The following is a 230,686-nucleotide window of genomic DNA, read 5'->3' as shown; positions in this document are numbered from 1 at the left end:
AAGCTGAAGCGCGTATGTTAATGTTAGCTGCGCAAAACATCTTGAACCCTAAAGATGGTAAACCAGTTGTTACGCCATCACAAGATATGGTATTAGGTAACTATTACCTAACTCTTGAACGTAAAGAAGCTGTTAATACTGGTACGATTTACAATGATACAAATGAAGTACTAAAAGCTTATGCAAATGGTTATGTTCACTTGCATACACGTATTGGTGTACACGCATCATCATTCAACAACCCAACGTTTACTGAAGAGCAAAACAAAAAAATCTTGCTAACTTCTGTTGGTAAAGTAATATTCAATGAAATCATTCCAGATTCATTTGCATATATTAATGAACCAACACAAACGAACTTAGAAAATAAAACACCGGAAAGATACTTCGTTGCACCAACTGAAATTGGTGAAGGTGGATTAAAAGCTTACTTTGATGAGCAAGAATTAATCAAACCGTTCAATAAGAATTTCTTAGGAAATGTTATTGCGGAAGTATTTAACCGTTTCAGTATCACTGATACGTCAATGATGTTAGATAGAATGAAAGACTTAGGATTCAAGTTCTCATCTAAAGCAGGTATTACTGTTGGTGTATCTGATATCGTGGTATTACCTGATAAACAAGATATTCTTGATGAACATGAAAAATTAGTTGAAAAAGTAACAAAACAATTCAATCGTGGTTTAATCACTGATTTTGAACGTTACAATGCTGTAATTGAAATTTGGACTGACGCAAAAGACCAAATTCAAAATGAACTAATGGGATCACTTGAAGAAACGAACCCAATTTTCATGATGAGTGACTCTGGTGCCCGTGGTAACGCATCTAACTTTACACAGTTGGCTGGTATGCGTGGACTTATGGCTGCGCCATCTGGTGAGATTATTGAATTACCAATCACTTCATCATTCCGTGAAGGTTTAACGGTATTAGAATACTTCATCTCTACTCACGGTGCTCGTAAAGGTCTTGCCGATACAGCGCTTAAGACTGCCGATTCAGGGTACCTTACTCGTCGTCTTGTTGACGTGGCTCAAGATGTTATCGTCCGTGAAGAAGATTGTGGTACTGACCGTGGCTTACTTGTTTCTGATATCAAAGAAGGTACAGAAATGATTGAACCATTCATCGAACGTATTGAAGGTCGTTATTCTAAAGAAACAATCCGTCATCCAGAAACAGATGAGGTCATTGTTAACCCAGATCAATTAGTTACACCAGACATCGCTAAGAAAATCACAGATGCAGGTATAGAGGAAATGTATATCCGTTCAGCATTTACATGTAATACACGTCATGGTGTATGTGAAAAATGTTACGGTAAAAACCTTGCGACTGGTGAAAAAGTTGAAGTTGGTGAAGCAGTTGGTACAATTGCTGCCCAATCAATTGGTGAACCAGGTACACAGCTTACAATGCGTACATTCCATACAGGTGGTGTAGCAGGTAGCGATATCACACAAGGTCTTCCTCGTATTCAAGAGATCTTCGAAGCACGTAATCCTAAAGGTCAAGCTGTGATTACTGAAATCGAAGGTGTTGTTGATGACATTAAACTTGCTAAAGATCGTCAACAAGAAATCGTAATTAAAGGTGCTAACGAAACGAAATCTTATCTAGCTTCTGGTACTTCAAGATTGAAAGTAGAAGTTGGACAAGGTGTTGAACGTGGAGAAGTACTTACTGAAGGTTCAATCGAACCTAAGAACTATTTATCTGTTTCAGGTTTAAATGCAACAGAAAGCTATCTATTAAAAGAAGTTCAAAAAGTTTACCGTATGCAAGGTGTTGAAATCGACGATAAACACGTTGAAGTTATGGTAAGACAAATGTTACGTAAAGTACGTATCATTGAAGCAGGAGATACTAAGTTATTACCTGGTTCATTAGTAGATATTCATAGCTTTACTGATGCTAACCGTGAAGCGTTCAAAGAACGTAAACGTCCTGCAACAGCTAAACCAGTATTACTAGGTATCACGAAAGCTTCTCTTGAAACTGAAAGCTTCTTATCAGCAGCTTCATTCCAAGAAACAACTCGTGTACTTACAGATGCAGCAATCAAAGGTAAACGTGATAACTTACTTGGACTTAAAGAGAACGTTATTATCGGTAAATTGATTCCAGCTGGTACGGGTATGAGACGTTATAGAGACGTTGAATACAACAAAGCAACACCAGATACTGAAATTATTGAAGAAGTTCAAACTACTGAAATATAATATTTATTACTCAATAAACAGAGAGTCCGTGATGTTAATAGATATCTCGGGCTCTCTAATGTTATTGATTATAGAAGGAGTGGAACAAGGAAATCATATTTAAAATTGTGGTTTCTATCCGACTTCTGATGTTTTTAAAATTTTTATTGAAAAGTACGAATAAAAGTTGACTCAGCAGTACTGAAAGTGTTACTATTATTAAGGTTGATGCAAGCAGAACTTTGGAGGATATTTGATGTCTAATGAAAAAGTTGCACGCTTTAACAAACAACATCATGTCATTGGTCTTAAACAAACGCTCAAAGCTTTGAATAGAGATCAAGTTACATCATTGATTATCGCTGAAGACGTGGAGATTCATCTTATGACTCGCGTGTTAAGCCAAATCAATCACAAACACATGCCTGTTTCATTTTTCAAAAGCAAAAAGGCTTTAGGAGAATATGTAGGTATAAACGTTAGTGCAACAATTGTTGCATTATTAAAATGAGATTAGTAAGAATCATTCTTACTAAATTTTATTTGCCCTTAAAATGAACCACCTGGATGTGTGGGATTATAAATGAAGAGAGGAGGAACATTCAATGCCAACTATTAACCAATTGGTACGTAAACCTAGACAAAGTAAATCTAAAAAATCTGATTCACCAGCATTAAATAGAAACTTTAACAGTAAAAAGAAAAAATTTACTGACTTAAATTCTCCACAAAAACGTGGTGTTTGTACTCGTGTAGGAACAATGACACCTAAAAAACCTAACTCCGCGTTACGTAAATATGCTCGTGTTCGTTTGTCTAACAATATTGAAATCAATGCGTACATTCCTGGTATCGGACATAACTTACAAGAACACAGTGTTGTACTTGTACGTGGTGGACGTGTGAAAGACTTACCTGGTGTGCGTTACCATATTGTACGTGGTGCACTTGATACTTCAGGTGTTGATGGACGTAGACAAGGACGTTCATTATACGGAACTAAAAAACCTAAAAAATAAGTTTAAGATTGCGTAAATTTTCGCTATAAACTAAAGAATTATATTATAATCGGAAGGGAGGATTTATATTATGCCTCGTAAAGGATCAGTACCAAAAAGAGACGTATTACCAGATCCAATTCACAACTCTAAATTAGTTACAAAATTGATCAACAAAATTATGTTAGACGGTAAACGTGGAACAGCACAAAGAATTCTTTATTCTGCATTCGACTTAGTTAAAGAACGTAGTGGTCGTGAAGCAGTTGAAGTATTTGAAGAAGCTATCGATAACATTATGCCAGTATTAGAGGTTAAAGCTCGCCGTGTTGGTGGCTCTAACTATCAAGTACCAGTAGAAGTTCGTCCAGAACGTCGTACTACATTAGGTCTTCGTTGGTTAGTTAACTATTCACGTCTTCGTGGTGAAAAAACTATGGAAGAACGTTTAGCTAACGAAATCTTAGATGCTGCTAACAACACTGGTGGCGCAGTTAAGAAACGTGAAGACACACACAAAATGGCTGAAGCTAACAAAGCATTCGCTCACTATCGCTGGTAGGATAGTAGCTGTTTCCCTGAACATGTTCCATATTGGTAGATTACTATCACAGGTTCGTGTTTAGGGCATCGCCATATTTATAGTATTTATTCGCAGTTATACTGGAAGGAGAAAAATACATGGCTAGAGATTTTAGTTTAGATAGAACACGTAATATCGGTATCATGGCTCACATCGATGCTGGTAAAACAACTACGACTGAACGTATTCTTTACTATACTGGACGTATCCATAAAATTGGTGAAACACACGAAGGTGCTTCACAAATGGACTGGATGGAACAGGAGCAAGATCGTGGTATCACTATCACATCTGCCGCAACAACAGCACAGTGGGATGACCACCGTGTAAACATCATCGATACACCTGGACACGTAGACTTCACTGTAGAAGTTGAACGTTCATTACGTGTACTTGATGGTGCAGTAACAGTACTAGACGCTCAATCAGGAGTTGAACCTCAAACTGAAACAGTTTGGCGCCAGGCAACAACTTACAGCGTACCTCGTATTGTTTTCGTAAACAAAATGGACAAATTAGGAGCTAACTTCGAATACGCAGTAAGCACTATCCATGACCGTTTACAAGCAAACGCACAACCAATCCAATTACCAATTGGTGCGGAAGACGAATTTGAAGCAATCATCGACTTAGTTGAAATGAAATGTTTCAAATACAACAATGACTTAGGAACTGAAATTGAAGAAATCGAAATTCCTGAAGATCATAAAGAAAGAGCTGAAGAAGCTCGTTCAACATTAATTGAAGCAGTAGCTGAAACTAATGATGAATTAATGGAAAAATATCTTGCTGATGAAGAGATTTCTATCTCTGAATTAAAAGGTGCTATCCGTGAAGCTACAAACAACATTGAATTCTATCCAGTTCTTGTTGGTACAGCTTTCAAAAACAAAGGTGTTCAATTAATGCTTAACGCAGTAATTGATTACTTACCATCACCGTTAGACGTAAAACCAATCGTTGGTCACCGTGCTGACAACCCTGAAGAAGAAGTTATCGCAAAAGCTGATGACAATGCTGAGTTCGCTGCTTTAGCGTTCAAAGTAATGACTGACCCTTATGTTGGTAAATTAACATTCTTCCGTGTTTACTCTGGTACTTTAACATCAGGTTCATACGTTAAAAACTCTACGAAGAACAAACGTGAACGTGTAGGTCGTTTACTACAAATGCACGCTAACTCTCGTCAAGAGTTAAACACAGTATATTCAGGAGATATTGCAGCTGCGGTAGGTCTTAAAGATACTGGTACTGGTGATACTCTATGTGGTGAGAAGAATGACATCATCTTGGAATCTATGGATTTCCCAGAACCTGTTATTCACTTATCAGTTGAACCTAAATCTAAAGCAGACCAAGACAAAATGACTACAGCTTTAGTTAAGTTACAAGAAGAAGATCCAACATTCCATGCACACACAGACGATGAGACTGGACAAGTTATTATCGGTGGTATGGGTGAACTTCACTTAGATATCTTAGTAGACCGTATGAAGAAAGAATTTAACGTTGAATGTAACGTTGGTGCACCAATGGTTTCATACCGTGAAACATTTAAAGCATCAGCTGAAGTTCAAGGTAAATTCGCTCGTCAATCAGGTGGTCGTGGTCAATATGGTGACGTTAAAATTGAATTCTCACCTAATGAAACAGGTGGCGGTTTCGAATTCGAAAACGCTATCGTTGGTGGTGTAGTTCCTCGTGAATACATTCCATCAGTTGAAGCTGGTCTTAAAGATTCAATGGAAAACGGTGTATTAGCTGGTTATCCTTTAATTGATGTTAAAGCTAAATTATTTGATGGTTCATACCATGATGTCGATTCATCTGAAATGGCCTTCAAAATTGCTGCATCTTTAGCGCTTAAAGAAGCTGCTAAAAAATGTGATCCAGTTATCTTAGAACCAATGATGAAAGTTACAATTGAAATGCCTGAAGAGTACATGGGTGACATCATGGGTGACGTAACATCTCGTCGTGGACGTGTTGATGGTATGGAACCTCGTGGTAATGCACAAGTTGTAAATGCTTTTGTACCACTTTCAGAAATGTTCGGTTATGCAACTTCATTACGTTCTAACACTCAAGGTCGTGGTACTTATACAATGTACTTTGATCACTATGCTGAAGTTCCAAAATCAATTTCTGAAGAAATTGTTAAGAAAAACAGTGGCAATAAAGCCGAATAATTAAACTTGTTTTGTTCGACAACTGTCTGTACAATACACATAAAGCTTAATTATGTAGCTTATTGTTTTATCAATTGATTTTTTGGGAAAAATGCATTATAAAGGTACTGTATGGTCCTTTATTTCCAAATTATAATCCATCTTCTCATGATGGTGAGAAACTGTCATGAGAGATAAATTAAAAATAATTTTCTAACGAATAGGAGAGATTTTATAATGGCTAAAGAAAAATTTGACCGCTCAAAAGAACATGCCAATATTGGTACTATTGGTCACGTTGACCATGGTAAAACTACTTTAACAGCTGCTATCGCAACTGTATTAGCAAAAAATGGTGACTCTGTAGCACAATCATATGACATGATTGACAATGCTCCAGAAGAAAAAGAACGTGGTATTACTATTAATACTTCTCACATTGAGTACACTACTGAAAAACGTCACTATGCGCACGTTGACTGCCCAGGTCACGCTGACTATGTTAAAAACATGATCACTGGTGCTGCACAAATGGACGGAGCTATCTTAGTAGTATCTGCTGCTGATGGTCCAATGCCACAAACTCGTGAGCACATTCTTTTATCACGTAACGTTGGTGTTCCAGCATTAGTTGTATTCTTAAACAAAGTTGACATGGTTGACGATGAAGAATTATTAGAATTAGTAGAAATGGAAGTTCGTGACTTATTAAGCGAATATGACTTCCCAGGTGACGATGTACCTGTAATCTCTGGTTCAGCATTAAAAGCTCTTGAAGGCGACGCTGACTATGAGCAAAAAATCTTAGACTTAATGCAAGCAGTTGATGATTTCATCCCAACTCCAGAACGTGATTCTGACAAACCATTCATGATGCCAGTAGAGGACGTATTCTCAATCACTGGTCGTGGTACTGTTGCTACAGGCCGTGTTGAACGTGGTCAAATCAAAGTCGGTGAAGAAATCGAAATCATTGGTATGCAAGAAGAGTCAAGCAAAACAACAGTTACTGGTGTAGAAATGTTCCGTAAATTATTAGACTACGCTGAAGCTGGTGACAACATTGGTGCATTATTACGTGGTGTTTCACGTGATGACATCCAACGTGGTCAAGTTTTAGCTGCTCCTGGTACTATTACACCACATACTAAATTTAAAGCGGACGTTTACGTTTTATCAAAAGATGAAGGTGGTCGTCATACACCATTCTTCACTAACTACCGCCCACAATTCTATTTCCGTACTACTGACGTAACAGGTGTTGTTACTTTACCAGAAGGTACTGAAATGGTTATGCCTGGTGATAACGTTGAAATGGACGTTGAATTAATTTCTCCAATCGCTATTGAAGACGGTACTCGTTTCTCTATCCGTGAAGGTGGACGTACTGTTGGATCAGGCGTTGTTACAGTAATCAACGAATAATATAGATTTCTATCTTTGATAGAATTTTTAAAGCCTCCTTCGGGAGGCTTTTTTTGTATGGAAAAGTACAAGGCGGCTATTTGGCCTTTGTGCTTCTTTATATAAAGGTATACATTTGCCTATGCAAATGCATAAGACTTACTAATCCAGTTTTACTGAATAAGTAAGTCTTTAAAATCATTTTATGACTAAGGTAATAATAGAAGGTTCGCCTGAGCAAAAGCTCATGCATAAAAGCACCTAAGTCATTTTATGACTAAGGTAATAATAGAAGGTTCGCCTGAGCAAAAGCTCATGCATAAAAGCACCTAAGTCATTTTATGACTAAGGTGCTTTAATAATTACTTTTTCGAGTTCTAATATTTTCAAGAATTCACTTGTTGCATATTTCATTGCTTTTTCATCAATGTTAAAACTTGGGCTATGATGTGGATGTATAGTATCAATTTCAGGATTACCACACCCAGTTAAAAAGAATGCACCAGGACGTACTTTTAAATAGTGTGAGAAGTCTTCACCAATCATCATTAAATCTGATTCATTGAATCTTAAGTTCATATCATTAGCGGCCTGTTTCACTACTTCATAGTTATCTTGATGGTTGTGTACAGGTAAATAACCTTTAATGTAGTCAAAGTTGTACGTTATGTCATTAGCCACGGCTAAACCTTTAAGTAATTTTTCCATTTTAGTCATAACATGGGTTTGAATTTCTGTATCAAATGTACGTACAGTCCCTTTGCAAAATGCAGAATCCGGAATAATATTATCCGCAGAACCTGCTTGGACCATGCCAAAACTAATTACAGCTTGCTTTACAGGATCAATAGTACGGGATACAATTTTTTGTGTACTCATAATGAATTCTGCCATAATCACAACAGGATCTATCGTTTCTTGTGGCTTAGCGCCATGTCCACCTTTACCTTGGATTGTAATGCTAAACTCATCAGGGGAAGCCATTAATGCACCAGGACGTGAATAAATTGTGCCTGTAGGGTATCCAGACCATAAATGATTACCATATATTTTATCAACGTCTTGTAGACAGCCATCATCAATCATCTCTTGGGACCCACCGGGCATAATTTCTTCGCCATATTGAAAGATTAATATTACATCGCCATTTAAAGAAGATAAGTGACTTTCAATAATCTCTGCAACACCTAATAAAATTGCCGTATGACCATCATGACCACATGCATGCATGACGCCAGGATTTTTAGATTTATAGTCTACTTCTGTTAATTCATCTATAGGTAGTGCATCAAAATCTGCACGAAGTGCAACGGTTGGTCCATCACCATGACCTTTAAATGTAGCTACGATACCATTACGTCCTACAGGTGTACGAATTTCACATGATAATTGACTTAATTGATTAAGTATAAAGTCACGTGTGTGATATTCCTCAAATGATAATTCGGGATATTGGTGGAGGTAACGTCGAACTTGTACCATTCTACTTTCTTTTTGTTGTGCTAGTTGAAACCAATCAAACAACTTCAGCCCTTCTTCCTTAAACATTTTTCACTATTATACCACTTAATAATGCACAACTGTAGGTGCAATTGATAGTAGACAAATTATGTTGTGAAAAATGCATTGTGACGTGTGCTTATAATACTTTCCACTTTTATTAAAATAGGTTATGATTAATTTGAAGACTAAGATAATTCAAAGGGGGACTTGCAGTGGTTCAGTCACTACATGGCTTTTTAGATGAAAATATTCAATATTTAAAAGATAACGGATTATATAATGAAATAGATACAATTGAAGGTGCAAATGGCCCTGAAATTTCTATTAACGGGAAAAATTATGTAAACTTATCTTCCAATAACTATTTAGGACTAGCAACAGACGAAGACTTAAAGCAAGCAGCAAAAGATGCGATCGATACACATGGCGTTGGCGCTGGTGCGGTACGTTCAATCAATGGTACCTTAGATGTTCATGATGAATTAGAACAAACACTTGCAGAGTTCAAAGGAACTGAAGCAGCTATTGCATATCAATCAGGATTCAATTGTAATATGGCAGCTATTTCAGCAGTTATGAATAAAAATGATGCTATTCTGTCAGATGAATTAAACCATGCTTCTATCATTGATGGTTGTCGTTTATCTAAAGCGAAGATTATTCGTGTAAACCATTCAGATATGGAAGATTTACGTGCTAAAGCAAAAGAGGCTGTAGAATCTGGCCAATATAATAAAGTAATGTATATCACTGATGGTGTATTCAGTATGGATGGTGACGTAGCTAAGTTACCAGAAATCGTTGAAATTGCAGAAGAGTTTGGCTTAATTACTTATGTCGATGATGCACATGGCTCAGGTGTAATGGGTAAAGGTGCGGGAACAGTTAAGCATTTCGGATTACAAGATAAGATTGATTTCCAAATTGGTACATTATCAAAAGCAATAGGTGTTGTTGGTGGATACGTAGCAGGTACTCAATCACTAATTGATTGGTTAAAAGCACAATCTAGACCATTTTTATTCTCAACATCATTAGCTCCTGGGGATACAAAAGCAATTACAGAAGCTGTGAAGAAATTAATGGCATCTACAGAATTGCATGATAAACTTTGGGAAAATGGCAATTACTTAAAAGAAGGATTGCAAAAATTAGGCTTCGATATCGGTAACTCAGAATCACCAATCACACCTGTAATTATCGGAGATGAAAAGGAAACACAAGCCTTTAGTAGTCGCTTGAAAGATGAAGGTGTCTACGTGAAATCAATCGTCTTCCCAACGGTTCCTAAAGGTACTGGACGTGTACGTAATATGCCTACAGCAGCTCACACAAAAGAAATGTTAGATAAAGCTTTAGTTGCTTTTGAAAAAGTTGGTAAAGAACTAGGCACAATTAAATAATAATCATTCAAGCCACGTATTGAAAGTGTGCTTGAGTGTATTAATGAGAACGGGCAGTATTCTAGTTACAGAACTAAGAATGCTGTCTCGTTTTATTTTAATATATAATAACCAAATAAATGTACGATATGAGTTTAAGTGGAACACTTGAGCAAAACTCATGTGTAAGAATCATTAACTAACAAAAGTGGAACACCTGAGCACAAGCTCATGAGTAAGAACCACTAACTAAATAAATTTAGAAGTGATTTTTTATAAAAGTAATTCTTTAGAGAGGTGAAAATAAAAGTGCACCTTATTATTATTAGAGGGAATTCTGGTAGTGGCAAATCAACAATTGCCAAACGTATACAACAGCATTTAGGAGAAGGTGTGATGATAATAGGTCAAGATGAAGTACGCAGACAGATGCTTAACGTTCGTGATCGACCTGGTAATTTAGCAATTAACTTAATAGAAGAAATCATAAATTATGGTATTAATCATTGTAACTATGTCATACTAGAAGGTATTTTAAATAAATATAAGTATGGGACGATGCTTAATAGATTTTTTGAAAAATCTAACATCAATGTCTAAGTGGTTTGTCCCGGAAGATACGTTGAACATACAAGGAGAAACATATATTACCGAATCAATGACTGAAGATTATATAATAAAAATGATACTGAAAGATATAGACGTGTTATAAGTCAATTTATTGTGACAACTGCATCTACTAAAAAGGAACAAGGATAGAAATTTATTTACGTTAAAATCATTTCTTTTTATTAATTAGTTATGGAGATGATGACTAATCTTGAAAATAATATAGGCATGAACTGTTCAATTCATGCCTAAAAGTAGTTAATTTGGTCAACGGATTACAAGAGCAAAAACTCATGTGTAAGGACCACTAACTAACGAACTAGAACACTTGAGCAAAAGCTCATGTGTAAGAATCACTAACTAAATAAATTTAGAAGTGATTCTTTATAGAAGTGGTTCTATAGAGATTATTGTTATTTAAATGGATTTGTTTTTGTTTTATTTTTAGTATTCTCTCGGTTTTCTTTATTTTGCATAAAAGGGATTGCAAACCATAAAATATGGAGCATACTTGCTAAGATTACAAGTATAATTGGAATGAATATTTCAACGATACTAATATTAATAACAAAGGATGCTAAGATAAATGCTGTTATTGATGGTACAGCACAGACAATAACAACTGTTAATAAAACAAATTGAACTACTTGTGTAGCAATGGGACTATAAATATCCAGAATTAAAATGGCAATGTAAAATAGTGTGATAAACACAAGCAACAAAATAATCCATCCTGTTGCCATACCACCTTGAGTTTTAATGTAATCTTGGTAAGGTGGAAGTGTAGGTAAAATAAATAAAATCATCGCTGACAACCATGACAAAATACCGAAAAACATAAAGAAAATTTTTGAAGTGTCTGTTTTATTCATAATAACAACCTCCTAAGATATCAAATCTCTATTGGCTTATATTAAGTAAATATATGGAATACCATATTTAATGGTGATTGCGCTTTCATTAATTTACATACCCTTTAAAGAAAGTTTTAACGCACAATAAAAAGGTAATATATTAATAATACTGTGTTAGATTCAATTTTTGATTATAAAGAAATAACTATAATTTCACCTGTTTAAATGGTGTGTTTATGTTAAAGAAACGTGTTATAAGGGGCTAGTTAATGGATAAAAATTTATGGTTGCATTTCACAACACAACGTCTTATCATTAGACCGTTGGAAGAAAATGATTATGAATCATGGTTACGAGGTTTTGTAAATAGAAAACCATCTCAATATAAACATGACAAGGGTCAACTAGATATGTCAGATGCAACCGAGCCTTGGTTTGCAGCTTTGGTCACCAGACATCAAGAGGCAATTAAATCGGATGATTTATATATCTTTGGAATCTTTGATAAGGCACATAATCATTTAGGTATGCTTAATATTAAAAACTTAAGTCGTGATAATTTTCAGTGGGCAGAGATTGGCTATTTTATTCATAACCAACATTGGCATCAAGGATATGCTTATGAAGCATTAACAGAATTAATTAAACAAACCCGCGATACACTGAATTTTCATAGAATTGAGGCTCATATCAATATCGATAACCCAAGGTCTGTTAATTTAATTGAAAAAGTAGGATTCCAATATGAATGTGTCCGTAAGGGGTTTATATTTGAAAATGGTCAATGGACAGACCACTACGTTTATTATTTAAATACACATGATGAAATATTAAAAACATAAATCAAGAAAGGAAGGAGTGTCAACATGGAGTTTAGAGAGTTAACAATGGGAGACGAAATGATGTATTGTGATTATATGAGAGAGTGGATTGATCACGATGAGAAAGTTGTACCTGAAATCACTAACATTACAAAGTATAATAACTTTGAAGATTTAGTACATGAATTAGCTGATAATAAATCACATGATGCATCGGTAGATAATACGACGCTATTTTTAATCGATGATGATGAGATTATTGGTGCTGCAAATATTCGTCATAATTTAAATGAGCAACTTAAAACAGTTGGTGGCCATGTTGGCTACGGCATCCGAAAGAAACACCGTGGCAAAGGTTTTGGTAATAAATTATTGAAAAAATCTTTAGATTATTTATCAAGAATTGGTGTACAAGAAGCATTGATAACATGCGATAAGGAAAACAAAGCTTCAGCGGCAGTCATTCAACACAATGGTGGAGAAGAAATTGAAGCTTCAACATTAGATGATGGAACAGTAGTACGTCGTTTCCAAATTGAAATCGCCTAATTATTACAAAATATAAAGCATGACTTAAATTATGTATTTTTAAAAACACCGGCAAGAGTCTTATGACTTTTGTCGGTGTTTTTGTCGTTTTAATTGTTGCATGGTATGGAGTATTACTGCAATTTATGTAAAAATACAAAATTACTAATGAACTAGGTCATTTAAATTTTTTAAGAAAAAATAGATATTAATTAGAATCTAATAAATAAAAATTCTTGTTTTCAGTAGAATTTTAATCTTAAAGTGAATCTATATTTATTGTAAAAAATATAGATTTTAATAAAATAATACAGTATAATATAACCTAAATGACTTTTTCGGTATTTTTTTTATTATAAGAGTGAAATGTTCATAAGGGCGAAATAATAAATGAATGGAGGATGCGTTTATGAATATCAATATTTTGGGATTTAATATTTTTGCTAAAGGCGGAACTTCAAGAAGTAATATTAATTTGATTAAATCCTTTTTAAAGCAAGGATATACAGTTAATTACTTTAATAATTTAGACTTTGATCAAGATGCTATTACACGTTTGCTTATTCATGAAAACATTGATAATGAAAATCTAAATATCTATAAATTTAGAGATATAAAATTATTATCTAAATGCGATGTATTAATTATAACAAGAGAAGATTTATTCCATTACGCCAAAGACGTCAAAGCTATCAATAAATCAACTAAGGTCATTGGAGAAATACATGGCCCAATGGAATATATAGATGATTCAATAGACCTTTGCTTAGAAGCTATAGATGGTGTAAGAGTTAGTACAGAAGGCATTAAACAGAGGTTTATTTGTAAATATAACTATAAATCAGTATTTAACAAATACGTTAATGCAGAACATATTAAAATTAATAAAGAACCAATAAATACGAAAAGAAACCTTTTAATAAAAGCACGCTTTGAAGACGGCATCAAAGATATTTCATATGTAATCAAATTGGTGAATTATATTATTAAAAACACTGAAAGAGACGATATTCAACTTTATATTGTTGGTTATGGTCCGTCAGAAGCATTATATAAGAATCTCGTAAATTATTATAACTTACAAGACAATATACATATAAATGAGAAAGAACCGTTAAATTATATTTATATTTCCTCATCACCTTATGAAACGTTAGGATATTCAATTTTAGAAACACTAGCTAGAGGAAATAGAGCACTTATTTACCCAGGTAATGATGATGTACTTAAAGAAGTTTACGACAAATACTATGGTATTCAATTTTTAGAAAAAAACCTTTCTAGGGACAGTAAACTATTACTTTCAATGTTAAATAATAAATATTCAAAAGAAAATAGACTAACAGATGTTGAAGTTTTAAATACAGAATTTCTTGATAGTGAATACAGTAACCAATATTTAAAGCAATTTAAAAAAGCGTCTCAAAACAAACGTCCTCTTGTACCGACAAAATATAAAAAAAGAGTACGTCTTCAACCTAAAAATAAAATTGAAAAATTAGATAGTGGTAGAGTTTTATATAAAGATTTAAAAGAAAAACCTTTTTTAAGTAAGGTGTTAAAAAATAATATTTTCTTCGAAGGGTTAAAAAAATATTATAATAATCGTAAAGAAAGACTTAGTAAGAAAATATTAGATGATATAGAACCAAAAGAGAGTAATGTATTTATTGAATCGTTCCATGGTAATAATTTTAGTGGAGACCCTAAATATATCGCACTTAGTATTCAAAAAAACTACCCACAAAAAAATATTTTTGTTAGTTCAGCTAATTCTTTAGTAGACATTGAAATTAGAAATTACGGTTTTAAACCTATACGCTTTGGAACTGAGGAATACAAAACTAAATTTAGGCAATGTAAGTATATCTTTATGAATAGTAATTCATGGGATAAAGTATATAAACATCCGGATCAAGTGTTTGTACAAACTTGGCATGGCTTCCCGTTGAAAAAAATGGTGAATGATTTAGGAGACGAAAAAGAACGAAAAAATCAATTAAAACAATTCAGACCACGTATGAAAAAATGGGACTATTTATTAACATCTTCAAAAATGAATACGATGTTACTTGAATCGGCATTTAATTTAAAAGAAAATAAAAATCTGCAAATCCTAGACTACGGTGCTCCTAGAAATGAATATTTACTTAATCAATTAACTAACGAAGAACGTAAAAAATTACAAAGAAAATATTTATTTACGACGAATGAAGATAAGAAATATATTTTGTTCTGTCCAACATGGAGAAAAAAAGAAAGAGAAAATTTAACAAGTATTGATTTAGTGAAATTATTAGAATATCTTCCTAAGGAATATGAAATCATTGTTAAATTACATCCAAACGAAGGCATGCTTAGAAGTAAATATAATAGTTTAGATGCTAGAATACATTGTTTTTATAATGAATTTGTAGATATTCAAGAATTATATATTCTTTGTGAAACGATGATTACTGATTATTCATCAACTATCTTTGATTTTGCACATTTAAATAAGCCTATTCTGTTAATACAAGAAGATGTAGAAATGTATCAGAAAGATATTGGCTTTTACTTTAATATTTTTGAATTAGGACACTTCCCAATCGTTTCTTTAGATGAAGAAAAACTCGCGCTGCAACTCAAAGGCATGAATTATATGGATTATTCAAAAATAGTGAACAGACTGATTTCAAAAGATAGTAAAGAAAGTTCGCAACAAATATTAAAGACTGTTTTTGAAGAAACTAATAGTAATGGGATGGATAAATAACATGAATACAGAAATGATTTATAAGATCAATGAGCCAATTGACTTTAATAGTGACAAAAGAATATTGATAGATACTGAAAGTAACTTAAATTATTTAGAAATGGTAAGAAAAACTCCTGAGCTTCATGAACAATATAAGACATTATTAAAAAATGATTATATACTTTATTTTCATCAAGGAACTATTTCTAAATTCTATAAAAGAAAACATGTCAAAGAGCTATTTCAAAGAAAAGATTTGAAACAATTTCGTGATATCTTCTATACTTTGGATGAACCAGAAGGCAGAAAGGTAAATGAAAATGTCCCTAAAAAATTGTTAGTTATTTTCACTTGTATGCCTAATTTACAAGAGTATGATAGTGCATTAATGCCTAAGCGTATGTTTCCTAAATTCTTTGATGGTATTGAAAGAAGTTTAGTGAAAAATGTTTATACGATGCGTATTATGGACTTGAATGTATCTCATGGATCTCACTATATTAGTACGATAAATTATCCAGAATACGAAGAAGATATTCAAGATGCGATTAGATATGCAGCGAGCAATCTAGGTGTTGAAGATGAAAATGTGGTATTATATGGTGGATCAAAAGGTGGGACGGGTGCGTTATATCACGGTGCAGCATTAGACTTTAAGACAGTAGCGGTAGACCCGATCGTCAATATAGGTGGTAATTTAGCTCAAAATGATAGACGCTTTATGAAAGGATTAAGAAAGGAAGACTTAGTTCCTTCAATTGAACAACATTTGAAGCAATCAAACGATGCAAAAAAATATGTGATTTGTTGCGATAATGTTAAATATTATTTTGATGAAACAAACCGTATTGATAATCAGTTAATTAATAAAATTAACTTAGATGACGATATGGTTGTGAATCACCCAGACGTTTCACGGAACAGTGTACCAGAACAACTTATGCTGTTAAATGGCCTATTATTAGGTAAATAAAAATTAATAAATTATATGAGAAATTGTAGAATTATTGCAGTTTCTCTTTTTTTATTAGCGTAATAATCACCACTTAAATGTAAGCGCAAACATAAATAAAAGACTTCACAAGTATTTTCACGTATAATTGTTTTAGTACTAGGTGTTAAAAGTAAACTTAGAAATGAGGTTAATATATGTCGAAAGTAATTAAAGAAATACATAAAGCTTTTGAACGTTTAGAGGATGGTATGACTGTACTAGCAGGAGGATTCGGGTTGTGTGGTATTCCAGAACATAGTATTGAAGCAATTCGTGACAAAGGTACGAAAGGGTTAACGGTAGTTAGTAATAATTGTGGCGTCGATGATTTTGGTCTAGGTCGTTTACTAGAGCATAAACAGATTGATAAAATGATTAGCTCTTATGTTGGGGAAAATAAAATTTTTGAACAGCAACTGATTAGTGGAGAATTAGATGTTGAATTAACCCCTCAAGGTACACTAGCAGAAAAATTACGTGCTGGTGGGGCAGGAATTCCTGCATTTTATACTAAGACTGGTGTTGGTACACGTATTGCTGAAGGTAAAGAAACACGCGATTTTGATGGTGAAACGTATTTAATGGAACGTGCAATTAAAGGTGATTTTGGTATTGTGAAAGCACAAAAAGCAGATACTTTTGGAAATCTCGTCTTTGAAAAGACAGCTCGAAATTTTAACCCTCTATGTGCTATGGCAGCCGCAACAACTGTAGTTGAGGTCGAAGAATTAGTTGAAGTAGGTGAAATTGACCCAGATGAGGTACACATGTCTGGAGTGTATGTTGATTACATTTATTTAGGGTCTCATTTTGAAAAAAGGATTGAGAAACGTACGTTTAAGGAGGCTAACCATGGATAAGCAATTACAACGACAAAAAATTATTCAACGTGCAGCACAAGAAATTAAAAGTGATATGGTCATTAACTTAGGTATTGGGATGCCTACCTTAGTAGCAAATGAAATTAATGATCACGTAAAGAATGTTTATTTTCAATCAGAAAATGGATTGCTCGGTATTGGTCCGTATCCTACAGAATCAGAAATTGATCCGGATTTAATTAACGCAGGGAAAGAAACAGTAACTGCTGCAAAAGGTGCATCTTATTTTGATAATGCAGAATCGTTTGCTATGATTCGCGGGGGTCATATTGACTTAGCTATTCTCGGCGGTATGGAAGTTTCAGAATCAGGAGACCTAGCGAATTATATGATTCCTGGAAAGCTAGTAAAAGGAATGGGTGGCGCAATGGATTTAGTCGTTGGTGCACAAAAGGTCGTCGTCATTATGGATCATATGAATAAACATGGAGAATCTAAGATTAAATCTCAATGTGAACTACCACTGACGGGCGCTGGTGTGGTGAATACATTAATTACTGATTTAGCTGTATTTAAATTTGAGAATGGTATTATGAAACTTGTTGAATTACAACCTGATACAACGTTGGAGCAAGTAGAAGCTAGTACAGAGGCCCATTTTGAAAATGAAGTAAAGTAGGTGGCACAAATGGTAAAAGATAAAGTGACGATTATTACAGGTGCAGCTAGTGGTATAGGATTAGGTATTGCCAAAGTATTTTTGGAAAATGGAGCAAAAGCAGTATTAGCTGATTTAAATCAAGAGAAGCTCATTGAAGAAACAGACAAATTGAAAGCACAAGGCTATGACTGCATAGCTATACAAGTGGACGTTACAGACGAAATGGCTATGAAATCAATGATTGAGCAAACTGTCTCTTATTATGGACGATTAGATATCTTGTTCAATAATGCTGGTTTGCAACATGTTGAAAGTATTGAATCATTTCCTACAGAAAAATTTAGACAGATGATAGATATCATGTTAACAGGGAGTTTTATCGGAACTAAATATGCGTTGCCTATTATGAAACAACAAAAATTTGGTCGTATTTTAAATATGGCTTCTATTAATGGTGTGATAGGTTTTGCAGGGAAAGCGGCGTATAATAGTGCGAAACATGGTATTATCGGTTTAACAAAAGTATCGGCATTAGAAACAGCAACAGCAGGTATAACAGTCAATGCAATTTGTCCCGGCTATATCGACACACCCTTAGTACGTAATCAAATGGCAGATTTAGCAAAAGACAGAGGCGTAGAAGTAGAGCAAGTGTTAGAAGAGGTATTGTATCCATTAATCCCACAAAAACGTTTGTTAGATATTAAAGATATTGCAGATTATGCTTTATTCTTATGTAGTGATAGTGGTAAAAGTATAACAGGACAAGCGATCCTTATAGATGGAGGCTATACAGTACAATAATTTAACGTTAGAGCAATTTATTTTTAAATCAATGATAATTTCCAATTAAAATATGTTACGTTAAAGTTAACAGCGTAAAGTTTAATTGGAGGTAAGCGTTCGATGAAAAATTCAGAGACAAACGGTACAAGTTGGTTTACGATTGTTTTTCCTACGGCTTGCGCTATTATGTCTGATTACATGGATAACCGTTTGTATAGAAATATAATCATTGCATTACTAATTTTAGCGTTTATTTATTCAACTATTAAAAGTTTGAAAATTACATTGTATGGTATAAAAACACAAGATAAAAATGTTCGTACTTGGATTGGCATAAGAACAGATTATTGGATTATTTTTGTTAAAAATATGATTGCATTTTCTCTTATGCTTGGATTAGGCATTAGTTTTTTACTTATAGAAGGAATGATATTATTGATTGCGATACTTACCATTTCAACTACTTACACACTATTATTATTTTTCGAACATTTCATTGAATCTAAAACTGACATATTTGAAGAAAATTATACAGAGTAGAGGTGGCTTATGCTTTATATAGATGCACAGGAACAAGCAAAATTGTTAGATATGAAAGAGATTATTGATGCAGTGGCTGAATCACTAAAAGCATATTCTGAAGGTAAGACAAATACCCCACTGCGTTATTCATTACCTTTTAACGAAGATAATCGCTATCTCGTTATGCCAGCACTTTCAGATGAGTTAAAGATTGTAGGCCTTAAGACTGTGACAGTAGCTCCTAATAATACAAAAATTGGTAAAAATACCATAGTCGGCTCTGTGATTCTATCTGATTATGAAACAGGTGAGACGTTAGCTGTTTTAGAAGGTTCGTATTTAACTAAGATTAGGACAGGTGCCATTTCTGGTGTGGCTACGCAGTATCTTGCGCGAGAAAATGCAAAAACACTTTGTGTAATCGGTACAGGTGACCAAGCACAAGGGCTTATTGAAGCGGTGTTAGCCGTTAGAGATATTGAGCGCATACAATTTTATAATCGCACTTATGATAAAGCAGTTAACTTTTCTAAAAGGGTACAACAAGACCATGAACATTTAAAGCTAGTTGTTTGTGATGATGTTGAAACAGCTATAGCAGGTTCAGATATTATCGTAACAGCGACTAATGCAAAAACACCTGTGTTCAAACAACGCTTAGCACATGGGGTGCACGTAAATGCGGTTGGCTCATTTAAATCAGACATGCAAGAATTGCCATCTGAAGCGGTTGGAGATGCAGACAAAGTCGTTGTTGAAGCGGTAGAAGCAGCAATGGAAGAAACGGGAGACTTAATCAACCCAGTATCAGAAGGTATGTTTGCTCAAGATGATTTATACGGTGAACTTGGACATATCGTTGCTTCTAAGTTAGCTGGGCGCGTGTCTGAAGATGAAATTACGATATTTAAATCTGTAGGTGTTGCTATTGTAGATATTGTGGTAGCAAATTACTTTTATCAAAAAGCCATAAAATCATAATTAAAGTTTAAGAAAAGAGCTAAGACACATTGTTGTCTTAGCTCTTTTTAATATATTTAATAGTTTACTGAATTTCAAGATATCATAAGATCGCCTTTTAATAAAAATTACTCTTATCTAACTAGAACATATAAAGAATTCAAAAATGAGTGGTAAAGTGTAAAAAAACAACACCTTAAGCTTTAAAGAAACATAGTATATTATAGTTAATATGTTATATCTATGAAGGAGGTTAAAGTGAAACGCATATTATTTGTATTATTTCTTTTGATTTTAGTGACATCGCAACCTAGTTATGTATTTGCAGAGTCGTCTATTGATGTAACAAGAGCACATGGTAATAACATAAGTGATTTTTATCAACCTAAAGGTAGTATTATAGCAGACAGTCATACAGGTAGAATATTATGGGAAGAGGATATTGATAAACAGTGGCGGCCTGCAAGCATGTCGAAATTAATGACCTTATCAATTGTATTAGAAAGAATTCAAGATGGTTCTCTCTCCATGGATAAAGCGGTAACTGTAACTGCCGATGATGAACGTTTTAGTCATCACCCATTACTAAGCAATAATATCATGCGTGAGGGAACGCAATATACTATAAGAGAACTTATTAATTTACTGATTGTACCTAGTTCTAATGTTGCAACACGTATGCTCATGCAACAGGTAGAACCTGATACAGGTAAATTTGTAACAATGATGAATCAAAAAGCTAAAAAGCTCAAGATGGCACACACACATTTTACCAATCCATTTGGTGCTGAAAATCGTAGTATCGGAAATGAATATTTACCACCAGGTAGTAACTTAGATGAAGATAATTCATCGACACCGCGAGATTTTGCCAAATTGGCTTTTTATTTAAAAAATACATATCCATATTTAACGTCTTTTACAAAACATATTACATACACTAGTAAACCCAATACTCCATATGAAGAACATTTTCATACGTATCATCATTCATTGGAAGGCGATGTTCATGAATATAAAGGAACAAATGGATTAAAGACTGGATCTAGTGATAAAGCAGCATATAACTATACTGCTACAATAGATAGAGGAAACTTTGGACTCGTACAAGTTGTTATGGGAGTAGGGCATTGGGACGTTGATGATTCAGAGTACAAACGACACGTTATCGGCAATGCGCTATTGGATAAGGTATATAATCAATATGAATATAAAGAAGTTATGCCCAAAGGTAAGCAATATATAAATGGTAAATGGTATAACGTAGCAACACCTTTATGTGACGTAGTTGAAAAAGGACAACAAATTAAGTTTGAAGTTAAAAATAATCAATTATTAGTTGCGGATACTAAGCGACAATATCTTACAAGTGATATGAAACAGCCAAGCGTTATAGTGACACCGCTTAAGCAGAATTATACCTATATGGTAAGTAGATATGGGTGGTATTTATTAATTGCGCTGTGTTTAATTATTATTTTATATATACTTTCTAGAAATAGAAAAACACATATAAAATGAAATAGAGTACTTAAGTAATAAACTGCTCTGTTAAAATGGGAGTGGAAAAGAAATCTAATTTTTTAAAATTGATTTCGTCGTCCTTTCCCGGCCAGGATGACTAGGATTGAAAGAGATAAAGGGTTTATTTGAGCTAAAACTCATACTTAAATATCATTAACTCAACTCATGAGAAGGAGTGTTGTAATTTTCAATCCAGTCAGCTACTGCCATTTTAACAATTACGATTTGAATCAGGAACATTTTGATTATTTAATTGGATCCATACCTTGCTTCCACGAAGGATAAATTAGTTTCCCACCTTGATTGTGGAATTTAGCATTATTAGCACCACGTTCATGTGATTCTGAAGGTTGGATGTTGATTTCTGGCTGAACATTTAATAAGTCTGCATACCATTGTGCCCATACATTGCCTTTGACTGGTTCATCATCCGCAATATTATAAATACCGGATTCAAAGTTTAATGCTTGAATTGCTACTTCTACCGCGTCATCAATATGAATAAATGATTGTATGCCATCAGTCATTGTGACAGCTCCTTCGATAAACGAATTATATATCAGGCCATTTTTACCGTACCATGTACCTGGACCATATAGTAAGCCGTAGCGAAGTACAACATAATTTTCAATACGTGCAGTTTCGCTTTCTAAACCTTCAACACCAGCAACTGTAGTTTTACGATCTCCTATTGCATTATAATCAAGGGGTGTGTCTTCTGTTGCTAACGTATTACCACCTTCATAAGTAAAAGCAATACTTTGAGATTGCATATGTTTCACACCATTTTTTAAAGCGGCCTCGACAAGATGTTTAGTTCCTTCAATTCTAACTCTTGTATTGGCTGACATATCTATATTTTTTAAATCTGTAATCTCATTCATAATAATATCAGGCTGATAATCAGCTATTGCAGCTTCAACTGTATCATATTTTAAAATGTCTCCAATATATGCCTTAACGCCATTATCCACCAGCTTTGCCTTTCCTTGTTGTGATGTCGTGAATCCAGCGACTTGATAGCCTTCTTCTAATAATCTTTGTGTTAATTTAGTACCTATCAATCCTGTAGCTCCAGTAACAAATATTCTTGTCATAGTTACATCCTCCGATATGTTCATATTAATAATTAAATTCACTTTTTTATCGATACGTAAACACTTTTAGGTGAAAATGTATTATTCTTAGTGAGGATTTATAGCTTTATAACAGTGCGAATTTTTAAAGCAATTCATTTTCTTAACTACGTGAATATAGTATGATGCTTATAACAAATACGTAATTAAGTTAGGAAGTTTTAATATGAAATCAATATTGCTAATAGGGCAGTCAAATATGGCAGGGCGAGGTTACTTGGAAGATGTTTCGCCTATTTTAGATGAGCGTATTATGGTTCTTAAAAATGGTAGGTGGCAAATGATGGACGAGCCGATTCATAGTGATCGTTCTGTAGCTGGTGTTGGACCAGCTGCCTCATTTGCTAAGTTGTGGTTAGATGACCATCCTAATGAAACGATAGGCTTGATACCTTGTGCAGATGGTGGGGCCTCTATAGATGATTGGGATTCAGAAAGTGTACTTGCTAGGCATGCTATTGTTGAAGCGCAATTTGCACAAGAAACGAGTGAAATTATAGGCATATTATGGCATCAAGGTGAGAGTGATAGTTTAAATCAACAATATCAAACATATGCTTCAAAATTAAATGAACTTATTGATCATTTTAGAACAACGTTAAATGTGCCTGAAGTACCGTTTGTGGTAGGTTTACTTCCAGATTTCTTAGGGAAGTCAGCATTTGGTCAAAGTGCCATAGAATATAAAGAAATTAATAAGGTTTTACAGCAAACGGCTGAAGAAAAAGACAATTGCTATTATGTTACGGCAGAAGGATTAACTTCTAATTCAGACGCTATTCATATCAATGCAGTTTCCCAACGGCTATTTGGTATGCGTTACTATCAAGCATTTTCAAAATGTGAACACGTTATTAATCCATTACCAGCAGAAACACAAGCTGACACACTATTATATAAACAAGTACATACAAAAAATGAGCAAATGTATATGCTTGTTGCTCAGTTCTCCGAAAATGAAATTACTTATGAAAAGTTTATAGAAGGTATGAAAGAGTTACAATAAATTAAAATTTCCTGGGAAATAAACTTGCTCCAATTCCCTTGTCCTGCCTTGTTTAAATAATTCACTACATTTAGGGTAATTGTAATATTATAAGATATTTGAAGAGGTGAGGATATGGTTAGATTTTCAATTAAACGTGTTGTACTTACAGGGGCCATCGGCGGGTTCTTAGGAGGCGCTGTAAAAATAGGATGGGAAGGTCTTTTACCACCACGAACGCCTAAACGTGATGAAGAACCACCACCTGTTAAGATGATGGAAATATTTAACGTGCCTGATAAAATACGTAACGCATCTTATGTATATAATGGCAATGAAGTGTCGTTTTCAGTCATGGGTATTCACTATGTTTTTTCTATAGTCAATGCTACATTGTACGCACTGTTAAGTGAAAAATACAACTCAATTTCAAGTTGGAAAGGTGGAATGTTTGGTATAGGTCTCCATGTGTTATTTCATGAGATTATTTTACCCATACTAAAACTTACGCCTAAAGTTGATGAAATACCACCAGAAGAACATTTTTCAGAATTGATTGGTCATATCATATGGATGAATACGATAGATTTTGTGAGAAATTCAGTGAAATAATTATACGTAGTATAAATTAACGCCCTCAACATATACATCTGATAGTATGTGTTGAGGGCGTTTTTGATTGTAATAGCTTAATTTATACTACCTTTATTAATTTTTGTGAGACTTTCATTAACATCGAATATTTTAGCATTTACAAAAGGTACACCCATAGATTTGATACGTTGGCTATGCATCTCTAAATACTGCTTTGCATGAGTTTTATTATCAAATGCGTAAATACCTCCGGCTTCTTGTTCTGACTCATTCTCAGTCCAAATCTTCCATAAAAATCCTGGTTCCTGATTGATAGATGTTGCTAAATCTTCAAATTGTTGAGCCATCTCATTACCAAATGGTCCCTCTAAAGGAAAATCTACTTGTAAAATTGTTACCATTAAAAACATCCTTTCGAAATTAAGTTAACTATAAGTTCATTATAACTAGAATTAGTAATGATGTGTACCAACAAAAGTTTGAGTTTGACGTATATTTCATTAAAAATATAAATGTTAAATAGCTATGATGATATGATTTATATATTTTTATAAAAGTCATTTTGATTTAAATTTACTTTTAAAGGGAAAATGGTTAAAACTATATTAATAAGGAGGATAACTATGGATTATAAATTGTTAGGTAATTCAGGCTTATCGGTATCGAAATATGCTCTTGGTAGTATTCCGTTCGCAGGTACAAATGGTTTTGAAAATGCAGGTGGTATGTCTCAAGAGTTGACTGACTATGTGATAGATTATGCATTAAATCAAGGTATCAACCAATTCGATACTGCTAATTTATACGCTAAAGGTGATGCGGAAATTGCGTTAGGTAAAGCGATTAGAGATAAACGTGAACAGATGGTTATCAGCAGTAAGACAGGATTTCAATTAACAGATAATACAAATGATGGTGGAGCAGGGAGAGTGAACATAGAGCGCTCAATTGATGCTTCTTTAAAACGTTTGAACACAGATTATATTGACTTATATTATACACATTTATGGGATGGCCAAACGCCTGTAGAAGAGACGATACAAGTGATGAATGATTTGATTAGAAAAGGTAAGATACGTTACTGGGGCGTGTCTAATTATAGTGGTTGGGCATTAGCTAAGACACATACTTTAGCAGTAGAAAATAATATGGCACCTCCAATCGCACAACAGATTTATTATACGCCTGAATCAAGAGAAGCAGAATATGAGTTATTACCTGCTGCCAAAGAATTAGGTATAGGTAATAGCATTTGGTCCCCTTTAGGAGAAGGATTACTAACAGGTAAGATTAATAGACAACAGTCTGGTGAGTCCGGCACAAGACAAGGTGATGGTTGGGCAGAACCGTATATCAAAGATAAAACGTTATTTTATAACCTCATAGATACCTTGCAAGAAATTGCTGTGCAACATCGTGTTTCAGTAGCTCAAGTTACACTTGCGTGGCTTAGAGAGCGTCCCAATGTCGATTCTCTTGTTTTAGCTGCTAGAACGAAAGAACAACTACAAGATAATATTGCCTCATATAATTTAAAATTAACTAATCAAGAAACAGCCGCAATTACTGATTTAACTAACCCAGAGCCTATATATCCACTGTGGCATCGTGCTATGAACTCTTATGATAAAGCATCAGAATCAGAAAAAGTTTATTTGGATGGTTACAATCAATTAATGTCTAATAAAGGTACGCTATTGTAAGTATAGTGTTGTCAAAAATGAGCAAAGACAAAAAAGGAGTTATTCCAAGTTTGAGGAATAGCTCCTTTTTTGTCTTAAAAAATACCTATAATTGCATTTAATAGCAATACCATGATTAAACCACAAATACCGACAATCGACTGTACGATAGTAATAGTTTTAAATGTTTCACCCATGGACATACCAAAAGATTCTTTGACTAACCAGAATCCACCATGGTTCACATAATTGAAGAATAATGAACCTGATCCAATTGAAATAGTTAATAATTCTTTGTTTATACTAGGGTCTGCTTGAACAAGTGGAAAGATTAAGTTAGTTGCACCAACAATACCAACTGTTGCAGAACCTGTTGAAATGGATAATAGTGCAGCAACCACCCAACCCATGAGTAATGGAGATAACGAAAAGCTGTGTGCTAGGTGAACAATAGCAGTACCTACCCCTGAATCTTCGAGGACTTGACCAAATGCGCCACCACCAGCAATGATGAGTATGATTCCTGCAATAGGTTTTAAGCTACTACCTAAAGCATCACGGATTTTTTGTGTATCTTGTTTATTAAAATAACCAAGTACGGTTATGGCATAGAGCACACCAATAAACATTGCAATGACCGGACTTCCTAAAAATTCAAAAATTTTATATTGTATTGTTTTTTCTCCAAAGAAAACACCTGCAATTGCATGTAATAACATCATGATGACAGGTACTAAAATGGTTGAAAAAGCTAAAATGGTTGGTACGGACTCTGATTGTTCATCTTTATTATCATCTTCTGAAGTATATTGGTTTAACAAATCTTGATTTGGCTTTACAGATAATCTAGGTGTAATAAATTTTCCGTATAAAGGACCGGCGATGATAATAGTTGGAATGGCACAGATAATACCAAAAATCATCGTTACACCTATGTTAGCGTTAAATTGGTTTACAGAAATAAGAGGACCTGGATGTGGTGGTACCATACCATGCATAGTTGCTAATGCTGCAATAACAGGTACGCCAATTGCAACATACGCAGACCCTTTAATTTTATTTTCGTCTTCTAACTTTTTAGCAATTGTAAAAATTAGTGGCAAAAGCATTATTAATCCGACTTCGAAAAACATTGGAATACCAATGATAAACGCAGCCAATGCCATCATCCAAGGTAATTTTTTATAAGATGCATTGTGGAGTATAGATGAAGCAATTTTATCACTTGCACCAGAGTCAGATAGTATCTTGCCGAGCATTGCTCCTAGAGCAATAGTTACTCCAGTTTCTCCAAGTGTAGAACCGGCACCTGCTTCTATCGATTCGACAATTTTATCGATACCTAACCCCGAGGTGAATCCAACAAATATGGCTGTAAGCAACAGCGCTAGTAGTGGATGGAATTTTAATTTAGAAGTGATTAAAAAAATCAGTAACACAATACTGATTACAGTTATAATCAATAGTTGATAATCTTGAGTTGTCAATGGATGTTTCCCCCTTTGAATATGACAAAATTAATTAATATCTCTGTTATATACATCGGACATTAAATGTTTTGAAAGAAAATTAATTTTAGCCATGAGAAACATTTTAAAACAAATTAAAAATAATTACAATAAACCGTTTTCATTATACTGGTAAAACTAGAAAATTAATTTATTAAATGTTTAATATTATCTTGCAATTAAAAATATTAGGTGTATGATGAAAGTGAATAATTACACTTTTGCAGATAGGTGCTACAAAATGAAGGAGTGATTATATTCGTTATTTAGTCAGGTTATGTACAATAGTAGGCTTAACGATGGTACTGTTTCTAGGGCAATCTCTTGCGTATTTAACGAGTAGCAATCAAGAAGTAAAAGCAGAAACAAAAGCAAGTCAAACATGGGGACATGGTGAGGGTGGTGTTGATCTGAAATCTGAAACCCCATGGTACAATTATGATGGATACACAACTCATGATGCATCATTTCCAGTAGATGACGACTTTGTACAGGCGCTAAAATACGATAATGTCACAATTAATGGATATAAAGTGGACCCAGATGCTTATAAAGAATTTGATCATTCAAAAATGTTATATGATACAATGATTAACTTTAATGAACAAGATGAAGTTGTGTTATTAAGATTTGATACAAAGCCTGATACAATTTCTAAAACTGAATTCAAAAATGCGCATCAAAGTAATGACATTTTAGCAGAAGGAGAAACACCAGGTGATGTAGGTAGTTTTGTTAGATATGAAACAAATGAAAGTTATTATAATGTGTACTTTGATAAACAAGGTTATCTATATCAAATAGAAATTCATTAATTACGAAAATTTGTTGTTTGGCAAAAAAGGACATAAATTTAAAGGAGTGATTTATTATGCGTAAAATAGGGAAGATACTTTCAGCAACTGTCGTTGTTTCAACACTTGTGCTAGGTTCTTCAGCAGCATATATTACGACAAATAGTCCAAGTGCACAAGCAGCTGAGCAAGAGCAAAAATGGGGACATGGTGAAGGTGGTGCGAGTGGTGCAAATGCTGAAAGTAATGCAGAACTAAAAGCTGAAACACCATGGTATAACTATGAGGGCTATACAACATATGACCCATCATTCACTCAAGATTATAACTTTGTACGTGCTTTAAAATATGACAATGTTTCAATTAACGGTTATAAAGTAGATACTGATGCTAAGAAAGAGTTTGACCACGTTAAAAAAATCTATGATACTTCTGTATCCTTTAATAGCGATAATGAAGTAGTTCAAATAACATTCTTCACAAAGCCGGACTCAGTTTCTAAAGAAACTTTCAAAGATGCACACAATTCTAATGAAATTATTGAGGAAGGGAAATTAGGTAATAAAGATGGTACGTTTGTAAAATATGAAACAAATGATGGCTTCTATACAGCTTTCTTTGACCAAAACGACAATTTAATGGAAATGACAATTGGTCAATAGAATAATCTAATAGCAAGAATAATTTAAAATAGTGAATAGAGAGGCTGAGGCAAACTTAATTGTCTCAGCCTTAATTATTATAAAGTCCCACTTCTCTAAAGAACTACTCTTAATTTATTAAGTTAGTAGTTCTTATGCAAGGGCGAAAGCGCTTGTAATCAATTTATTGAGTTAGTGGGACTTATGCATGAATTTTAACGCAGATTAAGCTTTTACACCTTTCAACTCTAATCAATTTGACAGTGTGTGACGACGAAGATTTTTAAATTAAATTAGATTTCTGTCTCATTTCTTTATTGTGTTGATTTTAATTAGTTAACTTTACAGTTATAATTATAAAAAAGTTTAATAAAAACATTTTAAACGATTAGGAGGATGATGGTTCTTATGAAAAAAATATTTCTAGCTACTTTGGTGAGTATGTTTATATTGATATTAGCACATTTAACGTATTATAATAGCGCATCTGCGAGTGAGCTTAAACATATCGAACAAGAGAATGATGTCACTATAGGTGTTTACGGTATGAATACTGATAATGGTAAAGTATACAAACATAACCCAGATGAAAGATTTGCATTTGCCTCTACCTATAAAGCCATTGCGAGCGGGATTTTACTTAATAATGTGCCTAACGATAAGCTTAATAAAAAGATAAAAATTAATGAACAAGATATTGTTGCGTATTCTCCAGTTACCGAAAAATACATAGGTAAAACAATATCATTGAAAAGTTTAGTGCAGGCATCTATGCTCCAAAGTGATAACACTGCAAATAATAAGATTATACAAGAAATTGGTGACATTGAAGGGTTTAACAATGAACTTAAAGGTCTAGGAGATTATATTTCAAAACCGCAAAGGTTAGAACCAGATTTAAATGATTACGATCCAACTAAAATTGCTGATACTACGACTCCAAGAGCAGCAGCAACAACCTTGCATAAATTGTTAGTTAGCAACCAAATGGATAAAGACAATCAAGCGTTATTAAAACAAGTTATGATTGAAAATGAAACTGGTGATAGTTTGATTAAAGCTGGTGTGTCTAAACAGTATATTGTTGGAGATAAGAGTGGCCAAGGTTTAACTTATGGAACACGCAATGATTTAGCATTCATATATACTGACAAACATAGAAAGCCAATTATTTTAGCAGTTTATACGAAACAAGATCAAAAAAACGCGAAACCTGATGACAAAATCATCGCAGCAGCAGCGGAAGAAGCAATTAAAAAATTGAATTGATAAATTTGTCCCATCGAAGAATCGAATCAATTACTGATAATAATTAAACAGAGGGGCATAGAGGAGTTTGAAATGGAAATTAAGCAAATGAAGTATTTTGTGGAAGTTGTGAAAAATGGTGGTATGACACAGGCATCGGAACATCTTTATATCGCGCAGTCTACAATTAGTAAGAATATCAAAAGTATTGAAGATGAATTTAGTATTACTTTGTTCGATAGACGAAAAAAGCACATTATACTGACAGATATTGGTCAAATATTTTATGATAAGTGCGTTGAAGCTTTGGCTGTACTGGATGATTTGTCGCTAGAAATGGGGGACGTCACAAACTTAGAACGAGGACATATTCGTGTTGGTATTTCTGCTATTATGAATGTTCGTTTATTTACAGAAAGTTTAAATGAATTTCATAATAAATATCCAAATGTAACGTATGAAGTGATAGAAGGTGGTGGAAAAGCTGTTGAATCTTATTTGAATAGCGACGAAATTGACGTCGGTATTACTACGTTGCCTGTAGATGATGACATTTACCATGGAGTACCTTTATATAACGAAAAGTTATTACTAGTGGTCGATAAAAATGCTGAGTTAGCGAAATACTCATCTGTGTATCTAGGGGATTTGAAGAGTGAAAAATTTATCATGTTTCATGATGATTATTATTTAAAAGACCAAATTATCGAAAGTTGTAGGAAAGTTGGCTTTCATCCGAAAACAGTAGCGAAAATGTCACAAATTACTTTTATTGAAAATATGATTCGAGATGGAATTGGTGTGAGTATTTTGCCTGAGAGTATTGTACGCATTTTAAATGATGGCGTTGTTGGCATTGAAATTACGGGGGCTGATGCTGCATGGAATTTAGGATTGGTTTGGAAAAAAGATAGCTATATGAACTATGTCACACATGAATGGATTCAATTTTTAACAGAGTACAAATGAATGTTGATTTGTAATGGCTAATTATTGCATTTAGCTAACACTAAGTATTCCAACAGGGAATGTTAAATATTCCAACTATGTATTTTAATCATATTAATTACCATACTATAATAGAGTGGTAGAGGGTTATGAGTACTCGCAAATAAATCATTCATAATGATTTATAGATAAGTATTTCATAATGTATTTATTTTATCGTACACCTAAGATACAACAGCAGTTTAATAGAAAGCGTTTTATTAACTGGGGTTCATAACTTATTAATCAAATTAAAAGCGTCTGAAATTATGTATTGCCTGGGTAATACGTTATTGCTGCACAGAGTCGTTGTGGCATAACCTAATATGGTTGTTATTTGTAAGCCTTAAACAGATGAATGATGTATTACTTGTAAGAATGTAGACATAATAATCAAAATGATAAATAAAACCAATGTTAAATTAACTTCTCCCAGTCATGAACGTTAAAAACACCCCATCCAACGCCATTGGTAAAGCATCATTTCGACACAGGATGCCACACCGTAGACGAAAGAATGAACCTAACTATACGTTATATTAACTGTATTTAACAAAACATATTGTTATACTGGCTGTTGTAAATCGATAAGATGACATACGTATTTATGAAGTCACTTATTAGATTTTAAAAACAATTACCAGACGAAACTATAATACATTGAACGAAATGGATATTTCGTTTGAAGTCATAAAAATGCATTAACCCTCTAGATAAATATCTCTCAAACAATTTCGCCCAAGTCTACACTGTCCATGTAGTCTTGGGCGCTTTGTTTATAGTATATATCAATATATTAATTAGTCTTCATTGCTTGTAGAAGGATGTAGGTGATACGTAGATTCTGTAGGTTCACCCTTGATGACTTGATCTAAAGTTGTGACAATTTGCTGTGCAATTTCAGCAGTCGGTACACCTATAGCTTGAACTGGATAATCCAATTTTTTTATTTGTGGAATATTGTCATAAGAATAAATTATAGGTTGTTGACGTGAATCCATAGCATTAATTGTACCTACAGTAATATCATAACTTCCGCAAATAACACCCGGTGAGAGGGTGTTGTTATTTAAAAATTGTTTGACCGCAGCTTCAGCATCCATTGCATTCAACCCGTTAGAATCGATAATTCGGTAGGTAACATTGTTGGTTTTACAGTAATTTATGATGGCTTCTTTTTTAGCAATTTGACGAGCATCTGTTGTATTAATGTCGCCAATATAGTCTATTGTATTAATGCCTTTAGCGAGCAATCCTTTTATTGCTATGACCATTGCTTCAGCATGATTTACGTTAATGATTGGATAAGGAATTGTACGGTCTACACCATAAGCTACCACAGGCACATTGTTATATATTTCTGGAGGTAGGTTAGAGTCGTCGCCTTCATCGAAAATAACAATACCGTCACAGCCAAATTCAACAAATTTTTTTGAAGCAGCAGCGACATCATCGATTGATACAAACATGACATAACCTAATGATTTAATAGCTAAATTAATTTCAGTAATGAGATGTGTTACAGCAACTCGATCTACAGATGGCCAGATTAATCCAATTGTGCCACTTTTTTTAGAAACAAGAGCTCTTGCGGAATGATTTGGGATATAATTCATCTCAACGGCCTTTTGTTGAATCATTTGTTTTGTTTTTGGTTTAACTAATTGGGAATTTTTTAATGCTTTACTGACTGTGGAATAGCTGACACCACAGGCTTCGGCAACATCTTTTAAAGTCACAGCCATAAAACTTCTCCTTGAAATAGATTGATTTAAGATAGAATTAATTATACCATAGAGACAAGCATTACAATATTTTTTTGGATATTAATAACAACGTTGTTATTTTTCGATCAAACTATTTTTAAAAAGGGGATGACAAGATGAATTCCGTAGAAACAATGAAAGCAATTCAACAGGAACAACATATTGCGGTGATGCGTACTGATGATGCTGAATCATTTTTAGATATTGCGCATACAATCATAGATAAGGGTCTTAATGTTATTGAAGTAACATTAACAACTCCGAATGCCATCGATATTATTGGTGAGTTATCAAAGAGAGAAGATGCGCTTATTGGTGCTGGCACAGTATTAGATAGCGTCTCTGCACGTAATGCCATTTTAAATGGTGCCAAATTTATAGTAAGTCCATCTTTTGATAAAGAGACGGCGAAAATGGCTAATCTATATGATGTACCTTATATTCCTGGATGTATGACTGTTAAAGAAATGGTCGAATCTTTACGATACGGTTGCAAAGTATTGAAACTATTTCCTGCGACACAGTTTTCTCCAAAATCTATAAAAGATTTTAAAGGACCTCTACCTCAAATTGAAATTGTTCCTACAGGAGGTATTAGTAAAGATAATCATCAAGAATGGTTAGACGCAGGAAGCTTTGCGGTCGGTATCGGAAGTGAAATAACAAAAATTTATCAACAACAAGGTAAAGTAGGTTTAATGGATTATGTAGATGAATTAAAAAGCGAGGGTAATTTATGACGGTATTTGGATTTGGTGAAGTGTTACTACGCTATACTCCGCCTAATTATGAACAGCTTAAAGATACACAGACATTTGACGTAAATGTCGGCGGCGCAGAATTGAATGCGCTCATCACATTAGCAGGATTTGGTCATAAAACAGAGATGTTAACGGTGTTACCACAACATGCACTGAGTCACATAGCATTACAAAAAATGTATCAAACACGTGTAGGCACTGAATTCGTGAAACAACAGCAAGGTAGAATAGGGACTTATTACATGGAAGAAAGTTTTGGTTATAGAAGCGGTAAAGTTATATATGATCGTGAGTATTCTACATTTGCGCAACATGGAAACACAGTTGTCGACGGCTTAGCTACACAAAGTGGCGATTTCTTCATCTTCACAGGTATTACATTAGCTGTTAATAAGGCTATTCGTGAGCAAATTGTATCAGTACTTACAGAATTAAAAGCACAAGGTACTAAAATTGTGTTTGATATTAATTTCCGTAGCAATTTATGGACAAAAGCAGAAGCATTACCGGTAATTCAATCTGTATTACCACTTGTAGATGTATTGTTCTTTGGTAAGAAAGACGCTACTCACTTGTTAGAAACGAACGACGAATATGATGATATTGAAACTTGTGCTAAGACAATACAAAAGCGATTTGATATAGATTTAATGGCTTCCAGTAATCGAGATATTGAACAAAGTACATTGCAAGGAATTGCATTAGCTGGCGAAAAATTCATAAGTGGTAAAGCATATTCATATACCGTACTTAACCGTATTGGAGCTGGTGATGCGTTTATGGCTGGATTTTTACATGGTCTAGCAAAGGGATGGCAATTAGATGCTATAACTGATTTTGCTACAAAATGCTCAGTGATACAACATACGACAAATAAAGATGCATTAAATATAGAAGAAAGTGCAGTTCATAATCTGTCGTCGCACTTTGGTGAACTGAAACGTTAAGGTCTAAATTAAAAGGAGCGAAAAACATGAAAAAATTTTTAGCTCTGTTTGTAAGCGTATTCTTTTTAGCTGGCATGTTAGTTATTGTGTTATCAGATTCTAAAGTTAGCGCAGAAAGTAAGAAAAAAGAAATTATGTTAGCGCATAATCAGCCAACCGAACATCCAGTACACAAATCACTTGAGATCTTTAAAGATAGATTAGAAAAAGAATCCCATGGACAGATAAAAGTTAATATATATCCAAATGGACAATTAGGTAGTGAACGTGAAGCTATAGAAATGACACAAACAAACGCAATACAGATGACTAAGGTTTCAGCAGGGGCATTAGAAAGTTTTTCTCCAACGTACTCCTTGTTTAATATGCCTTATTTATTTGAGTCGCAAGATAGTTATCGACATGTGATGCAAAAACAATCTGTACAAGATGCCTTTTTTAAATCAACTGCGGATAAAGGATTTTTAGGTATTACTTATTACGATGCAGGCATGCGTAATCTCTATACAAAAGATAAAAAAATTGAAACAAGTAAGGATTTAAAAGGGCTAAAAACTCGTGTGCAGCCTAGTAAAACAAGCGTCGATTTAATTAAATCACTTGGCGGTACGCCTACACCTATGGATTTTGGAGAGGTGTACACTGCAATGCAATCAGGTGTTATTGATGCTGGGGAGAATAACGAAACAGCATTAACAAGTAATAATCATGGTGAGGTGGCTAAAAATTATTACTATACGGAGCATGCCATAGTTCCAGACATATTAATAATGAATAAAGAAACCTACGACAGTTTTTCTAAAGAACAACAACAGTGGCTGAAAGATGCAGCGGCTTATTCAACTGACAAGCATGAAACGATTTGGGATAACGCGGTTGAGGATAGTAAGAAAACAGCTAAAGAAAAAATGGGTGTGAAATTCCATGACGTAGATAAATCATCATTCAAAGCGTCTTCAAAACCTTTACAAGATGAATTTAAAAAGAATCCAGACACTAAAGCGGATTATAAATTAATCGAAAAGGAGGAACAACGCTATGAAGAAAGCAAAGACAATCATTGATAAATTGTTGCTAACTTTAGCTGGTATTGCCCTTTTCGTAATGGTTATCCTGTCGATTTACCAAGTGTTGACACGTTTTATCTTTAATAGTCCAAGTACGGTAAGTGAAGAAATAGTAAGATTTTTACTAATTTGGTTTGGATTACTAAGTGCAAGTTATGTGTTCGGTATCAAACAGCATATAGCTATATTATTTATCCGTGAAAAATTACCACAGAAAATACAATTAATAATGGAAAAAATTTCGGATATTATTTTAATTATTGTAGCACTGGTTCTTATGATTTGGGGCGGTTATGAGGTAGTTAAATTGACATGGTTACAAATAGCACCTTCAACTGGTTTATCAATGGCTGTGATGTATAGCGCACTTCCTGTTTCTGGTTTGTTTATTATTTTTTATGCTATATATAACCTGTTAGATAAACAAGAATTAGCGACAGTCCAAGAAGCTAATAAGGAAGATGGAGGTGAGCATATATGACAATCATGGCAGGTTTAGTATTGTTTATAACTTTTTTCTTCTTCCTATTATTCGGTTTGCCTATTGCACTAGCGATTATTTTGAGTTCGCTCATCACGTTGTTAATAATTTTACCATTTGACGTGACCATAGTGACGGCAGCGCAACGTATGATTACAGGTATTGACGATTTTACGATGCTCGCCATACCACTATTCGTTTTGGCAGGTATCATAATGAACAATGGCGGCATTGCATTTAGGTTAGTTAACTTTGCAAAAGTGCTCGTAGGTCGTTTGCCTGGGTCATTAGCACATACCAATATTGTTGGGAACATGTTGTTTGGTTCAATCTCGGGATCAAGTGTAGCTGCCGCAGCAGCAATGGGGCGCATAATGGAACCTATGGAAGAAAAACAAGGTTATAAAAAAGAATACTCGGCAGCTGCTAATATTGCTTCGGCACCATCAGGTTTATTGATTCCACCGAGTTCATTACTCATTGTTTACTCGCTAGTGAGTGGCGGTACATCGATTGCTGCATTATTTATAGCTGGTTATATACCAGGAATATTGTGGGGCATTGCATGTATGATAGTAGCTTTTATTATGGCAAAAAAACAAGGATATAAAGTGTCCGAAAGTATTGGTTGGAGAGATAAATTATTTTTAACATTAGATGCTTTGCCAAGTTTGTTATTAATTGTCGTTGTTATTGGCGGTATCGTTTCAGGTGTATTTACTGCGACTGAGGGCGCAGCTGTAGCCGTACTTTATTCGACTATATTATCGCTTATTTATAAAAGTTTATCATTGAAACAAATTCCTAATGTGATAAAAGAGACTGCAGAGATAAGTGGGATGATATTGTTCTTAATCACTGCTTCTGCATTGTTCTCGCTTGTTATGAGTTATACGGGGTTACCTGAAGCAATTTCAAATGGCATTATTTCTATGACTGATAATCCAATCATTTTATTACTATTAATAAATGTCATTTTACTGGTGATCGGTACGTTTATGGATATCACGCCAGCTGTATTAATATTTACGCCGATATTTTTACCAATTTCAGAAGTTTTAGGCTTAGACCCAATTCATTTTGGGATTATTATCGCTTTTAACTTATGCATTGGTAACATCACACCACCAGTAGGTAGTGCATTATTTGTAGGTGCAAGTGTTGGCGGCGTACGTGTAGAAGCAGTATTTAAATATTTAGTACCATATTTCATCGCATTAATTATCTTGATGCTATTTATTACATTTATCCCAGAACTTTCATTATTCCTTCCTAAATTATTAGGATTATAGAAAAGGAGAAAAATATTATGTCATTAATTACTGATGATTTTTTACTAAACAATAAAACAGCAGTGAAGTTATATGAAAAGGCGAAAGATTTACCTATTTATGATTTCCATTGTCATTTAGACCCTAAAGAAATTTATGAAAATAAAAATTATGAGAATATTACGCAGCTTTGGTTAGGGGGAGACCATTATAAATGGCGGTTAATGAGGGCTTACGGTATTGAAGAAGCATATATCACTGGTAATGCAGATGACTTTGATAAGTTCCAAGCATTTATGCATATGTTGCCGTATTCAATCGTTAATCCGATGTACCATTGGTGTGCACTTGAATTAAAACGTTATTTTAATGAGGATACTGATTTAGATAAAGTAAATATAAAAAAACTTTATAAATCATTAAACCGTAAATTAGCTAAGACGTCACACACACCACAGAATTTAATAAAGCAAAGTAATGTGAAAGTTGTATGTACGACAGATGACCCATGTGACGATTTGAAATATCATCGATTGTTAAATGAAGATAAAAAAGTAACATTCAAGGTATGTCCTACATTTAGACCGGATAGCTATGTATTTTTAAGTAGTGCAACAGTGCAAGAAAAAATAACTAAATTAGATGAAGCGACTGATTGTGACATTAATAACTTAAATAATTATATCGAAGCATTGAAAGCACGTGTGCATTACTTTGATAGACAAGGAGCTAGAAGTTCGGATCAAAGTTTTGAAAAAACACCATTAATGACTGCTTCGTCTGAAGAAGCTAATGCGATATTTGAAACATTAGTAAGTGGTCAAAGTGTTTCAGAAACTGAACAATATGAATTAGCAGGCTATATTTTAACAGAAATTAGTAAAGTCTATCACGAATTGAATTGGGTAGTTCAATTCCACTTAGGTCCTACAAGAAATAATAATACAAATATGTATGACAAAGTAGGCCCAGACAGTGGTTTCGATAGTGTTGGAGAACAACTCAGCGCAAAGAGGTTAAATGCTATGCTAGACCATCTTGAGCAACATCAGGCACTTTCAGACACTATTATATACCCTAATAATGGAAATGATCATTTAATGGTTCAAGCGACTGCAGGTAACTTTTCAAATAGTGAACACAAAGTACAGTTAGGTGCGGCATGGTGGTTTAATGATACTAAAGAAGGCATGGAACGTCACCTAGTAGATTATGCCAACGTTGGTTTATTGTCTAAATTTGTCGGCATGTTAACAGACTCTCGTAGCATGATTTCTTATACACGCCACGAGTATTTTAGAAGAATATTATGTAATTTCTTGGGAGAAAAGATTGAAAAAGGAGAAATTGCATTATCACCATCGACAATTGATCAAATGGTGAAAGATATTTGCTATAACAATGCAGTTAATTTATTCAAAATTGAAGGAGTTAAGGAGGAATAATTATGGAATTATCATTTCGTTGGTACGGGGAAGATGACCCCGTAACTTTAAAAAACATTAAACAAATTCCAGATATGAAGCAAATTGTTACGGCGATTTACGATATACCAGTTGGTGAGGTTTGGACTTCCGAACGAATTTCTCAGTTAAAACAATCTATTGAAGCGGAAGGCTTAAAATTTGAAGTGGTAGAAAGTCTTCCAGTTAGTGAAAAAATTAAAATGGGGACGACAGAACGTGACGCTTTAATTGAAAATTATAAAATATCATTGGAAAATTTAGCGGCTAATGGCATTAAAACAGTCACATATAATTTTATGCCTGTATTTGATTGGACTCGTTCACAGCTAGATTACGAACTTGATGATGGATCTAATACATTGATTTATAAACACGATCAGTTGAAAGATATCGATCCTTTAACAACAGATTTGAATTTACCAGGATGGGACGAAAGTTATTCGAGAGCAGAGATGAATCAACTCATTACAACATATCGTGAAATGTCAGATGAACAATTGTGGGCAAACTTAAAATATTTCTTAGACGCAGTGTTACCTACTGCAATTGAGCACGATATTGATTTAGCGATTCATCCGGACGATCCACCATGGTCAATTTTTGGTATTCCTCGTATTATCAAGAATAATGACAGTTACAGACAATTACTAGCAATAAATGATAGTAAACATAACGGTATCTGTTTCTGTACTGGGTCTCTAGGATCCTTAGCTGAGAATGATTTGCCAACTATGATTCGAGAATTTGGTGAGCATATTCATTTTGTCCATATGCGTAATGTAAAACGCTTAGATGAATTTTCATTCGTTGAAACAGGCCACTTATCTAAAAATGGATCTGTAGATATGAAAGCAGTTGTAGAAGCATTAAGAGATATAGAATATAAAGGTACAATTAGACCAGACCATGGACGTATGATCTGGGGAGAAACAGGGAAAGCAGGCTATGGATTGTTCGATAGAGCATTAGGGGCAACATATATTAATGGTTTAATTGAAGGAGTGAGTAAATAATGACTGCACAATTTAAAGACATTAATGTCGTTATTACAGGAGCAACAGGAGTAATAGGTTCAACATTTGTGAAATCACTTGTAGAAAAAGGTGCGAATGTGGGGATTCTAGGACGTTCCGAAGAGAAAATTGTGGATTTACAAAATGAAATTGATAAAGAAAGAACACAAACCGTTGCACTGGTAGCTAACGTATTAGATAAATCGTCGTTACAACAAGCCAAACAAACGTTTAACGATAAATTTGGAAAAATTTCAGTACTTATTAATGGCGCAGGTGGTAATAATCCAAATGCTACAACGAATGATGAAATGTATGATGAAGACGGTGATAAAACCTTCTTCGATTTAACAGAAGAAGGTGTAGATAAAGTGTTTAAGTTAAACTACACAGGTACATTCTTACCATCACAAGTATTTGGTGAAGATGTTGTAGAAGTTGAAACAGGAACGATTATTAACATATCATCTATGAATGCTTTTACACCATTAACGAAGATTCCAGCATATAGTGGTGCTAAAGCATCAGTGAGTAACTTTACACAGTGGTTAAGCACTTACTTTGCAGGGCGAATTCGTGTTAACGCAATTGCACCAGGTTTCTTTGAAACAAACCAAAATAGAGCATTGCTGCGTAATGAAGATGGCTCATATTCCGAACGTGCTTCGAAAATTTTATCCCAAACACCAATGAATCGTTTTGGCGAACCTGAAGAAATTTTAGGTACACTTTATTGGTTAATGGATAACGATATGAGTGGATTTGTTACTGGTATAGTCGTACCAGTCGATGGTGGATTCTCATCATATTCTGGAGTTTAGAAAAGATTGATAACTGGCCGAAGTGTCAGTTAGTCGACAGGTCGAAGGAGAAAATAGCCAAATGACTGCATAGCTGAAGTCGGTTTCAGTTAAGAAACGGAGTCGTTATGTTGTAAAGGTTTATATACTTAACCACATATTACTATCATTGTAAAAAATGACAAAGTAAATATTATAATAAATATATGAATGGTTAATTATTGTTGAGGGAGTGTGATACGAAATCGATGTAATCAAAATTGGTTTCTGATCCACTCTTATTTTTATTGTAAAAGTATGTAGCTCAATTATGAAAAAGCATTGATAATAATTATCACTTAATCCATAATGAAAGACATATGCACATTTATAAATTATAGATTAGGTGGGATGTTGTGAAATCATTTTTGAAATATTATAAGCCATACAAAGGATTATTTTTTATAGATTTTGGTTCTGCCATAGTTGTCGGTTTATTAGAGTTAATATTTCCACTCATAACGAGTATTTACATAGATCGTCTGTTACCAACGAATAATTGGAATCTTATTGTGATTTTTGGATTAGTATTACTAGGCATTTTTGCTATTGAATCAGTGCTTAAATTTGTTGTCACGTACTGGGGGCATAAGTTAGGCACAAATATAGAGCGAGATATGCGTAATGATTTATATAGTCATATTCAAAAATTAAACTTTAAGTATTTTGATAATCAAAAGTCTGGGAAATTAATAGGACGACTAACCAATGATTTAATGGATATTGGTGAAGCAGCGCATCATGGCCCAGAAGATATATTTCTATCTATTATGACTTTAATCGGTGCGTTTGTAATTATGTTAACGATTGATGTGAAATTAGCGCTTATTACATTCTGTGTTGTGCCGATTGTTTTTATATTAGCTATATATTTCAGTCAAAAAATGTCTCGAGCATTTAAAGGGCTATTCGCGAATGTGTCTCGTTTTAATGAATTGATAGCAGATAATGTTGGTGGTATTAGATTAGTTCAAGCATTTACTAATGAACGTCATGAACAACAGAAATTCAATAGTATAAATGACAATTTTAGAGCTACCAAATTAAAGGCATATAATTACATGTCTTGGAATATTACAATTAGTCATATCGCCCAAAAATTAACACTGGTTATTGTGTTAATCGTAGGTAGTTATTTCGTATTACATGGAGATTTAAGTTACGGCGGTATCGTAGCATTTATTATGATTACGAATGTATTATTTAAACCTTTAGAACAAATTAACATGATTATCGAATTATTTCCAAAAGCTATTGCAGGATTTAATAATTTTAGAGAAATCTTAGCATTAGATCCTGAAATACAAGATAATCCACATGCTACTAAGATGCCGACAAAGCCTAAGACTATTGAATATAAAGATGTGTCGTTTGGCTATGGGGAGACACCCATTTTAAATCATATGAATTTAACAATTCATCAAGGTGAGAAGATCGCATTAGTTGGTCCAAGCGGTAGTGGCAAGACTACAATTAGTTCGTTATTACCACGCTTTTATGAAGTAGATGAAGGTGATATTTTAATAGATGGGCAAAGTATTCGTTCTATCCAATTAGCTTCATTACGTTCAGAAATTGGAGTTGTTCAGCAAGATGTTTTCTTGTTCTCTGGCACATTAAGGGATAATATTGTCTATGGACATTTAGATGCCGATGAAACACAGATATGGAATGCCATCCGTAACGCTCAACTAGAAACATTTATAAATGAGTTGCCATTCGGACTTGATACACTCGTAGGAGAAAGAGGTACAAAATTATCTGGTGGACAAAAACAACGTATATCGATTGCGAGAATGTTTTTGAAAGACCCATCTATTATTATTTTAGATGAAGCAACAAGTGCACTAGATATTGAAACAGAAAATAAAATTCAAAAAGCGTTTAAGAAACTTTCGGAAGATCGAACATCTTTAATTATTGCGCATAGGTTATCAACGATTAAAGATGTAGATCGTATAATATTTATAAAAGACGGACAAATATTGGAAGAGGGAAGTCATGAAACCCTTATGCAGCAAGAAGGTCCATATAAACAACTTTACACATCACAATTTGCGGAAGTTGAGACTTTTTAATTTTAAAGTAGATAAATAAAAAGCGTGCATCAATAGGCTCAGTACCTAATGGTGCACGCTTTTTTGTTCACACAAATAGTAAATAGTGTTTGTATATTGGGACTGTTTTTTAAAAGGGTTCAGATTGTGTGTTTACATTTACCGTAATGATTTTATTAAAGTGATTGTGATAACTTTGCCAATCAATTTTTGAGTTAGTTTGGTCCGTTACCAATACATCGATTGCGTCATTAGGACAAACGTGATAAAGAGACACTTTGTCAAATTTAGAACTGTCAGTAAGCACATAAATTTCTTTGGCTTGTTTAACCATTTGTATTTTTGTAGAAGCTAGTGTGTCATTAAAGTGTGTAACGCCTTTTTCTAAATCAATAGCAGGTGTTGCGAGAAATAATTTAGAAGGGTTAAATCGTTTAAGTGCTTCGTTTGTCATCATACCATTCAACAAGTAATTATCTTTATATAAGGTACCACCAGTAACGATGACTTGGTTAGATGTTGATTTTAAAATAGAAGCAATATGAATATCATTAGTAATAATTGTTAAATTGCTTTTTTGTGCAAGTGCACGCGCAAAATGTAATGTCGTCGATCCAGAATCAATGAACAAAGTGTCGTTCGCCTCAATAAATTCAGCAGCTTTTTGACCTATAGCTACTTTCTCATAATAATAACTTGTTTCACGGTCATCAAAGTTTAATTCATCCCAAACCTCCGTGTCATTTAATACGACACCACCATGCGTCCGCTTGATGTGGTTGTACTGTTCTAATTTATTTAAGTCACGACGAATCGTTGCTTCATGTACATTGAATTCATTAGCTAACGTGTGTATCGTGGCTTTCTTATTAGCTTTCAAAAATGTAATAATATGTTGTTCTCTTTCTGCTGGTAACACCGACGACCACCTCCTAAAATTATTGTTTGGCTATTACTAATTATGTGGGATATTCACCATTTTGCATATGTTTTGGCATTTTAATAAAATAAGTCAGGAATGTACTGATAAAGTATAAAATGGCAAGGACCCAAATCACGCCGATTGCGTCTATACTACCGATGAATAGATAAACAATCATTGGACCGACAAATACAGGTAAGCCAGCACCTAAGTTAAGCACGGATAAAGCTGCGCCCTTATCTTTTTTAACAAGGGAAGGTACTAATGCAGATAGTGGTACATATGCTGCAATAAACGCACCCCAACAGAAACCAACAATTGTTAATAAAGCTAAATTGCCATCTGTCCAAATAGGGACATAACCCATCAATAGTACCGAAATACCGCTTCCAATGCCACCGAAATACATTACAGTATTACGCCAACCAATCTTGTCCCCAACAACACCGAAGATAAGGTTAAACAAGATATTACCAACAAAAATGGTGGACCATACCGCTAGCCATTTAGAGGTCGGGATACCAAAAGATGATAAATAAATAGGTAAGAAAACTGGAAACGCGAATTGTGCCGTCGTATTAATGACACGAACAATACCACCCAATAACACTTTTGGTTCTTCGGCAACAATAGTTACCCCTTTAAATACTTCTTTAAGTTTTTCTAAAGCACTACCTTGGCTTGAAGGTAGTGTGTCTTTATTTAATATTATAGTAAAGAAACCACCTAGAACAACCCATATTAATGAGCTCCATAATGTATTTATATGCCCTAAATATTCGATTGCCCAAATAGAATAGAGGGCGCCAAGAACGTTTAAGCCACCTGTGAAGACAAACCAAAACCATCCAACAGCTGCGCCGAGTGTCTTTTGTTCTGAACGATACGATATCCATACTAAGAATGAATAAGCAAATAAGGGATAACCCAAACCTCTTAATGCATATGCTGGTAACATTAGTGATAAGTTTTGAGACGGAATTGCAAAGCCAACAAAGAAAATAGTACCGATAATATAGAAGAATAAGCCTAATAACATGGTACGTTTACCCCCAAGTGCTTCCGCAAATACACCACTGAGCCAACTTGCTATAGCAACTGTTACACCATATGCAGAGAAGAGTAAACTTGTTTCTTGAACAGAGAAACCATGTCCATGTAGCCAAGGGCTTAGCCAACCAATCTCTAAGCCGTCACCCATCATAAAGACGATGATACCAATATAGCCCCAAATAATTTGTCGAGGCATACCTAGAATAGAACTTGAATTATTCATTTATAAACCACCTTTTTAGTCATTTTTCCAATGATATTGTAAATAAGTTTTCTTCCATCCTTTGTTTGCTGTTGTATCATCTAACGCTACTTTTAAATCATTTGTGTTATAAATATGATAGTAAGTGTCAGGAATTAACTGTCTTAACGCTTTCTGATATTGTTTGTTGCTGAAAGCATTGATAAGCTGTTCGAATTCGCGTTTTGTACTACGAGAGCTCCCTGAAAATGTTAGGCCTTTTTCAAGTACATCACGCGTATTGATACCGACCCGCTCCTCAGTGACACCCATTAATACAATATGACCTTGTCTATCAATTAAGTCGATGGCTTGGTTAATAGCAGATTCAGAGAATTTGCCGCCAGCACATTCAAACACAGTATGTACGCCACGATGTTGTTTGAAATCATAGTCAAAGACTAAATGAGTCGTTGCAAAACTTTCGAAAGCAGCTAACTTTTCTTCGATGGCTCCAAACACTAACAATTGTTCTTGTTTTATACCGTGAATATAATGTAATGCTGTAGCTGCTAAGTAACCAACGGGGCCATCACCGAATATGGCAACTTGAGGAGAGTTATCTGTAGTGATATGTTCAAGTTGATTGATAGGGAATAACGAAACAGAACATAATTCTGCTAACAAAGCAACGTCTTCATCTAAAGTATCAGGTACTTTAACTACATTATCGCCAGGTACCACCAGTTGATCTTGGCATATACCATCAAAGCCGCTTCCCATAAATAAAGCATGTTCATCATAATTATCTTGATAAGGAGAAGATGCAAAAGTTTGTTTACGTAGGTAAGAAGGAATATTTGGAACAATGACAACCTTGTCACCTTGGATGAAATCTGGATGCTTGGAATCTTCAACGATACCAATTCCTTCATGAAACAATGCCATAGGTAATTTTTTTGCGAGTGCTTCAGGACGACGATTACCTGTGTAATAGCGTAAATCTGCATGACAGACACTTGCTTTAGTTGGTCTAATAATAATATCTCTATCATCGTAGTCATGAATAAGTGTAGCTTGTTCGAATTGACCAGGTTCAGTTAATCGGAAAGCATTCGATTGAATCTTCATATTTGCACATCTCCTTGATATTATTTGTTCATATATGTTTATATCGACAATAGTAAACGCTTACAAGTAAATTTGTCAAACTTATTTTGTTCTGTTTTGCAGTTATTTGTTTTTTTATGATTTTTTATGTTGATTTTTAGTTTGAATTTAATTATGATTTAAGAAAGCGTTTTCTTAAAGAGAGGTAAATGGGGGGCTTATACAATGACATACAGCATAGGCATTGATTTTGGTACTGGTTCAGGTAGAGTATTTTTGATTAATACCGAAAATGGGAAAATTGAAGAACAATATATAAAAAACTATACACATGGCACAATAGAAGGTGAGTTGGGTGGAGAGAAACTACCCCAAAGTTTTGCGCTCCAAAATGCCAATGATTATATGGAAATCATTGAGACAGGTATTCCTGCCATTATAGAAAGAACCAATATTTCAGTGTCTGAAATCGTAGGCATAGGCATTGATTTTACATCTTCAACAGTTATATTTGTAGATGAACAAATGGAACCCATACACAATAGAGCAGGTTTTCAAGATAATCCACATGCTTATGTAAAGCTGTGGAAACACCATGGCGCACAAGATGAAGCAGATTTATTATTTAAGACGGCATTAGAAGCTAAAAATAGATGGTTAGGGTACTATGGATTTAACGTTAGTAGTGAATGGATGATTCCTAAAATCATGGAAGTTAACAATAAAGCACCTGAAGTTATGGACGTTACAGCAAATATTATGGAAGCGGGCGACTGGATTGTAAATCGTCTGACTGGTCAGAATGTAAGGTCTAATTGTGGCTTGGGCTTCAAATCATTTTGGGAAGCAGAGACAGGTTTTCATTATGATTTATTTGATAAAGTAGACTCAAATTTATCAAATATTGTACGTACAAAAGTTGATGCACCAGTAGTCAGTATAGGGGATAGTGTAGGTACTTTATGCAAAGAGATGGCAGAAAAACTAGGTTTGTCACCAGAGACACATGTCAGTCCGTTTATCATTGATGCACACGCAAGTTTATTAGGTATTGGTTCAGAGAAAGATAAAGAAATGACAATGGTTATGGGGACCAGCACATGTCATTTAATGCTTAATAAAGAACAACATAAAGTTCCCGGGATTTCTGGATCAGTTAAAGGAGCCATCATTCCGGATTTATATGCTTATGAAGCGGGGCAAACGGCAGTAGGTGATTTGTTTGAATATGTCGCGAAGCAAGCCCCTTATGATTATGTTAAAACAGCAGAATCACGTGGAATTTCTATATTTGATTTACTTAATGAAAAAGCTGCTCAACTTTATCCAGGTGAAAGTGGTCTTATTGCTTTAGATTGGCATAACGGTAATCGTAGTGTATTAAGTGATAGTAATTTAAAAGGTAGTCTCTTTGGAATGAGTTTACAGACAAGACATGAGGAAATCTATCGTGCATATTTGGAGGCAACTGCATTTGGTGCAAAAATGATTATGCAACAATATCAAGGATGGCAAATGGAAGTTGATCATGTATTTGCTTGTGGAGGTATTCCTAAAAAGAATGGTTTATTGATGGAAATCTATGCCAATATATTAAATAAGAAGATTACTGTAATTGATAGTGAATATGCACCAGCTATTGGTGCAGCAATATTAGGTTCTATTTGTGGAGGCGCCCATCCTGATTTCAATTCAGCTATAAAGGCGATGAAAGAACCGGTACTTTATCAAGTAGAACCAGATGCTCAACAAGTACGTATTTATAAAAAATTATTCAGCGCTTACAAAGAATTGCATGATTTACATGGTTACAAAAAAGCACGTATTATGCGTAATGTTAGTGCATTAATGTAACTTTACAGTTATAATACAATTTGAAATAGTTAATGCTACAATTGGGAACACTAGGTATTTGTGGTTTATAGGTGTAAAAAGAGGAAATGATATAGTAATTAATATTACTAAGGGGATGACTGTTGTGGAGTGGGAAATCGTAAATTTAAATATAGAATTTAAAGTGAACGCTTCGGTTGAAAAAGTGTTTGAGGCATGGACAGAACCAAAGATTTTCAAGAAATGGTTGTATACCTCTAAAGAAACAAATAAAGTCGCACAGAACCAGTTTGAAATTAATGGTGAGTGGGAGATAGTTGATGAAAGAGAAGGTAAAACATATAAAGCGACAGGTACATATATGGATATTGTAAAACCATATAAATTGATGTACTCATTTAAAATGCCCCAATTTAGTGATTTAGAAGATATCATAACCGTTGAGTTTATAGATTTAGAAAATGAAACACAAGTTAAATTTAATCAAGGTTTAAAAGTACCTTTAAACGACACAATTAACAAGCAATCATACGAACAATCAAAGGAAGATACTAAAAAGCAAACAGAAGAAGGATATAATGAAATGTTTGAGCAACTAAAGCAAATACTTGCTTAATAACAGACGTGAAATCATTATATAGTATTATCATATGAATATAAGTCCCTTATTACATAATGAAGGTAATGAGGGGCTTGGTATGTATTTTAGTTAGTTATGTTATGTAATACGAGTTACTTTTTCATCGTGTTCCTAATAAGGTTAAAGAGTAATTCTCAGCGATAGAGAAACAACATTGTTTATATTAATAAAGGTTATACATATAGGTTGATTAGAAGTTGAAGCGATATTTTACTATATTATTTATGCACGTTGGAAAATAGAGAAGTTATAATTTACTCTATAAAAACAAAAAACTACTAATCTCCCGTGAATACAGTTGATTAGTAGTTTGAAAAGTTATATTTAAAAGTTGTACAGAGACTGTAAGACTATGATACTTGATTATAAAAGATTAGGACATAAAGGTACTAATAGCATCTATTAAACTATAAATACCTAAAAAGCTTACGACTAAAACCACTATTCCCCCGATAATATTAAGCCAAAGCGTATTAGTAAAGTGACCCATTAAGTTCTTCTTATTAATAATAATAAAAATTAAAATGGCCACAATAGGTAAAATGATACCATTTAAGGCTTGGGCAATGAGTAATACTTGAAGCGGTTCAAAGCCTAAGGCCGAAGTGATAATACCTATAATTATGATAATAGTAAATACTGTCTTATACTTTTTACTTTTCATACCGCCTTGCCATCCGAGTAGGCTGCTAATAGTAGCGGCAGCACCTGTGGGTGAAGCAATAGCTGATGATAGACCTGCAGCAAACAAACCAACACTGATTGCGATTGGAGCCGCATCACCTAACACGGGTTCCAGTGGGCCTGCAAGTTGTATCACACTTGTGACCTCTTTACCTTGGATTAAAGTGGCTGCAGAGATTAATATCGCTGCGGATATAATACCGCCAACTGAGATGGAGATGACTGTATCCCAACGTGCAAATTTTAATTCTTTTATATGACCAAACCGTTCATGGACTGCAGTAGAATGGATGAAGAAATTGTAGGGCACAACTGTTGTACCAATAAGTGCAATGACCGTGAGGATTGAACCATTTGGTATTGTAGGTACAAAGACACCTTTTAAGATACTTATAACATCTGGTTTAATAACAATCATAGTAGTAATAAATATAATACCCATGATAACCATGAGTAGGATCATTATTTTTTCTAAAAAACGATAATTACCAAATAAGCCGATGAGTAATATAATGACACCAATTACGGGTGCTACCCAATGTTCAGGCAAATTTAGTAAATAGGAAGCACCAAGTGAGGTGCCAATCAAGTCACCACTTATATATGCTGCACAACCAATAGTTACAGCAATTAAAGTGAACCAAACTATAATCAGCTTGCCAAGTTTATTTTTAAATAAGTCTTGGATGGCCTCGCCCAAGCCCTCACGGGTGACAAGTGATAACCGAATAATCATCTCTTGCAGTACAATTGTAGCGATGATGGAAAATGCTACCGCCCAAAGTAAACTATAGCCAAATCCTGCGCCACCTTGAGTCATGGTCGTCACAGTGCCTGGACCAATGAAAGAGGCTGTAATAATCATTCCTGGACCAAGTGAACGTAAAACTTTCTTAGCACTTTTTAGCAATTAAACCACTCCTCAAATTATTTTGATTGATTTAAATAAGCGACGTGGCCAGCAAGTACATATAGTACTGCTGTAGAGACAAAGTGAGCTGAGTTTTGGTTGGCATCCATCATTGGATATACTTCTACATAATCCATACCACAAAGACCTAATTTACCAAATTCATGAATCATTGTTAATAATTCATAAGAGGTGATGCCGTTACCATCTACCGGTCCTCCTGGATTAAATGCAAAGTCCAATACATCACTGCAAATTGTTAAATACACAACATCAACATATTGACTTGCTTGTTCATAAATGTCGTGTGCATACTTTTTTAAATCCTGAGCTTCACGAATATCATTTATTGTTAAAGTAACAGCCCCTGCTTGTTGAGCATAACGACCTGTAGCAGGTTGGTTTCGAGGACCGTGAATACCTGTGTGAATAATACTTTCATTTCGTATGCCATCGGTATTATAAAGATGCATGAAAGGCGTATTACGTGCATAAGATTCACCCTCATAGTCCGGCATATTATCATAGTGGGCGTCTAAATGTATGATGCCAACTTTTTTACCAGTTTCTGTTAAAGATTTAAGGATAGGATATGTAACACCGTGTTCACCGCCAAAGCCTACTAAGAACTTTCCACTTTCCCAAAGTGGTTTAGTGAAATTAGCAATATTATCATAGCTTTGTTTATTGTCGTGTGCTACAAATGGAACATCGCCCACATCTCCAATAGTTAAGTGTTCGCTGATATCAATATGATTTAACTCGGGTAAATATTGACTGTAACGCGCGGAACAAACGCGTATTTGTTTTGGGCCTAATTCAACCCCAGTATAATTTCCCCAAGTACTTTCACCTTCAAATGGTGCGCCATAAACGATGACATCTGTTTCTAAAGTATTTGTTTGAGTTAGGTTCTTACTATTTAAAAAACATGGAACATTACCGTAAATATTATTTTTCATAATGTATATCCTCCCCTTTATTGTAAATAAGTATATAGATTATTATTTTGTATTTCAAATAAATTTGAAAATTCGAATTTCAATAAGAGGGAAATATTAACTAAATAATTTATGTTGTTATTAAATTAATATTAAAAGGAAAAGTTACTATGCAGGGGGAGTGAGTAGTTCTTATTTATTAGTAGGCTAGTGATAAAGAAACAAAACATCCACTAGCGTCATTTAACGCCAGTGGATATTATAAACAAGTTCTATATATTTTTTTATGAATTCGCATGATACATATTAAGCATTAAGCCCAACCGCGGAAACGTGATGCTTCAGCAGTACGTTTGATTCCTAATACATAAGCGGCTAAACGCATATCCATTTTTCTATCTTCTGCTAAGTCATATATTGTATTAAAAGCTTCAACCATTTTTTCACGTAGCTTCGTATTAACTTCAGCTTCTGGCCAATAGTAACCTTGATTATTTTGTACCCATTCAAAGTAAGAGACGGTTACGCCACCAGCACTAGCTAAGACATCAGGAATAATTAAGACGTCACGATCAGTTAAAATACGTGTCGCTTCTGGGGTAGTCGGTCCATTAGCTGCTTCAGCGATAATTTTTGCTTTAATTTGATGCGCATTATTCTCAGTGATTTGATTAGATAGTGCAGCAGGTACTAAGATATCACAATCAACCTCAAATAATTGTTCTTTAGGTATATTCTCATCAAATAGGTGTGTGACTCTGCCATGTTGCTCTTTGAGTTCAACTAGATGATCAACATCTAAACCATTCGGGTCATGTAACGCTCTGAAACTTTCAGATATAGCTACAATTTTGGCACCCATATCATGTAAGATCTTTGCGATAAAGCTTCCAGCATTACCAAAGCCTTGAATCGCAACACGAGATCCTTTAATATCAATATTTCTCCGCTTTGTTGCTTCTTCAATTGTGATGACTGCACCTAACGCAGTGGCACGGTTACGGCCTTGTGAACCGCCTAAAGAAAGGGGTTTACCCGTAATAAATGCAAAGGCATTGGAACGGTTAATCTTACTATATTCATCCATCATCCAAGACATAATTTGTGGATTTGTATAAACATCTGGTGCTGGGATATCACTCTCAGGACCAACAAATTGTGAAATTGCTTTAACATAACCACGAGATAAACGTTCTAATTCTTGGTTGCTCATTTGTCTAGGATCACAGATAATGCCACCTTTACCGCCACCAAATGGTAGGTTGGTGATGCCACATTTCATCGTCATCCACATGGATAACGCTTTAACTTCTTCTTTATTTACATCTGGATGGAAACGTATACCACCTTTAGTAGGACCAACGGCATGATTATGTTGTGCACGATAACCGGTAAATGTTTTAACAGTACCGTCATCCATACGGACTGGGATACGTACTTCTAAAAATCTTAAAGGTTCTTTGATGAGTTCATACATGCCGTCATCAAAACCTAATTTATGTAAAGCTTCTTTCGTAATTTCCTGGGTTGAAGTTACTAAATCATTATATTCTGTCATTACATAGCTCCTTTATCTGTTACTTATATTTCATGGTAAGGCCGTGAAGAATGAAAAGCAATACTAAAAACTGAATTTTTATAAAAGTTTGAAAATTCAGTTAAAAAGATAGCGCTTACTTATTTAAATAATTTACTGATGTGTATACAACTGTGTTTGAATTTTGAGTAGTATATTTTGTAACTTTATATTGACTAAATTTTCAGAAATCAATAGAATGATTAATAATATAAAAAATTATATATTTAGTACTTAAAGATAAGGAGCACATAAAATGGAACAAACGACATTCAAACGTGCTATGAAACAACGTCATCTTATGTTATTGAGTTTTGGCGGTGTCATTGGTACAGGTTTATTTTTAAGTTCTGGATATACATTACAGCAAGCAGGTCCACTAGGTACTGTATTGTCTTATTTAGTAGGTTCAATCCTCGTATACTTAGTTATACTTTGTTTGGGACAATTAGCCATTAAACATCCAGTAACAGGAGGATTTCATACATATGCTAGCAAATATATTCATCCTTCTGTGGGGTACATTGTTGCATGGTTTTATTGGTTAACGTGGACGGTAGCATTAGGATCTGAATTTACTGCAGTAGGTATTTTGATGCAAAAATGGTTCCCTGAAATACCCGAATACATATTTGCTGCCAGTGCGATTATATTGGTATTGATTTTTAATATCATATCGACAAGGTTCTATGCAGAAGTTGAATTTTATTTTTCGATGGTAAAAGTGGTCACGATTATTGTATTTATTATTTTAGGTATTTGCGTCATCTTAGGTATAATCCATTACAATGGATATGATGGAATAAACACAATTACACAGAGATACACTAATCCTACTTTTCCTAATGGTATAGGAGCAGTATTTTTAACAATGTTGGCTGTGAATTATGCTTTTAGTGGAACGGAGTTAATAGGAATTGCGGCTGGTGAAACTGAAAACCCTAAGCAAGTTATTCCTAAGGCGATACGCGCCACTTTATGGAGACTAGTTATCTTCTTTATAGGAACGATGGTTATTATCTCGATATTAATTCCTAGTTATCAAGGCAAATCTCTAGAAAGTCCTTTCGTGGTGATTTTTCAAAAAATGGGGATTCCATATGCTGGGGACATTATGAATTTAGTGATTATTACTGCGTTATTATCTGCTGCTAATTCAGGGTTATATGCTGCAAGCAGAATGATATGGAGTTTATCAAATGAAGGTGTGTTTCCTAGATGGTTTGGACGTTTAAATAAATATCGAATGCCTGTAAATGCAACGTTATTTAGTATGATAGGTGGTTTGTTAGCTTTATTATCAAGTATTTATGCAGCGGATTCACTATATGTAGTACTTGTATCTATTGCTGGTTTAGCCGTAGTAATTGTTTGGATGAGTATATGTGTTTCTTACTTTAATGCCAAAAGAGTTGATCATAGTTTGAAAATACATCAATCAGTACCTATTATTGGATTTATTTTGTGTTTAGTATCGTGTGTTGGTATGGTTTTTGACTCTAATCAAGCACCAGCGCTTTATTTCGGTGTGCCTTTTGCAGCAATCGCATTATTATACTATTTTATTAAGTACCACAAGAAATGAGGCAAATAAATGAGGTTATTAGAAAAGTTAGAAGTTCAATCACCACTAGTGTTAGATGGTGGATTAGCAACAACATTGGAACAAGCAGGTTGTAATTTAAATTCATCATTATGGTCGAGTAAAGTATTAAAAAATAATCCTGTGAAAATTAAAGAAGCACACCAATCATTTACAGATGCAGGGGCAGATATATTACTTACGAGTACATATCAAGCAAGTTATCAAACATTTTCAGATATTGGACTAAAAGATGCTGAAATAGAACAACTATTTACTACAGCGGTTGATCAAATCATGGATTCGAGTACATTTAAGCAAGTAATCGTTGGTAGTTTAGGACCTTATGGCGCATATTTAAGTGATGGTTCTGAGTACACAGGTGATTATGAATTAAGCAGCGAGGATTATTTTAAATTTCATCGTTCACGTATAGATGCATTAATTACAAGAGGGGTTCATGACTTTGTTTTTGAAACGGTGCCTAACTTTGAAGAGATTAAAGCTATTGTTGAGTATATTGTTCCACACTATACGGACCAAACATTTTGGTTATCTGTAACGGTAAATGATTTAGGAGATTTATCTGATGGTACAAAATTTGAAGACTTATGTGAGTTTATCCAAAAATATAAAAAAGAAATTCCAGTTTTTGGTATTAATTGTTCTTCTGTAGCAGGGGTTAATCAAGCTATGGATAAGGGGCTTACTGTTTTACCACAGACAATTGCGCTCTATCCTAATGGTGGCGCAAAATATAATGCGGAAACAAAACAATGGGAGAGTAAAAGTGATAGCCATTTGATTATTGAACAAATCCCAGATTGGTTAAGGCATGATGTTAAAATAATTGGTGGTTGTTGCCAAACGACACCAGAAGATATTGAAAGAATTCACGATAAAATAAATTTATCGGTTTAATTATAATATGTATGAATATATCAACCGAAGTTTTGTTTTAGGTTATGAAAAATACGCTTCAAGAAAATAACTTTTTAGGTTATTTCTTGAAGCGTATTTTAATAAGAAGTAGTAAGTAAGGTACTAACAAAACGTTTTAAATTGATTCGATTATTAGGTTTCACTATTTCTCATGAAAAATTGTGAATATCAATCAATATATCTATGTTTTAAAGCGCAACTAATTACAGTGAATAAGCCGTTTTATATTTTGTTTACGAGAAGTTTTACTTTTCTTCTTGCCTCTTTTTTCTAAAGAAGAGTAGTGTAGAACCTAATAATAGTAATAAACTACCCCAAATAGTTGTATTGGCTTCTTTTTCACCAGTATTAGGTAATTGTTTCTTTTCAGTTGTCGGCTGTGAAGTTTTTGTTTTTGGCATATAATTTTCTGCTTTTGTATCTGTAACGTTTTGGCTAGATTTTACCACTGTACCAGTATTGATAGTTTGTATATTTAACTTTGTATCTTTTTGTGATTCTAGTTTAACCACATTATTGTGATTATTAGGTAAAACTTTAATTTCATTATCTTTAGTTGCTGGCTCAGGGTTAGGTGTCGGCTCAGGCTCAGGTGTTGGTTCAGGGTCTGGCGTTGGTTCAGGATCCGGCGTTGGCTCAGGCTCAGGTGTCGGTTCAGGCTCCGGAGTTGGCTCAGGCTCAGGTGTTGGCTCAGGATCAGGTGTCGGTTCAGGATCCGGAGTTGGCTCAGGCTCAGGTGTCGGTTCAGGATCAGGTGTTGGTTCAGGGTCTGGCGTTGGTTCAGGATCCGGCGTTGGTTCAGGGTCCGGCGTTGGTTCAGGCTCAGGTGTCGGTTCAGGATCCGGAGTTGGTTCAGGATCTGGAGTTGGCTCAGGCTCAGGTGTCGGCTCAGGATCCGGAGTTGGTTCAGGCTCAGGCGTTGGTTCAGGGTCCGGAGTTGGCTCAGGCTCAGGTGTCGGTTCAGGCTCAGGTGTCGGTTCAGGCTCAGGTGTTGGTTCAGGGTCTGGAGTTGGCTCAGGCTCAGGTGTCGGTTCAGGGTCTGGAGTTGGCTCAGGCTCAGGTGTCGGTTCAGGGTCTGGCGTTGGTTCAGGCTCAGGTGTCGGTTCAGGCTCAGGTGTTGGTTCAGGGTCTGGCGTTGGCTCAGGCTCAGGTGTCGGTTCAGGGTCTGGCGTTGGCTCAGGCTCAGGTGTCGGTTCAGGGTCTGGCGTTGGTTCAGGGTCTGGCGTTGGCTCAGGCTCAGGTGTCGGTTCAGGGTCTGGCGTTGGTTCAGGTTTAGGTTTCGGGTCAGACCCTTCTCCATCAGCATTGTTTTGATAGAATAATACGCCATTATTCCAACTTGCTTGTGTGTAATAATCCTCATGATATGGCGAGAATCCTGAAAGTGTTGTTCTAAAAGTTAATGATTGTGCATCACCATCATAAGTGCTATCAAATTTGACTACATAGACACTATCTAAATTGTCAAAGTCTATTTGATAATTACCATTAGTAACATTTAAATTAATGTCGTTAGTAACATCTTGAAACATTGAAGTATCTGACGTGTCAGCATATACACTTTGATTTAATTCATTAGGTTTCATTACTTTAAAGACTTTTACAGATGGCAGGTTGCCGTCTTGTTTATTTCCGTTGATGATTTGACCATAGACAGTAGCGGCAGGAATTTTAAAATTATTTGGATTAATGTAAGCAAGATGTGTAAAAGTATTATTTTGTTTATTTAATGAAACAATACTACCATTAACACTTAAACCAACATTATTTATGCCATTTAGATATTTTATATATACATCTTTTTGAGTTTTTTGCCCATTTACTGTCGCGATAATTGATTGATTACTATCATGAGGAACAGTTTTAGGATCAATAAATAAATTTAAAGACAGGTTTGTTTTTATGTTCTCTCTATTATTTACGTAATCTGTGAATCTATATCTAATTTTTCCGTCTTCTAAAATACTTCCATTTGCAATAACTGTTTCTCCATTTTTGATTTCTGGAACTTTACTTATCGCAGATACGCCACGAGTATTTACATTATTAGAAAGTGAAATATCAAAATAATCACCTTCTTTAACACCTTCCCCAAATGTTAATTCGTATTTTAAAGTTGATCTTTCACCATTATGTGGTCTGATTGTATCATTCGATTCAATATTGCTATTAACCACAGTAATTTTATCACTTACATCTTTACCAACTACATTTTCATTACTAGTTACTTCAGGGTTTGGATTCGTTGCACTATATGTAGAGATTGTGCGTTTTGGTGAAGTAATGTTTTCAATTGATGATATTTGTGCTTCATCTTTATTAGGTTCACTTACTTTATTTTTCTGTGGTGTGTTTTGTTCGGATGTAGTGGCAGATTGCGTAGTTTCATTTTGCGAATGGGCTTCGCTAGAAGTTGGTACAGAGTTAGATGGTGTTTGTTCACCAGAATTAGCGTCTTTATTGTCGCTAGCTGTATCTAATTTAGCATTTTCGCTTTTATTGTTCATATCTTCTTGAAATGATGCTTCAAGTTTGCTGTTCTCTTCAATTTTTAAAGTTTTATCTGCTTCTATTTTTTTAGTGGTGTTAACGGATTCCGTTTTTTCAACATCATTTTTATTTAACGCTGTATCATTAGGCGCAGTTATTTCATTGTTAACAGGAACCTCATTTGATGTATTGTTTTCACTTTGTGCTGTACTATTTTGATTATTTGAATTTATATGTTTTGAATCGATTTTTGTTTCTTCATTCGTAGTCTCTGATGCTTTTGCCTCCCCAGAAGCACTTAAACCAATGGCTAGACAAGTACCTAAAAGTACTGATGCAGCCCCAAATTTATATTTGCGAATACCAAACTTTTCATTTTTCTTTATAAACATAATGTTCTCCTCTTTTTAAAATTCTTATTATATTGTGATATAGATAAGTATTATAATTTATTTCGTATGTTTACGCAATGTAATAATTAATTATTTTGAAATATTTATTAAATAATAAAAATATGATTAGCTTTGCTAAGCGTTTAAAAGTTGGTCATTTTATGAATTATGAGAAAATAATGTGCAAAATGTTTTGGGCATAAAAAAACTACTTAACCCTCATGAAATTTGAGAATTAAGTAGTGTGTTAAAGTATTTATATTTACTTCGGTATAAGTAATATTGTATTTAGGAAGGCTGTTTTTGTCTTAATGCAAATTCTTTAAATGTGATAAAACGTTTATGACTTTCATCATATAATTTGAATTTTAACGAAGCGAAACTTTCTCTAATCGTAATTGAGGTTGCATGATGTAATGGTGTGACATTGTCATGCGTAGCTTCTAAAGCATAATTTGGAATTCTAGGATTTAAATGATGGACATGATGATATCCAATATTACCAGTTATCCATTGAATAAATTTTGGTAATTTATAGTATGAACTGCCATCAATAGCTGCTTTAACATAATCCCATTCGGACGATTCTTCAAAATAGGAATCTTCAAAGGTATGTTGAATATAAAAAAGCCAAATACCTATCATTCCAGAAATAAAGACCATAGGCGCGAAAATAGCAAAAAATTGACTAACCCCTAATAGATAAATAAGGGCGCCGTAAATGATTAATAATAAAATATTATTGAGCCATGTGTTCGTGCGTTCTTTTGTTTTAGCACCTTTTGCGTTAAAGCGATTAGATACAAATACTAAGAAAAACGGTCCTAAAACAAACATTACAAATGGATTGCGATAACATCTATAAGTTAAACGTTTAAAACGAGATGAAATTTGATATTCTTCAACTGTCATGACCCAAATATCTCCAATGCCACGCTTCTCCAAATTCCCACTACCTGCATGGTGCATTAAATGTTCTCTACGCCATTTTCTATAGGGAAAGAAGGTTAAAAAACCTGTCACATTACCTAATAAATCATTATGCTTCTGCTTTTTTAGATATGAACCATGACATGCGTCATGAAAAATAATGAACGTTCTAATTAAAAATATTGAAGCAAAAATACTACTAATAATTGCTAATGACCAATGTACTTGATATAAAAACCCGCTTGCTACTAACAGCGCAAGGAGGGGGATTATTGTATTGATTATTTGGATTGTACTCTTTGTATAGCTCGTTTTCTCAAACGGTTTGACCATCTTACGTAACAATTTCTTTTTATCTTTTTCCATTTACACCAAACTTTCTATCCACTCAGAAATCAATTTTTACTGAAGTGTTTAATTCAGTGTATAGAAGTAGTACACCTATTACAAACATTTATTTGAATTATTTGAATGCTTTTTAATAAAAAGTGAAATAATGGCTATTAAAAAGCTTTGTCTAAAAATAAAATTTAATTCTCAGTCAATTTAAACGTTTAAATTTTAATCAATTAATGTGTTGAAAAATAAAAAATTGTAAAAACTCAATGATATTTAAATAATTTTATACCAATAGTTGTAATTTTCAGAAAAAAAGAATATTATACAACCAAGCATTATGAGATATATGCATGTAATATTTAAGTTAGTTTATTTATAGTAACACAAAGGGGAAATAAACTGAGCATATATTAAGTGTGCTTAAAAACAACTGAGGTGGGGCTAGTTTTATGACGAATACTTTAAACAGAGAGTTAAGCAATAGACATATTCAACTTATTGCGATTGGTGGAGCAATTGGAACAGGGTTATTCTTAGGGGCAGGACAATCCATAAGTTTAACGGGGCCATCCATTTTACTCACATATATTATTGTAGGTTTCGTATTATTTATGTTTATGCGTGCAATGGGAGAAATGTTATTACATAACACAGAGTACAAAACATTTGCAGACATCGCACATGATCAAATAGGTCCGTTTGCGGGGTTTGTAACTGGTTGGACATATTGGTTAACTTGGATTACATCTGGTATGGCTGAAATTACAGCAGTTGCAAAATATGTAGAATTTTGGATACCAGATTTACCTAACTGGATTACGTCTTTATCATGTATTTTGATATTAATGGCGTTTAATTTAACAAGTACAAAAATGTTTGGTGAATTAGAATTTTGGTTCGCAATTATAAAAGTAGTTACAATAATCGCTTTGATTGTTGTAGGTATTGTAATGATAGTATTTGCGATACATACGCCTTTTGGACAAACGAGTGTAGCTAATGTTTTTAACAATGGTTCATTCTTTCCACATGGGGCATCAGGCTTTTTCATGTCTTTCCAAATGGTAGTGTTTTCATTTACTGGTATTGAAATTTTAGGTATTACAGCAGGAGAAACTAAAAATCCAGAAAGAACTATACCGAAAGCAATTAATAGTGTACCCATAAGAATTTTATTATTTTATGTAGGAGCATTAGCGGTAATGATGTCTATTATTCCGTGGCAAGATATTGATCCAAATAACAGTCCTTTTGTTAGCTTGTTTGCATTAATTGGTGTGCCATTTGCGGCAGGACTTATCAATTTTGTAGTATTAACAGCTGCATCTTCTGCGTGTAATAGTGGTATCTTTGCCAACAGCAGAATACTATTTGGCTTATCAGAGAAAAAGCAAACACATCATTTACTGATGAAAACGAATAAAAGAGGCGTACCGTATATCGCAATTTTAGTGACTTGTGCATTATTATCTATAACAGTATTGCTTAATTACATAATACCTAATGCAACTCAAGTATTCTTCTATGTAACAGCAATATCAACTATACTGTTAGTTATTGTGTGGATGTTTATCATGCATTCTTATGCTAAATATGTTAAATCACATCCAGAAAATCATAAAAGAAGTGCATTTAAATTACCTGGCGGCGTAAATATGGCAAGAATGGTGCAATTATTCTTTGTTTTTGTATTAATCATTTTATTCCTTGTTCCTGATACGAGGATGGGTATCGTATTATCACCAATATGGTTTATCCTGCTTGCATTAATTTATTTGAGATATACAAGAAAAGCGCGTAAATTGGAAGTGAAGAGTCAGGGGTATAAGTAGGTTATTAGGTTATGTAGTCATTTAAATAGTGGATGGCTAGAGTGAAACAATCCTGGTTCTTATGAGCCATTTATCAATAATCTTATGCTAAATCATCACTTCTAGGACTGAAGTTAGTACAAAGATACTATTTTAATAAAAATTATTTTTGTTCTATGCTAGATTTAAGGAAATTATTGTATGCATTGTGACAATATTTAATAATACATTTAAATTTTGATTTGTGAGAGGAGGTTACATTGAAATGGAAGCTGTATATGCAAAGGATGACCAAGGTGCTTATCAAACATTGAAAATAACTATTGAGAAAGATAGTGCAACTGTTTTTAATTTATTAAGTACGACTGAGGGTGTTCAGAAATGGTTTCCTCAATTATCATTTAAAGAACGCAAAGTTGGTGGCAAGATGACATTTTATATGGATGAACAAGACGATATGGAAATGGAAATTACTGCTTTCGAAGAGAATGTAGCGATTGGTTATACATGGGATACCGGTGCAGTAAGATTTGATCTGTATGATAGTGGACATGAAACAGTACTTATATTAGATGAGTTTTTACCGTTTGATTTTTCGCATATCATTTTAGACTTTTCGGGTTGGCAGTTCCAAATGCAAAATATAAAAAGTGTGGCAGAAACAGGTAAAACATTAGACCAAAGTGAATGTGATTTTGATAATGTAAAAGATGAAGTAGAAACAAAACTTGATTTAGGCTAATTTTTTTAATTTAATAAAATTTAAAAAATAGAGACTAAACAGTTGTATATGTGTAACTAATTTAATAAAGTGAGGAATGATTTTTAGTAGATTAGTTTTTATTGTGGTAATAGTTGGTTAATACCAAAATGAGCTGGGACATAACAGTTAATGTCCCAGCTCATTTTTTAGTTTATAAAATTAAAATTTATCTTTTAAGTCTTTTGCTTTATCTGAAGCTTGATCTTTCACTTCTTTTTGCTTATCTTTATCATTTTTTACTTCGTCAACCTTATCTTTTGCTTTGTCTTTAAATTCGTCAAATTTACTCATTATAAAAACCTCCTTTAAGATTTGTGACACAAGTATTTTTCCACTTATCAATGCAAATAAACATTTTTATTTAAATTAATTGAAAAAGATAAGAAGATAATAGTGTTATTTTTATTAGAAAACTATAGTATATCGACTTTTTGGTAATTTAGTTAGTTAAGAAAAATAAATGACGATTTTAATAAAAAAGTAGAGAAAATAGAACATATATTTTATAATATGATAGATTAAAAGCAAGTTAATAATTTAATGGAGGTCTAAGCATGGAATATACTTTACCTAATTGTCCAGAATGTGATTCAAGTTATACATACGAAGATGGAAATTTATTTGTTTGCCCTATGTGTGGTCACGAATGGTCTGAAGCTGAAAATAATGAGAATAAAGAAGCTCAAATTACAAGAGATGTGAATGGGCAGGAACTAGTTGACGGGGATGCTGTTACAGTTATTAAAGATTTAAAAGTAAAAGGCACATCATTTGTAATCAAACAAGGTACAAAAGTAAAAAGTATAAAAATAGTTGAGCCTGACGATGGTCATGACATCGACGCGAAAGTTGATAAAATCGGACTAGTGGGATTAAAATCTTCACTTGTAAAGAAATTAAAAGGCTAGAGCAAAATTAAGTATAAAGTAAAAACCCGTATGAGTTACAATTAGGTAACTCATACGGGTTTTTATAGGTTATACACTCATTATTAAATCATTAAAAGTAAGTGGATAAAAGCGACTGTTTTTATATACTATGTGTAATTAAAAAATTGTGGGAATTTTTGTAATGGCTTAATTTGTTAGTTTATAGTGATGGAAATTTCATAGAGAAGTGAGAAAGGATGTTAATGCAGAATATAATAGCAAAACGAGCTATAAAATTTTATGAAAACAAATAAACGTCAAATTCTATTGAGATATACAAATTGACGTTTATTTTTAATCAGAGATAGTTATGTCTCTAGTTTTATTATTATAACGTAGTTTCATAATTACTTTTTAAAATAATGTTATTGAATATTACACCAAATTTTTAATTCTAAAAACAAAAAATAATAAATTAATTTATGGTTTTAGTAACTAGTTTATGCATGTTATATAGTGGTAAGTATAAATATAATGACTATATAAAGAGGGTGCCTTTTATGAAAGTAATCATTTTAAATACTACATTAAAAAATGGAACTGAATTATCGCATACTGAAGCTTTGTCCAGTGAGGCAGCAAGTATTTTTGAATCAGAAGGCGTAGACGTAGAGATGCTTAGAGTAAATGACTATAGTATATCTTATGGTATAGATGATGATATGGGGGGAGATGATGAATGGCCCCAAATATTAGAAAAAGTAATAGACGCTGATATTGTAATTATTGGTACTCCTTTGTGGCTTGGCGAAAAAAGTAGTGTAGCAACTTTAGTTATAGAAAGACTTTATGGTTCTAGTAAATTAGAGAATAATAAAGGACAATCTATTTTTTATAATAAAGTGGGGGGCGTTATTGTAACTGGCAATGAGGATGGTGCCAAACATGCTTCTGCTTCTATTATTTATGGTTTATCACATATCGGTTTTACGATTCCTCCAAACGTCGATGCGTATTGGGTAGGAGAAGCTGGTCCCGGTCCTTCTTATATGGATATAAATCATGAAAATGAATTCACTAAAAGACATATCAAATGGCTTGCCTATAATACAATGCACATGGCTACAATGTTGAAAAAAACGCCATTACCAAATAAAGGTAATAAATTAAATGAATAAAATAAAATGAAATATTTTAATGGACTCCTTTTTAAAGTAAAAACTTTAAAAAGGAGTCCATTATTTCTTCATAGAAAAACTTAGTCTATTTGTATTTTTTATTATAAATCATAAAAAGCTGTAAAATTTTGATCTAAGTCGATTTCAGCATTTTTTAAAACAGTCGATTCAGGTAATATTGCTGTTCCTTGAGCGCGAGCAATATAAAAATCATCAAATGCCATAATATCTGTAAACATGGCTTGTAGATATTGATAAGAAAATTCTAAAGGTTTATAGCGATCATCGTTTGTATAAATTGAGCCACTAGCTTGTAAATATAGAGCTTTATAGTTATCAGTCATCAAGCCGACTGAACCATCAGAAGTATATTTAAATGTTTGGCGTGCAGTCATAATGTTGTCTATATAATCTTTCAAACGAGACGTTATATTAAAATTGTGAAGCGGCGAAATAATCACTATTCTATGATGTGACTTAAATTGTGAAAGTAAAGATGATGTCATATCAGATGTTTGTTGTTCTTCTATTGTCAGTGATTCATTTTCACGTTGCTTGTTCCAAATATTTAACAACTGTGTTGATTCTATACGAGGTAAATTAATTTCGTATAGATTTAATATTTCTGGTATTTCATTTGGAAAAGTCTCTTTATATTTTGTTGAAAACATATTTTGTAGTTTGTAAGAAAAATTATCTTTATTTTCGAAATTAGGATGAGCGTTAATTATTAAAGTTTTCATAGTACATACTCCTTAGTTATTTGATAAGATAAGTATAAAGTTTAAAGGTGTCTAAATACGGCACCATTGAAGGAGGTATTATGAAAAAATCTGAAAGACTTAATCAAGAACTCATTTTCTTAAGTAATAAATCTACTTTTCATTTAAAAGATATTATGCAGGCTTTTAATATTTCTAAAAGAACTGCACTTAGAGATATTCAAGAACTTGAAACAATGGGTTTGGCACTTTATGTAGAAAATGGCCGATATGGCGGTTATAAATTAATTTCTCAAAATTTATTAACACCTATTTATTTTAATAATAATGAAATTTTGGCGATATTTTTTGCGCTTAAAGCTTTAGATATATTATCTACGACACCCTTTGAAAAATCTTATAAGCAAATAAAAGAAAAATTATTTGCTAGTCTACCTGATCAAAAGCAAAATGATATTGCCAAAGTATTAAAATATATTCATTATTACAATGTAGCACCAATTAATAACTCAGTTTATTTAGATCAAATATTAACATCGATTATGAATGAGAATAGTGTCTATATTACTTATACGCAATACAAATACGAAGAAACAGAACTTCAAATTTATGATTTGTTTTATAGAAATGGGATATGGTTCTGTAGTGCTTATGACCTAAATAAACATGTTTGGGGTACATATCGTTGTGATTATATCGTGTATTTAGAGACTAATGAAGATGGAGACACGTTTTCTAGACAAAAATTAGAGGAGATTAAGCAACATCACGAAGAAACATTTAATGACATACCGTTCAAATGCAAATTAACGACTTTTGGAGTAGAATTATTTTTGAAGAAAAACTACCCGAATATGAAATTGGAATATATTAAAAACACCCCTTACATTGTAGGTGGATACAATAATGAAGAATTGGGTTATATGACTGACTATTTAATTTCACTAGGGGAACATGTGGAGATTGTTTATCCGGAGCAACTCAAACGAAATTATATAACGAAGTTAAATAATATTTTAAAGAAATATGAATAATCAAATGTGTATGTTATTAAGATAGCTTGTATAAGCAATAGAATAAAAAGTGATTATAACATGCCGTTATGTATGAAGAGAGTGAGGTGATGAAATTATTACCTCACTGCCTAACTGTCGACAAATTCTCCAACTTTGTTAGCTGTTTTTTGTGCATGCTTTCCGCGGTCACTGACTCAGCCTGTAGTTTTCTGCTAGTGCTCTTCCCGTAGGACTCGGCCCAAATCACTGCTAATATTACACTGAAAAGACCATAATATATAAATTAAACGGTAGCGGCGTTTATTATGTTAAATAAATCAATTGATAAAAGAACTAACTTTGGTCTGAAAGAACACTGCTATTTAAAAAAATAACTATACAAATATTAAATAGACAAACCTTAGGGGAGCTATCACCTAAAGTTTGTCTATCTTCTGGAAGGGAGGTAATGAAATTATTACTTCCTTTTTTTATATAATTTAGAACATATTAATACGGCTGACGAGCACGTTGTTTACCATGCATAAAGTAATAAAGTACTATCGAAACAATTACTAAAATTGACATAGTTAAGTATAGATTTCGATATCCCATCAATGGAATGACAACTCCTAGCACAAATGGCCCAATGCCTGCGCCGAAATCTGCAAACATATAAAACGTAGATGTAGCTAAGCCGATTTTATCTGTAGGTGATTGTTGAATAGCAATGGCTTGGGCAGTAGGTATTATCGTACCATAGCCGATTCCAATAAACACTGCAGCAATGAGTAATGAAATACTTGTGTGGGTTAAACTTAATAATATTAGACCGATGATAAAGCTGATTAACACAGGGTACATGACCTTATTTTCACCATAGTTATCGTAAATCTTACCTGTAAATGGCCGAGTTACAAAGGTACTCACTGCATAAACAATAAAAAAGAAACTTGATGCTGTAGCAAGATTGATTTGTTCTGTGTAAACTGTTAAGAATGATAATACACTTGAATAAGCAATACCTACGAAAATAATAACAAATGAAATTGGTAGGGCTTCTTTTTGAATATATGCAGCTACGCCTGTGATTTTCTCAGTATTAGATGTTTGTACAGATACTTTTGGTAATCCTTTGATCAATAATGCCATAATTAAAGCGGCAATAATAACGATAAGACTAACTATAAAGATAGATTGGAAACCAAATTGTTGATTTAATATTATGCCGCAAAATGGTCCAATCGCGGATGCAGTTGTTACACTAAGTGCATAATAACCAATGCCTTCACCTTTGCGCTTTTCTGGAATAATTCTTGATGAAATCGTACCGGTTGCAGTTGAAGATAGCCCAAAGGCAATTCCATGTAATAGTCGTACAACCATTAAAATTAACAAGCTATGAATTGCGAAATACAAGCCAACAGTTATGATAGAAAAGATAATACCAAAGAGCAGAACTTTTTTGGGTTGCAAATTGTCAATCACACGTCCAGAAGCCAAACGTCCGAATAGCATGCCGATAATAAATATGCCTGCCGCTAATCCTCCCATACTTTCTGAAGCGTGATATTTATCAATAGTAAATATAGTGACTGTAACGATTAATGTATAATGAATCAAATACATTAAAAAATTTACAATTGTAACGGAGATAAAATCTTTTGACCAGAGTTTATCATACATACGAAGACCGTCCTTTAATTAATTTTTCATGCACTATATATTATAATGATTAACATACGCTAATGTAAAATTAGAATTTATGATATTTATATAAGTGTTGCTTATGTAAAAGGGGGTGAGATAATGAACTTTGAACAATTAACTTATATTCAAAAAATATATGAAACGGAATCAATCGTTAAAGCAGCAGATATTATGCATATCAGTCAATCTGCGATGAGTCAGTCAATCGCAAATCTAGAATCAGAAGTAGGATATAAAATATTTAATCGATCACGTAAAGGGACTTTGCCAACTGAAGTTGGGAAGAAACTGATTCCGTTAATGATTAATATTATTGAAGCGCGTAGTGAATTATTATCTGAGGTAGACGCGTTGCATTCTAATATCGAGGGTTCATTAAAAATTGCAACGATTCCTACACTATTCAATAAAATTATTCCTAAAGCATTATCTGCGTTTAAGAGAGATTATCCACATATTGAAGTGGAAGTAATCGAAAGTGATAGAGATGAAATTTTAAAAATGGTTGAAGCTCAGGTAGTTGATATAGGATTGATTGGTAAAGCTGAAAATGAACAGTTTGGGCAGCACATTGTAACGCATTCATTGAATATTGCTACAGATTTTAGGTTGATTGTGCCTAAAAAATCAAAATTATCATTGCAGAAGACGGTAGATATGAAGGCGATTAGTGAATATCCTTTTGTTTTGTACGATCGCAATTTCTACCATCACAATTTCAAACAATTTGAAGATGACAATGGTCCATTGAAAATTGTGTTCCGTACCAATAATCCAAGTGTGTTAATTAAAACTGTGTCAGAGGGTTTAGGAATAAGTATTGTATCAAGTTTGATGTTGGAAGATGATCCGTTTATATTGAATGGTTTGATAGAAATGTTACCTATTGGGGCGCCGTTCGATTATTATATTTATTTTACGGCACTTACACAATCAGATAGAACTAATGAACAAACAATAAAGACGTTTATAGAATATTTAAGAAAATGAATAATCGCAAAAATAAAGCAGAACCTATAAGGTGACATTGAAGTCCTTATAGGTTCTGCTTTTTAATTATTGTATTTTACTGAGAAAATGATAAAAGTAGTATAAATCAGAGATTTGTTGATTACAAACCGTACTATCGAAGCAGATATAATCACCTTTTTTAGTGTATTGTCCATCACTAGTGGTGCGTGTTTTCCTCATGAATAAGGTGACACGAGACTCCTTATTACAAATTGAACAAAAGCCTTTAACTGTTTGGTTTGAAATATCCCCATAAAAACCATCTAATTTTCCAAAATCATTATAATAGATTATATATTTTCTATTGGAAGCAACATCGTTCCAACCAATAAATGTACTTTCTAATAGCACTTCATTACTGATAAGTGGTGTTTTCAATTTCTTTACTTTTCTAAAAACTTTATCTACTTGTTTTTTAGAAGGATGCTCGAAAGGCAACACATAACCTTGAAGTGTACTTAATATTTTTTCAGCTTGCATTTTTGATAATTGGTAATTCATCAACTTTTCAATTTCTAATTGAATAGAAGAATCTACTCTTTGAAACGTATTGAGAATTTGTTCACGTGTAGTCTCTTGGATGGAAGCGATAGTATTAAGGTCATTAACTGAATTATACACATTGATTAAATGTGCGATACGTTCTTTTATATAATTAAATTGATAAGGGTATAGTTGTTTTTCCATAATTTGATATTCCTCTCACATTTTAATAACTGCATGCATAATATAGATGCCCTGTGAAAAGAAAAAATTCTACAAAGCATCGACTATTTTAATCGAGAACTTTGTATTAACAATGTAGCATTTGTATGCAACATATTACCATCTCCATAAATACTTAATAAATAACTTATACCAACATATGACATGTGTGTCAAATGTTGGAAATTCTCATCATTTACTAGACGAATTTTATATTAAATAGAGATATAACAACTAGAAATAGTGAAGAATGTAATGGCTGAATAGTAGACATTAGCGATTTACACTGCTAAAATTCAAAGCAAATGTTCACTCAAAGTATACAAAAAAGCGTTTTTATAGTATAATATTGTTGAAAATACGGGTATTGTACACTGGGAAAATACATTACAATTTCTGTAATATACAAGGGAGATATAAATATGAAAAAAATTATTATTACTGGTGCATTAGGACAAATAGGAACTGAGTTAGTAGTAAAGTGTAGAACTTTATATGGCAATGATAATGTTTTAGCTACTGATATTAAAGAGCCAGAAGCTGATTCTGCAATTGCAAATGGTCCATTTGCAATATTGGATGTGACTGATAAAGCACGTATGAATGAACTTGTTGAATCATTTAAGCCAGACACGATTATGCATATGGCTGCTTTATTATCAGCTACTGCTGAAAAAAATCCTTTGTTTGCATGGGATTTAAATATGGGCGGATTAATGAATGCTTTAGAGGTTGCACGTGAACATGATTTATTATTCTTCACACCAAGTTCTATTGGTGCGTTCGGTCCATCAACACCTAAAGTTAATACACCACAAGTAACGATTCAGCGTCCAACTTCAATGTATGGCGTGAATAAAGTTGCAGGTGAATTGTTATGTCAGTATTACTTTGAAAAGTTTGGTGTTGATACACGTAGTGTAAGATTCCCAGGTTTAATTTCACATATTAAAGAGCCTGGTGGCGGTACAACTGACTATGCAGTCGATATTTATTTTAAAGCTGTAAGAGAAGGACATTATTCAAGCTTTATTGAAAAAGGCACATTTATGGATATGATGTATATGGAAGACGCGATCGACGCTATTATCCAACTTATGGAAGCAGACGGAGTTAAATTAATAAACCGTAATGCTTATAATTTAAGTGCGATGAGTATTGAACCAGAAATGGTTAAAGCAGCAATTCAAGAATATTATCCAGACTTTAAATTAGACTATGATGTAGACCCAGTGAGACAATCAATTGCTAATAGTTGGCCAGATAGTATTGATGTAAGTTGTGCAAGAGCAGAATGGGGCTTTGATCCACAATACGATTTAAACAAAATGACTAAAGTGATGTTAGATGCTATCGAAGGTAAAGAAACAGCTGAAGTAAGATAAAACAAGATCAGCTATTATTCAATAGGATTTAAAAATTCAAACAGCAGTGATGATGATTAAAAATGGAGCATTTGCTGTTATAAATTAAAACTAAATACTATGTATTTTCGTCAGTTAAGTGTATAGAAAGTCTAATGTGGCGTGGATATGTTGTCAAAATTTTGAATTTGATAACATGTTTACGCTATTTTTATTAATAAATATATTAAGATAAGAGGAAATGAATCCATTCTAAAACACCATTTTTTAAAGTACTATTATCAATGATGAAAATTAATGCTAATTATCCATAAACTTTAATTCATGTATATTTATTATTTGAATTTTTTAATTTTCCGTTGCTATAACTAGAGGTTAAATACAACGGAAACAGCGTATGAAAATTGATTTCTGTTTCTCTCCCTTATTATTTCTTTATTTTAAATTTTTTGAAAATTATTGAACAGCACTCGTTGGATTGATATAATTTAATGTAATACTCACAGAAATACCATTAGGAGGAAAAATCATGTCAGAAAAAATTGAATTTGTACAACGAGAAACACTTAAAGAAAAACCGGATCCAAGCGATTTAGGTTTTGGGAAATATTTCACAGATTATATGTTAAGTTTCGACTACGATATTGATCAAGGATGGCATGATTTAAAGATTGTGCCTTATGGACCAATTGAACTCTCTCCGGCAGCACAAGCCTTACATTACGGTCAAGCAGTATTTGAAGGTTTGAAAGCTTACAAGCATGACGGTGAGGTAGATTTATTCCGTCCCTCTGAGAACTTTAAACGTATTAATAATTCATTGGCGCGATTAGATATGCCGAAAGTTGATGAAGAGGCAGTGTTAGAAGGGTTAAAGCAATTAGTAGATATAGAACGTGATTGGGTACCAGAAGGTGAAGGTCAATCGTTATACATACGTCCATATGTTTTCGCCACAGAGGGTATTTTAGGCGTACGCCCTTCTTATTCATATAAATTATTAATTATTTTGTCACCATCAGGTTCATATTATGGTGGGGAGTCGTTAAGTCCAACAAAAATTTATGTAGAAGATGAATACGTGCGTGCTGTTCGTGGTGGTGTAGGTCATGCAAAAGTTGCAGGTAACTATGCTGCTAGCCTATTAGCACAAACGAATGCATCAGCACAAGGTTATGATCAAGTATTGTGGTTAGATGGTGTTGAACAAAAATATGTAGAAGAAGTTGGTAGTATGAATATCTTCTTCGTAGAAAATGGTAAACTTGTAACGCCAGAACTAAATGGTAGTATTTTACCAGGTATTACACGTAAAACTGTGATTGAATTAGCGCAAAATTTAGGCTACGAAGTGGAAGAACGTCGAGTATCTATCGACGAACTTATTGAAGCACACAATAAAGGTGAATTAACAGAAGTATTTGGTACAGGGACAGCAGCAGTTATCTCTCCGGTAGGTCAGTTGAAATATGGTGAAACTGAGATCGTTATTAATAATAATGAAACTGGGGAAGTTACTCAAAACTTATACGATAATTATACTGGCATCCAAAGTGGTAAACTTGAAGATCCACAAGGCTGGAGAGTCGTTGTACCAAGATATTAAAACACACAATAATATAATGATTATTGAACAGTAATCTAAATTATGTGAGTAAATTTTAATAACTAATATAATATTTGAGGCTGAGACATATCAATGTATGTCTCAGCCTCACTTTATGTATGATTTGATAAAATATATTCCAATATAATTATTATTTTGAAGATGACTGGGATTGATTTTCCTCTTTCATACCATCTTTAGCACCTTTTTGTATATCATCGATGTGATAAAATCCACTAACGACAATCATAGAAATTATAATGACGCCAACGCCTTTAAACCAACTAGATGGAGACATTTGTTTTTCTCTTTTAGCAAAATATAACCCGATTAATCCTGCAACAACAATAAAAGTAATTGCGTAACCCATAAAACAAAACTAATTTTTAAAAGAAAATACATTCATATTTAAATACTAACACAACTTTTTATAACTTTAAATATTTGAAAAAATAGTATTTAACACAATTATTAGTGAAGTATAAGTTGTTTTTTGAAAGGATCATAGACGTGAATAAAATATTGAACATTGCCAGTGTTATTATGATTATTTTGTTAATGCTATATACGTGGATAAATTATAATACTTTGCCTAAAACGGTACCAATTCACTATGACTTATATAATCATCCAGACGGATGGGGGGATAAACATTCATTGTTTTTGATACCATTTATAGGTTTAATGATATGGGTTTTAATATATTCACTATATAAATATTATCCGAAATTAGTAAATATAGATATTAAATTAACAGGAAAACAACCGACAAAAAAAGGCGATTAAAACGCATATAACTTTTGTTGCTATTTTGAACTTTGAAATTATTTTATTTATTTCTTTAAAGGGAGTAATGGATATCTATAATATCAAAGGTGAATCGATACATTTAGTCATCTTTCAGTTTGTGACTTTTGCTATAGTTATTGGAGTAACCTTAATATGGTTGGTAGTGAACGACTATAAGAACAAACGAAAATGATATAACGAATGCAGTTTCATTATTTGTATACAGAGTTAGTTTTATATTAAAATAAAATAGGTTTTAAAAACAAAGATAGTGTGAAACTATAGGAGCTGTTCTAGCGATGAAATGGATTTTATTTGATAAAGATGGCACAATCATATATTTCGACCGTAGTTGGATGAAGATTGGTTTACAACTTGTAGATGATTTTATGGAAGTTTACCAAGATGAAATTGGTGATAGAGAGGCAGCGTATGCACATTTAGGTGTAGTAGATGAAGAAATTCAACCAGGTACGATTATGGCTTCAGGTGCCTTAGATGAAATGGTTCAAGCATTCTGTGATATTGCAGGTCAAGATGTTACTGAATGGGCACAAAGTAGAAGCCAAACACTTGTAGATAATCGTGTTCCAGAAAATGTCTTAGTAGAAGGTATTGAGGATACACTCGAAACATTGAAACGCCAAGGTTATAAGATGGGAATTGTAACAAGTGATTCTAAAAAAGGTGTGGAGCAGTTTCTAGAAATTACGAAATTCGATCATTTCTTTGATGTGGTTATTTCAACAGAAGCAAACGCAGTTGAAAAACCAAATCCAGAAGTACTTAATCCGTTATTTGATCATTATGATGTAGCGCCTAAAGATGTAGCTATTGTAGGTGATACTGCAAATGATATGCAAACAGGTGTTAATGCGAAATTAGGCTTGAAAATCGCAGTGTTAACAGGCGTCGGTTTAGAACAAGAATTTACAAATGCAGATTACATAGTAGAAACTGCAAATGATGTTGTGAAAATAATAAATCAATAGGCTTAACCACTAAATTATGTCATAATATACGTAACGTATATTATGATTTTTTTTATTTAATATAAGTGTCGAGGTGATTAGATGATTGATGGTAAATACGCCGATTATCAAGGTGAAACTTATAAAGTAGTGGAAATTATTAGTAATGAAGTTGTATTGGTCACTGAAGACGAGCGAGCTTTAGCGCATGGTTTTGAAGCAAATACAACAAATTATACGGCACACACGTTGTATTTTAAACATGTTGCGCGCGATGATATAGATGAACTGTATGCACTGTACCAAGAAGCGAGGTACGGTGGTGCTGTGTTTGACCTCTATCAAGATACTGAAGGACAATTATATATTGGTACCGAAGACCAAGATAAGGCTAGCACCTTTGGTTTAGTACAAACAGATGAATATTACTATAGTAAATATGTGACAGAAGATGAAATTGAAAAAATCATTTATCGACGTCATATTGAATAAATTATGATACCCGAATAAAAAAGTCACTCCGACTAAAAAGTTTAGTGGGAGTGACTTTTTATGCAAAGTTAGAGTCTAGCGTTGATCAACTTTACGGTATGTGTCAATGACATGGCGTATTTTATCGATAACTGGGTTTAATGATTCGGGATCTTCGTGTAAGTCATATTCATTAATGTTTACACGAACCACAGGGCACGCGTTAAATTCGGAAATCCAATCTTCATAGCGTTGGAATAACTTTTGCCAATATGCTACATCTGTCTCAATTTCCATTTGACGACCACGTTGTTTAATTCGTTGAATCACATCTTCATAGTCACATTCTAAATAAATTAAGACGTCTGGTTTAGGGAAGTAAGGTGTCATTACCATAGCGTTGAACAGCTCAGAATAAGTTTGGAAGTCTTCAGGACTCATTGTTCCTTGTTCTTCATGCATTTTGGCAAAAATATCAACATCTTCATAAATAGAACGATCTTGAATAAAACCGCCTCCGTATTCAAACATACGTTTTTGTTCTTTAAAGCGTTCTGCTAAGAAATAAATTTGTAAATGGAAACTCCAACGTTCAAAGTCATTATAAAATTTATCGAGGTATGGATTATTATCGACGTTTTCAAATGAAGTTTTAAAGTTAAAGCGTTCTGCTAAAGCCTTTGTTAAGGTTGATTTACCAACGCCTACTGTACCAGCGATAGTAATTACAGCATCTTGTGGAATACCATATTTATTCATGCTCATGTCCTCCAATAAGTGGTTTCACTAATTCTAAAATATAATTATAATCTTTATCATACTTAACAAAGTCAAGTTGAGTAGTATCGATTCGTATAACACGTGCGCCCTCTGATTTAAGAGATTCATAATATGCATTATAGTCACGCTTTAGATTTAATAAATAATCATCTGCAATTTGATGTTCGAAGCTACGATTACGATGTGCAATACGTGTTTTTAGCATTGCTAAATCAGCATCTAAGAAGATGATAATATTTGGCATTTCTAAATCTTCGGTTAAAATATCGTAGATTCTTGAGAATTTATTATATTCTGATGTGGTTAAGGTATTATTTGCAAATATCTTATTTTTATATATGTGATAATCACTAACAATTCCATTATCAATTAAAGCAAGATCTTGAAATTGCTTATACCGATTACATAAGAAGAACATTTCTGTTTGGAAACTCCATTTTGAAATGTCATCATAGAAATCTGATAAAAAAGGATTTTCTGTAATAATTTCTTTTTCTTCGTAATATTTATAAGTTTGACTGAGTTTATGTGCTAAAGAAGACTTTCCGACTCCAATCGGGCCTTCAATTGCGATAAAATGTTTTTTCATATTTTCCGCTCCAATGTTAAAATAGACATTAAATATTGTACCATATGTGAGGTGTGTGAGACACATGACAAATCACCAATTTTATATGAAAATGGCGATTGAAGAAGCTAAAAAAGCTGGCGATATAGGTGAAGTACCTATTGGCGCTGTGATTGTTAAGAATGATGAAATTATTGCAAGAGCACACAATTTAAGAGAATCAAAAAAAGATCCAACCGCACATGCAGAATATCTTGCTATTCAAAAAGCATCGAAGCTCTTAAAAAGTTGGCGATTGGAAGAGTGCCAACTTTATGTGACTTTAGAACCTTGTGTTATGTGTGCTGGTGCAATTGTGATGAGCCGTATTCCACATGTGATATATGGTGCAAAAGATCCCAAAGGGGGATGTGCGGGTAGTCTGATGGACCTCTTACAAGAACCTAGATTTAATCACCGTGCACAAGTAGAAATAGGTGTAATGGAAGAAGCATGTAGTCAATTATTGACTGAATTTTTTAGGAATATTAGAAAGAAGAAAAAAATCATACAAACAGCCGATAATACAAATAACTAAACTTTTGGTAGAATAAGAATATGTTACAAAATTATGGCAAATGAGAATGAGATGTAATTAAATTTGTGTAATCGATCTAAGAAGGGAACGAGGTAAACGAATGATAAACTTAATTGCTACTGACATGGATGGTACGTTACTTAATGCCGCACATGAAATATCCGAGGAAAATATTAAAGCCATTAAATATGCGCAGTCACAAGGTATTACTGTTGTTATAGCAACAGGCCGTGCTTTTTATGAGGCGAACGCACCCGTGAATCAAACAGATTTAAAAATGCCCTATATTTGTTTGAATGGTGCAGAAGTGAGAGATGAATCATTTAATATCATGAGCACTTCTAATTTGAACCGCGAATTAATCAATAGAATTACGCATGAACTCAAGAATGAAGATATCTATTACCAAGTGTATACAAACTTAGGTATCTATACAGAAAATCCGCAACGTGACTTAGAAATTTATATAGATATTGCTGAACGAGCAGGACAACATGCAGATGTAGAAAAGATTAAAGCTGGTATTCAAAAGCGTATTGATAACGGCACTTTAAAAGTGGTAGATAATTATGACAAAATTGAAGATACGCCAGGTGAAATTGTAATGAAAATTTTAGCGTTTGATAGTGATTTATCAAAAATTGACCGCGTCAGTGAAAAGTTAGCTCAATCAGAAAGTCTTGCAATATCATCATCATCTAGGGGTAATATTGAAATTACTCATTCAGATGCACAAAAAGGTATAGCTTTAGAAACAATTGCTGAACGACTAAATATTGACATGAAAAATGTTATGGCAATCGGTGATAACATGAATGACATTTCAATGCTTGAACGTGTAGGTTATTCTGTAGCCATGGATAATGCTGCGCCAGAAGTAAAAGTAGTAGCAACATACGCAACAGACTCTAATGAAGAAAGTGGCGTTGGTAAGGCGATTATGAAACTACTTAAGGAAAATAACGAAAAATAGTATGAGGTGAAGTAATAAATGAAAGGTTTAATTATAGTAGGTAGCGCGAAATTTGGTTCGCATACTACTGCATTATCAAAATATTTAAAAGGTCATTTTGAAGAGCATGACTTTGAAGTTGATATCTTCGATTTGGCAGAGCACCCAATCCATCAACTTGATGTATCTGGCGCTTCACAACCAAGTGAAGATTATAAAAACAATTTAAACATATTAAAGGAAAAAGCGAGAGCAGCAGACTTCTTTGTGTTAGGCAGTCCGAATTACCATGGTTCATATTCTGGTATTTTAAAAAATGCATTAGATCATTTAACAATGGATGATTTTAAAATGAAACCAGTTGGCTTGATTGGTAATAGTGGTGGTATTGTAAGTTCTGAACCATTATCACATTTACGACTGATTGTTAGAACGTTATTAGGTATTGCCGTGCCAACGCAAATCGCTACGCATGATACAGATTATAAAAAACTTGAAGATGGTACATTATACTTAGATAATGAAGAGTTCCAATTACGTGCGCGTTTATTTGTAGATCAAATAATCTCATTCGTTAAAAATAGCCCTTACGAACATTTAAAATAAGTTTAGAATGTCATTTCATTTATGAACGAAAACGGTGGTATTAATTAGCGTAAAATAGTTATAAAAGGGCGCAAAGACCGATATAATACATTACATCACAATAATGGGCTGGAACATTTATACGTTCCAGCCCATTAGTTATATAATAAACTTGGTTGATTAGCCTTTTCTATTTAATATCGTATCGACGATTAAATGATATTGCTTAATAATAGATTCTATTTTCGGAAAATCTATATCATGTAAGAAGATGCGTCTTTCATCATAAATGTCTCTTGATTTTTTAAACAATCCTAAGTTACTTAAATGATTAATTTGCACCGAAATAGGTGTGTTTTCAATATTTAAATGCTTTTTAAGTTCTACAGCATCTATTTTTTCTTTGTTGAGATAATTCAGTTTTTCTAGAATGACAATTTCTAAAAATGACATGTCTAAATTTTTCTTTAGGGCTCGTTTAATTGTATTTCTATTTTCTTCATAATAAATTGTATTCATAATTTCCCTCTCAATTCTTTTTAAACTTTGTATAAAGATTTGTCTTATTGGTTCACTTTATAGTGCACATCCAGATTGACTATGCCTTTAATAAGTTTTATTTATTTCAAGATTGATAGGGAGCATAGCCTTTAACCTTTTCAAACTGTTGTAAATAATTTTGAAACGTACGGAATTTATATATTTTCCATACGTTATCTAATGTATCTCCATTCAGTAATGAACAATTTGAAAAATGAATTTTTGCAGCAACAATGTATTGTGATAACGTACTACCCACAATCATTGTAAAAGTTCGAGATAAAAAACTAGAATTCACAAAAAATACTTCGGCAATTTGCTGACAATTTAACTTATCTTCTATATGGTTGTGGATGTAAATTGTTACATTTTTAATTAGCGCATATTTATAATTATTTGATTCATAGCCAAGTTGATTGTTACATACGCTTAATGTATGTATCGTTGTTAAAAGTGATAAGAACGTCTCCACAGGCACATGGCATTCTTCCTCTAAAGCTACAAAAATATTTGTAAATTGTGATTTTAATATATGATGCTCTCTATCTTCAAGATGTGTATCTATTCCTTTAGATATCGTTTGTTCAGTATCATTTATGTAATGATAGTTGTTTATTGACAAACAAAGTAAGTCAGCATCGATAGATATAAGCTCGATATATTCATAGTCATGGATGTAAAAAATATCACCAGAAATATATTGTTCAAATATGTCATTTTTTAATAATGTGACATTGCCTTTGGAGACCCAATAAATATTTAAAAAGTGCGGTGTACTTAGATTATAATCTGTGTTTTTTATAAGTTTATGAAGTTTAATTCTATAGTCCATCTTTAACATTACCCCACACTTATCGAATAAAAATTGATTTAAAGTTACTAGCATAATCATTTTAATATGGAAATCATATATAGAACATTAGTTAAAATTAAATGTTAATATTTATTTTTTTAAAATAGAGAAGTTGATTCTAAGTGAATGTTAAAATTTTAATCTAACATACTAAAATTTAATAAATCACAGCTTACAATACAGGTACATAAAATTTAAGTTATATATGCAAATAAAAAAGTGTACAAAATGTCGATGCTAATCAGACATTTTGTACACTTTTTAAAATTGCTATATTTTATTTTCTATATTTTAATTTTGCAAAGGCGTCATGTTGATGTATGGACTCTTCATTACGACATTCTATGTCGAATCCATCAAGCCATTCAAAACCGACTAAGTCTGCAGCGATTAAACGAATTAAATCTTCTACAAATCTTGGGTTTTCATAAGCGCGTTCTGTAACGCTTTTTTCATCTGGACGTTTAAGGATAGGGTATAATATAGAGCTTGCGTTCGCTTCCATGGCATCAAGAATTTTCCCTTTGTAATCGTCTACTAGCTCAACATCTTTGTTGATGTATGCTTTGACAGTTACAATACCACGTTGGTTATGGGCAGAGTATTCACTGATTTCTTTAGAACAAGGGCAGAGTGTCGTTACTGCAGCTTGAATAGTGATTTCCTTGCGCGTTACTTCTTTTTTATCTATTGCTAGACCATAAGTAACATCTGCATGACCCACAGCTTTAATTTGAGTTACTGGGCTGTGTCGATCAAAAAACCACTTTGCTGATACATCTAGGCCAGCAGCATTCTGGTTCATGCTTTCTTGTAAACTACGTAGCAGTTGATAAAGAGAGTCAAAGTCTAATTCGATACCATTATGATAGTGTTTTTCAACACTTTCTAAAATACGGCTCATATTGATACCTTTTTCATCTTGATTAAGGCTTGTTGAGAAACTAAAATTTCCAGCAGTTTGGAAACGATCAACAAGTACAGGGTATACAAGATTTTTAATGCCGACTTCTTCTATTTCAAATAAGAAGTCTTTATGCGTGCTTTGCAAGTCTTTCATGTTTTCTTTTACAGTTGGTTTAGTGCCTTCAATAGGGTCGACGGAACCGAAATGTTTCCAACGACCTTCTCGAGTAGATAAGTCAAATTCTGTCATGCTATTGCCTCCACTTAAGATTCAAAGTTATAAGTCCAATAAGGTTCTACTTCTAAGAAACTGTGCACTTCTCCAGGGACATCAGGTGTTGCTAATTGTTCTAAAAATGGTCCTGTTTGTGATGCATGTGCTTCAAATGCGCGAAGTTTTACCTCTTTATAATCACTGATCTCATTTAGAATGTCGGGTTCACCTAATTTTTCAGGTGCGTCATTACTAAATGCTACAAGTTGTAAACGTGGTCTTTCAGATGCTACCATACGACCAACAGTTCTTACGACTGCTTCAGCAGTAGCTTCATGGTCTGGGTGTACAGCGAACTGAGGATAGAAAGAAATAATCACAGATGGTTGTAATTCATCAATTAAAGATTTAACCATAGCATCCATTTCATCATGGGGTTCAAATTCAACCGTTTTATCTCTTAATCTCATTTTACGTAAATCAGTTATGCCTATTGCTTCCATAGCATTTTCTAATTCTTTTTCTCTAATGTCCGGTAATGTTTCACGTGTTGCAAAAGGTGGGTTACCTAAATTACGACCCATTTGCCCAAGTGTTAAACATGCATAAGTGACCGGAACGCCATTGTCGATATAACGTGCGAGTGTGCCTGCAGATGAGAATGATTCATCATCTGGGTGTGGAAAAATTACTAATACTTGGCTTTCCTCTGACATAATACGCCTCCTTAAGCTTTAAATGGTTGAGTACTTATTTCTAACGCAGCAGCTAATTGACCTTCATAGTTAAATCCTGCTAATAGAAACTCGCCATTTTCATTTACTTCGTAATGTGTTAACCCTTGAACATAAACCCAGCCGTTATCTTTTAATTTGAGTCCAACACGGAAAGGGTCTTTGTTGCCGCCTTTAAGTTGCGCATGTTCATAAGTAACTTGAATATTTCTTAAAAAGGTTCCTGCATTAAATACACGTTGGTCAAAGTGTGCAGCGTAAGCACCATTTGTTGTTTCGACATGTAGGTATACAGGTTTATGCTCATATGAAGAAAGTAAAGATTGTACTTTTTCATGATTGATTTCTTCCAAAATTTTGCCTCCTTGCTTTCAAAACCCAACATTACAAAATTCATTTGATTTAAATTTAGTACAAATAATGTACTCTAAAATATATCTACAGTCTAGTTTAAACCGACTTTTGTACATTTGCTACCTGAAAAGTAAATTTTATATACCAGAATTGTACTGTAATTTTGATTATCTATCCATTTTACTAAAAACAGCAATAGAAATGTATAACTCTGCTCATTTTATTGTAAATAATTTATATTCTATAAAATGATGTGAGTTATAAAATTCAAATTCTTTTAAAAGCATCAGAAAAACGTATAATATATGTTGTAATCATATGTAGTATAAAGTAGTTTGATCATCTTAATAGGAGGACATTTGTTTATGAAAATAACAAATCTTGGAACGAGAAGTTATGCTTCTTTTTATGTAGCTTGTGAATTATACAAGCAGATGAGTCAACAATGTCATAGTAAATTAGGGTTAGCTACAGGCGGTACCATGGTCGAAGTCTATAAATTTTTAGTCGAGCTATTAAATAAAAACAAGTTAGACGTATCTCAAATAGAAACGTTTAATTTAGACGAATATGTTGGTATTGATGCTACACACGTACAAAGTTATCACACATATATGAACGAAGTATTATTCAAACGTTATCCCCACTTTAATCCGTCATTAGTTCATATTCCAAATGGAATTGCGGAGAATTTAGATGAAGAAACAAAACGTTATGAATATTTGATAAATCAACAAGGCCCAGTAGACATTCAAATATTAGGCATCGGCGAAAATGGGCACATTGGTTTTAACGAGCCTGGTACAGATGTGAATAGCGCAACACATGTTGTAAATTTAACAGAAAGCACGATTAATGCGAATAGTCGCTATTTTGAAAATGAAGATGAAGTACCAAATCAGGCTATTTCTATGGGACTTTCTACAATTTTAAAAGCGCAGAGAATCATTTTACTCGCATTTGGAGAGAAGAAAAGAGCGGCTATTGAGAAATTAGCTGAAAATGAAGTGAATAGTGATGTGCCAGCTACAATATTACATGCACATCCTAATGTAGAAATTTATGTTGATGATGATGCAGCACCTAGGATATAGTGACTGAGTTTTAATCATACAGAAAAGGGTAAACATTTTAAGCGTAAGATTTTAAAACGTAAGCTTAGTCCAATAGGGCTTTGATAATCTAATTCAAGAAGGGATGATCATTTTGGAATTACAACTAGCAATTGATTTATTAAACAAAGAGGAAGCGGCAGAGCTTGCAAATAAAGTTAAAGACTATGTAGATATTGTAGAAATTGGTACACCGATTGTGATAAATGAAGGGTTACCAGCAGTACAACATTTAAATGATAATATTGAAGGCGTTAAAGTTTTAGCTGACCTTAAAATTATGGACGCAGCAGACTATGAAGTAAGCCAAGCAGTGAAGTTTGGGGCAGATGTTGTAACTATTTTAGGTGTTGCTGAAGATGCTTCTATCAAGGCTGCAGTAGAAGAAGCACATAAACATGGTAAAGAATTATTAGTCGATATGATAGCAGTACAAGATTTACAAAAACGTGCAAAAGAATTAGATGAATTAGGTGCGGACTATATTGCAGTTCACACTGGTTATGATTTACAGGCTGAGGGCGAATCACCATTAGAAAGTTTACGCCAGGTGAAATCAGTAATTAAAAGTTCTAAAGTTGCGGTAATCGGTGGTATTAAACCGGATACGATTAAAGAAGTGGTAGCAGAAGACCCAGATTTAGTTGTAGTTGGTGGCGGTATTGCTAATGCAGATGATCCGGTAGAAGCTGCAAAACAATGTAAAGATGCGATTGAAGGCAGATAATATGACTGAAATTACAAACTATCGTCTAATCTTAGATGAACTAGACCATACCCTTTCGCATGTGAAAGATAATGAAGCTGAAGTTTTTTTAGCACAGGTCGTTAAAGCGAAACAAGTTTTTGTTGCTGGAAAGGGTCGCTCTGGCTTTGTAGCAAATAGTTTTGCCATGCGTTTAAATCAACTAGGCAAATATGCATATGTTGTTGGAGAGTCCACGACACCTTCCATCACTTCAGAAGATTTATTTGTAATTATTTCTGGATCAGGAAAAACTGAACACTTGAAACTTTTAGCTGATAAAGCTAAAAGTGTGGGCGCTGAAGTTGTTTTATTGACGACAAGTCCAAATTCACCAATTGGTCAATTGACTAATGCAATTATTGAGTTGCCAGCGGGTACTAAATACGATGCAGAAGGCTCGGCTCAACCACTAGGCAGTTTATTCGAACAAGCATCACAAATATTCTTAGACAGCATCGTTTTAGATTTAATGTCAGAACTGAATATTGATGAAGAAACCATGCAACAAAACCATGCAAATTTAGAATAATAAAGATGTTCAAGAGGTTAGCATATAAATCGCTAACGTCTTTTAACTGTCAACAAGTCTTCGACTTTGTTGGCAGTTTTTTTGTGCGTAATTTTTGTGAATAAATAAGACTTTAAATTGTACACTATAGTTAATAATATTACTACTAACATTACTATCTTATTTATATGTAGAGATAAGATATAATTAAAATAGTGGTTGTTTATATTTATTATGTCGTTGGAATTTATATTATAAATATATAACGTATTTATAATTGTTTTGTGATTTGTTAAAAGTAAAGGCTTTCAAAAAAAGTATATATATTTTAATATTGATTAAATAGATAAAAATAAATAAATTTGGTTAACAAAAAAATTCTAACCAATTAGGCATGGTTAATAATATAAAGCTAGGATATATTGATGTTTTAGCATCTAATGAGATGAAGGTGAGATGTTTGAAGAAACGACAATGGAAATTAAGTACAATAATTATTATTTTTGTGTGTATTGTTGTGCTAATTTCTTTAGTTATTACTAGTATTTTGATAGGTAATACAGTTAAAAACTCTATTCATAAAACTGCTGAAGAGAAGGCCGAAGCTGTGTCTAGAACAACGGCGCAATCGAATATTGTCAAAAGAGGTTTGAAAGATAAAAGTAAGGAGCAACAAATACAGCGTTATGCTTCAGAAATTAAATCAGCTACAGATGTCAGTTTTATTGTTGTTATGGATATGAATAGTATAAGAAAATCGCATCCCAATTCTGATTTAATAGGTAAAAAGTTTCAAGGAGGAGATGAATCCCCAGCCTTAAAAGGTAAAGAAATCATAACTGAATCTAAAGGAACTTTAGGCAAATCGTTAAGATCGTTTACCCCAATTTATGACAATGGTGAACAGATTGGTTTAGTCGCAGTTGGCATTCCAATTGAAACTGTAAATGAAGCATTTGCATCGGGAATGAAAGATATTTGTATTGGTCTGATTATAGGTTTGTTTTTCGGTATTGTAGGTGCATATTTATTAGCAAGATATATTAAAAAGATACTACATGGTTTAGAACCTGCAATTATTGCAAAACGATTAGAAGAAAGAAATACGATGTTGCAATCTGTACATGAAGGTATCGTTGCAGTAGATAGAGAAGGTAAAATTAATTTGGTAAATAAATCAGCTATACAAATATTTAAAAGAGCGGGGTTAGCTGCATATCCAATTGGCATGAAAATAAATGAATATTTGGATTCAACGCAATTAGATAAAGTGGTAGAGATTGGACAACCTCAAGTTGATGATGAACAAAATATTAACGGCGTGAAAATATTGGTTAACAGAGTACCATTATATGTTAATAACCAAATCGTTGGCGCAATTTCAACTTTTAGAGATAAGACAGAGATGAATAGATTATCTGAACAGCTAGTTGGGGTGAAAACTTATGCGGAAACATTAAGAGCACAATCTCATGAATTTAGTAATAGGTTACATGTTATTATGGGCATGTTACAAATGGAAAATTATGAGGAAGTAAAACAATATATTCGAGAAATTGTGAGTTATAGTGCTCAAGAAAATGTTAATATTGCTACACAAATTAAAGATGCAGCATTGGCAGGGTTTCTAATTGGTAAATTGAGTTTGACTAGAGAGAAAAATATAGAATTAACGATTCATATAAATGAAGTGGTTCCCGAACCTCGTGATAGTCGATTAACACATGAAATTATTACCGTAATTGGTAATTTAATTGATAATAGTATAGATGCTTTAGAGCATCAGAATGACAAAATAATTAAAGTTAATTTAAACTATACACAACAAAAGTTAAAATTTGATATAACGGATTCTGGGGAAGGTCTAACACCACATATGCAACATAAAATCTTCGAAAAAGGTTACTCTACAAAAGGTAATAATAGGGGATATGGTCTATATTTAATAAAAGAAAGTGTTAAGAAGCTCAATGGCTCGATTAAAGTCGATAAAGATTTGGATGGACGCACTAAATTTATAGTTGAAATCCCATATGATTGAAAGAAGGGGTAAAGATGATTGATGTATTAATTGTTGAAGATGATCCGATGGTCGCTCAATTAAACAAGCAATTTTTAGAAAAAATAGAAGGATTTAATATAAACGATATCGTACATAACATTAAAGATGGCACAGCAATACTTCAATGTAAGAAGGTTGATTTGGTGTTATTAGATGTCTATTTACCAGATGAAAGTGGATTAACATTGCTAAATTATATACGTCAGCATCAGTTGAAAACAGACGCGATCCTAATTACTGCAGCTTCAGACATAGAAAAAGTTCAAACTGCACTACACTATGGAGTGGTTGATTACTTAATTAAACCATTTGAATTTGAAAGATTTGAACAAGCATTAGTTAAATATAAGAATAAATTTCAAATATTTAACCAACGTGAAGTAGTAGATCAAACCGCGTTAGATGAGGCTCTACTTAATAAGCGCAATACCATTCATGAAACTAAAGCGACACTCCCTAAAGGTTTAACGAAGAGTACATTGCAAGCGATTGTTAATAATGTAAATCAATCAGAAAAAAGTGAGTTTTCTACGGCAGAAATTGCAGAAGCGGCCCATATATCTAGAGTTTCTGTACGTAAATATTTAAAGTTTTTAGTAGAAATAGATATTCTTGAAGAGTCGCTCACTTATGGCATTGGTAGACCAGTTTATTTATATAAGTTCAAAAAGAAAAATATCGATTTTCTACAAAGATATATATCAATTACCTAGAAAGTATTTAATAGTGCCTCAAGTAAATCTTTGTAGTGTTCATAACTGCAGATTTAATATCTACTGCTCAACTTGCATTATGATTGAAGTCTAAAGTTCAAAAAGGTATCTAATTAGTTTATAATTAGAATTAATTAACTTTAGGAGTGTTTTTTTGAAATACTTTTTAATTACTATGGGTGTATTATTTACAATTATTGGTTTTGTAGGAGCTGTATTACCGCTATTACCTACGACTCCATTTTTGTTAGTTGCTGTTATTTGTTTTTCCAAGAGCTCGGAGAGATTTGAAAACTGGTTAGTAAATACTAAAGTTTATATAACTTATGTAGAAAGTTTTAAAAACAACAAAGGCTATACTTTGAAAAATAAATTCAAGTTATTGATTAGTGTTTATATTGTTGTTGGATTTTCGATTTTTATGATAGATCATTCATTAATAAGACTAGGTTTGGTAATAATGCTGATCATCCAAACAATTGTACTATTTACAGTTGTTAAAACATTACCTAAGCATTTTTAAGCCTGAAAATTAGAAATAAGCAATAATAAGATGGCGATGGCGATTAAACTATATTCAACTTTTGTTTTGACTATTTGTATTTATAAAAGATAGAAATGGACAAATGATCATATGTAATCTCACAAACTCAATAAGCAGATTACAAGTGATGGTTTAAAAATAATGGTATATGGTCGATGTGCATAAAAACTAGTTTTTTAAGCATTATCCTTTATAAATGGAGGATTGAAAATGAAATTTATCAGTATTATTTTGGGTATTTTAGTGATACTTTCTTGGTTGTTTGTGCTTAAAGCGTACAAACAAGGAAATGAGAAAACAGAAAAAGGTAAGACAGTCATCCTAATTGCTTGTGCTTTGACTTTTGTAATGACATTAATGAATTTCTTTGACTAGTTAGAAACTTGAACATAATGCTAATTGGTTTTAAAAGTTATAGATTTAAATTTTATAAATTCTAGTAATTATATTACATAATATGAATAGAAAAGCTCCCCGAAATCTATATAGTCGATTTCGGGGAGCTTTTTAACAAGAAAATTATTTTATTCTTTTAAATATAGTTGAAACAATAGCACATAAAATTGTAATACAAAGTAATACACATAAAAGGATAAAGCTACTGCCAGCGACATTAAATCCCATTTCAAAAGTAGTATTACGCTTATGCATATAGAAATTTATAATTATAGTCATTACCACGCCAATAAAGGAAAGTATGCCTATAATATCAATCATTAATTTAGCGTAAGGGTACTTGATATTTTTTATAACCTGGGTAATAAATGATTATTAAAATAACTCTACTTGTAATAATCTTTAAACCAAAATATTATTCTGTTTACCCGTTATTATTCAATAATGTTACATATTTTTGATTTTTTTAATTACAAAAAGATTTAAAAATTTACATAATCTATCATTCCTCCTCGTTTAGCAATATTATGAAAATATTCATTATTTAAGGGGGATGTCAATGATATCTAAAAGTGAAATGAAAGCGCTTACTATAGATGGGGTAGAAAAAGATGACCGAATATGGTCGAAATTAACGCATATGAAGGTAGGGGTTATACCTTTACCTCTCTATATAACATTAGCAGTAATCATATTTATTGCCTCTGTTTACAATGCGTTACCGGCTGATATGATCGGTGGTTTTGCAATCATTATGATTTTAGGGGTATTGTTTGGTGATTTAGGAATGAAAATTCCAATTTTAAAAGATATAGGTGGTCCTGCAATTTTAGCTTTATTAATACCATCTACTTTAGTCTTTTTAGGTGTGTTTAATACAGCTTCGATGAACGCCGTTACAACGTTAATGAAAACATCAAACTTCTTATATTTTTATATTTCATGTCTCGTTGTCGGTAGTATTTTAGGAATGAAGAGTAAAGTTTTAATACAGGGGTTTACCCGTATGTTTATTCCGTTAATTGTAGGTACTTTAACAGCGGTTATTGTTGGATTACTTGTAGGTATGTTATTTGGTTATGAAATTAAGCATACATTATTTTATATTATTGTACCTATTATTGGTGGAGGAATTGGAGAAGGCATTTTACCTTTATCAATAGCATATTCATCAATTTTAGGAGAGTCTGCCGAATCCTTTGTTGCACAAATGATACCAGCAGCTGTTATTGGTAATATTATTGCAGTAGTGACAGCTGGATTAATGATGAGACTAGGTGAAAAGAAAAAATCATTATCTGGTAATGGGACATTGGTAAAAGCATCTGATGATAAAGAGATGGCAGCTGATACAAACGATGATAATAAGAAAGTAGATTTTTCACTTATGGGAGCAGGATTATTAATAGCCTGTACATTCTTTGTTTTTGGTGATCTTGCACACAAGTTTATTGGCATCCCAGGACCAGTTATTATGATTTTATTGGCTACATTGATTAAATGTTTACAATTAATGCCTAATAAAATGGAACAAGGTGCACACCAGCTATACAAATTTATATCGACAAGTTTGACTTGGCCACTTATGGTTGGTCTAGGTATGTTGTATATACCATTAGAGGAAGTTGTTAAGATTGTTTCACCTGCATATATTGTGATTTGCGCTTCAGTGGTTATAACGATGATTGGCTCAGGATTTTTTGTCGGCAAATTGATGAAAATGTATCCAGTTGATGCTGCGATTGTTACAGGGTGTCATAGTGGCTTAGGTGGCACAGGTGATGTTGCAATTTTATCAGCATCAAAACGCATGTCATTAATGCCATTTGCGCAAGTAGCAACAAGATTAGGTGGCGTATCAACAGTAATAGCTGCAACATTCTTAATGAAATTATTAAGCTAGTAAGAATGCATTCACAACTATTTATAAATAAAAGACGAAATAACAATTAATTAAGGGAGTAGAAATACATGACTATAAAAAACTATAAAACTGAATCTATAGAGCTTCATAAAAAACATGCAGGGAAATTGGAAATTAATAGTAAAGTAGATGTGAATACGCAAGAAGATTTAAGTACAGTATACACACCCGGGGTTTCAGAAGTGTGTAATGTAATTGCTGAAGATGAAGAAAAGGTAAATACATTGACGTCTAGAGGTAATATGATTGGTATTGTTTCAGACGGGACAGCGGTTTTGGGGTTAGGTGATATTGGGCCTAAAGCTGCGATACCAGTCATGGAAGGAAAGAGTATATTATTCAAAAAGTTTGCGGACTTAGATGCATTTCCTATTTGTTTGGATACTAAAGATACTGAAGAAATTATTAATATTATAAAAGCACTTCAACCTAATTTTGCAGGAATAAATTTAGAAGATATTGCAGCACCTCGTTGTTTTGAAATTGAAAAAAGATTAAAAGAAGCATTAGATATTCCTGTATTTCATGACGATCAACATGGAACGGCTATTGTTGTGCTTGCTGCATTAATTAATGCATTAAAAGTAGTAGAGAAAGAAGATTACGAAGTACAAATAGTAATTAATGGAGCAGGGTCAGCAGGTATTGCAATTGCGCAAATATTATTAAGTGCTGGATATAAAGATATCGTATTATTAAGTATTGAAGGCGTAGTTTGTCAAGGCGAGACATGGATGAATGATGCACAAAAAGCAATTGCTGAAGTGACTAATTTAACGCAAAAACGCGGTGGTTTAGATGATGTAATTCAAGAGGCAGATGTATTCATAGGCGTTTCAGCACCTAATGTTTTAAATGAAAGTCACGTTAAAGCGATGAGCGATCAGCCAATTATCTTTGCATTAGCCAATCCAATACCTGAAATATTTCCAGAGGAAGCAATTGCTGCGGGAGCTGCTGTTGTAGGAACTGGACGTTCTGATTATCCAAATCAAATTAATAATTTACTAGCGTTCCCAGGTATCTTTAGAGGCATTTTAAATGCGCGTAAGCAGAATATTACGAACGAAATGAAAGTAGCTGCTGCACAGGGTATTGCAAATGTTATTTCTGAAAATGAATTAAGTAAAGACTATGTAATTCCACATGCATTAAATTCAGAAGTGGTAACAACGGTAGCCAATGCAGTTGAGAAATCAGCTTTGGAAACAGTCCATAAATAAATTGATTTAAATGAAGTGGATGATTGATATAGTCAATAATTGTAACTGATTTTTAAACTTACTCAAAGTTACCAATATTAAAAATTCTATTTCTTATAAATGTTGTTGAGAGTATTCTAAATCGTATAATAAATGAGGTCGATATGAGTCGAGGATGATGTTTCTGTTCTGAAATCATGTCGACTTTTTTATTTAAAATGGAATTATTGTATAGAAATCGTAATAATATAATATAAAAGCATTTGCAAAAGAAACAGTATATAGCTACACCGAACAATATGAAATCTATATAATAAATGTTAACATTAATATTATTATAGTTAACAATAAGGTGATGAAAATGCAATTATTAAAAAATATTGAAAGGTACGCGCAATATCAAGCGTACGATTGTGCGCTTCAATTTGATGAAGAACTTATAAGTTATAAAGCGTTGCAAGAACGCATAGTAGCGATTGTAGAACAATTACATGATATTCCTGAAAATCAATGTGTTGCACTTACGATAAACAATCCGATGTCTACAGTATTGTATTATTTAGCTTTAATCAAAAAAGGGTGCATACCTTGTGTTATGGATTTTCGATGGACTCATGAGCAAGTAAATAAGCTCATAGAAAAATACGATATTGCATATCTTATAAATAATGATTTAAAAGTCATATTATTTGAACAAGTAGAACAAAATACTACAGAGATAGAAAATATATTACATATTGGTTTTACTTCTGGAACGACAGGACTGCCTAAAGCGTATTATAGAAATGAGTTGTCATGGCTATATTCATATGAAGAAACTGAAAAATTAATGGCAGATGAAATAGATAGTATGATTGCACCAGGGCCACTATCACACTCTTTATCTTTATTTGTGTGCATCTTTGCTTTGTATAGTGGTCGGAAATTTATTGGGCAGCAACAATTTAATGCAAAAGTATTAATGAATAGAATGAAAACAGAAAAAACAATAAAGCATTGCGCTTTATTTGTAGTTCCTACAATGTTAGATACTTGTGTTGCCTGGAACAGTTCTGTGAAACAAATTAGATATATATTTACGACCGGAGATAAATTGCAACATCGTTTAAGAGATAGTGTAGCAATATATTTTCCTAACGCTACATTAATAGAGTTCTTTGGAACGTCGGAGGCAAGTTTTATTAGTTATAACTATAATAATGATGCACCTAGCCATTCTGTAGGCAAACTGTTTCCTAATGTTACAATCAATCTCGATCAAGTTGATGAACGTGGTATTGGTAAATTAAAAGTTAAGAGTAACATGGTCTTTAGTGGATATATTGGGGATCCACTTCCCAATGATTACTGGATAGAAATTGGTGATTTTGCATCATTAAATTCAGAAGGTTACTTATATTTACATGGACGCCAACATGATCGAATGATTATTGGAGGTCGAAATGTTTACCCAAGTGAAATAGAACTTTTCGCTCAAAATTTTAAAGAATTCAATGAAGTATTAGTCATTAGTGAGCCTCATTCAAAATTTGGTGAAATCGCTGTATTGCTTTATACGGGTAATCATCAAGTGAAGTATCGTGAGTTAAAATATTTTTTAACTCAATATTTGGCTCGTTATCAGGTGCCATCAAAGTTAGTGAAAGTAAGTGAAATGCATTATACACAAAGTAGTAAAATTGCACGTAAATATATGAGAAGTCTTTATTTAAAGGGTGAGTTAAAATAATGAATGAAGCGGTTATAGTCGCAGCCAAACGAACTCCATTTGGTAAATATGGTGGGAAATTAAAGCATTTAGAACCAGAAGTATTATTAAAACCATTATTTGAGCATTTTAATGCACAATATGCAGATATAATGACAGAAATTGATGATGTTATTTTGGGTAATGTGGTCGGAAATGGTGGCAATATTGCTAGAAAAGCTTTGCTGGAAGCTGGATTGAATCAAAATATTCCTGGTCTTACATTAGATAGGCAATGTGGTTCTGGATTAGAAGCAGTGATACATGCATGTCGAATGGTTCAAGTAGGTGCGGGATCCATATATATTGCTGGTGGTGTAGAAAGTACAAGTAGAGCACCTTGGAAGATTAAAAGGCCGCATTCCGTATATGACACACAGTTGCCTGAATTTTTTGAACGTGCTTCTTTTGCACCAGATAGCCAAGATCCATCGATGATACAAGCTGCAGAAAATGTAGCGCAAAGATATAATATATCAAGAAATGATCAGGATGCGTTTGCATTTGAAAGTCATAGAAAGACGATTATGGCTTATAAACAAAAGCAACTTAATCAGGAAATTGTTTCGTTAGAAGTGAAAGGTGAAATTTTTAACAGAGACGAAAGTATTAAAGAAAGAATGAATGAACGCACTTTAAATCGTTTGAAACCATTGTTAACTGAAGGAACAGTCACTGCAGGAAATTGTTGTATGAAGAACGATGGCGCAGTATTATTATTAGTTATGAATAAAGCAATGGCTGAAGCTTATGGTATACAAGAGGGTTTAACTTTTAAAGATGGTATTACAGTGGGAGTTGATCCTACTTTACTTGGAATTGGACCAGTACCTGCAGTAAACACACTACTTAAGAGAAATAAACAAACGATAGATGAATTAGACGCTATAGAATTAAACGAAGCATTTGCATCTCAAGTATTAGCAAGTCAAAGAGAGTTAGGTATATCACTAAATAAGTTGAATATATATGGTGGGGCAATTGCTTCAGGGCATCCATATGGTGCAAGTGGTGCGGCATTGGTTACACGCTTGTTTTATATGAAGGATTACTATAGAACTATTGCAACTATGGGGATTGGAGGTGGCATGGGAAATGGAGCGATATTTGAACGATGGTCATGAAGTTAGAGAAGTTATATTCAATGATAAGGAAGTGAATATTTACAACCAACTATTTGGTGATGAGTTAACTAACACAGTCCCGCCACTTTTGTGCGCAAAGCTATGGCCAGAGTTCACTTTGTTTCAAAAATTTACAGAAAATGAAATTTTACTTAAAGAAACCGAAGTTACTCAAATACAACCTATAAGTGTAAATGAATATTATTTAGCACATATGTATATTGTTGGATGTAAGAAAGTACGTCAATATATGAAGTATATAGTCAAATTAGAAATTAATAAAAATAAATATAAATGTATATCTATTACGCAAACTTTTTTGGAGTGTATTTAAAATGTTCGAGCTAAATATAGAACAAGTAAGAAAATATTTAACATTAATTAATGATCACAATCCAGTACATGAGCAAATTGTTCCCGGTCAAATGGTAGTTCAAATAGCGCTTACAAAAGCAAAAGTGAATTGGTCATCTTACAAAGTGAAATATGTTGAATCGATTGAAATATCAGAAGTTATTAAAGTTAAATTTGAAAAACCTAATAAATTAATTATTTTAAATGAAAATAACAAAATAAAAATACGCATAACTAAAAAATGAGTTTCCATATTTACTTAACGGAACTCATTTTTTTATTTTGTTATAAGTTTTATATGTGCAAAAAATAAAAAGAGTAATATGCATTTTTTGCATAAAAATAAAGAAAAAAGTGATTAAAAGGTTGAGGACAGTTTGACAATATTCATTAACTACGTATAATTGTATAACATGTTAAAGGGAGTGGACATATTCATGGATTATGAAAAGGATTTTGATAAAAGTAGTATAAATAAGGTTGATCCCAAAACTGCTAAAAAAACTGTGTTTGCTACAGGTATCGGAAACGCAATGGAATGGTTTGACTTTGGTTTGTATTCTTATTTAGCAGTGATACTCGGGCAAAACTTCTTCAGTTCGGTAGAAAATGATCAACTCAAAACAATATTTACGTTTGCAACATTTGCAATCGCGTTCTTACTTAGACCAGTCGGTGGTATTATCTTCGGTATGATTGGAGATAAATACGGTAGGAAAGTAGTATTAACAACAACCATCATTATGATGGCATTCTCTACATTACTCATTGGTATTTTACCTACATATGACCAAATTGGTGTTTGGGCCCCGATACTGCTCTTATTAGGTAGAGTGTTACAAGGGTTTTCAACAGGTGGAGAATATGCAGGTGCAATGGTATATATAGCAGAATCTTCGCCAGATAGAAAACGAAATACACTTGGTTCTGGCCTGGAAATTGGTACATTATCAGGTTATATTGCTGCCTCAGTATTAAGTGGATTATTATTCTTCTTCTTAAGTGATGATCAAATGGCTTCGTGGGGTTGGAGAATTCCATTTATCTTAGGCTTATTCTTAGGTATCTTTGGTTTTTATTTAAGAAGAAAACTAGAAGAATCTCCAGTATACGAAAATGAACTTGCAGATAAACCGAAAAGAGATAATATTGGTTTCTTAACTATTATTAGATATTATTATAAAGATATTATTGTATGTTTTGTTGCAGTTGCGTTCTTTAACTGTACAAATTATATGGTAACTTCATATATGCCATCATATTTACAACAAATTATTAAATTAGATAGTACAACAGTATCTATCTTAATTACAGTTGTTATGGCAGTAATGATTCCATTAGCATTAATGTTTGGTCGACTTGCTGATAGAATTGGTGAGAAAAATGTATTTTTAATTGGATTGGTTGGTACTGCAGTATTAAGCATTGCTGCTTTTTCACTTTTCCAAACAACGTCAATCATTTTCATTATCGTTGGTATCTTTATCTTAGGTTTCTTCTTATCAACATATGAAGGAACTATGCCAGGTTCATTACCAACTATGTTCTATACACATATTAGGTACAGAACTTTAGCTGTAACGTTTAATGTATCAGTATCTTTATTTGGTGGTACGACACCATTAATTGCTTCTTCACTTGTAGCGAAAACAGGTGACCCGTTATCTCCGGCTTATTATTTAACAGCCGTGAGTATTGCAGGTATTATCATTATTTCGTTATTACATGTAAGTACAGCAGGCAAATCACTTAAAGGTTCGTATCCTAATGTCGAAAGTGACGAAGAATATGAGTACTATAAAGATAATCCTGATAAAGCATTATGGTGGACGAAAGATAAGCGCGTGTAATTAAAAATTTCAAATATAGTTAAAAGAGGGACAAAAATCAATTTTTTATATAAAATGATTTTTGTCCCTTTCTATTAACTATGATGAGGAATGAAATAGTTTTTGATGAAAGAAACAATCGAGTTAATATTCATGTGCGAGCATCACTAATTCAGTAAACGGATTGCAAGGACTAAAAATACTTATGTTCATTTCAGTCATTTACTGTCTATATGATTAAACAGTTCCAGACATGCAATGTCCAGGACTGTTTTTTTATGTTATCTTAAGGTTAATTGAGAAAACTTAGGAGGATGAATATGGCTGTTACAGTAGAACAGTATTGGAGAAAATTTATTGAAGTATTCCCAGAATATAAAGGTATGAAATTTGAAGCATGGTCTTTTGGTGTTGATGAAGATGAATTAGCTAAATTAGTAAAACAAGGTGAAAAAACTGCAACGACAAGTGGTTATGAATCTTATAAAGTTGAAGAGGAACCACTCCCTCAAATAGGAGAGGTTAGTGTCATCTTAAATGAAAAAGGTCATCCCCAATGTGTAATTCAAACAACACGAGTTTATCAAACTCCTTTTAATGAAGTAACTGAACATCATGCCTACTTAGAAGGCGAAGGTGACAAGTCGTTAGCATATTGGCGTAAAGCACATATAGATTTCTTTAAGCCGTATTATGAGTCTTTAGGATTGGAATTTAATGAATCAATTGTCGTAGTATGTGAAGAATTTAAATTGCTATATGTATAAAAATAGTGGTACATAAGTTAGAACTGCTTCGAGGTTGCTCTCCAAGCAAACAAAGGGGACAATCTTTGCCTAACTATGTACCACTTAGGGTGAGTGTTTATAGGGTTGTGTGTGTTCAAAGCGTGTATAAGGGGACAACTTATACATGCTTTGCTTTTTTAACTTCATATTTCTTAAAGGGGAGTTAATTGTATATCTTAAATTGTGAATTCTTCATATTGCATTTTCTGCAAAGTCTTCGATGTATAGAAAATGTGCTTAATAACTTAACTTCATGTTATCAACATCATTTTCAAGTAGAGAGAGTAACTTATATAATTCATTCATGTTGAAATTTTCATCGAATTTAACAGAAATTGTTTTGAAAGTCTTGGTGATAATTTCATATATTGGGTTACCATTTTCAAAAGCTTGTTTGTAGATAATCATGTTGTGATTCCCTCCTTTATCTCTCTACACTTAATATATTAATAGAAAAACAAAGTAAATACATGAGTCTACAGTATCAACTTTTTATCAGACTAATGTCGTATATTATTTGAACATTTATATAATAGCGCATGTTTGGTGTATTTTTATAGGTTGTTTGAAGTTTGTATTATATAATTGTTCATAACCCATTTTTCAAAACTTTCCATAGTATATAAAGAAAACACACCTCATTGAAAGCATGCTTTCAATGAGGTGTGTTTCTGTCTCTTGTTTATTTAAACTTCTGTAACTTCTACATCAATATGTTCAACGCGGTTAAATGCACCGTGATCAACTGGACCAACGAAGTCATTCATTTTCCAACCATTTTTAATTGCTGAAGCTACAAATGCTTTTGCAGCGATAACAGCATCTTTAGGTGATTGGCCATTTGCTAAGTATGCAGTAGTAGCTGCTGCGAATGTACAACCAGCACCGTGGTTATAACTTTGTTGGAACATATCTGTTGTTAATTGATAGAACTGTTTGCCATCAAAGTAAAGGTCATATGATTTATCTTGGTCTAATGCTTTACCACCTTTAATAATAACGTGTGCTGCACCTTGTTGATGAATAATTTCGGCGGCTTTTTTCATATCATCTATTGATTTTAAAGTACCTAAATTGGCAAGCTGACCAGCTTCAAATAAGTTTGGTGTTACAACAGTAGCTTTTGGTAATAAATATTCTACCATTGCATCTGTGTTACCTGGATTCAGTACTTCGTTTTCTCCTTTACATACCATTACTGGATCTACAACAAAATAGTCTGCGCCAGACTCAACAAATGCTTCGCCGGCACGTTTGATAATTTCTTGTGTACCTAGCATACCTGTTTTCACTGCATCTGGACCAATTGAAATTGCTGTTTCTAATTGTTTTTCAAATATATCAAATGGAATTGGTGTTACATCATGTGACCATGTTTTTTCATCCATTGTTACGATTGAAGTTAGGGCTACAATGCCATATGTGTTTAATTCCTGGAAGGTTTTTAAATCAGCTTGCATGCCTGCTCCAGCACTAGTATCTGAACCGGCAATCGTTAATGTTTTTTTCAATGCCATTAAATTTCACTCCTAAATATCTTTTGCACTTATCATACCATGTTTAACATGTATTCTAAATAATGAGGTGTTGATAAAGGAGGCTTTGAGAAGGTTGCAAGGTTTTAAAAGGATTTACGTAAGTGAGGGTCATTAAATTAATAAACCAAGCGAACACCTGAGCATAAGCTCAAGTGTAAGAACCACTAATTTTGCTAAAGCAAAAAAGTGGTTCTTTATGTTACTATATGAATGAGGTGAGACGATATGGAATGGTCGGATATTTTTCATGATATAACTACACGACATGACTTTACTGCCATGCATGATTTTTTAGAAAAAGAATATACTACTGAAGTGGTGTATCCAGATAGAGAAAATATTTATCAAGCATTTGATTTAACGCCTTTTGAACACGTGAAAGTGCTCATATTAGGCCAAGATCCTTATCATGGACCGAATCAAGCACATGGATTAGCTTTTTCAGTGCAGCCAGATGCCAAGTTTCCACCTTCTTTACGAAATATGTATAAAGAACTTGAAGATGATATTGGTTGTATAAGAAAATCTCCACATTTACAGGATTGGGCACGTGAGGGTGTCTTATTATTAAATACTGTTTTGACGGTTCGCCATGGGGAAGCGCATTCCCATAAAAATATTGGCTGGGAAGTCTTTACCGATGAAGTGATAAAAGCGGTATCTGAACAATTGAAAAATGTCGTGTTTATTTTATGGGGGAAACCCGCGCAACAGAAAATTAAGCTAATAGACACTACAAAACACCATATTATTCAGTCTCCACATCCGAGTCCGTTGTCAGCATATCGTGGTTTCTTTGGATCAAAACCGTATTCTCTGACAAATAAATATTTACAAACAAATGGCATTCAACCAGTGAATTGGTGTGAGAGTGAGGATTAATATATGGAAAAAGAAAAGATTATTCAATTGATTGAACAGGAGTTAGTCCAAGCAGACGAAGCTCAAAGTAATGCTGATTTTGAGAAGCATATATATGCGATTCATACATTAACATCATTAGTTACTGAGACTCGTTCTAATAAACAACGTTATACTGACAATAGTTTTAATGTATCATCTTCTTTTAAATCATCAACAGTACAACAAGGAAATACTAAATCGCATATTTCTGAAAATGAAATCCGAGCGATGGGTGGAAAAGTTCCAAATAGTTCCAGTCAGAATGTGACAACCGACACTGGATTAAATTCTAATAAATTGCTTACAGATGATGAAATAGGTAATGGTGACTCAATTTTTGATTTTTAAATGATGAAAGGATGGAAATTAACATGATGAAAGTGTTTATTATTTTAGGTGCTCTTAATGCGATGATGGCAGTGGGTACAGGTGCTTTTGGTGCACATGGATTAGAAAATAAACTATCGGAAAAATACTTATCAATTTGGGAAAAGGCAACAACTTATCAGATGTATCATGGTCTAGGATTATTAGCGATAGGTATCATTAGTGGTACTACATCGATTAATGTCAATTGGGCAGGTTGGTTACTATTCTTTGGTATTATATTTTTCAGTGGTTCATTGTATATTTTAGCTTTAACTCAAATTCGTATATTAGGCGCGGTTACGCCAATTGGCGGCGTACTATTTATTGTTGGCTGGCTAATGTTAGTTATAGCAACGATTAAATTATAAATTTATAATTGTTATAGAATTCAACTTATGGGTATAATACACTTCATGAGGTGAATTTTATTTATGAGTCAAAATGAAAAACAGATAGATAGAGGAGATTTAAAACAGAATTTATCTGAGAAATTTGTATGGGCAATCGCCTATGGATCGTGTATAGGTTGGGGTGCTTTTATATTACCTGGTGACTGGATAGGTCAATCAGGCCCAGTTTCTGCAGCGATAGGTATCGTAATCGGTGCATTATTAATGATACTTATAGCAGTAAGTTATGGTGCATTAGTAGAACGTTTTCCTGTTTCAGGCGGAGCCTTTGCATTTAGTTTTTTAGGGTTTGGGAGGTACGTAAGTTTCTTCTCATCCTGGTTCTTAACATTTGGATATATTTGTGTGGTCGCATTAAACGCCACAGCATTTAGTTTATTAATTAAATTTTTATTACCTGATGTTTTAGAAACTGGTAAATTATATACGATAGCAGGATGGGATGTGTATATCACTGAAATCCTCATTGCTTCATTATTATTAATTGTTTTTATGTTTGTAGCAATTAAAGGTGCAAGTGTTTCAGGGTCTCTGCAATACTATTTCTGTGTAGCAATGGTTATTACAATATTATTATTATTTTTCGGTTCTTTCTTTGGTAATAACTTTTCTTTTGAAAATTTACAACCATTAACCAATGAAAGTAAGGGATGGTTTACTTCAATCATAATGATTGTGGCAATTGCGCCATGGGCATATGTTGGATTTGATAATATACCACAGACAGCTGAAGAATTTGATTTTTCGCCTAATAAAACATTCAAACTTATTGTATATAGTTTGTTAGCTGCAGCATTTACCTATGTATTGATGATATTATACACTAGTTGGTTAAGTACTTCGTCGACCAGTTTAAATGGAAACTTATGGTTAACAGGTGCTGTAACACGAGAAGCCTTTGGTTATATTGGTTTAGCAGTGTTAGCAATTGCAATTATCATGGGGATTTTCACTGGATTAAATGGCTTCTTAATGAGCTCTAGTCGTTTGCTATTCTCTATGGGCCGTTCAGGTATTATGCCATCAGTATTTAGTAAATTGCATAATAGATACAAAACACCATATATTGCAATTATCTTCTTAGTTGCTATTACGTTAATTGCACCGTGGTTAGGACGTACTGCATTGACTTGGATTGTCGATATGTCGTCAACAGGAGTATCTATTGCATACTTTATTACTTGTCTGTCAGCAGCTAGGTTATTTAGCTTTAATAAATCTAGCAATACCTATAGCCCTGTTTATAAAATATTTGCAATCTTAGGTTCAATCGTATCATTTATTTTCTTATTGTTATTATTAGTACCTGGTTCACCAGCGTCACTATCTGTACCTTCATATATTGCATTAGGTAGTTGGTTAGTGATTGGTTTAATCTTCTTTGTAGTGCGCTATCCAAAACTGAAGCGTATGGACAACGATAAATTAAGCAGATTGATTTTAAATCGTTCAGAAGATGACGTCGTAGATCTAATAAATGAACATAAGTCAGAGAAAGCAAATCAATAGTTATTATTTCTCGTAAAAATATGTATTTAACATGGGATAGTAAAAATTTAATTATTTAAAAAAGAAGGACAGCAATCTATGATGAGCTGTCCTTCTTTTTTGTGTTTATTGCAGTAAATATAATGATCATACGCGTTTTTTACGTATTTTTGTTCCGGAAACAATGAGTTTGGCTATTTGGTCAGCGAAGAGCAATCCTAAGGCTATTGCACCAGCTATAAGTGTGACTTCTAACATTGTATTTATAGCTTTACTAAACTCTAACAGTACTAGATTCTTAGTTGCATCAAAGGCTAGTCCGCCAGGAACTAATGGAATTATTCCTGGAATCATAAAGATGATAACAGGTTCTTTTTTAACACGAGCCATAATATGACTTAAACAACCTAAAGCTAGACTTCCAAAGAAACTAGAATAGATCGTGTGCGTAGAAAATCCATCATAAAATAAAATATAAACCATCCAACCACAAGCTCCAACAAGTCCGACAATGTTATATAGACGTTTAGGAACATCAAATATTACACCGAAAAAGAGGGAAGCAGTATAGCTAAATATAAAATTTAATATCCAAAACATAGACATAACTCCTAAAAAATAATTAGTATTGTGCTAACGCCAGCCCCGATACCAAAAGCAGTGACGAGCGCTTCTAATGATTTAGTGGTAAACATCAACATATGTCCACCGAACAAATCTTGAATGGCATTTGTGATTAACACACCTGGTACGATCGGCATGACTGCAGCAATTATAATAGTGGCGACTGAACCACCTGGAATGAGGTGATGTCCTATAATTGTTGTTAAGCCAATTACTAACGCTCCCATAAATTCAGGAATAAATTGAGCATGTAATTTTTGATGCAATAATTCTACTACGATATAGCCTAAAGCCCCAGCTACTAATGCGGTAAAAACATCTATTAAATAACCACCTTGTAAGTATAAAAAGCTAACTGAAATGATTGCGGCAGCTATAAATTTGTAAAAAAGATAATGGTTTTGGATGCTTTGTTCATTGTATATTTTTTGTAATTCTTGAAATGCGTCTTCTAAAGAAATATCACCCAGTGACAGTCTTCTAGAAACGCCATTTGTTCGTGAAATGCGAAGTAGGTTCGTGTCTCGTGTTTTAATCCGGAAAATCCTTGGATAAGATTCATTATGTAGCATAAAATTGATGACAGTATTTGTAACAAAACTATTGCTCTCTTTATAGCCTAAAGTAAAAGCCATCCTTGTCATCGTATCTTCTACGCGTGAACCTTCTGCACCTGATTCTAATAGAATTCTTCCAGCAAGCATAATAACATCTTTTGCCATTTTTTCATCATAACTCTCGATTGCTTGATTATAAATTGTCATTTAATCACCAAATAAAAATGTATTTAACCAACACTATTGAATCATTCTCATAGAGTGGGAATAAGTTATTGAATTAATATTTTTTATTGTAACACTTTATTATTACATTTTGTTATAAGAATCGCTTTGCACTTATTATATAAGGGAATTAATGTATTTCGTACAATTGTTCTGATACATTTATGTTTCAAATATTTCAAATAGGTTAAAATAGTATTAGTTAACTGTTACAGACATATATTGAGTAGCGACAATATAAACAGTTAATATTTAAATTAAGTAGTGGCTAAAGTTCTCCCAAACACACTACAATAAAATGAGTATAAGGGTGTGACCCTTGTCTCAAAATTAAAAGACCTCGTCATTAGTTAATCTAGTGACGAGATCTTTTTTAATCATAATGTGAAATTTTTTAATGAGTTAGTAGCACTAATGTAAACTACTTCTCATTCTGTTTTTCTTTCTTCATATATTTATAATGAAAAAAGATCTTGTAAATTTTCTTTATTAACAATGTGGCCTACATAGAAACTACCGAAGTCACCATAGCGTGCTGTTGTTTCATCAAATCTCATCTCAGAGACGATTTTTTTGAATTGTAATGGATCATCTGCAAATAATGTTACTCCCCATTCAAAGTCATCGAATCCCATTGAGCCTGTAATAAATTGTTTGATTTTTCCAGCGTATTGACGACCGATTTTGCCGTGTGCATACATAAGTTTTTGACGTTCTTCAAGTGGGAGCATGTACCAGTTATAAGTTTCATTACGACGTTTATCCATTGGATAGAAACAGATATATTCAGAATGTGGTAATTCAGGGAATAATCTTGGTTTAATATGAGGGTTTTCATAAGGATCTTCATCAGATTTTCCAGCAAGATAATTTCCTAATTCTATGATTGAAACATATGAATATGTTGGGATTAAGAAATCAGTGATTCTTAATTTATTGAATTCATTTTCAAAGGCGTTTAAGTCTTTCATTTCTGGTCGTAATGCCCATAAAAGAATATCTGCTTTTTGACCTGTTATATTGTAAAATGCATGGTCACCAGTATTGTTTATGCGTGCTGATTCATGTTTATTTAAAAATGATTGTAACTCTTCTACGAGATTTTGACGTTCTTCATTCGGCACTAAACGTAGGCTTGACCAATCAATCGCATATAATAAATGTAAACTGTACCATCCATCTAGTGTTTCTGGTGCTTGTGGCATTTAAATCTCTCCTTTTATGAAAATTTTTATGTCTTCACTACAAAATTTTACCATAAAGGGAGTATTAAAACATAAGTAAATGATTACAAATTGGTGACATGGAATTCTAAGAAAAAATAACGTATAATGGTATTCGTAAAATAAAAAGAATTGAAATTTTGAGGAGGCCCTTATGTCTTTATTAGATGTATTACAAGAAAAACTTTCAGGAAAAAACGTGAAAATAGTCTTACCTGAAGGGGAAGACGAACGAGTACTAACAGCGGCAACACAATTACAAGGGACAGACTATGTGACACCTGTAGTATTAGGTAACGAAGCAAATATTAAAGCCTTAGCTAATGACAAAGGCTTAGATATTAAGAATTTAGAAATTATTGATCCAGAAACAAGTGAATTAAAACAAGAATTAGTAACTGCTTTTGTTGAACGTCGTAAAGGTAAAGCAACAGAAGAACAAGCACAAGAAATGTTGAAAAATGTTAACTACTTCGGCACAATGCTTGTTTATACTGGTAAAGCAGAAGGTCTTGTTAGTGGTGCGGCTCATTCTACTGGAGATACTGTGCGTCCAGCGTTACAAATTATCAAAACAAAGCCTGGTGTCTCTAAAACTTCAGGTATCTTCTTTATGATTAAAGACGATCAGCAATACATTTTTGGCGATTGTGCAATTAACCCTACACTTGAAGCACAAGATTTAGCTGAAATTGCAGTTGAAAGTGCTAAGTCTGCTAAAAGTTTCGGTATGTCACCACGCGTGGCAATGTTAAGTTTCTCAACAAAAGGATCTGCTAAATCAGATGATGTTGAAAAAGTCTCAAACGCTGTAGACATAGCTCAAGAGAAAATTAAAGCTGATAATATTGAAGACGTCGTTGTAGATGGTGAATTCCAATTTGACGCAGCAATTGTACCAGAAGTTGCGAAGAAAAAAGCGCCAGACGCTAAAATTCAAGGCGATGCAAATGTATTCGTATTTCCAAGTTTAGAAGCTGGAAATATCGGTTATAAAATTGCTCAACGTCTTGGTGGCTTTGATGCGGTTGGTCCAGTATTACAAGGTCTTAACTCACCAGTAAATGATTTATCACGTGGCTGTTCTATAGAAGACGTATATAATCTATCAATCATTACTGCTGCACAATCATTACAATAATGGATTTAGCAAGTAAATATTTTAATACCGCAGATTGGCGTTATATAGATCATTCTTCGGGTTTAGCGCCTATGCAGTCATTTGCATTTGATGATACTTTTTCTGAAAGTGTGGGGAAAGATTTATCATGTAGTGTTGTTCGCACATGGGTACATCAACATACTGTAATATTAGGTATTCATGATTCAAGGTTACCTTATTTGCAAGATGGTATACGTTATCTTACTGAAGAGCGTGGTTATAATGCTATTGTTAGAAACTCGGGCGGACTAGGTGTGGTCTTAGATCAAGGCGTGCTGAACATATCATTGATTTTTAAAGGGAAACATGACATAACGATTGATGAAGCTTTTTCAGTAATGTATTTATTAATTGCTAAAATGTTTGAAGATGAAGATGTTGAAATAGCGACACATGAAATCGAAAGGTCATACTGTCCAGGTAAATTTGACTTGAGCATTAATGGTAAAAAGTTTGCTGGTATTTCGCAAAGACGCGTTCGTGGTGGTATTGCAGTTCAAGTTTACCTTTGTGTAGAAGGTGATGGCAGTGAAAGAGCTGAGATGATGCAATCCTTTTATGAACGTGCGTTAAAAAGTGACGAAACCAAATTCACTTATCCAAATATTGAACCATCTTGTATGGCGTCTTTAGAAACGCTATTAAATAAGAAGATAACAGTCCAAGATGTGATGTTCCAATTGTTGTATGCAATCAAAGATTTAGGTGGACGCTTGAACATGGAGCCAATAACTGATGAGGAATGGCAATTATATGAAGGTTATTTTGAAAAAATGATAGAGCGTAACGCTAAAATCAATCAAACAATGAATTAGATTAGAGTAAGGCTAGTATGGGTACTTGAAGATTAAGTATACATACTAGTCTTTTTTTATTTTGTTAAATTAAATAAGATTTATAGCAATAGGTTTTTAAATCTGTTGAATTATAGAAATGAAATAAGTAATATAGTGAAAGTATGGTTTAAAAACTAATAATTAATAAATTTGGGCATTTTCAATGTAAGTTTTTGAATATATGGCCTAGGCGTTTTATAATGAGTAAGTATGAACATGAATTAGCATCTGGTATTAATTTTTGTAATGATTGTTTATAGGTCTCTATCATAATGTAAGAAGGTGTAGTTTATAGAATTTGATAAACTATGACCAGAGTCGTATGGCATTATATAGAATTTGTGAGATAATATAAAATGATGTTTGCAAAAATAATGAAAATGTTTAATGCTAATGAAATTTTAGCTAAATTTAAAAATTGCATACTTAAATACGCCTTCTTTTTCATAGAATGAAAACGGAAGATTTCCTTGGAAATATGATTTAAATGATGAATGCATTTTTATGGGTAAATGAATAGAAGCCTGAACTGTACAAATAAGTACATATAAATACAATTTAAAGAAAATACTAAAGGTGATTGAAAATATGGCACAACAAGGATACGGGGAAGCGAATGGTAAGGTAATATTAATTGGTGAACATGCTGTAACATTTGGTGAACCAGCAATTGCAATTCCATTCACGACTGGTAAAGTAAAAGCAACAATTGAATCTTTGAAGGAAACAAGTGTTTCTTTTATCAAAAGTGAAGTATTTGAAGGTGAATTAAGCAAGGCACCTGAACATTTAAAAGCAGTAATTACAAGATTTATTGAAAAATATAGAATTAAAACGCCTATAAAAGTATCGATTGATACCAACTTACCACCTTCTAGAGGATTAGGTTCTAGTGCTGCTATGGCAGTGGCTTTTGTGCGTGCAAGTTTTGATTATCTTAAAAAACCGTTATCTGATGCACTGTTAATTGAGGAAGCGAATTGGGCTGAGCGCATTGCACACGGTAAACCAAGCGGTATTGATACACAAACTATTGTTTCCAATAAGCCTGTGTGGTTTCAACAAGGACAAGTACAAAACTTAAAGCCATTAGATTTAAATGGCTATATGATTGTTATCGATACAGGTGTTCGTGGTTCTACGAAACAAGCAGTAGAAGATGTGCATAATTTATGTAAGGAAGATCGTAAATATCTGCAAAATGTAAAGCATATTGGTAAACTTGTACATGATGCAAGTGAATCAATTGAACACCATGATTTCGAACAATTAGCCTCTGTATTTAATTTATGCCAAGAGAATTTGAGAACATTAACTGTAAGTCATGAGAAGATTGAAGAAATATTACAAGTAAGTAAGCAACAAGGTGCTATTGCCGGTAAGTTAACTGGTGGTGGTAGAGGTGGTAGTATGATTGTACTAGCTACTGATTTAGAAATAGCAGAGAACATCGTTAAATGTGCAACAGATTTAGGTGCACATCATACATGGATTGAATACTTAGGAGGGTAATGAGGTTGGTCAATAGTGGTAAAGCACGTGCGCATACAAACATTGCACTGATTAAATATTGGGGGAAGGCTGACGAAACTTATATCATTCCAATGAATAATAGTCTTTCTGTAACATTAGACCGTTTTTATACTGAAACAAAAGTTACTTTTGATGAGAGTTATGCCAAAGATACGCTTATTTTAAATGGTGGAGTGGTTGAAGAAAATGAGGCCGTTAAGATAAGTAAATTTATGGATATCGTCAGAGAATTAGGTGGAACATCTGCGCATGCGTATATTGAAAGTGAGAATTATGTACCAACTGCAGCAGGGCTTGCTTCTTCAGCAAGTGCGTATGCCGCATTAGCAGCTGCGTGTGACAAGGCTTTAAATCTTGGATTAACGGGTAAAGCCTTATCTAGGTTAGCTCGTAGAGGTTCTGGATCAGCATCAAGAAGTATCTACGGTGGCTTTGTAGAATGGGAAAAAGGTCATGATGATGAAACATCATACAGTTTTCCTGTTGAAGCAGACAATTGGGAAAATGACTTAGCAATGATATTCGTAGTAATCAATAATAAATCTAAAAAAGTATCTAGCCGTGCTGGTATGTCACTAACACGTGATACATCTCGATTTTATCAATATTGGTTGGATCATGTAGATGAAGATATAACAGCAGTTAAGCATGCGATAAACCAAAAAGACTTTAAGCAATTAGGTGAAGTTATAGAGGCAAATGGTTTACGTATGCATGCAACGAACTTAGGAGCACAACCACCATTTACGTATATGGTAGATGATAGTTATCTTGTAATGGATATTGTACATCAATGTCGAGAAGCGGGTTATCCGTGCTACTTTACAATGGATGCTGGACCGAATGTGAAAATTTTAGTTGAAAAGAAAAATCAACAAGCAGTGATGGATGCCTTATATAAATCATTTGACGAAACACAAATCATTGCGAGTGATATTATAAGCACAGGCGTTGAAATTATTGAGTAAGGAAGAGATAAAATGATTCAAGTCAAAGCACCAGGTAAGCTATATATTGCAGGTGAATATGCTGTTACTGAACCTGGATATAAATCTGTATTAATTGCAGTAGATCGATTTGTAACAGCTACTATTGAAGATTCTAGTGTTTCTCAAGGCACAATACATTCAAAAACATTACACCATGAACCTGTGACTTTCCAAAGACGTGAAGATAGAATTGCTGTTTCAGATGTACATGCTGCTAAACAATTAAAGTATGTCATTACTGCGATTGAAGTGTTTGAGCAGTATGTTCGTAGTAACAATATCAGTTTGAAACATTTTAATTTAACGATAGATAGTAATCTAGACGATGCGAATGGTCATAAGTATGGGTTAGGGTCTAGTGCAGCTGTGCTCGTTTCAGTAGTAAAAGTATTAAATGAATTTTATGAGACACATTTATCCAACCTATATATATATAAATTAGCCGTGATTGCTAATATGAAGTTACAAAGTTTAAGTTCATGTGGAGATATTGCTGTAAGTATTTATACAGGGTGGCTAGCGTATAGTACATTTGACCATGAGTGGGTTTCACAACAAATAGAGGATACTTCTGTCAACGAAGTACTAAATAAAAACTGGCCTGGCCTACATATTGAACCATTACAGCCTCCTGAAAACATGGAGGTGCTAATTGGTTGGACAGGGTCTCCCGCGTCATCACATCATCTTGTTAGTGAAGTTAAACGCTTAAAATCAGATCCCACATTTTATGGTAAATTCTTAGAACGCTCACATTTATGTGTAGAAAAACTGATTCACGCCTTCAAAACAAACCACATTAAAGGCGTACAGCAAATGATTCGTACAAACCGTGAGATCATTCAATCGATGGATAAAGAGGCAACGATTGATATTGAGACAGCGCACTTGAAAGTTTTATGCTCTGTAGCCGAAAAATACGGCGGTGCAGCTAAAACATCAGGCGCAGGCGGCGGTGATTGTGGTATTACAATTATCGATAATAAAGTGAAGAAAAAATTAATTTATCAAGAATGGTTAGACAATGAAGTGAAACCACTTGAATTTAATATTTATCATGGTCAATAAATAATGAATACTAAGGTGAATGCAGTATTTTAATCCGAATACGAGGATTAAAGTGCTGTTTTTTTATAAATAGAATCAAGAATTTGTAATTTAGGAGATATATTTATAATTGCTGCTTTATTAAAAGATTGGAAAATTTACCTTTTGATGGAAATAAAATCATTCAAGGGTACATTATGTCAGAATCACGTTATTATATTGAACTTATAAATATTTAAGCATATCATCATTTTAAGAAAGCGCTTCCAAGTTGTGTAAAAAGGATGATGATTATGAATATTGGACGAAACATTGGCAATGCAATACGTAGGTTCGGTGGAGCGATGATAGTACCTGTGTTATTGTTCCCATTTTTCGGTATTATTATTGGAATTGCGACACTTTTCAAAAATGAAGCTATTATGGGAGGGCTTGCCAATCCTGATGGTTTATGGTTTCAAATATGGTCATTAATTGAAAACGGAGGATGGACTGTATTTGAAAATATAGAACTCATTTTTGTAATTGGATTACCTATTTCATTAGCGAAAAAATCAGCAGGACATGCAGTGATGTCTTCTGTAGTTACTTATATGATGTTTAATTATTTTATTAATGGCATATTAACGACGTGGGGACCTGCTTTTGGCGTTAACTTTAAAGAGAATGTTGACGATGCGACAGGACTGACAGAATTAGTAGGTATTAAAACCTTAGATACTAATATTATTGGTGCTTTAATTATCTCGGGTATCGCAATATGGTTACATAACCGTTATTATGATAAGAAATTGCCTGAATCATTAGGTATATTCCAGGGGTCACCCTTTGTAGTTATGCTTGCATTCTTTTGTATGATTCCAATTGCATTTTTAACAAGTTGGGGTTGGCCGATTGTTCAAGGTTGGATAGCATCGTTACAAGTCTTTCTTGCTTCATCTAGTTATGTTGGCGTGTGGTTATTTCACTTCTTAGAAAGGATATTGATACCAACAGGTTTACACCATTTTATCTATACACCATTTGAGTATGGTCCAGCTGTTGTAGATGGTGGTATTAAATCATATTGGATATCACATCTTACTGAATATTCTGAGACAACTAAATCATTGAAAGATATATTCCCTGGTGGTGGATTCTTATTACAAGGTAACACGAAAATATTTGGTTCGATTGGCATAGCGCTGGCGATATATTCCACAGCTAAACCTCATAAAAAGAAAGAGGTAGGTGCACTATTATTGGCAGCCACATTGACTGCTGTTTTTGCAGGAATTACCGAGCCATTAGAATTTACATTCATATTTATTGCACCTTTCTTATTCTTGATACATGCTATTTTAGGTGCAACAATGGTTACAATTATGCATGCATTTGGTTTAGTTGGAAATTTAGGTGGCGGTTTTATTGAAATAGCAGCAACTAATTGGATTCCTTTATTTGGAACACATTGGGGAACCTATTTAGCTCAATTTGTAATAGGTATTATTTTTATCTTTATTTATTATTACTTGTTTAGGTTTATAATTTTGAAGTTTGATATTCCAATGCCTGGTAGAGAAAAAGATGATAATAAAGATACTAAACTATATACAAAAAAAGACTACCGTGAAAATAAAAAACAAGATTCGCTTTCTGATAGTTATAGTGAATATCAAATGAAAGCAAATGTATATATAGAAGGATTAGGTGGCGCAGATAATATAGTTGACGTTACTAATTGTGCCACAAGACTACGAGTGACTGTAAATAATCCTGAAAAGGTAGCAGCAGATAATTATTTTAAAGCAGAAGGCGGGGCCCATGGTCTTGTTAAAAGTGGTAAAAATGTTCAAGTTATTGTTGGACTTTCGGTCTCACAAGTAAGAGAAGAAGTGGAACAAATTTTAAACAAATCAAGTTAGCCTTGTTAATATTTTAAATTAGTGGGGCAGTGTAGAAAGTAAAACATGGGATGGTTTTCAAACAACGCCCCACTTTTTATCGATACAGCGTATATAATGACTTATTTGAAATTTTGTAGTAATAAAAACAGTCGTGGATGTACATGAAAACTAACTATTAATTTTATAATTATGATAAGTTCTTGCTATAAAATCAAATACCACATAATAAGGTGTGAAACTGTAGTATTCCGTATTATTAAAAAATTGAATAGGTGGACTATTAACGTAAATATTAAATGCAGCATGTTTAGCAATATAGTTATCGTGCAAAGTCGTAATTGATACGTAAAGTAGTTCGCGGGCCTTGATGAGTTGAATAGGCTCTATTAAATTTTTAGTTTCTCCTGATAATGATATAACAAAAAGTAAATCATCATAGGACATTTGGTTTATAGCTAAACGTAATTCCGTTTCATCGTTAATAACAATAGCTCTTTTAGAAATAGATAGCATATGTCTTTGAGCTTCACGAGCTACGTTTTGTTGCGCCATACCTGTGCCAAAGATATAGATGAATGGAGCAGCTTCAATTAATTCATTAAGTGGTTGATAGTCAAACATTTCAAGATGTTCAACAGTCCTTTGAACATCTTCAACAATTGTATCTGCATTCGTGAATTGCGTAGGTGATGTATTTGTATCCATTTTCAAGTAAAACTTGAAATTACTATAACCTTCAAACCCCATTTTTTTTACTAACCTATGAATCGTAGAGATAGATGTGTGTGTAAGTTTACTTAAATCATGGATTTTCATGTTCGAAATTTGATCAATGTTTTGTCTGATAATATTGATAATATGTAAATCATTTTCTGTTAGTTGTTCAAAATGTTTATTAATAAGATGATCTAGTACCATATAAAAAGATTCCACCTATCCATTGGAAAAATTTCCGAATTTTGAAAATATATTCTAATGTTAATATATAATTTCTAAATACGTCAAACTTATTGGTGTTTTTATTTTTTTATTCTACTATAATTTTAAAGGAGTTAAAGTAAGAAAGAAGAATTAAATATTTTTTGCATTTTATTGTAAGCGTTTTCTTTTAAAAGTTCAAAAATTAAGGAGATGAGATGATGACAGTTAAAGTTGGTGTTATTGGTTGTGGAGGTATAGCAAATGGTAAACATTTACCAAGTTTAGCAAAAATTTCTGAGGTATCAATGATTGCCTTTTGTGATATAGATAAAACAAAAGCTGAATCAGCGGCAAAGCGTTATGGTGATAAAAATGCAACAGTGTATGAAGATTACATTGAATTATTAAAAGATAATTCTATTGAAGTTATTCATGTTTGTACACCGAATAATACGCATCAAGAGATTACTGTAGCAGCATTAAATGCAAACAAGCATGTGATGTGTGAAAAACCTATGGCTAAAACTTCTGAAGAAGCACAATTAATGATTGATGCTGCAGTGCACAACAATAAAAAGTTAACTATTGGTTATCAAAATAGATTTCGTTCTGATAGTCAATATTTACGAAAAGTAACGCAACGTGGGGATCTAGGAGATATATATTTTAGTAAGGCTCATGCTATTCGAAGACGTGCAGTACCAACATGGGGTGTTTTTCTAGATGAAGAGAAACAGGGAGGTGGCCCGTTAATTGATATAGGAACACATGCATTAGATCTCACATTATGGATGATGGATAATTATGAACCTGAATCCGTGATGGGTTCTACATTTCATAAATTAGGGAAACAAGCGAATGCAGCTAATGCTTGGGGTTCTTGGGATCCAAATAAATTCACGGTAGAAGACTCTGCATTTGGATTTATCAAGATGAAGAACGGGGCCACAATTATATTAGAATCAAGTTGGGCGCTTAATTCTTTAGACGTTGATGAAGCTAAATGTTCATTGTCAGGTACTGATGGTGGCGCTGACATGAAAAATGGCTTACGTATACACGGTGAAGACTTAAAAACACTGTATACTTCTGAAATTGAATTAGAAAATGCTGGTGTTGATTTTTATGAAGGTGAAAAGATAGATGAAGCAGAAGAAGAAGCGAGAGCTTGGATAAATAGTATTACTCACAATTTAGAACCCGTGGTTAAACCCAAAGAAGCATTTGTTGTAACTCAGATATTAGAAGCTATATACGAATCAGCTAAAACAGGACAAGCTGTTTATTTAAATGATAAATAAAGCTTATGGAGGTATTTTATGAATATTACAATATGGAATGAATTTAGACATGAACAAGAAAATGAAGATGTACAGGCTGTTTATCCAAACGGTATACATCATGTAATAGCATCATTTTTAACAGATGATCATATTGTGACTACAGCAACATTAGATGAACCTCAACACGGTTTAACAGATGATGTGTTAGCACAAACAGATGTACTTATTTGGTGGGGACATAAAGCACATGAAGAAGTTGATGAAGAAGTGGTAGAAAAAGTGAAACAAAAAGTATTAGAAGGTATGGGGTTAGTAGTATTACATTCAGGACATTTTTCAAAAATTTTCAAGAGTTTAATGGGCACATCATGTGACCTTAAATGGCGAGAAGCAGATGAAAAAGAACGTCTTTGGGTTGTTGATCCCACCCATCCTATCGCTGAAGGAATTGATTCATATTTTGAACTTGAAAAAGAAGAAATGTACGGAGAACATTTCGATATACCGTCACCAGACGAAACAGTTTTCATCAGTTGGTTTGAAGGTGGAGAAGTCTTTAGAAGTGGAGCGACTTTTAAAAGAGGTAACGGGAAAATATTTTATTTTAGACCGGGCCATGAAAGCTATCCTACCTATTACAATGTAAATGTGCAAAAGGTTATTAAGAATGCTGTGAAGTGGGCATTTAACAATAATACGCCAAGACATCAATATGGAAACGCACAACCATTAGAAGAAATATCAAAAAAATAATGTTGGGAGTTGTCTGTTTATGGATAAATTAAAAGTGGGTATTATTGGATGCGGTGGTATTGCATGTAACAGACACATTCCAGCTTTTCAAAATTTAAATCATCTAGTGGATGTTGTGGCAGTTCAAGATGTTGATATAGCGTTGGCAAAAAATGTTGCAAATGATTTCCACATTGCCAATATCCATGAATCATATCATACGATGTTTGAACAAGTTGATGCAGTAGCTATTTGTACACCAAATAAATTTCATGCGGAAATAAGTATTGCTGCTCTAGAAGCAGGAGTTAATGTATTTTGTGAAAAACCAATGGCCATGAATTTAACTGAATGTGAAGCTATGGTGGATGCCGCAAAACAAGCTGATAAATTGTTGGCAATAGGATATCATTACCGCTTCACAGATGCAGCGATTACGGCAAAAAAAGCTATTGATAATGGTGTAGTAGGTGATCCTCTAGTTACCCGCGTACAAGCATTACGTAGACGTAAAGTCCCTGGATGGGGTGTATTTACAAATAAAACGTTGCAGGGCGGAGGTAGTCTAATAGATTATGGCTGTCATATGCTCGATTTGTCACTTTGGTTACTAAATGATATTGAACCAAATGAGGTGTTAGGTAAAACTTATAATCGTCTTAGCAAATTACCAAATCAATTGAATGATTGGGGACCATTTGATCATGAAAAGTTTGATGTAGATGATCACGTGACAAGCTATATATCTTTTAATGATAATTCAACGCTTCAATTTGAGTGTTCATGGTCAGCGAATATAAAAGAAGACACAAAACATTTAAGTATCTCTGGAGTGGATGGAGGTCTAAATTTATATCCATTTGAAATATATCGACCGAAATTAGGGACTTATTTTACTGAACAAGCATATGCAGAACATGATGAAGATATAGCGGCACAACGACAAGCTCAGAACTTTGTAAATAGTTGTCTTGGTAATGAAACACTTATCATACAACCAGAACAAGCATTAAAAATAAATAAAATCATAGATGCAATTTATCGAAGTAGTGAAACTGGTCAAAGTATTAAATTGAACTAGTTATAATGTTAAAGGAGGATTATTTATGAAAATTGGTGTGTTTTCTGTATTGTTCCAAGATAAACAATTTGAAGAAATGTTAGATTATGTAGCAAATGCTGGAGTCAAAATGGTGGAAATAGGAACAGGAGGTAACCCTGGGAATCAATTCTGTCCAATGGATAACTTATTAGATGATGAACTTCAACGTAATGCTTTTATTGAAAGTATCCACCAACGTGGATTGGAAATTAGTGCTTTTAGTTGCCATAACAACCCAATTTCTCCTAATGAAAAAGAAGCCCAGCAAGCACATGATACTTTGTTTAAAACAATTAAATTAGCCTCACTTTTAAATGTACCCGTAGTTAACACTTTTTCTGGTGTTGCAGGATCAGATGAAACAGCTAAGTATCCGAATTGGCCAGTGACGCCATGGCCAACAGCCTATACTAAAATTTTAGAGTGGCAATGGGAAGAAAAGCTTATACCTTATTGGCGAAAAGTTGCAGAATATGCTAAAGAAAATGATGTGAAAATCGGTATAGAATTACATGCTGGTTTTTTAGTACATACACCTTATACCATGTTGAAATTAAGAGCAGCAACCAATGAATATATTGGCGCTAATTTAGACCCTAGTCATTTGTGGTGGCAAGGTATTGAGCCAATTGCAGCGATTAAAATATTAGGGAAAGCAAATGCTATTCACCATTTTCATGCAAAAGATACATACATTGATCAAGAAAATGTAAATATGTATGGTCTGACAGATATGCAACCTTATGGCAATGTGCAGACTCGGGCTTGGACATTTAGGACAGTAGGATACGGTCACAATACTCAAGTGTGGGGAGATATGATTAGTGCACTAAGGATAAATGGTTACGATTATGTTGTAAGTATAGAGCATGAAGACCCTATCATGTCTATTGAAGAAGGATTTAGTAAGGCAGTGAATAATTTGAAGTCAATTAATATTGAGAATCCTGCACCAGATTTATGGTGGACATAAAGATAAACATTTAATATTAAAATGAGCAGACCATCGTCGAAATTCCATATTATAGACCTACCACATTACAATGATTTTAGTTATAAGGCAATTAAGTAAATATTAATAATATATCTGTTAAAATACTGCCAAATAACGAAGTGAATTTAAATTTTGACTTCTTGTTTGGCTTCTATTCCATTATGTCACTTAAATAAAACTTAAAAATTGCTAAATTAAGAACTTGAAATTTTTATTAAAAAGGGTAAAATAATTAGAGTTGTAGATAGAAAGAGACATGAAATAGAAATGTCGCATGAAATATATGTAATATTAAATAAGATGAAATTATTGCTATTATAAATTGTTTGGATATGTGGAAGTCAATGATAAGGAAGGTGAGGGTATAGTTGCAAAATAAATTTTTGATTTGTGATGATTGCCAAGCTGTAAATTGCAAAACTTTAGAAAAAAAGTTGACTAAATTAGATCCTGACGCTGAAATTGAAATCGGCTGTCAGTCATATTGTGGCCCAGGCCGTCGTAAAACGTTTGCTTTTGTTAATAATCGTCCGTTAGCGGCACTTTCAGAAGATGAGCTCATGGAAAAAGTGGTAAAACAATTACAAAAACCAAGAGATCCTGAAGAAGAAGAACGTTTGAGAAAACGAAATGAAGAACGTAAACGTCGTAAAGAAGAGCAAGATAGAAAACTTAAAGAAAAATTAGCAAAACGTAAAAGTATGCAATAAGTTACATGAGTTTATAAAGTAATTACACAAAACGGATTTAACATATTTGAAAATAATGGAGAAAAAGGATTACCTTAAAAGTTAGAATTAAACTTCTGGCTTTTAGGGTGTTTTTTTATAGATAGTTCTAAAAACAGTTAGAATATCATCATTATTTGAGACGTTTAATTATTAATTACATATCAAATTAAGTTGTTTGATAAGCAAATTTATTTAGTTTTACAACCAAATCGTGCTAAATTTAGAATAGATTAAATCATCATATTTCTCATTATTAAAATTGTTGAAAATGGGTAAAGAAGAATGTGAACCATAATACTCAGTAATTAAAAAGGTAACTGATTATAAATGATAAATCTAAGTATTAAATATAATGATAAAATGAATTTTAAATTTCTGTGAAGGAGTTGGATAATATTGACTAAAAAAGTACAAATTGGGAAATCAGATGTTAAAGTAAATCCAATAGCTTTTGGAGCAAATGCTGTTGGCGGACATAATTTATATAACGACTTGGATGAAGAACGAGGTATGGAAACAGTACGCACTGCAATTAGAAATGGCATAACGTTAATTGACACAGCATTTATCTATGGTCCAAAGCGTTCTGAAGAATTAATAGGAGAAACTATAAAAGAATTCACACGCCAAGAGTATGCTATTGCTACAAAAGGTGCGCATTATTTTGATGATGATGGCAATGTGAAAATGTCAAATGACCCTGCGTTTTTAAAGGATCAAGTTGAACAAAGTTTAAAACGACTGCAATTAGACTATATAGATGTTTACTATATACATTTTCCAGATGATAGCACACCGAAGAATGAAGCGGTTGCCGCTTTAAAAAAACTTAAAGATGAAGGTAAAATTAAAGCGATTGGTGTGTCTAATTTTAATCTAGACCAACTAAAAGAAGCTAATAAAGATGGCTACGTAGATGTTGTACAAATGGAATATAATTTATTAAACCGAGAAAATGAACATATTTTTAATTACACAAGTGAAAATAATATTACCTTTATTCCATATTTCCCACTAGTTTCTGGTTTATTAGCTGGAAAATATAATGAAAATACAACGTTTGATGATCTTCGTGCAAAAAATCCTGAATTTCAAGGTGAAAGATATAAAGAGAATTTAGCTAAAGTTGATCAATTACGTGGTATTGCTGATAATCATAGAGTTGATGTAGCTCATATTGTATTGGCATTCTATTTAACTAGACCTTCTTTAGATATTGTTATACCTGGCGCAAAACGACCAAACCAAGTAGTTGATAATTTAACGACATTAGATGTGAAATTGACGGAAGACGAAATTAATAAAATAGAAGAATTATTTCCTGTAAAATAATAAATAAAATAAGACAAGCTAGAATTTAGTTTGTCTTATTTTTATATTTATAACTTTATTTCTAAAAATATGCATTTATAATATAGATAAAAGTTCTGATTTTGAGCAAATAATTTAATTTTTTAATCTATTTTCATTAAACTGTTTATAAACTAGACTTTTTAGTGTAGGATTATTAATTAAGTTTAGAACATTTGTGGAATTGTATATTTATAACTTTTCATGTGATGTATTTTTAAATTAGTAGTAGAAGGAGATTATTATGATTACAGTGTTATTCGGGGGCAGTCGACCAGATGGAAATACTGCGCATTTAACTAAGATGGCTATAGCTGGGTATGACTACGAATGGATAGACTTAACAGAATATCAATTAAATCCTGTGAGAGACGTAAGACACGATAATACCACTATAGAATCATACGAAGATGATTACAAAACAATTATAGATAAAGTGTTAGCAAGTGATACCGTGATTATTGCTTCACCAATATATTGGTATAGCTTATCAGCATCAATGAAATCGTTCATTGATCATTGGTCTGAAACGTTGATGGATCCAAGATATAAAGACTTTAAAGAAAAAATGTCAGAAAAAGATTTTAGATTGATTATTGTGGGCGGCGATTGCCCTAAAGTCAAAGCTAAACCTTGTATCACACAAGTCAAATATAGTTTGGAATTTTTAGGCGCGAGCTTATCGGGCTATATTATAGGCACGGCAGAAAGACCTGGAGACATAGAAAAAGATGTATACGCATTAACACGTGCCCAAGAGTGGCAACAAACATTACAACATAAGTAAATATATAACAAATATTTTAAGCCCGGGACATAATTACGTGTCTCGGACTTTTTAATCACATAAGCAACAGATAACTGAAATGAAAATGCGCTTATAACAAACTATTTGTATCAAGCGAGATAAAGTATTTTGAATACAAATATTATGTTATAATGTAGCTATTATTACCTATCTAAATAGGGGGAGAGCGACATGCAAGAAATAAGAAGAGCAACACCCAAAGATGTTGTGGGTATCAGAGATGTAGCAACGAAAGCTTGGTATAACACTTATTTGAATATTTACGCAGCTAAAACAGTCAATGAGCTATTGGCCGCTTCATATAATGGTCAACACTTACTTAAACGATTAGAAGATCAATTATTCTTAGTCGTAGAAGAAGGTAATGAGATTATTGGTTTTGCAACGTTCATATATGGCACAGAATTATTTTTATCTGCACATTATGTGAGGCCATCATGGCAACACCATGGATATGGTTCAAAATTGTTAACTGAAGGATTGAATTATTTTGAGGATAAATATGACGAAGTCTTTTTAGAAGTCGATAATAAAAACGATGAAGCAGTGTCATTTTATGAGCAAAAAGGCTTCGAAAAACTCCGTTCTTACACACATGTAATGTATGGAGAAGCAATGGATTTGGCATTAATGCGTAAAACATTAAAATAAGCTACGCAGTATAGATATGGATAGGAGAATGACATTGACTTTTACAACATATGCTACACAAAAATTACCAGAAGAAAAAGTGTTTAAAGACCCCATTCATAGGTACATTCATGTCAGAGATCAAGTAGTTTGGGATTTAATTAAAACAAAAGAGTTCCAACGTTTGAGAAGAATCAAGCAATTAGGTACACTATATCTCTCATTCCATACAGCTGAACATAGTAGATTTGGGCATTCACTTGGTGTATATGAAATAGTGCGTAGAATAATCGATGATTCATTTGATGGACGAGAAGCGTGGGATAACAATGATAGACCATTAGCCTTATGTGCAGCCTTACTACACGATTTAGGGCATGGGCCTTTTTCACATAGTTTTGAAAAAATATTTAATACAGATCATGAAGCTTTTACACAAGCGATAATCACTGGGCCAACTGAAGTTAACGAAGTTTTAAAACGTGTGTCAGAGGATTTTCCCCAACAAGTAGCTGATGTAATTAATAAAACACATAAAAATAAATTAGTAATCTCAATGATATCTTCTCAAATTGACGCAGATAGAATGGATTATTTACAACGAGATGCTTATTTTACAGGTGTATCTTATGGACAGTTTGACATGGAACGTATATTAAGACTGATGAGACCTTCTAAAGATGAGGTCCTCATTAAAGAGAGTGGCATGCACGCCGTTGAGAACTTTATCATGAGCCGCTATCAAATGTATTGGCAAATATACTTTCATCCGGTAAGTAGAGGTGGCGAGGTTTTATTAAACAACTGTTTAAAACGCGCGAAACAATTGTATAACGAAGGTTACACATTTAAAATGTATCCGACTGACTTCATACCTTTCTTTGAAGAGTCTATGACAATTGAGCAATACGTTGATTTAGATGAAGCTGTTGTATTATATTACTTAAAAGCTTGGGTTAAAGAAGATGACCCTATACTGAGTGACTTATCTCGTCGTTTCATTAATCGCGACTTATTTAAATACATGCCATTTGATGGATCTATTATAACGATTACAGAATTAACGGATTTATTTATTCAAGCAGGGATTGATCCAAATTATTATTTCGTAAGCGAGTCTTTTTCAGATTTACCATATGATTACGACAGACCAGGATCTGATAGAAAACCTATCCACCTGCTAAAAAGAAATGGTAAGACTCGGGAAATAAGTAGTCAATCGTTGGTTATCCATAGTATTACAGGTATTAATAGAGAGGATTATAAATTATATTATCCTAAAGAATTAATTTCTCAAATAGAGGATGACCAAATAAAGAATGCTATTAATAGCATTTTAGATGAATTAAATTAGTTTTAAGTGGAATTGTAGCATGTAATTAACATGTAGATTAAGTAAGTATAGAGTTAAGTAGTAACAACACAGTAATTTTGTAGACATTGAAATTTATAAGAGATTTCAGACATACAACTAGATTACATATGATTTACGTTTATACTTAACACAACAAAACATCACTGTTAAACTCAATATTTAATAGACAATAATTGATTAAACGCAAAAACTATTATAAATTAAATGAAAATGTGGGAGGTGTGCGATAATGGCTGAAAATAAAGGGTTTAAATTCAATATTATCAAAAATGATCCACTAGACGGACATAAGGGTACAAATATAGGTTCAATTAGTTTAGACAACGTAGCGCCTGTCTTTATAGATATTCAAAATAAAGAAGCTTTTATTGATATAGGTGCTATGCACGCACGTTCGAGCGTTGAAAAAGGTGTTAAATGGATTAAAGAAAAAGAAGTAGTAGAAGGTGACGAAGCGAAACCATATTGGCTATGTTGGGTTACAACTGAAAGAGGAGAAAATGGTCCTTACTATGCCGGTGTTACAGCTTGTTACTTATTGGTGAACAAAAGTATACGTAGAGGGTATAAGAGTATGCCTGAACATGTTAATATGATGGATAAATCAATGAAACATCAAATTGAAATTGACCATATTGGTGAAGAAAATAAAGCTGTGTTAAGAGAATTCCTTGAATCACATGATGCGGAGATGTGGCGTAATTCTGCAGCTATATTACATGAAACTTTAGAAAGTAAATAATTAATGTTATTGGGAGATGGCTAAGCCTTAAACTAAGGTATTGTTGTCTCCCTTTCTCTATATAAGTTAAGTGAAGGCTTCGCTTGAAATTGTTACCCTGATGATTTCTAGTTTAGTAACTTTAATCATACTTAGAAAAAGATGATTTATTTCATCTGTGTTTAATGACAGGAGTTTGTTTATATAATTTCTTTATTTTGTATGGATATACATTACAGTTGATAAAATCATTTTATCAACTGTAATGCGTATATTAAGTATGCTATAATGGTGTGTATTATTTTAAAAGATTAGGGTGAAACGTACATTGGAAAACAATGTTAATATCCAAACTAAACAAGTTGTTAAACAATTTGACAATAAAGAGAAATTTAATGTGAATACACGAGGCACTTGGCAAAAACGAAACGCTGAATTTATACGTTATCAAGAAGAAGTTAATGAAATGACTGTAAATGTGACAGTTAAAATTGAAGAAACTGGTGTAAAAATTATTCGTAAAGGTGATATCAACATGAATCTTCATTTTGTTGAAGGTGAAGATACAATTACTTTATACGAAATTAGTGGTGGTCGGATTCCGTTGACTGTACGTACACACTCTATTTTACATTTTGTATTAGATGATGGCGGTAAGTTAAAAGTGCATTATGATTTAATTCAAGATGAAGAAAAAATGGGTTCTTACCAATATGAAATTATTTATAAGGAGACGCCGTAAATGAATATAATTGATCAAGTGAAACAAACATTGATTGAGGAAATCAATCATAGCATACAGCAAGCACAACTCGCAGACGCAAGTGAAATTCCAGAAATTAAAGTTGAAATCCCTAAAGATACTTCAAATGGTGATTATTCAACGAACATTGCAATGGTTTTAACAAAGATTGCGAAACGTAATCCACGTGAAATTGCCCAAGCAATTGTAGACAACTTAGATACAACTGCAGCTAATGTTGAAAAAGTACAAATTGCTGGACCTGGTTTTATTAATTTCTATTTAGATAATGCTTATCTAACAGCTATCATTTCAGAAGCTATAGATAAAGGCTCTGAATTTGGAAGCACAGAAGAAAAAAATGGTAAAAGCATATTACTAGAATATGTGTCAGCAAATCCAACTGGAGATTTACACATCGGTCATGCGCGTAATGCCGCTGTTGGTGATACATTAGCTAATATTTTAACTGCAGCGGGTTATAATGTAACTAGAGAATATTACATTAACGATGCGGGTAATCAAATTACAAATTTAGCACTTTCTATTGAAGCACGCTATTTTGAAGCGCTTGGTGATTACTCATTTGAAATGCCAGAGGGCGGATACCATGGAAAAGATATTATTAATATTGGTAAAGATTTAGCTGAAAAACAACCAGAATTAAAAGACCTAGATGAAGAAGCTCGTATTAAAACATTTAGAAAATTAGGCGTAGATTATGAAATGGAAAAATTAAGAACAGATTTAGCTGATTTTAATACTCATTTTGATAGTTGGTTCAGTGAAACGACTTTATATGAAAAAGGCGAAATCACAGAAGTACTTAATAAGATGACTGAACTTGGTTATACTTACGAAAAAGATGGTGCTACATGGTTACGTACTACAGATTTTAAAGATGATAAGGACAGAGTATTAATCAAAAATGATGGTAATTACACTTATTTCTTACCAGATATTGCATATCACTTTGATAAAATTGAGCGTGGTAATGATACTTTAATCAATTTATTTGGCGCTGACCATCATGGTTATATCAATCGTTTAAAAGCTTCACTTGAAACATTTGGTGTGGATAGTGAACGTCTTGAGATACAAATTATGCAAATGGTGCGTTTAATGCAAGATGGACAAGAAGTTAAAATGAGTAAACGGACAGGTAATGCCATCACGTTACGTGAAATTATGGACGAAGTAGGCGTAGACGCTGCACGTTATTTCTTAACAATGCGTAGTCCTGATACACACTTTGATTTTGATATGGAACTTGCTAAACAAGAATCACAAGACAATCCAGTATATTATGCGCAATACGCACATGCACGTATTTGTTCAATATTGAAACAAGCGGCTGAAAGAGGTATTACACCTTCTAAAGACGCAGATTATTCACTTATTACAAATGATAAAGCAATTGATTTGTTGAAAAAAATTGCTGAATTTGAGACGACGATACAAAGTGCTGCTATAAATAGAGCACCACATAGAATTACAAACTATATTCAAGATTTGGCTTCACATTTTCATAAGTTTTATAATGCTGAAAAAGTGTTGACAGATGACGAAGATAAGACAAAAGCCCTTATTGCGTTAGTAGATGCAGTGAGAATTACATTGCACAATGCACTTGATTTAGTTGGTGTGACTGCACCAGAATCAATGTAGTGAGTAAATAAAAGAGAGCTAGTATGAAATTTGTTGTTTTTGAGTAGACTGATGTTACCTTACTTAAAAAATAATAAATCGTGCTAGCTCTCTTTATTGTGTTAAAACTTCAAGAAAGTCAAAAATAATTAGGGGAATGTTCAAGTGAATTTAGACACCAAAACGTTATATCATGAATTATATAATCACATGGGTCCACAAGGCTGGTGGCCTGCTGATACAAAGGTTGAAATAATGTTAGGAGCAATTTTAGTTCAAAATACGAATTGGAGAAACGCTGCTTATGCCATTGAATCTCTTAAACTTAATACTTCATTAGAACCACAACAAATACTAAATTTAGAAATTGATGTTCTACAAAAGGTTATAAAATCTAGTGGATTTTACAAGAGTAAAGCACAAACGATTCATGCTTTATTGAGCTGGTTAGAGCAATTTGATTTTGATTATGAAGCCATTAACAAATGTTTTCAAGAAAATCTTCGTAAAGAATTGCTAAGTATAAAAGGTGTTGGTAGTGAGACTGCAGATGTTTTACTTGTCTATATATTTGGTGGTGTTGAATTTATACCGGACAGTTATACGCGAAGAATATATTATAAATTGGGTTATGATCATACTGCGAGTTACGAAAAGCTTAAAAAACATGTCATACTACCAGATAACTTTACGACCCAAGATGCAAATGAATTTCATGCATTATTAGATAATTTTGGTAAAGCATACTTTAACGGTGGCGGAACAAACAAAGTTGATTTTTTAGAAAAACATTTCGTACGATGACTTTAATTTGATTTGAAAAAATTTGTATATGAAAATTATAATTTGCTCAAGTTATGTCAATTACGTTGACATAACGTCATAAACTTTATTAGAAGCACTGGGAAAACTGTTCACTACCTTCATGGAATTATGTCAATATCTGTCTGAATTTGCAACGAAATACTTTAAAAAATAATTAAAAATGTATTGGAATTTGGTATGATAAAAGAAAAATGATAATAGGAGTTAAAGAAATGAAAAAGCAATTTAAAATAGTATGTCTTTTTATTGTTATGTCTATGCTTTTAGTAGCATGTAGTACAAATTCTAATCAATCAGAAAAAAATGAGCAGTCAGAAAATCATAATTATAAACGAATTGTATCGTTGATACCAAGTAACACTGAAATTTTATATGAATTAGGTTTAGGCGACAGTGTGGTTGGTGTTTCAACTGTAGATGATTATCCGAAAGAAGTAAAAGATAAAAAACAATTTGATGCGATGAAGTTAAATAAAGAAGCATTGTTGAAGGCTAAACCTGATTTGATTTTAGCGCATGAATCTCAAAAGTCTACGAGTGGTAAAGTACTTAATTCACTAAAGGAAAATGGCGTGAAAGTTGTATATGTCAAAGATGCTCAATCCATTGATGAAATGTATAAAACATTTCATCAAATAGGGGAAGTAACAGGTAAGAATAAAGAAGCTAAGGCACTTATAAAAGAAACAAAAGCAAATATTAAAGAAGTTAAAGACTCTATTCCTGAAAATGCTAAAACCCAAAAAGTATTTATGGAGGTATCATCTGAGCCAGAAATATATACTGCAGGTAAAGAAACTTTTTTTGATGATATGCTAAATAAATTAAACGTAGATAACAGTTTTTCTAACTTAACAGGATGGCAAAAAGTTAGTAAAGAAGATATCATTAAGAAGAATCCTGATATTTTGATATCAACGATGGGTATTTCAAAATCGGAATATGAGAAAGTTATTAACCAACGTGGTGGTTTTAATGAAATTAATGCGGTAAAAAACAATAATATTAAAGCTATAAATGGAGATCAAATTTCACGTCCAGGACCTAGAATTGATGACGGATTAAAAGCGTTGAGAGATGCTATTTATAAACAATAAAATACGAGGAATTCATAATAGGATGTAATTATCATAGGGAGTATTAAGTATAACTCCTAGTGAGTATTACATATTTCCTTGTTGAAATGTAAAACATTTGAGTTAGTCATAAGTTGTGAGAGACGGAACATAAATCTAAGCAAAAGTTTAGATTTATGTTTCGCTCTCTTTTTATAATTTAAAGAAATTCATATGATTAAATATAGTGTTAATGGGCTACAGGTGGTATTGTAATAGTTGAAATATGTAAGTGAAAGCGTGGCTTAGAAATAAATGAGATATTATAAAGCAATCATCATATGGTTAATACTTCTTATAACAAGCATTTTATTTAGTTTGATGTGGGGAATTGGACATGTGAATGATGAATTATCCCAAACAATTTTATATCAAGTGAGAATGCCGAGAATGTTGCAAGCATTATTAGCAGGAGTAGGCTTAACATTAGCAGGACATATGTTTCAAACGTTACTAAATAACCCGTTAGCAGATAGTTTTACTTTAGGTCTCGCAAGTGGTGCAACGTTTGGCTCAGGTTTAGCTGTTGTCATAGGTGTTTCATTTATATGGTTGCCAATGTTTTCAGTAGTGTTTAGTATAATTACACTAATCTTAGTTATTACTTTAACTACAGCCATGTCAAAAGGCTATCCAATTAGAACATTAATATTAGCTGGAATTATGATAGGCGCACTATTTAATGCATTTTTATATGTTTTAGTTATATTTAATCAAAGTAAAATGAAGAATATAGTAAATTATATGTTTGGTGGGTTTTCATCTGCAGAGTACAATGAAGTCATTTATATGGGTGTTGTAACCCTCATAAGTGTGATAATACTATTTGGTATGATTTCTAAAATAAAGTTATTACAACTTGGAGATTTACGTGCGCAATCATTAGGACTAAATGTGAAAAGAGTGACATATATTATATTGTTAATTGCTTCAATTATGACTGCAGTGGTTGTGGCATATGTGGGAGTTATTGGATTTATTGGAATGGTTATTCCTCAACTTGTAAGAAGAAATAGGGTACATTATAATTTAGGTCAACAAATGGTACTGAACATGCTTATAGGTGGTACAATTATGATACTCTCAGATTGGTTGGGGAGCACGTTGCTAGATCCTTTCCAAATACCAGCTAGTATTATTTTAGCTTTACTTGGTATTCCAGTATTATTTTATATTATGATAACACAATCGCGTGTTCATAGTTAGATAGTGCTATTTAAAAATTATAAAGCAAAATTTGCTTGTTTGAAAAAATGTTTATAAAGAGGTTATGATGATGGACTTAACACAAGTTAAAGCGGTCGTATTTGACTTAGAAGGTACACTTTTAGACAGAAAAAAATCACGTGAAAAATTTATTGAAGAGCAATATGAACGATTCCATGATTATTTGGTGCGCATTCAACTTGAAGATTTTAAAAGAAAATTTATTGAACTAGATGATGATGAAGATCATGATAAACCAGAACTGTATAAAGCAATTATTAAAGATTTTCACGTTGATCGGTTAACTTGGAAAGATTTATTTCATGACTTTGAAATGCATTTTTACCGTTACGTCTTTCCATATTACGATACATTATATACTTTAGAAAAATTGACAAACAGTGGTTATTTAACAGGCGTCATAGCCAATGGTAAATCTAAAATTAAGCAATATCGAATGCATGCATTAGGTGTAGAAGATGCTATTAACTATTTATCCACTTCAGAAACTGTTGGATATCGCAAACCACATCCAAGGATTTTTGAAGATATGTTAAACCAATTAGGCACAAAACCAGAAGAGACAATGTATGTGGGCGATGACCCTCTAAATGATGTAGCGCCAGCAAGAGCGATGGGCATGATTAGTGTCTGGTTTAAAGAAGGGGAAACAGTCGATGTAGAGCCTTTACCGGAAGAAGTAGACTTTACAATCAATACAACTGAAGAACTGCTTTCTATATTACCTATTGCAAAGAAAGGGAGATAATTATGAATCTATTTACAACTAGAGATGGTGTAGCCTTAAATTATAGAACAAGTGGAGAAGGCAATGTGATAGTGATGATACACACTGCTTTAGACAATTTAACTGTTTTTAATGATATTGAAGAAAAATTTAATAAGAATAATCAAGTTATATTAGTGGATTTACGTGGTCATGGTTATTCAGATAAACCAAATGAAATTAATTTTGAAACATATGCAGAGGATATTAAAGCGTTATTAGATCAATTATATGTAACTCAGTGCGCATTTATCGGTCATGAATTAGGTGCTTCTGTTGCAGTATCATTTGCATCATTATATCCAGATATGACAAGTTCATTAACATTAATTAATCCCACATTATTAAGTGATATGTCACCAGAGGAACGCTTGTATCGTAAGCACGCTGACCTAATTAGAAATTGGGATAAAGAAACACAACAAAAATTCCTAGATAAGCATTTATATTATTCTAAACGCAAAGCTAAAAAATTCTTAAAACAAGTAGATGATACAAATAGCATTGCAACAAAAGCAGAATTAAATGCTGTAAAAGCCTCATTTAATGATAACGATATTATGCGTTATTTAAGTGAAGTTAATTCACCAACTTTAATTGTTGCAGGGCAACATGGTGCGAGAACAACCGTTGTTGAAGCAAAAGAAGTAGGTGACTATATAGGAAAAGTGGAATTTGAAGTTTTTACAGCATCAGGGTTATATCCATTTGTAGAAGAAAAAGAAAAATTTGTAGATGTTGTAACTGAATTTATTAAAGAAAATGAACCAGCAACGTTGTATTAAAATACAGTATTGTAAGTAAACCAAAAGCTAATTATAGCATTTGGTTTGTTTTTTGTTTGCAGCTAAAAATGGAAGAGTGATTAGATAGGATGCTATTACTGTGTGAGTAACAGATGTTATTAGATAAAAATATGAAAGGCTTGAGTGGTAATTGTAAAAATGAGATGATTTCATCTATCTAACGATTAATAACACAATCTAGGTCGTTAGAATATAATTGTTACTTTGATTACAGGATGAAGGATTTTTGTAATATTTTTGTAACACCACTGTTATTTTAGTAATATTTATAGTACAATATAGATAAGCACAAGATAACTTATATATACAGAAGGAGAGAGTGCTTATGAAAAAAGTATTTGCAGCAGTCCTAGTTTCAGGTTTAGCGATCTCTGGATTTAGTACAGGTAGTGTTGAGGCAGCATCAGGTAACTCTATCCAAAGTGTTAAATCACTTCAACAAGGAGATACAACGCTAGAAGGTGCTAAAATAGGTGCGTCTATACAAAGCGTATTGAGTGAGAATAACGCACCAATTTATTCATATAGTCCTGATGGTAATGAACATTATTATGAATTTAAAAAAGATAACGGTGTGCTTGTTGTGACGGCAGACGGTAAGAAAAACAAAGGTAAAATTACCCGTGTTTCTATGAGTTACAATGATACAAATGGCCCAACATATAAAGATGTTAAGTCACAGGTAAGTAAAAATGCTGTTACACGTGAACATTATAATAATGTCACTGGTAACTTTGGCTATGTACAAGATGATGAATTATCTTATCAATTTAGTTCAGCATCACCAAGTGATAAAGATATCAAACTATATCGTATAGATATGGGGAAATAACATTTACTTTGTAACATTTTAACGAATTGTGTGGTAGCGAATTATAATTTTAATGGTTGAATAGTGTGACTTTAAAAAAGTGGTTCTTTAAAGTGATACTTGAAATGCCAATATTAATTGAGAGGCTAAGACATTTATTAATGTCTTAGCCTTAATTTATTGTTAAAATAGGGAGTAATGTGAGACTATTAACTGAATTAAAGATTAAACTATTTTAATGACTTTAAAATAATGGGGCGTTACATAAATAAAAAATGATTCAAAGGAGCCAATCATGAGAGTTAATGACAAAGTTTTAGTAGAAAATATAAATGACTATTTTACTCATAAAGGGCTTTCTCCCAATTTAATAGATGATATTAAAGAGAAACTAAAAAAAGATTTGAAAAAATCTGAAGCAAAAGATGAAGATTATATAGAATATAGACGTAAATCACCAGCGGAAATTATATTAACTATACAACGTAATTTATTCACTTTACAATTGAATCCTATCATATTTTTTATCGTGAATTTTATTTTGTTATCTTACTTATATGATAAACAATATGTGCCATTCCAAGCAGCAACAGGCACCTCTATTTTTTATTGTCTAGTGATTTTACCCATTTCAATTTTTATATATTTAAGGATTGATTGGAAGAATTATCTATATAGTAATAAATTTGAAATGGTTATAGGGTTAGGAGTCGCTGTCGTATCGATGGTACTTGTTGTCTTACAAGGCTTTAATATCAATTTAGGCATTGTTGCTGTTACAATTTATGCACATCAAGCTGTATTTTTTATCGGAATTTTATTTAGTATATCAGGTTTGTATTTTAGAAGATTAGAATTTACAGGTATTGGTTTACTTTTATGTCAAAAGACTATTGATGCCATGATAAGCAACTCAAGTATTACACAAATTGCCTCTATAGTTATATGGATTTTACTACTTATTGTGATTATTTATTACACTATTCGAATTTCTTCACGAAACTAATATCAATTTTTGGATTAATTAAAAAGTGAACTGAAACACGTGCCGTTTATTCAAAGTCTTATGACTACAAAATGGTACGTGTTTTTATTGTACCTAAAGTGTTTATAAAACATATCAGATTATAAAATAATTAAAAATAAAAAATATAGCATACGCACTTTCGAAATGGGGTATATTACTTTTGTAAGGGGAGGTGACCCATAATGAAAAAATTAGTAACAAACTGTAACAACGAGATTGCTTACATCCGAGAGGGTCAAGGTTTTCCTATTATATTAATCCATGGACTAGATGGTAATATGGCTTCGTTATTTAGTTTGAAAGAGGGCTTAAAGCAACATTACGAAGTTATTGTTTACGATGTTAGAGGCCACGGTAAATCATCTAAACCCAATTCATTTAATTTAGAAGATCACGTAGAAGATTTAAAGGGATTGATGACAAAGTTAGATATTTCAACGGCGCATATTATTGGGCATGATATGGGCGGTTTGATTGCAAAACATTTTAGTGATAGATATAACTCGATGGTAAAGACGCTAACATTGATAGCTTGTAACTTAATTGATAGCGTACATGGATTAAATAAATTGATGATTGAACATCAAGATGAAATTGAAGGTTTCGATAAATCAGAATCACTCATTTTATTGTTACCATATATGTATCAAGCAGAGGATAAAGCAAAAAGATGGTTCCAAAACCAATTAATTTATAGTAGACAATCGGCTGAAGATAGTGCAGTAGCCACGAGAGCGTTAATGGAATTTCCAGTATTTAATAAAGATGTCGTTATTAAAAATACGGATACACCTACATTAATTATTAATGGGAAGTATGATCCATTAGTTCCTATTGAAGTAATAGAAAAGTATCATTATGCATTTACTTCATTACAAATGATAGAATTTGAACATTCTGGTCATGCACCTCATATAGAAGAGCCAAAGCATTTTTTAGATGTTTATAGCGATTTTATAAATGCTACAGAATATCAAAAATATTAAAGTGATATTTTTGGTATTCTTTTTTTATACATTGTTTTAATGGTAAGCACTTGTAAACTATGACTTACATAAAAATAAGCCTAAAACATAATGAATCATGTCTTAGGCTTATTTTTATTTTGCATAGGCTGATTTAAATAAAATAAGTGCTTCTAACAAGGGGTGTAAGTTACTTATTAATCAGTTATGTCTAACTAGAATGGTTAGAAACCACATTTGAAACATAAAGTTTTTATCATTCTAATTCTGTTAATGAAAAATTTATACTTCGTTATCGTCGTTTGCTGCTTTAATACGATCGTTAACACGTGATAATAACTCATTAATTTTCTTACGTTGTTTTGTGTTTACTAAAATTAATACAGTTCTTTCATCATGTTCATTACGTTTTTTATCGAAGTAATCTTCTTGTGATAAGTTTTTAACTGCTTTAACAACTTGAGGTTGTTTATAGTTTAAGTGGTTAATAATATCTTTTAAATAATATTCTTCACTTTCGTGCTCGCTGATATATGTTAATACAGCAAACTCCTCAAAACTTACAGAAAATTCCTTTTTGATAATACCTTTTAATTTATCAGCGTAAGTAACCATAGCTAATAATTCAAAACAATCATTGATTTTGGTGATAGCCATCCTATTATTCCTCCCTAATTCTATATGCCCAATCAAATATACATATTAAAAATGTTTTTGTATAATTATTTGTCTTAATTCAAAGTGTAAAACAAAGAGTTTATCATAATCTATGGCTTAATTATATTTGGGTAAAATATATTAAAACCACTATTATTTAGTTTATTATAACTAAATAAAAATAGAAAGTAAACAAAAAACTGTTTAAGCGTTACGTAAATGATTTCAGATATTAATTCAATTCTATACATACCAATGATTGAATTGAAATTAATATATCTTTGTTTCAATTTGTCGTAATTTGATAAAAATAGTAAATAAGCGTTTTGTATTTAAAGATAATTGCTATTTATACAGTGCACATCTAATTTTTAGACAGCACTGCATCAACGTTTCTAGCGATTATGTCTCCTTGTTTTAAACCTTCAATAATTAATACATCTTTTTTATTACCCATATTTTGTGGTTTGATAACCCGTTTAATAAATTTTTTATTTCTTTGTAAAAAAACAAATTTATTATCATATATTGCAGTTTTTGGTATTACAATTTTTTTTATTAGATTTTTCGATATTATAATGCCTGCCATATAATGTTTTAAAGTTAGTACTTATTTCTACATTATATTGTGAATGTTTAGCTGCTGGATCAAATTGTAATGGTAATTTAGAAATATACTTTATTTCACCAGTGAAACTTTCTTGGTTATCATCTTTAAGCAATACTTTATCATTTTCATGTAATTGTGCTATAAGTGATTCAGAAACAACAGACTTGATTATAGCATTAGAATTAAAAATTTGCAGAATAAGTTCTTTATCTTTAGTAGGAAAATTTTGGTTTATATGGATGTTACCTTCAAAAGGAGCATATATGACGGTACGTAATGTTGATTGTAGTGATTCAATTTCTGATTGAGTTCGGCTGATTTCATTACTAATAATTGACTGTAATCGTGTTTTTTTTTGTTTTAAGTGTGAAAGATATTTTTGCTTCTTAGCGATGAGATGTTCGGTGGTCGGATTGTAATATTCGAAGAGTGGTTGATGTTTTTTTACAATGTCATTATTTTTTATAAACCAATTATGAATATAACCTTTATCTGTTTCTAATAGTATTTTTGTTATTTGGGTTGGGGACTGTATGCCTGAAAAGTGATAGGAGGGTTCGTACTTAATTTTAATAGTTTCTATATGAGAATTTGTCTGATTAGGGGACGTTGATTTTAAGTAAAACCAACAAAATAATGCCATACTACTTAAAATTATTATTAATGTAAGTAATACAAAAAATTTTCGCAATGAGGTCACCTCTTGTTGTTAATATGGTTTGATTATACAGTGAAAATGACTTAATTTGCTATAAAAAAAGTGCATCATTTACAGTTTGATAAAAGTAAATGACGCACTATCACAATTTTAAAATAATCTTAGCAATATAATACCAATCATAATGGCTATAATCCCTGAAATTTTACGTGGTGTTACTTTATTAACATTTGTGCCTAAGAGACCAAAATGATCTATGATGATACCCATTAGCATTTGACCTAGCATAACAATAATAGTTGTTAGCGCAGCGCCTAAATGTGGCATCAAGATAATATTTGTTGTTACGAAGATTACACCTAATATGCCACCGATAAAATAAATGGGTTTTAATTTGCCTTGTTTATTATTAAAAGTTGCAACTTTAAGACTTTTGTTAAATATCAGTGTCAATATAAACAATACAATGGTTCCAACTGTAAAGGATATAAGTGATGCCATTATTGATGAATGTAGTTGCTGACCCAACGCACTATTAATAGCTGTTTGGATAGGTGGGCAGAAGCCAAATATAAAGCCAATAATAAGCCATATATATACCGTTGAATGTTGTGCTTTGTCTTTAGGATCTCGTCGGACATAATTCATAAGTAAAATGCCGAAAATTAAAAAAAGGATTCCTAATACTTTTAGTAAGGTAAAAGTATGTTTATCGGCGCCGAACCATCCAAAGCTATCAATTGCCACGCCCATCATAATTTGGCCTGCTACAGTCATAACGACTGTTAAAGAAGCGCCTAAACGAGGTAAAAGTAATAGATTCCCTGTTAAGAAAATAACACCTAGCATACCACCAACAAACCATTGATAATTTAACGATTGATTGCTATAAAATTGCCCCGTAAAGACATGGGGATTAATAATAAGATTAATTAAAATTAAAAAAAGAGTTCCTGTTGCAAATGAAATCGTTGATGCATAGAATGAAGATCTTGTATATAAACTCAATCTAGAATTGATTGAAGTTTGAAATGGAACTACCATTCCTGCAACAATACCAATGATATATAAGAGAAACATTAAATCACGCTTTCCTTCGAGATAACTATATTATAAAGGAAGGATTAATGTATGCATACATTAAAATTAGGAGCAGAAATATATGTATATCAGAGAAAATAATGTACACAACAAACAAAGTATAATAAAATACGTATGTTGATGTTTTTTATATAATAAAAATTAACAAATTTAATGTATTTTGAATAATGAAAGTAATTTTAGAAGTGAGTGACTATAGATATTGAAACAACTTTCCATAATTCGTCTTTTAGATGAGGAAACTTTTTTTGTTGGTGCAGGCAGTAACGATCAAATAAAAAAGAATCAATTTATAGAAGTGTTAAATCCTAGACGGACCTATAAAAATTTAGCTCAAATTGTTGAAGTTTATGATAAATATTCAATGTGTAAAAAATTGGGTAAGAAGAAGATATTTTTTGGTGATACCGTTAGGCTAAGACCTTCGAGAGATTAATGATAGATTAGAATAGAAAAGTAGCCAGTTGATTATTATGATGTGACATTTATTATTAACCAGCAAAAAGGCCTGAAACATTTGTTTCAAGCCTTTTTGCGTAATGATTTTAATTATAGTCCATTACGTCGTAGTTACTAGATAATTAATTTTCAAATATAAGTTTAGTAGATTTATCTATAATTTGTGCAGCATGCGCTGTTTTAGGAATGCCTGCTTTCGGTCTCAAAATATCTAACTGAATTAATTTGACCATCCCTTCTTTTACGGCGGCTTCATTTATAAAGTGCTCGATTTTGGGTATTTGTAATTTAACCGTCTTATTAACAGCATCGTTGAAAATAAGTTCTAACGTTTGTGACATATTCTGTTTCCTCCTTAATTAAGCGTTTCTGTCTTAATGACTTCAAGTTTGTCAAATTTTTCTCCTGTGATTTGCTCTATAATGGATTTGAAACTTTTAAGTTGTTCAGGTTTTACGTCTGTATTTAAATTAGTGAACTGACGCTTGAACTGACTAGCTTTACCATTTTTGTCGAACAATGTACGAGATAATGTAACTGCGAGTTGACTTATATTATTCATTATAATTGACCTCCTTTCACTATATATATCGACTGAGAATAGCAAAACGGTCAAAAAAATTAAAAAAATTTGTATTAAACACTTTCATGTGACATAAATGTCATATATTATTAAATAAGAAACATTTATGGTGTGAGAGGTGAAAATATGAATCAAGTAGATCCTATTAGGGATACTGAAGAAATTAAATCAATGTATAAAGTATTGAGCTGTAAGTCTAGGCGGGATTATTTACTGTTTAAATTTGCAATACATACAGGGGTTAAACTATCTGAATTATTGAATTTATGTGTGAATGATGTCAAAGGAGCAGATAATCACATAAAATTATATTGGCTTGAAGACCATGCACCTAACATTTATATCAAATTACCTGATGATTTAAGAAGTGAGTTATTTGATTATATAAATGAGGAAGGTCTAAAGGAAAATCAATTGTTGTTTCAATCAAATAGAACATTTAAAGGTTTATCGAGGCAACAAGCCTACCGAATTATACATGCGGCTGCTAACGACTTAGGAATGTTGCATATTGGTTTGACCACTTTGAGGAAAACATTTGCATATCATGCTTATCAATCAGGTATATCTATATCTATTATTCAAAAATACCTCGGCCATCAAACTACTTATGAAACGATGAAATTTATAGGTATTTCTACAAAGAAAAGTAATACGACAATAGCGTTAAATTTATAAATTACAATTAAAGGGGGAATACGATGAGTTTAGTCTATCTACTTGGAGCTTTATTTTTAATAATGTTACTTTTATTAGCAACAATGGCTACACCTAAAATCCAAAGATTTGCAGGTCATATCGCACTCTTAGCACCCATCGTTGCCTCTATATACTTTTTATGGCAATTACCACAAGTAATGCACGGGCATTTTGTATCAGTAAAAATACCGTGGCTTACATTGTTGGATATTAATATAGATTTTAGATTGGATGGCTTAAGTTTATTCTTTAGCTTGTTGATTTCACTTATTGGATTAGCGGTATTTTTCTATGCTATTCAGTATCTATCAAAAGAACATGATAATTTACCACGTTTTTATATATATTTATTACTTTTTATGATTAGTATGTTAGGCGTAGTTACTGCAAATAATACCATTTTAATGTATGTATTTTGGGAATTGACGAGTGTTTCTTCATTTTTACTAATTGCATATTGGTATAGTAAAGGTGAGAGCCAATTTGGTGCGATTCAATCGTTTATGATTACAGTGTTTGGTGGACTTGCTTTATTGGTAGGGTTCATCATGGTCTATACTGTAACAGGTACGAATTCTATATCTTCTATTATTGAGCAAAGTGATAAGATTGCTGAAAGTAATTTTTTTATCCCAATTGTTATATTATTCTTGATTGGTGCATTTACAAAGTCAGCACAGTTTCCGTTCCACATATGGTTACCGAAAGCAATGGCTGCACCTACACCAGTAAGTGCTTATTTACACTCTGCAACAATGGTTAAAGCAGGTATTTTCTTATTATTTAGGTTTACACCATTATTAGGATTGAGTGATTTTTATATTTATTGTGTGACATTCATTGGTCTAATCACCATGATATTTGGAGCAGTTAATGCAACAAGACAGTTTGATATGAAAGCTATATTAGCTTATTCAACAATAAGTCAATTAGGTATGATTGTTGCTATGGTTGGTTTAGGTGGTGGATTTGCACAACACCCTACTGGTACATTATCTGAAGCATACGGATTCATCTTATTTGCAGCATTATTCCATCTTATGAATCATGCGTTATTTAAAGGTGCATTATTTATGGGTGTAGGTATCATTGATCATGAAACAGGTACGAGAGATATCCGTCGATTGTCTGGATTAAGAAAGGTTTTTCCAATCACCCACATCGTTATGTTATTATCAGCGTTCTCTATGGCCGGTATACCATTCCTAAATGGGTTTCTTAGTAAAGAGATGTTCTTTGATGGCCTAATTAGTGCGGTTGAACTACCTCAGTTTAATCTTTCATTAACTATAGTTATAACAGTTATTGGGGTTTTAGCAAGTATCTTTACTTTAATATATTCAGCTTACATGATTAAGGAAGTATTCTGGGGAGATTATCAAAAAGCAGATTTACCGATAAAATCACCACATGAACCGTTTGTCTTTACTCTACCTTCTGCAATTATGATGATTTTATTACCGGTTATCTTTTTTGTCCCAAATGTTTTTGGACATTATGTTATTTTACCGGCATTTCGAAGTATCACAATTGGAGAAAAAGTAGATAATTTGGCGCCACATATTGCTCAGTGGCATGGCTTCAATTTACCTCTCATATTAAGCATTATTGTAATAGTTGTTGGGTTTACGATGGCCCTTAAAATAAATTGGAAAAATTATGCTAATAAACTTAAGGTGAAATCTATCACCGACTTATATTTGGGTTCATATAATCAATTAGAACACTTTTCTGGTTATGGGATTCGTACTTTAATGAATAACCGCTTAAATCATTATATTACATTGACTTTATTAATATTTAGTATGGTTGTCATTTATGGGATTGTTCAAGCAGGCTTCCCACACGTCAAACAGATTCATGTCAGTGAATTTGGTCCAATTGAAGTAATTACATTAATCGTTGTATTTGTACTCGGTATAGCTTTAACGTTTATTCGTCAACGTTTAACTATGGTTATACTTAATGGGATTATTGGTTATTGTGTTACAATTTTCTTCATTTTAATGAAAGCGCCAGATTTAGCATTAACACAATTAGTGGTAGAAACGATTACTACGATTCTGTTTATCGTAAGTTTTTCAAGACTACCAAACGTCCCACGTGCTAAAGTACACAAAAAGCGTGAAGCAGTCAAAATTGTCGTTTCACTGTTGATGGCAATCATTGTCGTGACACTGGTATTTATCGCTCAACAAAGTGATTCAATGCCTACTATTTCAACGTTTTATCATGATGCTTATAATTTAGCAGGTGGTAAAAACATTGTGAATTCAATACTAGGTGATTTCCGTGCTTTAGATACATTGTTTGAAGGCATGGTGTTAATCATAGCTGGTTTAGGCATTTACACATTACTTAACTTTAAAGAACGGAGGGGTCAAGATGAAAGAGAATGATGTTGTATTACGAACGATAACGAAGATTGTCGTATTTATCTTATTAACTTTTGGGTTTTATCTGTTTTTAGCTGGTCATAATAATCCAGGCGGTGGCTTTATTGGCGGTCTCGTTTTCAGTTCAGCATTTCTATTGATGTTTTTGGCCTTCGACGTTAAACAAGTTTTAGTCGCATTACCATTAGATTTCAGAATTCTAATGATTTGTGGTTCTTTACTATCATTTATTACAGCAGTTGTACCTATGTTTTTTGGTAAACCGTTCCTTTACCAAACAGATGCATATGTACAGCTACCATTGCTAGGTGAAGTACATTTATCAACTGTAACGCTATTTGAAGCGGGTATTGTATTATCCGTTGTAGGTGTGGTTGTTACAGTGATGCTTTCAATTAGTGGTGGTCGCTCATGAATCTTATATTATTAATGGTTATAGGCTTTTTAATATTTATTGGAACGTATATGATATTATCAGTCAACTTAATAAGAATCGTAATTGGTATTTCAATTTATACACATGCTGGTAATTTAATCATTATGAGCATGGGGCAATACGGCGGGGATATGGTCGAGCCTTTGATTGGTGAAGGTAGTAAAAATTTTGTTGATCCTTTATTACAAGCAATTGTACTAACAGCAATTGTAATTGGTTTTGCAATGACGGCCTTTCTTTTAGTACTTGTTTATAGAACATATCGTGTAACTAAAGAAGATGAAATTGATGTACTGAGAGGTGATGACGATGATGATGAGTAATCTGTTAATATTGCCATTACTTCTACCAGCCGTATGCGCCTTGGCACTTGTCTTTATTCGTACACACAGTAGGTTATCTAGAATATTTTCAATCGGAACAATGGCCTTAACTACAGTTATATCCTTATTATTGCTTATTTATGTGATGTACAATAAGCCGATTGCATTAGATTTTGGTGGCTGGAAAGCACCATATGGTATTCAATTCGTTGGAGATTCATTAAGTTTATTGATGGTTGTAACATCAAGTTTTGTCGTTACGCTCATTATGGCTTATGGATTTGGACGTACTGAAAAAAGAGCAATCCGTTACTATTTACCGAGTTTTATTTTATTCTTAACGGTTGGAGTAATCGGTTCATTCATGACGGCAGATTTATTTAATATTTATGTCATGTTTGAAGTTATGTTATTAGCATCTTTCGTACTTATTACACTAGGGCAATCAATTGAACAATTACGTGCTGCAATTATCTATGTTGTACTTAATATCTTAGGCTCTTGGTTGTTGTTGTTAGGTATTGGTTTGCTATATAAATTAACAGGCACATTAAATTTTGCTCTTGTAGCACAAAGATTAAATGAAATGAATGATAAAAGTTCAATTGTTATTGTTTCTATGGTCTTCTTAATTGCATTTGGAGCTAAAGCAGCCTTAGTGTTGTTTATGTGGTTACCTAAAGCTTATGCCGTGTTAAATACAGAGTTAGCAGCGCTTTTTGCAGCATTAATGACCAAGGTAGGTGCTTACGCATTAATCCGTTTCTTTACATTGATTTTTGATGAACATAACGGTATTTCACACCCATTGTTAGTCTTTTTAGCTTGTATCACTATGCTGATTGGTGCATTCGGTGTACTTGCTTATAGAGATATTAAGAAAATTGCGGCTTACCAAGTGATACTATCGATTGGATTTATTATTTTAGGTTTAGGATCAAATACTTTTGCGGGCGTAAACGGTGCGATTTTCTATTTAGCAAATGATATTGTAGTTAAAACTTTATTGTTCTTCATTATTGGTAGTTTGGTTTATATTACTGGTTATAGACAATATCGAAGCCTGTATGGATTAGCGAAACAAGAACCATTCTTCGGCGTAGCATTTGTTGTAATGATTTTAGCTATTGGTGGTGTACCACCATTTAGTGGGTTCCCAGGTAAAGTGTTCATTTTTAAAGGGGCAATCGAAAATGGTAACTACATTGCTTTAATATTAATGATAATTACTAGTTTAATAGCCATGTTCAGTTTGTTTAGAGTCTTCTTTGTGATGTATCTTGGTAACGAACAAAAAGGAGAGACAATGGTATTTAAAAAAATACCACAATATCGTAAAGCATTAATAGGTACTTTAGTAGCAGCTATTATTGCAATGGGACTTGCTGCGCCATTGATTTTCAAAGTTACTGAAAATGCGACACACTTAAATATGGATGATGGTTTGTATGAAAAAATGGTTAATCCGCACTTAGTGAAGGAGGATAAATAATGAGACAAGTCTTACTTAATATCGTAATTGCCTTTTTATGGGTCCTTTTTCAAGATGAAGATTCTTTTAAAGTATCGACCTTTTTCGCAGGTTACCTCATAGGTTTATTGGTTATCTATATTTTACATCGTTTCTTTGGACAACAATTCTATTTGAAAAAAGTTTGGGTCAGCATTAAGTTTTTAGTAGTTTATCTTTATCAGCTAATTACTTCAAGTATTACGACAATCAATTATATATTATTTAAAACAAAGGACTTAAATCCTGGATTAGTAACTTATGAAACAACTTTAGATACAGATTGGGAAGTATCTTTCCTAACAATTTTAATTATTATCACACCTGGATCTACAGTTATTAGAATTTCGAAAGAAAAGCAAAAGTTCTTTATACATGCTATTGATGTTTCAGATAAAGAAAAGCAGAAATTACTGAAAAGTATCAGACAATATGAAGGACTCATATTGGAGGTGGCAGAATGATTGAATATCTAATAGACTTCTTTATTACGAGTGCGCTGATTATATTTGGCATAGCTTTGTTACTAACACTATTTAGATTGATAAAGGGTCCGACTACTGCAGATAGAGTAGTTGCATTTGATACTGCCAGTGCAATATTAATGTCGATGGTTGGATTGTTAAGCATCGTGTTCGGCACATTCTCATTCTTGGATTCGATATTACTCATCGCCATTATTTCCTTTGTAAGTACAGTGTCGATTTCTAGATTTATAGAAGGGGGGCACGTCTTCAATGCAAATAACAAGCGAAATCGTTAATCTTATTGCAGCCTTTATGATATTTTTAGGAAGTATTATAGCATTAATTAGTGCCATTGGTTTAATTAAATTCCAAGATGTCTTTTTACGTAGTCATGCGGCAACGAAAAGTTCAACGTTATCTGTATTATTGACTCTTGTGGGCGTTATCATATATTTTATTTCGTCACAAGGTTATTTAAGTGTAAGACTTATTCTCGCTTTAGTGTTTATTAATTTAACATCTCCTGTTGGGGGACACTTAATTTCTCGTGCAGCATACCGTACTGGCGCGTATATGTATAGAAAAAGTGATGCCCCTAGACAAACGAATATTTTATTGAGTGCTACTGAGAATAACACATTTGAACAATTAAAAAAGCGTGCACATGAGCGTGAAGAACGTAGAAAAAAAACGTATGAAAAAGAACATGATTACTAATTTGTTTCAAGGAGACACTTCTCATATTTTAAGAAGTGTCTTTTTGTTTAAAATGACTTAATTAACCATAATTTTACTTTAAAGTAGAAAATTGTAGTTTTTAGGTGCATTACGTTTAAGGGATAGTCTATAAAATGATAAAATAATATATATTTGTAATTATGTTAATTTTTAAATTAATTATCAAATTGGGGATGAAAAACGTTTGGTATTTGATGAGTAAGAGTTTGAAACACAATATATTCAATTAAAGACAATATTATTTTATGTTTCAACCTCAACAATTATGAATGAATAATTATGTTGAAAAGAGGTGAAACCTTGCAAATATTTGAAACGATACTTATATTTTTAGCACTTGTTATTGTAAGTTCGCTGGTGCACACAATACTTCCTAAGGTACCATTGGCTTTTATCCAAATTATATTAGGTATGTTATTGTATGTGACACCAATCCCCGTTGAATTTCGATTTGATTCGGAACTATTTATGGTCGCTTTAATTGCACCGCTACTGTTTGTTGAAGGTGTTAAAGTTTCACGTGTTCATTTGCGACGGTACATAAAACCAGTCTTAATGATGGCGTTAGGACTAGTAGTTACTACAGTTATTGTGGTAGGACTATTTGTACATTGGATTTGGCCAGAATTACCGATGGCAGCTGCCTTTGCGTTGGCCGCGATACTATGTCCAACTGATGCAGTCGCAGTACAAGCTATAACTAATGGGAAAGTATTACCGAAGGGTTCTATGACAATTTTAGAGGGTGAATCTCTCTTAAATGATGCAGCTGGTATCATATCCTTTAAAATTGCTGTAGCAGCGCTGATTACAGGTGGCTTCTCAATGATTAATGCTGTTGAACAGTTCTTAATCTCTTCAATTGGCGGCTTTGTCGTAGGTTTAATCATAGGTGTTGCGCTTGTTAGATTTAGAGTGACATTGTCTCGTCGTGGTATTGAAAATATTAATATGTTCACATTTATTCAATTAGTCACACCATTTGTAACTTATATCGTGGCAGAAATGTTCCATGCTTCTGGTATTATTGCAGCAGTAATTGCTGGTTTAGTTCATGGTTTTGAACGTGATCGTATTGCTCAAGCACGTACAAGATTGCAGATGAGCTATAACCATACTTGGAATATTTTGGGATATGCTTTGAATGGTTTTGTATTCTCTATTTTAGGCTATTTAATTCCTGAAGTGGTTGGGCGTATCATTGAAAATGAACCACACAATTTAATTTTCTTAATAGTGGTGACATGTTTAATTGCCTTAGCTATTTATTTATTTAGATTTTTATGGGTTTTTGTTTTATATCCGTATTTTTATTTACCAGTGAGCCCATTCCAGAAAATGATTTCATATAATGAAGATGAAACCAAAGTAAAGGAAACACCACCTAAACGTGGCATGTATGCATTTATCATGACTTTATGTGGTGTTCATGGGACGATTTCTTTAGCCATTGCTTTAACATTACCTTATATGCTTGCAGATCATCACTCGTTTACTTTTAGAGATGATTTATTGTTTATAGCTTCAGGCATGGTCATCATCAGTTTAATCGTAGCACAATTTGTACTTCCTATTGTTACTCCTAACGCTAAAAAACCTAAAGTTGTGGGTATGAATTTCAAACAAGCCCGTGTGTATATTTTAGAAAAAGTAATAGATAATTTAAATCAAATGTCTTCAGTAGAATCTAGTTTTCAATATGGCAACGTAATTAAGGATTATCATGATAAATTGGCTTTTCTAAGAACTGTTGAAAATGAAGATGAAAATACTAAAGAACTTCAAAGATTACAAAAATTAGCATTTGATGTAGAGAATCATACACTCAATAACTTAGTTGAGAATGGCGATATTACTACTAACGTGTTAGATAACTATATGCGTTATACAGAGCGTACTCAAGTTTATAAACAAGCTTCATTAATACAACGTATAAAAGTTGAATTCAGAGCAATGATTTTAAAAAGAAGAATTAAGTATAAAGTAAAAACTAATGCGGCATCTCCGTTATCCATAATTGATAACTTACAAGAGATTTCAAATGTAATGCGTACAGTTCACTATCGTGTTGTGAGCCGTTTAGCAAAAGAAACAACTGAAGATAATAAATTAGAAGTCGGTATGATTTGTGATAGCTATCTTCTTCGTATAGATAACTTAACACCATCTAATTTCTTTAATCCTAAAAATGAAAATTCAATAATAAAAATTAAATTACTTGCACTAAAAGAGCAACGTCGTATTTTAAATCAACTTGTTGAAGATGAAGAAGTAAGTGAAGTGACAGCATTAAAAATCCGTGAAGCGATAAATTATGATGAAATGATTATTGTAGATAGTCTGACGGATTAAATCATAAAAAAGCAGATTCCATTGATGGAATCTGCTTTTTTATGAAATCTATTATTTTATTTAGAAAAATATAATTATGTGCTTTATTAAAAAGTATTATAAAAATCTCCATCAATGGGGGGAGGAACCAGCCATTGATGGAGTTAGGGAGATGATTTAAGGCTTGAATACCACCATGCCGTACGCAATTAGGAGGAAAGCTGTACGGCATGGGACTATTCACCTATTATCTAGGTTAAATAGCCCAAATCATTTATTCCATGCTTCCGTGAACAGTTTCGATATTTGACTTCATCATATTGTAATAAGAATCACCTTTTGATCCTTCTTGACCAATTGAATCAGTAAATACTTCACCGTATATATCTTTATTAGTTTCTTCACTTAAGCTTTGCATACTCTTCTTATCTACGCTTGTTTCAACAAGAAGATGTTTTAAGTCATGATCTTTTACGAATTGAATCGCTTGTTTCATTTGTTCTGGTGTGCCTTGTTTTTCAGTGTTTATCTCCCAAATATAACCTGGTGTAATATCATATTGTTTAGAGAAATATTTAAATGCACCTTCACTTGTAATCATGGCTCTGCGATCTTTTGGTATATCATTGAATTTTTCATGACTCTCTTTATTTAACTCTTCTAATTTAGCGATATAATCTTTGCTGTGCGATTTGATATCATCATTATGTGCTTTATCGTGTTTAAGTAAGGTATCTCTAATTGTTTCTACGTATTTTATTCCATTTTCAAGGCTTAACCAAGCATGTGGGTCTTGTTTACTTTCATCGCCTTCAGAATCGTTTAAGTATAATGGTTTTACTTTGTCAGACACTTTTACCACACTGTCATCTTTTGCTGACTTACCAGCTTGAGATAAGGCTTTATCAAACCAACCATTACCTGTTTCTAAATTTAAGCCGTTATAAAAAACGATATCAGCATCAGTTAACGCTTTAATATCTTTAGGCTTAACTTCGTATTCATGTGGATCTTGACCTATTGGTACGATACTGTGAATTTCAACGTTTTTGCCACCAGCATTTTTAACCATGTCATATAAAATAGAGTTTGTTGTTACAACTTTTAATTTTTCGTTTGAATTTGAACCTGAGTCATTCTTGTCGTTACCACAGGCTGCTAAAAATAGTAAAAATATTAAAGCGAGTGATAGTAATTTCTTCATGTTTGTTGTCCTCTCTTTTTAAAAAGTTCTAATTTAGTTAAAGCAAAAATAACGATATAAATTAAGAATGCGAAGAATACAATCGTTGCACCACTAGGGATGTTATAAACGTAGCTGAAATATAGTCCGACAATAGCACTTACAGTACTAATTAGACTAGCTACAATCATCATGGTATGTAATTTTTTAGAAATTAAAAATGCGGCAGATGCTGGTGTTATAAGTAAAGCTACCACCAGTATAATACCGACAGTTTGAATGCTTGCTACAGTTACAAGAGATAGTAATAGCATTACAAAGTAATGAATTAATGTTGTATTTAGGCCACTCATTCTGCTGAATACTGGATCGAATGTTGAAACCATTAAAGGTCTATAAAAAACAATAATTAATAACATTACTAAAACTCCAACAACGATAGTTGACCAGAATGTGACTTGTGTAACTGCGAGTAAATTACCGAATAAAATATGATATAGATCGGTAGTACTATTGATTAAACTGACTAATATAATACCCAAAGCTAAAAATGCAGTATAGCTAATGCCAATAGCTGCGTCGGATTTGGTTTTACTATTTTTAGTAATAAAACCAATAAAAATACTTGCCACCATCCCAGTTGCTAAAGCACCAATAAACATAGGTATATTGAATAAAAATGATAATGCTACACCTGGTAGTACGGCATGGCTCATGGCATCTCCCATTAATGAAAGGCCTCTAAGAACAATAAGAGAGCCGACTGTTCCGCATACAATACCTACAACAATTGAAATAATTAATGCATTACTTAAAAATTTATAATCGAGTAATTGTTGAAAAAATTCCATTATAAGTTACGTCCTTTCTAAAATACTAGGCAGTTTCATGTTGTGACGGAGCACTTATAAATGTGTTGTTTAAATGCTCAGGTTTCATAGCAGTGCTGCTGTCCCCAAAATAACGAATATTTCTGTTTAAAAGAATTACGCGATCAAAATATTCATCAGTTTTTGATAAATCATGATGTACAATGAGCAGTAATTTTCCGGATTCTTTTAGAATTCGTAATTGTGACATAATGATTTGTTCACTGTGAAAGTCAATTCCCACAAAAGGTTCATCTAGTAAGTATAATGTGCTATCAGTCATTAAAGCACGAGCTACTAGTACACGTTGTAATTGTCCACCACTCAGTTCTGAAATTTGACGATGACGTAAATCTTTTAATTCTAAGGTATCCATTAATTGATTTAATCTTTTTTTGGTTTCGGAATTTACCCATTTAAACCATCCTATATCTTTATATGCACCTGACATGACTACATGCTCCACGTTGATAGGAAAATCTAGGTCAATATGTGCTTTTTGTGGGATATAAGTTATAGATTTTAAATCATTTTGTATGGGATCACCATTTAATTGGGCTTTGCCTGTCGATTTAAATTCTCCGATAAGAGATTTAATTAAAGATGATTTCCCAGCTCCATTAGGACCCATAATCCCAATTATTTCACCATTAATGGGAATGGATAAATTAACATTTTGTAGAACATGTTTATTTCCTAATGTAAGATTTAAATTTTCAACTTCTAACATCTTCATCCTCCTTAATAATATTTTTAGGTTAACCTAATTTAATTTATAATATACCATGAATTTTTAGCGTGTCAAGTTGATTCGTGATACAATAAGATGAATGACTTGAGAGGTGAGATAATGCTAACTGAAGAAAAGGAAGATTATTTAAAAGCAATTTTAACGCATGATGGCGACCATTCTTTCGTTTCAAACAAAACACTTTCCCAATATTTAAATATTAAACCACCTTCTGTAAGTGAAATGGTTAATCGTTTGGAAAAGTCGGGATATGTAGAAACCAAACCTTATAAAGGTGTGAAACTTTCTGAAACGGGTTTAACTTATACTTTAGATATAATTAAACGTCATCGTTTATTGGAATTATTTTTAATAAAAATTTTGCAATATAATTGGGAAGAAGTACATCAAGAAGCAGAGGTATTAGAACATAGAGTATCTCATTTGTTTGTTGATCGTTTAGATAAATTATTGGATTACCCAATAACGTGTCCTCATGGGGGCGTAATACCAAGAGAAAATCAATATAAAGAACTATACACAACGAATCTATTGTCTTTTGAAACTGGTGATATAGTAACAATTAAAAGAGTACGTGATAGAACGGACTTATTAATTTATTTATCAAGTAAAGCAATTTTAATAGACGAGCAAATAGAAATTATCAATAGAGATGATACCAACAAAGTCATTATTGTTAAAAAAGGTGATCAAGTTACAGTATTAAGCTATGATAACGCAGCACATATCTATGCAGAAAAATGATGCTGCAAAATGAGCTTTGACATATGCTATATTCAAAAAAGCACCTCCACTTTATGAAGGTGCTTAAACTATCGATAATGATACCCCTTCCAAGTAATCATTAAAAAATGAAAACTTTGAAGGGGTTTATTTGCATAACTCATGGAGGCGTTTACCTAGTTTCTAATACCAATCTAACTAGGTTTTTAGGTTGTAAAATAAACATGAAATAATTGGTAAATAGTAAATAGATTGATTGCTATCCAAATAATACTAAAAATGAAGATAGGTATATAAGTTAATGATTTTAGAGTTGAGCCATCCCAAGTAACTGATTGGTGTGAAAATGTTAGTTTAAAAATAGTCCATGATGATTGTATAACCTCACCTAAAAGTACACCTAGAATGAAATGATAAGTGATTGCTACAATGTAAAACATCATGAGTTGATTATCGCTTTGGAACAAGAAATAAAGCAAAGTAAATAACAATATTACAATGATAATTGGCAATAGTTTTCTGGAAGTTAATATTAAAAAATATATAAAAATGATTAAGTATGTCGTAATAAATAAACTAGGGTACTGTGAATCTAGTGCCCAAAAACCGATAAATAACATTAGCGGTGGCATAACATACCCGCCAAAAGTGGTAATGGCTTGTCCTAGGCGTGATTTTGATTGAGTAATGGCAAAACCTTGTTGGGAAGTCTCGATACGTTCTGAAGGTGAGGAAACAATCACCAAATCTTTAGCTTTGCCGCCACTTATTTTATTAAATAAGATATGTCCGAATTCATGTGTTAATACGGGGATGTAATTTAAGTATATATCTAAAATTTGATTTATTGGTTTGTTGCGATAAGAATGAATCAAAACATATATTAAAGCTATCAACACGACCCAGTATAAATTGAGTTGTATTAAAGAGCTAAAAAATGATTGTAAATATGACATAATATAACCTCGATTTTAATTTTCAATAAACGCTTTTATAGAAAGTAAAAACAGTCATAGCGCAATATTAAGTATAAAGTAAATTTTGAAATAAAGCATTTGGACTTTGGATGTAGATTTTGAATAAAAAAGATGATTAGTATCTACTTATATTATATGGGTGAATCATAATGTGTTAATATAACAATCATAAACTATAATGATAAAGCGCTATAAATGAGTTAGGAGATTCCAAAACATGACGGGAAGCAACAAAGCAAATAAAGTAAATGTGTTATCTGTATATTTTGATAACGTTACTCTAGAGGAAATGCAAGACAATATTAAACAATTTTTCTTAACATTAAGTTCTAGAAATTTGTTTATTGTAACTGCAAATCCTGAAATTGTAGATTATGCTACGGAGAATGAGAATTATAGAAATTTAATAAACCGTGCAGATTATGTAGTGCCGGATGGGACTGGTGTCGTTAAGGCAGCGAGAATACTTAATACGCCTTTAAAATCCAGAGTTCCAGGTATTGAATTGATGGAAGCATGTTTAAAAATTGCTAATGTAAATCAGCAAAAAGTATTTCTACTAGGTGCTGAAAATGATGTTGTTAAAACGGCGCAACATAAACTAGCTGAAAAATACCCTAATATTATTTTTGATTACCACCATGGTTTTTTTGATTTATCAGATGAGATGGTATTAAAACAAGTAACTTCTTTTGATCCGGATTATGTGTTTGTTGGTATGGGCTATCCAAGACAAGAACAGTGGATAGAACGTCACTTAGATCAATTTAATCAAACAGTGTTAATGGGGGTAGGTGGATCAATCGAAGTATTCAGTGGTGCAAAAAAACGAGCACCTATGGTATTTAGGAAGTTAAATATTGAGTGGATTTATCGCTTGTTAATTGATTGGAAGCGTATAGGCAGAATGAAATCGATACCTAAATTTTTATTTAAAGTAGCTAAAGTTAAATTTAAAAAATAGTGAAAAAAGGATTGGGGCAGAAATATATTTTATTTAAAAATATTTCGCCATCTTTTCCTATAAAATGATTAAGGCTGAGGCAAATTTTAATTGTCTCAGCCTTTTCTGTCATATGCTCAGTTTAAACATTACATATGCTTTAGTTAATCTTAATCAAAATAGATTTAATATTAGTAGTTAACTTTGATTTAATCGTTATTAATATTATACATTATCTTTAAAGTGTGGGATTTAGGTGTGGATATTAATTTAAGATAATACATTTCTACTAATTAGAATATCTGATATATCTGTTATTAATTGGTTATTACTTACTTTTATTGCTCTTATAACTAGCGCTTGAAATTTGACCGCCGGAAACAATTATATCTTTATCTTGAAACGGTTCATTGTTAAAGAAGCGATTTAAAATATCTTTTACACCTTCTTCAATTCGTTCTTGTGCTTCTAAAGTCATACCAGAATAATGCACTGTCATTGCATTTCTAGGCATAGTTCTCCATGAATGATCAGCTGGTGCTGGCTGCGGGTACCATACATCTCCAGCATATCCTTGGATGTGTTTTGCAGTTAAAAGTTCTACTAAATCATTTGTGTTTACAATTTTACCACGTGCAGTATTTACTAGATAACTACCAACTTTCATACGGCTTAATACATTATAATCAAATAAATTATCTGTATCTGGTGTTAAAGGTGCATGTATTGTAAGTGCATCGCTAGTAGAAACAAGTTCATCAAAATTAACAAATTTAGAATCTTTGTTATCTTTTTGGTTAATTGGATCATAATGTTGAATTTTGACGTTAAATGGTGCAAGTCTTTCAGCAACAAGTTGACCAATTCTACCAAAACCGAAAATACCTATTGTTTTATTTTGTAATTCGTGTGCGTGGTTTCCAACTTTAGATAAATTCCACTCACCTGCAACAGACTGACGATGTCCTTCTTCGTAGTTACGTAACAAAATGAGAAGGTCCATAACTGCATGTTCAGCTACACTAACGGTATTACTACCAGTTACTTCAACTACGCCGATATTGTTTTCACTGGCAGCTTGTAGATCTATGTGATCAGAACCTACACCAGCAGTAATCGCTAATTTTAAGTTTGGTGATTTTTCTATACGTTCTTTTGTCATGTATGCTGGATAGAAGGGCGCGCTAATTACAACGTCCATATCTGATAAATGCTTGTCTAAGTCTGCGTTATTATCTGTTAATATAACGAGTTCGTGTCCTTTTTCTTCTAAAAATGGAATTAAACCGATTGCTTTCTTAGTGTTTAATAATTGGTTTTCTTGGCCTTCTATATATTCTGGGAATAATGCTACAATTTTCATAATATACACTCCTAATTTTTTTTATTGAGTTATTTCTATGATGAAAAGCACTTATTACGTTGAGTGATTCATTTTTAAATTGAATCAAAAAAGTACTTGATGGATTTGTATAAACCACCTCCTTGAATGTTAATACGTTCAGTGAGGGGAGTAACAAATACAGCACCAAGTACTTTTTGACAATCCCTTTAATATTTATAACTTTTTAATATTTACTCAATACATTGTATGCATTAGTAACTTATAAAAAGTTGAAGTAAATTATAAATGATAATGATATAGTTAGTTTTTAAAATCTATTCAATATTTTGATCGAAAACAAATATAGAAACAACTTCGTCGTCTTCTAAAGAGAGGTCGGTAAATAGTTTAACGAATTTTGCTCCGACAAGTTCTTCCATTTCAGTTGGTGGACTTTGTTTATATAATGCTTTTACTTCTTCAGTCCTTCCATGTTTAAGCATACTCTCTAAATCTTTATTACGCAAATAAAGATTTTCAACTTTACTTAAACTACCGGTCATGTGAACTATAGCCCAATTGTCTTTAAAGAAAACTTTAACAGTCTCTGGACCCTTGCCGATATAAGTTTTTCTATAAGCACGAACTAAATTAGCGAATGCCTGGGTTTTATTATTTTTTTCTATGATATTCACCCCATTTGCTAAATAATATTTATTATTATAGACACATAAATATATGGTAACGCTTTTACTATACTTTGAAAAGTGCTTTGTTTGTAATTCACTAATTCAAAAGTTTATAAAATATAAAAACCCTAGCACTGAATATGAAATCAATGCTAGGGTATTTATCACGTTTTATATTATTTTACGACAAATCTAGAATTGTCTAAATCACTTCTGAATTTCTTTTGTTCTGCTTTAGAACGTTTTTTAAAGTCACTTAAGAATTTTTCATATTCAGGCAAGACTTCATCTAATTCACCGAATTGTTTCAGTTTGCCAGCTTCTATCCAAGCAATCTTAGTACAGAATTCTCGTACTTGTTTCATATTATGACTCACAAAGAAAATGGTTTTACCTTGTTCTTTGTATTCAAAAATTTTATCTAAACATTTTTGCGCGAAAGTTTGGTCACCAACGGATAAAGCTTCGTCAATAACAAGGATATCTGGGTTGGTTGTAATGTTAATTGAGAAACCTAATTTAGCACGCATACCACTAGAATATTTTTTAACAGGTTGGTATATGAATTCTCCTAATTCACTGAATTCAATAACTTCAGGTGTTAATTCTTTGATTTGTTTTCTAGTGAATCCCATACATAACATTTTGAACTCGATATTTTCAATACCTGTTAATTGTCCATTTAGTCCTGCGCTAATTGCAATCACACTTACATCGCCATCACGCTTAATACCACCATCAGTAGGAGATAGAGATCCACCAATCATATTGCTTAAGGTAGATTTTCCTGAACCATTGATACCAACTAATCCAATCACATCGCCCTCATATGCTTTAAAGGACAAGTTATCTAAGGCGTAAAATGTTTTGTTTTTATGAAAAGGGAGTAAGACATCCTTTAAACGTTCTTTGTTATTACGATAAATACGATACTCTTTAGTTACATTTTCAATGTTAACGGATACATTCATAATTTTACCTTCCTTGTTTACAGATAGTACTATTATATTATACATTATATTAGTTGTTAAATTTATAAACCTATTGTAAAGTAAGTGAGTATAATTTAACGGAATTAATGCTTATACAGTTGTTAAATTTTACTGAATTAAAATTATAAAATCAACTATAACGACAAAATTAAAAAATATATAAAGTGCGATAGCTATTATTTAGACTTATATCAACTATCTATATTCATTATTTAGTATACAAAAGATTCAACTTTTTAACACTTTTTTAAATAACTATTTCCGAAAGTCATTGAAAGTTGTTATGATAGTTAATAAAGCGTATATTGAAATTGAATATAATAGTGTCATAAGTAAATTGTGATAAGCAAATCGATTGAAAGTGTGGTTTATTTAAATGAATGCAGTATGGGTAGTATTTAGAGAGCATTTTAAAAATTTCTATCTAATACAAAGACTAGCACAGTTCCAAGTGAAGATTTCTAATACAAATAACTATCTAGGTATGGCTTGGGAGTTAATTAATCCAGCTATGCAAATCATGGTTTATTGGTTTGTATTTGGTCTTGGTATTAGAAGTAACAATCCTATAGACGGTGTGCCATTTATTTATTGGTTACTCGTAGGTATCAGCATGTGGTTCTTTGTTAACCAAGGAATTTTGGAAGGTACTAAATCAATAGCAACAAAGTATAACCAAGTAGCGAAGATGAATTTTCCGTTATCAATCATACCTTCTTACATAGTAATGAGTAGGTTTTACGGTCATCTTGCACTACTTGTCGTAGTTATTTTACTATGTATGTTGGCAGGTTACTATCCAACGATATACACGTTGCAACTTTTCTTATATGTACCATTTGCATTAATATTAACAACTGCAATAGCGTTGTTTACATCAACGTTAGGAGTGCTTGTAAAGGACACACAACAGGCAATTCAAGCGCTCATGAGAATGGTGTTCTTTGCATCATCTATTTTAATTGTGCCGCCAGAAGGTATTGTAAAAGATATAATGAAATTAAATCCAATATATTATCTAGCTGAAGCATATCGTTCTGCTGTGTTACATAAAGAGTGGTACTTTATAACGCATTGGGAACTGACATTGTATAATCTATTAATCATCTTGTTCTTATTTATAGTAGGTTCGATTATGCATATGCGTTATAGAGATCATTTTGCAGACTTTATGTAATGAAAATATTGGAATAACTAAATTTGAGTAGTGTTGTAATGGGAGTAGGGTAGAAATCAATTTTTTCAAAATGATTTCTGCATCTGCTCCTTTTTTTATTTTCTTTTAAATTAAAAGTCGTTAAATAGAGTAGTGTTTATAGTTAACGTTTTGTTATAGAACTGGTACGATACCTAAATAACATAAAACTTTAGCTGGTAAATATAAATTTTAAAATCATGTGAGTTTATGGATGAAATTAAAATACGTTTTTAAAGATGTGTTGATGTTATATTACATAAAAGGTTTTTCTATAACTTTTTATGTAGGATAGATATAATAAAAGCTAAAGTAGTTAATAATTAACGGCGGTGAAATGTATTGAGACAAATTATAAAAAAGCTTTATATCATTATCATTAGCTTTTTGAATATGATATATCGAAAGAAAAAAGTTCAAAGTGACCAAATTGTGTTGATGATGACTTTTGCTGAAGATGTATTACCTATTATTGAAGCGTTAAACCGTAAAGGATATAAACTGACAGTTATTGGTACAGAAAAAAATCGTAAATATATCCAACATTTAGAGAATATAGTGTTTTTACCTGCAGGAAACAAACAAGTATTTAAGCATATCAAAGCGTTGAGTAGCGCAAAGGTGATTGTGATAGACACTTATTATCTGATAATGGGTGGATTCAAGAAGAAAAAACAGCAAACTGTCGTACAAACATGGCATGCGGCAGGCGCATTGAAAAATTTCGGATTTACAGATAGACAAGTTGACTTATCAAATAATAAAATAGTTCAACAATATAAAAAAGTTTATGACGCAACAGATAAGTATATTGTTGGTGGTGAAGCAATGGCAGACTGCTTTAAAGAATCATTTGGAGCAAATGAAAAACAATTTTTAAGAACGGGATTGCCTAGGTTGGTGCCATACACAAGGTTGGACGTTGAACAAAGACAACAAGAATTGAAACAACAATATGGGATAAATGGCAAGGTAGCTGTTTATGTACCTACCTATCGAGAACACAAGCAGGCTAACCGTCAGATAGATAAACAGAAATTTGAAGCAAAGTTACCAGAGTATACTTTATTGAGCAAATTACACCCATCTATTGCCACAGAGCAACAGACGACAATTAACTTGCAATCATTAATGATATTAGCAGACGTGATTATTAGTGATTACAGTTCACTAGCAATTGAAGCGAGCATATTAAACAAACCCACACTTTTTTATGTTTATGATGAAGCGGATTATAATCGCACCCGTGGATTGAATGTATTTTATGAAAAAATACCAAAGGCATATAAAGCATATAGTGAGGATGAATTAATGCATAAGTTACATGAAAATAGTTACGCGACAGCACTATTATTTGAAGATTGGCATGAATATACTACGAAAGATAGTTTGACGAGCATAATTAATGAAATTGAAAAGATGGTGAAAAAATGAAAATTTCAATAATCATTCCCGTGTATAATGCAGAAAAAACAATTCGAAGAGCCATTGCATCGATTGATACAAAGCAAAATTATGAAATTATATGCATCAATGATGGTTCAGAAGATGATAGTAAGTTTTTATTAGAACAATTGCAAAAAGAATATAAAAATATAACGATTATAAACCAAGAAAATCAAGGTGCGGCAGTTAGTAGAAATGTTGGTGTTGCTAATATGTCAGGCGATGTTTTTATGTTTTTAGATGCTGACGATGAATTCTTACCTAGTAGAATAGATTTTATGGCTGATTATTATCAACGAGATGAAAATGTAGATATTGTTATCGGACAAATTGCAAGAGAAAACAACGGTGACTGGCAAACCATTTATTCTCACGAAGTAATCAAGAAATTAGATACTGTAAATATTGCTCAATGTCCTGAAGTGATGCAATCAATTGGTCCTGGTGCCAAAATGTTTAGCGCAAAATTTGCTGATTTAAGATTCGATGAAGACGTTGTTTTTTGTGAAGAACATACCTTCATTATCCAAGCATATAAAAAGGCACGTGATATTCAATTATTGCCAGATATCGTTTATGGATATAATGAGCAAGCTGGTTCAGTAACTGATCAACTTGCGAATCAATTTGAATCTTATATGCGTGATGCAGAAAAAGTTAGAGCACGTGTAATGGATACATTATTGCTAAGAGAAGCAAGAGTCTATTATAGTTACCGTATGGATGAATTGATTGTAAGTTATCTGATCCAAGCATACGTCGGAGAGCATAAAACTGTTACACAACAAATGTTAGATCTTGTTATCTCATATATTAAAGAAATGCAAAAAACAGATTATGCTGGGGAAGCATTATTTAGAATAATTAAAGTGATTGAACAAGGTAGCGTGAAATGGAACAAAGCTTTATATTATCAATGGAGAGATGCATTGTTAAGTGTTGGTATTGGGAGACCTAATTATTATCGTTTTAAAGTGGAAGTGCTGCCGAGACGCGCAAAATTTAGAGGTAAAATGAAATTAAAACAAATTTTGAAAAGGTGAAAATTATCAGAATTCGTAAACTAAGATTTAATATGCTATAATTTTTAAAAATGTAAATATTAAATTAATATTTTGTTAAGGAGCATATGCTAATGAAAAGAGTTATTACTTATGGAACATATGATTTATTGCATTATGGCCATATTGAATTATTAAGAAGAGCGAGAGAAATGGGCGATTATTTAGTCGTTGCACTCTCAACAGATGAATTTAATCGAGTTAAAAATAAAAAATCTTATTATAATTATGAACAAAGAAAAATGATGTTAGAATCAATTAGGTATGTCGATCTTGTTATCCCTGAAAGTGGTTGGGGACAAAAAGAAATTGATGTTGATCGATATGAGATAGATACATTTGTTATGGGTCACGATTGGGAAGGTGAATTCGACTTCTTAAAAGATAAATGTGAAGTCATTTATCTAAATCGTACTGAAGGTATCTCTACGACTAAAATTAAAAAAGAACTTTATGGTGATAATGAAAAATAGCTTTGCTATTTTATAAATTATTTATTGCGAAGTGATTTGAGTAGCTAGGTTACAGAAATACGGGGTCGATAACCGTTGATGTGATCTAGCTTATTTTTGTTATTGTTTGTTAATTTACATTTAAGACGTGTATTTAGTATCAACTGTTTAAAAGGTTTATAAAGAATATGTAGGGGCTGCGAACGGGCATTTAACGCTAATTATTTCTCTTCATGACTCATTTAGTTTTGTTATTAAAAATAAATGAGGATGTGAAAACAAAATCAAAAATTCGATTTCATCTTCACACCCTCAATATGTTTGAGCAGCTACTACCTAGTTAAGGGTAGTAGTAATATTAAGTTTACTTTGCGTGAGTATAACTTTAATTGAATAGCAGGACTTAATAATGTAACAATCACTTGAACGATTATTATTTCTTATTATTTGATTTTTTTCTGATTAAATCAATGATTAGATAGATAATGATTGCGATTGCTGCAATAATTAGAATTGTACCTAATAAAGTTAGTATTGGATGCTCATCCCAAGATGATTTTACAACTGTTGTTGCTTGATGAACGAGTGGCTTGTTGACATCAACTGAAGGAGGACCATATTTACTACTAATAAAATCGCGATCATATTCAATATGTACTTTGTTATCTTCAATTACAACTTTATAGTCTTTTTTTTCAAAATATTTTGGTAACACATCGTAAAGATCTTTTTCTACAAAATACGTTTTCCCATTAATTTTTTGTTCGCCTTTTGACAATACTTTTTCATATTTATACTGGTCGAAAGACATGTTCATTAAAGCATTACCTATCATGTTGCGCTGCTTTTCGCCACCAAGTTTATCGTAATTACCTGCACCCATAATAGCTTGGTTAATTCTAAAGCCATCACGTTTCGTTGTTATTGTATGGTTATAGTTAGCAACATCGCTTGACCCCGTTTTCAAACCGTCAGTACCTTCTAAACTCATATCTGCACCTTCAAGCGAATGGTTGAAGGTATAATATGTCACACCGTGTTGTGTAGGTGCTAGTTGCTTAGTAAAATCTAATATTTTCGGTGTGTCTTGAACGGCACGTTGCGAAAGTATACCGAAGTCTTTGGCAGTAGATGTATTATCATTTTCATTTTTATATTTTTTAGGTACAAAGTCACGAAGTTGGTGGTTTTCTGCACCTGTTGGATTTACAAAATGCGTATTTTCCATTCCTAATGCTTTTGCTTTTTTATTCATTTTATCAGTGAAGTCAGAAAGATTGCCTGAAACTTCTTTTCCTAAAATGAGTGCAGCTGCATTACTTGAGTTTGATACCGTAATTTGAAGTAATTCCTTAATTGTATACGTTTCGCCAGGGTATAACTTGGTGTTGCTTAATTCTGGTAAGGTAGACATACGATAGTGTGTATCTGTAATTTTTACTTTATCGTTTAAAGATAACTCGCCTTTATTGATTGCGTTAAGCGTAAGATACATGGTCATAAGCTTAGTCATTGAAGCAGGGTACCACTTTTTATTCATGTTGTATTGATAAAGTAGCTGGCCTGTTTGTGCAACATTTACTGCACCCTCAGGTTGATAGGCTTCAGATACATTATAACCATATTGATTTGCTGCTTGTGTGGGTGTAACAGTTTCAGCTTCAGCAAAGGGTGTTATAATTGTACCGACGAAGAGTACAGTTATAAATGTCAAAATTAACTTTCTCATAATTACATTCCCTCTTAATATTTTGAGTTTTATTGCAATAGAAATATTTTAGCATATTGTAAAGTTTAAATAAAATACATTCATGAAATTGTTGTAATTATTGCATTGTTAAAACTAATTGTAAAAAATAAAATTGTGTTTGCTTGGAATTTAACTCATTAACTATTATAATGTTATTCTGCTCAGATTCATTTGTAGCATTAGCTTAAAAATATAAAAATAGAAGAGGTAAAAATATGAAGCAAGAAAATCCATTATTCTATTTATTTAAAAAACTGTCATGGCCAGTTGGCCTTATCATTATTGCTGTATTTATTTCTTCATTGGGTAGTATTACTGGGCTTCTAGTCCCACTATTTACTGGGAAACTGGTAGATAAATTTTCCTTTGATAATATGAACTGGATGTTTGTTGCAGGATTTATTTCAATTTTTATTGTTAATGCACTACTTAGCGGTATTGGTTTATATCTGTTAAGTAAAATTGGGGAAAAGGTTATATACGCAATTAGATCCGTTTTATGGCATCATATTATCCATTTAAAAATGCCATTTTTTGATCAAAATGAAAGTGGCCAATTGATGAGCCGACTGACGGATGATACGAAAGTCATCAATGAATTTATTTCTCAAAAACTTCCTAATTTATTACCGTCAGTATTAACAATTTTAGGTTCGTTGGTTATGTTATTCATTATGGATTGGAAGATGACATTAGTAACATTCATCACTATTCCAATTTTTGTGTTAATCATGTTTCCATTAGGTAAAATTATGGAAAAGATTTCTAAAAAAACACAAGCTGAAATTGCTAATTTTAGTGGTTTGTTAGGTCGAGTTTTGACGGAAATGCGTTTAGTGAAAGTTTCGCATACAGAAGACTTAGAACTGAATAATGCACATAAAAACTTAAAAGAGATTTACTTTTTAGGATTAAAACAAGCTAAAATTACCGCAGTAATACAGCCTATTTCAGGCGTGATTATGTTACTTACAATCGCAATTATATTAGGGTTTGGTGCGATTAGAATTTCCACTGGTGCAATCACAGCAGGTACATTGATTGCTATGATTTTCTATGTGATCCAATTATCAACGCCACTGATTAATCTTTCAACGCTTGTTACAGATTATAAAAAAGCTGTAGGCGCAAGTGGCCGTATTTATGAAATTATGGAAGAGCCTACGGAAGCATTCCATATAGAACAAGAAGATGAGATTACTGATGGTAGTTTGGTATTTGAACATGTTGACTTTAAATATGGAGTTAAGCCAATTCTGAGTGATGTTAATTTTGAAATACCACAGAGTAAAGTCACTGCATTTGTAGGCCCTTCAGGGTCAGGAAAGAGTACCATTTTTAATATTATTGAGCGGATGTATGATATTGATCAAGGTGATATTAAATATTGTGATAAGTCCATTTATGACATTGGGTTAGGTGAATGGCGTGATAAAATAGGATACGTAATGCAATCAAACTCAATGATGAATGGTACGATTAGAGATAATATATTGTATGGTATTAATCGTGAAGTAAGTGATGAAGAACTTATACATTTTGCGAAATTAGCGAACTGTCATGAGTTTATAGAACAATTTGAAGATGGCTACGATACGATGGTTGGCGAACGAGGATTGAAATTATCTGGTGGTCAACGTCAACGTATTGATATAGCTCGTAGTTTTGTCAAAAATCCAGATATTTTATTATTAGACGAAGCTACAGCTAATTTGGATAGTGAAAGTGAAAGAAAGATTCAAGATGCGCTAGAAGAATTAATGGAAAACCGCACAACTGTAGTTATCGCGCATAGATTATCTACTATTAAAAAAGCAGAGCAAATTATTTTCGTGGATGCTGGTAAAGTAACTGGTAAAGGTACACATCAAGAATTGATTATGAAACATGAGAAATATCAACAATTTGTAAACACACAGAATTTGACGAAATAAGAAAAAGAGTAAAAAGTAAATTATAGTTATATTTGTGTAGGCGTTTTCATAGCAAAAGGCGAATGTTTGATTTTATATCATGTACAAAAGTGATGTTTGTCGAACTATAAAATTGTTATTTTATATAAAGTACATGCATGCTATAATTATTGTGAATTATTAATAAACAGTGTTTTGAGAAAGTATAAATTAATTACAAAAATGAATTAACAAATCTAGGGATTAGGAATAATTAAGGTAAATGTAGGATTTAATGCTGTCTATGAACGTTTGATTGTTTATGTCAGTAATATGCATTTACCTTTATTCTTCTGAATACATAGCTACATAAATTACTTTCAAAAATTCATTGTTATCAATGATTTTAATAAGAAATGGTGGGTGTATTATGTTTTTAGTGATTAACATAATTGGATTGTTTGTGTTTTTAGGGATTGCAGTATTATTCTCTCGAAGCAAAAAGAATATTCAATGGAAATCAATAGCAATATTAGTTGTATTGAACTTATTTTTAGCTTGGTTCTTTATGTACTTCCCGTGGGGAAAAACTGCAGTACAAACATTAGCTAATGGTATTTCTTGGGTGATTGATTCAGCACATGCAGGTACAGGGTTTGCCTTTTCTAGCTGGGTAAAACCAGGCGCAATGGATATGGCAGTTAGTGCATTATTCCCAATATTATTAGTTGTTCCTTTATTTGACATTTTAATGTATTTTAATATTTTACCTAAAGTAATTGGTGGTATTGGTTGGGTTTTAGCAAAAATCACACGTCAACCAAAGTTCGAATCATTCTTTGGTATTGAAATGATGTTTTTAGGTAATACAGAAGCATTAGCAGTTTCGAATGAACAATTAAAACGTATGAAAGAAACTCGTGTGTTAACGGTGGCGATGATGTCTATGAGCTCTGTATCTGGGGCTATAGTAGGCGCATATGTCTCTATGGTTCCTGGTGATTTAGTATTGACAGCTATTCCATTAAATATAATCAATGCGATTATTATTTCATCTATATTGAATCCGGTTACGGTAGAAGAAAAAGAAGATATTATTTACACTATTCAAAGTAATGAATTAGAACGTCAACCGTTCTTCTCATTCTTAGGTGACTCAGTATTAAATGCAGGTAAATTAATCTTAATTATTGTAGCATTTGTTATTAGTTTCGTTGCGCTATCAGATTTAATTGATCGATTAATTAATTTACTTACCGGCATCATTGGTGGTTGGGCAGGTATTAAAGGTAGTTTTGGTTTAGATCAAATACTTGGTGTGTTTATGTATCCATTTGCGTTATTGCTTGGTTTACCATGGGATGAAGCTTGGATTGTTGCACAACAAATGGCCAAAAAAATTGTCACTAATGAATTTGTTGTCATGGGACAGATTAAAGATGTTGTTGAATCTTATTCGCCACATAGACGTGCAGTGATTACAACATTCTTAATTTCATTTGCGAACTTCTCGACAATTGGTATGATTGTAGGTACTTTAAAAGGAATCGTAGATAAGAAAACATCAGATTTCGTATCACAATATGTACCGATGTTATTACTTGCAGGTATTTTAGTATCGTTGATGACTGCAGGATTTGTTGGATTATTTGCTTGGTAAATTATAAATAAATATTGAATTTAAGTTGTATACTTATTTTTTATTGGAACATGTTAAATTACTAGATGTTTAAAAGTGTTTGTCACGCTTTTGAATGTCTAGTTTTTTGTTCCTTATTAGACGCAACATTATAGTTTGTTATAAATTAAATTCCTAGCCATCAAACATTATGATTATAAAATAAAAAACAAAAAAATTAAGCCAAGTAATTGAAGTGAGGAGACACATTCATCATTACTTGGCTTTTACGGGAAATGAATTAACTGTATATAAATAGTAAGGACTAGGTACTAAGTATATACTCGAGCAAAAATTGTTTTGTTTGTTACTATAAACAACACAAAGGAGATGGCTTCTTATTGGTTACCAATAAGAAGATAAACTTTATTATATCAAAGAGAAATTAATAAGTAAACAGAAATTTCAGAATTTTTAAAATTAACTAATTTTAATTAAACATATAGGAATTACAATACAAAATAACTTTATTATATAAAGAGTTTTCTGTATATTCGTGTTGTAGTATTTCCGATAATTTGCTAACATTCAATTGATTAGCGCAAATTCAAGGGGGTCGTGTGGGTGAATAAAACAGTACGAGATTTAATATTAGTTGTTTTTGGATCGTTCATTTTTTCAGCTGGGGTGAATACGTTTATTATATCTGCTGATTTAGGTGAGGGAGGGGTGACTGGTATAGCGATCGTACTTTACTATGCTTTTCACATTTCTCCAGGTATTACAAACTTTGTATTTAATGCCATTTTAATTGGGATAGGTTATAAATTTTTAAGTAAACGAAGTATGTATTTAACTATTATCGCAACGATTTTAATTTCTATCTTTTTAGAATTAACTGTGAGTTGGGAAATTGAAACAGGCAATATATTGGTTAATGCAGTATTTGGTGGTCTTTGTGTGGGTCTAGGTATAGGTGTGATTGTGCTTGCAGGTGGTACTACAGCAGGGACTACAATTTTAGCTCGAATCGCTAATAAATACTTAGACGTTAGTACACCTTATGCATTACTATTCTTCGATTTAATTGTTGTAGCTATATCACTGACTGTTATTCCAATTTCTAGTGCACTGGTTACTGTGATTTCATTGTATATCGGTACAAAAGTAATGGATTACGTCATTGAAGGTTTAAATACGAAGAAAGCAATGACAATTATTTCAAGCAAGCCTGATGAAATTGCTAAAGTAATTGATGAACAAGTAGGACGTGGGCTTACCATTTTAAATGGCCGTGGCTATTTTTCAAAAGAAGATAAAGATATTTTGTATGTTGTTATTACTAAAACTCAAGTAACGAGAGCAAAGCGTTTAATAAGAAAAATCGATGATAACGCATTTTTAGTTATTCATGATGTACGAGATGTATACGGAAATGGTTTCTTAATCGATGAACATTAAGATAACACAATGTAAAGTTGAATAATAAAGTTGCCTAATTTATTTGGAATATTTCCATCGTGAATTAGGCTTTTTATGATAGAAAAAAGTTAAGCAAATCATATAGCGAACTAAGATTTAAAAATGTTATTTTGTGAATATAAAGCCTATAAAGATAACGAAATATGAAGGTCTGTTGAAAATAATTAATAGTCAATAGGTGTAAAAAATGATATAATACCATCTATGATAATGATTATCATTTACTTAAGATAATTGGAAAATTTAACATGACTTAATATAAATTAATTGGGAAAATATACGATGTTATGCTTATTAATATAGGAAGAAGGGGAATTATGAATCGCTTAAAAGGAGAACAGGTCACTATAGGTTATGGAGAAAATATCATTGTGGATAATTTAGATGTTCACATTCCTGATGGCAAGATTACCTCAATTATAGGACCAAACGGTTGTGGTAAGTCGACGTTACTTAAAGCGTTATCACGACTACTGCCAATTAAAGGTGGAGAAATCCAATTAGATAACGAAAACATACACTCACAATCTACGAAAGAGATTGCTAAAAAAATTGCGATTTTACCTCAATCTCCAGAGGTTGCAGATGGCCTTACAGTTGGTGAATTAGTATCATATGGTCGTTTTCCACATCAAAAAGGTTTTGGACGTCTATCTGCCGAAGATAAAAAAGAAATCGACTGGGCAATGCGTGTTACAGGTACTTATGACTTTAAATTACGACCGATAAATGATTTGAGTGGAGGACAACGACAACGTGTATGGATTGCAATGGCTTTAGCTCAGCGTACAGATATTATATTCTTAGATGAGCCAACAACATATTTAGACATTTCGCATCAGTTAGAGATATTAGAATTAATTACACAGCTCAATAAAGAACAAGGCTGTACTATTATTATGGTATTGCATGATATTAACCAAGCCGTTCGTTTTTCTGATCATTTAATCACTATGAAGAATGGTGATATTATCGCTAATGGTGATACTGAGGAAGTATTAACTAAAGACATATTAGAAAAAGTATTCAACATTGATGTTGAAATTAGTACAGACCCAAGAACTGGCAAACCAATGTTAGTAACGTATGACTTGTGCAGAAAAAGCTATTCAGAAGTTTAGGGGTAAATTATGACTACTAAGAAAAAAGGGAAGTTAAGTTTTACAGCAACTTTTATAATAGCTGTATTATTATTAATCGGCGCACTCATCATTTCTATATTGTTCGGGGATGCCAAAATTCACTTAAGCACAATTTTTGAAGCGGTGTTTAATTACGATTCTAAAAATCAACAGCATAATATTATTAGTGAGATTCGTATTCCAAGAGATATTGGAGCTATATTAGTAGGTGTTGCGTTAGGTACTTCAGGCGCTGTTATTCAAGGTGTGACTAAAAATGGTTTAGCTGATCCAAGTCTTATAGGATTAAACTCTGGTGCATCATTTATGCTAGCGCTTACGTTTGCATTTTATCCTACTGCACCATTCCTTGTAATGATGTTTGCTGGTTTTATAGGTGCGTTGATGGGTGGCTTTATAGTTTTAATGATTGGAAGGTCAAGAAGCGACGGGTTCAATCCTATGAGAATTATTTTGGCGGGTGCTGCTGTTAGTGCGTTGTTAACTGCATTAAGCCAAGGTGTTGCTTTATTATTTAGGCTAAATCAAAGTTTAACGTTTTGGAGTGCTGGTGGTGTATCTGGTACAACTTGGAATCAATTAGTTTGGGCAGCACCGTTTATCATCATTGCGCTTGTTATTATCATTTCAATGAGTAAGCAATTAACTATTTTAAATTTAGGTGAAACATTGGCCAAAGGTCTAGGGCAAAACGTTGCGTTTACGCGAGCTATTTCACTGATATTATCTATGGTTTTGGCTGGTATTGCAGTTGCAATGGTTGGCCAAATTGCCTTTGTCGGTCTGATGGTGCCACATATAGTGAGATACTTAGTGGGCACGGACTATGCTAGAGTGATACCTTTAACTGCTGTAGTCGGTGGTTTGCTATTACTAGTAGCAGATACGACTGCACGTATGTTAGGAGAAGCCCCAGTAGGAGCCATCATTTCCTTTATTGGTGTACCTTACTTCTTGTATTTAGTTAAAAGAGGAGGTCGCTTCTCATGATAGATCCAAAGTTAAGATATAAACAGTGGCTTACGATGATTATACTCACTATTCTAGTCTTGTTAGCGTGCGCATGGAGTATTACTTCTGGAGAATATAAAATGTCTGTCGAGGCATTTTTCAAAACGTTGATTGGCCAGGGTGAATATACAGATACATTGATATTGATGGAATTTAGATTGCCGCGTATGATTATTACAATATTAGCTGGTGCTGCTTTAGCCATGAGTGGTGCAGTCATACAAAGTGTAACGAAAAACCCACTGGCAGAGCCTGGTATATTAGGTATTAATGCCGGAAGTGGATTTGTAATTGCTTTGTTTATAGTGGTAGGCCAGGTAGACGCGAGTAATTTTGTGTATGTTTTACCATTTATTAGTATGATAGGTGGTGTTTTAACAGCGCTTATTATTTTCTCGTTTAGTTATAATAAAGGAGAAGGTATTACTCCAGCGAGTATGGTACTTGTAGGTGTGGGGATGTCTACTGCACTTAGTGGTGGTTCATTAACACTAATGTCTACATTTGACGAAGACCAATCAGAGTTTATAGCTTCTTGGCTTGCTGGTAATATTTGGGGTGATGAATGGGCGTTTGTTATAGCCTTTTTACCATGGGTTATCGTGTTAATACCATTCTTATTATTTAAAGCGAATGTCCTAAATTTATTGAACACACATCAGTATATAGCTCAAGGTGTCGGTGTGAAGATAGGGCGCGAACGCATTGTCTTATTATTAGTGGCAGTTGTGTTGTCATCAGCAGCTGTTTCTGTAGCGGGTGCGATTGGATTTATTGGTTTATTGGGACCACATATTGCTAAGTCGATTGTTGGCCCGAGACATCAATTATTCTTACCGATTTCAATACTAATAGGTGCTTTTTTACTTGTACTAGCTGATACTATTGGACAAGTTATACTACAACCATCAGGTGTTCCAGCAGGTATTGTAGTTGCTATTATAGGTGCCCCTTATTTCTTATACTTAATGTATAAAACAAAATCAGTATAATTTGTTTAAGTGTGAAAAGTATGTTAAGTGTAAAATTTCCGCTTTACGTAGTGTTTATAAAATTGAAAAAAGCCAAGGCTAAGAAGCATGAGATACATTTATATCTCGTGCTTTTTTGCGATTACTCATCATTTTTAACAGCGCATTGATACTATAAATAAATTTTAGAAAATATGAGTAATGTTTTAATTTCTCCCATACAAATGAAATTAGCACTCATATGTTAGCGTTTGCATTTGTGTGTAGGGTATACTATAACTGAATAGTTTAAATAGGAGGTCGTTATTATGAAAAAATTAATTAAACAAAAAACGAATTTTTTGAATGATATGTTGGACGGGCTTTCAAAAACAAACAAACAAATAGAAATTATTTCAGACACAGTCGTAGTTAGAAAGAATAGAAAAGAACAAGGAGTTTCATTAGTTTCTGGTGGTGGAAGTGGGCATGAACCAGCTCATGCGGGTTATGTTGCCAATGGTATGTTAGACGCTGCAGTTTGTGGAGAAGTATTTACTTCACCGACGCCAGATAAGATTCTTAGTGCCATAAAAGCTGTTGATAATGGCGATGGTGTATTGCTTATAGTAAAAAACTATGCCGGTGATGTTATGAACTTTGAGATGGCTCAGGAGATGGCAGAAATGGAAGACATTCAAGTAGAAACTGTCGTTGTAAAAGATGATGTTGCAGTGGAAGATGAGGCTCAACGTCGAGGTGTAGCAGGTACAGTTATTGTTCATAAGTATGCAGGACATTTGGCAGAAAAAGGGCTGTCATTGGCAGAAATAAAAGAAAAAGTAGAAGGTTTATTACCTCGAATAAAAAGTATTGGTATGGCATTAACAGCACCTATGGTTCCCACTACTGGACAATATGGATTTGATATTGAAGAAGATGAAATGGAAATTGGTGTGGGTATACACGGTGAAAAAGGATTGTCTAGAGAAAAAGTTGAACCCGTAGATCAAATTGTAGAGCGATTAATTCAAGTTTTACTTAAAGAAGTTGAATCAGATGAGCTTATTGTAATGGTCAATGGCATGGGGGCAACGCCTTTGTCAGAACTTAATATCGTTGCAAAATATGTCGATGAAAATTTAGAACAAAAGAGCAAATCGATTACTCATTGGTTAGTCGGAGATTACATGACTGCATTAGATATGCAAGGTTTATCATTAACATTTGTACCATCTTCAGAAGAATTGTTAGAAGCGTTAACTGAAACAACAGAAAGTTTATATTTCCATTAAAAATAAAGTGATTATTGAAAGGAGAGAAAGATAGATGAATATCGCTGAACTAAAAGAAAGATTATTAAAATTAGTAGATGTGTTTGAAGAAAAGAAAGAGTTATTAACAGAATTAGATAGAGCAATCGGTGATGGCGACCATGGCGTGAACATGGTTAGAGGTTTCAAAGCGTTACCAGATAATATTGATGATAGTTCTATGCAAAGTTTATTGAAATCTACAGGTATGACACTTATGTCTAATATTGGTGGTGCTTCTGGTCCATTATACGGTTTTAGTTTTGTAAAGATGTCACAAGTAGTATCAGATGAAATAGGAAGTTCGAATTTGAAAGAACTCTTAAAAACTTTTTCAGAGGCAATTGCTCAAAGAGGTAAAGTGACGTTGAATGAAAAAACTATGTATGATGTAATTGAGCGTGCAAACCAAGCTTCACAAAATGATGAAATATTAACAAGTGATGTATTACAATCCTACGCAGATTTAACAAAAGATATCGAAGCAACTAAAGGTAGAGCGGCATATTTCAAAAAAGATTCCTTAGGACATGTTGACCCTGGAGCTCAAAGTAGTGTTTATATATTGAACGCATTGATTGGAGATGACTCGTAATGACAAATATAGTAGTAATTAGTCATAGTAAAGAAATTGCAGAAGGTACAAAAGCACTATTAAATCAAATGGCCGGCGATGTTAACGTCGTTGTACAAGGTGGCGTTGATGGTAAAATTGGTACATCGTATGATCATATTCAAGCATTAATAAACGAATTAACAGATGATGCATTGTGTTTTTATGATATAGGTTCTGCTGAAATGAACTTAGATTTAGCGATTGAAATGTATGAAGGTAACCAGCGTATTGAAAAAGTAGAAGCACCAATTGTTGAAGGTAGTTTTACTGCAGCTGTGCAATTATCAGTTGGTAAATCCATAGAGGAAACTTTAGGAGAATTAAATAAAACGTTTGGCTAAATAATGTTATTTGTTTTACTATGTTAAATATAAATTAAAATGAAGTTCTCAACTAATATAACAAAAAACTTCTTTTTTATAGGAATATTTAATTGAATTGTGGTAAAATGAAAATTAATTGTAATAGAAATCTGGATATCTAGGAGGACATTGCCATGAAAGATTTAATATTAAAACATGTCTTAAACGGCGAATTTGAGTCGGTCAAACGTTTAATGTCCCAAACAGATTTTATGGAATTTGAAGAAGTATACATTTCAAGCGCACATGAAGCTGAAAACATTATGTTTTATACATGTATTTTAGATATGATGAAAGTAGAAGAAACTGCAGAAATGCATGACTTAGCTTTTCTATTATTAGTCTATCCATTAAGTGAGCTTCAGGGTGCTTTAGATTCTGCGTATTATCATGCAGAGTCATCCATAAAACTTACTGAGGGCAAAGAAGTAAAAAGTTTGTTACAAATGTTATTATTACATGCAGTTCCTGAACCAGTCATTTCTGATAAAAAGGCATTTGAAATTTCTAGACAAATACTTAAATTGGACCCAACTAACAGTGTTGCGCGTAATGTACTGAAAGAAACAGCCAAACGTATGGATAACGTAGTTGTTGACTTTAATGAACTTAATCGTTTTAAAAATGCACACTAATAACAAAATTATCATAGTTGAGTAATCATATTATTAGAACTTGACAAAATAACACATTAAAGTAATTTATTAAAGAATCGAAATATACATGTTAAAAGGTGTATCTATTTTGATTCTTTTTCTTTTATTTTTTGCAATTTTATACACTGTTAAAGCCTACCTTTAGTAATGTATAAAATTGCAAAAATTAAATTAAGATAACCATAAAAATGCAATGGCTACATTAAGATTTGTTATATTTAAAGAATATAATGAATGATTAAAAACGATATTCAACTTATTTGTTATTATTGAGAGCAATTATAAGTGTAAAATTTTATATTGTGTAGTTGCAAAAAATAATCAGTAAGTTATAATAATGCAATGTGTTAACTATGAGGAGGTTAAAATAACATGGGGTTGAATAAAGAAGCTATAAAAATTGGTTTCGCTTATGTCGGTATCGTTGTAGGTGCTGGCTTTTCAACAGGACAGGAGGTTATGCAATTTTTCTCACCATATGGCCTATGGTCATATATTGGGGTTATACTTTCTGGTTTAATATTAGGCTTTATAGGTCGACAAGTTGCAAAGATTGGTACTGCGTTTGATGCGCAAAACCATGAGTCAACTTTAGACTATTTGTTTGGTGATAAGTTCAGTAAGCTTGTAGATTATTTGCTTATCTTTTTCTTATTTGGCATTTCAGTCACAATGATTGCTGGAGCAGGGTCGACATTCCAAGAAAGCTTTAATGTGCCGACATGGTTAGGTGCATTGATTATGGTTATTGCAATTTATATTACATTATTGTTGGATTTTAATAAAATTGTTAGAGCATTAGGCATTGTTACACCATTTTTAATTATTTTGGTTGTAATCATTGCTGCGTATTATCTTTTTAATGGTAGTATTTCGATAGACAAAGTAAATAAAACTGTACCAGAAGCTAGCTTATGGTTAGGTATATTGAAAGGAATTAATTATGGTGGACTTGCGTTCGCAGTAGGCTTTAGTACGATTGTCGCTATTGGCGGTGATGCTTCTAGACGTCGAGTATCCGGAGCTGGGGCATTATTTGGAGGTATTGTTTATACAATATTATTAGCGTTGATTAACTTTGCGTTGCAGTCTGAGTTTCCAAAGATTAAGGATGCTGATATTCCTATGCTGACATTAGCAAATGACATAAGCCCTTGGATTGCACTTATACTATCAGTTATTATGTTAGCTGTTATGTATAATACAATTCTTGGTTTAATGTATTCATTTGCTGCGAGATTTACAGAACCATATAGTAAAAAATATCATATATTTATCGTAGTTATAATGGTTGTAGCTTACGGTTTGAGTTTCGTAGGTTTCGCAGGCTTGATTAATTTCTTATACCCGATAATGGGTATTGTGGGACTTGTTGTTGTAATCGGCGTACTAATTAAATACTATAGCAGAAAACGTCAAAACAAAAAGTTCATAGCATAAATTATTCATGGTATTAAAATAAGAAATAAAAACTCAGCTTGTACAAATTGTACAAGCTGAGTTTTTAATAATTTCGATAATTTATAAATACTACTGTGCAATAGTTAATTATGGTACAATGCATTTCGAAAGGGAAGGTAATGCATGAAGAAAAAACACAAATGGACGATAATTACTTTAAGTATTGTTATTGTAGTAGCAATCTTGACTGCTCTGTTATTAAAACAACAGTATGACCGTCAACATTCACAAGAAATTAAAGAAAAAGTACAGATTAATAATAAAAATGTAAATGCATTTACAAATATAACTTATGGTACTGGTATGCCTAATAGTAGACTAGACATATTAACACCAACTGAATTAGATTCGGATAATAAGTTGCCCGTAATTTTTTGGATGCATGGTGGTGGCTTTATAGCGGGAGATAAACAATATAAGAATCCACTATTATCCAAAATCGCTGAGCAAGGCTATATTGTTGTAAATATTAATTATGCACTTGCACCAGATAATAAATATCCAACGCAGCTACACCAAATTGATCAAGCTGTAAAATTTATAAAACGTAATAAGCATGAATTACCAATGGATTTTGATCAAGTTATTTTCGGAGGAGACTCTGCTGGTGCACAGCTATCTAGCCAATACACGGCAATTCAAACAAATAAATCATTAAGAGAAGATATGTCATTCGAACAACAATTTGAGGCAGATCAATTGAAGGCAGCAATATTTTTTGGTGGTTTTTATGATATGAAAACAGTAAAAGCTACTGAGTTTCCAAGGATACAACTTTTTATGGAAAGTTATACAGGAAAACGAGATTGGGAACAGCAATTTAAATATATTAGTGAGATGTCTACGATAAATCAGGTTACCAAAGATTATCCGCCAACATTTTTATCTGTAGGTGACGCAGATCCATTTTATAGTCAAAATATATCATTTTATAAAAAGCTGAAATCGATGGATATTCCTGTGGATAAATTATTTTATGATGGCTCCCATAATTTGAGACACCAATACCAATTCCATATGGATTTACCAGAATCACAACAAAATATGAAAGATGTTCTAAGGTTTTTAAGTAGAAATACAAGTTCATCAGGTGTTGAAACAAATGTTAGTGAAGAAACGACGAATCCTAATGGAGTCGAATTAAACCCTTATTAAATAATAAGAATATATGAAGTGTTATTTGTATCTTATAATGTAATGTTAGAAATTTTATATTGTGACAGTCTTAATATGAGGCTGAGCTAAACGCATATAGTATAATTATTAATTTAATTTCAAAAATTGACTACATTCGAGTTATAAAAAAGGAGGGGGACAGAAATCATATTTTCAATAATGATTTCATTGTCCTGCTCCTTTTTAAAATTGCAGTAAAAAGTTGAAAGAGGTCAACTATTAATGATTATAAAACGACATCGGTATTTTAAATTTCTATATCTAAATGATTATATGACAATATTATTATTTGGGTCCTTGTTAATTTATAATTAAACTATAAGTGTGACATGTTTAAATATTATGCTTAGAGGTAGATTAAAATAATAACTTGGCCATTACATATTTGTTGTAATATCTACCGTCGATGTATAATTTATCACGAAGTTCACCTTCTATTTGATAACCCGCAGTTTTAAATAATTCAACAGCTGTAGTGTTTTCAGGTACTACTGTTGCTTCTATACGACGAATGTTATGATTTAAGCACCATGCATCTACAGAATTAATTAAAGATTGGCCGAGGCCTTTTTCTCTGTAGTGTCTAATGACGCCCATTGAAAAATGAGCTTCATGACGTGTGCGTTCAAAATTTTCTGTCGTTACGATTGCAAAGCCGACGAGTTCGCCGTTATTTTCAGCGATATAAATGGCATTGGAAGGCGATGTAATATAGTGCTCTAGATTTGAAAGCGCATCGTTATTAGAAGGTGCGTATTCCCCTGGGTTGTATATTAAATAATCAGATTCATCATAAATTGTCGTTAATAATTTAACAAATGGATCTACATCATTGATACCGATTTCACGTATTTGATGAACCATGTGTGTCCACTCCTTATTTCTATTTTGCTAATGCCTAGTTATAGTATAACTTAACATCATTAGCGTGATATTACTAGGACATATTTATGTTGAGATAAACTAATATAAAGGAAGTATGATTATGAAACCTAACATTTTATTGGCAGGTGTCACAGGATATATAGGTAAAAATTTAATCCAGCATATAAAAAATGAGGCTAATTTATATACATTATCAAAATATCCTAAAGAAGAAGACTTTAAAGAAGTGACATGGTTAAAGAAAGATATTTATAATTATATGGATGTGTTATCAGCTATGGAATGTATGGATATAGCCATCTATTATTTGGATCCAACTAAACACTCTGCAAAATTAACACAAGCCACAGCAAGAGATTTGAATTTAATCGCTGCAGATAACTTTGGTCGGGCAGCTGCTAAAAATGGTATAAGTAAAATTATTTATATTAGTGGAAGTAGATTTGATTATGAAACCATCCAACGTTTGTCGTCATATGGTGTGTTTGTGAAAAAAACAGAAACAACTGTATCACGTCCACATGTATCGGTGGAACTTCAATCTTCTAAATACGATGATGTTCGTAGTGCTCTAAGCATGCAGCTTCCTATGAATTGGACACTAGAACAAATGGTTGAATATTATTTTAAATGGTTGAATGAAACTAAAGGCACATTACTGCACACATACAAAGAAGATGAGGATTATATAATATACCTTAAAGATAAGGCTAAGCCTATTCTTGTTTTTCATAAAATGCAAATAGAAGAAGACATCATTTCATTACATTTAGTGGGTGGTACATTAGTTAAACCTAATTTATTGAAACAAGGTAAGTTAGAATTTCGTAGACTCAAAAATACGCAAACTGTAGTAGTACATTTATATGATTATATACCTAAATTAGTTTGGCCGGTGTATTATTTAATTCAGTCTCCATTCCAAGGTTTGATGATGAGAGGTTTCGAGATAGATTGTCGAATTAAGCATTTTAACGGGAGAATTCAGTCTGGGGAAGACATAAAATATACTAAATAGATAAAGTGGTGATGACGTGGATATTTTATTAGTAGAAGATGATATGACATTATTTAAAGAATTAAGTGAAGAATTAGAACAATGGGATTTTAAAATTTATGGTATTGATGATTTTAATGATGTATTAGCTAAATTTGAAGCAGTTAACCCTGCTATCGTTATTATGGATGTGAAACTACCTAAATATGACGGTTTTTACTGGACTAGAAAGATTAGAGAAACATCTAATACGCCAATATTATTCTTATCGTCGAGAGACAATCCAATGGATCATGTGATGAGTATGGAATTGGGGGCAGATGATTATGTTCAAAAGCCATTTAACACGAGTATATTAATTGCTAAACTACAAGCAATTTATAGAAGAGTATATCAATTTAGTTTGGAAGAAAAGCGAGTTCTTACTTGGCAAGATGCAACTTTAGATTTGTCTAAAGATAGTATTAATAAAAATGAAGCACAAATTTACTTATCCAAAACTGAAATGATTATTTTAGAAATGCTAGTTAAGAAGCAAGACCAAATTGTTACGAGAGATACATTGATTACTGCATTATGGGATGATGAAGCATTCGTTAGTGACAATACATTAACGGTTAACGTGAATCGTTTAAGGAAGAAATTAGCTGATATTGGTATGAGTGACGCAATTGAAACGAAAATAGGTAAGGGATATATGGCGCATGGATAACTTTAAATGGGTTTATATCTTTTTAAGGTCACGGATATATTGGATATTATGGTTTATTTTCTTAAACTTTATCACTCTGCTTATTGCTTATTTAGATTATGATATTAGTGTGGGGAGTACATATTATATTATTATTTTAAATCTAGGTATTTCAATATTGTTCTTGTCGTTCACATTTTTAAAGGAAATTAGATTTTTTAAGCATTTAGATGAAAATATAGAACCTGAAGCATTAAAGCATAAATCATTGGCGGACACGCCGTTACAGCAAGAAATGGTTAATTATTTATACAATCAAATTACAGATCAAAAATCATTAGTTACGCGTCAGCAAAAGCAAATTCAATCTACTGAAGCATCATTAACAGATTTTGTACATGATATTAAAACACCTGTAACAGCAATGAAACTATTAATAGAAAAAGAACAAGACACTACTAGAAAAAACGCGCTTTTATATGAATGGACACGAATAAACGACATGTTAGATAGGCAGTTATTTTTAACTCGCTTAGAGTCACAAAATAAAGATATGTATTTTGAACATGTGGCACTAAAACGTCTTGTAATTGAAGAAATACAAATCACTCGATATATTAGCCAGTCTAAAGGTATTGACTATGATTTGAATTTTGAAGGTGACTATAAAGTATATACAGACGTTAAATGGTGTCGAATGATGATTAGACAAATTTTATCAAATGCAGTTAAATATAGTGAAGAAAGTACAATTCATGTTCATGCTTATGTCGATCAAGGTCATACAGTTCTTAGAATTACAGATGAAGGTAAAGGGATAAGTGCTAAAGATTTACCACGTATTTTTGAAAAAGGTTTTACTTCCACTACTGATCGTAATGAAACATCAGCTTCTGGGCTTGGTTTATACCTTGTCAATCATGTGAAAGAAAAGTTAAAAGTCCATGTATCGGTTTCTTCAGAACCGAAAGTAGGGACAACTATGAATTTTATTTTCCCTAAGCAAAATGAATTGATATCAAGATTATCTGAAAATATATAAATTAATGAGTAATTGCAAAAATATAATAATAAACGTATAGGTATTATAAATTATGTTAGCCAATACGTATTTAGAACCTGAGAAGATTGTTTGTTTCTTGGGTTCTTTTTGTTCCTAACATTATATGGTGGATGTATGTGTATTTAAAATTATTTATAAAAATATTTGCAAATTAGTGAAAAAAGTTGTTGAATACAAATAATAAATATGCAATCATATTTAAGGTGAGTTTAATATGAAATAGTTATTAAAATTAATCCAATCTGATAGGTTACAATTTCTAAATATGCAACTATGCTTTATAACAATAAAAGTAGTAAAATTTTGTTAATTTTACGAAAATGTAATATTAAGAATTTGTAAATGCAATTGTAGGATTGTAAATTTTGTGCTATTTTCAAATAAGGATAAATCAACATTTATGAGATTTTTTAACCAATAGAAGCAAATGCTCATTTACGCAATTTTAACAATAGCGAAATGATTCAGAATGATGAGTGAATTGTAAATCTTGTAAATCTTAATTTATCTTAAATATAGGTATTTAAATTTTTTAAATTTATTGAAGGTGATTGGGGACAATCGCTGTAAATGGAGGATTTTTTGGATGTTTAACAAGAAAAAAGATAAGTTCATGGTGAAACTAGAAGAAATGGTGTTCAATTTAGATAGAGCAGCAATTGAATTTGGGAAAATGGATTTTAATACACACTTAGATTTGAAAGCATACTCAGATAATATTAAAACATATGAGTCGCACGGTGACGAATTAATGCATCAAGTGATCTCAGACTTAAACCAAACTTTTATTACACCAATCGAACGTGAGGATATCCTCTCTTTATGTAATGCAATTGATGACGTATTAGACGCAATTGAAGAAACTTCAGGCATGTTTGAAATGTATTCTATTGAATATACTGATGAATATATGGCTGAATTTGTAGATAATATTCAAAAAGCTATAGCAGAAATGAAATTAGCTGTTGGTTTATTAGTAGATAAAAAATTATCACACATGCGTATTCATTCTATTAATATTAAAGAATTTGAAACAAACTGTGATGGTATTTTACGTCAATCAATTAAACATATTTTTAATAGTGAAACAGACCCAATAACATTAATTAAAATAAAAGAAATATATGAAAGTTTAGAAGAAATTGCAGATAAATGCCAAGCCGTAGCAAATAACTTTGAAACTATAATAATGAAAAATAGCTAAGGAGTCCTAACTTATGGAATATATTTTGATCATCACAGTAGCTATTGTTATTTTTTCACTTATATTTGACTTTATCAATGGTTTCCATGATACAGCCAATGCTGTCGCTACTGCTGTTTCAACGCGTGCCTTAACTCCTAGAACGGCTATACTTTTGGCATCTGTCATGAATTTTATCGGTGCTTTAACGTTCACTGGGGTTGCAGGAACAATAACTAAAGATATCGTAGACCCATTTAAATTAGAAAATGGTCTAGTTGTAGTATTAGCAGCTATTATCGCTGCAATTTTCTGGAATTTATTAACTTGGTATTATGGTATACCAAGTTCATCTTCTCATGCATTGATAGGTTCTATCGCTGGCGCGGCAATTGCTTCACAAGGTTCATTTGCCGTATTACATTATCAAGGTTTTACAAAAATCATAATTGTATTGCTTTTATCACCAGTCATTGCATTCTGTGTAGGTTTTATAATGTACTCGATTGTAAAAGTAGTATTTAAAAATGCGAACCTTACAAAAACTAATCGTAATTTTAGATTCTTTCAAATTTTCACAGCGTCTTTACAATCGTTTTCACATGGTACGAATGACGCTCAAAAATCAATGGGGATTATTACATTAGCTTTAATTGTTGCAGGTGTTCAAACGGGTTCTAGCGTAGAACCACAACTATGGGTTAAAGTTTCCTGTGCTACTGCGATGGGATTAGGTACTGCTGTTGGTGGTTGGAAAATCATTAAAACAGTTGGTGGTAATATTATGAAAATACGACCAGCTAATGGAGCTGCAGCAGATTTATCATCTGCGTTAACTATATTTGTAGCATCATCACTACATTTCCCACTATCTACAACACACGTAGTTTCTTCATCTATCTTAGGTGTGGGGTCTTCAAACCGTATTAAAGGCGTTAAGTGGAATACAGCACAACGTATGATTGTTACATGGGTTATTACATTACCAATTTCTGCAATAGTTGCAGCGCTAATTTATTACATTATTAATTTTTTCTTATAATTTAAGATAAAGCATTCCAAAAGCGGCTGAGACAAATTGATTGTCTCAGCCGTAATTATTTTATAGCAGTAGTTTTAAGGTACATTTCTTAATTTATTGAGTTAGTAGTACTTATACATAAGCTTTTACTCAGGTGTGCACTTATAAAAATTAGTATTATTTATGTAAAAGATCCAGCTTTTGTAATAAATACATTCAGTTAATGGAACTTACGCTTCAGTATTGATTAAGATAAACCTTTTAACCTTATCAATCTTAGCTCTCATTGCCAGGGAAGACAATGAAAGCTATTAGATAAATTAATTTTCTGTCTCACACTTTTTCGATTCAAATATAGGGATCTGGAAATGATAAATGTTTAAAATTCATGAGCACACAATAATAGCCTGAGACATAAATGTCTCAGGCTATTATTTGATTTATTTTAAGATTATCATCAGTTTATTCGCATAATAAGTTTATAATTAGTGAATGTAATTATAACTTGAAGCTTGTGATGCAGGGATAGTACGATAATCAACAGTACCTGGAGGTGTATTGTAATTCATTTCTGAAATTAGAATACTACCATCTGGATTTACTTGTTCTACGTAAGCAACGTGTCCAATAGGTCCTTCATAATTTTGCATGATTGAACCAGCACTTGGTGAATTATTTACTGTATAACCATCTGCAGCGGCATTGTTTGCCCAGTGATCTGCGTTCCACCAATAAGTACTAATTGGTTGACCAGTTTCTGCTCTACGATTAAACACGTGCCAAGTACATTGACCCCAATCATATAGGTTAGCATCACTTGCTGATGATCCACCAGTATTCGTGTTTGGTGTTTCTGTTGAGCTTCCGCCCGCACCACCAGTTCCTGTTGCACCAGGGATTGTTAATGTTTGATTAGGGTAGATGATATAACCATTTAAATTATTGGCTGAGACAATTTCTTCAACTGAAACGCCATATTTATTTGCAATGATATTTAAAGACTCACCTGATTGTACAGTGTGAGTTGATCCACCTGAAGTAGCGTTTGAAGATGATTCTTGTCCCTGAGAACCACTTCCGCCAATTTCAATGACTTGGCCTGGGAATACAATGTTATTATTAATGTTATTATTTTGTTTAATTTCATCAATTGAAACACCATATTGCTGTGAAATTGACCATAGTGACTCACCAGATTTTACTGTATGCTGTGTTGATGCATCAGCTTCATGATTTGCTATGAATGCTGCTGCACCTGAAGCAGCTGTTACTGCAAATGCTAACTTTTTCAAAAAAACTCCTCCTTCAATGCCTATGTCTAACAGTGATTATTGAAATAAATACATGTCGTTAGTTTTTTTAATCTCAATTCACGTTTCATACTAACAAAAATCATTTGCTTTGTGTACGTTGTTATAAAGTTGTAATATTATTAATATTTAGTGTTTCACTGAGAATTGTTCGATAAATGCCTTTGTATAGACGTTTATAAGCATGTGTTACATTTCACTTGTAATTAACTTTATTTAAAATGTAACATTAACTATTAACAAAATAGTGATTTTAACATTAAAATTGTTAGAAAATACATTCATCATGTTTACTAATCAATGAAACAGTGAACATTTAAAGTATTAATAATTGCAATCGTAGGACATTGTGAAAATTTACATGCTATACATATATCCCATAAATGTTATGATTAAACGCATATTATTTTTATAAATAGTTCTATAATGAGAAGGAGTGAGTAAATTGGCTGAATCAACACAACATGTAAATAAGCAACAAAACCAATCTAAAAAACAATCTAAATCACAGTCACATGCATATAGTAAAGTATGGCTATTCTTTATGTACTACTGGATTATTTTTGGTATTGGTTGCTATTTTGGGCAGTTCTTACCTATGGAATGGAGAAAACCACTTTCATTCGTACTTCTTGCCTTAGTACTCATTACGGTTATCTTTAATCGGGCACGTAAATATGGTTTAGTAATTTCCCACATTTACGCGATTGTTGTAGGTTTATTATCTTATGCAACGTTCACTGCATATTTACAGAATTTAGGACCAGAGGTATTTTTCAAAAATATCATTTTAGCAATTTCAGCGTTTATTGTTTTTGGTATTATAGGCTATTTCTTAATTGGTAATGCGGCTAGTATGGGAAAATATTTATTTGTTACTTTAGTTGCGCTTATTGTAGCAAGTTTAATCGGTATGTTTATACAAAATCCAATTTTTCATACGATTATAACTGTAGTAGGCTTATTACTATTTTTACTCTATACTTTGTACGATTTCAACCGTATGAAGCGTGGACAATTTTCTCCAAGAGAAATGGGCTTTAATTTATTTGTGAATCTGTTGCATATCATCAAGTATGTATTAAGACTTGCAACTAAGTTTAGAAAATAATAAAATTTTAATAATCAATTTGATGAAGACACCTTCAAAAAGACCTTGTGAAATGAGAGGTTTTTTGAAGGTGATTTTTTATCTGATGTCATTTTTTGATGAAACAGTCTTTTTAAATTTTAAAAAATACAATGTAACATTTTTAAAATTGAGTTTAATTAATGAAAAAAGTTGACAAAATTATCTGTTTTATACAAAATTATCTAAAGACAAAAAATACTTATTTAAATAATTAAGATATAAAGTACCAACTTTAGCTTTTATGATAGAGTGACATTTTAATGCATAGCGTATGACAATATTTGAAAGAGGTTAAATTATGAAAGCGCAGTGCTTAAATATTATTTCTAAGGATAATTATCCTACGAAACGTGTAGCTGACGGCTTATTACTAATATTCCCTTTAAAAGGAATCACAGAGATACAACATTTTATAACAGATATAGAAGTTGAAAATGACTTGTTTATAATCAATAACTCTGAAATTTTTACAATTAAAAGGAATGAACAAGCGATTAAGTTGTACATTGCAAGTGATTGGTTTTATGAGCGTGGCTATGACTTTTTTGCTTATCAATATACATCTAACTTAATCCAATCTTCCAATGCATTATTCCAATCTATACTTAGCTTAACTCAGTATCAATTAAATCAAACGTTGACTGAACCATTGTTTGAGTCCTACATGAATAATATTGTCGATATTATTGCTTCTGAAGCAAAAGTCGACATAAAATATTTGAAACAACAAACAGACTATTCATTTTATGGTATTACAGGAGAAATACTGGATTATGTTAACAACCATTTAGAAGAAAAATTAACGTTAAAAGAAATGGCTAATAAACTTTTTATTTCTCAATCAAATATATCGACGCAATTTTATAATACGTTGGGGATGAGCTTTAAAACGTATATAGATACTTTAAAACTTTCAACATCGATATCCAGCTTGCTAATAGGGAAATCTACAATAAGCGAGGTATCCGACTACTATGGATTTAGCAATTCTGCTATCTATAGTAAAAAGTTTAAACATTATTTTGGCTATTCACCTAAGGACTATCGTCTACTTTCAAAATTGGATAAATCATTTCCTTTTACATCAGAGGATTATAATACGAGTGCAATCGCTGAAATTCAGAATATAATAGCTGAACGACTTAACAAACTTAATGTTCAGAATAATTATATATGTATTGATCTACAGCATATTAAAGAGTCTACTAACGATACTATGGTAATTCAAATTCATAGTATAGAAGAGTTTCATAATTTATTTGCGAATAAAAGTATGAGTTATCTATTTGAAGGTACACAAAAAGTAATTGTTTATTGCATGATAGATCCGAGAAAGTTACGGGAAACATTTATGGATAAATCTTATGGCTTGATTAATTTTGTTTATCACGCAAATGTGAACCTTGCGTTTCAAATTACTAGTAATGACGATGTTAATATATATATCGAACAAATATACAGTCAATATCAAGCTTATTTACAGGCACATCCAGAATTGTCAGAAAAACATATGCATTCAGTGAGTTACATCTTTAATGTTGAGAGTATGACTATCAAAGAAATTTATCGTAATATTATTAAAATTCAGCAGTATAGAGAACATGTGAAATTTGGAATTGATATTACACATTTATTCAATAACCCTGAATGTTTTAAATTGATGGAGAAGCAGATGAAACGTATAGGATTTGATTATTTCTTTATAGATAATCATAAATTAACTTCTCCTTATTTGAGCGAAGATCATGAAGACTTGCTTATAAAACAAGTGTTTAAGTTTAGTAATATTAAAAAGATTATGAATGATATGGAATTGGAAGAAAGAGCATACTTCCTTTTGAATGTGCATAATAATTACTTATTAAATGATGACAATATGGAAATTATCGAAAGTCCACCGTTACTGATGGGGATGTTTAAACAGATGCGTGAATATTTTACAGGCGTTGGGATAGATTTATTCCAGCAACAAGGTGAGAAAAATGCATTATATTTATATGATCAAAAAGGATTTCGCTCTGTTTTAGGTAATATGTATGAAAGAATAATGGAGAAAATGAGATATGAAGTGAAAGATTTTGAATATTATACGATAGTAAATCAACCAGAGAAAATTTCAATTTTTGTAAATGATTGGCGTATAGGGGAAAGTGAAACTGCAGAGAGTGAATCGCAAAATATACAAATACATTTAAATTTTAAAGATAAGGCTTTGAAACGTACTATTTATTTTTTATGAAAAAATAAATAGTACGTTTGGAAATATAAATGGTATTATTGCGCCAGCTTTAAGAATTGAATATACGTGGTCAGATGAATTAATTAGCAAAATCGATGAGTATAATAAACCGCATTTTAGCGTTATGCAACATCATTTTGAAGAAGAGAATTTGACTATTGATTTAAATTATAATACTGTTCATATTATTGATATTTACAAAAAGTAAAACATTATTATATTTCACCTCTTTTAAAAATATACGTGGCAAAATATAATTTATCGTTATTCGTAATTTTGACAAATCTATAATTATAAATAATAAGGACATAGACTTGTAATTTATGGATAATTGTATTGTATTGCTTACTTACTAGCATTTGGAGGTGTAACAACAGTGAATAAAGACAAAAAAGAGCAATTTTTAAATATTTACAAAAAATACAAAAGTTTAATGCACTACATTGAATCAAACTACAAATTGACTATGAATGACGTTGCAATTTTAGAATTGATAGAACAAAATTGTAGTGAAAATAACATGTTAATGCAGCCATTTCTAAAAATTGCAACTACTGAACTTGAGTTAAGTAGGACTAAGGTGCTTGCATCGATTCGCAGATTGATTGATCAAGATAGAGTAAGCAAAATACGTTCAACTGAAGATGAACGTAAAGTATACTTATTTATGGATAATGACAATGCGCAAAACTATAAAATTTTATTAGATGATATTGAAGGATATGTAAAGTAAACAATAGTATACTTTAACGGCTTTAATAGTCTAAATAGAATACTAAAATAAAAAGCTACAGATATTTACTTTATATGCTAAGTATCTGTAGTTTTTATAGTTTAAAAGGACTTGAGTTCAACTGATGTGCGTAAATCTATATTCTAAAGCAAAAATATTGTATAATATATCATATTAATAGATGTAGTAATCGAGAAAGCGAGATGAAATCATGGGACGTAAGTGGAATAATATTAAAGAAAAAAAGGCCCAAAAAGATAAAAATACAAGTAAAATTTATGCGAAGTTTGGTAAAGAGATTTATGTAGCAGCTAAATCAGGTGAACCTGACCCACATGCCAACCAAGCTTTACGTTTAACATTAGAACGTGCCAAAACTTATTCAGTTCCGAACCACATTATTGAGAAAGCAATTGAAAAAGCTAAGGGATCTGGTGAAGAAAATTATGATGAATTAAGATATGAAGGTTTTGGTCCAAATGGTTCAATGATTATTGTTGATGCTTTGACAGACAATGTAAATAGAACTGCTTCAGATGTACGTGCAGCTTTCGGTAAAAATGGAGGCAATATGGGTGTATCAGGATCAGTCGCTTATATGTTTGAATATACAGCTGTATTTGGTTTTGAAGGTAAATCAGTAGACGATACATTAGAAGAATTAATGGAAAAAGATGTGGACGTTAGAGATGTGATTGATGAAAATGGATTAACTATTGTATATGCTGAACCAGACCAATTTGCTCAAGTACAAGATGCATTAAGAGAAATAGGTATTGATACTTTTAAAGTTGCGGAATTTGAAATGTTACCTCAATCTGATATTGAATTATCAAAAGAAGATCAAGAACAATTCGAAACACTTGTTGAAGTATTAGAAGATTTAGAAGATGTGCAAAACGTATTTCATAATGTGGATTTGAAATAACATGAATCAACACATACAATCATGGATTTCACAATTACAACTGCAACCGCACCCAGAAGGTGGTTATTATAAAGAAGTAATTAAAGGTACTACAGATGATACAAAGCAAAGAGCGCAGTATTCTAGTATTTATTTCTTATTAACGCATGACAATATTTCACATTTCCATCATATAGATGCAGATGAAATTTGGTATTATCATGATGGTGACTCACTTACGATTCATATGATTCACCCTGATGGTAGATATGAACAAGTATCTTTAGGGAAGAATATAGAAGCGGGTGACGTATTACAGTATGTAGTACCAAAAGGAACCATATTCGCATCATCAGTTGAAGGGCAAAATGATTACGCACTTGTTGGATGCATGTGTCAACCTGCATTTGAGTTTGAACATTTTGAATTATTGAGCCAAAGTTGGTTAAACGAACAATATCCTAACTTAGAAGATATCAATATGCGTTATGCATTATCTTCCGAAGCCATTGAACAAAACAAATTTTAAATTCTATAAAAAAGAGATTCGAGAGCCCGAGACATAAAGTAATGTCTCGGGCTCTCGAATTCTTAATACTTTTTTCACTTTATGTTATTTTGCAGTGCCAAATACTTCTTTTGCAATTTCTACTACATAAGCAAGTTTTTGCCATTGTGCATCTTCCGTAAGTTTATTACCTTCTTCTGTAGAGGCAAATCCACATTGAGGACTCAAACAAATTTGATCTAATTTCACATATTGCTGAGCTTCTTCAATACGCTTAAGTATAGTATTTTTATCCTCAAGTTCACCAGTTTTTGAAGTGAATAAACCTAGTACTGCTGCTGATTTATCATTTGGGAAATAGCGTAAAGGTTCAAAGTCTCCAGAGCGATCATCGTCATATTCTAAGAAAAATCCGCCTAAATTTTCCTGGAATAAATAAGGAGCTACTGGTTCGTAACCACCTGAAATTGCCCAAGTAGACTGGTAGTTACCTCGACAAATGTGTGTTGTAACGAGTAAATCTTCTGGTAATCCTTGTACTGCTTCGTTGACGACACGGAATGCGAGTTGACGTGCTGCTTCTTTTTCATCTTCGGTGCGATCACGACCACGTGTTTTTTGAGTTCCTGATGTTAGGTTTGCCCAATAAACGTCATCTAATTGAATATAACGCGCACCCAGTTCATAAAATTTTAATAGGCTGTCATGATATGCTTTGGCAACATCATGTGAATATGCTTCAATATCTGGATATATTGTTTCATTCAAAATGTTTGGATGGAACAATTGGTTAGGGCTAGGAATAGAGACTTTTGATGTCCCGCGGCCGTTTACTTTTTCATGTAAGAATTGGAAATGTTCAAAATGGGGATGGTTAGGGTTAAATGCAACCTTGTCTACAATCTTCACATTATGATTTCTAGTTTCAACACCTTCGAATTCCAAACCGTGTTCAGATGTATAGCCTTGGACACCTTCTAAGTTTTCTAAGAAGTCGAAATGCCACCAACTTCTACGAAATTCTCCATCTGTAATACTATGTAACCCTACTTCTAATTGTTTTTCGATGATATGTTCAATCTCTTCATCTTCAATAGCTTTCAATGTTTGTGAACCTATTACATTATTTTTATAGTCTTGTCGTGCTGCTTTTAAGCGATCTGGTCGTAATAAACTACCGACATGATCTGCTCTAAATGGTCTATGGATAACTGTCATGGTTAGGCTCCTTTATTTATGGAATTTTCTGAAAAATATAGATAAAATTTAACAGACTTCTGTGAAATTGTCAATTTCGCTTTTACACTATGAAATATAGTACAATAATACTAATCAAATTTTAAAGTTAAAAATAAAAGACATCAATATAATTCATGAGATGACATGGGAGAAACAGTTTTATATAATAATGACAAGGAGTTGGTGACAGTGAAAGTAAAATATATTGATAAGCGTCACTGGCGTCGCATCATTGATAGAGAATACACAGAGGTCAAAGTGAACAATAATAAGTTTAAAGGTATTATTGGTTTAGTCACTATGAAAAAAGTTCGAGAGCCATTAGAAGTATCAGTTGTTGGACAAAACATTATTGTTGCTGATGACAACTATCAGTGGTTACAAATCTTACCTGAGAAAAAACGTTATAGTATTACAGTGATGTTAGATGACAAGGGCAACCCATTAGAATATTATTTTGATATCAATTTAAAGAATGTTACACAGAAAGGGAATGCACGTACGATTGATTTATGTTTAGATGTGCTCGTATTGCCAAATGGGTCTTATGAACTTGTTGATGAAGATGATTTACATCGTGCATTGGATACAGGACAAATTACTAAAAAACAATATCATGAAGCATATGTAATTGCGCATCAGCTCATGATAAAAATTGATGCCGATTTTCCAACTATGCAAGACAAAATTATGTATTGTTATCATAAAATTAAACAGAAAGCAAAAGGGCAGAAACATAGTAAACATAAGCCGAAAGTGAACAAACATAATACTCATAAACCCAAACAACACACACAGGATAAACATAAACATACATCTACGCATAAACAAAGACAACAAAAGACTTCACATCATGAATAGAGCTAATATATGTAATGTAATTGAAGTATAGTTTTACACGAATTGCAAACGATGCAAACTACAAAAAATCATGTATTGAAAAGGCATATAAGTATATAAATAAACGTGTTATAGTGAATATTACATGTATAATGGAAAACTTAGAATTACATGTAGTCTACACAAATAAAAATGAGAGTTATTATACGATAATTAACAGGGGCTTATAAAAATAGGGGGATAATTATGAAGATTGACGATTATCGCTTGTTAACTACTTTGGATGAAACAAAAACACTGAGAAAAGCAGCCGAAATTCTTTATATTTCACAACCTGCAGTTACGCAAAGACTTAAAGCGATTGAAAATGCTTTTGGCGTCAACGTTTTTATCCGAACTAAGAAACAATTGATTACGACGACTGAAGGTACGATGATAATTGAACATGCTAGAGAAATGCTGAATAGAGAGCGTTTGTTTTTAGATAAAATGCAAGCGCATATTGGTGAAGTCAATGGAACAATATCAATCGGTTGTTCATCTCTAATTGGCCAAACCTTGTTACCTGAAGTGTTGAATTTGTACACGAGACAATTTCCTAATGTAGAAATTCAAGTTCAAGTTGGCTCAAGCGAACAAATTAAGGCAAACCATAGAGATTATCATGTCATGATTATTCGTGGTAATAAGATTATGAATTTAAGTAATACACATCTTTTTAATGACGAGCATTACTTTATTTATCCTAAAAATAGGAATGATGAACTAGAAACAATGCCTTTTATCGAATTCCAAGCAGACCCAATTTATATTAATCAAATAAAGGAATGGTATGGAAGTCAAATTGGGCAAGATTACCACGCAATGATTACAGTAGATCAAGTGGCAACTTGTAAAGAAATGTTATTAAATGGTGTTGGAGTAACGATATTACCAGAAATTATGATGAAACATTTAGATCGCGAATTGTTCGAATTTAAACGTGTGGATATCGATAATAAATCGCTCATACGTTCTACGTTTTTAAGCTACGATTCAAGTATGACACAATTGCCCCAGGTAGAGTCATTTATAAATCTAATGATGGAATATGTTGAGTAATAAAACAGCTATAGATTTTATTTAAGGTTTTATTTTATAATATTAAAGTTATTGCACTGACGAAGAAATATATTATTAAGAGAATAGAGGTTGTCTACATGTTTAGTGCCTTATTACATATTAAAAACTACAAATTATTTGTAGTGAATATGATGCTATTAGGTATGGGGATAGCAATTACAGTACCTTATTTAGTGTTGTTTGCCACAAATGATTTAGGTATGACTTCCACGCAATATGGATTATTGTTAGCCTTAGCTGCAATTAGTCAATTTATAATGAATACGATAGTTGCGCGCTTTTCTGATACTCATAATATTAATAGAAAATTAATAATAATTGCAGCCTTATTTATGGGGGCAGTTAGTTTTTCAATTTATTTCTATATACATGAAATATGGATTTTTATAGCAATGTACGCTATTTTCCAAGGGTGTTTTGCGCCAGCGATGCCTCAAATGTATGCATCAGCACGTGAATCAATTAATGCTTCTGCATCAAGAAATAAAGCTAAATTTGCCAATGCAGTTTTGCGGTCTATGTTTTCATTTGGCTTTTTATTCGGTCCTTTAATCGGGGCCTTACTACTAAGTGCTAATGGTTATTCCGGCTTGTTTGGTGGTACGATTACAATCATTATCTTCACCTTACTATTGCAAGTATTTTTCTTTAAAGATATAAAGACAGAACATACTGTTTCTGATGTAAATCATGTTGAGACAACAGCTCCCAATATGTTAAGGGATAAATCACTATTTGTTCCGTTTTTAGCGTTTATTTTACTGCATATAGGCCAATGGATGTATACATTGAATATGCCGCTATTTGTGACGAAATATCTTAATGAACCAGAAGGTTTTGTTGGTGGATTAGCAAGTTTATGTGCTGGATTGGAAGTGCCCTTTATGGTTATTTTAGGCATATTATCAGCAAAAATGACAACACGTACATTACTTATGTTAGGTGGTCTCTTCGGAGGATTATTTTACTTTAGTATCGGCGTGTTCGAAAGTTTAGCTATGATGTTTGTAGGCCAAGTATTTTTAGCGATATTTTTAGCAATACTACTTGGTTTAGGAATCAGTTACTTTCAAGATATATTGCCAGACTTTCCGGGCTATGCCTCAACATTATTTGCTAATGCGATGGTTATTGGACAATTATGTGGTAACTTGTTAGGTGGTATAATGAGTCAATGGGTTGGTTTAGGAAATGTCTTCTATGTTTCTGCAGGGTCTATATTTATAGGCATGATTCTCATTTTCTTTACTAAAGATCAAAAATTTACAGAAGAAAGTATGAGTAGTTAATAATGACAATTATTTTATGGTTATGTATTATAGTGGCATTTGTCTTAGCGTTTATAGGTTTAATTAAGCCGGTTATTCCATCTGTACTTGTCTTATGGGTCGGTTTTCTAATTTATCAATTCGGTTTTCACAATGGTAATTTGTCATGGGTGTTCTATGTATCTATGATTTTGCTTACACTATTTATAATCGTTGCAGATTTTATAATGAATCAATACTTTGTTAATAAATTTGGTGGTTCAAAAAAAAGTGAATACGCAGCACTTGTTGGTGTTATTGTAGGGTGCTTTGTATTTCCGCCTTTCGGCATTATTATTGTTCCATTTGCTGCGGTATTAATTGTAGAAATGATTCAAGAGCCAAATTTTTCAAAAGCTTTAAAAGCAAGTTTTGGTTCGGTGGTAGCATTCTTAGCAAGTACTATTGCACAAGCTATTATCATGATCATTATGGTAGTATGGTTTTTTGTAGACGCATTACTAATTAATTAAAATCATATTTTGAGCTAATAGTTTCATCTTGAGAATAAAGTGAGCAATTCATTTAATTCTAAGAGTACTGTTAGCTCTTTTTTTGTGAAAAATTATCACTCAAAAATTAAATTAGAACTATTAAATACACACATAATTTTAATGAAAGCGCATTAATATAATAAATTAATAAAAAATTAAGCAATTGCCTTGTTTTCAGTAACTTTATTTTAGTATAATCACAAACATGTTTAAAAAACGGAATAGGAGGGGAGTCGAAATGAAATATCCAATAGCTATATGGATGCTGGCTATCGGTGCATTTGCAATCGGTATGACAGAATTTGTAATTATGGGACTTTTGCCAAATATTGCAAGGGACTTTGATGTAACTGTGAGTCAAGCTGGACAGCTAATTACTGGTTATGCATTAGGTGTCGCCATCGGTGGACCAATCATAGTTATGTTAACAATAAAATGGAATAGAAAGTATCTATTATTAGTGTTAATGGCCATCTTTATTTTAGGTAATTTTGCTGCTTCATTTAGTACGAGTTATGGATTTATGATGACAAGCCGTATTATTACATCATTAGCACACGGTTCATTCTTTGGTATAGGTTCTATACTAGCTGCAAATATGGTTAGACCAGAGAAAAGAGCAAGTGCCATGGCTTTAATGTTTATGGGACTCAGTTTAAGTAACATCTTAGGTGTGCCATTCGGTACATTGGTTGGTCAGAATTTCGGTTGGCCAATGACATTTATTGTTATTTCTGTTATTGGTGCGATAGCTTTAGTAGGAATCATTATTTTTGTGCCAATGCAACGTGAAACAGTTAAATCTTCAGTATTAAATGAATTGAAAATTTTGAAAGAGAAGCGTTTATGGTTAACATTAGCAGTAACACTATTTGGTTTTAGTAGTGTATTTGCTTATTTCACATATATCTCTACAGTCTTAACTGATGTATCTAATGTTCAAGAACATCTTATTTCATACCTACTAATTATATTTGGTATAGGTGTTACATTAGGTAATGTCGTAGGTGGTAAACTTGCAGATTGGAATTTAAATAGAGCTTTACAGATGATATTTATAGTATTTATTATATATTTCGTACTGTTATACTTTATCCAAATGAACGGATTCTTAATGGTCGCAGGTATATTCTTCTTTGGTCTAATAGGATTTAGTATGAGCCCATCACTACAGTTCAAAAGTACTTTAATTTCAAAAGATGCGCCAACGCTTGCTAGTACATTGAATCAATCAGCATTTAATCTAGGGAATGCTTTAGGCGCCTTCATAGGTGGTTTAGTCGTTACACATTTACCAGTAGCGTCCCTAAGTCTTATCGCACCTATTTTAACAGCGATAGGTTTAATATTCTTATTTATCAGTGTTGCAGTTGAGAAAAAAGAAGGCATGACAACTTAAAGTAGTGCTGCCATGATTAATAAAACTGGAATATATAAAGTTTCAATTTTCCATATACACCTGTATTACACTTGTTCAGAAAAGGTAATAGAGTTAAGAAATCATAAGTAGAAATATTTTTAATTCAGCCAGATACTAAGCTATATAAAATAAGAGCCTGAGACATATAGAGTTATGTCTCAGGCTCTTGCTTTGTTTTTAAATATTAAAATCATGTTCTCACTAAATCATATCGAAGTATTTGCATCTTTATTAATATAGTGATGGTCGATATACAATGAAATTGGAATAATTATGAAAGAAATAATAATAAATGTCCAATTACTTATGAAAATGTAAGGACCTACAGCGAGCGCTGCTTGGGGCACAAAAAATACATAAAATATCGCACATAACAACAATATAATACTGATATATGTCATAATCCAAGTCCAATGTGATTTGGTAAAACATTGCATTTGTACAGTTTTAAAAATCATCCATATAAAAATGAAAATAATACTAATACCGACGAGTAACATTATCGGAAACGTGTATATATATAGTCGTTTGGCGCCGATAAAAAAGCCAATAAACCCCTTTAGGAAACAAAAAATACCAAAGAAAAGGAAAATATGTTGATAAATATATTTGAATATGTTGAAGAGTGTCTCATTCGGCAATTTTTTAATTTCTTTTTTTGCGTGTGATTTAGGGTCATGATCAAAGAAATCCATAGCGAGCGTGCCTTCTTTTTCGGCTTGTAATAATTGAGTTAATATACGATTTAACATCTTTTCGGAATCATGGGGATTCACACTTAGATCGGCACGTACATATGTCATATAGTTTTCGAATGTTTCTCTATCAGTATTGTTTAATCGTAGTGATTTTACATTATTTTCACGCATTAATCTTTCAGTAGATTTCATTTGAATTCCGCTACCTTTTTTATAGAATGTAAGAATAAGATATGGCTTATTATGACGAATATCACCACATAAATCAACTTAACTTTTTAAAAGGAGGAATTATGAAACAACTTTCACTATCGCAAAATCAATTTATAGAAGAAATTGCAAACATACATGAACAACAACTTGAACAACAGTATCATGATTACAAAAAAACTAATTTGTCAGTTGCTTTGCGTATAGAAATAATTGAGCGAAGCTTGAAATTAGAAGCGGGTCGAATTTTAATTGAAACACTGGATGGTGTCTTACTAGGATTTGTATGGGGGAGAATTGAGACAATTGGATGTAAAGTTGTGATTGAAATGCTCTATGTCCGTCCTGAATATAGACATCAAGGTGTAGGTGGCAAATTGAAATCATCCATTGAAGCGTGGGGGATTAGTAAAGGTGCTCAAAAAATAGAAAGTACCGTTGCATATAACAACAAACAAATGATTGAAATGAATTTAAATATGGGTTATCAGGTAGAGAAAGTAATTATGTCCAAAAAACTATCAGTAATTAATGAAGATGTTAATAATTAATGATAAAATTAATATATTATAATGAAAAAGGAGCTCTTACATGAAAAGGTGTTTGGCACTTATATTAGCAGCGACAGTTACATTAACAGCTTGTGGTAAAGATGATGAAAAAGCATCATTGGAAAAAGATGTTGATAAATTAGAAAAACAACAAAAAGATTTGAAAAAGCAAAAAGATAAATTAGAAAAAGAACATGATAAGTTGAAGGATAAATCTGAAAGTTTAGAAAAAGATATAAACTCAGAGACCTAAAGCACATAGATTATTGGATAGTCGAATGAAATACGGAGAATTAAAAAATATATCTGTATAATATACAGAAATTAGATTTAATTATTTTTTTTAAAAATACGTTGTAATATTTCCTAGGAAATCATTGTAATATGGTTTTACTAATTGTTATAATGGGTATCATTAAACATAATGTGGATTAGTAAATACGTATAAAAATGCAATGAAGTTGAAATACAAGGGAGTTATTAATTAATCATTCAAGCTTGAGTTAACGACTGGTTTGGAGTAAGTTATATTTTGATAATTTCCTTACATAGAAAAGAGGTAATGAATATGCACGAACAGGATTTCAATTTATTAGAAGGCAGAACTATTACTTTACCAGAATTAGGTAGAGAAATAGAAAATATTACAGGTAGAGAAATAAAAGACTCTACAGGTGAAATTAAACGTGTGATTGCACACTTACCAAACTTTGAATCTGATACAGATACTTTTGTAGCTACTTACAGATTAAATCATAAAAATGATTTTATTGATGCAACATTCACTGCACCAAAAAGTGAACGCGGCCGTTTGAAAGAAGTTGCAGTAAATGTAGAGTTGATTAGTTATATTTCAAGAGCTTAAATGTTAATTATTGATAGAATATGTAGGTAGCGCGATATGAATTGTTTCGTAACGCGTTACTTTTTTATAGAAATTTATTTTTCAGTATAGAGGTGTAACATATGACAGTTTATATTGAAACTGAACGTTTAAGGTTACGTGACTGGCGAGAGGAAGACTTGCTACCATTTCAACAAATGAACGCAAATCAACAAGTTCGTAGATATTTTCCTAGTTTATTAAGTTATCGACGTTCAGAACACGATATGAATAAAATGGATGAAGTTATATCAAAATATAATATTGGCCTATTCGCTGTTGAATTGAAAGAGACGAATGGTTGGTTAGGTTTTATTGGATTGAATTATGTGCCTAAAGAAAGTAAATATACATTTGAAGAGTTGCCATTTTATGAAATAGGATGGCGTTTAATCCCTGAAGTATGGGGGAATGGTTTTGCTACAGAAGGTGCGGAAGCTGTATTGAAATATGCCAAAGCTCAAGGTTTAGAAGATATTTATGCCTTTACTTCAGAGAATAATGCAGCTTCTAGAAAAGTAATGGAAAAAATCGGCATGAAATTATACGATTATTTTGAGTATCCTAATCTTAGTAAATATCATCCACTTAAAAGACATGTTAGATATCATAAAGATTTATCAAAAAACGTCTGAGAAGCGTTTTTTGATAGTGCACATTGTAATTCCTACAAATGCATAGGGATTTAGCTAAAGGCTGAGACAAATTTAATTGTCTCAGCCTTTAACAATTTATTGAGTTAGTGGGAATTATAGATGAGTTTCGCGAAGATAAATTTATTATCCTTATCAACCTTAGTCGTTTTTGCTGAAGTGGGAAGACGAAATCTTTTTAAATAAGTTAGATTTCTGTCTCGCTCCCTATTTATGACGATGTGATAAAACGTGTTTGGATAATTCCGCTTAATTGTTTTAATGCTACATCGATATCACCGGCATCGATATAAGCGTACGAGAAACGGATACAATGACGCGCATGTTTATCATAGACTTCACCGGGATTAATTAGTATATTTTCTGCAATAGCTGCATCGAAAAGTTTTTTCATATCGATGGAGTACTTAAATTGGAACCAAATGTAAAATGAACCTTCTGGCGTTGACCATGAACCTAAATTACTAAAATATTTATTCAGAGATTCTAAAAATAAATTTCTTTTAATTAAAAGTTTATCTTTTAGTCCTTTGAGGTGTTGGTCGTGATATTGTGTCTGTGTTAACCATTCTGTTGCGATATATTGTGATATAGAACTTGCGCCATAGTCATTTTGCATTTTTAAATCAGCTAAATGTGCCACAACGGAAGGTTTGGCAACGATCCAACCGACACGCAAACCAGGACTTACAGTTTTAGATAAGCTGTTCAGGTATAAAATATTGTCATTTGTATCAAATGATTTTAAAGGTTTAGGACGTTCACCATTAAAATATAAGTCACCATAAACATCATCTTCTACGATAGGCATACCGTGTTGTTCACATTGCATCATAATTTTTTGCTTTTCTTCTATTGAATAACAATGTTGTGTTGGGTTGTGTAATGTCGGTATACAATAAAAAATGCTGTTTGCATATTGTGCTTGTGCTTTAAATATATTGTTAATATTACTTTTAATATCAGAAATGCTTATTTTCTGTATATCAGCTCTAATATTATGCCAAGTACGTATTGAATTAATGTATGAAGGAGATTCAACAATAATCTTGGATTGTGGGATAAGTAAGCCATCTGCAATTAGTTTTAAACCTTGTAATGCACCAGAGGTTATACAAATGTGGTCAACGGTACATGTGATGCCTAATTTTTGCATATATTGTACAACTGCTTCTCTAAGCTTGATGTTGCCTTGAGGTGGTTCGTAATTAGTGTTTAATACATTAGTATTACACTTACTCAAAATTTCTTTGAACTGTTCATTAGGTATAAGATTGGGAGCAAGTTCACCAGTACTTAAACGTATCATATTGGAATGGAATTCTAGTTTATTTATTTGTTGGACAAAGTATTGATTATTTTTAGTTGTACTATTGCTAATATAGTTTTGCCAATTGATATTGTTTCTAATATAAGTATGCCAAGTATTTCCAGATACATATAAGCGTTGTTTCTCTCTACCTTTTATTATCCCCTGGCTTTTAAGGATATCGATTGCTTGTATAACGGTAGAACGATTCACTTGATATTTTCTAGCCATATCTCTTTGAGAAGGTAATTGCATGCCTGGTTCTAATTCTCCGGTATCAATTTGTGAAATGATATTATCAATAATTTTTTTGTATTTTGGTTTGAACATAAAATAGCTCCTATATAATCTGGTTGGTATTTTAATTTGCATCTGGTTGGTCCAATTTCTGTGCATATAGTATAGCATAGTTGATATAGACGTAATAATTAAAGGAGAGTAGTTTTGTATGTTGCAACCAGCAGTTCATGGATTACTTTTGGCATTAGGACTTATATTGCCTTTAGGAGCTCAAAATGTTTTTGTATTTAATCAAGGAGCTAATCATAAAAGCATTTACAAATCACTACCGGTAATAATCACCGCTGGTTTATGTGATACATTATTAATATTGCTAGCTATTTTAGGGGTGTCATTAATTTTGTTGTCTTTACCTATTTTGCAGATAACTATATATTGTATAGGTATTGTCTTTTTAATTTATATGGCATGGTCTTTATGGACATCGCATCAATATCAACTTCAAACTTATAAACCTATGACTGCTAAAAAGCAAATAGGTTTCGCATTATCAGTGTCATTACTAAATCCACATGCAATTATGGATACGATAGGTGTAATAGGTACAAGTGCTGCTATATATGAAGGAGTGGAAAAAGTAGTGTTTAGCATTGCCACAGTATTGGTGTCATGGATTTGGTTTTTCTTTTTAGCGATAGCGGGGAAGATTATAGGACATGTAGATAAAACAGGAAAATATATTACAGTATTAAATAAATGTTCAGCAATTATTATCATTATCGTTGCATTGATGATACTAAAACAGTTAATAGCAATTATTTGAATTATAAACAAAGGGCAAGGAAGCGAATTTAAAATAATTTACTTCCTTGCCCTTGATAGTTAGTCGTAAGTTCTAACGCCTAAAGGTTTATAATTATTGATTGTTTCAAATAGTGCTTCAGTTGTATCACATAATGGTGCTAAAGTATCGTATTTAGCATCGATAAAGCCTTCTTCAATCATATGAGATAATAGAGATTGTAATGGATCGAAGAAGCCGTTGATATTAAATATAGCAATCGGTTTTTGATGAATACCGATTTGTGACCAACTATACATTTCAAAGAATTCTTCTAAAGAACCAGCACCGCCAGGGGCCATGACAAATGCGTCTGCTAATTCGGCCATTTTGTTTTTTCTTTCATGCATAGAGTCAACTAAAATAAGTTCCGTTAATTTCTTACTAGTTATTTCTTTTTCATTTAACATATTAGGCATAACGCCAATAGCGTTACCACCATGATCTAGTACACCATCTTGGATTGCTCCCATAATGCCTACAGAACCAGCTCCAAAGATTAATTCATAACCTTTTTCGGCCATAGTTTTACCTAGCTGATAAGCTTCCGACATATAGGAAGGATCATTTCCTTTACTAGCGCCACAGTAAACAGCAATTCTTTTCATATTTAATCCTCCTTGTTCAAGTATTGATCTTGTAATATAGATGAAAATGCAGATTCAAATTTAAGCAAATCTTGTTCTGTAAATGCAGAAGGGCCTTTTGTACGTCCACCACTTTTTCTAAATTGTGCACTCGTATGCCTTTGCTCAAGTAAAGTGTCAATATTTTGGTGGTTATATACATAGCCTTTATGATGCATGACAATCTTTGTTTTATTAAGTAATAAACTTGCAAGACCATAATCTTGCGTAATTACTAAATCATCATTTCCTGCTAGTTTAACAATCCTATAATCAACAGCATCTGGTCCATCATCGACATAAATGGTTTTTACATGTTCTGGTTGTTCTATAGTAGAAAAATGACTGAAACTACGAACGATTGTAACAAAAATGCCTGTCCTTTTAGTCAATTCAATAACTGAATTGATTACAGGACAAGCATCTCCATCTATAATGACCTGTGTCATTAGTGTTATTCGCCTTTATTTTCGTTGTTTTGTTTTACAACGCTTTTAGCAACGTAGTCTTTATATTTTTTGAATTCAGATAAGCGAGCTTTTTTATCTTTTGCTCGTACTTTATCTTCTTCTTTGTGGCGTTTGTCGATGTTTTTTTGTAGGATTTTATCTAGTTTTTGAATATCTTTACGGTTTGCTTTCTCTAATTTTTCGCCTTTTTTCTCAGTTTCATCGTCAAGTTTGCCAGGTGTTAATCCAACTTTTTCCATATGTTTGTTAGATTTTTTCATATCTTTAATACGCTGTTTTTCATTATCTTGACGCGCTTTATCTTCTTCTTTATGACGTTTGTCGATATTTTTTTGAAGAATCTTATCCATTTTTTGAGCTTCTTTACGATTTTCTTTTTCTAATTTTTCGCCTTTTTTCTCAATATATGCTGGATCGTGTTCTTTAGCGATACGTTTAAGTTCTCGTTTTTGATCCATGTCGTGTTTTTTATCTACTACATATTCTTTCGCATGAGATGATTTTTCTACGACAGTATCTTTGAATTGTAAAGATTTATCTGCAACTGTTTTAGAAGCGCTCACGGTTGCATCGCTCGCTTTTTTAACGTCTGGGTGATCTTTAATTCGTTTACGTTCAACGATTAATGGTACTAAAAACACAGGAGCCACTGTGATTATTGTTTTAATTAATTGCTTTTTGTCCATATGCGTTGCCTCCATTTAATTTATACTATCTTCATATTACCCTATCATACATGAAAATAAACGGTAAATATAGCCTGAGTATAGGATTTATTAGGGAGAAATAGGCTAATGTTTATGCAATCTGTAAGAAAAGAATAAAAAGCTGATAACCATCTAAGAAATAGTGAGATGTTTATCAGCTTTAATGTTCAAGTATTTAAATTATTCTCCTGTGATACCTTGTCCAATACCAAAGCCGAAGTATAGAATGGCGATGATAATGACCAATATAATTCTATAAATTGCAAATGGTATTAATTTAATTTTACTAATTAAGTATAAGAAAGTTTTGATTGCAATTAACCCAACAATAAACGCGGCGATAAAGCCAAGAATATAGAAACCAATATGATTTAATTGAATATATTCCAAATTTTTCACTAATGATAAACCACTCGCTGCAAGCATGACAGGGACTGCCATAATAAACGTAAAATCTGAGGCAGCCTTATGATTCATTTTCATTAATACACCAGTAGAGATTGTTGAACCAGATCTACTAAAACCTGGCCACATTGCTATGGCTTGAGATAGTCCAATAATAAAAGCTTGGAAATAATTGATTTGGTCTACAGTTTGTGGATTTGTAACTCTTTTACTGTAGATATCAGCAATAATCATATAAATTGCGCCAATAAACAACCCAATCATTACTGTTGGTACACTGAATAGATATTTTTCGATAACATCATCAAAGAGCAAACCTAAAACACCTGCAGGAATCATACCTACAATGATATGTAATAAGTTTAAACGTTTTGGCTTTTGGCCAATACCATCAATAGGTTCTGCTCTGTATTTACCTATATGTAACATTTCGAAATAACGCTCACGAAATACCCAAGCGCCTGCGAATACTGAACCTAGTTGGATGACAATTTTAAATGTAAATGCCGATTCAGATCCTAAAAATTCACTCGATTTCAACCACATATCATCTATGAGTATCATATGACCAGTTGATGAAACGGGCGCGAATTCTGTTAAACCCTCAACGATACCTAGAATGATACCTTTAATCAATTCAAGTATTAACATAATTTACCTACTTTCATAGTACTTATAAAATTTTGTGCATTTTCATTTTTTAATGATAGCACAATAAAAATGTATTCTGCCACTTAAAAATGTGATTTTAGACTAAAGATGTATATAATTAATAGATAATAGTCATTTTAAAGGACATGTGTAAAGTTATAGTAAAATTTCAATTAAAATTATAAAAATTAATTGTGTCTAAAATATGAAAACATCAAGAAAAAGTATATAAAACAATGAGCGAATTAATTTAATTTTTATACACGCAGTCTATAATGTGAGGTAGGTGATATTTGTGAAAAGATTAACAAGTTTAGCAATGCAATATAAAATATATCCTATCTTTATGTTTGTAGTTAGTACACTTTTAGCAATTACAGTTGTAATACAAAATATTTCTATTGCAGAAATATTAAACGCAATGTTATTAAGCGCTAATCATGAGTTATTAAATATATTAATGTTTACATTAGTAGTTTTAATAGCACGTGCCACATTTAATACTATAAATCAAATGATAGGCAATCAAATGGCAGCGAAAGTTAAGCGTGATTTAAGAAAGCAACTTATTATAAAGCAATCCAAAGATCCAATTGGTGTGCAAATGAACACTTTAACTGAAAGTGTTGATGGCATTGTTCCTTTTTTTAATAGTTATTTTCCGCAAGTATTTAAATCAATGATGATACCGTTATTAATAATCATTGCTATGTGTTTTGTTCATTTAAATACGGCATTGATTATGATAGTCACAGCACCTTTTATTCCACTTTTTTATATCATTTTTGGTTTGAAAACCCGTGATGAATCTAAAGATAAAATGACTTATTTAAATCAGTTTAGCCAACAATTTTTAAATAAAATAAAAGGTCTAATAACGTTAAAACTTTTTAATAGAACTGAACATACAGAAAAAGAACTTTATGAGGAAAGTACTACGTTTAGGGATTTAACGATGCGTATTTTAAGAAGTGCTTTTTTATCTGGCTTAATGCTCGAATTTATTAGTATGCTCGGTATTGGTTTAGTTGCGTTAGAGGCTGGTTTAGGTTTGATTTTATTTCATAATTTAGACTTTAAGACAGCGGCAATTGCGATTATATTGGCACCAGAATTTTACAATTCAATTAAAGACCTTGGTCAATCTTTCCATACCGGGAAACAAAGTGAAGGTTCTAGTGATGTGTTGTTCGAAGTGCTAGACAAAGAGAATAAAGATCCTCAACCTCAAATACAAATTAATTTAAATCAGAGTGCTTTGATTCGATTAGACCAAGTAGATTTTAAATATAAAGACGCCTCTATGTATGCATTAAAAGATATTAACTTAAGTATAAAAAGTGGTGAGCATATCGCTTTAATTGGAAAAAGTGGCGCTGGAAAATCAACATTAGCGCAACTGATAGCACAAAATTTGGAAGCTAGTGATGGCACGATTACTTACAAGCAGAAAAATTTAAATATAGGGTTTCTTAGTCAAGCTCCTTATATTTTCAATTCATCTATACGAGATAATATAACGATGTTTCATCAAGTTGAGGAAGCACAAATATTACAAGTTTTAGCGGATGTTGAATTAAAAGAAAAAGTGTTATCGCTAAAACATGGTTTAGACACAAGAATAGGTGAAGGTGGAGAGATGCTCTCAGGCGGTCAAATGAGACGTATAGAGCTATCAAGAATATTATTGGGGCGCCCAGACCTATTAATCTTTGATGAGCCAGCAACAGGCTTAGACGTGAAAACTGAAAATGTAATACAAAATGTTATTGAAAGGCAGTTTTCTAATATCACAATGATTACTATTGCGCATAGAGCACATACGATTAAAAATGCAGACAGACGTATTTTGATTGAACAAGGAGTTTTAAAGTCAGGCGATACGCGTATATTAAACGACCCTCGACAAGGCGGTGATGAACATGAAACCACGGATTAAATTTAGTATAGATAAGGATTTAATATTATCTATTTTAGTTGGTGTAGTCGGTAGTTTAGTCGCATTAGGTATGTTCTTTTTAAGCGGTTATATGATTACTCAAAGTGCCTTAGGGGCTCCGCTGTTTGCGCTGATGGTATTGATTGTTTCAGTGAAAATGTTTGGATTTCTTAGAGCGGTAGCAAGATATATTGAGAGATTACTTTCTCATAGAACAACATTTACAATGTTACGCGATGTGAGAGTTCAATTCTTCAAAAAATTACTTCCAGTTGTGCCTGATGTTTATCGGAAATTCAATTCTAGTGACCTGATTGCACGTATGATTGGTAGAGTAGAGTCTTTGCAAAACATATATTTAAGAGTTTACTATCCGCCTGTAGTCATCGGTTTAACAGCAATCGTCACAATGGTTACGATATTTTATTTTTCATATATACATGCAGTGATTATTTGTTTGAGTATGATTGCTACGTTAATTGTTATCCCTTGGTTAAGTGCTAAAAGAGCTCGTATATTAAAAAGACAAGTAAATGAAGTCCAAGGTGAATTTTTAAGTCGATTTTATGACTATAAAGAAGGGTACGATGAATTAACACGGTTTAATCAAACGGAATATTATAAAAAGCAAGTTATAGAGCAATTAGATGCGTATGAAAGCGTACAAGCTAAAGAGCAACGTTTTCTATCACTTTATGAATATAGCTTGAATGTTGTAGCGATGATTGCATTATTTTTCACTTTATACTTAGGTGTTGTTCAAGTACAAAACCAACAATTAGACGTTGTGTATTTGACGAGTATTGTTTTAATGATGTTAACATTATTTGAACAAGCGATTCCAATGAGTAACGTGGCTTATTATAAAGCTGATACGGACCAAGCATTAACTGATATTAATGAGGTTATTGCACATCCAACGACACAAGGTAATGAATCTATGCAAATGGGAACGTTTGATGCATTGCCTTTAATGCAATTACGAGACGTTGATTTCAAATATTGGAACCAGTCAACACCTGTATTATCCCAGATTCGCTTAGTCATAAATCAAGGAGAACACGTAGCGATAGTAGGACCGTCTGGTTCAGGTAAAAGCTCTTTATTACAACTTATGCTAGGTCTATATCAAAGCGATAAAGGGGAAGTACTTTTACATCAACAACATATTTCTAAAATAGTAAATGAAGATAAATATAGTTATATCAATGCACTCCTACAATCTCAACAATTGTTTGACGGTACTGTAAGAGAGAATTTATTTTCAGAACAAGATGACAATGCGCTTAGAGAGGTACTAGACCGACTTGGATTAGCTCACATTAATTTAGATAGAGTGATTACACTTTCTGGTCAGACATTATCTGGAGGAGAAATACAAAGATTAGCTTTAGCAAGACTATTATTAAAACCTTCTTCACTTTGGATACTTGATGAACCAACAACTGCTTTAGATGTTCATCATACAAATGTAGTTATGGATTTAGTCCATAAGCAAGCTGAAACTTTAGTCGTAGCTACGCATGATTTAAGGTTGTTACCAAATTTTGATAAAATTATTGTTATGCAAGAAGGTGCTATTCTAGAAGAAGGTAGTTATGAAACTTTAGCTACTAAAGAAAATGGCTATCTACAACAAATGATTAAGATTAATGCTTCATAATGTTATGAATAATTATAAATGCTAAAATTATGTGATTTTAACTTAGCTTAAAAATACTAAAATAAGCTCTTACTTTCAATTTTACGCAGGGGAAGAATTTAAGGGATTCTAAGTCGAAAATTATGGGAATTACGACCATGTATTTTTAAGATTTACAGTTCACAGTTTGAAGTTTTAAAATAGTCAAAAAAGAGCTCAAACACAAAAGTGTTTGAGCTCTCTCTTTAAATCAAGTATATTTAAGGAATCATTTTGATATATCTTTAACCTTTAATATAGGTAGAAAAGCTTATTTTGCTTTTTCTTCAGTAAAGGCATCGATTACTTTTGCAAGTAATCTATTTAATTCTTTAGATTCATCTTCATCAAGAGAAGATGCAACTGCAACATCTTGACATGCAGTATCTAATTCTGGACGAATTGCTTCGCTCTTATCAGTCAAATGGATAAATACTTCACGTTGATCAACTTCAGAACGTTCACGTTTGATTAAATCAACTTGTTCCATTCTCTTAAGTAATGGAGATACAGTACCAGTATCAAGCGCCAATTCTGTAACGACTTTTTTGACATTGACAGGTGATTCACCCCAAAGAATAGTAAGTACTAAAAATTGTGGGTATGTTAGTTTGTATTTCTTAAAGACATTATTAGAGTAGTAGCGATTTACTTGTCTTTGAGCGTTATACAAACTGAAACAAAGTTGTTCCTTTAAATTAAGTGGTTCAGACATAAGTTCTCCTCCAGACATTCTATCCGTTTTCTTTACTTTGCATCGGACCTGAATCCGTCTAACGTTGTGTGTGACACTTCCTCAAATACACTTTTGCACTGTGCCATGCTAAAATATAGCGTGTATAAAGTTTAGAAGATATCTAATATTTTATCAAGTGAAAGATTAATTATACGAAAAAATTATCTTTTACACAAACATTTAAATTTATGAAATGAGTGAGATTTTTGAAAAATATTAAACAGCCTAAAATCGCTATTACCGTAGTAACAGGTTTTTTAGGTAGTGGGAAAACAACTTTTCTCAGTAATTATGTAAAATATTTACTAAATAAAAATGAAAACCCAAGTATCATCGTAAATGAATACGGCAATTTAGATGTAGATAGCAATGCATTAAGCCATGATATAGAGGTTGCATCGATATTAAATGGTTGCATATGTTGTGACTTGCAACGGGATTTAATAAAACAATTAAAACATTTTATTAACAAAAGTGCAATGCACCATATTATAATTGAGGCTACGGGTATCGCACACCCAATTGAAATTATTGCAGCTTGTCAAGATCCTGAAATCGTTGAATACCTTGCCACACCAGTAGTTATAGGCTTAGCAGACGCACCGAGATTTTTGAATAGAGCCCAATATACTGATAATACAATACAATTAATGGAAGAACAATTAAAAGTAAGTCATGCAATTGTAATCAATAAAATGGATTTGTTGGAAAGTATTGAGTACGATAAGATAAAAGAAATTGAAAAAATTAACCCACAAGCACCGAAATTTTATACATCATATGCTGATTTAGATATGGATAATTTAATTTTAACAACAGATGATAGTATGTCACATTTAGGTCAACCAATGCATCATCATGGAATTAAGAGCTTACAGTATCAATTTACTGGGCCAATTGATCGTCAATTATTCTATCAGTTTATTTTACGGCTACCTGATAATGTTCTAAGATTAAAGGGATACGTCAAGTTTCACGATACGCCAAATGATATATATGAATTTCAATATGCATTTGGTTTGCCAGATTATGAAGTCATCGACACAACGATGCCGTTAACAATTGTAATTATTGGTGAACAAATAGATGAAAACCAACTGCGCAATAAATTGGATATGCTACAGTTCACTTGATTATTGAATATAATAAAAAGGGTGTTGAAGATATATGAATAAAGTGAAAATTAATCAATACGTTTCTTTTTCGAATGTAATACAAGGGTTTTGGAGAGCGAAAGACTGGAACTGGACACCTCAACAATTAAATAGATATTTGAATGAATTGGTTGAAAGAGGTATTACAACTATGGACCATGCTGATATTTATGGCTCATACAGTTGTGAAAGTATCTTTGGTGAAGCGCTAAAACTATCACCACAACTTCGCGATCAAATTGAAATTGTAACTAAATGTGGTATCGTATTGCCATCAAGTCCACTTCATGAAACAAATGGCCATCGCTATGATCATAGTAAAGAGCATATTATTCAATCTGTTGATCGTTCGCTACAAAATTTACAAGTTGAACAACTAGATTCTCTGCTCATTCATAGACCATCACCTTTAATGGACCCTAACGAAGTGACTGAAGCAATAAAAGCATTGGTTAAACAAGGAAAAGTTAAGTCATTTGGTGTTTCGAACTTCAATAAATCTGAATACGATTTACTAAGCAAATGTTTAGTTTGTGATAAATTGCATATCACTTTAAATCAACTGGAAGTGTCGCCATATACTTTAGACGCTATTGAAAATGGTATCATTAATCATATGTATAAAGATGATGTTAAAATTATGTCGTGGAGCCCTATGGCAGGTGGTAAATTATTCGATTTAGAAGACGAAAAATCTGCTAGAATCATGGCAGTTGTTTCTCCTTTAGCACAAAAATATAATGTAACCTTGAATGGTATCGTTATGGCATGGTTAAATAAACATCCTGCATCACTAATGCCAGTGCTAGGCACACACAAAATTGAACGTATTGATGAAGCGATTAATGGCTTGAAGGTGTCACTTACAGATCAAGAATGGTTTGATATTTATACGGCTTCTTTAGGTCATGACATCCCGTAGTTTAAAGTTTGAAGGAGTAAAGATAATGAATACAGAGAACGAACAGCATCAATTAAATCAACATAAGTTTCAACGTAATTTTATTAATTTTCCGTTTTTAGGTTTTGCCTTAGTCATTGCAATATTAAATATTGTGTATCCTGATATTAATATAATGATGACACTTTTTGGACTATTTTTCTTTTATAATGGTGCTATTTTATTCATAGCATTTATTAAACATTATAAACGTGTAATTGTTTTAGCATTGATACTAACAATTTTAAGTATGGTTCTATTTGGCTTATCAATGTATTTATATGCGTTAACAAATAATCTATTTTAATGCTTTGTTTTAACGACCTTTAGGAGGAAATAAATGGAACAGTGGATAACGCATTTTATGGAGCAACATGGCTATTTAGGTATAGGATTATTAATCTTTTTGGAAAATATATTTCCTCCAATACCATCTGAAATTATTTTAACATTTGGTGGTTTTATGACAACTAAGTCTGATTTAGGCTTTATTGGCGTGACAATCACTTCAACGCTTGGTTCTGTTATTGGGGCTATTGTTCTCTATGGTATTGGTGCCTGGATTGGCGAGCGGAACTTATATCGCTTTGTAAATCGTTATGGGAAGTTTTTACGTGTGAAAATCAAAGATATAGATAGAACGATTAATTGGTTTGAAAAGTATGGATATTGGACAATTTTCTTTTGTCGTTTTGTGCCACTGTTAAGAAGTTTAATTTCCATCCCAGCTGGTTTAACTCGAATGAATATACCATTGTTTATTTTGTTTACTACGCTTGGTACCTTAATTTGGAATATCGTGCTGATTTATTTAGGACAAGCAGTGGGCGGAAATTGGCATGCAATTGTTTACTACATGGATATCTATTCTAAAATTATTTATTTCGTTTTAATTGTTTTAGTCATTTTTATAATTTGGAAATGGATTAAAAGGCAAAAAACGCATAAGTAAATTTGATAATTTAACTTAACGAAATGAAATCATTATCGGTGGTTAGAGATGATATAATTTAAGTAACGTGATCAAGAGATTGTATGAGGGAGTTGCTTTTATGACAAAACAAAAAGTTTCTATTATAGGTGGCGGCAATACGGGTGCAACATTGGCTTTTATTGTTGCTCAACAAGAGTTGGCTGACGTTGTACTGATTGACCGTCCAACAAATGAAGGTCAAGTTAAAGGTAAAGCACTAGATATTTTAGAAAGTAGTCCAGTCTATGGCTTTGATGTAAATGTAAAAGGGTCCGTTGACTATACTGATACAAAAAATTCAGATGTTGTAGTGATTACAGCAGGTGTACCACGTAAACCTGGGATGAGTCGTGACGATTTAGTACAGGTTAATGAGGCGGTTATGCATGATGTTACAAAAGAAATCGTGAAATATTCACCTGATTGTAAGATTATCGTACTTACGAACCCTGTAGATGCTATGACGTATTCAGTATTGAAAGCTTCTGGATTTCCGAAAGAGCGAGTAATAGGACAATCCGGTGTATTAGATACATCAAGATATCTAACGTTTATTGCTGAAGCCTTAAAAGTTTCTATTAAAGATATCAAAGGTTTAGTATTAGGTGGTCATGGCGATACGATGGTTCCGTTAGTAGATTCGACTAATGTTAATGGTGTACCACTTCATAAACTACTTGATGCACAACAAATTGAGACAATTGTTGAACGCACACGTAAGGGCGGTGCAGAAATCGTAGAATTACTCGGAAATGGTTCAGCTTATTATGCTCCAGCTTCAGCAGTATACAGTATGATTGAAGCTATATTGAAAGACCAACATAGATTACTGCCTAGTATTGCACTACTAGAAGGGGAATATCAATTTACAGATATATGCTTAGGGGTTCCAACAATTTTAAGTTCAAATGGTATTGAAAGTATTGTAGATTTAAATTTATCTAATGATGAATATGAGCAATTAAAAGTTTCTGCAGAGTCGGTTCAAGAAGTTAAACAAGCATTAAAGCTTTAAAATATATGGCATAATGCATTCATATAAAATAGTGATTTATATATATAACGCTTTAGTTAAGGGTTGGGGCATAGTAACATGTCTTAGCCCTTATCTTTGATAATGATGAGGTAGTAATAAAGATTCGTTAAATATAGGTTTGCTCAGCTAATAAAAGTATGGAAATCTGATAGAATGTATTTGCTTTATTTAGGAAAATAAATCGATTTTTGATCACATTATCATAATGGATGAACCAATGTTTGTGCACATAAAAAGCTGTCGACAAAAGTTTAAAGGCTTGTCGACAGCTTAGTAGTGTTTAGGAAAGTATATAAATTATTACATATATTTATAGGGATGAGACCGTTTGTTTATAAACATAATAATAAATGCTTCATAAATCTATTAAAATCTAAAGACACAAATATATAAAGTTACGTATTCAAAAAACGTTAATATATACATATATTTCAATCTTAATTTTATGTTGATGGGGACGCTCCAATTTGGAAAACGACGTTCATAATAAAATAGTTGTAGATAAAATAAACCAATACCTAATGGGAACAACATCAATATAATGCTGTGAAGATATGAAAAACCTACATCATGTAATAAATGTCCGATGATTAATTGACATAAAATTAAAACAATAATGAGAACTAAAATATTCAAAGTCATTTTACGCTACGCACTCCTTTCGCAAATAGGAATATAATCACTTGTAATGCAATAAGTAATAAAATAAAACGTAACGTATCAGTATTTAAACTCGAAGATACTTCATTAAAAATACGAAGCGGTTCATGAATAAGATAAACTGAATGTAAACGTAAGAAGCGTCCAATAAATATACCGAGACCATTTAAGAACATCATAACTACAATAATTAATCTATTGAGCCAGAGATGTTGCGTGAATTGTTCCATTTCTAAAAACATTAGAATTAATAGGTAAATAGCTAGTAATACGCCAGATACAAGGAATGCAAAATACGCCCATTCACTAATTACTAAACCTTGATAGAAATTGAAATTAAACTGATTTAAATGTATTAAGTCAGTAATCATATACAAAGTATTTGGCACCATCAAGACAAAAATAAGTGTGAAAATAATGAATAGTGGCCACTCATATTTGTATTTTGGTTTAAATAAATTTAACAGTAAGCATAGTTCAAACGGCACATACGCTAGAAATAGATTAAGCGTCATAAATTGGAAATAATTATTGAAAAATATTGAAACTAATATCAATATAAGGAAAATGATTCTAGCGATATAACGCGCTTGCATAAATACACCTACTTTCTTTTTAATTAAGCGCTAATATAATAGATTACTAATGAATTGTAATTTAATTGTGCATTAGTAAATGCAATATAAAACTTCTTTTGTGCTAATAGACGAAGATAAATATTAACCCATGTTTTTGAAATATGAGACTACATGATACATTTTTTAAATATAAATTTCAATTATTAACTTAAGTTATACATGTTAAACACACGGACATAACTCTGTAGTAGGGTATTAAAACATGTGATTTATAGGAGGATAAATACAAGTATAAAAGCAGAGATAATTCTATTATATTGAAACATCTCTGCTTACTACTCATTTTGCTTTTTGAACAAAGTTTAATCTAAAGTCACGCTTTTTACTTTAACTAACAAATTATAAATCTAACAGGTTTAACCCAATTGTTTCATTGTATTTGCGGTTTATATCTAAATTTGTCATTGTGATTACAATTTCTGCTGTAGCAGAAACGACGGCTTTAGTTAAATGTCCGCTCAATGTGTCATATTGGTTGGTTCCGAATGTGGCATGTAAATGCGCAAATGGCTTTTCGTCAATATGAGAGATATTACCCATTAAACTGATGAGCTCTAAAGGTTCATCAATGGTTTTCTTTTCATAAGTTTTGGTTTCTAAATTATAGAAGTTAAGTTCTGCGCTAGCACATGCACCGATGCCACTAACTGTGCCAAATTGTCCACCTTGTTCTGTTGCAATATCTGTTACTGCAGATACAATGTCTTCACCTTGTTCTAATACTAAAACAATCGTCTTACCATCTACTTGATAAATCATAGAAAACCTCCATCCTGAAAATTAGATACATCTTTATTATACAAGTTATAATTACGATATTATATGATAGTGATTAGAAAATAAATTTTTTATTGCCATTTCTCATGAAACTGTTATAAAATGTTCTAATATTAGGCTTGTTCTCGTATATTAGAGAATTGAAAGCCGCTTCAAACAATTTATAAAAATAAAGGAGCGAGCAACGTGAAGAAGCAGTTTATTATCTTATATTTTAATATTTTTCTTGTCTTTTTAGGTATTGGTTTAGTCGTTCCTGTGCTCCCTGTTTATTTAAAAGATTTAGGTTTAAAAGGTAGCGATTTAGGCATACTGGTAGCTGTATTTGCTTTAGCTCAAATGATTATCTCACCATTTGGCGGTACACTCGCAGATAAATTAGGTAAAAAGTTAATCATCTGTATTGGCTTAGGCCTATTTGCGATTTCAGAATTCTTATTCGCTGCAAGTCATACGTTCTCACTTCTGATTGTTTCTAGAATACTTGGTGGGTTTAGTGCAGGTATGGTTATGCCAGGTGTCACAGGCATGATTGCAGATATCTCATCAGGTAGAGATAAAGCTAAAAACTTTGGATATATGTCAGCAATAATTAATTCTGGATTTATTTTAGGGCCAGGGCTTGGTGGTTTATTAGCAGAAGTTTCACATAGATTACCATTCTATGTAGCGGGTTTTAGTGGCTGTTTAGCCTTGATACTTTCAATTATACTTATTAAAAATCCGAAACATGAAACGCAAGATGGATTTACCAAATATCAACCTGAGTTGCTAACAAAAATTGATTGGAAAGTCTTTCTTACGCCAATCATTTTAACCTTAGTACTAGCTTTCGGGTTGTCTTCATTTGAAACACTGTTCCCACTTTATACTGCAGACAAAGCACAATATTCTCCTATTGATATCTCGTTTGCTATCACAGGTGGCGGTATTTTGGGTGCAGTATTCCAAGTATTCTTCTTTGATAAGTTTATGAACTATTTTAAAGAATTAACGTTTATTACTTATTCATTGCTATATTCAGCAATTATTCTATTAGCATTAACTTTTGTTCACGGCTATTGGTCAATTATGTTAATTAGTTTTATTGTTTTTATTGGCTTTGATATGATTCGCCCAGCTATTACAAATTATTTCTCGAATATAGCAGGTAATAGACAAGGTTTCGCAGGTGGATTAAATTCTACGTTTACTAGTATGGGGAATTTTATCGGTCCATTAGTTGCAGGTACATTATATGATATTAATTTTGAATTTCCATTATACATGTCGATATTCGTCATGGTTTTAGGTATGCTGGTCATCTTTATAGAGAGCCAGTTGAGATCACGTTTTAGAAAAACATAATTCAACATAAGAAAGAGCGAATAGATTATAGTGTGGTTGACATGTCTGAATCCTATATATGTTATAGGCACTAGTGATATTTTTTGAAATAATTTTTGTCTTTATTATAGAAGCGGAGCAATGAAATCTGATTACAGTAATTAGATTTCATTGCTCCGCTTTTTTACATGGGAATTTAATTGTGTCAACGGTGATATTTATATTATTTGTGTTGAATAAAGTACTGAATATGACACTTGTATTAAATAAAGTAGGCTTTACGTAATAAACATGTAACAAAGGTTACGATTCTTTTAAATTGTGTTCTATATAAGTTTTTCGTCAATAATCTATGATAACATGATAGGAAATGTAATAATTGTAAGTAAGGGGATAAACTTGAAAAATTTAATTTTAACTATCATGGCTTTCCTTCTCGCTTGCTGTTTAGCGTTTCTTCTTTTTATAGCTACAAATCAACAAGCCCTAGCCAAAGTTCATGAAACCATTTCTAGTTTTTCTATTGTGGATGAAATTGCAGAAGCTAAGGATATAACTAAAGAAAAAAGTGAGAATCCAATAAAAGCAGCAACAAAAGAAGAAATAAATAATGAACCATATAACGCTGAAAACTATAAACCGATTGCCAAATTGACAACACATGATTTAAAAGATGACGAAGTTGGAAAAGCAAATTTACCTCCATTTTCCAATGCATTAAAAAAAGCACAAACAGTAGTGAATAAAGATAATAACGATTCAAATGCCTATAATGATTATGGTATTGATACAACATGCCAAGGGGCTCATTATTACATCTTTACATTTGAAAATAAAAGTAAACCAAATACGTATTATAGAGTAACTGTAGATGAAGATAATAAAGCAAGTGTTTTTGATAAGTCTTATCAAATCAAACCGCAAAATGATAAACCTAATATCTCTCCTCAAGAATCTGAGGTTATAGCGCAAAAATACGCTATTGATGAACTAGGTCAAAATGCAGTATTAAAAAATGTAAAAGAATCGAAAGATGGTATGTTTTATACTTTCCATGAATATAAGAAGGAAAGAGACTATAAAGTTGTTGTGAATAAAACGGGAGATGTAATTCGCCAACCAGCACTTGATTAATCATTAAAATATAGCTACACAAACGTTAACCCATGACGTTTATGTGGCTCTTTTTTATAAATGAAAAAAGTATTAAGTGAAACGTTTCAATGTTATGATAATATTAACGGTTAAAATGAATAATGAAGCGTAGATTATATTCAATCAGTACGTAAATTTTGTTTAAGAAAAGGATGAGCGTTTTGAGAAAAATAAAGAAAGCAATCATACCAGCTGCTGGTTTGGGTACGAGGTTTTTGCCGGCTACGAAAGCTATGCCGAAAGAAATGTTGCCAATCTTAGATAAACCGACAATTCAATATATAGTTGAAGAAGCGGCTCGTGCGGGTATTGAAGATATCATTATCGTAACAGGTAAACATAAAAGAGCTATCGAAGATCATTTTGATAATCAAAAAGAATTGGAAATGATTTTAGAAGAAAAAGATAAGCAAGAGTTACTTGAAAAAGTAAAATACTCTACAGAGCTTGCTAATATATTTTATGTTAGACAAAAAGAGCAAAAAGGATTAGGACATGCAATTTATTCCGCACGTCAATTTATAGGCACTGAACCTTTTGCAGTATTGTTGGGTGATGATATAGTCGAATCTGACACGCCAGCAATTAAACAATTGATGAATGCATACGAAGAAACTGGGAAATCAGTGATTGGTGTCCAAGAAGTTGAAGAAAACTTAACGCATAGATATGGCATTATCGATCCAATGGAAAAGTCAGGTAGAAAATACGAGGTGGTAAAATTTGTTGAAAAGCCAAAACAAGGCACAGCACCTTCTAATTTAGCCATCATGGGACGTTATGTATTGACTGCAGATATCTTTGATTACTTAGCAACGCAAGGTAAAGGCGCAGGTGGTGAAATCCAACTTACAGATGCAATTGAACGTTTAAACACTGACGATCAAGTCTATGCTTATGATTTCGAAGGTGAACGTTATGATGTTGGTGAAAAATTAGGATTTGTGAAAACTACGATTGAGTATGCTTTGAAAGATGAATCGATGCGTGATGAATTAGTTGATTTTATTAAAAGTTTGAAAATAGATTGAATTCTTGCATTAAAATCATTCAAACATAATAGATAAGGATAGAATTCTATCATTTGAGCTGTTATATGTATCGACTGAAATGGTTGATATACTATGGGGTGATGAAATGAAACAAAAGAAAACAAACGCGATGCGAATATTAGACAGTCAAGCTATTGCTTATAGCGTGAATACATATGATATTAGTACACAACATATGGATGGGGGACATGTAGCACAAAAAGTAGGTGTTGATCCAGACCATGTATATAAAACACTTGTTTTAGAAAATGCAGCGCATGAGCACTTCGTATTTATTATACCAGTAAATAAAACATTAGATATGAAAACAGCAGCCCAATCAGTGACAGAAAAAAAGTTGAACTTAATGCCGCTTGATCATTTGAAAAAAGTTACTGGTTATATTAGAGGCGGTTGTTCTCCAATAGGAATGAAGCGTCAGTTTCCAACAGTGATTGACCAAAATGCTCAAGCATTAGATTCGATATATATAAGTGGTGGAGACCGAGGTGTTCAAATTAATATACGTGTAAAAGATTTAATCGCAGTAACGCAAGCACAAGTAATGCATATCATCCAAGAGACAAAGTAACAGGAACATAACATTGTGACTGAATAGACTTAATATACATGTTAAAGTTTACTATCCAAAAATTAGTTGTTGCTACTATAAATGTACTAATGTTAAAGGTTTCATTAATAGTGTATGCTAAGTCAATTTATAACCTTTATTTATAAGGAGCTTCGTTAATTTAGTTTAATCGTATTGATTAAATTATACGTAAGGGCCTTATTTTTTTAAAAGTATTTTAATGTAAAATAACATATGAATGCGACGTGTTTTGATGAGGCTCTTGAGGGAACAGGACAAGCTGGATTACAGGCTGAAGCTGTCCCCTAAGAAAGCGAACCAACAATACGAAGTATTGAATAAAAAAAGAAGCACTCAGATGAATTGAATTAAATCATTTGAGTGCTTCTTTTTTCTGGGATTTATGCCCCAATCCTATTTTTATAGTTTTGTTTGAGAGGGAGGCCCAAGCCTCTCTTGTTTAAAATTTAATATATACGAAATTAAAACAGGTGCATATATTAAGAATAAAATATGACGGAAAGATGAAATTTCTAACCAGTAATTGACTGTTTTTGACTGTTTTTGACAAAAAATGATTGAAAAAAGAAAGCGGAAACATTATAATGACAATGAGCTGAGGTGAAGGTATGATAACGGAAAAGCGCCACGAGTTAATTTTGACTGAATTGTCAAAAAAAGATTTTTTAACATTACAAGAATTAATAGATCGCACTGGCTGTAGTGCCTCGACAATTCGCCGTGACTTATCAAAGCTACAAAATTTGGGGAAATTAAAAAGATTGCATGGGGGCGCGACACTCAATCAATCATCAGTGTTAGAGCCTAATCTGGCAGATAAACGAGGTACTAATTTAAAAGAAAAACAAGAAATTGGCAGAATCGCTGCGAGCCAAATTGAAGAATGTGACTGTGTGTTTTTGGACGCAGGATCTACTACACTCGAAATGATTCCTTTTATTAAAGCAAGTGACATAATCGTAGTGACTAATGGTCTAACGCATGTTGAAGAGCTCCTTAAATATGGGATTAGAACTTTGATAATTGGTGGGGAAGTTAAATCCACTACATTTGCTACAGTTGGTGCGAGTGCCTTAGAAACATTAAAGCGTTATCGCTTTGACAAAGTATTTTTAGGAATGAATGGTATTGATTTAAAATATGGTTTAACAACACCTGATGAACAAGAAGCAATCATCAAACATCATGCCATGGAATTAGGAACACAAGTTTATGTATTAATCGACCATGCTAAATATGAAAAAGTTTATTTTGCTCATGTCCCGTTAGAAGCTAATGTATCACTTATTACTTCTAAGAAGGCAATGACAAATCAATATTTTAGATTATTTGCTGAAAAATATAATTTTATTGGAGGAACATTATGATTTATACAGTTACATTTAATCCTTCTATTGACTACATTATGTTTGCGAGTGACTTTGAACTTAATGGGTTAAATCGTGCCGCAGAAACATATAAATTTGCAGGTGGCAAAGGTATTAATGTTTCCAGAGTATTAAAAACGTTAGGAGTACAATCTACTGCACTTGGTTTCGCAGGAGGCTTTCCAGGACAATTTATTGCAGATACTTTAACAAAAGCAAATATTGGTACTGATTTTGTTCAAGTAGATGAGGATACTAGAATTAACGTTAAATTAAAAACGGGTGAAGAAACTGAAATTAATGCGCCTGGTCCACAAATTTCGAATGTGCAGTTTGAAACATTATTATCGCAAATCAAAGATACAACCAAGAAAGACACAGTGATTGTTGCTGGTAGTATTCCTAAAAGTGTTCCTAATGATGCATATGAACAAATAGGTAAGATTACAAAAGCAACAGGCGCACAATTAGTAGTAGATGCTGAAAAAGATTTAGTTGAATCTGTATTAAAATATAATCCATTATTTATTAAACCTAATAAAGATGAATTAGAAGTGATGTTTAATACTACAATTGATTCTGATCAAAAAGTAATTCAATTTGCACGTGAAATTTTAGCAAAAGGTGCTAAATCTGTAATTATCTCATTGGGAGGAGAAGGAGCCGTATATGTCGATGAGCAATACAGTTATAAAGCAAGTGTACCAAATGGTCATGTTGTAAATACTGTTGGCTCTGGAGATAGTACAGTAGCAGGCATGGTTGCAGGTTTAGAAGCAGGTCTGACGATTGAAGAAGCATTTAAACAAGCTGTGTCAGCAGGTACTGCTACAGCATTTAATGATGATTTAGCTACGAAAACTGCAATTGAAGACATTAAAACACAAGTTGTGATTACGACACTAGACGGGAGTGAATAATATGAGAATTACCGAATTATTAACAAAAGATACAATTGCAATGGATCTTTCTTCAACAGAAAAGAATGGTGTCATTGACGAACTAGTTAATCAATTAGATAAAGCTGGAAAACTAAATGATGTGACATCTTTTAAAAAAGCAATCCATAATCGTGAATCTCAAAGTACAACAGGTATTGGTGAAGGCATAGCTATACCTCATGCTAAGGTTTCAGCAGTTACAACACCAGCAATTGCTTTTGGGAAATCAAAAGCAGGTGTAGATTATCAGAGTTTAGATATGCAACCAGCACATTTATTCTTTATGATTGCTGCACCTGAAGGCGGAGCACAAACACACTTAGATGCATTAGCTAAATTGTCTGGTATTCTGATGGATGAAAAAGTTCGTGAATCATTACTTCATGCCAATTCACCTGAAGAAGTATTACAAATTATAGATCAGGCAGATGATGAAGCAACTGAAGAAGAAGCAACTGAAGAAGCGACTCAAGGTGTTGCCACAGATAATGAAAATTCAAATGAACCATACGTTTTAGCAGTAACAGCATGTCCAACAGGTATTGCTCATACTTATATGGCACGTGACGCTTTGAAAAAACAAGCTGAGAAAATGAACGTTAAAATTAAAGTTGAAACAAATGGATCCGGCGGCATAAAAAATCATCTTACAGACGAAGATATTCAACGTGCATCAGGTATTATTGTAGCCGCTGATGTACATGTTGAGACAGATCGTTTTGATGGTAAAAATGTCGTTGAAGTACCGGTTGCAGATGGTATAAAACGACCAGAAGAATTAATTAACTTGGCACAAGATACATCTCGTAAACCATTTGTAGCACGTAGTGGCAATAAGGCGAGTGGTCAATCAACAAGCAATGAAAAACAAGGTGTCGGTAAAACAATATACAAACATTTAATGAACGGTGTATCTAATATGTTACCACTTGTTATTGCTGGTGGTATTTTGATGGCAATTGCGTTCTTATTTGGTGCTAACTCTTTTGATCCAAAAAGTTCAGAATATAATGCTTTTGCTGAACAATTATGGAATATAGGTAATAAGAGTGCATTCATGTTAATTATTCCGATACTTGCTGGTTACATTGCCCGTAGTATTGCAGATAAACCAGGATTTGCAGCAGGTCTTGTCGGTGGTGTCCTAGCAAGCACAGGTGATTCAGGATTTATTGGTGGTATTCTTGCAGGTTTCTTAGCAGGTTACTTAACATTAGGTATTAAAAAATTATGCGCAGGTATGCCTCAATCATTAGAAGGTTTAAAACCAACTCTTATTTTCCCAGTACTTTCAGTTACGATCACAGGATTATTAATGATTTATGTCATTAATCCACCAGCATCATGGCTGAATAATACACTATTGAACGGATTAGAAAGTTTATCAGGTACAAATATAATGTTACTTGGTTTAGTTGTTGGTGCAATGATGGCCATTGACATGGGTGGTCCGTTTAATAAGGCTGCTTATGTATTCTCTGTAGCAGCGTTAACAAGTGGCAATGCTGCTCCGATTACGGCAGCAATGATTGGTGGTATGGTTCCTCCAATTGCTATTGCAACAGCAATGCTAATATTCCGTAAGAAATTCACAAAAGAACAAAAAGGTTCTGTACTACCGAACTACATCATGGGCTTATCATTTATAACAGAAGGTGCTATTCCATTTGCAGCTGCTGACCCAATTCGAGTTATACCTTCAATGATGGTTGGATCTGGTGTGGCTGGAGCTATTGCGTTAGGACTTGGTTCTGCAATTCAAGCACCACATGGTGGTATTATTGTTATATTAGGTACAGACTTTGGTCATGTACTTCAATCATTAATTGCAATTATTATCGGCTCATTAGTTGCAGCAATTATTTACGGTTTATTAAAGCCTAAGTTAACACAAGACGAAATTCATACTTCTGAAGCTATGAATGATTAAAATATATGCTATATAGCAATTAAGAAAAGCCAGAAAAGCTCATCTAATTGAGTTCATTTTCTGGCTTTTTATATTATATGACTAGAAGTAAAAAGTTTTGAATATAATTAAGTGATTGAATTTGGTAAAATATTAATAAAGTGTCAGTTAAATAAAATAGATTAAATTAGCGTAAAGAAGGTAGAAAAATGAATAAATATGTTATTGCAAATGGACGCATTTATACTGAAAACGAAACGATAGAACAAGGCCACATTTTGATTGAAGATGGCAAAATTGTGCAAATTGCCGAAGGTGAATATCAAGGAGGCTTAACAACCATAGATGTAAAAGGGCAACATGTGTTACCCGGTTTTATTGATATACATATGCATGGTGGCTATGGCGAAGACGCTATGGACGCTTCATTTGAAGGTTTAAAACATTTGTCAGAATCATTATTATCGGAAGGTACAACGAGTTTCTTGGCTACAACAATGACGCAGTCTGATGAAAATATTATCAAAGCTTTAAAGAATATTGTGAACTATCAAGAACAACAAGATTCACTAAATTCAGCTAGTATTGTAGGAATACATTTAGAAGGACCATTTATATCTGAGTATAAAGTAGGTGCTCAAAATCCAGCCTACGTTCAACGTCCTTCAGTTGAAAAGGTACAACAATTTCAAGAAATTGCTAACAATCAAATAAAAGTAATGACTTTTGCACCAGAAGTAGAAGGTGCAGATGAAACCTTATCAACATTACATGATCAAATTAATTTTTCTATTGGTCATACAGTGGCAACATTTGATGAAGTTAATGAAGCGGTAGCGCATGGCGCGAAGCATGTGACACATCTTTATAATGCTGGTACAGCATTCGAACATAGAAACCCAGGTTTATCTGGTGCTGCTTGGGTTAACGATGGGCTTAGTACGGAATCAATTGTTGATGGCATTCATTCACATCCCGCATCTGTAAAGGTTGCCTATAAACAAAAAGGGAATAAACGTTTCTTTTTGATTACTGATGCTATGAGAGCAAAAGGTATGCCAGACGGTGAATATGATCTAGGTGGACAGAATGTTGTAGTTAAAGGTTCAGAAGCGAGACTGGCATCTGGTGCTCTTGCAGGCAGTATCCTGAAAATGAATGAAGGCTTAAAGAACCTAATTGAATTTACAGGAGCGTCATTAGATGACTTGTGGCGTGTTACAAGTTTAAACCAAGCAATTGCATTGAAGATTGAAGGTGACAAAGGAAGTATAGCCGTAGGGAAAGACGCAGATATTGTAGTTGTTGATAATGATATTCAAGTTTTAACAACTATTAAATCAGGTAAAGTTCACAACTTTAACTCATAATTAATAAGGTTAAAAATATTTTTTAAAATTGACTTTAACACTGATTTACGTTTCAATAATGAATTGACTTAAAGAAATTATTGATTGCAAAAATTACAAGAAATGTTCATTTTGTGATAAGATAAAAGAAATGCGTATTTTTAGGGAGGTGTCACAATGGGAAGGATGTAGTAAGTCAAAAAGTAATCATTAATAATATAAATACTTATGTTCGGTCACCTATTGTGACACGATATTTTGGAGGTGAATCCCTAGAAATAGGGAACTAATTGGAAACTGTGACCATAATGAATTTAGTAATATTTTTTCTTTTAATAGCATTAACAACGGTATTCGTAGGATCGGAATTCGCTTTGGTGAAAGTCCGTAGTTCTAGAATTGATCAACTTGCATCGGAAGGTAACGGCAGTGCACGTGTAGTTAAAAAAATGATTAAAAATCTGGATTATTATTTATCTGCATGTCAGCTCGGTATCACTGTAACATCTTTAGGATTGGGTTGGTTAGGTGAACCGACTTTTAATAAACTATTACATCCGTTATTCGAAGCGCTCCATTTGCCAGACCCGTTAACGACAACAATATCATTTATTGTTTCATTTATAATTGTAACTTATTTACATGTAGTACTCGGTGAATTAGCACCTAAAACGTTAGCAATACAACATACTGAAAAATTAGCATTGTTCTATTCAAGACCATTGTTCTATTTTGGTGTGATTATGAAACCATTGATTTGGTTAATGAATGGTTCAGCGAGAATGATTATTCGTATGTTTGGTGTTGATCCTGATGCTAATAATGACGCAATGTCAGAAGAAGAAATAAAAATAATAATCAACAATAGCTATAATGGTGGAGAGATTAATCAAACCGAGTTAGCTTACATGCAAAATATCTTTTCATTTGATGAACGACAAGCTAAAGATATTATGGTGCCGCGTACGCAAATGATAACGATGAATGAACCATTTAACGTGGATGAATTGTTAGATACAATCAAAAAACATCAATTTACTCGTTATCCTATTACAGCTGATGGCGATAAAGACCATGTAAAAGGGTTTATTAATGTGAAAGAGTTTTTAACTGAATACGCTTCAGGTAAACAAATGAAAGTTAGTAATTATGTACATGATTTACCTATGATTTCAGAAACAACACGTATTAGCGACGCACTAGTTCGTATGCAAAGAGAACATGTCCATATTTCTCTTATCATAGATGAATATGGTGGTACAGCTGGTATCTTAACAATGGAAGATATCTTAGAAGAAATTGTTGGTGAAATTCGAGATGAATTCGATGATGATGAAGTCAATGATATTGTAAAAATAACAGACAGTAGATATCAAATCAATGGTCGTGTATTATTAGATGATTTACAAGATCAATTAGATATTGAATTTGAAGATTCAGAGGACATTGATACGATTGGTGGTTGGTTACAGGCACACAATACGAATCTACAGCAGAATGATTATGTTGATACTGAATATGATAGATGGGTTATTTCTGAAATTGATAACCATCAAATCATTACTGTTATTTTAGAATTAGAATATCATAAAAATAGACCAACACTAGAAGAAGAAGTCGAGGAAGAAGAAAACAACTAAAATGCACCTATTAACGTAGAGGCATAACATTAATGATGAAGTGGGAGAGAAATCAATTTTTGATAAAATGATTTCTCTCCTATTTTTTGTATTGATAATATAACTAAAAATGGATTCGTCGAAGGCGTTTTGGTTAATTATTGAGGTTCCGTATTTATTAATAGAAGAACTAAATATACAGTAAGTAATCATGTTCAAAAGGCTAAGACGTTGTGTTCCGTTAAAGATAAAAGTGTGAGATAGTATATTTTTATATCTACACGTATTAAAATAAAGACATTACTTATAAAAATAAAGTAATCAGAAAGGGGATTAACAGTGATAGAAGACGTATATTATTTAAATAATGGTTACCCAATGCCTAAAGTGGGTTTAGGTGTTTACAAAATTACAGAGGAAGAGATGGAACAAGCTGTGACAGCAGCATTAGAAGTTGGATACCGTGCATTTGATACAGCTTATTTCTATAAAAATGAAATTGCATTAGGTAATGCATTGAAAAAATCAGACGTACCTAGAGAAGATCTATTTATTACCTCTAAATTATGGAATGATTATCAAGGGTATGATCAAACTATTGAATTCTTTACCAAATCTATTGAAAACCTTGGTACTGATTACTTAGATCTATTCTTAATACATTGGCCATGTGAAGCGGATGGGTTGTTTATTGAGAGTTATAAAGCAATGGAAAAATTATATGAAGAGGGACGTATCCGTGCCATTGGCGTATGTAATTTTAACCAACATCATTTAGAAAAGCTTATGGAAGCAACTGAAGTTGTACCTGCTGTGAATCAGATAGAAGTGCACCCTAATTTCAATCAACAAGCATTACAAGAATATTGTGACAGCCATGATATTGCAGTTACTGCTTGGATGCCGTTAATGAGAAATAGAGGATTGCTTGAATATGATGTTATTACAAAATTAGCTGAACGCTATAATAAAACACCAGCTCAAATTGTACTACGTTGGCATCTAGCGCATAATAGACTAGTGATTCCAAAGTCTAAGACGCCTGAACGTATTAAAGAAAATTATGATATCTTTGATTTTAATTTAGAACTTACTGATATTGCTGAAATTGATAGCTTAAATAAAGATGAGCGACAAGGCAATGATCCTGACAAGGTTCGTATAGGGACATTAAAATAACTTTGAAAGAGACTATGTGTTCAATTAATTTCTGAATAGATAGTCTCTTCTTTATTGTGTTGATGGTTTTTATTTCCAAATAATGGAAATAATTGATAGACTTAAAGTAACAATTTATAATTTTTATAAGTTTATATTTCAGTCAATATTAGCATTTTGATTAAAAATTCAATGGATGAATGATTTTGTATTTTTTAAAACAATCTTAAAATTAATTCATTTTTAAAAATCTTCGCTTAAAAGTTAAGTTTTAATATTTAGTATTAAGGCTATATAAAGATTATGTAAATCTAAATGATTTATATAGCATAATGATGATGGGAATTGATAAAGTAAAAATTGAAGTAATTGAAATGAAGGTGTTTATATATGCAAATAAGAGTTATAGTACCTTGTTATAATGAAGGTGAAGTAATAGTAAAGACGTATGAACGATTGACTGAAATATTATCGAAAGATAGTCAGAATCATCATTATGACTATGATTTATTATTTGTAGATGACGGAAGTAAAGATAAGACCATTAATTATATTCAAGAGATGGCCACGAAAGATGAACATGTTAAATTTATCTCCTTTAGCCGTAATTTTGGTAAAGAGTCAGCAATGATTGCCGGATACCAACATAGTGAAAATTGTGATGGTGTAATTATGATTGATGCAGATTTGCAACATCCACCTGAATTAATACCTCAAATGATAGAAGGTTATATGGATGGTTATGACCAAGTTATAGCCAAAAGAGATAGAACGGGTGAAAATAAATCTAGAAAAATGATGACAAAAATTTATTATAAATTAATAAATCATTTTGTAGAAGATATTAAATTAGAAGATGGCGTTGGAGATTTTAGATTGTTAAGCCAACGTGCAGTACAATCTTTGACCCAATTAGATGAATATAATAGATTTTCTAAAGGTTTATACGAATGGATAGGCTATAACACCAGAGTCTTTACCTATGAAAATGTTGAGCGTGAGGATGGAGAATCTAAATGGTCATTTAGTAAATTATTGAATTATGGTATTGACGGTCTGATTTCATTCAACAATAAACCTTTACGTGCGATGATTTATCTCGGACTAATGGTATTCTTTATTAGTTTGTTATATATCGGTTATATATCGGTAGGTATTATGATCAGAGGCGTTGAAACACCTGGTTATTTCTCTACAATTGCTGCTATATTATTACTTGGCGGCATCCAACTCATTTCAATTGGGATTGTCGGGGAATATATCGGCCGTATATATTACGAAGTGAAACAACGACCAAAATATATTGTACAGGCTTCTAATTTCAAATGTGTTGATGAAGCAAATTATAAAAATATCACCCAAGATATCAATGATGATGTAGGAAATAGTGAGCGTAGAAAGTCTTCAAAAACACAAGATAAAAAGAAAAAAGAACTAATTAAAAATAGATGAATTTTAATTAGCCCTTGATTAAAACAAAATACAATGAACTTATAAAAGGAAAAGTAATAAGTAAGCGTCCGAGACATAACAATTGTCTCGGACGCTTTTGTCTTGGCAGCCACAAAATCTCGAGTAGATTTCTGTGAACCGCCCCATATTAATATTAGTAAATCATTACGTTTCATTATGATTGATTATTTTTTACGTAATTTACCAAAAATGAATGAAACCACTGCAACTAAAATAATTGTACCGATTAATGCTGGGAAGATTGCGATGCCACCTAAGTGCCAACCCCAGTCACCCAAGATCCATGAACCTAATGCTGCACCTACGATACCAGCAATAATATTACCTAAAATCCCACCTGGGATATCTTTACCAACAATGCCACCAGCTATCCAACCGATTAAGCCACCGACAATTAACATAAGTATAAAGCCAAACATAATTTAACCTCCTTTAAGAAATTACTTAACTGTTTATTTATACCACAAAATATAATATGTTAATCATTTATGTGAAAAAAATATATTCTGCCATAATAAGAAAAATATAAATAGCAAATGAACTATAATAAAGGCATACCAGTAAGGCGTTAATAGCATCATTATCGTAAAAGCACCAATCATACATATTTGACCTATTAAAATTGGGTGCTTGATACGTTGTAATAGCTTAAGTTGCTCTTTTTCCTTTGGTTGAAAAGTACTATAGAAAAGTAAGATTGCACCAATCAGGAATATAGCAGGGGCTAAATATGGGATAGACATATAATACGAGTCGTGACTAGTGCTATATGTAAGAATTAATGATGTACTCATGATAATTGTTAAAATAACTGCAATGAATTTTTGATCTGTAATTTTATAAGCAGTTATCTTACGATTTAAATAAAGTTGTAATAAAGTCCAAATAAATAATTGTGTGATTGTATAAAAAGCGATGTAATCATATTCACCGACTAAAAATAAATTAATAATACCATTGAGTGTTATTGCAATCAGTATAGAGCTAAACTTTAGTTGTTTAAAATTCTGACGATATAAATCAATGCCAAGCACAATTAATACCGTAGCTATATTTATAATTATATTAATTAGCATGCTGCTCTCCTAACCTAGATACTTCACTGCAACATTATATCAATTAAGTGAAAGTTAATCATTTAATTACATAATTTCTTCAAAGCATCATCATTCAAATGTGATTAAAAATGATGTTAAATGCATAATAAAAATAATTTTACAGTGATGACCAACTATATATTTTTGCATCACTAAAAAGCGATTCGTTATATAGACAAAGAGCATTATACAACGGATCGCATAGATTACACAATTTAAACACCTTTTTTGTTACTCCAAAGCAATGTGTGTAATTGAGGTAGAACATACACATTGTTCATATCACTACTGACCATTACGCGGTCTACTAACGTTTCATATAACGTTAATAACTTTTTAGTGTGTGATTCTACGTATTCACCATCTAAGTAAGGATTGCCTACTTGTAAGTAAAAGGGAATAGCAGGGTATCTGTGATGGATCTTTTTAGCAAATTCATAGTCTTCGTCATCGAAAATAACAACTTTTATATTTAGTGATTCTGGTACACATTGTTCAATGACTTCATCTAATATAGGCAAGTTTGGTTTCATTTTTGAACTTGGTGGTTTGGGACTTATCGTTAAGTCATCTATTTGAGTCATCCACGGTTGGAACTTACTACCTTGCGTTTCTAAAGCACTTTGTATGTGTTTTTCATCAAATAAATCAACTAATTGTTGAATCCCTTTAATTAGGGCGGGGTTACCACCAGAAATTGTAACGTGGTTAAAAGAGTCTCCAGCAATCTCGTATAAAGCATCATAAATTTCTTCAGCAGTCATCATACGAATATCTTCTTTAGCGCTACCGTCCCAAGTAAAACTAGAATCACACCAACTGCAACGGTAATCACAACCGGCAGTTCGTACAAACATGGTCTTGCGGCCTATGACACGGCCTTCACCTTGAATTGTTGGACCGAAAATTTCTAATACAGGTATTTTACTCATGATTATGTTGCTCCTTTGGTCTGTATACGACATAGCTTGTCGGTGTTTCTCTTACATAGACTTGAACACATTTAGGTTGATTACTACGTTGGTTTAAAGATGTTTGAACCATTTCGTATATAGTTTGAGCTACAATTTCAGTAGAAGGGCTTTTTCCTTCGAATTGTGGTAAATCATTAAGTAAGTGGTGATCGAATTGGCCGTGAACTAATTTCTTTAGCTCGCTAAAATTTACTAAAAAACCATTGTGGTCTAATGAATCGCCAACAATCGTTAAATTAACAAAATAAGTATGACCATGTGTGCGCATGCATTTGCCTGCATCTTCACTTGGTATATAATGCGCTGCAGAAAAATTAAAGTCTTTGTTTAGTTCGAAAGTATATGGATGTTGTACGCTTGGATAATTTTGTTGGAACATAATTAATTCTCTCCTTTTTCAGCTAAATAGGTATTTAAACCGTGCGCTCTTAATTCGCAAGCAGGGCATTCTCCACACCCTTCGCCAACGATGCCGTTATAGCAAGTAAGCGTGTTGTAACGAATATAGTCTAGCGCTCCGAGTTCATCGCTTAATGCCCAGGTTGCTTTTTTATCTAACCACATTAAAGGCGTATGAATTACAAAGTCTTTATCCATGGATAGTGATAACGTTACATTCATTGATTTAATAAAATTATCTCTACAATCAGGGTACCCTGAAAAATCCGTCTCGCATACACCGGTGATGATATTTTTAGCGTTTGTCTGGTATGCTAAGGCACCAGCAAAAGATAAGAATAGTAAATTTCTTGCAGGAACAAATGTATTAGGAATACCATCTTCTCCTACTTCGATATCCATATCATGTTGCGTAAGGGCATTAGGTGTTAGTTGTGAAAGTAAAGACATATCTAAGATGTGGTGTTTAACGTGTTGTTCTTCTGCAATACGTTTTGCTACTTCAATTTCTGTATCGTGTCTTTGGCCGTATGCGAATGTAACTAGTTCTACACTTTCAAAATATTTTTTAGCCCAAAATAAACAAGTCGTACTATCTTGTCCTCCGCTAAATACTACGATAGCCTTGTCATTGTCTAAAGATTGTTGCGTCATATTGCTTGCACTCCTTCATATTGTCAAACTAGCTGTTATAACTCATGCTATGACGGCATAAAAAAACGTCCATCTCTATAAAAAAGACAGACGAAAATCATGTGTCTAGTTTTTTATAGAGGGTATCAGCTAGGAACCTCTTTGTATTCATTTATAACGTGATTTAGAATAATATATTTAAACTGTAAAATCAAGTTAATATTTGTGATAATAAGTATAACAGAATAACGAAGATATTTAAAAAGAGGCGACGAAATGATACTAATTATAGATAATAAAGATTCGTTCACTTATAACATCGTAGATTATATTAAGCAAAGTTATCGAGGGCAAGTTAAGGTTATTGATGTAGAAACGGTGACAAATGAACGAATTCATTTACATCAACCTGATGCAATTGTAATTTCACCGGGGCCAGGTTCTCCTGAGGACTATCCTATATTAAATGAATTAATTCAAACATTTTCGACAGAGGTGCCCATATTAGGCGTTTGTTTAGGGTTTCAACAAATTGTGACTTATTTCGGTGGAAATATAATAAAAAGTGATAAACCTATTCATGGTCATACAACACGCATAACACATAAAGGCATAGGTATCTTTGATGGTTTGCCTGAATCATTCGATGTGATGCGTTATCACTCTTTAAAAGCGGAGCAATCATCCTTTCCAGAAACATTAACTGTTACAGCTACAAATAATGAAGACGTTATAATGGCTTTGGAACATAAATTATTACCTATTTACGGAGTACAATACCACCCTGAATCCATATTAAGTGAATATGGTCTTAAACAGATTCAAATATTTATAGATATAGTGGAGGTCTACCATGCAAATACACTTTAATTATCGTTACATAACTGATGAAACAACGCATGAGACGTATCGTTATTTATTCACGCAATGTATTGCTAAAAAAGTTGCATATACAATAGAAGAAGTCGGTGATGTTGTGTGCTTTGCAGAAAGTTATCAAAATGATGGCTATTACGCAGCCTTATATTTACCTTATGAAGCGGCAACTTACTTCAATAAAGACATGGCAACGGTGCCGACTGAAGAAGACTATGTATACGCGGCAGTATATGTTTTTGAAAATATATCAGAAACTGAAAATGACGTTGAGGATACAATATATCAACAACAATGTAGCTTCCAATTTCAATTAAATAGAGCCGAGCTTATCAAACATATTCGGACAATTCAATCAGCTATTGTGGAGGGAAACACATATCAAGTAAATTATACAACGAGATTAGTAGATTCAATTCATCATTCTATAGCGACTTTATATTATCATCTTTTAAATGATAATCACGGCTTTTATTCTGCGCTTATTGAAACAGATGAGCTACAAGTTGCTTCATTATCACCAGAATTATTCTTCCAACGAGGGCCATTTAAAGCTAATGAAGATATATTATTAAGTAAACCCATGAAAGGTACGATGCCAAGAGGTAGTAATGAAAAAGAAGATAGGCAAAATCTAAACACTTTAAGTCACTCAAGCAAAGATAGAGCAGAAAATGTAATGATTGTAGATTTACTACGTAATGACATGAGTCGAATTGCAAAAACCGGCAGTGTTAATGTATATAAACCGTTTCATATAGAACCATATCAAACAGTATTTCAAATGACATCAACGATTACTGCCACTTTACATAAAGATACAGACTTAAATCAGATACTAAGTGCACTATTCCCTTGCGGTTCAATTACAGGAGCCCCAAAACTTAATACGATGAGCTATATAAAAGAATTAGAACAAACACCACGAAATATATACTGCGGTGCGATTGGCTTATTACTTCCAAATGGTAAATCAATCTTTAATGTGCCGATTCGAACAATACAATACTTAAATAACCAAGCCATTTATGGAGTCGGTGCAGGTATTACAATTGACTCTATACCTGAGCAGGAGGTTCAAGAATTTATAGACAAAACAAAGATATTGGAGCGATTATAATGCAACTTTTTGAAACGATGAGGTTAGAGTCAGGTTTGTTTCCAAGAATTTCTTATCATAAAAAAAGAATGAAAACCGCTTCTAAACAATTAGGGTTTTTGTTTGATGAGTCTACTTGGTCAGAGCTTATAATATCAATTAGCGAGCAATATGCAACGGGTGTTTATCGAATAAAAATTTTGTTGAATAAAGATGGAACAATGCATTACATTGTAGCGCCTTTACCAGAAAAGTCAACATTTACAGCAAAGCTATTACCCTTATCGGCTGATGTGAATAACCAAGTCATAGTTCACAAGACGACACAAAGAGAACATTTAGAGCATAATCATCAAACTGATATCGTTCTATTATATAATGAAGAAGGTAAAGTATTAGAATTTGATATAGGGAATATAATGATAAGAGAAGATGGCTATTACTATACACCGTTTTATAATGAAGATTTTTTGTGTGGCTGTATGCGTCAAGAATTATTAGATAAAGGTAAGGTAATAG

228 protein-coding genes and 1 pseudogene (2 of these 229 only partly in view) are annotated in these 230,686 nt (G+C 32.6%); 166 read left to right on the top strand and 63 right to left on the bottom strand.

What is annotated here, in order from left to right; translation table 11 throughout:
- The 6 genes from rpoC to tuf form a co-directional block, all read left to right on the top strand.
- Positions 1-2,228 carry the 3' portion of a DNA-directed RNA polymerase subunit beta' gene (gene rpoC / locus ACSUE0_RS09015; protein ID WP_436957065.1) on the top strand. It extends 1,369 nt beyond the left edge of the window, so 2,228 of the gene's 3,597 nt are visible here — the last part of the coding sequence; its start codon lies off the left edge, out of view; the stop codon is at positions 2,226-2,228.
- A 235-nt stretch (positions 2,229-2,463) separates the two neighbouring features.
- Positions 2,464-2,718, top strand: coding sequence for a ribosomal L7Ae/L30e/S12e/Gadd45 family protein (locus ACSUE0_RS09010; protein WP_017723033.1), 255 nt, complete (start codon positions 2,464-2,466; stop codon positions 2,716-2,718).
- A gap of 94 nt (positions 2,719-2,812) precedes the next feature.
- Positions 2,813-3,226, top strand: a complete 414-nt coding sequence (rpsL, locus tag ACSUE0_RS09005; protein WP_002484156.1) for a 30S ribosomal protein S12 — start codon at positions 2,813-2,815, stop codon at positions 3,224-3,226.
- 70 nt (positions 3,227-3,296) lie between these two features.
- Positions 3,297-3,767 carry a 30S ribosomal protein S7 gene (gene rpsG, locus ACSUE0_RS09000; protein ID WP_002484155.1) on the top strand — a complete coding sequence of 157 codons (471 nt, stop codon included), beginning with the start codon at positions 3,297-3,299 and terminating at the stop codon, positions 3,765-3,767.
- Positions 3,768-3,886: 119 nt separating this feature from the next.
- On the top strand, positions 3,887-5,977 hold the full coding sequence (gene fusA, locus ACSUE0_RS08995) for an elongation factor G (protein WP_436957041.1): 2,091 nt from the start codon (positions 3,887-3,889) through the stop codon (positions 5,975-5,977).
- A gap of 216 nt (positions 5,978-6,193) precedes the next feature.
- A complete protein-coding gene (gene tuf, locus ACSUE0_RS08990; RefSeq protein WP_017723031.1) occupies positions 6,194-7,381 on the top strand; it encodes an elongation factor Tu in 1,188 nt (395 codons plus the stop codon).
- 324 nt (positions 7,382-7,705) lie between these two features.
- Here the strand turns inward: tuf and ACSUE0_RS08985 are convergent, their stop codons facing one another.
- The gene (locus ACSUE0_RS08985; protein ID WP_119613543.1) at positions 7,706-8,884 is read right to left on the bottom strand and encodes a M20 family metallopeptidase; all 1,179 of its coding nucleotides are present in this window, start codon (positions 8,882-8,884) and stop codon (positions 7,706-7,708) included.
- 191 nt (positions 8,885-9,075) lie between these two features.
- Between ACSUE0_RS08985 and ACSUE0_RS08980 the strand changes: the two genes are divergently transcribed.
- Positions 9,076-10,266: a glycine C-acetyltransferase gene (locus ACSUE0_RS08980; RefSeq protein ID WP_119613544.1), complete on the top strand. Its 1,191-nt coding sequence runs from the start codon at positions 9,076-9,078 to the stop codon at positions 10,264-10,266.
- 288 nt (positions 10,267-10,554) lie between these two features.
- Complete coding sequence (locus ACSUE0_RS08975; protein WP_430459415.1) at positions 10,555-10,845, top strand: AAA family ATPase; 291 nt, start codon at positions 10,555-10,557, stop codon at positions 10,843-10,845.
- Between the two features lie 422 nt (positions 10,846-11,267).
- On the opposite strand, the gene ACSUE0_RS08970 is transcribed toward ACSUE0_RS08975, so the two are convergent.
- Positions 11,268-11,726, bottom strand: coding sequence for a hypothetical protein (locus ACSUE0_RS08970; protein WP_017723027.1), 459 nt, complete (start codon positions 11,724-11,726; stop codon positions 11,268-11,270).
- 251 nt (positions 11,727-11,977) lie between these two features.
- On the opposite strand from ACSUE0_RS08970, the gene ACSUE0_RS08965 reads away from it, so the two are divergent.
- The 10 genes from ACSUE0_RS08965 to ACSUE0_RS08920 all read left to right on the top strand — a co-directional run bounded on the left by ACSUE0_RS08965 (position 11,978) and on the right by ACSUE0_RS08920 (position 22,059).
- The gene (locus tag ACSUE0_RS08965; RefSeq protein ID WP_119613545.1) at positions 11,978-12,550 is read left to right on the top strand and encodes a GNAT family N-acetyltransferase; all 573 of its coding nucleotides are present in this window, start codon (positions 11,978-11,980) and stop codon (positions 12,548-12,550) included.
- A 24-nt stretch (positions 12,551-12,574) separates the two neighbouring features.
- A complete protein-coding gene (locus tag ACSUE0_RS08960) occupies positions 12,575-13,078 on the top strand; it encodes a GNAT family N-acetyltransferase (RefSeq protein ID WP_119613546.1) in 504 nt (167 codons plus the stop codon).
- A 388-nt stretch (positions 13,079-13,466) separates the two neighbouring features.
- Positions 13,467-15,812, top strand: a complete 2,346-nt coding sequence (locus ACSUE0_RS08955; protein WP_436957037.1) for a CDP-glycerol glycerophosphotransferase family protein — start codon at positions 13,467-13,469, stop codon at positions 15,810-15,812.
- On the top strand, positions 15,778-16,767 hold the full coding sequence (locus ACSUE0_RS08950) for an accessory Sec system protein Asp2 (protein ID WP_436957035.1): 990 nt from the start codon (positions 15,778-15,780) through the stop codon (positions 16,765-16,767). The genes ACSUE0_RS08955 and ACSUE0_RS08950 overlap by 35 nt, the downstream gene beginning before the upstream one ends.
- A gap of 176 nt (positions 16,768-16,943) precedes the next feature.
- Positions 16,944-17,648, top strand: coding sequence for a CoA transferase subunit A (locus ACSUE0_RS08945; RefSeq protein WP_119613429.1), 705 nt, complete (start codon positions 16,944-16,946; stop codon positions 17,646-17,648).
- Positions 17,641-18,288 carry a 3-oxoacid CoA-transferase subunit B gene (locus tag ACSUE0_RS08940; RefSeq protein ID WP_119613430.1) on the top strand — a complete coding sequence of 216 codons (648 nt, stop codon included), beginning with the start codon at positions 17,641-17,643 and terminating at the stop codon, positions 18,286-18,288. Before ACSUE0_RS08945 ends, ACSUE0_RS08940 begins: the two co-directional genes overlap by 8 nt.
- A gap of 9 nt (positions 18,289-18,297) precedes the next feature.
- Complete coding sequence (locus ACSUE0_RS08935) at positions 18,298-19,074, top strand: 3-hydroxybutyrate dehydrogenase (protein WP_119613431.1); 777 nt, start codon at positions 18,298-18,300, stop codon at positions 19,072-19,074.
- Positions 19,075-19,176: 102 nt separating this feature from the next.
- A complete protein-coding gene (locus tag ACSUE0_RS08930; protein ID WP_119613432.1) occupies positions 19,177-19,596 on the top strand; it encodes a hypothetical protein in 420 nt (139 codons plus the stop codon).
- A gap of 9 nt (positions 19,597-19,605) precedes the next feature.
- Positions 19,606-20,559, top strand: coding sequence for an ornithine cyclodeaminase family protein (locus ACSUE0_RS08925; RefSeq protein ID WP_119613433.1), 954 nt, complete (start codon positions 19,606-19,608; stop codon positions 20,557-20,559).
- 237 nt (positions 20,560-20,796) lie between these two features.
- On the top strand, positions 20,797-22,059 hold the full coding sequence (locus ACSUE0_RS08920) for a DUF1958 domain-containing protein (protein WP_436957032.1): 1,263 nt from the start codon (positions 20,797-20,799) through the stop codon (positions 22,057-22,059).
- Positions 22,060-22,307: 248 nt separating this feature from the next.
- Here ACSUE0_RS08920 and ACSUE0_RS08915 read toward each other — a convergent pair whose 3' ends face one another.
- Positions 22,308-23,159 carry an NAD-dependent epimerase/dehydratase family protein gene (locus ACSUE0_RS08915; protein ID WP_436957030.1) on the bottom strand — a complete coding sequence of 284 codons (852 nt, stop codon included), beginning with the start codon at positions 23,157-23,159 and terminating at the stop codon, positions 22,308-22,310.
- Positions 23,160-23,364: 205 nt separating this feature from the next.
- Between ACSUE0_RS08915 and ACSUE0_RS08910 the strand changes: the two genes are divergently transcribed.
- Positions 23,365-24,204: a sialate O-acetylesterase gene (locus ACSUE0_RS08910; protein ID WP_119613436.1), complete on the top strand. Its 840-nt coding sequence runs from the start codon at positions 23,365-23,367 to the stop codon at positions 24,202-24,204.
- 114 nt (positions 24,205-24,318) lie between these two features.
- A complete protein-coding gene (locus ACSUE0_RS08905; RefSeq protein ID WP_119613437.1) occupies positions 24,319-24,795 on the top strand; it encodes a DUF1440 domain-containing protein in 477 nt (158 codons plus the stop codon).
- 77 nt (positions 24,796-24,872) lie between these two features.
- On the opposite strand, the gene ACSUE0_RS08900 is transcribed toward ACSUE0_RS08905, so the two are convergent.
- Positions 24,873-25,178 carry a monooxygenase gene (locus ACSUE0_RS08900; protein WP_119613438.1) on the bottom strand — a complete coding sequence of 102 codons (306 nt, stop codon included), beginning with the start codon at positions 25,176-25,178 and terminating at the stop codon, positions 24,873-24,875.
- Between the two features lie 222 nt (positions 25,179-25,400).
- Between ACSUE0_RS08900 and ACSUE0_RS08895 the strand changes: the two genes are divergently transcribed.
- On the top strand, positions 25,401-26,480 hold the full coding sequence (locus tag ACSUE0_RS08895) for an aldo/keto reductase (protein ID WP_119613439.1): 1,080 nt from the start codon (positions 25,401-25,403) through the stop codon (positions 26,478-26,480).
- A 74-nt stretch (positions 26,481-26,554) separates the two neighbouring features.
- On the opposite strand, the gene ACSUE0_RS08890 is transcribed toward ACSUE0_RS08895, so the two are convergent.
- Positions 26,555-27,946 (bottom strand): gluconate:H+ symporter, encoded by a 1,392-nt coding sequence (locus ACSUE0_RS08890; protein ID WP_436957027.1) that lies wholly within the window; start codon positions 27,944-27,946, stop codon positions 26,555-26,557.
- Between the two features lie 278 nt (positions 27,947-28,224).
- Here ACSUE0_RS08890 and isaB (ACSUE0_RS08885) point away from each other — a divergent pair, with 278 nt between their 5' ends.
- The 4 genes from isaB (ACSUE0_RS08885) to cidR all read left to right on the top strand — a co-directional run bounded on the left by isaB (ACSUE0_RS08885) (position 28,225) and on the right by cidR (position 31,619).
- Complete coding sequence (gene isaB, locus ACSUE0_RS08885) at positions 28,225-28,782, top strand: immunodominant staphylococcal antigen IsaB family protein (protein WP_436957063.1); 558 nt, start codon at positions 28,225-28,227, stop codon at positions 28,780-28,782.
- 56 nt (positions 28,783-28,838) lie between these two features.
- Positions 28,839-29,423: an immunodominant staphylococcal antigen IsaB family protein gene (isaB, locus tag ACSUE0_RS08880; protein WP_119613442.1), complete on the top strand. Its 585-nt coding sequence runs from the start codon at positions 28,839-28,841 to the stop codon at positions 29,421-29,423.
- 420 nt (positions 29,424-29,843) lie between these two features.
- Complete coding sequence (gene bla / locus ACSUE0_RS08875) at positions 29,844-30,671, top strand: class A beta-lactamase (protein ID WP_436957061.1); 828 nt, start codon at positions 29,844-29,846, stop codon at positions 30,669-30,671.
- Between the two features lie 72 nt (positions 30,672-30,743).
- Positions 30,744-31,619: a cidABC operon transcriptional activator CidR gene (gene cidR, locus ACSUE0_RS08870; protein WP_119613444.1), complete on the top strand. Its 876-nt coding sequence runs from the start codon at positions 30,744-30,746 to the stop codon at positions 31,617-31,619.
- An 818-nt stretch (positions 31,620-32,437) separates the two neighbouring features.
- Here cidR and ACSUE0_RS08865 read toward each other — a convergent pair.
- Entirely contained in the window at positions 32,438-33,382 is a 945-nt protein-coding gene (locus tag ACSUE0_RS08865; protein WP_436957024.1) for a LacI family DNA-binding transcriptional regulator, read from the bottom strand.
- A 137-nt stretch (positions 33,383-33,519) separates the two neighbouring features.
- Here ACSUE0_RS08865 and eda point away from each other — a divergent pair, with 137 nt between their 5' ends.
- The 9 genes from eda to ACSUE0_RS08820 all read left to right on the top strand — a co-directional run bounded on the left by eda (position 33,520) and on the right by ACSUE0_RS08820 (position 43,326).
- Entirely contained in the window at positions 33,520-34,143 is a 624-nt protein-coding gene (gene eda / locus ACSUE0_RS08860; protein ID WP_436957022.1) for a bifunctional 4-hydroxy-2-oxoglutarate aldolase/2-dehydro-3-deoxy-phosphogluconate aldolase, read from the top strand.
- Positions 34,140-35,111, top strand: a complete 972-nt coding sequence (locus tag ACSUE0_RS08855; protein ID WP_436957020.1) for a sugar kinase — start codon at positions 34,140-34,142, stop codon at positions 35,109-35,111. Before eda ends, ACSUE0_RS08855 begins: the two co-directional genes overlap by 4 nt.
- Positions 35,112-35,137: 26 nt before the next feature.
- On the top strand, positions 35,138-36,175 hold the full coding sequence (locus ACSUE0_RS08850) for a TRAP transporter substrate-binding protein (protein WP_119613448.1): 1,038 nt from the start codon (positions 35,138-35,140) through the stop codon (positions 36,173-36,175).
- A complete protein-coding gene (locus ACSUE0_RS08845) occupies positions 36,150-36,659 on the top strand; it encodes a TRAP transporter small permease (RefSeq protein ID WP_017722986.1) in 510 nt (169 codons plus the stop codon). Before ACSUE0_RS08850 ends, ACSUE0_RS08845 begins: the two co-directional genes overlap by 26 nt.
- Positions 36,656-37,951, top strand: coding sequence for a TRAP transporter large permease (locus ACSUE0_RS08840; RefSeq protein WP_436957018.1), 1,296 nt, complete (start codon positions 36,656-36,658; stop codon positions 37,949-37,951). The genes ACSUE0_RS08845 and ACSUE0_RS08840 overlap by 4 nt, the downstream gene beginning before the upstream one ends.
- A 17-nt stretch (positions 37,952-37,968) precedes the next feature.
- Positions 37,969-39,375: a glucuronate isomerase gene (uxaC, locus tag ACSUE0_RS08835; RefSeq protein ID WP_436957016.1), complete on the top strand. Its 1,407-nt coding sequence runs from the start codon at positions 37,969-37,971 to the stop codon at positions 39,373-39,375.
- 2 nt (positions 39,376-39,377) lie between these two features.
- Positions 39,378-40,409: a mannonate dehydratase gene (locus ACSUE0_RS08830; protein ID WP_436957014.1), complete on the top strand. Its 1,032-nt coding sequence runs from the start codon at positions 39,378-39,380 to the stop codon at positions 40,407-40,409.
- On the top strand, positions 40,409-41,230 hold the full coding sequence (locus ACSUE0_RS08825) for an SDR family oxidoreductase (RefSeq protein ID WP_436957012.1): 822 nt from the start codon (positions 40,409-40,411) through the stop codon (positions 41,228-41,230). The genes ACSUE0_RS08830 and ACSUE0_RS08825 overlap by 1 nt, the downstream gene beginning before the upstream one ends.
- Before the next feature lie 374 nt (positions 41,231-41,604).
- Entirely contained in the window at positions 41,605-43,326 is a 1,722-nt protein-coding gene (locus tag ACSUE0_RS08820) for an ABC transporter ATP-binding protein (protein ID WP_119613454.1), read from the top strand.
- A 109-nt stretch (positions 43,327-43,435) separates the two neighbouring features.
- Here the strand turns inward: ACSUE0_RS08820 and ACSUE0_RS08815 are convergent, their stop codons facing one another.
- Genes ACSUE0_RS08815 through ACSUE0_RS08805 form a run of 3 tightly spaced genes read right to left on the bottom strand, consistent with a single transcriptional unit; the run spans position 43,436 to position 46,592 of the window.
- Positions 43,436-44,224: a DeoR/GlpR family DNA-binding transcription regulator gene (locus ACSUE0_RS08815; RefSeq protein WP_119613455.1), complete on the bottom strand. Its 789-nt coding sequence runs from the start codon at positions 44,222-44,224 to the stop codon at positions 43,436-43,438.
- Positions 44,225-44,264: 40 nt separating this feature from the next.
- Positions 44,265-45,503, bottom strand: coding sequence for an MFS transporter (locus tag ACSUE0_RS08810; protein WP_436957009.1), 1,239 nt, complete (start codon positions 45,501-45,503; stop codon positions 44,265-44,267).
- Positions 45,504-45,518: 15 nt separating this feature from the next.
- Complete coding sequence (locus tag ACSUE0_RS08805) at positions 45,519-46,592, bottom strand: alcohol dehydrogenase catalytic domain-containing protein (protein WP_436957008.1); 1,074 nt, start codon at positions 46,590-46,592, stop codon at positions 45,519-45,521.
- Positions 46,593-46,796: 204 nt separating this feature from the next.
- On the opposite strand from ACSUE0_RS08805, the gene ACSUE0_RS08800 reads away from it, so the two are divergent.
- Both ACSUE0_RS08800 and ACSUE0_RS08795 read left to right on the top strand, forming a co-directional pair.
- Positions 46,797-48,425, top strand: coding sequence for a ribulokinase (locus tag ACSUE0_RS08800; protein WP_436957006.1), 1,629 nt, complete (start codon positions 46,797-46,799; stop codon positions 48,423-48,425).
- A gap of 115 nt (positions 48,426-48,540) precedes the next feature.
- Entirely contained in the window at positions 48,541-49,020 is a 480-nt protein-coding gene (locus ACSUE0_RS08795) for an SRPBCC family protein (protein ID WP_436957004.1), read from the top strand.
- A 397-nt stretch (positions 49,021-49,417) separates the two neighbouring features.
- Here ACSUE0_RS08795 and ACSUE0_RS08790 read toward each other — a convergent pair whose 3' ends face one another.
- The 3 genes from ACSUE0_RS08790 to ACSUE0_RS08780 form a co-directional block, all read right to left on the bottom strand.
- Positions 49,418-50,638 (bottom strand): Nramp family divalent metal transporter, encoded by a 1,221-nt coding sequence (locus ACSUE0_RS08790; protein WP_436957002.1) that lies wholly within the window; start codon positions 50,636-50,638, stop codon positions 49,418-49,420.
- A gap of 17 nt (positions 50,639-50,655) precedes the next feature.
- Positions 50,656-51,600, bottom strand: a complete 945-nt coding sequence (locus ACSUE0_RS08785) for an agmatinase family protein (protein WP_119613460.1) — start codon at positions 51,598-51,600, stop codon at positions 50,656-50,658.
- Between the two features lie 292 nt (positions 51,601-51,892).
- Positions 51,893-53,137, bottom strand: a complete 1,245-nt coding sequence (locus ACSUE0_RS08780) for a Glu/Leu/Phe/Val family dehydrogenase (protein ID WP_119613461.1) — start codon at positions 53,135-53,137, stop codon at positions 51,893-51,895.
- A 274-nt stretch (positions 53,138-53,411) separates the two neighbouring features.
- Here ACSUE0_RS08780 and ACSUE0_RS08775 point away from each other — a divergent pair, with 274 nt between their 5' ends.
- Together ACSUE0_RS08775 and mmuM are read left to right on the top strand one after the other, a co-directional pair.
- Positions 53,412-54,740: an amino acid permease gene (locus ACSUE0_RS08775; protein ID WP_119613462.1), complete on the top strand. Its 1,329-nt coding sequence runs from the start codon at positions 53,412-53,414 to the stop codon at positions 54,738-54,740.
- A gap of 9 nt (positions 54,741-54,749) precedes the next feature.
- Positions 54,750-55,658 carry a homocysteine S-methyltransferase gene (mmuM, locus tag ACSUE0_RS08770; protein ID WP_436956999.1) on the top strand — a complete coding sequence of 303 codons (909 nt, stop codon included), beginning with the start codon at positions 54,750-54,752 and terminating at the stop codon, positions 55,656-55,658.
- Between the two features lie 266 nt (positions 55,659-55,924).
- On the opposite strand, the gene ACSUE0_RS08765 is transcribed toward mmuM, so the two are convergent.
- Both ACSUE0_RS08765 and ACSUE0_RS08760 read right to left on the bottom strand, forming a co-directional pair.
- Positions 55,925-58,561, bottom strand: a complete 2,637-nt coding sequence (locus ACSUE0_RS08765; RefSeq protein WP_436956997.1) for a fibrinogen-binding adhesin SdrG C-terminal domain-containing protein — start codon at positions 58,559-58,561, stop codon at positions 55,925-55,927.
- Positions 58,562-58,849: 288 nt separating this feature from the next.
- Positions 58,850-59,857, bottom strand: coding sequence for a fatty acid desaturase (locus ACSUE0_RS08760; protein WP_119613465.1), 1,008 nt, complete (start codon positions 59,855-59,857; stop codon positions 58,850-58,852).
- Positions 59,858-60,279: 422 nt separating this feature from the next.
- On the opposite strand from ACSUE0_RS08760, the gene ACSUE0_RS08755 reads away from it, so the two are divergent.
- Entirely contained in the window at positions 60,280-61,662 is a 1,383-nt protein-coding gene (locus tag ACSUE0_RS08755) for an amino acid permease (RefSeq protein ID WP_119613466.1), read from the top strand.
- Between the two features lie 244 nt (positions 61,663-61,906).
- The gene (locus tag ACSUE0_RS08750; protein WP_119613467.1) at positions 61,907-62,383 is read left to right on the top strand and encodes an SRPBCC domain-containing protein; all 477 of its coding nucleotides are present in this window, start codon (positions 61,907-61,909) and stop codon (positions 62,381-62,383) included.
- Positions 62,384-62,563: 180 nt separating this feature from the next.
- Here ACSUE0_RS08750 and ACSUE0_RS08745 read toward each other — a convergent pair whose 3' ends face one another.
- A complete protein-coding gene (locus ACSUE0_RS08745) occupies positions 62,564-62,695 on the bottom strand; it encodes a hypothetical protein (RefSeq protein ID WP_017723505.1) in 132 nt (43 codons plus the stop codon).
- 263 nt (positions 62,696-62,958) lie between these two features.
- Between ACSUE0_RS08745 and ACSUE0_RS08740 the strand changes: the two genes are divergently transcribed.
- Together ACSUE0_RS08740 and ACSUE0_RS08735 are read left to right on the top strand one after the other, a co-directional pair.
- Positions 62,959-63,312, top strand: a complete 354-nt coding sequence (locus tag ACSUE0_RS08740) for a zinc ribbon domain-containing protein YjdM (RefSeq protein ID WP_017723506.1) — start codon at positions 62,959-62,961, stop codon at positions 63,310-63,312.
- Between the two features lie 521 nt (positions 63,313-63,833).
- Complete coding sequence (locus tag ACSUE0_RS08735; protein ID WP_436956993.1) at positions 63,834-64,451, top strand: flavodoxin family protein; 618 nt, start codon at positions 63,834-63,836, stop codon at positions 64,449-64,451.
- A 101-nt stretch (positions 64,452-64,552) separates the two neighbouring features.
- Here ACSUE0_RS08735 and ACSUE0_RS08730 read toward each other — a convergent pair whose 3' ends face one another.
- Positions 64,553-65,194 (bottom strand): FMN-dependent NADH-azoreductase, encoded by a 642-nt coding sequence (locus ACSUE0_RS08730; protein WP_436956991.1) that lies wholly within the window; start codon positions 65,192-65,194, stop codon positions 64,553-64,555.
- 80 nt (positions 65,195-65,274) lie between these two features.
- Between ACSUE0_RS08730 and ACSUE0_RS08725 the strand changes: the two genes are divergently transcribed.
- Positions 65,275-66,207, top strand: a complete 933-nt coding sequence (locus ACSUE0_RS08725; protein WP_436956989.1) for a helix-turn-helix transcriptional regulator — start codon at positions 65,275-65,277, stop codon at positions 66,205-66,207.
- A gap of 471 nt (positions 66,208-66,678) precedes the next feature.
- Here the strand turns inward: ACSUE0_RS08725 and ACSUE0_RS08720 are convergent, their stop codons facing one another.
- On the bottom strand, positions 66,679-67,854 hold the full coding sequence (locus ACSUE0_RS08720; RefSeq protein ID WP_119614495.1) for an MFS transporter: 1,176 nt from the start codon (positions 67,852-67,854) through the stop codon (positions 66,679-66,681).
- A 123-nt stretch (positions 67,855-67,977) separates the two neighbouring features.
- Here ACSUE0_RS08720 and ACSUE0_RS08715 point away from each other — a divergent pair, with 123 nt between their 5' ends.
- Positions 67,978-68,868 (top strand): LysR family transcriptional regulator, encoded by an 891-nt coding sequence (locus ACSUE0_RS08715; protein ID WP_119614494.1) that lies wholly within the window; start codon positions 67,978-67,980, stop codon positions 68,866-68,868.
- Between the two features lie 66 nt (positions 68,869-68,934).
- On the opposite strand, the gene ACSUE0_RS08710 is transcribed toward ACSUE0_RS08715, so the two are convergent.
- Entirely contained in the window at positions 68,935-69,576 is a 642-nt protein-coding gene (locus tag ACSUE0_RS08710; protein WP_119614493.1) for a FusB/FusC family EF-G-binding protein, read from the bottom strand.
- Positions 69,577-70,016: 440 nt separating this feature from the next.
- On the opposite strand from ACSUE0_RS08710, the gene ACSUE0_RS08705 reads away from it, so the two are divergent.
- Both ACSUE0_RS08705 and ACSUE0_RS08700 read left to right on the top strand, forming a co-directional pair.
- Positions 70,017-70,979 carry an NAD-dependent epimerase/dehydratase family protein gene (locus ACSUE0_RS08705; protein WP_119614492.1) on the top strand — a complete coding sequence of 321 codons (963 nt, stop codon included), beginning with the start codon at positions 70,017-70,019 and terminating at the stop codon, positions 70,977-70,979.
- Positions 70,980-71,487: 508 nt separating this feature from the next.
- Positions 71,488-72,564 carry a branched-chain amino acid aminotransferase gene (locus ACSUE0_RS08700; protein WP_017723516.1) on the top strand — a complete coding sequence of 359 codons (1,077 nt, stop codon included), beginning with the start codon at positions 71,488-71,490 and terminating at the stop codon, positions 72,562-72,564.
- Between the two features lie 151 nt (positions 72,565-72,715).
- Here ACSUE0_RS08700 and ACSUE0_RS08695 read toward each other — a convergent pair whose 3' ends face one another.
- Entirely contained in the window at positions 72,716-72,934 is a 219-nt protein-coding gene (locus tag ACSUE0_RS08695; RefSeq protein ID WP_119614491.1) for a hypothetical protein, read from the bottom strand.
- A 140-nt stretch (positions 72,935-73,074) separates the two neighbouring features.
- Between ACSUE0_RS08695 and ACSUE0_RS08690 the strand changes: the two genes are divergently transcribed.
- The 3 genes from ACSUE0_RS08690 to ACSUE0_RS08680 all read left to right on the top strand — a co-directional run bounded on the left by ACSUE0_RS08690 (position 73,075) and on the right by ACSUE0_RS08680 (position 74,816).
- Entirely contained in the window at positions 73,075-73,350 is a 276-nt protein-coding gene (locus ACSUE0_RS08690) for a DUF1648 domain-containing protein (RefSeq protein ID WP_119614490.1), read from the top strand.
- A 302-nt stretch (positions 73,351-73,652) separates the two neighbouring features.
- Positions 73,653-74,345: an HAD family hydrolase gene (locus ACSUE0_RS08685; RefSeq protein ID WP_119614489.1), complete on the top strand. Its 693-nt coding sequence runs from the start codon at positions 73,653-73,655 to the stop codon at positions 74,343-74,345.
- Positions 74,346-74,426: 81 nt separating this feature from the next.
- Positions 74,427-74,816 carry a hypothetical protein gene (locus ACSUE0_RS08680; RefSeq protein WP_119614488.1) on the top strand — a complete coding sequence of 130 codons (390 nt, stop codon included), beginning with the start codon at positions 74,427-74,429 and terminating at the stop codon, positions 74,814-74,816.
- A 75-nt stretch (positions 74,817-74,891) separates the two neighbouring features.
- On the opposite strand, the gene ACSUE0_RS08675 is transcribed toward ACSUE0_RS08680, so the two are convergent.
- Positions 74,892-75,554 (bottom strand): deoxynucleoside kinase, encoded by a 663-nt coding sequence (locus ACSUE0_RS08675; RefSeq protein WP_017723521.1) that lies wholly within the window; start codon positions 75,552-75,554, stop codon positions 74,892-74,894.
- Positions 75,547-76,164: a deoxynucleoside kinase gene (locus ACSUE0_RS08670; protein ID WP_119614487.1), complete on the bottom strand. Its 618-nt coding sequence runs from the start codon at positions 76,162-76,164 to the stop codon at positions 75,547-75,549. The genes ACSUE0_RS08675 and ACSUE0_RS08670 overlap by 8 nt, the downstream gene beginning before the upstream one ends.
- A 64-nt stretch (positions 76,165-76,228) precedes the next feature.
- Here ACSUE0_RS08670 and tadA point away from each other — a divergent pair, with 64 nt between their 5' ends.
- The 3 genes from tadA to ACSUE0_RS08655 all read left to right on the top strand — a co-directional run bounded on the left by tadA (position 76,229) and on the right by ACSUE0_RS08655 (position 78,278).
- Positions 76,229-76,720, top strand: coding sequence for a tRNA adenosine(34) deaminase TadA (gene tadA / locus ACSUE0_RS08665; protein WP_042363241.1), 492 nt, complete (start codon positions 76,229-76,231; stop codon positions 76,718-76,720).
- 100 nt (positions 76,721-76,820) lie between these two features.
- Positions 76,821-77,693, top strand: coding sequence for a Cof-type HAD-IIB family hydrolase (locus ACSUE0_RS08660; RefSeq protein ID WP_107531586.1), 873 nt, complete (start codon positions 76,821-76,823; stop codon positions 77,691-77,693).
- A gap of 18 nt (positions 77,694-77,711) precedes the next feature.
- Entirely contained in the window at positions 77,712-78,278 is a 567-nt protein-coding gene (locus ACSUE0_RS08655) for an NADPH-dependent FMN reductase (RefSeq protein ID WP_119614486.1), read from the top strand.
- A gap of 159 nt (positions 78,279-78,437) precedes the next feature.
- Here the strand turns inward: ACSUE0_RS08655 and ACSUE0_RS08650 are convergent, their stop codons facing one another.
- The 5 genes from ACSUE0_RS08650 to ACSUE0_RS08630 all read right to left on the bottom strand — a co-directional run bounded on the left by ACSUE0_RS08650 (position 78,438) and on the right by ACSUE0_RS08630 (position 81,857).
- Positions 78,438-78,776 carry a transcriptional regulator, SarA/Rot family gene (locus ACSUE0_RS08650; protein ID WP_119614485.1) on the bottom strand — a complete coding sequence of 113 codons (339 nt, stop codon included), beginning with the start codon at positions 78,774-78,776 and terminating at the stop codon, positions 78,438-78,440.
- A 106-nt stretch (positions 78,777-78,882) separates the two neighbouring features.
- The gene (locus ACSUE0_RS08645; protein WP_436956983.1) at positions 78,883-79,629 is read right to left on the bottom strand and encodes a transcriptional regulator; all 747 of its coding nucleotides are present in this window, start codon (positions 79,627-79,629) and stop codon (positions 78,883-78,885) included.
- A gap of 298 nt (positions 79,630-79,927) precedes the next feature.
- Positions 79,928-80,806, bottom strand: coding sequence for a GTP cyclohydrolase FolE2 (gene folE2 / locus ACSUE0_RS08640; RefSeq protein WP_039068917.1), 879 nt, complete (start codon positions 80,804-80,806; stop codon positions 79,928-79,930).
- Positions 80,807-80,820: 14 nt separating this feature from the next.
- On the bottom strand, positions 80,821-81,486 hold the full coding sequence (gene bshB2 / locus ACSUE0_RS08635; protein WP_436956981.1) for a bacillithiol biosynthesis deacetylase BshB2: 666 nt from the start codon (positions 81,484-81,486) through the stop codon (positions 80,821-80,823).
- A gap of 11 nt (positions 81,487-81,497) precedes the next feature.
- On the bottom strand, positions 81,498-81,857 hold the full coding sequence (locus ACSUE0_RS08630; protein WP_017723530.1) for a YojF family protein: 360 nt from the start codon (positions 81,855-81,857) through the stop codon (positions 81,498-81,500).
- Between the two features lie 366 nt (positions 81,858-82,223).
- Between ACSUE0_RS08630 and nagB the strand changes: the two genes are divergently transcribed.
- The 15 genes from nagB to ACSUE0_RS08555 all read left to right on the top strand — a co-directional run bounded on the left by nagB (position 82,224) and on the right by ACSUE0_RS08555 (position 96,888).
- The gene (gene nagB / locus ACSUE0_RS08625; protein WP_119614933.1) at positions 82,224-82,952 is read left to right on the top strand and encodes a glucosamine-6-phosphate deaminase; all 729 of its coding nucleotides are present in this window, start codon (positions 82,224-82,226) and stop codon (positions 82,950-82,952) included.
- Positions 82,953-83,064: 112 nt separating this feature from the next.
- Positions 83,065-83,697, top strand: coding sequence for a 3-hexulose-6-phosphate synthase (gene hxlA, locus ACSUE0_RS08620; protein ID WP_029377852.1), 633 nt, complete (start codon positions 83,065-83,067; stop codon positions 83,695-83,697).
- Between the two features lies 1 nt (position 83,698).
- On the top strand, positions 83,699-84,247 hold the full coding sequence (gene hxlB / locus ACSUE0_RS08615) for a 6-phospho-3-hexuloisomerase (protein WP_436956978.1): 549 nt from the start codon (positions 83,699-83,701) through the stop codon (positions 84,245-84,247).
- 439 nt (positions 84,248-84,686) lie between these two features.
- Positions 84,687-86,267 (top strand): DcuS/MalK family sensor histidine kinase, encoded by a 1,581-nt coding sequence (dcuS, locus tag ACSUE0_RS08610; protein WP_119614935.1) that lies wholly within the window; start codon positions 84,687-84,689, stop codon positions 86,265-86,267.
- Between the two features lie 14 nt (positions 86,268-86,281).
- Positions 86,282-87,001, top strand: coding sequence for a response regulator (locus ACSUE0_RS08605; protein WP_119614936.1), 720 nt, complete (start codon positions 86,282-86,284; stop codon positions 86,999-87,001).
- Positions 87,002-87,155: 154 nt separating this feature from the next.
- Complete coding sequence (locus ACSUE0_RS08600) at positions 87,156-87,524, top strand: YbaN family protein (protein ID WP_119614937.1); 369 nt, start codon at positions 87,156-87,158, stop codon at positions 87,522-87,524.
- 231 nt (positions 87,525-87,755) lie between these two features.
- A complete protein-coding gene (locus tag ACSUE0_RS08595; RefSeq protein ID WP_182475179.1) occupies positions 87,756-87,920 on the top strand; it encodes a hypothetical protein in 165 nt (54 codons plus the stop codon).
- 580 nt (positions 87,921-88,500) lie between these two features.
- Positions 88,501-89,844: a 2-hydroxycarboxylate transporter family protein gene (locus ACSUE0_RS08590; RefSeq protein WP_436956975.1), complete on the top strand. Its 1,344-nt coding sequence runs from the start codon at positions 88,501-88,503 to the stop codon at positions 89,842-89,844.
- A 68-nt stretch (positions 89,845-89,912) separates the two neighbouring features.
- The gene (locus ACSUE0_RS08585; protein WP_119613681.1) at positions 89,913-91,088 is read left to right on the top strand and encodes an NAD(P)-dependent malic enzyme; all 1,176 of its coding nucleotides are present in this window, start codon (positions 89,913-89,915) and stop codon (positions 91,086-91,088) included.
- 340 nt (positions 91,089-91,428) lie between these two features.
- Positions 91,429-92,796 carry an AMP-binding protein gene (locus ACSUE0_RS08580; RefSeq protein ID WP_436956973.1) on the top strand — a complete coding sequence of 456 codons (1,368 nt, stop codon included), beginning with the start codon at positions 91,429-91,431 and terminating at the stop codon, positions 92,794-92,796.
- Entirely contained in the window at positions 92,796-93,938 is a 1,143-nt protein-coding gene (locus tag ACSUE0_RS08575; protein ID WP_119613683.1) for a thiolase family protein, read from the top strand. Before ACSUE0_RS08580 ends, ACSUE0_RS08575 begins: the two co-directional genes overlap by 1 nt.
- Positions 93,910-94,272: a hypothetical protein gene (locus ACSUE0_RS08570; RefSeq protein WP_119613684.1), complete on the top strand. Its 363-nt coding sequence runs from the start codon at positions 93,910-93,912 to the stop codon at positions 94,270-94,272. Before ACSUE0_RS08575 ends, ACSUE0_RS08570 begins: the two co-directional genes overlap by 29 nt.
- Before the next feature lies 1 nt (position 94,273).
- Positions 94,274-94,537: a hypothetical protein gene (locus ACSUE0_RS08565; protein WP_119613685.1), complete on the top strand. Its 264-nt coding sequence runs from the start codon at positions 94,274-94,276 to the stop codon at positions 94,535-94,537.
- Positions 94,538-94,729: 192 nt separating this feature from the next.
- Positions 94,730-96,142: an MFS transporter gene (locus ACSUE0_RS08560; RefSeq protein ID WP_436956970.1), complete on the top strand. Its 1,413-nt coding sequence runs from the start codon at positions 94,730-94,732 to the stop codon at positions 96,140-96,142.
- Between the two features lie 299 nt (positions 96,143-96,441).
- Positions 96,442-96,888 (top strand): ASCH domain-containing protein, encoded by a 447-nt coding sequence (locus tag ACSUE0_RS08555; protein ID WP_119613687.1) that lies wholly within the window; start codon positions 96,442-96,444, stop codon positions 96,886-96,888.
- A gap of 258 nt (positions 96,889-97,146) precedes the next feature.
- Here the strand turns inward: ACSUE0_RS08555 and vraX are convergent, their stop codons facing one another.
- Positions 97,147-97,317 carry a C1q-binding complement inhibitor VraX gene (gene vraX / locus ACSUE0_RS08550; protein ID WP_017723548.1) on the bottom strand — a complete coding sequence of 57 codons (171 nt, stop codon included), beginning with the start codon at positions 97,315-97,317 and terminating at the stop codon, positions 97,147-97,149.
- Positions 97,318-97,595: 278 nt separating this feature from the next.
- A complete protein-coding gene (thiD, locus tag ACSUE0_RS08545) occupies positions 97,596-98,426 on the bottom strand; it encodes a bifunctional hydroxymethylpyrimidine kinase/phosphomethylpyrimidine kinase (protein WP_119613688.1) in 831 nt (276 codons plus the stop codon).
- A gap of 246 nt (positions 98,427-98,672) precedes the next feature.
- On the opposite strand from thiD, the gene ACSUE0_RS08540 reads away from it, so the two are divergent.
- The 4 genes from ACSUE0_RS08540 to ACSUE0_RS08525 all read left to right on the top strand — a co-directional run bounded on the left by ACSUE0_RS08540 (position 98,673) and on the right by ACSUE0_RS08525 (position 101,638).
- On the top strand, positions 98,673-99,329 hold the full coding sequence (locus ACSUE0_RS08540) for a uracil-DNA glycosylase (RefSeq protein ID WP_119613689.1): 657 nt from the start codon (positions 98,673-98,675) through the stop codon (positions 99,327-99,329).
- Between the two features lie 3 nt (positions 99,330-99,332).
- The gene (locus ACSUE0_RS08535; protein WP_119613690.1) at positions 99,333-99,698 is read left to right on the top strand and encodes a DUF5327 family protein; all 366 of its coding nucleotides are present in this window, start codon (positions 99,333-99,335) and stop codon (positions 99,696-99,698) included.
- Positions 99,699-99,724: 26 nt separating this feature from the next.
- Positions 99,725-100,087 carry a DUF423 domain-containing protein gene (locus tag ACSUE0_RS08530; RefSeq protein ID WP_119613709.1) on the top strand — a complete coding sequence of 121 codons (363 nt, stop codon included), beginning with the start codon at positions 99,725-99,727 and terminating at the stop codon, positions 100,085-100,087.
- A gap of 63 nt (positions 100,088-100,150) precedes the next feature.
- On the top strand, positions 100,151-101,638 hold the full coding sequence (locus ACSUE0_RS08525) for an APC family permease (protein ID WP_119613691.1): 1,488 nt from the start codon (positions 100,151-100,153) through the stop codon (positions 101,636-101,638).
- 126 nt (positions 101,639-101,764) lie between these two features.
- On the opposite strand, the gene ACSUE0_RS08520 is transcribed toward ACSUE0_RS08525, so the two are convergent.
- From ACSUE0_RS08520 to hemQ, 3 genes are all read right to left on the bottom strand, one after another.
- Complete coding sequence (locus tag ACSUE0_RS08520) at positions 101,765-102,217, bottom strand: threonine/serine exporter family protein (RefSeq protein WP_047172793.1); 453 nt, start codon at positions 102,215-102,217, stop codon at positions 101,765-101,767.
- An 11-nt stretch (positions 102,218-102,228) separates the two neighbouring features.
- Entirely contained in the window at positions 102,229-102,999 is a 771-nt protein-coding gene (locus ACSUE0_RS08515) for a threonine/serine exporter family protein (protein WP_430459417.1), read from the bottom strand.
- Positions 103,000-103,478: 479 nt separating this feature from the next.
- Positions 103,479-104,228 (bottom strand): hydrogen peroxide-dependent heme synthase, encoded by a 750-nt coding sequence (gene hemQ / locus ACSUE0_RS08510; protein WP_436956966.1) that lies wholly within the window; start codon positions 104,226-104,228, stop codon positions 103,479-103,481.
- A 172-nt stretch (positions 104,229-104,400) separates the two neighbouring features.
- Between hemQ and pta the strand changes: the two genes are divergently transcribed.
- The 6 genes from pta (at position 104,401) to ACSUE0_RS08480 (ending at position 111,717) form a co-directional block, all read left to right on the top strand.
- Positions 104,401-105,387, top strand: a complete 987-nt coding sequence (gene pta, locus ACSUE0_RS08505; protein ID WP_436956964.1) for a phosphate acetyltransferase — start codon at positions 104,401-104,403, stop codon at positions 105,385-105,387.
- Positions 105,387-106,223: a lipoate--protein ligase family protein gene (locus ACSUE0_RS08500; protein ID WP_119613694.1), complete on the top strand. Its 837-nt coding sequence runs from the start codon at positions 105,387-105,389 to the stop codon at positions 106,221-106,223. Before pta ends, ACSUE0_RS08500 begins: the two co-directional genes overlap by 1 nt.
- A gap of 609 nt (positions 106,224-106,832) precedes the next feature.
- On the top strand, positions 106,833-107,756 hold the full coding sequence (gene mvk, locus ACSUE0_RS08495; protein ID WP_119613695.1) for a mevalonate kinase: 924 nt from the start codon (positions 106,833-106,835) through the stop codon (positions 107,754-107,756).
- Between the two features lie 5 nt (positions 107,757-107,761).
- Entirely contained in the window at positions 107,762-108,745 is a 984-nt protein-coding gene (gene mvaD, locus ACSUE0_RS08490) for a diphosphomevalonate decarboxylase (RefSeq protein WP_107551199.1), read from the top strand.
- Positions 108,746-108,757: 12 nt separating this feature from the next.
- Positions 108,758-109,834, top strand: a complete 1,077-nt coding sequence (locus tag ACSUE0_RS08485; protein WP_017722665.1) for a phosphomevalonate kinase — start codon at positions 108,758-108,760, stop codon at positions 109,832-109,834.
- Positions 109,835-110,106: 272 nt separating this feature from the next.
- Positions 110,107-111,717, top strand: a complete 1,611-nt coding sequence (locus ACSUE0_RS08480; protein ID WP_119613697.1) for an alpha-glucoside-specific PTS transporter subunit IIBC — start codon at positions 110,107-110,109, stop codon at positions 111,715-111,717.
- Between the two features lie 150 nt (positions 111,718-111,867).
- On the opposite strand, the gene ACSUE0_RS08475 is transcribed toward ACSUE0_RS08480, so the two are convergent.
- The gene (locus ACSUE0_RS08475; RefSeq protein ID WP_119613698.1) at positions 111,868-112,617 is read right to left on the bottom strand and encodes a MurR/RpiR family transcriptional regulator; all 750 of its coding nucleotides are present in this window, start codon (positions 112,615-112,617) and stop codon (positions 111,868-111,870) included.
- A 221-nt stretch (positions 112,618-112,838) separates the two neighbouring features.
- Between ACSUE0_RS08475 and ACSUE0_RS08470 the strand changes: the two genes are divergently transcribed.
- The 20 genes and pseudogenes from ACSUE0_RS08470 (at position 112,839) to ACSUE0_RS08375 (ending at position 132,298) form a co-directional block, all read left to right on the top strand.
- Positions 112,839-113,921, top strand: a complete 1,083-nt coding sequence (locus tag ACSUE0_RS08470) for a Gfo/Idh/MocA family protein (protein ID WP_436956960.1) — start codon at positions 112,839-112,841, stop codon at positions 113,919-113,921.
- Positions 113,922-113,939: 18 nt separating this feature from the next.
- Complete coding sequence (locus tag ACSUE0_RS08465) at positions 113,940-114,656, top strand: ThuA domain-containing protein (protein WP_119613700.1); 717 nt, start codon at positions 113,940-113,942, stop codon at positions 114,654-114,656.
- A gap of 19 nt (positions 114,657-114,675) precedes the next feature.
- Positions 114,676-115,716: a Gfo/Idh/MocA family protein gene (locus tag ACSUE0_RS08460; RefSeq protein ID WP_119613701.1), complete on the top strand. Its 1,041-nt coding sequence runs from the start codon at positions 114,676-114,678 to the stop codon at positions 115,714-115,716.
- Between the two features lie 25 nt (positions 115,717-115,741).
- Complete coding sequence (locus ACSUE0_RS08455; RefSeq protein ID WP_017722659.1) at positions 115,742-116,710, top strand: sugar phosphate isomerase/epimerase family protein; 969 nt, start codon at positions 115,742-115,744, stop codon at positions 116,708-116,710.
- Between the two features lie 389 nt (positions 116,711-117,099).
- Entirely contained in the window at positions 117,100-117,441 is a 342-nt protein-coding gene (locus ACSUE0_RS08450) for a DUF1450 domain-containing protein (protein WP_119613702.1), read from the top strand.
- A gap of 417 nt (positions 117,442-117,858) precedes the next feature.
- Complete coding sequence (locus ACSUE0_RS08445) at positions 117,859-118,794, top strand: aldo/keto reductase (RefSeq protein WP_436956957.1); 936 nt, start codon at positions 117,859-117,861, stop codon at positions 118,792-118,794.
- A 262-nt stretch (positions 118,795-119,056) separates the two neighbouring features.
- On the top strand, positions 119,057-119,599 hold the full coding sequence (locus ACSUE0_RS08440; RefSeq protein WP_119613704.1) for a flavodoxin family protein: 543 nt from the start codon (positions 119,057-119,059) through the stop codon (positions 119,597-119,599).
- 192 nt (positions 119,600-119,791) lie between these two features.
- Positions 119,792-120,271 (top strand): N-acetyltransferase family protein, encoded by a 480-nt coding sequence (locus ACSUE0_RS08435; protein ID WP_436956955.1) that lies wholly within the window; start codon positions 119,792-119,794, stop codon positions 120,269-120,271.
- 28 nt (positions 120,272-120,299) lie between these two features.
- Entirely contained in the window at positions 120,300-121,604 is a 1,305-nt protein-coding gene (locus tag ACSUE0_RS08430) for an HD domain-containing protein (protein WP_182475144.1), read from the top strand.
- 250 nt (positions 121,605-121,854) lie between these two features.
- The gene (locus ACSUE0_RS08425; protein WP_119613707.1) at positions 121,855-122,367 is read left to right on the top strand and encodes a YwhD family protein; all 513 of its coding nucleotides are present in this window, start codon (positions 121,855-121,857) and stop codon (positions 122,365-122,367) included.
- Between the two features lie 307 nt (positions 122,368-122,674).
- Entirely contained in the window at positions 122,675-123,088 is a 414-nt protein-coding gene (locus ACSUE0_RS08420; protein WP_029377813.1) for a DUF1934 domain-containing protein, read from the top strand.
- A complete protein-coding gene (gene argS, locus ACSUE0_RS08415) occupies positions 123,089-124,756 on the top strand; it encodes an arginine--tRNA ligase (protein WP_119613708.1) in 1,668 nt (555 codons plus the stop codon).
- A 189-nt stretch (positions 124,757-124,945) separates the two neighbouring features.
- Positions 124,946-125,539, top strand: coding sequence for an endonuclease III domain-containing protein (locus ACSUE0_RS08410; protein WP_119613710.1), 594 nt, complete (start codon positions 124,946-124,948; stop codon positions 125,537-125,539).
- 233 nt (positions 125,540-125,772) lie between these two features.
- The gene (locus tag ACSUE0_RS08405) at positions 125,773-126,657 is read left to right on the top strand and encodes an ABC transporter substrate-binding protein (protein WP_436956952.1); all 885 of its coding nucleotides are present in this window, start codon (positions 125,773-125,775) and stop codon (positions 126,655-126,657) included.
- A 273-nt stretch (positions 126,658-126,930) separates the two neighbouring features.
- Positions 126,931-127,881 carry a FecCD family ABC transporter permease gene (locus ACSUE0_RS08400; RefSeq protein ID WP_436956950.1) on the top strand — a complete coding sequence of 317 codons (951 nt, stop codon included), beginning with the start codon at positions 126,931-126,933 and terminating at the stop codon, positions 127,879-127,881.
- Between the two features lie 70 nt (positions 127,882-127,951).
- Positions 127,952-128,672 (top strand): annotated as a pseudogene (locus ACSUE0_RS08395) (HAD family hydrolase).
- Positions 128,653-129,453, top strand: a complete 801-nt coding sequence (locus ACSUE0_RS08390; RefSeq protein WP_119615106.1) for an alpha/beta fold hydrolase — start codon at positions 128,653-128,655, stop codon at positions 129,451-129,453. The pseudogene ACSUE0_RS08395 and the gene ACSUE0_RS08390 overlap by 20 nt, the downstream one beginning before the upstream one ends.
- Positions 129,454-129,799: 346 nt before the next feature.
- Positions 129,800-130,306 (top strand): SA0570 family protein, encoded by a 507-nt coding sequence (locus tag ACSUE0_RS08385; RefSeq protein WP_107554970.1) that lies wholly within the window; start codon positions 129,800-129,802, stop codon positions 130,304-130,306.
- Positions 130,307-130,580: 274 nt separating this feature from the next.
- Complete coding sequence (locus tag ACSUE0_RS08380; RefSeq protein WP_436956947.1) at positions 130,581-131,291, top strand: hypothetical protein; 711 nt, start codon at positions 130,581-130,583, stop codon at positions 131,289-131,291.
- 203 nt (positions 131,292-131,494) lie between these two features.
- Positions 131,495-132,298 (top strand): alpha/beta fold hydrolase, encoded by an 804-nt coding sequence (locus ACSUE0_RS08375; RefSeq protein WP_119614343.1) that lies wholly within the window; start codon positions 131,495-131,497, stop codon positions 132,296-132,298.
- Between the two features lie 261 nt (positions 132,299-132,559).
- Here ACSUE0_RS08375 and sarA read toward each other — a convergent pair whose 3' ends face one another.
- From sarA to ACSUE0_RS08360, 3 genes are all read right to left on the bottom strand, one after another.
- Positions 132,560-132,934, bottom strand: coding sequence for a global transcriptional regulator SarA (gene sarA, locus ACSUE0_RS08370; protein ID WP_017722642.1), 375 nt, complete (start codon positions 132,932-132,934; stop codon positions 132,560-132,562).
- Between the two features lie 521 nt (positions 132,935-133,455).
- Positions 133,456-134,235: an efflux RND transporter periplasmic adaptor subunit gene (locus ACSUE0_RS08365; RefSeq protein WP_436956945.1), complete on the bottom strand. Its 780-nt coding sequence runs from the start codon at positions 134,233-134,235 to the stop codon at positions 133,456-133,458.
- Positions 134,236-134,352: 117 nt separating this feature from the next.
- Entirely contained in the window at positions 134,353-135,282 is a 930-nt protein-coding gene (locus ACSUE0_RS08360; RefSeq protein ID WP_436956943.1) for a DMT family transporter, read from the bottom strand.
- A 223-nt stretch (positions 135,283-135,505) separates the two neighbouring features.
- Between ACSUE0_RS08360 and ACSUE0_RS08355 the strand changes: the two genes are divergently transcribed.
- Positions 135,506-135,739, top strand: a complete 234-nt coding sequence (locus ACSUE0_RS08355) for a hypothetical protein (RefSeq protein ID WP_017722639.1) — start codon at positions 135,506-135,508, stop codon at positions 135,737-135,739.
- A gap of 145 nt (positions 135,740-135,884) precedes the next feature.
- On the opposite strand, the gene ACSUE0_RS08350 is transcribed toward ACSUE0_RS08355, so the two are convergent.
- Entirely contained in the window at positions 135,885-136,103 is a 219-nt protein-coding gene (locus tag ACSUE0_RS08350; RefSeq protein WP_436956941.1) for a DUF2922 domain-containing protein, read from the bottom strand.
- A gap of 14 nt (positions 136,104-136,117) precedes the next feature.
- A complete protein-coding gene (sroA, locus tag ACSUE0_RS08345; protein ID WP_119614346.1) occupies positions 136,118-136,324 on the bottom strand; it encodes a sigS mRNA-stabilizing protein SroA in 207 nt (68 codons plus the stop codon).
- Between the two features lie 147 nt (positions 136,325-136,471).
- Here sroA and ACSUE0_RS08340 point away from each other — a divergent pair, with 147 nt between their 5' ends.
- From ACSUE0_RS08340 to ACSUE0_RS08300, 9 genes are all read left to right on the top strand, one after another.
- Positions 136,472-137,023 (top strand): tyrosine-type recombinase/integrase, encoded by a 552-nt coding sequence (locus tag ACSUE0_RS08340; protein WP_119614347.1) that lies wholly within the window; start codon positions 136,472-136,474, stop codon positions 137,021-137,023.
- Between the two features lie 23 nt (positions 137,024-137,046).
- Complete coding sequence (locus tag ACSUE0_RS08335; RefSeq protein ID WP_119614348.1) at positions 137,047-139,443, top strand: DUF4040 family protein; 2,397 nt, start codon at positions 137,047-137,049, stop codon at positions 139,441-139,443.
- Positions 139,430-139,855, top strand: coding sequence for a Na+/H+ antiporter Mnh2 subunit B (gene mnhB2, locus ACSUE0_RS08330; protein ID WP_017722634.1), 426 nt, complete (start codon positions 139,430-139,432; stop codon positions 139,853-139,855). The genes ACSUE0_RS08335 and mnhB2 overlap by 14 nt, the downstream gene beginning before the upstream one ends.
- On the top strand, positions 139,852-140,199 hold the full coding sequence (mnhC2, locus tag ACSUE0_RS08325) for a Na+/H+ antiporter Mnh2 subunit C (protein ID WP_436956938.1): 348 nt from the start codon (positions 139,852-139,854) through the stop codon (positions 140,197-140,199). Before mnhB2 ends, mnhC2 begins: the two co-directional genes overlap by 4 nt.
- Entirely contained in the window at positions 140,189-141,691 is a 1,503-nt protein-coding gene (mnhD2, locus tag ACSUE0_RS08320) for a Na+/H+ antiporter Mnh2 subunit D (protein ID WP_119614350.1), read from the top strand. Before mnhC2 ends, mnhD2 begins: the two co-directional genes overlap by 11 nt.
- The gene (gene mnhE2, locus ACSUE0_RS08315) at positions 141,691-142,173 is read left to right on the top strand and encodes a Na+/H+ antiporter Mnh2 subunit E (RefSeq protein ID WP_119614351.1); all 483 of its coding nucleotides are present in this window, start codon (positions 141,691-141,693) and stop codon (positions 142,171-142,173) included. The genes mnhD2 and mnhE2 overlap by 1 nt, the downstream gene beginning before the upstream one ends.
- Positions 142,170-142,472, top strand: coding sequence for a Na+/H+ antiporter Mnh2 subunit F (mnhF2, locus tag ACSUE0_RS08310; RefSeq protein WP_029377793.1), 303 nt, complete (start codon positions 142,170-142,172; stop codon positions 142,470-142,472). Before mnhE2 ends, mnhF2 begins: the two co-directional genes overlap by 4 nt.
- Positions 142,447-142,893 (top strand): Na+/H+ antiporter subunit G, encoded by a 447-nt coding sequence (locus tag ACSUE0_RS08305; protein WP_119614352.1) that lies wholly within the window; start codon positions 142,447-142,449, stop codon positions 142,891-142,893. Before mnhF2 ends, ACSUE0_RS08305 begins: the two co-directional genes overlap by 26 nt.
- 321 nt (positions 142,894-143,214) lie before the next feature.
- Positions 143,215-145,266 (top strand): cation:proton antiporter, encoded by a 2,052-nt coding sequence (locus ACSUE0_RS08300; protein WP_119614353.1) that lies wholly within the window; start codon positions 143,215-143,217, stop codon positions 145,264-145,266.
- Between the two features lie 253 nt (positions 145,267-145,519).
- On the opposite strand, the gene mntC is transcribed toward ACSUE0_RS08300, so the two are convergent.
- From mntC to ACSUE0_RS08285, 3 genes are read right to left on the bottom strand one after another with little or no spacing between them, the layout of a single operon-like run.
- Complete coding sequence (mntC, locus tag ACSUE0_RS08295; protein ID WP_436956935.1) at positions 145,520-146,449, bottom strand: manganese ABC transporter substrate-binding lipoprotein MntC; 930 nt, start codon at positions 146,447-146,449, stop codon at positions 145,520-145,522.
- A complete protein-coding gene (locus ACSUE0_RS08290; protein ID WP_017722625.1) occupies positions 146,446-147,279 on the bottom strand; it encodes a metal ABC transporter permease in 834 nt (277 codons plus the stop codon). Before ACSUE0_RS08290 ends, mntC begins: the two co-directional genes overlap by 4 nt.
- Positions 147,280-147,304: 25 nt before the next feature.
- On the bottom strand, positions 147,305-148,027 hold the full coding sequence (locus tag ACSUE0_RS08285) for a metal ABC transporter ATP-binding protein (RefSeq protein WP_119614357.1): 723 nt from the start codon (positions 148,025-148,027) through the stop codon (positions 147,305-147,307).
- A 120-nt stretch (positions 148,028-148,147) separates the two neighbouring features.
- Between ACSUE0_RS08285 and ACSUE0_RS08280 the strand changes: the two genes are divergently transcribed.
- Positions 148,148-148,792 carry a metal-dependent transcriptional regulator gene (locus ACSUE0_RS08280; protein ID WP_017722623.1) on the top strand — a complete coding sequence of 215 codons (645 nt, stop codon included), beginning with the start codon at positions 148,148-148,150 and terminating at the stop codon, positions 148,790-148,792.
- A gap of 185 nt (positions 148,793-148,977) precedes the next feature.
- Here ACSUE0_RS08280 and ACSUE0_RS08275 read toward each other — a convergent pair whose 3' ends face one another.
- Positions 148,978-149,727: a M50 family metallopeptidase gene (locus ACSUE0_RS08275; RefSeq protein ID WP_119614358.1), complete on the bottom strand. Its 750-nt coding sequence runs from the start codon at positions 149,725-149,727 to the stop codon at positions 148,978-148,980.
- 238 nt (positions 149,728-149,965) lie between these two features.
- On the opposite strand from ACSUE0_RS08275, the gene tarA reads away from it, so the two are divergent.
- Complete coding sequence (tarA, locus tag ACSUE0_RS08270; RefSeq protein ID WP_119614359.1) at positions 149,966-150,712, top strand: N-acetylglucosaminyldiphosphoundecaprenol N-acetyl-beta-D-mannosaminyltransferase TarA; 747 nt, start codon at positions 149,966-149,968, stop codon at positions 150,710-150,712.
- Between the two features lie 307 nt (positions 150,713-151,019).
- Here tarA and ACSUE0_RS08265 read toward each other — a convergent pair whose 3' ends face one another.
- The 3 genes from ACSUE0_RS08265 to tagH all read right to left on the bottom strand — a co-directional run bounded on the left by ACSUE0_RS08265 (position 151,020) and on the right by tagH (position 153,675).
- A complete protein-coding gene (locus tag ACSUE0_RS08265) occupies positions 151,020-152,054 on the bottom strand; it encodes an NAD-dependent formate dehydrogenase (protein ID WP_119615247.1) in 1,035 nt (344 codons plus the stop codon).
- Positions 152,055-152,350: 296 nt separating this feature from the next.
- Positions 152,351-152,710: a DUF2294 domain-containing protein gene (locus ACSUE0_RS08260; protein ID WP_436956931.1), complete on the bottom strand. Its 360-nt coding sequence runs from the start codon at positions 152,708-152,710 to the stop codon at positions 152,351-152,353.
- Between the two features lie 170 nt (positions 152,711-152,880).
- On the bottom strand, positions 152,881-153,675 hold the full coding sequence (tagH, locus tag ACSUE0_RS08255; protein ID WP_119615243.1) for a teichoic acids export ABC transporter ATP-binding subunit TagH: 795 nt from the start codon (positions 153,673-153,675) through the stop codon (positions 152,881-152,883).
- Between the two features lie 397 nt (positions 153,676-154,072).
- On the opposite strand from tagH, the gene ACSUE0_RS08250 reads away from it, so the two are divergent.
- The 4 genes from ACSUE0_RS08250 to tagD all read left to right on the top strand — a co-directional run bounded on the left by ACSUE0_RS08250 (position 154,073) and on the right by tagD (position 157,871).
- Complete coding sequence (locus ACSUE0_RS08250; protein ID WP_017722617.1) at positions 154,073-154,873, top strand: ABC transporter permease; 801 nt, start codon at positions 154,073-154,075, stop codon at positions 154,871-154,873.
- A 360-nt stretch (positions 154,874-155,233) separates the two neighbouring features.
- The gene (tarB, locus tag ACSUE0_RS08245; RefSeq protein WP_436956928.1) at positions 155,234-156,325 is read left to right on the top strand and encodes a teichoic acid glycerol-phosphate primase TarB; all 1,092 of its coding nucleotides are present in this window, start codon (positions 155,234-155,236) and stop codon (positions 156,323-156,325) included.
- Complete coding sequence (locus ACSUE0_RS08240) at positions 156,322-157,380, top strand: glycosyltransferase family 2 protein (protein ID WP_119614296.1); 1,059 nt, start codon at positions 156,322-156,324, stop codon at positions 157,378-157,380. The genes tarB and ACSUE0_RS08240 overlap by 4 nt, the downstream gene beginning before the upstream one ends.
- 92 nt (positions 157,381-157,472) lie before the next feature.
- On the top strand, positions 157,473-157,871 hold the full coding sequence (gene tagD, locus ACSUE0_RS08235) for a glycerol-3-phosphate cytidylyltransferase (RefSeq protein ID WP_017722614.1): 399 nt from the start codon (positions 157,473-157,475) through the stop codon (positions 157,869-157,871).
- 412 nt (positions 157,872-158,283) lie between these two features.
- Here the strand turns inward: tagD and pbp4 are convergent, their stop codons facing one another.
- Complete coding sequence (gene pbp4, locus ACSUE0_RS08230) at positions 158,284-159,579, bottom strand: penicillin-binding protein PBP4 (protein ID WP_436956926.1); 1,296 nt, start codon at positions 159,577-159,579, stop codon at positions 158,284-158,286.
- Between the two features lie 236 nt (positions 159,580-159,815).
- Here pbp4 and ACSUE0_RS08225 point away from each other — a divergent pair, with 236 nt between their 5' ends.
- From ACSUE0_RS08225 to ACSUE0_RS08170, 12 genes are all read left to right on the top strand, one after another.
- Entirely contained in the window at positions 159,816-161,534 is a 1,719-nt protein-coding gene (locus ACSUE0_RS08225) for an ABC transporter ATP-binding protein (protein ID WP_119614298.1), read from the top strand.
- Positions 161,535-161,922: 388 nt separating this feature from the next.
- Positions 161,923-163,152, top strand: coding sequence for a NupC/NupG family nucleoside CNT transporter (locus tag ACSUE0_RS08220; RefSeq protein ID WP_119614299.1), 1,230 nt, complete (start codon positions 161,923-161,925; stop codon positions 163,150-163,152).
- A gap of 582 nt (positions 163,153-163,734) precedes the next feature.
- Positions 163,735-164,571 carry a YitT family protein gene (locus ACSUE0_RS08215; protein ID WP_017722610.1) on the top strand — a complete coding sequence of 279 codons (837 nt, stop codon included), beginning with the start codon at positions 163,735-163,737 and terminating at the stop codon, positions 164,569-164,571.
- A gap of 338 nt (positions 164,572-164,909) precedes the next feature.
- Complete coding sequence (locus ACSUE0_RS08210) at positions 164,910-165,713, top strand: ABC transporter ATP-binding protein (protein WP_119603713.1); 804 nt, start codon at positions 164,910-164,912, stop codon at positions 165,711-165,713.
- A gap of 9 nt (positions 165,714-165,722) precedes the next feature.
- On the top strand, positions 165,723-166,724 hold the full coding sequence (locus ACSUE0_RS08205; RefSeq protein WP_017722608.1) for a FecCD family ABC transporter permease: 1,002 nt from the start codon (positions 165,723-165,725) through the stop codon (positions 166,722-166,724).
- A complete protein-coding gene (locus ACSUE0_RS08200; protein WP_119614300.1) occupies positions 166,721-167,737 on the top strand; it encodes a FecCD family ABC transporter permease in 1,017 nt (338 codons plus the stop codon). The genes ACSUE0_RS08205 and ACSUE0_RS08200 overlap by 4 nt, the downstream gene beginning before the upstream one ends.
- A gap of 287 nt (positions 167,738-168,024) precedes the next feature.
- On the top strand, positions 168,025-168,990 hold the full coding sequence (gene dhaK / locus ACSUE0_RS08195; RefSeq protein ID WP_119614301.1) for a dihydroxyacetone kinase subunit DhaK: 966 nt from the start codon (positions 168,025-168,027) through the stop codon (positions 168,988-168,990).
- A 34-nt stretch (positions 168,991-169,024) separates the two neighbouring features.
- The gene (dhaL, locus tag ACSUE0_RS08190; RefSeq protein WP_119614302.1) at positions 169,025-169,603 is read left to right on the top strand and encodes a dihydroxyacetone kinase subunit DhaL; all 579 of its coding nucleotides are present in this window, start codon (positions 169,025-169,027) and stop codon (positions 169,601-169,603) included.
- The gene (gene dhaM, locus ACSUE0_RS08185) at positions 169,603-169,965 is read left to right on the top strand and encodes a dihydroxyacetone kinase phosphoryl donor subunit DhaM (protein WP_119614303.1); all 363 of its coding nucleotides are present in this window, start codon (positions 169,603-169,605) and stop codon (positions 169,963-169,965) included. The genes dhaL and dhaM overlap by 1 nt, the downstream gene beginning before the upstream one ends.
- Before the next feature lie 155 nt (positions 169,966-170,120).
- The gene (locus ACSUE0_RS08180; protein WP_017722603.1) at positions 170,121-170,621 is read left to right on the top strand and encodes a hypothetical protein; all 501 of its coding nucleotides are present in this window, start codon (positions 170,121-170,123) and stop codon (positions 170,619-170,621) included.
- A 393-nt stretch (positions 170,622-171,014) separates the two neighbouring features.
- Positions 171,015-172,082 (top strand): YkvI family membrane protein, encoded by a 1,068-nt coding sequence (locus ACSUE0_RS08175; RefSeq protein ID WP_119614304.1) that lies wholly within the window; start codon positions 171,015-171,017, stop codon positions 172,080-172,082.
- Positions 172,083-172,226: 144 nt separating this feature from the next.
- Positions 172,227-173,258: an alpha/beta hydrolase gene (locus tag ACSUE0_RS08170; protein ID WP_119614305.1), complete on the top strand. Its 1,032-nt coding sequence runs from the start codon at positions 172,227-172,229 to the stop codon at positions 173,256-173,258.
- A gap of 378 nt (positions 173,259-173,636) precedes the next feature.
- Here ACSUE0_RS08170 and ACSUE0_RS08165 read toward each other — a convergent pair whose 3' ends face one another.
- Positions 173,637-174,143 carry a GNAT family N-acetyltransferase gene (locus ACSUE0_RS08165; RefSeq protein WP_017722600.1) on the bottom strand — a complete coding sequence of 169 codons (507 nt, stop codon included), beginning with the start codon at positions 174,141-174,143 and terminating at the stop codon, positions 173,637-173,639.
- Positions 174,144-174,264: 121 nt separating this feature from the next.
- Here ACSUE0_RS08165 and ACSUE0_RS08160 point away from each other — a divergent pair, with 121 nt between their 5' ends.
- From ACSUE0_RS08160 to ACSUE0_RS08140, 5 genes are all read left to right on the top strand, one after another.
- Positions 174,265-175,182 carry a 3-beta hydroxysteroid dehydrogenase gene (locus ACSUE0_RS08160; RefSeq protein ID WP_436956919.1) on the top strand — a complete coding sequence of 306 codons (918 nt, stop codon included), beginning with the start codon at positions 174,265-174,267 and terminating at the stop codon, positions 175,180-175,182.
- Between the two features lie 16 nt (positions 175,183-175,198).
- A complete protein-coding gene (locus ACSUE0_RS08155; RefSeq protein WP_119604191.1) occupies positions 175,199-175,873 on the top strand; it encodes a response regulator transcription factor in 675 nt (224 codons plus the stop codon).
- Complete coding sequence (locus ACSUE0_RS08150) at positions 175,866-176,894, top strand: sensor histidine kinase (protein ID WP_119614996.1); 1,029 nt, start codon at positions 175,866-175,868, stop codon at positions 176,892-176,894. The genes ACSUE0_RS08155 and ACSUE0_RS08150 overlap by 8 nt, the downstream gene beginning before the upstream one ends.
- Before the next feature lie 607 nt (positions 176,895-177,501).
- On the top strand, positions 177,502-178,119 hold the full coding sequence (locus ACSUE0_RS08145; protein ID WP_017722596.1) for a DUF47 domain-containing protein: 618 nt from the start codon (positions 177,502-177,504) through the stop codon (positions 178,117-178,119).
- A 13-nt stretch (positions 178,120-178,132) separates the two neighbouring features.
- Positions 178,133-179,140 (top strand): inorganic phosphate transporter, encoded by a 1,008-nt coding sequence (locus ACSUE0_RS08140; protein ID WP_119614995.1) that lies wholly within the window; start codon positions 178,133-178,135, stop codon positions 179,138-179,140.
- A gap of 464 nt (positions 179,141-179,604) precedes the next feature.
- On the opposite strand, the gene ACSUE0_RS08135 is transcribed toward ACSUE0_RS08140, so the two are convergent.
- On the bottom strand, positions 179,605-180,411 hold the full coding sequence (locus ACSUE0_RS08135) for a LysM peptidoglycan-binding domain-containing protein (RefSeq protein ID WP_017722594.1): 807 nt from the start codon (positions 180,409-180,411) through the stop codon (positions 179,605-179,607).
- 463 nt (positions 180,412-180,874) lie between these two features.
- Here ACSUE0_RS08135 and ACSUE0_RS08130 point away from each other — a divergent pair, with 463 nt between their 5' ends.
- The 5 genes from ACSUE0_RS08130 (at position 180,875) to ACSUE0_RS08110 (ending at position 185,969) form a co-directional block, all read left to right on the top strand.
- Complete coding sequence (locus ACSUE0_RS08130; RefSeq protein WP_119614994.1) at positions 180,875-181,540, top strand: Bax inhibitor-1/YccA family protein; 666 nt, start codon at positions 180,875-180,877, stop codon at positions 181,538-181,540.
- Positions 181,541-181,859: 319 nt separating this feature from the next.
- Positions 181,860-183,800 carry a helix-turn-helix domain-containing protein gene (locus ACSUE0_RS08125; RefSeq protein ID WP_436956915.1) on the top strand — a complete coding sequence of 647 codons (1,941 nt, stop codon included), beginning with the start codon at positions 181,860-181,862 and terminating at the stop codon, positions 183,798-183,800.
- Positions 183,801-184,176: 376 nt separating this feature from the next.
- Positions 184,177-184,533 (top strand): transcriptional regulator, SarA/Rot family, encoded by a 357-nt coding sequence (locus tag ACSUE0_RS08120; RefSeq protein ID WP_119614389.1) that lies wholly within the window; start codon positions 184,177-184,179, stop codon positions 184,531-184,533.
- 211 nt (positions 184,534-184,744) lie between these two features.
- Positions 184,745-185,461 carry a YebC/PmpR family DNA-binding transcriptional regulator gene (locus tag ACSUE0_RS08115; protein ID WP_119614388.1) on the top strand — a complete coding sequence of 239 codons (717 nt, stop codon included), beginning with the start codon at positions 184,745-184,747 and terminating at the stop codon, positions 185,459-185,461.
- A gap of 1 nt (position 185,462) precedes the next feature.
- Positions 185,463-185,969 carry a cupin domain-containing protein gene (locus tag ACSUE0_RS08110; RefSeq protein ID WP_436956912.1) on the top strand — a complete coding sequence of 169 codons (507 nt, stop codon included), beginning with the start codon at positions 185,463-185,465 and terminating at the stop codon, positions 185,967-185,969.
- 84 nt (positions 185,970-186,053) lie between these two features.
- Here the strand turns inward: ACSUE0_RS08110 and ACSUE0_RS08105 are convergent, their stop codons facing one another.
- The gene (locus ACSUE0_RS08105) at positions 186,054-187,166 is read right to left on the bottom strand and encodes a 5-methyltetrahydropteroyltriglutamate--homocysteine S-methyltransferase (RefSeq protein WP_119614386.1); all 1,113 of its coding nucleotides are present in this window, start codon (positions 187,164-187,166) and stop codon (positions 186,054-186,056) included.
- 210 nt (positions 187,167-187,376) lie between these two features.
- On the opposite strand from ACSUE0_RS08105, the gene ACSUE0_RS08100 reads away from it, so the two are divergent.
- The 5 genes from ACSUE0_RS08100 (at position 187,377) to ACSUE0_RS08080 (ending at position 192,349) form a co-directional block, all read left to right on the top strand.
- Positions 187,377-188,048, top strand: coding sequence for a DUF402 domain-containing protein (locus ACSUE0_RS08100; protein WP_182475165.1), 672 nt, complete (start codon positions 187,377-187,379; stop codon positions 188,046-188,048).
- 225 nt (positions 188,049-188,273) lie between these two features.
- Positions 188,274-189,128 (top strand): LysR family transcriptional regulator, encoded by an 855-nt coding sequence (locus ACSUE0_RS08095; protein ID WP_017722586.1) that lies wholly within the window; start codon positions 188,274-188,276, stop codon positions 189,126-189,128.
- A gap of 98 nt (positions 189,129-189,226) precedes the next feature.
- On the top strand, positions 189,227-190,438 hold the full coding sequence (locus tag ACSUE0_RS08090) for a sugar efflux transporter (protein WP_119614385.1): 1,212 nt from the start codon (positions 189,227-189,229) through the stop codon (positions 190,436-190,438).
- A 2-nt stretch (positions 190,439-190,440) separates the two neighbouring features.
- Complete coding sequence (locus ACSUE0_RS08085) at positions 190,441-190,929, top strand: DUF456 domain-containing protein (protein WP_017722584.1); 489 nt, start codon at positions 190,441-190,443, stop codon at positions 190,927-190,929.
- Positions 190,930-191,188: 259 nt separating this feature from the next.
- Entirely contained in the window at positions 191,189-192,349 is a 1,161-nt protein-coding gene (locus ACSUE0_RS08080; RefSeq protein ID WP_119614384.1) for an MFS transporter, read from the top strand.
- A gap of 227 nt (positions 192,350-192,576) precedes the next feature.
- On the opposite strand, the gene ACSUE0_RS08075 is transcribed toward ACSUE0_RS08080, so the two are convergent.
- Positions 192,577-193,260: a DUF1129 family protein gene (locus ACSUE0_RS08075; protein WP_119614383.1), complete on the bottom strand. Its 684-nt coding sequence runs from the start codon at positions 193,258-193,260 to the stop codon at positions 192,577-192,579.
- Positions 193,261-193,361: 101 nt separating this feature from the next.
- On the opposite strand from ACSUE0_RS08075, the gene ACSUE0_RS08070 reads away from it, so the two are divergent.
- From ACSUE0_RS08070 to ACSUE0_RS08055, 4 genes are all read left to right on the top strand, one after another.
- Positions 193,362-193,829, top strand: coding sequence for an N-acetyltransferase family protein (locus tag ACSUE0_RS08070; RefSeq protein WP_436956908.1), 468 nt, complete (start codon positions 193,362-193,364; stop codon positions 193,827-193,829).
- Between the two features lie 40 nt (positions 193,830-193,869).
- Entirely contained in the window at positions 193,870-194,082 is a 213-nt protein-coding gene (locus ACSUE0_RS08065; RefSeq protein ID WP_107531662.1) for an SA0632 family lipoprotein, read from the top strand.
- A gap of 315 nt (positions 194,083-194,397) precedes the next feature.
- Positions 194,398-194,694, top strand: a complete 297-nt coding sequence (locus ACSUE0_RS08060) for a hypothetical protein (protein ID WP_017722579.1) — start codon at positions 194,398-194,400, stop codon at positions 194,692-194,694.
- A gap of 101 nt (positions 194,695-194,795) precedes the next feature.
- A complete protein-coding gene (locus ACSUE0_RS08055; protein WP_119614381.1) occupies positions 194,796-195,347 on the top strand; it encodes a GNAT family N-acetyltransferase in 552 nt (183 codons plus the stop codon).
- 229 nt (positions 195,348-195,576) lie between these two features.
- Here the strand turns inward: ACSUE0_RS08055 and ACSUE0_RS08050 are convergent, their stop codons facing one another.
- Entirely contained in the window at positions 195,577-197,004 is a 1,428-nt protein-coding gene (locus ACSUE0_RS08050; protein WP_119614380.1) for a PLP-dependent aminotransferase family protein, read from the bottom strand.
- Positions 197,005-197,122: 118 nt separating this feature from the next.
- Here ACSUE0_RS08050 and ACSUE0_RS08045 point away from each other — a divergent pair, with 118 nt between their 5' ends.
- Positions 197,123-197,737, top strand: coding sequence for a LysE/ArgO family amino acid transporter (locus ACSUE0_RS08045; RefSeq protein WP_119614379.1), 615 nt, complete (start codon positions 197,123-197,125; stop codon positions 197,735-197,737).
- 59 nt (positions 197,738-197,796) lie between these two features.
- Here ACSUE0_RS08045 and ACSUE0_RS08040 read toward each other — a convergent pair whose 3' ends face one another.
- The 4 genes from ACSUE0_RS08040 to ACSUE0_RS08025 all read right to left on the bottom strand — a co-directional run bounded on the left by ACSUE0_RS08040 (position 197,797) and on the right by ACSUE0_RS08025 (position 200,614).
- Positions 197,797-198,363, bottom strand: coding sequence for a TIGR00730 family Rossman fold protein (locus tag ACSUE0_RS08040; protein WP_119614378.1), 567 nt, complete (start codon positions 198,361-198,363; stop codon positions 197,797-197,799).
- 2 nt (positions 198,364-198,365) lie between these two features.
- Positions 198,366-198,830, bottom strand: a complete 465-nt coding sequence (locus ACSUE0_RS08035) for a YaiI/YqxD family protein (RefSeq protein WP_119614377.1) — start codon at positions 198,828-198,830, stop codon at positions 198,366-198,368.
- A gap of 5 nt (positions 198,831-198,835) precedes the next feature.
- A complete protein-coding gene (locus ACSUE0_RS08030; RefSeq protein ID WP_436956905.1) occupies positions 198,836-199,537 on the bottom strand; it encodes a hypothetical protein in 702 nt (233 codons plus the stop codon).
- 201 nt (positions 199,538-199,738) lie between these two features.
- Positions 199,739-200,614, bottom strand: coding sequence for an undecaprenyl-diphosphate phosphatase (locus ACSUE0_RS08025; RefSeq protein ID WP_119614375.1), 876 nt, complete (start codon positions 200,612-200,614; stop codon positions 199,739-199,741).
- Between the two features lie 295 nt (positions 200,615-200,909).
- Here ACSUE0_RS08025 and ACSUE0_RS08020 point away from each other — a divergent pair, with 295 nt between their 5' ends.
- The gene (locus tag ACSUE0_RS08020; RefSeq protein ID WP_436956903.1) at positions 200,910-202,553 is read left to right on the top strand and encodes an ABC transporter ATP-binding protein/permease; all 1,644 of its coding nucleotides are present in this window, start codon (positions 200,910-200,912) and stop codon (positions 202,551-202,553) included.
- Positions 202,537-204,216 (top strand): thiol reductant ABC exporter subunit CydC, encoded by a 1,680-nt coding sequence (cydC, locus tag ACSUE0_RS08015; RefSeq protein WP_119614971.1) that lies wholly within the window; start codon positions 202,537-202,539, stop codon positions 204,214-204,216. Before ACSUE0_RS08020 ends, cydC begins: the two co-directional genes overlap by 17 nt.
- 289 nt (positions 204,217-204,505) lie before the next feature.
- Here cydC and ACSUE0_RS08010 read toward each other — a convergent pair whose 3' ends face one another.
- Positions 204,506-204,949 carry a MarR family winged helix-turn-helix transcriptional regulator gene (locus ACSUE0_RS08010; RefSeq protein WP_017722569.1) on the bottom strand — a complete coding sequence of 148 codons (444 nt, stop codon included), beginning with the start codon at positions 204,947-204,949 and terminating at the stop codon, positions 204,506-204,508.
- Between the two features lie 227 nt (positions 204,950-205,176).
- On the opposite strand from ACSUE0_RS08010, the gene ACSUE0_RS08005 reads away from it, so the two are divergent.
- The 5 genes from ACSUE0_RS08005 (at position 205,177) to mdh (ending at position 209,052) form a co-directional block, all read left to right on the top strand.
- Positions 205,177-206,103, top strand: a complete 927-nt coding sequence (locus tag ACSUE0_RS08005; protein ID WP_436956901.1) for a CobW family GTP-binding protein — start codon at positions 205,177-205,179, stop codon at positions 206,101-206,103.
- A gap of 34 nt (positions 206,104-206,137) precedes the next feature.
- Positions 206,138-207,046 carry an aldo/keto reductase gene (locus tag ACSUE0_RS08000; protein WP_119614968.1) on the top strand — a complete coding sequence of 303 codons (909 nt, stop codon included), beginning with the start codon at positions 206,138-206,140 and terminating at the stop codon, positions 207,044-207,046.
- Between the two features lie 25 nt (positions 207,047-207,071).
- Positions 207,072-207,371, top strand: coding sequence for a hypothetical protein (locus ACSUE0_RS07995; protein ID WP_119614967.1), 300 nt, complete (start codon positions 207,072-207,074; stop codon positions 207,369-207,371).
- A gap of 33 nt (positions 207,372-207,404) precedes the next feature.
- Positions 207,405-208,016 carry a DedA family protein gene (locus ACSUE0_RS07990; protein WP_119614966.1) on the top strand — a complete coding sequence of 204 codons (612 nt, stop codon included), beginning with the start codon at positions 207,405-207,407 and terminating at the stop codon, positions 208,014-208,016.
- 100 nt (positions 208,017-208,116) lie between these two features.
- Positions 208,117-209,052, top strand: a complete 936-nt coding sequence (gene mdh / locus ACSUE0_RS07985; protein ID WP_017722564.1) for a malate dehydrogenase — start codon at positions 208,117-208,119, stop codon at positions 209,050-209,052.
- A 387-nt stretch (positions 209,053-209,439) separates the two neighbouring features.
- On the opposite strand, the gene ACSUE0_RS07980 is transcribed toward mdh, so the two are convergent.
- The 3 genes from ACSUE0_RS07980 to ACSUE0_RS07970 all read right to left on the bottom strand — a co-directional run bounded on the left by ACSUE0_RS07980 (position 209,440) and on the right by ACSUE0_RS07970 (position 211,130).
- A complete protein-coding gene (locus ACSUE0_RS07980) occupies positions 209,440-209,715 on the bottom strand; it encodes a hypothetical protein (protein WP_080619637.1) in 276 nt (91 codons plus the stop codon).
- Entirely contained in the window at positions 209,712-210,329 is a 618-nt protein-coding gene (locus ACSUE0_RS07975; RefSeq protein WP_119613851.1) for a DUF1361 domain-containing protein, read from the bottom strand. Before ACSUE0_RS07975 ends, ACSUE0_RS07980 begins: the two co-directional genes overlap by 4 nt.
- Positions 210,330-210,710: 381 nt before the next feature.
- Positions 210,711-211,130, bottom strand: a complete 420-nt coding sequence (locus tag ACSUE0_RS07970; RefSeq protein ID WP_107552021.1) for a PPC domain-containing DNA-binding protein — start codon at positions 211,128-211,130, stop codon at positions 210,711-210,713.
- 204 nt (positions 211,131-211,334) lie between these two features.
- Here ACSUE0_RS07970 and norA point away from each other — a divergent pair, with 204 nt between their 5' ends.
- The 11 genes from norA (at position 211,335) to ACSUE0_RS07915 (ending at position 225,068) form a co-directional block, all read left to right on the top strand.
- Positions 211,335-212,495, top strand: a complete 1,161-nt coding sequence (gene norA, locus ACSUE0_RS07965; RefSeq protein WP_119613852.1) for a multidrug efflux MFS transporter NorA — start codon at positions 211,335-211,337, stop codon at positions 212,493-212,495.
- A gap of 378 nt (positions 212,496-212,873) precedes the next feature.
- Positions 212,874-213,608, top strand: coding sequence for a hypothetical protein (locus tag ACSUE0_RS07960; RefSeq protein WP_436956898.1), 735 nt, complete (start codon positions 212,874-212,876; stop codon positions 213,606-213,608).
- Positions 213,609-213,790: 182 nt separating this feature from the next.
- Positions 213,791-214,660, top strand: coding sequence for a UTP--glucose-1-phosphate uridylyltransferase GalU (gene galU / locus ACSUE0_RS07955; protein WP_119613854.1), 870 nt, complete (start codon positions 213,791-213,793; stop codon positions 214,658-214,660).
- 106 nt (positions 214,661-214,766) lie between these two features.
- Positions 214,767-215,252: a Cys-tRNA(Pro) deacylase gene (gene ybaK / locus ACSUE0_RS07950; RefSeq protein WP_436956896.1), complete on the top strand. Its 486-nt coding sequence runs from the start codon at positions 214,767-214,769 to the stop codon at positions 215,250-215,252.
- A 629-nt stretch (positions 215,253-215,881) separates the two neighbouring features.
- The gene (locus tag ACSUE0_RS07945) at positions 215,882-216,640 is read left to right on the top strand and encodes a DeoR/GlpR family DNA-binding transcription regulator (protein ID WP_119613856.1); all 759 of its coding nucleotides are present in this window, start codon (positions 215,882-215,884) and stop codon (positions 216,638-216,640) included.
- Complete coding sequence (gene pfkB / locus ACSUE0_RS07940) at positions 216,637-217,560, top strand: 1-phosphofructokinase (protein ID WP_119613857.1); 924 nt, start codon at positions 216,637-216,639, stop codon at positions 217,558-217,560. Before ACSUE0_RS07945 ends, pfkB begins: the two co-directional genes overlap by 4 nt.
- A gap of 1 nt (position 217,561) precedes the next feature.
- Positions 217,562-219,511 (top strand): PTS fructose transporter subunit IIABC, encoded by a 1,950-nt coding sequence (locus tag ACSUE0_RS07935; RefSeq protein WP_119613858.1) that lies wholly within the window; start codon positions 217,562-217,564, stop codon positions 219,509-219,511.
- Between the two features lie 188 nt (positions 219,512-219,699).
- Positions 219,700-220,860 (top strand): N-acetylglucosamine-6-phosphate deacetylase, encoded by a 1,161-nt coding sequence (gene nagA, locus ACSUE0_RS07930; protein WP_119613859.1) that lies wholly within the window; start codon positions 219,700-219,702, stop codon positions 220,858-220,860.
- 269 nt (positions 220,861-221,129) lie between these two features.
- Positions 221,130-222,479 carry a hemolysin family protein gene (locus tag ACSUE0_RS07925; protein WP_107530469.1) on the top strand — a complete coding sequence of 450 codons (1,350 nt, stop codon included), beginning with the start codon at positions 221,130-221,132 and terminating at the stop codon, positions 222,477-222,479.
- Positions 222,480-222,797: 318 nt separating this feature from the next.
- Complete coding sequence (locus tag ACSUE0_RS07920) at positions 222,798-223,637, top strand: aldo/keto reductase (protein WP_017722551.1); 840 nt, start codon at positions 222,798-222,800, stop codon at positions 223,635-223,637.
- A 369-nt stretch (positions 223,638-224,006) separates the two neighbouring features.
- Entirely contained in the window at positions 224,007-225,068 is a 1,062-nt protein-coding gene (locus tag ACSUE0_RS07915) for a glycosyltransferase family 2 protein (protein WP_119613860.1), read from the top strand.
- Between the two features lie 185 nt (positions 225,069-225,253).
- Here the strand turns inward: ACSUE0_RS07915 and ACSUE0_RS07910 are convergent, their stop codons facing one another.
- From ACSUE0_RS07910 to queC, 5 genes are all read right to left on the bottom strand, one after another.
- The gene (locus tag ACSUE0_RS07910) at positions 225,254-225,508 is read right to left on the bottom strand and encodes a GlsB/YeaQ/YmgE family stress response membrane protein (RefSeq protein ID WP_119613861.1); all 255 of its coding nucleotides are present in this window, start codon (positions 225,506-225,508) and stop codon (positions 225,254-225,256) included.
- Positions 225,509-225,571: 63 nt separating this feature from the next.
- On the bottom strand, positions 225,572-226,165 hold the full coding sequence (locus tag ACSUE0_RS07905) for a hypothetical protein (protein ID WP_119613862.1): 594 nt from the start codon (positions 226,163-226,165) through the stop codon (positions 225,572-225,574).
- Between the two features lie 236 nt (positions 226,166-226,401).
- Positions 226,402-227,118, bottom strand: coding sequence for a 7-carboxy-7-deazaguanine synthase QueE (gene queE / locus ACSUE0_RS07900; RefSeq protein ID WP_119613863.1), 717 nt, complete (start codon positions 227,116-227,118; stop codon positions 226,402-226,404).
- The gene (gene queD, locus ACSUE0_RS07895) at positions 227,111-227,539 is read right to left on the bottom strand and encodes a 6-carboxytetrahydropterin synthase QueD (RefSeq protein WP_017722546.1); all 429 of its coding nucleotides are present in this window, start codon (positions 227,537-227,539) and stop codon (positions 227,111-227,113) included. Before queD ends, queE begins: the two co-directional genes overlap by 8 nt.
- A 2-nt stretch (positions 227,540-227,541) precedes the next feature.
- Positions 227,542-228,213: a 7-cyano-7-deazaguanine synthase QueC gene (gene queC / locus ACSUE0_RS07890; RefSeq protein ID WP_119613864.1), complete on the bottom strand. Its 672-nt coding sequence runs from the start codon at positions 228,211-228,213 to the stop codon at positions 227,542-227,544.
- Between the two features lie 255 nt (positions 228,214-228,468).
- Here queC and ACSUE0_RS07885 point away from each other — a divergent pair, with 255 nt between their 5' ends.
- The 3 genes in view from ACSUE0_RS07885 to ACSUE0_RS07875 are tightly spaced (each overlapping or abutting the next) and all read left to right on the top strand, a layout consistent with a single transcriptional unit that may run on beyond the window.
- Complete coding sequence (locus tag ACSUE0_RS07885) at positions 228,469-229,062, top strand: anthranilate synthase component II (RefSeq protein ID WP_436956890.1); 594 nt, start codon at positions 228,469-228,471, stop codon at positions 229,060-229,062.
- Complete coding sequence (gene pabB / locus ACSUE0_RS07880; RefSeq protein ID WP_119613866.1) at positions 229,046-230,188, top strand: aminodeoxychorismate synthase component I; 1,143 nt, start codon at positions 229,046-229,048, stop codon at positions 230,186-230,188. Before ACSUE0_RS07885 ends, pabB begins: the two co-directional genes overlap by 17 nt.
- A protein-coding gene (locus ACSUE0_RS07875; RefSeq protein WP_436956887.1) for an aminotransferase class IV crosses the window boundary here: on the top strand, positions 230,188-230,686 show its 5' portion. 110 nt of this gene lie beyond the right edge of the window; only the first 499 of its 609 coding nucleotides appear in the window; its start codon is at positions 230,188-230,190; its stop codon lies beyond the right edge, outside the window. Before pabB ends, ACSUE0_RS07875 begins: the two co-directional genes overlap by 1 nt.

The organism is Staphylococcus sp. AS1337, assembly GCF_051408735.1.
Lineage (GTDB): Bacteria > Bacillota > Bacilli > Staphylococcales > Staphylococcaceae > Staphylococcus > Staphylococcus xylosus_B.
This window is presented reverse-complemented; position numbering and strand designations above follow the sequence as displayed.

Excerpts from the sequence above, each read along its gene's own strand:
- ACSUE0_RS09010 (WP_017723033.1), top strand. The coding sequence starts at position 2,464 with ATGTCTAATGAAAAAGTTGCACGCTTTAACAAACAACATCATGTCATT.
- rpsL (WP_002484156.1), top strand. The coding sequence starts at position 2,813 with ATGCCAACTATTAACCAATTGGTACGTAAACCTAGACAAAGTAAATCT.
- rpsG (WP_002484155.1), top strand. The coding sequence starts at position 3,297 with ATGCCTCGTAAAGGATCAGTACCAAAAAGAGACGTATTACCAGATCCA.
- fusA (WP_436957041.1), top strand. The coding sequence starts at position 3,887 with ATGGCTAGAGATTTTAGTTTAGATAGAACACGTAATATCGGTATCATG.
- tuf (WP_017723031.1), top strand. The coding sequence starts at position 6,194 with ATGGCTAAAGAAAAATTTGACCGCTCAAAAGAACATGCCAATATTGGT.
- ACSUE0_RS08970 (WP_017723027.1), bottom strand. The coding sequence starts at position 11,726 with ATGAATAAAACAGACACTTCAAAAATTTTCTTTATGTTTTTCGGTATT.
- ACSUE0_RS08965 (WP_119613545.1), top strand. The coding sequence starts at position 11,978 with ATGGATAAAAATTTATGGTTGCATTTCACAACACAACGTCTTATCATT.
- ACSUE0_RS08960 (WP_119613546.1), top strand. The coding sequence starts at position 12,575 with ATGGAGTTTAGAGAGTTAACAATGGGAGACGAAATGATGTATTGTGAT.
- ACSUE0_RS08955 (WP_436957037.1), top strand. The coding sequence starts at position 13,467 with ATGAATATCAATATTTTGGGATTTAATATTTTTGCTAAAGGCGGAACT.
- ACSUE0_RS08945 (WP_119613429.1), top strand. The coding sequence starts at position 16,944 with ATGTCGAAAGTAATTAAAGAAATACATAAAGCTTTTGAACGTTTAGAG.
- ACSUE0_RS08940 (WP_119613430.1), top strand. The coding sequence starts at position 17,641 with ATGGATAAGCAATTACAACGACAAAAAATTATTCAACGTGCAGCACAA.
- ACSUE0_RS08935 (WP_119613431.1), top strand. The coding sequence starts at position 18,298 with ATGGTAAAAGATAAAGTGACGATTATTACAGGTGCAGCTAGTGGTATA.
- ACSUE0_RS08930 (WP_119613432.1), top strand. The coding sequence starts at position 19,177 with ATGAAAAATTCAGAGACAAACGGTACAAGTTGGTTTACGATTGTTTTT.
- ACSUE0_RS08925 (WP_119613433.1), top strand. The coding sequence starts at position 19,606 with ATGCTTTATATAGATGCACAGGAACAAGCAAAATTGTTAGATATGAAA.
- ACSUE0_RS08915 (WP_436957030.1), bottom strand. The coding sequence starts at position 23,159 with ATGACAAGAATATTTGTTACTGGAGCTACAGGATTGATAGGTACTAAA.
- ACSUE0_RS08910 (WP_119613436.1), top strand. The coding sequence starts at position 23,365 with ATGAAATCAATATTGCTAATAGGGCAGTCAAATATGGCAGGGCGAGGT.
- ACSUE0_RS08905 (WP_119613437.1), top strand. The coding sequence starts at position 24,319 with ATGGTTAGATTTTCAATTAAACGTGTTGTACTTACAGGGGCCATCGGC.
- ACSUE0_RS08900 (WP_119613438.1), bottom strand. The coding sequence starts at position 25,178 with ATGGTAACAATTTTACAAGTAGATTTTCCTTTAGAGGGACCATTTGGT.
- ACSUE0_RS08895 (WP_119613439.1), top strand. The coding sequence starts at position 25,401 with ATGGATTATAAATTGTTAGGTAATTCAGGCTTATCGGTATCGAAATAT.
- isaB (WP_119613442.1), top strand. The coding sequence starts at position 28,839 with ATGCGTAAAATAGGGAAGATACTTTCAGCAACTGTCGTTGTTTCAACA.
- bla (WP_436957061.1), top strand. The coding sequence starts at position 29,844 with ATGTTTATATTGATATTAGCACATTTAACGTATTATAATAGCGCATCT.
- cidR (WP_119613444.1), top strand. The coding sequence starts at position 30,744 with ATGGAAATTAAGCAAATGAAGTATTTTGTGGAAGTTGTGAAAAATGGT.
- ACSUE0_RS08865 (WP_436957024.1), bottom strand. The coding sequence starts at position 33,382 with ATGGCTGTGACTTTAAAAGATGTTGCCGAAGCCTGTGGTGTCAGCTAT.
- eda (WP_436957022.1), top strand. The coding sequence starts at position 33,520 with ATGAATTCCGTAGAAACAATGAAAGCAATTCAACAGGAACAACATATT.
- ACSUE0_RS08855 (WP_436957020.1), top strand. The coding sequence starts at position 34,140 with ATGACGGTATTTGGATTTGGTGAAGTGTTACTACGCTATACTCCGCCT.
- ACSUE0_RS08850 (WP_119613448.1), top strand. The coding sequence starts at position 35,138 with ATGAAAAAATTTTTAGCTCTGTTTGTAAGCGTATTCTTTTTAGCTGGC.
- ACSUE0_RS08845 (WP_017722986.1), top strand. The coding sequence starts at position 36,150 with ATGAAGAAAGCAAAGACAATCATTGATAAATTGTTGCTAACTTTAGCT.
- ACSUE0_RS08840 (WP_436957018.1), top strand. The coding sequence starts at position 36,656 with ATGACAATCATGGCAGGTTTAGTATTGTTTATAACTTTTTTCTTCTTC.
- uxaC (WP_436957016.1), top strand. The coding sequence starts at position 37,969 with ATGTCATTAATTACTGATGATTTTTTACTAAACAATAAAACAGCAGTG.
- ACSUE0_RS08830 (WP_436957014.1), top strand. The coding sequence starts at position 39,378 with ATGGAATTATCATTTCGTTGGTACGGGGAAGATGACCCCGTAACTTTA.
- ACSUE0_RS08825 (WP_436957012.1), top strand. The coding sequence starts at position 40,409 with ATGACTGCACAATTTAAAGACATTAATGTCGTTATTACAGGAGCAACA.
- ACSUE0_RS08810 (WP_436957009.1), bottom strand. The coding sequence starts at position 45,503 with ATGAATAATTCAAGTTCTATTCTAGGTATGCCTCGACAAATTATTTGG.
- ACSUE0_RS08805 (WP_436957008.1), bottom strand. The coding sequence starts at position 46,592 with ATGAAGATTCAATCGAATGCTTTCCGATTAACTGAACCTGGTCAATTC.
- ACSUE0_RS08800 (WP_436957006.1), top strand. The coding sequence starts at position 46,797 with ATGACATACAGCATAGGCATTGATTTTGGTACTGGTTCAGGTAGAGTA.
- ACSUE0_RS08795 (WP_436957004.1), top strand. The coding sequence starts at position 48,541 with ATGACTGTTGTGGAGTGGGAAATCGTAAATTTAAATATAGAATTTAAA.
- ACSUE0_RS08785 (WP_119613460.1), bottom strand. The coding sequence starts at position 51,600 with ATGAAAAATAATATTTACGGTAATGTTCCATGTTTTTTAAATAGTAAG.
- ACSUE0_RS08780 (WP_119613461.1), bottom strand. The coding sequence starts at position 53,137 with ATGACAGAATATAATGATTTAGTAACTTCAACCCAGGAAATTACGAAA.
- ACSUE0_RS08775 (WP_119613462.1), top strand. The coding sequence starts at position 53,412 with ATGGAACAAACGACATTCAAACGTGCTATGAAACAACGTCATCTTATG.
- mmuM (WP_436956999.1), top strand. The coding sequence starts at position 54,750 with ATGAGGTTATTAGAAAAGTTAGAAGTTCAATCACCACTAGTGTTAGAT.
- ACSUE0_RS08765 (WP_436956997.1), bottom strand. The coding sequence starts at position 58,561 with ATGTTTATAAAGAAAAATGAAAAGTTTGGTATTCGCAAATATAAATTT.
- ACSUE0_RS08760 (WP_119613465.1), bottom strand. The coding sequence starts at position 59,857 with ATGGAAAAAGATAAAAAGAAATTGTTACGTAAGATGGTCAAACCGTTT.
- ACSUE0_RS08755 (WP_119613466.1), top strand. The coding sequence starts at position 60,280 with ATGACGAATACTTTAAACAGAGAGTTAAGCAATAGACATATTCAACTT.
- ACSUE0_RS08750 (WP_119613467.1), top strand. The coding sequence starts at position 61,907 with ATGGAAGCTGTATATGCAAAGGATGACCAAGGTGCTTATCAAACATTG.
- ACSUE0_RS08745 (WP_017723505.1), bottom strand. The coding sequence starts at position 62,695 with ATGAGTAAATTTGACGAATTTAAAGACAAAGCAAAAGATAAGGTTGAC.
- ACSUE0_RS08740 (WP_017723506.1), top strand. The coding sequence starts at position 62,959 with ATGGAATATACTTTACCTAATTGTCCAGAATGTGATTCAAGTTATACA.
- ACSUE0_RS08735 (WP_436956993.1), top strand. The coding sequence starts at position 63,834 with ATGAAAGTAATCATTTTAAATACTACATTAAAAAATGGAACTGAATTA.
- ACSUE0_RS08730 (WP_436956991.1), bottom strand. The coding sequence starts at position 65,194 with ATGAAAACTTTAATAATTAACGCTCATCCTAATTTCGAAAATAAAGAT.
- ACSUE0_RS08725 (WP_436956989.1), top strand. The coding sequence starts at position 65,275 with ATGAAAAAATCTGAAAGACTTAATCAAGAACTCATTTTCTTAAGTAAT.
- ACSUE0_RS08720 (WP_119614495.1), bottom strand. The coding sequence starts at position 67,854 with ATGTATGATAAACTCTGGTCAAAAGATTTTATCTCCGTTACAATTGTA.
- ACSUE0_RS08715 (WP_119614494.1), top strand. The coding sequence starts at position 67,978 with ATGAACTTTGAACAATTAACTTATATTCAAAAAATATATGAAACGGAA.
- ACSUE0_RS08710 (WP_119614493.1), bottom strand. The coding sequence starts at position 69,576 with ATGGAAAAACAACTATACCCTTATCAATTTAATTATATAAAAGAACGT.
- ACSUE0_RS08705 (WP_119614492.1), top strand. The coding sequence starts at position 70,017 with ATGAAAAAAATTATTATTACTGGTGCATTAGGACAAATAGGAACTGAG.
- ACSUE0_RS08700 (WP_017723516.1), top strand. The coding sequence starts at position 71,488 with ATGTCAGAAAAAATTGAATTTGTACAACGAGAAACACTTAAAGAAAAA.
- ACSUE0_RS08695 (WP_119614491.1), bottom strand. The coding sequence starts at position 72,934 with ATGGGTTACGCAATTACTTTTATTGTTGTTGCAGGATTAATCGGGTTA.
- ACSUE0_RS08685 (WP_119614489.1), top strand. The coding sequence starts at position 73,653 with ATGAAATGGATTTTATTTGATAAAGATGGCACAATCATATATTTCGAC.
- ACSUE0_RS08680 (WP_119614488.1), top strand. The coding sequence starts at position 74,427 with ATGATTGATGGTAAATACGCCGATTATCAAGGTGAAACTTATAAAGTA.
- ACSUE0_RS08675 (WP_017723521.1), bottom strand. The coding sequence starts at position 75,554 with ATGAATAAATATGGTATTCCACAAGATGCTGTAATTACTATCGCTGGT.
- ACSUE0_RS08670 (WP_119614487.1), bottom strand. The coding sequence starts at position 76,164 with ATGAAAAAACATTTTATCGCAATTGAAGGCCCGATTGGAGTCGGAAAG.
- tadA (WP_042363241.1), top strand. The coding sequence starts at position 76,229 with ATGACAAATCACCAATTTTATATGAAAATGGCGATTGAAGAAGCTAAA.
- ACSUE0_RS08660 (WP_107531586.1), top strand. The coding sequence starts at position 76,821 with ATGATAAACTTAATTGCTACTGACATGGATGGTACGTTACTTAATGCC.
- ACSUE0_RS08655 (WP_119614486.1), top strand. The coding sequence starts at position 77,712 with ATGAAAGGTTTAATTATAGTAGGTAGCGCGAAATTTGGTTCGCATACT.
- ACSUE0_RS08650 (WP_119614485.1), bottom strand. The coding sequence starts at position 78,776 with ATGAATACAATTTATTATGAAGAAAATAGAAATACAATTAAACGAGCC.
- ACSUE0_RS08645 (WP_436956983.1), bottom strand. The coding sequence starts at position 79,629 with ATGGACTATAGAATTAAACTTCATAAACTTATAAAAAACACAGATTAT.
- folE2 (WP_039068917.1), bottom strand. The coding sequence starts at position 80,806 with ATGACAGAATTTGACTTATCTACTCGAGAAGGTCGTTGGAAACATTTC.
- bshB2 (WP_436956981.1), bottom strand. The coding sequence starts at position 81,486 with ATGTCAGAGGAAAGCCAAGTATTAGTAATTTTTCCACACCCAGATGAT.
- nagB (WP_119614933.1), top strand. The coding sequence starts at position 82,224 with ATGAAAATAACAAATCTTGGAACGAGAAGTTATGCTTCTTTTTATGTA.
- hxlB (WP_436956978.1), top strand. The coding sequence starts at position 83,699 with ATGACTGAAATTACAAACTATCGTCTAATCTTAGATGAACTAGACCAT.
- ACSUE0_RS08605 (WP_119614936.1), top strand. The coding sequence starts at position 86,282 with ATGATTGATGTATTAATTGTTGAAGATGATCCGATGGTCGCTCAATTA.
- ACSUE0_RS08595 (WP_182475179.1), top strand. The coding sequence starts at position 87,756 with ATGAAATTTATCAGTATTATTTTGGGTATTTTAGTGATACTTTCTTGG.
- ACSUE0_RS08590 (WP_436956975.1), top strand. The coding sequence starts at position 88,501 with ATGATATCTAAAAGTGAAATGAAAGCGCTTACTATAGATGGGGTAGAA.
- ACSUE0_RS08585 (WP_119613681.1), top strand. The coding sequence starts at position 89,913 with ATGACTATAAAAAACTATAAAACTGAATCTATAGAGCTTCATAAAAAA.
- ACSUE0_RS08580 (WP_436956973.1), top strand. The coding sequence starts at position 91,429 with ATGCAATTATTAAAAAATATTGAAAGGTACGCGCAATATCAAGCGTAC.
- ACSUE0_RS08575 (WP_119613683.1), top strand. The coding sequence starts at position 92,796 with ATGAATGAAGCGGTTATAGTCGCAGCCAAACGAACTCCATTTGGTAAA.
- ACSUE0_RS08570 (WP_119613684.1), top strand. The coding sequence starts at position 93,910 with ATGGAGCGATATTTGAACGATGGTCATGAAGTTAGAGAAGTTATATTC.
- ACSUE0_RS08565 (WP_119613685.1), top strand. The coding sequence starts at position 94,274 with ATGTTCGAGCTAAATATAGAACAAGTAAGAAAATATTTAACATTAATT.
- ACSUE0_RS08560 (WP_436956970.1), top strand. The coding sequence starts at position 94,730 with ATGGATTATGAAAAGGATTTTGATAAAAGTAGTATAAATAAGGTTGAT.
- ACSUE0_RS08555 (WP_119613687.1), top strand. The coding sequence starts at position 96,442 with ATGGCTGTTACAGTAGAACAGTATTGGAGAAAATTTATTGAAGTATTC.
- vraX (WP_017723548.1), bottom strand. The coding sequence starts at position 97,317 with ATGATTATCTACAAACAAGCTTTTGAAAATGGTAACCCAATATATGAA.
- thiD (WP_119613688.1), bottom strand. The coding sequence starts at position 98,426 with ATGGCATTGAAAAAAACATTAACGATTGCCGGTTCAGATACTAGTGCT.
- ACSUE0_RS08540 (WP_119613689.1), top strand. The coding sequence starts at position 98,673 with ATGGAATGGTCGGATATTTTTCATGATATAACTACACGACATGACTTT.
- ACSUE0_RS08535 (WP_119613690.1), top strand. The coding sequence starts at position 99,333 with ATGGAAAAAGAAAAGATTATTCAATTGATTGAACAGGAGTTAGTCCAA.
- ACSUE0_RS08530 (WP_119613709.1), top strand. The coding sequence starts at position 99,725 with ATGAAAGTGTTTATTATTTTAGGTGCTCTTAATGCGATGATGGCAGTG.
- ACSUE0_RS08525 (WP_119613691.1), top strand. The coding sequence starts at position 100,151 with ATGAGTCAAAATGAAAAACAGATAGATAGAGGAGATTTAAAACAGAAT.
- ACSUE0_RS08520 (WP_047172793.1), bottom strand. The coding sequence starts at position 102,217 with ATGTTTTGGATATTAAATTTTATATTTAGCTATACTGCTTCCCTCTTT.
- hemQ (WP_436956966.1), bottom strand. The coding sequence starts at position 104,228 with ATGCCACAAGCACCAGAAACACTAGATGGATGGTACAGTTTACATTTA.
- pta (WP_436956964.1), top strand. The coding sequence starts at position 104,401 with ATGTCTTTATTAGATGTATTACAAGAAAAACTTTCAGGAAAAAACGTG.
- ACSUE0_RS08500 (WP_119613694.1), top strand. The coding sequence starts at position 105,387 with ATGGATTTAGCAAGTAAATATTTTAATACCGCAGATTGGCGTTATATA.
- mvk (WP_119613695.1), top strand. The coding sequence starts at position 106,833 with ATGGCACAACAAGGATACGGGGAAGCGAATGGTAAGGTAATATTAATT.
- ACSUE0_RS08485 (WP_017722665.1), top strand. The coding sequence starts at position 108,758 with ATGATTCAAGTCAAAGCACCAGGTAAGCTATATATTGCAGGTGAATAT.
- ACSUE0_RS08480 (WP_119613697.1), top strand. The coding sequence starts at position 110,107 with ATGAATATTGGACGAAACATTGGCAATGCAATACGTAGGTTCGGTGGA.
- ACSUE0_RS08475 (WP_119613698.1), bottom strand. The coding sequence starts at position 112,617 with ATGGTACTAGATCATCTTATTAATAAACATTTTGAACAACTAACAGAA.
- ACSUE0_RS08470 (WP_436956960.1), top strand. The coding sequence starts at position 112,839 with ATGACAGTTAAAGTTGGTGTTATTGGTTGTGGAGGTATAGCAAATGGT.
- ACSUE0_RS08465 (WP_119613700.1), top strand. The coding sequence starts at position 113,940 with ATGAATATTACAATATGGAATGAATTTAGACATGAACAAGAAAATGAA.
- ACSUE0_RS08460 (WP_119613701.1), top strand. The coding sequence starts at position 114,676 with ATGGATAAATTAAAAGTGGGTATTATTGGATGCGGTGGTATTGCATGT.
- ACSUE0_RS08455 (WP_017722659.1), top strand. The coding sequence starts at position 115,742 with ATGAAAATTGGTGTGTTTTCTGTATTGTTCCAAGATAAACAATTTGAA.
- ACSUE0_RS08440 (WP_119613704.1), top strand. The coding sequence starts at position 119,057 with ATGATTACAGTGTTATTCGGGGGCAGTCGACCAGATGGAAATACTGCG.
- ACSUE0_RS08435 (WP_436956955.1), top strand. The coding sequence starts at position 119,792 with ATGCAAGAAATAAGAAGAGCAACACCCAAAGATGTTGTGGGTATCAGA.
- ACSUE0_RS08430 (WP_182475144.1), top strand. The coding sequence starts at position 120,300 with ATGACATTGACTTTTACAACATATGCTACACAAAAATTACCAGAAGAA.
- ACSUE0_RS08425 (WP_119613707.1), top strand. The coding sequence starts at position 121,855 with ATGGCTGAAAATAAAGGGTTTAAATTCAATATTATCAAAAATGATCCA.
- argS (WP_119613708.1), top strand. The coding sequence starts at position 123,089 with ATGAATATAATTGATCAAGTGAAACAAACATTGATTGAGGAAATCAAT.
- ACSUE0_RS08410 (WP_119613710.1), top strand. The coding sequence starts at position 124,946 with ATGGGTCCACAAGGCTGGTGGCCTGCTGATACAAAGGTTGAAATAATG.
- ACSUE0_RS08405 (WP_436956952.1), top strand. The coding sequence starts at position 125,773 with ATGAAAAAGCAATTTAAAATAGTATGTCTTTTTATTGTTATGTCTATG.
- ACSUE0_RS08400 (WP_436956950.1), top strand. The coding sequence starts at position 126,931 with ATGAGATATTATAAAGCAATCATCATATGGTTAATACTTCTTATAACA.
- ACSUE0_RS08390 (WP_119615106.1), top strand. The coding sequence starts at position 128,653 with ATGAATCTATTTACAACTAGAGATGGTGTAGCCTTAAATTATAGAACA.
- ACSUE0_RS08385 (WP_107554970.1), top strand. The coding sequence starts at position 129,800 with ATGAAAAAAGTATTTGCAGCAGTCCTAGTTTCAGGTTTAGCGATCTCT.
- ACSUE0_RS08380 (WP_436956947.1), top strand. The coding sequence starts at position 130,581 with ATGAGAGTTAATGACAAAGTTTTAGTAGAAAATATAAATGACTATTTT.
- ACSUE0_RS08375 (WP_119614343.1), top strand. The coding sequence starts at position 131,495 with ATGAAAAAATTAGTAACAAACTGTAACAACGAGATTGCTTACATCCGA.
- sarA (WP_017722642.1), bottom strand. The coding sequence starts at position 132,934 with ATGGCTATCACCAAAATCAATGATTGTTTTGAATTATTAGCTATGGTT.
- ACSUE0_RS08360 (WP_436956943.1), bottom strand. The coding sequence starts at position 135,282 with ATGTTTCTCTTATATATCATTGGTATTGTTGCAGGAATGGTAGTTCCA.
- ACSUE0_RS08350 (WP_436956941.1), bottom strand. The coding sequence starts at position 136,103 with ATGTCACAAACGTTAGAACTTATTTTCAACGATGCTGTTAATAAGACG.
- sroA (WP_119614346.1), bottom strand. The coding sequence starts at position 136,324 with ATGAATAATATAAGTCAACTCGCAGTTACATTATCTCGTACATTGTTC.
- ACSUE0_RS08340 (WP_119614347.1), top strand. The coding sequence starts at position 136,472 with ATGAATCAAGTAGATCCTATTAGGGATACTGAAGAAATTAAATCAATG.
- ACSUE0_RS08335 (WP_119614348.1), top strand. The coding sequence starts at position 137,047 with ATGAGTTTAGTCTATCTACTTGGAGCTTTATTTTTAATAATGTTACTT.
- mnhB2 (WP_017722634.1), top strand. The coding sequence starts at position 139,430 with ATGAAAGAGAATGATGTTGTATTACGAACGATAACGAAGATTGTCGTA.
- mnhC2 (WP_436956938.1), top strand. The coding sequence starts at position 139,852 with ATGAATCTTATATTATTAATGGTTATAGGCTTTTTAATATTTATTGGA.
- mnhD2 (WP_119614350.1), top strand. The coding sequence starts at position 140,189 with ATGATGAGTAATCTGTTAATATTGCCATTACTTCTACCAGCCGTATGC.
- mnhE2 (WP_119614351.1), top strand. The coding sequence starts at position 141,691 with ATGAGACAAGTCTTACTTAATATCGTAATTGCCTTTTTATGGGTCCTT.
- mnhF2 (WP_029377793.1), top strand. The coding sequence starts at position 142,170 with ATGATTGAATATCTAATAGACTTCTTTATTACGAGTGCGCTGATTATA.
- ACSUE0_RS08305 (WP_119614352.1), top strand. The coding sequence starts at position 142,447 with ATGCAAATAACAAGCGAAATCGTTAATCTTATTGCAGCCTTTATGATA.
- mntC (WP_436956935.1), bottom strand. The coding sequence starts at position 146,449 with ATGAAGAAATTACTATCACTCGCTTTAATATTTTTACTATTTTTAGCA.
- ACSUE0_RS08290 (WP_017722625.1), bottom strand. The coding sequence starts at position 147,279 with ATGGAATTTTTTCAACAATTACTCGATTATAAATTTTTAAGTAATGCA.
- ACSUE0_RS08285 (WP_119614357.1), bottom strand. The coding sequence starts at position 148,027 with ATGTTAGAAGTTGAAAATTTAAATCTTACATTAGGAAATAAACATGTT.
- ACSUE0_RS08280 (WP_017722623.1), top strand. The coding sequence starts at position 148,148 with ATGCTAACTGAAGAAAAGGAAGATTATTTAAAAGCAATTTTAACGCAT.
- ACSUE0_RS08275 (WP_119614358.1), bottom strand. The coding sequence starts at position 149,727 with ATGTCATATTTACAATCATTTTTTAGCTCTTTAATACAACTCAATTTA.
- tarA (WP_119614359.1), top strand. The coding sequence starts at position 149,966 with ATGACGGGAAGCAACAAAGCAAATAAAGTAAATGTGTTATCTGTATAT.
- ACSUE0_RS08265 (WP_119615247.1), bottom strand. The coding sequence starts at position 152,054 with ATGAAAATTGTAGCATTATTCCCAGAATATATAGAAGGCCAAGAAAAC.
- tagH (WP_119615243.1), bottom strand. The coding sequence starts at position 153,675 with ATGAATGTATCCGTTAACATTGAAAATGTAACTAAAGAGTATCGTATT.
- ACSUE0_RS08250 (WP_017722617.1), top strand. The coding sequence starts at position 154,073 with ATGAATGCAGTATGGGTAGTATTTAGAGAGCATTTTAAAAATTTCTAT.
- ACSUE0_RS08240 (WP_119614296.1), top strand. The coding sequence starts at position 156,322 with ATGAAAATTTCAATAATCATTCCCGTGTATAATGCAGAAAAAACAATT.
- tagD (WP_017722614.1), top strand. The coding sequence starts at position 157,473 with ATGAAAAGAGTTATTACTTATGGAACATATGATTTATTGCATTATGGC.
- pbp4 (WP_436956926.1), bottom strand. The coding sequence starts at position 159,579 with ATGAGAAAGTTAATTTTGACATTTATAACTGTACTCTTCGTCGGTACA.
- ACSUE0_RS08225 (WP_119614298.1), top strand. The coding sequence starts at position 159,816 with ATGAAGCAAGAAAATCCATTATTCTATTTATTTAAAAAACTGTCATGG.
- ACSUE0_RS08220 (WP_119614299.1), top strand. The coding sequence starts at position 161,923 with ATGTTTTTAGTGATTAACATAATTGGATTGTTTGTGTTTTTAGGGATT.
- ACSUE0_RS08210 (WP_119603713.1), top strand. The coding sequence starts at position 164,910 with ATGAATCGCTTAAAAGGAGAACAGGTCACTATAGGTTATGGAGAAAAT.
- ACSUE0_RS08205 (WP_017722608.1), top strand. The coding sequence starts at position 165,723 with ATGACTACTAAGAAAAAAGGGAAGTTAAGTTTTACAGCAACTTTTATA.
- ACSUE0_RS08200 (WP_119614300.1), top strand. The coding sequence starts at position 166,721 with ATGATAGATCCAAAGTTAAGATATAAACAGTGGCTTACGATGATTATA.
- dhaK (WP_119614301.1), top strand. The coding sequence starts at position 168,025 with ATGAAAAAATTAATTAAACAAAAAACGAATTTTTTGAATGATATGTTG.
- dhaL (WP_119614302.1), top strand. The coding sequence starts at position 169,025 with ATGAATATCGCTGAACTAAAAGAAAGATTATTAAAATTAGTAGATGTG.
- dhaM (WP_119614303.1), top strand. The coding sequence starts at position 169,603 with ATGACAAATATAGTAGTAATTAGTCATAGTAAAGAAATTGCAGAAGGT.
- ACSUE0_RS08180 (WP_017722603.1), top strand. The coding sequence starts at position 170,121 with ATGAAAGATTTAATATTAAAACATGTCTTAAACGGCGAATTTGAGTCG.
- ACSUE0_RS08175 (WP_119614304.1), top strand. The coding sequence starts at position 171,015 with ATGGGGTTGAATAAAGAAGCTATAAAAATTGGTTTCGCTTATGTCGGT.
- ACSUE0_RS08170 (WP_119614305.1), top strand. The coding sequence starts at position 172,227 with ATGAAGAAAAAACACAAATGGACGATAATTACTTTAAGTATTGTTATT.
- ACSUE0_RS08165 (WP_017722600.1), bottom strand. The coding sequence starts at position 174,143 with ATGGTTCATCAAATACGTGAAATCGGTATCAATGATGTAGATCCATTT.
- ACSUE0_RS08160 (WP_436956919.1), top strand. The coding sequence starts at position 174,265 with ATGAAACCTAACATTTTATTGGCAGGTGTCACAGGATATATAGGTAAA.
- ACSUE0_RS08150 (WP_119614996.1), top strand. The coding sequence starts at position 175,866 with ATGGATAACTTTAAATGGGTTTATATCTTTTTAAGGTCACGGATATAT.
- ACSUE0_RS08145 (WP_017722596.1), top strand. The coding sequence starts at position 177,502 with ATGTTTAACAAGAAAAAAGATAAGTTCATGGTGAAACTAGAAGAAATG.
- ACSUE0_RS08140 (WP_119614995.1), top strand. The coding sequence starts at position 178,133 with ATGGAATATATTTTGATCATCACAGTAGCTATTGTTATTTTTTCACTT.
- ACSUE0_RS08125 (WP_436956915.1), top strand. The coding sequence starts at position 181,860 with ATGAAAGCGCAGTGCTTAAATATTATTTCTAAGGATAATTATCCTACG.
- ACSUE0_RS08115 (WP_119614388.1), top strand. The coding sequence starts at position 184,745 with ATGGGACGTAAGTGGAATAATATTAAAGAAAAAAAGGCCCAAAAAGAT.
- ACSUE0_RS08110 (WP_436956912.1), top strand. The coding sequence starts at position 185,463 with ATGAATCAACACATACAATCATGGATTTCACAATTACAACTGCAACCG.
- ACSUE0_RS08105 (WP_119614386.1), bottom strand. The coding sequence starts at position 187,166 with ATGACAGTTATCCATAGACCATTTAGAGCAGATCATGTCGGTAGTTTA.
- ACSUE0_RS08095 (WP_017722586.1), top strand. The coding sequence starts at position 188,274 with ATGAAGATTGACGATTATCGCTTGTTAACTACTTTGGATGAAACAAAA.
- ACSUE0_RS08090 (WP_119614385.1), top strand. The coding sequence starts at position 189,227 with ATGTTTAGTGCCTTATTACATATTAAAAACTACAAATTATTTGTAGTG.
- ACSUE0_RS08085 (WP_017722584.1), top strand. The coding sequence starts at position 190,441 with ATGACAATTATTTTATGGTTATGTATTATAGTGGCATTTGTCTTAGCG.
- ACSUE0_RS08080 (WP_119614384.1), top strand. The coding sequence starts at position 191,189 with ATGAAATATCCAATAGCTATATGGATGCTGGCTATCGGTGCATTTGCA.
- ACSUE0_RS08075 (WP_119614383.1), bottom strand. The coding sequence starts at position 193,260 with ATGAAATCTACTGAAAGATTAATGCGTGAAAATAATGTAAAATCACTA.
- ACSUE0_RS08070 (WP_436956908.1), top strand. The coding sequence starts at position 193,362 with ATGAAACAACTTTCACTATCGCAAAATCAATTTATAGAAGAAATTGCA.
- ACSUE0_RS08065 (WP_107531662.1), top strand. The coding sequence starts at position 193,870 with ATGAAAAGGTGTTTGGCACTTATATTAGCAGCGACAGTTACATTAACA.
- ACSUE0_RS08060 (WP_017722579.1), top strand. The coding sequence starts at position 194,398 with ATGCACGAACAGGATTTCAATTTATTAGAAGGCAGAACTATTACTTTA.
- ACSUE0_RS08055 (WP_119614381.1), top strand. The coding sequence starts at position 194,796 with ATGACAGTTTATATTGAAACTGAACGTTTAAGGTTACGTGACTGGCGA.
- ACSUE0_RS08050 (WP_119614380.1), bottom strand. The coding sequence starts at position 197,004 with ATGTTCAAACCAAAATACAAAAAAATTATTGATAATATCATTTCACAA.
- ACSUE0_RS08045 (WP_119614379.1), top strand. The coding sequence starts at position 197,123 with ATGTTGCAACCAGCAGTTCATGGATTACTTTTGGCATTAGGACTTATA.
- ACSUE0_RS08040 (WP_119614378.1), bottom strand. The coding sequence starts at position 198,363 with ATGAAAAGAATTGCTGTTTACTGTGGCGCTAGTAAAGGAAATGATCCT.
- ACSUE0_RS08035 (WP_119614377.1), bottom strand. The coding sequence starts at position 198,830 with ATGACACAGGTCATTATAGATGGAGATGCTTGTCCTGTAATCAATTCA.
- ACSUE0_RS08030 (WP_436956905.1), bottom strand. The coding sequence starts at position 199,537 with ATGGACAAAAAGCAATTAATTAAAACAATAATCACAGTGGCTCCTGTG.
- ACSUE0_RS08025 (WP_119614375.1), bottom strand. The coding sequence starts at position 200,614 with ATGTTAATACTTGAATTGATTAAAGGTATCATTCTAGGTATCGTTGAG.
- cydC (WP_119614971.1), top strand. The coding sequence starts at position 202,537 with ATGAAACCACGGATTAAATTTAGTATAGATAAGGATTTAATATTATCT.
- ACSUE0_RS08010 (WP_017722569.1), bottom strand. The coding sequence starts at position 204,949 with ATGTCTGAACCACTTAATTTAAAGGAACAACTTTGTTTCAGTTTGTAT.
- ACSUE0_RS08000 (WP_119614968.1), top strand. The coding sequence starts at position 206,138 with ATGAATAAAGTGAAAATTAATCAATACGTTTCTTTTTCGAATGTAATA.
- ACSUE0_RS07995 (WP_119614967.1), top strand. The coding sequence starts at position 207,072 with ATGAATACAGAGAACGAACAGCATCAATTAAATCAACATAAGTTTCAA.
- ACSUE0_RS07990 (WP_119614966.1), top strand. The coding sequence starts at position 207,405 with ATGGAACAGTGGATAACGCATTTTATGGAGCAACATGGCTATTTAGGT.
- mdh (WP_017722564.1), top strand. The coding sequence starts at position 208,117 with ATGACAAAACAAAAAGTTTCTATTATAGGTGGCGGCAATACGGGTGCA.
- ACSUE0_RS07980 (WP_080619637.1), bottom strand. The coding sequence starts at position 209,715 with ATGACTTTGAATATTTTAGTTCTCATTATTGTTTTAATTTTATGTCAA.
- ACSUE0_RS07975 (WP_119613851.1), bottom strand. The coding sequence starts at position 210,329 with ATGCAAGCGCGTTATATCGCTAGAATCATTTTCCTTATATTGATATTA.
- ACSUE0_RS07970 (WP_107552021.1), bottom strand. The coding sequence starts at position 211,130 with ATGATTTATCAAGTAGATGGTAAGACGATTGTTTTAGTATTAGAACAA.
- ybaK (WP_436956896.1), top strand. The coding sequence starts at position 214,767 with ATGAAACAAAAGAAAACAAACGCGATGCGAATATTAGACAGTCAAGCT.
- ACSUE0_RS07945 (WP_119613856.1), top strand. The coding sequence starts at position 215,882 with ATGATAACGGAAAAGCGCCACGAGTTAATTTTGACTGAATTGTCAAAA.
- pfkB (WP_119613857.1), top strand. The coding sequence starts at position 216,637 with ATGATTTATACAGTTACATTTAATCCTTCTATTGACTACATTATGTTT.
- ACSUE0_RS07935 (WP_119613858.1), top strand. The coding sequence starts at position 217,562 with ATGAGAATTACCGAATTATTAACAAAAGATACAATTGCAATGGATCTT.
- nagA (WP_119613859.1), top strand. The coding sequence starts at position 219,700 with ATGAATAAATATGTTATTGCAAATGGACGCATTTATACTGAAAACGAA.
- ACSUE0_RS07915 (WP_119613860.1), top strand. The coding sequence starts at position 224,007 with ATGCAAATAAGAGTTATAGTACCTTGTTATAATGAAGGTGAAGTAATA.
- ACSUE0_RS07910 (WP_119613861.1), bottom strand. The coding sequence starts at position 225,508 with ATGTTTGGCTTTATACTTATGTTAATTGTCGGTGGCTTAATCGGTTGG.
- ACSUE0_RS07905 (WP_119613862.1), bottom strand. The coding sequence starts at position 226,165 with ATGCTAATTAATATAATTATAAATATAGCTACGGTATTAATTGTGCTT.
- queE (WP_119613863.1), bottom strand. The coding sequence starts at position 227,118 with ATGAGTAAAATACCTGTATTAGAAATTTTCGGTCCAACAATTCAAGGT.
- queD (WP_017722546.1), bottom strand. The coding sequence starts at position 227,539 with ATGTTCCAACAAAATTATCCAAGCGTACAACATCCATATACTTTCGAA.
- queC (WP_119613864.1), bottom strand. The coding sequence starts at position 228,213 with ATGACGCAACAATCTTTAGACAATGACAAGGCTATCGTAGTATTTAGC.
- ACSUE0_RS07885 (WP_436956890.1), top strand. The coding sequence starts at position 228,469 with ATGATACTAATTATAGATAATAAAGATTCGTTCACTTATAACATCGTA.
- pabB (WP_119613866.1), top strand. The coding sequence starts at position 229,046 with ATGCAAATACACTTTAATTATCGTTACATAACTGATGAAACAACGCAT.